The sequence below is a fragment of the Streptomyces sp. NPDC047079 genome, from assembly GCF_040643755.1.
GTDB lineage: Bacteria > Actinomycetota > Actinomycetes > Streptomycetales > Streptomycetaceae > Streptomyces.
Genome location: NZ_JBEYUZ010000009.1, coordinates 57,430 through 259,228, shown reverse-complemented (window position 1 = coordinate 259,228; position 201,799 = coordinate 57,430). Strand labels below are relative to the sequence as shown.

At 71.1% G+C, this 201,799-nt stretch carries 173 protein-coding genes, 5 tRNA genes, 2 pseudogenes and 1 riboswitch (1 of these 181 cut by a window edge); of the genes and pseudogenes, 52 read left to right on the top strand and 128 right to left on the bottom strand.

Going from position 1 to position 201,799, the window contains the following annotated elements:
* Nucleotides 1–91, top strand: a pseudogene (locus ABZ823_RS15590) (ABC transporter permease); the annotation flags it as partial.
* A gap of 35 nt (nucleotides 92–126) precedes the next feature.
* Here ABZ823_RS15590 and ABZ823_RS15585 read toward each other — a convergent pair.
* From ABZ823_RS15585 to ABZ823_RS15555, 7 genes are all read right to left on the bottom strand, one after another.
* Complete coding sequence (locus ABZ823_RS15585) at nucleotides 127–2,073, bottom strand: acyl-CoA dehydrogenase family protein (RefSeq protein ID WP_361659315.1); 1,947 nt, start codon at nucleotides 2,071–2,073, stop codon at nucleotides 127–129.
* A 293-nt stretch (nucleotides 2,074–2,366) separates the two neighbouring features.
* Nucleotides 2,367–4,439: a hypothetical protein gene (locus ABZ823_RS15580; protein WP_361659313.1), complete on the bottom strand. Its 2,073-nt coding sequence runs from the start codon at nucleotides 4,437–4,439 to the stop codon at nucleotides 2,367–2,369.
* 4 nt (nucleotides 4,440–4,443) lie between these two features.
* Nucleotides 4,444–5,214, bottom strand: a complete 771-nt coding sequence (locus ABZ823_RS15575) for an AAA family ATPase (RefSeq protein ID WP_361659310.1) — start codon at nucleotides 5,212–5,214, stop codon at nucleotides 4,444–4,446.
* A gap of 33 nt (nucleotides 5,215–5,247) precedes the next feature.
* Nucleotides 5,248–5,589 carry a hypothetical protein gene (locus ABZ823_RS15570; protein ID WP_361659308.1) on the bottom strand — a complete coding sequence of 114 codons (342 nt, stop codon included), beginning with the start codon at nucleotides 5,587–5,589 and terminating at the stop codon, nucleotides 5,248–5,250.
* A 454-nt stretch (nucleotides 5,590–6,043) separates the two neighbouring features.
* A complete protein-coding gene (locus ABZ823_RS15565) occupies nucleotides 6,044–7,489 on the bottom strand; it encodes an aldehyde dehydrogenase family protein (protein WP_361659305.1) in 1,446 nt (481 codons plus the stop codon).
* A gap of 144 nt (nucleotides 7,490–7,633) precedes the next feature.
* Nucleotides 7,634–9,301, bottom strand: a complete 1,668-nt coding sequence (locus ABZ823_RS15560) for a PucR family transcriptional regulator (protein WP_361659302.1) — start codon at nucleotides 9,299–9,301, stop codon at nucleotides 7,634–7,636.
* 225 nt (nucleotides 9,302–9,526) lie between these two features.
* Nucleotides 9,527–11,656: an ATP-binding protein gene (locus ABZ823_RS15555; protein ID WP_361659299.1), complete on the bottom strand. Its 2,130-nt coding sequence runs from the start codon at nucleotides 11,654–11,656 to the stop codon at nucleotides 9,527–9,529.
* Nucleotides 11,657–11,960: 304 nt separating this feature from the next.
* Here ABZ823_RS15555 and gabT point away from each other — a divergent pair, with 304 nt between their 5' ends.
* A complete protein-coding gene (gabT, locus tag ABZ823_RS15550) occupies nucleotides 11,961–13,295 on the top strand; it encodes a 4-aminobutyrate--2-oxoglutarate transaminase (protein WP_361659297.1) in 1,335 nt (444 codons plus the stop codon).
* Nucleotides 13,296–13,800: 505 nt separating this feature from the next.
* Nucleotides 13,801–14,403 carry a phosphatase PAP2 family protein gene (locus ABZ823_RS15545; RefSeq protein ID WP_361659294.1) on the top strand — a complete coding sequence of 201 codons (603 nt, stop codon included), beginning with the start codon at nucleotides 13,801–13,803 and terminating at the stop codon, nucleotides 14,401–14,403.
* A gap of 104 nt (nucleotides 14,404–14,507) precedes the next feature.
* On the opposite strand, the gene ABZ823_RS15540 is transcribed toward ABZ823_RS15545, so the two are convergent.
* Genes ABZ823_RS15540 through ABZ823_RS15515 form a run of 6 tightly spaced genes read right to left on the bottom strand, consistent with a single transcriptional unit; the run spans nucleotide 14,508 to nucleotide 21,694 of the window.
* On the bottom strand, nucleotides 14,508–15,926 hold the full coding sequence (locus ABZ823_RS15540) for an FAD-dependent oxidoreductase (RefSeq protein ID WP_361659291.1): 1,419 nt from the start codon (nucleotides 15,924–15,926) through the stop codon (nucleotides 14,508–14,510).
* A gap of 38 nt (nucleotides 15,927–15,964) precedes the next feature.
* Nucleotides 15,965–16,765 (bottom strand): ABC transporter permease, encoded by an 801-nt coding sequence (locus tag ABZ823_RS15535; RefSeq protein WP_361659288.1) that lies wholly within the window; start codon nucleotides 16,763–16,765, stop codon nucleotides 15,965–15,967.
* Nucleotides 16,766–17,695, bottom strand: a complete 930-nt coding sequence (locus tag ABZ823_RS15530; protein ID WP_361659285.1) for an ABC transporter permease — start codon at nucleotides 17,693–17,695, stop codon at nucleotides 16,766–16,768.
* Entirely contained in the window at nucleotides 17,695–18,846 is a 1,152-nt protein-coding gene (locus ABZ823_RS15525; protein WP_361659282.1) for an ABC transporter ATP-binding protein, read from the bottom strand. Before ABZ823_RS15525 ends, ABZ823_RS15530 begins: the two co-directional genes overlap by 1 nt.
* 5 nt (nucleotides 18,847–18,851) lie before the next feature.
* A complete protein-coding gene (locus tag ABZ823_RS15520) occupies nucleotides 18,852–20,099 on the bottom strand; it encodes a spermidine/putrescine ABC transporter substrate-binding protein (RefSeq protein ID WP_361659279.1) in 1,248 nt (415 codons plus the stop codon).
* A 50-nt stretch (nucleotides 20,100–20,149) separates the two neighbouring features.
* Nucleotides 20,150–21,694, bottom strand: coding sequence for a gamma-aminobutyraldehyde dehydrogenase (locus tag ABZ823_RS15515; protein WP_361659277.1), 1,545 nt, complete (start codon nucleotides 21,692–21,694; stop codon nucleotides 20,150–20,152).
* Between the two features lie 211 nt (nucleotides 21,695–21,905).
* Here ABZ823_RS15515 and ABZ823_RS15510 point away from each other — a divergent pair, with 211 nt between their 5' ends.
* Nucleotides 21,906–22,466: an NADAR family protein gene (locus tag ABZ823_RS15510; protein WP_361659275.1), complete on the top strand. Its 561-nt coding sequence runs from the start codon at nucleotides 21,906–21,908 to the stop codon at nucleotides 22,464–22,466.
* 131 nt (nucleotides 22,467–22,597) lie between these two features.
* Here ABZ823_RS15510 and ABZ823_RS15505 read toward each other — a convergent pair whose 3' ends face one another.
* The gene (locus tag ABZ823_RS15505; protein ID WP_361659272.1) at nucleotides 22,598–23,065 is read right to left on the bottom strand and encodes a DUF4190 domain-containing protein; all 468 of its coding nucleotides are present in this window, start codon (nucleotides 23,063–23,065) and stop codon (nucleotides 22,598–22,600) included.
* Between the two features lie 80 nt (nucleotides 23,066–23,145).
* Nucleotides 23,146–23,856, bottom strand: a complete 711-nt coding sequence (locus tag ABZ823_RS15500; protein ID WP_361659346.1) for a DUF4190 domain-containing protein — start codon at nucleotides 23,854–23,856, stop codon at nucleotides 23,146–23,148.
* Nucleotides 23,857–24,088: 232 nt separating this feature from the next.
* Here ABZ823_RS15500 and ABZ823_RS15495 point away from each other — a divergent pair, with 232 nt between their 5' ends.
* Nucleotides 24,089–25,213, top strand: a complete 1,125-nt coding sequence (locus ABZ823_RS15495) for an adenosine deaminase (RefSeq protein ID WP_361659343.1) — start codon at nucleotides 24,089–24,091, stop codon at nucleotides 25,211–25,213.
* Nucleotides 25,214–25,235: 22 nt separating this feature from the next.
* Nucleotides 25,236–25,919 carry a glycerophosphodiester phosphodiesterase gene (locus ABZ823_RS15490; protein ID WP_361659268.1) on the top strand — a complete coding sequence of 228 codons (684 nt, stop codon included), beginning with the start codon at nucleotides 25,236–25,238 and terminating at the stop codon, nucleotides 25,917–25,919.
* A 44-nt stretch (nucleotides 25,920–25,963) separates the two neighbouring features.
* Here the strand turns inward: ABZ823_RS15490 and ABZ823_RS15485 are convergent, their stop codons facing one another.
* Nucleotides 25,964–26,500, bottom strand: a complete 537-nt coding sequence (locus ABZ823_RS15485) for a hypothetical protein (protein ID WP_361659266.1) — start codon at nucleotides 26,498–26,500, stop codon at nucleotides 25,964–25,966.
* Nucleotides 26,501–26,659: 159 nt separating this feature from the next.
* On the opposite strand from ABZ823_RS15485, the gene ABZ823_RS15480 reads away from it, so the two are divergent.
* Nucleotides 26,660–28,147 carry an LCP family protein gene (locus ABZ823_RS15480; RefSeq protein ID WP_361659263.1) on the top strand — a complete coding sequence of 496 codons (1,488 nt, stop codon included), beginning with the start codon at nucleotides 26,660–26,662 and terminating at the stop codon, nucleotides 28,145–28,147.
* A gap of 131 nt (nucleotides 28,148–28,278) precedes the next feature.
* Here the strand turns inward: ABZ823_RS15480 and ABZ823_RS15475 are convergent, their stop codons facing one another.
* The 10 genes from ABZ823_RS15475 to acs all read right to left on the bottom strand — a co-directional run bounded on the left by ABZ823_RS15475 (nucleotide 28,279) and on the right by acs (nucleotide 36,366).
* Nucleotides 28,279–28,773 carry a hypothetical protein gene (locus ABZ823_RS15475; protein ID WP_361659261.1) on the bottom strand — a complete coding sequence of 165 codons (495 nt, stop codon included), beginning with the start codon at nucleotides 28,771–28,773 and terminating at the stop codon, nucleotides 28,279–28,281.
* Nucleotides 28,757–29,248 (bottom strand): RNA polymerase sigma factor, encoded by a 492-nt coding sequence (locus ABZ823_RS15470; RefSeq protein WP_361659258.1) that lies wholly within the window; start codon nucleotides 29,246–29,248, stop codon nucleotides 28,757–28,759. Before ABZ823_RS15470 ends, ABZ823_RS15475 begins: the two co-directional genes overlap by 17 nt.
* 87 nt (nucleotides 29,249–29,335) lie before the next feature.
* Nucleotides 29,336–29,959 (bottom strand): class F sortase, encoded by a 624-nt coding sequence (locus tag ABZ823_RS15465; RefSeq protein WP_361659255.1) that lies wholly within the window; start codon nucleotides 29,957–29,959, stop codon nucleotides 29,336–29,338.
* Nucleotides 29,956–30,354, bottom strand: a complete 399-nt coding sequence (locus tag ABZ823_RS15460) for a sortase-dependent protein (protein WP_361659252.1) — start codon at nucleotides 30,352–30,354, stop codon at nucleotides 29,956–29,958. Before ABZ823_RS15460 ends, ABZ823_RS15465 begins: the two co-directional genes overlap by 4 nt.
* 233 nt (nucleotides 30,355–30,587) lie before the next feature.
* Entirely contained in the window at nucleotides 30,588–30,863 is a 276-nt protein-coding gene (locus tag ABZ823_RS15455) for a hypothetical protein (protein ID WP_361659249.1), read from the bottom strand.
* A gap of 74 nt (nucleotides 30,864–30,937) precedes the next feature.
* Complete coding sequence (gene fabG / locus ABZ823_RS15450; protein WP_361659246.1) at nucleotides 30,938–31,768, bottom strand: 3-oxoacyl-ACP reductase FabG; 831 nt, start codon at nucleotides 31,766–31,768, stop codon at nucleotides 30,938–30,940.
* A complete protein-coding gene (locus tag ABZ823_RS15445) occupies nucleotides 31,765–32,829 on the bottom strand; it encodes an alpha/beta fold hydrolase (protein WP_361659244.1) in 1,065 nt (354 codons plus the stop codon). The genes fabG and ABZ823_RS15445 overlap by 4 nt, the downstream gene beginning before the upstream one ends.
* Nucleotides 32,826–33,173 (bottom strand): hypothetical protein, encoded by a 348-nt coding sequence (locus ABZ823_RS15440; RefSeq protein WP_361659241.1) that lies wholly within the window; start codon nucleotides 33,171–33,173, stop codon nucleotides 32,826–32,828. The genes ABZ823_RS15445 and ABZ823_RS15440 overlap by 4 nt, the downstream gene beginning before the upstream one ends.
* Nucleotides 33,173–34,375 carry a beta-ketothiolase BktB gene (gene bktB, locus ABZ823_RS15435; RefSeq protein ID WP_361659238.1) on the bottom strand — a complete coding sequence of 401 codons (1,203 nt, stop codon included), beginning with the start codon at nucleotides 34,373–34,375 and terminating at the stop codon, nucleotides 33,173–33,175. Before bktB ends, ABZ823_RS15440 begins: the two co-directional genes overlap by 1 nt.
* Before the next feature lie 26 nt (nucleotides 34,376–34,401).
* On the bottom strand, nucleotides 34,402–36,366 hold the full coding sequence (gene acs, locus ABZ823_RS15430; protein ID WP_361659235.1) for an acetate--CoA ligase: 1,965 nt from the start codon (nucleotides 36,364–36,366) through the stop codon (nucleotides 34,402–34,404).
* A 29-nt stretch (nucleotides 36,367–36,395) separates the two neighbouring features.
* On the opposite strand from acs, the gene ABZ823_RS15425 reads away from it, so the two are divergent.
* From ABZ823_RS15425 to ABZ823_RS15405, 5 genes are all read left to right on the top strand, one after another.
* The gene (locus ABZ823_RS15425; RefSeq protein ID WP_361659233.1) at nucleotides 36,396–37,652 is read left to right on the top strand and encodes a histidine kinase; all 1,257 of its coding nucleotides are present in this window, start codon (nucleotides 36,396–36,398) and stop codon (nucleotides 37,650–37,652) included.
* A complete protein-coding gene (locus ABZ823_RS15420; protein WP_361659230.1) occupies nucleotides 37,649–38,425 on the top strand; it encodes a LytTR family DNA-binding domain-containing protein in 777 nt (258 codons plus the stop codon). Before ABZ823_RS15425 ends, ABZ823_RS15420 begins: the two co-directional genes overlap by 4 nt.
* Nucleotides 38,422–38,769 carry a hypothetical protein gene (locus ABZ823_RS15415; RefSeq protein WP_361659228.1) on the top strand — a complete coding sequence of 116 codons (348 nt, stop codon included), beginning with the start codon at nucleotides 38,422–38,424 and terminating at the stop codon, nucleotides 38,767–38,769. The genes ABZ823_RS15420 and ABZ823_RS15415 overlap by 4 nt, the downstream gene beginning before the upstream one ends.
* On the top strand, nucleotides 38,766–40,448 hold the full coding sequence (locus ABZ823_RS15410; protein ID WP_361659225.1) for a cation acetate symporter: 1,683 nt from the start codon (nucleotides 38,766–38,768) through the stop codon (nucleotides 40,446–40,448). Before ABZ823_RS15415 ends, ABZ823_RS15410 begins: the two co-directional genes overlap by 4 nt.
* A 140-nt stretch (nucleotides 40,449–40,588) precedes the next feature.
* Nucleotides 40,589–41,257 carry an adenylate kinase gene (locus ABZ823_RS15405; protein ID WP_361659222.1) on the top strand — a complete coding sequence of 223 codons (669 nt, stop codon included), beginning with the start codon at nucleotides 40,589–40,591 and terminating at the stop codon, nucleotides 41,255–41,257.
* Nucleotides 41,258–41,488: 231 nt separating this feature from the next.
* Here the strand turns inward: ABZ823_RS15405 and ABZ823_RS15400 are convergent, their stop codons facing one another.
* On the bottom strand, nucleotides 41,489–42,928 hold the full coding sequence (locus ABZ823_RS15400; RefSeq protein WP_361659219.1) for a gamma-aminobutyraldehyde dehydrogenase: 1,440 nt from the start codon (nucleotides 42,926–42,928) through the stop codon (nucleotides 41,489–41,491).
* Nucleotides 42,929–43,092: 164 nt separating this feature from the next.
* Between ABZ823_RS15400 and ABZ823_RS15395 the strand changes: the two genes are divergently transcribed.
* The 6 genes from ABZ823_RS15395 (at nucleotide 43,093) to ABZ823_RS15370 (ending at nucleotide 48,606) form a co-directional block, all read left to right on the top strand.
* Entirely contained in the window at nucleotides 43,093–43,608 is a 516-nt protein-coding gene (locus ABZ823_RS15395; protein WP_361659217.1) for an Lrp/AsnC family transcriptional regulator, read from the top strand.
* Nucleotides 43,593–44,975: an aspartate aminotransferase family protein gene (locus ABZ823_RS15390; RefSeq protein WP_361659214.1), complete on the top strand. Its 1,383-nt coding sequence runs from the start codon at nucleotides 43,593–43,595 to the stop codon at nucleotides 44,973–44,975. Before ABZ823_RS15395 ends, ABZ823_RS15390 begins: the two co-directional genes overlap by 16 nt.
* Before the next feature lie 236 nt (nucleotides 44,976–45,211).
* Nucleotides 45,212–45,949, top strand: coding sequence for an ATP-binding cassette domain-containing protein (locus tag ABZ823_RS15385; RefSeq protein WP_361659211.1), 738 nt, complete (start codon nucleotides 45,212–45,214; stop codon nucleotides 45,947–45,949).
* Nucleotides 45,931–47,175: a hypothetical protein gene (locus ABZ823_RS15380; protein WP_361659208.1), complete on the top strand. Its 1,245-nt coding sequence runs from the start codon at nucleotides 45,931–45,933 to the stop codon at nucleotides 47,173–47,175. The genes ABZ823_RS15385 and ABZ823_RS15380 overlap by 19 nt, the downstream gene beginning before the upstream one ends.
* A 110-nt stretch (nucleotides 47,176–47,285) precedes the next feature.
* Nucleotides 47,286–47,693 carry a VOC family protein gene (locus ABZ823_RS15375; protein ID WP_361659206.1) on the top strand — a complete coding sequence of 136 codons (408 nt, stop codon included), beginning with the start codon at nucleotides 47,286–47,288 and terminating at the stop codon, nucleotides 47,691–47,693.
* A gap of 226 nt (nucleotides 47,694–47,919) precedes the next feature.
* The gene (locus tag ABZ823_RS15370) at nucleotides 47,920–48,606 is read left to right on the top strand and encodes an LAETG motif-containing sortase-dependent surface protein (protein ID WP_361659203.1); all 687 of its coding nucleotides are present in this window, start codon (nucleotides 47,920–47,922) and stop codon (nucleotides 48,604–48,606) included.
* Nucleotides 48,607–48,693: 87 nt separating this feature from the next.
* On the opposite strand, the gene ABZ823_RS15365 is transcribed toward ABZ823_RS15370, so the two are convergent.
* The 4 genes from ABZ823_RS15365 to rlmN all read right to left on the bottom strand — a co-directional run bounded on the left by ABZ823_RS15365 (nucleotide 48,694) and on the right by rlmN (nucleotide 53,782).
* Nucleotides 48,694–49,725, bottom strand: a complete 1,032-nt coding sequence (locus tag ABZ823_RS15365; RefSeq protein ID WP_361659200.1) for an ABC transporter ATP-binding protein — start codon at nucleotides 49,723–49,725, stop codon at nucleotides 48,694–48,696.
* Nucleotides 49,726–49,727: 2 nt separating this feature from the next.
* The gene (locus tag ABZ823_RS15360) at nucleotides 49,728–51,392 is read right to left on the bottom strand and encodes an iron ABC transporter permease (RefSeq protein ID WP_361659198.1); all 1,665 of its coding nucleotides are present in this window, start codon (nucleotides 51,390–51,392) and stop codon (nucleotides 49,728–49,730) included.
* Complete coding sequence (locus tag ABZ823_RS15355; RefSeq protein WP_361659340.1) at nucleotides 51,368–52,447, bottom strand: thiamine ABC transporter substrate-binding protein; 1,080 nt, start codon at nucleotides 52,445–52,447, stop codon at nucleotides 51,368–51,370. The genes ABZ823_RS15360 and ABZ823_RS15355 overlap by 25 nt, the downstream gene beginning before the upstream one ends.
* Nucleotides 52,448–52,532: 85 nt before the next feature.
* A riboswitch (TPP riboswitch) is annotated at nucleotides 52,533–52,638 on the bottom strand.
* Nucleotides 52,639–52,675: 37 nt separating this feature from the next.
* On the bottom strand, nucleotides 52,676–53,782 hold the full coding sequence (gene rlmN, locus ABZ823_RS15350) for a 23S rRNA (adenine(2503)-C(2))-methyltransferase RlmN (RefSeq protein ID WP_361659195.1): 1,107 nt from the start codon (nucleotides 53,780–53,782) through the stop codon (nucleotides 52,676–52,678).
* A 580-nt stretch (nucleotides 53,783–54,362) separates the two neighbouring features.
* Here rlmN and ABZ823_RS15345 point away from each other — a divergent pair.
* Nucleotides 54,363–55,349: an NAD-dependent epimerase/dehydratase family protein gene (locus ABZ823_RS15345; protein WP_361659192.1), complete on the top strand. Its 987-nt coding sequence runs from the start codon at nucleotides 54,363–54,365 to the stop codon at nucleotides 55,347–55,349.
* Nucleotides 55,350–55,752: 403 nt separating this feature from the next.
* On the opposite strand, the gene ABZ823_RS15340 is transcribed toward ABZ823_RS15345, so the two are convergent.
* The 5 genes from ABZ823_RS15340 to rpsB form a co-directional block, all read right to left on the bottom strand.
* Nucleotides 55,753–56,874 carry a phosphatidate cytidylyltransferase gene (locus ABZ823_RS15340; RefSeq protein ID WP_361659189.1) on the bottom strand — a complete coding sequence of 374 codons (1,122 nt, stop codon included), beginning with the start codon at nucleotides 56,872–56,874 and terminating at the stop codon, nucleotides 55,753–55,755.
* Complete coding sequence (gene frr, locus ABZ823_RS15335) at nucleotides 56,874–57,431, bottom strand: ribosome recycling factor (protein WP_361659186.1); 558 nt, start codon at nucleotides 57,429–57,431, stop codon at nucleotides 56,874–56,876. Before frr ends, ABZ823_RS15340 begins: the two co-directional genes overlap by 1 nt.
* A gap of 166 nt (nucleotides 57,432–57,597) precedes the next feature.
* Nucleotides 57,598–58,356 (bottom strand): UMP kinase, encoded by a 759-nt coding sequence (gene pyrH, locus ABZ823_RS15330; RefSeq protein WP_361659184.1) that lies wholly within the window; start codon nucleotides 58,354–58,356, stop codon nucleotides 57,598–57,600.
* 207 nt (nucleotides 58,357–58,563) lie between these two features.
* Nucleotides 58,564–59,400 (bottom strand): translation elongation factor Ts, encoded by an 837-nt coding sequence (gene tsf, locus ABZ823_RS15325; protein ID WP_361659181.1) that lies wholly within the window; start codon nucleotides 59,398–59,400, stop codon nucleotides 58,564–58,566.
* Nucleotides 59,401–59,567: 167 nt separating this feature from the next.
* Nucleotides 59,568–60,461: a 30S ribosomal protein S2 gene (gene rpsB / locus ABZ823_RS15320; protein WP_361659178.1), complete on the bottom strand. Its 894-nt coding sequence runs from the start codon at nucleotides 60,459–60,461 to the stop codon at nucleotides 59,568–59,570.
* Between the two features lie 274 nt (nucleotides 60,462–60,735).
* Here rpsB and ABZ823_RS15315 point away from each other — a divergent pair, with 274 nt between their 5' ends.
* A complete protein-coding gene (locus tag ABZ823_RS15315; RefSeq protein ID WP_361659175.1) occupies nucleotides 60,736–61,362 on the top strand; it encodes a M23 family metallopeptidase in 627 nt (208 codons plus the stop codon).
* A gap of 52 nt (nucleotides 61,363–61,414) precedes the next feature.
* Here the strand turns inward: ABZ823_RS15315 and ABZ823_RS15310 are convergent, their stop codons facing one another.
* From ABZ823_RS15310 to proS, 18 genes are all read right to left on the bottom strand, one after another.
* Nucleotides 61,415–61,972 carry a helix-turn-helix domain-containing protein gene (locus ABZ823_RS15310; RefSeq protein WP_361659337.1) on the bottom strand — a complete coding sequence of 186 codons (558 nt, stop codon included), beginning with the start codon at nucleotides 61,970–61,972 and terminating at the stop codon, nucleotides 61,415–61,417.
* Between the two features lie 168 nt (nucleotides 61,973–62,140).
* Nucleotides 62,141–62,983 (bottom strand): RNA polymerase sigma factor WhiG, encoded by an 843-nt coding sequence (gene whiG, locus ABZ823_RS15305; RefSeq protein ID WP_361659172.1) that lies wholly within the window; start codon nucleotides 62,981–62,983, stop codon nucleotides 62,141–62,143.
* A 270-nt stretch (nucleotides 62,984–63,253) separates the two neighbouring features.
* Nucleotides 63,254–64,414, bottom strand: a complete 1,161-nt coding sequence (gene dprA, locus ABZ823_RS15300; RefSeq protein WP_361659169.1) for a DNA-processing protein DprA — start codon at nucleotides 64,412–64,414, stop codon at nucleotides 63,254–63,256.
* Nucleotides 64,411–66,033, bottom strand: coding sequence for a YifB family Mg chelatase-like AAA ATPase (locus tag ABZ823_RS15295; protein WP_361659167.1), 1,623 nt, complete (start codon nucleotides 66,031–66,033; stop codon nucleotides 64,411–64,413). The genes dprA and ABZ823_RS15295 overlap by 4 nt, the downstream gene beginning before the upstream one ends.
* A complete protein-coding gene (locus tag ABZ823_RS15290; protein ID WP_361659164.1) occupies nucleotides 66,033–66,434 on the bottom strand; it encodes a YraN family protein in 402 nt (133 codons plus the stop codon). Before ABZ823_RS15290 ends, ABZ823_RS15295 begins: the two co-directional genes overlap by 1 nt.
* 88 nt (nucleotides 66,435–66,522) lie before the next feature.
* On the bottom strand, nucleotides 66,523–66,831 hold the full coding sequence (locus tag ABZ823_RS15285) for a DUF2469 domain-containing protein (RefSeq protein ID WP_008745401.1): 309 nt from the start codon (nucleotides 66,829–66,831) through the stop codon (nucleotides 66,523–66,525).
* A 56-nt stretch (nucleotides 66,832–66,887) separates the two neighbouring features.
* Entirely contained in the window at nucleotides 66,888–67,370 is a 483-nt protein-coding gene (locus ABZ823_RS15280) for an NUDIX hydrolase (protein ID WP_361659335.1), read from the bottom strand.
* A gap of 112 nt (nucleotides 67,371–67,482) precedes the next feature.
* Nucleotides 67,483–68,229, bottom strand: coding sequence for a signal peptidase I (gene lepB, locus ABZ823_RS15275; protein ID WP_361659161.1), 747 nt, complete (start codon nucleotides 68,227–68,229; stop codon nucleotides 67,483–67,485).
* Between the two features lie 78 nt (nucleotides 68,230–68,307).
* A complete protein-coding gene (gene lepB / locus ABZ823_RS15270) occupies nucleotides 68,308–69,264 on the bottom strand; it encodes a signal peptidase I (protein WP_361659159.1) in 957 nt (318 codons plus the stop codon).
* Complete coding sequence (gene lepB, locus ABZ823_RS15265) at nucleotides 69,149–70,237, bottom strand: signal peptidase I (protein ID WP_361659156.1); 1,089 nt, start codon at nucleotides 70,235–70,237, stop codon at nucleotides 69,149–69,151. Before lepB (ABZ823_RS15265) ends, lepB (ABZ823_RS15270) begins: the two co-directional genes overlap by 116 nt.
* Entirely contained in the window at nucleotides 70,230–70,970 is a 741-nt protein-coding gene (gene lepB, locus ABZ823_RS15260; RefSeq protein ID WP_361659152.1) for a signal peptidase I, read from the bottom strand. The genes lepB (ABZ823_RS15265) and lepB (ABZ823_RS15260) overlap by 8 nt, the downstream gene beginning before the upstream one ends.
* A 45-nt stretch (nucleotides 70,971–71,015) precedes the next feature.
* Complete coding sequence (gene rplS, locus ABZ823_RS15255; RefSeq protein ID WP_361659149.1) at nucleotides 71,016–71,366, bottom strand: 50S ribosomal protein L19; 351 nt, start codon at nucleotides 71,364–71,366, stop codon at nucleotides 71,016–71,018.
* A gap of 135 nt (nucleotides 71,367–71,501) precedes the next feature.
* Entirely contained in the window at nucleotides 71,502–72,335 is an 834-nt protein-coding gene (gene trmD, locus ABZ823_RS15250; RefSeq protein WP_361659145.1) for a tRNA (guanosine(37)-N1)-methyltransferase TrmD, read from the bottom strand.
* Nucleotides 72,335–72,877, bottom strand: coding sequence for a ribosome maturation factor RimM (gene rimM, locus ABZ823_RS15245; protein ID WP_361659142.1), 543 nt, complete (start codon nucleotides 72,875–72,877; stop codon nucleotides 72,335–72,337). The genes trmD and rimM overlap by 1 nt, the downstream gene beginning before the upstream one ends.
* An 83-nt stretch (nucleotides 72,878–72,960) precedes the next feature.
* Nucleotides 72,961–73,200 carry an RNA-binding protein gene (locus ABZ823_RS15240; RefSeq protein ID WP_003973401.1) on the bottom strand — a complete coding sequence of 80 codons (240 nt, stop codon included), beginning with the start codon at nucleotides 73,198–73,200 and terminating at the stop codon, nucleotides 72,961–72,963.
* Between the two features lie 2 nt (nucleotides 73,201–73,202).
* Entirely contained in the window at nucleotides 73,203–73,622 is a 420-nt protein-coding gene (gene rpsP / locus ABZ823_RS15235) for a 30S ribosomal protein S16 (RefSeq protein ID WP_361659139.1), read from the bottom strand.
* Between the two features lie 310 nt (nucleotides 73,623–73,932).
* Nucleotides 73,933–74,529, bottom strand: coding sequence for a hypothetical protein (locus tag ABZ823_RS15230; protein WP_361659136.1), 597 nt, complete (start codon nucleotides 74,527–74,529; stop codon nucleotides 73,933–73,935).
* Between the two features lie 259 nt (nucleotides 74,530–74,788).
* Complete coding sequence (proS, locus tag ABZ823_RS15225) at nucleotides 74,789–76,204, bottom strand: proline--tRNA ligase (protein ID WP_361659134.1); 1,416 nt, start codon at nucleotides 76,202–76,204, stop codon at nucleotides 74,789–74,791.
* A 223-nt stretch (nucleotides 76,205–76,427) separates the two neighbouring features.
* Between proS and ABZ823_RS15220 the strand changes: the two genes are divergently transcribed.
* Complete coding sequence (locus ABZ823_RS15220) at nucleotides 76,428–77,288, top strand: SAM-dependent methyltransferase (protein ID WP_361659131.1); 861 nt, start codon at nucleotides 76,428–76,430, stop codon at nucleotides 77,286–77,288.
* Between the two features lie 52 nt (nucleotides 77,289–77,340).
* On the opposite strand, the gene ftsH is transcribed toward ABZ823_RS15220, so the two are convergent.
* The 6 genes from ftsH to ABZ823_RS15190 form a co-directional block, all read right to left on the bottom strand.
* Nucleotides 77,341–79,272 carry an ATP-dependent zinc metalloprotease FtsH gene (ftsH, locus tag ABZ823_RS15215; RefSeq protein WP_361659129.1) on the bottom strand — a complete coding sequence of 644 codons (1,932 nt, stop codon included), beginning with the start codon at nucleotides 79,270–79,272 and terminating at the stop codon, nucleotides 77,341–77,343.
* Between the two features lie 115 nt (nucleotides 79,273–79,387).
* Nucleotides 79,388–80,941, bottom strand: coding sequence for a signal recognition particle protein (gene ffh, locus ABZ823_RS15210; protein WP_361659126.1), 1,554 nt, complete (start codon nucleotides 80,939–80,941; stop codon nucleotides 79,388–79,390).
* Nucleotides 80,942–81,077: 136 nt separating this feature from the next.
* The gene (locus ABZ823_RS15205) at nucleotides 81,078–83,525 is read right to left on the bottom strand and encodes a [protein-PII] uridylyltransferase (RefSeq protein ID WP_361659123.1); all 2,448 of its coding nucleotides are present in this window, start codon (nucleotides 83,523–83,525) and stop codon (nucleotides 81,078–81,080) included.
* A 26-nt stretch (nucleotides 83,526–83,551) separates the two neighbouring features.
* Nucleotides 83,552–83,890: a P-II family nitrogen regulator gene (locus ABZ823_RS15200; protein ID WP_165263595.1), complete on the bottom strand. Its 339-nt coding sequence runs from the start codon at nucleotides 83,888–83,890 to the stop codon at nucleotides 83,552–83,554.
* Nucleotides 83,887–85,227 (bottom strand): ammonium transporter, encoded by a 1,341-nt coding sequence (locus tag ABZ823_RS15195; protein ID WP_361659118.1) that lies wholly within the window; start codon nucleotides 85,225–85,227, stop codon nucleotides 83,887–83,889. Before ABZ823_RS15195 ends, ABZ823_RS15200 begins: the two co-directional genes overlap by 4 nt.
* A gap of 438 nt (nucleotides 85,228–85,665) precedes the next feature.
* A complete protein-coding gene (locus ABZ823_RS15190) occupies nucleotides 85,666–87,141 on the bottom strand; it encodes a hypothetical protein (protein ID WP_361659115.1) in 1,476 nt (491 codons plus the stop codon).
* Nucleotides 87,142–87,616: 475 nt separating this feature from the next.
* Here ABZ823_RS15190 and ABZ823_RS15185 point away from each other — a divergent pair, with 475 nt between their 5' ends.
* Complete coding sequence (locus ABZ823_RS15185) at nucleotides 87,617–88,300, top strand: bifunctional DNA primase/polymerase (RefSeq protein WP_361659112.1); 684 nt, start codon at nucleotides 87,617–87,619, stop codon at nucleotides 88,298–88,300.
* Nucleotides 88,301–88,504: 204 nt separating this feature from the next.
* Here ABZ823_RS15185 and ftsY read toward each other — a convergent pair whose 3' ends face one another.
* The 5 genes from ftsY to ABZ823_RS15160 all read right to left on the bottom strand — a co-directional run bounded on the left by ftsY (nucleotide 88,505) and on the right by ABZ823_RS15160 (nucleotide 96,772).
* Nucleotides 88,505–89,707 carry a signal recognition particle-docking protein FtsY gene (gene ftsY / locus ABZ823_RS15180; RefSeq protein WP_361659110.1) on the bottom strand — a complete coding sequence of 401 codons (1,203 nt, stop codon included), beginning with the start codon at nucleotides 89,705–89,707 and terminating at the stop codon, nucleotides 88,505–88,507.
* A gap of 422 nt (nucleotides 89,708–90,129) precedes the next feature.
* Entirely contained in the window at nucleotides 90,130–91,548 is a 1,419-nt protein-coding gene (locus tag ABZ823_RS15175; protein WP_361659107.1) for a sugar porter family MFS transporter, read from the bottom strand.
* 263 nt (nucleotides 91,549–91,811) lie between these two features.
* Complete coding sequence (locus ABZ823_RS15170; RefSeq protein WP_361659104.1) at nucleotides 91,812–95,684, bottom strand: AAA family ATPase; 3,873 nt, start codon at nucleotides 95,682–95,684, stop codon at nucleotides 91,812–91,814.
* A gap of 224 nt (nucleotides 95,685–95,908) precedes the next feature.
* Nucleotides 95,909–96,112: a hypothetical protein gene (locus ABZ823_RS15165; protein WP_361659101.1), complete on the bottom strand. Its 204-nt coding sequence runs from the start codon at nucleotides 96,110–96,112 to the stop codon at nucleotides 95,909–95,911.
* A 378-nt stretch (nucleotides 96,113–96,490) separates the two neighbouring features.
* Nucleotides 96,491–96,772 carry an acylphosphatase gene (locus ABZ823_RS15160; RefSeq protein WP_361659098.1) on the bottom strand — a complete coding sequence of 94 codons (282 nt, stop codon included), beginning with the start codon at nucleotides 96,770–96,772 and terminating at the stop codon, nucleotides 96,491–96,493.
* Nucleotides 96,773–96,925: 153 nt separating this feature from the next.
* Between ABZ823_RS15160 and ABZ823_RS15155 the strand changes: the two genes are divergently transcribed.
* Entirely contained in the window at nucleotides 96,926–97,882 is a 957-nt protein-coding gene (locus ABZ823_RS15155) for a CAP domain-containing protein (protein ID WP_361659095.1), read from the top strand.
* Between the two features lie 28 nt (nucleotides 97,883–97,910).
* Here ABZ823_RS15155 and ABZ823_RS15150 read toward each other — a convergent pair whose 3' ends face one another.
* Both ABZ823_RS15150 and ABZ823_RS15145 read right to left on the bottom strand, forming a co-directional pair.
* Nucleotides 97,911–98,411 (bottom strand): DNA starvation/stationary phase protection protein, encoded by a 501-nt coding sequence (locus ABZ823_RS15150; RefSeq protein ID WP_361659093.1) that lies wholly within the window; start codon nucleotides 98,409–98,411, stop codon nucleotides 97,911–97,913.
* 188 nt (nucleotides 98,412–98,599) lie between these two features.
* Nucleotides 98,600–99,184: a flavodoxin family protein gene (locus ABZ823_RS15145; RefSeq protein WP_361659090.1), complete on the bottom strand. Its 585-nt coding sequence runs from the start codon at nucleotides 99,182–99,184 to the stop codon at nucleotides 98,600–98,602.
* Nucleotides 99,185–99,335: 151 nt separating this feature from the next.
* On the opposite strand from ABZ823_RS15145, the gene ABZ823_RS15140 reads away from it, so the two are divergent.
* Nucleotides 99,336–99,722, top strand: a complete 387-nt coding sequence (locus ABZ823_RS15140) for a helix-turn-helix domain-containing protein (protein WP_361659087.1) — start codon at nucleotides 99,336–99,338, stop codon at nucleotides 99,720–99,722.
* Nucleotides 99,723–99,738: 16 nt separating this feature from the next.
* Here ABZ823_RS15140 and mutM read toward each other — a convergent pair whose 3' ends face one another.
* The 8 genes from mutM to recG form a co-directional block, all read right to left on the bottom strand.
* Nucleotides 99,739–100,614 carry a bifunctional DNA-formamidopyrimidine glycosylase/DNA-(apurinic or apyrimidinic site) lyase gene (gene mutM / locus ABZ823_RS15135; RefSeq protein WP_361659084.1) on the bottom strand — a complete coding sequence of 292 codons (876 nt, stop codon included), beginning with the start codon at nucleotides 100,612–100,614 and terminating at the stop codon, nucleotides 99,739–99,741.
* 174 nt (nucleotides 100,615–100,788) lie between these two features.
* Nucleotides 100,789–101,619: a ribonuclease III gene (gene rnc, locus ABZ823_RS15130; protein WP_361659082.1), complete on the bottom strand. Its 831-nt coding sequence runs from the start codon at nucleotides 101,617–101,619 to the stop codon at nucleotides 100,789–100,791.
* Nucleotides 101,620–101,638: 19 nt separating this feature from the next.
* A complete protein-coding gene (rpmF, locus tag ABZ823_RS15125; RefSeq protein WP_007493396.1) occupies nucleotides 101,639–101,812 on the bottom strand; it encodes a 50S ribosomal protein L32 in 174 nt (57 codons plus the stop codon).
* A gap of 2 nt (nucleotides 101,813–101,814) precedes the next feature.
* Nucleotides 101,815–102,459 (bottom strand): YceD family protein, encoded by a 645-nt coding sequence (locus tag ABZ823_RS15120; protein ID WP_361659079.1) that lies wholly within the window; start codon nucleotides 102,457–102,459, stop codon nucleotides 101,815–101,817.
* 165 nt (nucleotides 102,460–102,624) lie between these two features.
* Entirely contained in the window at nucleotides 102,625–103,716 is a 1,092-nt protein-coding gene (locus ABZ823_RS15115) for an ATP synthase F0 subunit B (protein WP_361659076.1), read from the bottom strand.
* A 121-nt stretch (nucleotides 103,717–103,837) separates the two neighbouring features.
* On the bottom strand, nucleotides 103,838–104,347 hold the full coding sequence (coaD, locus tag ABZ823_RS15110; protein ID WP_361659073.1) for a pantetheine-phosphate adenylyltransferase: 510 nt from the start codon (nucleotides 104,345–104,347) through the stop codon (nucleotides 103,838–103,840).
* On the bottom strand, nucleotides 104,344–104,931 hold the full coding sequence (rsmD, locus tag ABZ823_RS15105; protein WP_361659070.1) for a 16S rRNA (guanine(966)-N(2))-methyltransferase RsmD: 588 nt from the start codon (nucleotides 104,929–104,931) through the stop codon (nucleotides 104,344–104,346). The genes coaD and rsmD overlap by 4 nt, the downstream gene beginning before the upstream one ends.
* Nucleotides 104,932–105,038: 107 nt before the next feature.
* Complete coding sequence (gene recG, locus ABZ823_RS15100) at nucleotides 105,039–107,252, bottom strand: ATP-dependent DNA helicase RecG (protein WP_361659067.1); 2,214 nt, start codon at nucleotides 107,250–107,252, stop codon at nucleotides 105,039–105,041.
* Between the two features lie 171 nt (nucleotides 107,253–107,423).
* Between recG and ABZ823_RS15095 the strand changes: the two genes are divergently transcribed.
* Both ABZ823_RS15095 and ABZ823_RS15090 read left to right on the top strand, forming a co-directional pair.
* Nucleotides 107,424–109,271 (top strand): HSP90 family protein, encoded by a 1,848-nt coding sequence (locus ABZ823_RS15095; RefSeq protein ID WP_361659333.1) that lies wholly within the window; start codon nucleotides 107,424–107,426, stop codon nucleotides 109,269–109,271.
* Entirely contained in the window at nucleotides 109,268–112,153 is a 2,886-nt protein-coding gene (locus ABZ823_RS15090) for a tetratricopeptide repeat protein (protein ID WP_361659064.1), read from the top strand. Before ABZ823_RS15095 ends, ABZ823_RS15090 begins: the two co-directional genes overlap by 4 nt.
* Nucleotides 112,154–112,388: 235 nt before the next feature.
* Here ABZ823_RS15090 and ABZ823_RS15085 read toward each other — a convergent pair whose 3' ends face one another.
* Nucleotides 112,389–114,203, bottom strand: coding sequence for a DAK2 domain-containing protein (locus ABZ823_RS15085; protein WP_361659330.1), 1,815 nt, complete (start codon nucleotides 114,201–114,203; stop codon nucleotides 112,389–112,391).
* Nucleotides 114,204–114,515: 312 nt separating this feature from the next.
* Between ABZ823_RS15085 and rpmB the strand changes: the two genes are divergently transcribed.
* The 3 genes from rpmB to ABZ823_RS15070 all read left to right on the top strand — a co-directional run bounded on the left by rpmB (nucleotide 114,516) and on the right by ABZ823_RS15070 (nucleotide 119,168).
* Nucleotides 114,516–114,701 carry a 50S ribosomal protein L28 gene (gene rpmB, locus ABZ823_RS15080; protein ID WP_003993230.1) on the top strand — a complete coding sequence of 62 codons (186 nt, stop codon included), beginning with the start codon at nucleotides 114,516–114,518 and terminating at the stop codon, nucleotides 114,699–114,701.
* Between the two features lie 148 nt (nucleotides 114,702–114,849).
* Complete coding sequence (locus tag ABZ823_RS15075) at nucleotides 114,850–117,930, top strand: BTAD domain-containing putative transcriptional regulator (protein ID WP_361659062.1); 3,081 nt, start codon at nucleotides 114,850–114,852, stop codon at nucleotides 117,928–117,930.
* A gap of 35 nt (nucleotides 117,931–117,965) precedes the next feature.
* Entirely contained in the window at nucleotides 117,966–119,168 is a 1,203-nt protein-coding gene (locus tag ABZ823_RS15070; RefSeq protein ID WP_361659059.1) for an FAD-dependent monooxygenase, read from the top strand.
* A 53-nt stretch (nucleotides 119,169–119,221) separates the two neighbouring features.
* On the opposite strand, the gene ABZ823_RS15065 is transcribed toward ABZ823_RS15070, so the two are convergent.
* A complete protein-coding gene (locus tag ABZ823_RS15065; RefSeq protein WP_361659056.1) occupies nucleotides 119,222–120,187 on the bottom strand; it encodes a thiamine-phosphate kinase in 966 nt (321 codons plus the stop codon).
* A gap of 207 nt (nucleotides 120,188–120,394) precedes the next feature.
* Here ABZ823_RS15065 and ABZ823_RS15060 point away from each other — a divergent pair, with 207 nt between their 5' ends.
* On the top strand, nucleotides 120,395–120,628 hold the full coding sequence (locus ABZ823_RS15060; protein ID WP_210889534.1) for an Lrp/AsnC ligand binding domain-containing protein: 234 nt from the start codon (nucleotides 120,395–120,397) through the stop codon (nucleotides 120,626–120,628).
* A 20-nt stretch (nucleotides 120,629–120,648) separates the two neighbouring features.
* On the top strand, nucleotides 120,649–121,131 hold the full coding sequence (locus tag ABZ823_RS15055; protein WP_361659052.1) for a DUF3515 domain-containing protein: 483 nt from the start codon (nucleotides 120,649–120,651) through the stop codon (nucleotides 121,129–121,131).
* Nucleotides 121,132–121,146: 15 nt separating this feature from the next.
* Here ABZ823_RS15055 and ABZ823_RS15050 read toward each other — a convergent pair whose 3' ends face one another.
* From ABZ823_RS15050 to ABZ823_RS15040, 3 genes are read right to left on the bottom strand one after another with little or no spacing between them, the layout of a single operon-like run.
* The gene (locus tag ABZ823_RS15050; protein ID WP_361659049.1) at nucleotides 121,147–122,304 is read right to left on the bottom strand and encodes a D-alanine--D-alanine ligase family protein; all 1,158 of its coding nucleotides are present in this window, start codon (nucleotides 122,302–122,304) and stop codon (nucleotides 121,147–121,149) included.
* A 59-nt stretch (nucleotides 122,305–122,363) separates the two neighbouring features.
* Nucleotides 122,364–123,374, bottom strand: coding sequence for an NAD(P)H-dependent glycerol-3-phosphate dehydrogenase (locus ABZ823_RS15045; RefSeq protein WP_361659046.1), 1,011 nt, complete (start codon nucleotides 123,372–123,374; stop codon nucleotides 122,364–122,366).
* Complete coding sequence (locus tag ABZ823_RS15040; protein ID WP_361659042.1) at nucleotides 123,371–124,141, bottom strand: lysophospholipid acyltransferase family protein; 771 nt, start codon at nucleotides 124,139–124,141, stop codon at nucleotides 123,371–123,373. Before ABZ823_RS15040 ends, ABZ823_RS15045 begins: the two co-directional genes overlap by 4 nt.
* Nucleotides 124,142–124,376: 235 nt before the next feature.
* Between ABZ823_RS15040 and cofC the strand changes: the two genes are divergently transcribed.
* Both cofC and ABZ823_RS15030 read left to right on the top strand, forming a co-directional pair.
* A complete protein-coding gene (gene cofC / locus ABZ823_RS15035; RefSeq protein WP_361659040.1) occupies nucleotides 124,377–125,024 on the top strand; it encodes a 2-phospho-L-lactate guanylyltransferase in 648 nt (215 codons plus the stop codon).
* A 142-nt stretch (nucleotides 125,025–125,166) separates the two neighbouring features.
* Complete coding sequence (locus ABZ823_RS15030; RefSeq protein ID WP_361659037.1) at nucleotides 125,167–125,370, top strand: hypothetical protein; 204 nt, start codon at nucleotides 125,167–125,169, stop codon at nucleotides 125,368–125,370.
* A gap of 75 nt (nucleotides 125,371–125,445) precedes the next feature.
* Here ABZ823_RS15030 and ABZ823_RS15025 read toward each other — a convergent pair whose 3' ends face one another.
* The 4 genes from ABZ823_RS15025 to leuC all read right to left on the bottom strand — a co-directional run bounded on the left by ABZ823_RS15025 (nucleotide 125,446) and on the right by leuC (nucleotide 128,737).
* Nucleotides 125,446–126,081, bottom strand: a complete 636-nt coding sequence (locus ABZ823_RS15025; protein ID WP_361659034.1) for an HU family DNA-binding protein — start codon at nucleotides 126,079–126,081, stop codon at nucleotides 125,446–125,448.
* A gap of 127 nt (nucleotides 126,082–126,208) precedes the next feature.
* The gene (locus ABZ823_RS15020; RefSeq protein ID WP_361659031.1) at nucleotides 126,209–126,439 is read right to left on the bottom strand and encodes a hypothetical protein; all 231 of its coding nucleotides are present in this window, start codon (nucleotides 126,437–126,439) and stop codon (nucleotides 126,209–126,211) included.
* Nucleotides 126,440–126,706: 267 nt separating this feature from the next.
* On the bottom strand, nucleotides 126,707–127,300 hold the full coding sequence (leuD, locus tag ABZ823_RS15015; RefSeq protein WP_361659028.1) for a 3-isopropylmalate dehydratase small subunit: 594 nt from the start codon (nucleotides 127,298–127,300) through the stop codon (nucleotides 126,707–126,709).
* A gap of 6 nt (nucleotides 127,301–127,306) precedes the next feature.
* Complete coding sequence (gene leuC / locus ABZ823_RS15010) at nucleotides 127,307–128,737, bottom strand: 3-isopropylmalate dehydratase large subunit (protein WP_361659025.1); 1,431 nt, start codon at nucleotides 128,735–128,737, stop codon at nucleotides 127,307–127,309.
* Nucleotides 128,738–128,927: 190 nt separating this feature from the next.
* Between leuC and ndgR the strand changes: the two genes are divergently transcribed.
* On the top strand, nucleotides 128,928–129,644 hold the full coding sequence (gene ndgR, locus ABZ823_RS15005) for an IclR family transcriptional regulator NdgR (protein WP_009320373.1): 717 nt from the start codon (nucleotides 128,928–128,930) through the stop codon (nucleotides 129,642–129,644).
* Between the two features lie 392 nt (nucleotides 129,645–130,036).
* Here ndgR and ABZ823_RS15000 read toward each other — a convergent pair.
* The 10 genes from ABZ823_RS15000 to ABZ823_RS14955 form a co-directional block, all read right to left on the bottom strand.
* Nucleotides 130,037–130,109: transfer RNA gene (locus ABZ823_RS15000), tRNA-Glu, on the bottom strand.
* A gap of 28 nt (nucleotides 130,110–130,137) precedes the next feature.
* Nucleotides 130,138–130,209: transfer RNA gene (locus tag ABZ823_RS14995), tRNA-Gln, on the bottom strand.
* 20 nt (nucleotides 130,210–130,229) lie between these two features.
* Nucleotides 130,230–130,302, bottom strand: a tRNA-Glu gene (locus tag ABZ823_RS14990).
* A 61-nt stretch (nucleotides 130,303–130,363) separates the two neighbouring features.
* Nucleotides 130,364–130,436 (bottom strand) — tRNA-Glu (locus ABZ823_RS14985).
* Nucleotides 130,437–130,475: 39 nt separating this feature from the next.
* Nucleotides 130,476–130,547 (bottom strand) — tRNA-Gln (locus tag ABZ823_RS14980).
* Between the two features lie 90 nt (nucleotides 130,548–130,637).
* Nucleotides 130,638–131,393, bottom strand: coding sequence for an HAD family hydrolase (locus tag ABZ823_RS14975; protein ID WP_361659022.1), 756 nt, complete (start codon nucleotides 131,391–131,393; stop codon nucleotides 130,638–130,640).
* Between the two features lie 51 nt (nucleotides 131,394–131,444).
* A complete protein-coding gene (locus ABZ823_RS14970; protein WP_361659018.1) occupies nucleotides 131,445–132,146 on the bottom strand; it encodes a DUF4241 domain-containing protein in 702 nt (233 codons plus the stop codon).
* 204 nt (nucleotides 132,147–132,350) lie between these two features.
* Nucleotides 132,351–133,826 (bottom strand): glutamate--tRNA ligase, encoded by a 1,476-nt coding sequence (gene gltX / locus ABZ823_RS14965; protein ID WP_361659015.1) that lies wholly within the window; start codon nucleotides 133,824–133,826, stop codon nucleotides 132,351–132,353.
* Nucleotides 133,819–134,595 carry a fumarylacetoacetate hydrolase family protein gene (locus ABZ823_RS14960; protein WP_361659012.1) on the bottom strand — a complete coding sequence of 259 codons (777 nt, stop codon included), beginning with the start codon at nucleotides 134,593–134,595 and terminating at the stop codon, nucleotides 133,819–133,821. Before ABZ823_RS14960 ends, gltX begins: the two co-directional genes overlap by 8 nt.
* Before the next feature lie 333 nt (nucleotides 134,596–134,928).
* The gene (locus ABZ823_RS14955) at nucleotides 134,929–135,117 is read right to left on the bottom strand and encodes a hypothetical protein (RefSeq protein ID WP_361659010.1); all 189 of its coding nucleotides are present in this window, start codon (nucleotides 135,115–135,117) and stop codon (nucleotides 134,929–134,931) included.
* Between the two features lie 592 nt (nucleotides 135,118–135,709).
* Between ABZ823_RS14955 and ABZ823_RS14950 the strand changes: the two genes are divergently transcribed.
* The 8 genes from ABZ823_RS14950 to ABZ823_RS14915 all read left to right on the top strand — a co-directional run bounded on the left by ABZ823_RS14950 (nucleotide 135,710) and on the right by ABZ823_RS14915 (nucleotide 146,232).
* Complete coding sequence (locus ABZ823_RS14950; protein WP_361659008.1) at nucleotides 135,710–139,429, top strand: nitrate- and nitrite sensing domain-containing protein; 3,720 nt, start codon at nucleotides 135,710–135,712, stop codon at nucleotides 139,427–139,429.
* A gap of 9 nt (nucleotides 139,430–139,438) precedes the next feature.
* On the top strand, nucleotides 139,439–139,852 hold the full coding sequence (locus tag ABZ823_RS14945; protein WP_037764993.1) for a roadblock/LC7 domain-containing protein: 414 nt from the start codon (nucleotides 139,439–139,441) through the stop codon (nucleotides 139,850–139,852).
* A gap of 111 nt (nucleotides 139,853–139,963) precedes the next feature.
* Nucleotides 139,964–140,362: a DUF742 domain-containing protein gene (locus ABZ823_RS14940; RefSeq protein WP_055493544.1), complete on the top strand. Its 399-nt coding sequence runs from the start codon at nucleotides 139,964–139,966 to the stop codon at nucleotides 140,360–140,362.
* Nucleotides 140,343–140,918 (top strand): ATP/GTP-binding protein, encoded by a 576-nt coding sequence (locus ABZ823_RS14935; RefSeq protein ID WP_055614002.1) that lies wholly within the window; start codon nucleotides 140,343–140,345, stop codon nucleotides 140,916–140,918. Before ABZ823_RS14940 ends, ABZ823_RS14935 begins: the two co-directional genes overlap by 20 nt.
* A gap of 367 nt (nucleotides 140,919–141,285) precedes the next feature.
* Nucleotides 141,286–144,579 (top strand): nitrate- and nitrite sensing domain-containing protein, encoded by a 3,294-nt coding sequence (locus tag ABZ823_RS14930; protein ID WP_361659004.1) that lies wholly within the window; start codon nucleotides 141,286–141,288, stop codon nucleotides 144,577–144,579.
* A 10-nt stretch (nucleotides 144,580–144,589) separates the two neighbouring features.
* A complete protein-coding gene (locus ABZ823_RS14925; protein WP_004983065.1) occupies nucleotides 144,590–145,003 on the top strand; it encodes a roadblock/LC7 domain-containing protein in 414 nt (137 codons plus the stop codon).
* Between the two features lie 97 nt (nucleotides 145,004–145,100).
* The gene (locus tag ABZ823_RS14920; RefSeq protein ID WP_361659001.1) at nucleotides 145,101–145,670 is read left to right on the top strand and encodes a DUF742 domain-containing protein; all 570 of its coding nucleotides are present in this window, start codon (nucleotides 145,101–145,103) and stop codon (nucleotides 145,668–145,670) included.
* The gene (locus ABZ823_RS14915; protein ID WP_270081481.1) at nucleotides 145,651–146,232 is read left to right on the top strand and encodes an ATP/GTP-binding protein; all 582 of its coding nucleotides are present in this window, start codon (nucleotides 145,651–145,653) and stop codon (nucleotides 146,230–146,232) included. Before ABZ823_RS14920 ends, ABZ823_RS14915 begins: the two co-directional genes overlap by 20 nt.
* 164 nt (nucleotides 146,233–146,396) lie before the next feature.
* Here ABZ823_RS14915 and ABZ823_RS14910 read toward each other — a convergent pair whose 3' ends face one another.
* Nucleotides 146,397–146,594, bottom strand: coding sequence for an acyl-CoA carboxylase subunit epsilon (locus tag ABZ823_RS14910; RefSeq protein ID WP_361658998.1), 198 nt, complete (start codon nucleotides 146,592–146,594; stop codon nucleotides 146,397–146,399).
* Between the two features lie 56 nt (nucleotides 146,595–146,650).
* A complete protein-coding gene (locus ABZ823_RS14905; protein WP_361658995.1) occupies nucleotides 146,651–148,243 on the bottom strand; it encodes an acyl-CoA carboxylase subunit beta in 1,593 nt (530 codons plus the stop codon).
* Between the two features lie 422 nt (nucleotides 148,244–148,665).
* Between ABZ823_RS14905 and ABZ823_RS14900 the strand changes: the two genes are divergently transcribed.
* Nucleotides 148,666–149,268, top strand: a complete 603-nt coding sequence (locus ABZ823_RS14900; RefSeq protein WP_361658992.1) for a YceI family protein — start codon at nucleotides 148,666–148,668, stop codon at nucleotides 149,266–149,268.
* A gap of 199 nt (nucleotides 149,269–149,467) precedes the next feature.
* Here ABZ823_RS14900 and ABZ823_RS14895 read toward each other — a convergent pair whose 3' ends face one another.
* Both ABZ823_RS14895 and ABZ823_RS14890 read right to left on the bottom strand, forming a co-directional pair.
* On the bottom strand, nucleotides 149,468–150,817 hold the full coding sequence (locus tag ABZ823_RS14895) for a hypothetical protein (protein ID WP_361658989.1): 1,350 nt from the start codon (nucleotides 150,815–150,817) through the stop codon (nucleotides 149,468–149,470).
* 82 nt (nucleotides 150,818–150,899) lie between these two features.
* A complete protein-coding gene (locus ABZ823_RS14890; RefSeq protein WP_361658986.1) occupies nucleotides 150,900–153,923 on the bottom strand; it encodes a glycoside hydrolase family 3 N-terminal domain-containing protein in 3,024 nt (1,007 codons plus the stop codon).
* A 266-nt stretch (nucleotides 153,924–154,189) separates the two neighbouring features.
* Here ABZ823_RS14890 and ABZ823_RS14885 point away from each other — a divergent pair, with 266 nt between their 5' ends.
* Together ABZ823_RS14885 and ABZ823_RS14880 are read left to right on the top strand one after the other, a co-directional pair.
* Nucleotides 154,190–156,058 (top strand): ricin-type beta-trefoil lectin domain protein, encoded by a 1,869-nt coding sequence (locus ABZ823_RS14885; RefSeq protein WP_361658983.1) that lies wholly within the window; start codon nucleotides 154,190–154,192, stop codon nucleotides 156,056–156,058.
* 47 nt (nucleotides 156,059–156,105) lie between these two features.
* Nucleotides 156,106–156,594 (top strand): hypothetical protein, encoded by a 489-nt coding sequence (locus ABZ823_RS14880; RefSeq protein WP_361658981.1) that lies wholly within the window; start codon nucleotides 156,106–156,108, stop codon nucleotides 156,592–156,594.
* Between the two features lie 40 nt (nucleotides 156,595–156,634).
* On the opposite strand, the gene cimA is transcribed toward ABZ823_RS14880, so the two are convergent.
* From cimA to ureA, 6 genes are all read right to left on the bottom strand, one after another.
* Nucleotides 156,635–158,239: a citramalate synthase gene (cimA, locus tag ABZ823_RS14875; RefSeq protein ID WP_361658978.1), complete on the bottom strand. Its 1,605-nt coding sequence runs from the start codon at nucleotides 158,237–158,239 to the stop codon at nucleotides 156,635–156,637.
* Between the two features lie 280 nt (nucleotides 158,240–158,519).
* A complete protein-coding gene (locus ABZ823_RS14870) occupies nucleotides 158,520–159,821 on the bottom strand; it encodes an MFS transporter (protein WP_361658974.1) in 1,302 nt (433 codons plus the stop codon).
* Between the two features lie 59 nt (nucleotides 159,822–159,880).
* Nucleotides 159,881–160,486, bottom strand: coding sequence for a TetR/AcrR family transcriptional regulator (locus tag ABZ823_RS14865; RefSeq protein ID WP_361658970.1), 606 nt, complete (start codon nucleotides 160,484–160,486; stop codon nucleotides 159,881–159,883).
* A gap of 109 nt (nucleotides 160,487–160,595) precedes the next feature.
* Complete coding sequence (locus ABZ823_RS14860) at nucleotides 160,596–161,636, bottom strand: agmatine deiminase family protein (RefSeq protein WP_361658967.1); 1,041 nt, start codon at nucleotides 161,634–161,636, stop codon at nucleotides 160,596–160,598.
* 20 nt (nucleotides 161,637–161,656) lie between these two features.
* Nucleotides 161,657–163,339, bottom strand: a complete 1,683-nt coding sequence (locus ABZ823_RS14855) for an urease subunit alpha (protein WP_361658965.1) — start codon at nucleotides 163,337–163,339, stop codon at nucleotides 161,657–161,659.
* Nucleotides 163,336–164,040, bottom strand: coding sequence for an urease subunit gamma (gene ureA / locus ABZ823_RS14850; protein ID WP_361658961.1), 705 nt, complete (start codon nucleotides 164,038–164,040; stop codon nucleotides 163,336–163,338). Before ureA ends, ABZ823_RS14855 begins: the two co-directional genes overlap by 4 nt.
* Nucleotides 164,041–164,184: 144 nt before the next feature.
* Between ureA and ABZ823_RS14845 the strand changes: the two genes are divergently transcribed.
* Nucleotides 164,185–165,618, top strand: a complete 1,434-nt coding sequence (locus tag ABZ823_RS14845) for a cytosine permease (protein ID WP_361658958.1) — start codon at nucleotides 164,185–164,187, stop codon at nucleotides 165,616–165,618.
* A 54-nt stretch (nucleotides 165,619–165,672) separates the two neighbouring features.
* Here ABZ823_RS14845 and ABZ823_RS14840 read toward each other — a convergent pair whose 3' ends face one another.
* The 6 genes from ABZ823_RS14840 to ABZ823_RS14815 form a co-directional block, all read right to left on the bottom strand.
* Complete coding sequence (locus ABZ823_RS14840) at nucleotides 165,673–166,761, bottom strand: branched-chain amino acid aminotransferase (RefSeq protein WP_361658956.1); 1,089 nt, start codon at nucleotides 166,759–166,761, stop codon at nucleotides 165,673–165,675.
* A gap of 267 nt (nucleotides 166,762–167,028) precedes the next feature.
* Nucleotides 167,029–168,072, bottom strand: coding sequence for a 3-isopropylmalate dehydrogenase (locus tag ABZ823_RS14835; protein WP_361658953.1), 1,044 nt, complete (start codon nucleotides 168,070–168,072; stop codon nucleotides 167,029–167,031).
* A 150-nt stretch (nucleotides 168,073–168,222) separates the two neighbouring features.
* Nucleotides 168,223–168,354 carry a hypothetical protein gene (locus tag ABZ823_RS14830; protein ID WP_093781119.1) on the bottom strand — a complete coding sequence of 44 codons (132 nt, stop codon included), beginning with the start codon at nucleotides 168,352–168,354 and terminating at the stop codon, nucleotides 168,223–168,225.
* Nucleotides 168,355–168,646: 292 nt separating this feature from the next.
* Nucleotides 168,647–169,186: a GNAT family N-acetyltransferase gene (locus tag ABZ823_RS14825; protein ID WP_361658950.1), complete on the bottom strand. Its 540-nt coding sequence runs from the start codon at nucleotides 169,184–169,186 to the stop codon at nucleotides 168,647–168,649.
* Nucleotides 169,187–169,421: 235 nt separating this feature from the next.
* Nucleotides 169,422–171,053 carry an L-glutamate gamma-semialdehyde dehydrogenase gene (gene pruA / locus ABZ823_RS14820; protein ID WP_361658947.1) on the bottom strand — a complete coding sequence of 544 codons (1,632 nt, stop codon included), beginning with the start codon at nucleotides 171,051–171,053 and terminating at the stop codon, nucleotides 169,422–169,424.
* A gap of 34 nt (nucleotides 171,054–171,087) precedes the next feature.
* Nucleotides 171,088–172,068, bottom strand: a complete 981-nt coding sequence (locus ABZ823_RS14815; protein WP_361658945.1) for a proline dehydrogenase family protein — start codon at nucleotides 172,066–172,068, stop codon at nucleotides 171,088–171,090.
* Nucleotides 172,069–172,228: 160 nt separating this feature from the next.
* Between ABZ823_RS14815 and ABZ823_RS14810 the strand changes: the two genes are divergently transcribed.
* Together ABZ823_RS14810 and ABZ823_RS14805 are read left to right on the top strand one after the other, a co-directional pair.
* Entirely contained in the window at nucleotides 172,229–173,440 is a 1,212-nt protein-coding gene (locus ABZ823_RS14810) for a helix-turn-helix domain-containing protein (protein WP_361658942.1), read from the top strand.
* A gap of 35 nt (nucleotides 173,441–173,475) precedes the next feature.
* Nucleotides 173,476–173,721: pseudogene (locus tag ABZ823_RS14805) on the top strand (MFS transporter); the annotation flags it as partial.
* Nucleotides 173,722–173,843: 122 nt separating this feature from the next.
* Here ABZ823_RS14805 and serA read toward each other — a convergent pair.
* The 6 genes from serA to ABZ823_RS14775 all read right to left on the bottom strand — a co-directional run bounded on the left by serA (nucleotide 173,844) and on the right by ABZ823_RS14775 (nucleotide 184,004).
* Nucleotides 173,844–175,445 (bottom strand): phosphoglycerate dehydrogenase, encoded by a 1,602-nt coding sequence (gene serA, locus ABZ823_RS14800; RefSeq protein WP_361658939.1) that lies wholly within the window; start codon nucleotides 175,443–175,445, stop codon nucleotides 173,844–173,846.
* A 266-nt stretch (nucleotides 175,446–175,711) separates the two neighbouring features.
* Nucleotides 175,712–176,710, bottom strand: coding sequence for a ketol-acid reductoisomerase (ilvC, locus tag ABZ823_RS14795; protein WP_361658936.1), 999 nt, complete (start codon nucleotides 176,708–176,710; stop codon nucleotides 175,712–175,714).
* Between the two features lie 142 nt (nucleotides 176,711–176,852).
* Nucleotides 176,853–177,377, bottom strand: coding sequence for an acetolactate synthase small subunit (gene ilvN, locus ABZ823_RS14790; RefSeq protein WP_332885233.1), 525 nt, complete (start codon nucleotides 177,375–177,377; stop codon nucleotides 176,853–176,855).
* Nucleotides 177,378–177,397: 20 nt separating this feature from the next.
* A complete protein-coding gene (locus ABZ823_RS14785; protein ID WP_361658933.1) occupies nucleotides 177,398–179,254 on the bottom strand; it encodes an acetolactate synthase large subunit in 1,857 nt (618 codons plus the stop codon).
* Between the two features lie 226 nt (nucleotides 179,255–179,480).
* Nucleotides 179,481–182,714 (bottom strand): EAL domain-containing protein, encoded by a 3,234-nt coding sequence (locus ABZ823_RS14780; RefSeq protein WP_361658930.1) that lies wholly within the window; start codon nucleotides 182,712–182,714, stop codon nucleotides 179,481–179,483.
* 345 nt (nucleotides 182,715–183,059) lie between these two features.
* Nucleotides 183,060–184,004, bottom strand: coding sequence for a 2-hydroxyacid dehydrogenase (locus ABZ823_RS14775; RefSeq protein ID WP_361658927.1), 945 nt, complete (start codon nucleotides 184,002–184,004; stop codon nucleotides 183,060–183,062).
* A 75-nt stretch (nucleotides 184,005–184,079) separates the two neighbouring features.
* Between ABZ823_RS14775 and ABZ823_RS14770 the strand changes: the two genes are divergently transcribed.
* Entirely contained in the window at nucleotides 184,080–185,078 is a 999-nt protein-coding gene (locus ABZ823_RS14770; RefSeq protein WP_361658924.1) for an aldo/keto reductase, read from the top strand.
* Between the two features lie 215 nt (nucleotides 185,079–185,293).
* Entirely contained in the window at nucleotides 185,294–186,457 is a 1,164-nt protein-coding gene (locus ABZ823_RS14765; protein ID WP_361658921.1) for a PQQ-dependent sugar dehydrogenase, read from the top strand.
* Nucleotides 186,458–186,742: 285 nt separating this feature from the next.
* On the opposite strand, the gene ABZ823_RS14760 is transcribed toward ABZ823_RS14765, so the two are convergent.
* From ABZ823_RS14760 to ABZ823_RS14705, 12 genes are all read right to left on the bottom strand, one after another.
* On the bottom strand, nucleotides 186,743–187,285 hold the full coding sequence (locus ABZ823_RS14760; protein WP_361658918.1) for a hypothetical protein: 543 nt from the start codon (nucleotides 187,283–187,285) through the stop codon (nucleotides 186,743–186,745).
* 35 nt (nucleotides 187,286–187,320) lie between these two features.
* Nucleotides 187,321–187,896: a GNAT family protein gene (locus ABZ823_RS14755; RefSeq protein WP_361658915.1), complete on the bottom strand. Its 576-nt coding sequence runs from the start codon at nucleotides 187,894–187,896 to the stop codon at nucleotides 187,321–187,323.
* Nucleotides 187,874–190,114 (bottom strand): MMPL family transporter, encoded by a 2,241-nt coding sequence (locus tag ABZ823_RS14750; protein WP_361658912.1) that lies wholly within the window; start codon nucleotides 190,112–190,114, stop codon nucleotides 187,874–187,876. The genes ABZ823_RS14755 and ABZ823_RS14750 overlap by 23 nt, the downstream gene beginning before the upstream one ends.
* A 303-nt stretch (nucleotides 190,115–190,417) precedes the next feature.
* Nucleotides 190,418–191,932, bottom strand: coding sequence for an Asp-tRNA(Asn)/Glu-tRNA(Gln) amidotransferase subunit GatB (gatB, locus tag ABZ823_RS14745; RefSeq protein ID WP_361658908.1), 1,515 nt, complete (start codon nucleotides 191,930–191,932; stop codon nucleotides 190,418–190,420).
* A 15-nt stretch (nucleotides 191,933–191,947) separates the two neighbouring features.
* Nucleotides 191,948–192,190, bottom strand: coding sequence for a hypothetical protein (locus ABZ823_RS14740; protein WP_234514867.1), 243 nt, complete (start codon nucleotides 192,188–192,190; stop codon nucleotides 191,948–191,950).
* Nucleotides 192,187–193,689, bottom strand: a complete 1,503-nt coding sequence (gatA, locus tag ABZ823_RS14735; protein ID WP_361658903.1) for an Asp-tRNA(Asn)/Glu-tRNA(Gln) amidotransferase subunit GatA — start codon at nucleotides 193,687–193,689, stop codon at nucleotides 192,187–192,189. The genes ABZ823_RS14740 and gatA overlap by 4 nt, the downstream gene beginning before the upstream one ends.
* A gap of 6 nt (nucleotides 193,690–193,695) precedes the next feature.
* The gene (gene gatC, locus ABZ823_RS14730) at nucleotides 193,696–193,992 is read right to left on the bottom strand and encodes an Asp-tRNA(Asn)/Glu-tRNA(Gln) amidotransferase subunit GatC (RefSeq protein ID WP_006130840.1); all 297 of its coding nucleotides are present in this window, start codon (nucleotides 193,990–193,992) and stop codon (nucleotides 193,696–193,698) included.
* A 181-nt stretch (nucleotides 193,993–194,173) separates the two neighbouring features.
* Entirely contained in the window at nucleotides 194,174–196,501 is a 2,328-nt protein-coding gene (locus ABZ823_RS14725; RefSeq protein WP_361658900.1) for a bifunctional diguanylate cyclase/phosphodiesterase, read from the bottom strand.
* 226 nt (nucleotides 196,502–196,727) lie between these two features.
* On the bottom strand, nucleotides 196,728–198,923 hold the full coding sequence (gene ligA, locus ABZ823_RS14720) for an NAD-dependent DNA ligase LigA (RefSeq protein WP_361658897.1): 2,196 nt from the start codon (nucleotides 198,921–198,923) through the stop codon (nucleotides 196,728–196,730).
* A gap of 15 nt (nucleotides 198,924–198,938) precedes the next feature.
* Nucleotides 198,939–199,946, bottom strand: coding sequence for a methionine synthase (locus ABZ823_RS14715; RefSeq protein WP_361658895.1), 1,008 nt, complete (start codon nucleotides 199,944–199,946; stop codon nucleotides 198,939–198,941).
* Between the two features lie 117 nt (nucleotides 199,947–200,063).
* Nucleotides 200,064–200,762: an SDR family oxidoreductase gene (locus tag ABZ823_RS14710; protein WP_361658892.1), complete on the bottom strand. Its 699-nt coding sequence runs from the start codon at nucleotides 200,760–200,762 to the stop codon at nucleotides 200,064–200,066.
* 15 nt (nucleotides 200,763–200,777) lie between these two features.
* Nucleotides 200,778–201,317, bottom strand: a complete 540-nt coding sequence (locus tag ABZ823_RS14705) for a TIGR00730 family Rossman fold protein (protein WP_361658890.1) — start codon at nucleotides 201,315–201,317, stop codon at nucleotides 200,778–200,780.
* Between the two features lie 50 nt (nucleotides 201,318–201,367).
* Between ABZ823_RS14705 and ABZ823_RS14700 the strand changes: the two genes are divergently transcribed.
* Nucleotides 201,368–201,691: a DUF427 domain-containing protein gene (locus tag ABZ823_RS14700; protein ID WP_361658887.1), complete on the top strand. Its 324-nt coding sequence runs from the start codon at nucleotides 201,368–201,370 to the stop codon at nucleotides 201,689–201,691.
* Nucleotides 201,692–201,727: 36 nt separating this feature from the next.
* On the top strand, nucleotides 201,728–201,799 hold the beginning of the coding sequence (locus ABZ823_RS14695; RefSeq protein ID WP_361658884.1) for an alpha/beta fold hydrolase. 708 nt of this gene lie beyond the right edge of the window; only the first 72 of its 780 coding nucleotides appear in the window; it begins with the start codon at nucleotides 201,728–201,730; its stop codon lies off the right edge, out of view.

Genomic DNA, 201,799 nt, shown 5'->3' with positions numbered 1-201,799 from the left:
CTCGTCCGTACTGACCTGGCTCTCCCCGCTCGGCTGGCTGGAGCACCTGCGGCCCTACGCGCGCGAACGGTGGTGGGTGCTCGCGCTCTTCGGCGGCGCTCGCCGCCGGGCCTTCGCGCTGCCGGATCAGCTTTTCGGGATCTTCCTCCGTACATCCTTGCGGGAGGTCGCACCCGGACGGGCCTCCGCGATCCAGGGGCCGTCGCCGGAGGGGTCCACGACCCCCTGCTCCAGCCACGCGTACGTACCGCTCAGGACGCCCTTGACCACCTTCCGGTCGAGGTCGTCGGTGTTGCTCCACAGCCGGCCGAACAGTTCGTCGACGCGGATGCGGGCCTGCCGGCAGAAGACATCGGCGAGCTGGTACGCCTCACGTCCGTGCTGCCCGCTCCTGCGCAGGTGCTCGGCGCGCACGCAGGCCGCGCTCATCGCGAACAGCTCGGCGCCGATGTCCACGATCCGGCCCAGGAAGCCCTGCTTGGTCTCCATACGGCCCTGCCAGCGGGACATGCCGTAGAAGGTGGACCGGGCGAGCTTGCGGGCGCTGCGCTCGACGAACCGCAGATGACCGGACAGGTCGACGTCCTGGCGGAACTCGCCGTAGGCGCCGGGGATCTGGCCCTGTCCGGCGACCAGTTTGGGCAGCCACTTGGCGTAGAAGACGCCGGCGTTCGCGCCCGCCTTCGCCTTGTCGGCCAGGGACTTGTCGGGGTCGATCAGGTCACCGGCCACGGACAGATGGGCGTCCACCGCCTCACGGGCGATCAGCAGGTGCATGATCTCCGTGGAGCCCTCGAAGATACGGTTGATGCGCAGGTCGCGCAGCATCTGCTCGGCGGGGACCGCCCGCTCGCCGCGGGCCTTCAGGGACTCCGCGGTCTCGAAGCCGCGTCCGCCGCGGATCTGGACCAGTTCGTCGGCCATCAGCCAGGCCATCTCGGAGCCGTAGAGCTTCGCGAGGGCGGCCTCGATGCGGATGTCGTTGCGGTTCTCGTCGGCCATCTGCGACGAGAGGTCGACCACGGCCTCCATGGCGAAGGTGGTCGCCGCGATGAAGGAGATCTTCGTGCCGACCGCCTCGTGCAGGGCGACCGGCTTGCCCCACTGCTCCCGGGCCCCCGACCACTCGCGGGCGATCTTCAGGCACCACTTGCCCGCGCCGACGCACATCGCGGGCAGGGACAGACGGCCGGTGTTCAGCGTGGTCAGCGCGATCTTCAGGCCCGCACCCTCCGGGCCGATCCGGTTGGCGCCCGGGACCCGGACCCGGTGGAAGCGCGTGACCCCGTTCTCCAGGCCGCGCAGGCCCATGAAGGCGTTGCGGTTCTCGACGGTGACGCCCTCGGACGCGGCCTCCACGACGAACGCCGTGATGCCGCCCTGGTGGCCGTCGGACCTCGGTACGCGCGCCATGACGACGAGCAGGTCGGCGACCACGCCGTTGGTGGTCCACAGCTTCACCCCGTCGAGGACGTAGTCGTCCCCGTCGGGCACGGCCGTGGTGGCCAGGCGGGCCGGGTCGGAGCCGACGTCCGGCTCGGTGAGCAGGAACGCCGAGATGTCGGTGCGGGCGCAGCGCGGGAGGAACCTCTCCTTCTGCTCCTGGGTGCCGAACAGTTTCAGCGGCTGCGGTACGCCGATCGACTGATGCGCGGACAGCAGCGCGCCGATCGCGGGGCTCGCGGAGCCGGCCAGGGCGAGCGCCTTGTTGTAGTACACCTGGGTGAGGCCGAGACCGCCGTACTTCGTATCGATCTTCATGCCGAGGGCGCCGAGCTCCTTGAGCCCGTTGATGGTCTCGTCGGGGATCCGCGCCTCGCGCTCGATGCGGGCGGGGTCGATCTGTGTCTCGCAGAAGTCGCGCAGCTTGGCGAGGAACTCCTCGCCGCGCTGCACGTCCTCCTCGGCGGGCAACGGGTGCGGGTGGATCAGGTCCAGCCGGAGGCGGCCGAGGAACAGTTCCTTGGCGAAGCTGGGTTTGCGCCAGTCCTGCTCGCGCGCGGCTTCCGCGACCTGGCGGGCCTCACGCTCGGTGACGGTGGGTTTGGGAGTGGGAGCTGTTGGTGCGGACATGAGGCTCACCTCGCCGCGAATCGGGGCTTGTGGGTCGCAGCCCGGGCGTACGTTACCGACCGGTGCTACTCGATCGTTGGTACCCCAATCCGGGAGAGGTCACCAGTCCTCGCGCAGCCGCACACCCGGTGAAAAAGCTCGGCGGACGTCCACGGAGTACGCCTCGGTGTCAAGTCGGCCGGTGCCTTGGAGACCACGCGGGCGAAGGGTGCCCAGCGCCGGATGGCATCGGCGCCGGGCCGCTTCTTCCCGCACATCGAAAATGATTTCTACCGGCTACGGGTACTTCTCGCTCAAGGAACCAGAGTGCGCAGACCGCGCCGGCGCCCTTCAAGCGGAATGAACCGCCGTCGATGCGCCAGGGCCGTCCACACGGCGACGAAGGAAGCAGCACAGACGAAGAGGGCAAAACCTGCGAGGTACTGTCCGACCCCGTATTCAATGTTGGCGGCCGCTGCCACGATGATCGCGGCGACGACGTTACTGAGCAGCACGATATTGAGGGGCTTGTTCGCGTAGACGCGCAGCTTCTCGCCTCCGGCTTCGTGACCCACATCCCGCTTGGGGCCACGCATGAGACTGTCGATCACGACGTACAGCGAGGCCGCGATCGAGGCCAGCTGCGACCAGAGTGACGGGGCGAGAACAAAGGGCAGGAACAGGCCGGCTGCGGAAATCAACATGCAGAGTCCACTGATCCGCAGGACGTTATTGAAGTCCTTCTTGGACAAGACATAGGTCATCTGCACGCGCACCATGGTGATCCGGTCGCTCGTCGGCCAGCCTTGCTCGTCATCCCGGCGGGGGATATCGACCGAGAACTCCTGGACACCTTCTTCCTCGGCACTCTCCGGCCTGAGGCTGACACCGGGCCAATCGGACTCCACGGTGGGCTCGCCGGCCGGGATCAGCCCGTGCGGCGTGACCACCTCCAGGTGGGTGCGTCGCACGTGACTCAGGAAGTCCAGAACGACCGCCACTTCGATCACGCCCCAGCCGAGACGTTTGGTGTCACCACTCCTGTCGAACTCATAGGTGACTTCCGAAGAGATCCCCGGGTGTGTATCGATCAGTGCTACCACAGGCATGTACCGGGTCATTTCGGCGATACGCCCCCTGAGGTGGGGATCTACGTCCTCCGCCTCCGCCGCTCGCTGCATAGCAGCGGTGATTTCGTCCGCCTGACCACTCCACGCGGCTGCGTCCAGCTGGCGGACAAGCTCCCCCCGGGAAGCGCTCCCAGTGGCGGCGCTGTCATCACTGTCCAGCAGTTGGTGGACACCTTTCGCGAACAGCCGCTTCACATCGGTCGATGTCAGCATGGGCAACCTCGGGCCGTTGCGTTCACTGAGGTGCAACTTGTCCAGGAATCTGTCGGCTTCCCAGGGCAGGACGTCAACGATGACCGGCGAGCTCTGCTGCGGATGGTTCCCGGCGGCCAGCTGGGGGCTGAGCTTCGTGCTGATCTTTTGGTGGGCGCCGACGAGGTCCTGGAAGTGGACGCGATGAGTGCGGGTCGAGATCGTGGCCGACATATGGGCGAGGTCTTCGAACATGCGCAGTGCGTTCCAAGAGGCGGGCAGGCCGCGCGCGTCCGCGGTGGTCAGAGCGTTCGGTGCCACTTGAGCTGTGAGGGGAGCGACCGGAGCGAGCCGCTCCGTGTAGTACGCGACGAGGTCACGGGCGAGCATGAGAATCCGCGAGGCCGCGGGGTCGGTGGGCGGCCGCTGCTGCACGATCAGGTCGTCAAGCGCCATCACTGCACTGTGCTCGACGTGTGCAGGTGCATTGAGGATCTCTGCCAGGGCCTTGATGGTGCGGGCCAAAGACACCGCGTCAGGACGAAGAGGCACTCCCGCGCCGACGGCCGCGGTGGCCGCCCGGCCCGCCGCCTCGGTGTAACCGCACGTCAGGGCACTGTGGGCGAAGGAGGACAGCCGCATGAATGCCGTCTCCGGGCGGACGGCCGCCAGATGACGCACCTCCTTGACGTACCAGTCCAACCGGTCGCTCTGCAGCGGTTCCAGTGGCTGGTGGAAGTAGGTCGCGGCGAGTCGGTGCGCTTGGCGGTACACGGAAGATCGCTCGCTGCGCAGACGTTCCAACAGCCCCGACCTCAGGAACGGCCGGATGATGTATCGCGCTTCCTGATCGGGGGAAACGTGAGGCACCGGATCCCCGGAGACCACCGGGGACGCCGCGACCTGCGCTGTCGTGACGGTCAATCCCAGGGCTGCGCTGGTGTACTCGATGATCGCAGCACCGAACCATTCATGGACGATCAGTGCCTCGATCAGCTGTCGTTCGTCGCCAGGAAGCCGGTCGAAGGAGTCCAGAGCTCTACGCAGGACAGAGTCCCGGTCCATTGGATCACTCGTCTCCGTGGGGCTCGATGTGCGTGGAGAAGAACTCGTCGATAAGTCCCGGGATGCCGTCATGCATGTCGTGGATCCTGACTGCTCGCCTCTTGAGACTGTGGAAGCCCAGTGAGTCGATCCACTCCTGCACCGCGTCGACTCCGAACGGCGGCAGCACCATCGTGTGCACCGAGCTGACGTGGGGTTGGGACAGCCGCGGGATGTTCCTTCCGGCAAGGAACACGCTTGTACCGGGCTGCGTCAGCAGATCCGGTAACAGGTCCCTGCCGAGCCAGTCGCGCATCGGCGCCTCACAATGTTCGAAGCCGTCCAGGCAGATCACAGGACGCCGAGCGTCGGAAGCCAGGTTCTCCATCAAGGCGTCACTCAGGGATGTCAGCTGAATACTGCGGTCAATGGATGCGTTGATGACCAGGCTGATGCTGGAGTTCCTCGCACGCAAGTCGTTGACCTGCACCTGAGCCGACTGTGTGAATTGCGATCGCGCCGTCCGGTAGCCGGGCACCGGTATCTCCTGCTGCCTCGCTTGCCGGGCCAGCTCGTTCAGCACGTCGACTTGGGAAACCATGCGTCCGAGATCGACGAAATAGACGCCTCCGGTCGTGTGCTGCCTGTAGATCTCCAGCAACAGGGACGTCTTGCCGATGCCTTCCTGCCCTTCGAGGAAGAGCGCCCTACGCTGCGTGCGCGCGGCAGCGATGTCCGCGGCGTGCGCCAGTTGTTCGGCGCGGTCTACGTGAACCTGACGGTGCCCCGGCACCACACCACTCCCCGCTTTCGGCTCTTCGGCAGCGGCTCAGCGCGCTTCCGGGGGCTCGGTGCTGCCAGGGGCACCAGGGGTCCGGCCGGAGCCGTCATCCGAGGTGATCTGCACGACGGTCCCTCTGACCTTTGAGCGGAAGAACGCGGTACGGACCCCTTTCACCAACGAGAAATGGGAGTTCTTGACCAGGGAGTCATGCGCTTGCAACTCCTGGTCGGTCAGCGGCTCCTGCCGCTCCGTACCCTCAAGGTTGGCGCGCACGCCGTAGCCCTGGATGCTCGCGTTCTTCAGCCTGTGGCGCAACGTAACGGCTATCGCCACCACGGCCACAATGATGACAACGGCAATGACGGCCTCGGGCCAGGTGATGTTCACTGGCAGTCCCCCTCCCCAACCGCCACCTGCGGTGACGGCCCCCAGACACTGTGCCACAGATGTGGCGCCGGTTGCATGGGCGGCCCTGAATCAGGGTCGGGTGATGCATCGCCGTGAAGTGTCTGGTACGCAGCAGGAGTTCGCGGTGAGGCGCCGGTGACCGCTGCGGAAAGCAGCGGCCGGTCCGGCAGTGCCGAGACGGCGGGTCCCCAGGTGGCGCGGCACCTGCTGCCGGAGGACCTGTACGAGGACGACTAGCCGCGTACTGACGGACCGGTGAGCGAGCAGGACTTCTCCACTTTCCTTCCGGCAGAGGCGACCGGACTCGCCTAGGTCGACCGCGCCCTGCTCGAACGCTACGACGACGGCGGCCCGGCTGCCGCGCGGGCGAGGCTGCAAGAAGACGGCCGGAGCCCCCGCACAGCGGGCTCCGGCCGTCGGTGGGAAGGGAGGGTCAGAGGGCGAGGCCCGTCAGGACCAGGACCCGCTCGTAGGTGTAGTCGTCCATCGCGTACTTCACGCCCTCGCGTCCGACGCCGGACAGCTTGGCGCCGCCGTACGGCATCTGGTCGGCGCGGTAGGACGGCACGTCGCCGATGACGACGCCGCCGACCTCGAGGGCCCGGTGGGCGCGGAAGGCGACCTGGAGGTCGTGCGTGAACACGCCCGCCTGGAGGCCGTACTTGGAGTCGTTGACGGCGGCGAACGCCTCGGCCTCGCCGTCCACCTTGCGCACGGTGAGGACCGGTCCGAAGACCTCCTCGCAGGAGAGGGTCGCCTCGGCCGGCACATCGGTCAGGACGGTCGGCGCGTAGGAGGCGCCGTCCCGCTTGCCGCCGGTCACAAGCGCGGCGCCCGCGGCCACGGCCTCGTCGACCCACGACTCCACGCGCTTGGCCGCATCCTCGCTGACCAGCGGGCCGACCTCCGTGGCGTCGTCGGAGGGGTCACCGGTGACCTGGGCCTCGACGGCGGCGACGATGCGCGGCAGCAGCCGGTCGTAGACCGAGGCGTCGGCGATCACGCGCTGCACGGAGATGCAGGACTGGCCGCCCTGGTAGTTGGAGAAGGTGGCGATGCGGTTGGCGGCCCAGTCCAGGTCCTCGTCGCTCGCGAAGTCGGCGAGGACGACGGCCGCGCCGTTGCCGCCCAGCTCCAGGGTGCAGTGCTTGCGCGGCACCGAGTCCATGATCGCGTAGCCGACCTTCTCGGAGCCCGTGAAGGAGATGACCGGCAGGCGCTCGTCCTGGACCAGGGCGGGCATCCGGTCGTTGGTGACCGGAAGGATCGACCAGGAGCCGGCGGGCAGGTCGGTCTCGGCGAGCAGGTCGCCGAGGATCAGGCCGGACAGCGGGGTGGCGGGGGCCGGCTTGAGGATGATCGGGGCACCCGCGGCGATCGCGGGGGCGACCTTGTGGGCGCACAGGTTCAGCGGGAAGTTGAACGGCGCGATGCCGAGGACGACACCCTTGGGGAAGCGGCGGGTGAGTGCGAGGCGGCCCTGACCGCCCGCGTCGGTGTCCAGGCGCTGGGCCTCGCCACCGTTGAAGCGGCGGGCCTCCTCGGCCGCGAAACGGAAGACGGAGACGGCACGGCCGACCTCGCCACGGGCCCACTTGATGGGCTTGCCGTTCTCGGCGGAGATCAGCTGCGCGATCTCCTCGGTGCGCTCGGCCAGCCGCTTCGAGACGTGGTCGAGGGCGGCGGCGCGCACATGGGCCGGGGTGGCGGCGAACTCGTCCCGCACGGCGTACGCGGTGGCGACGGCCTCCTCGACCTGGGCCTCGGTCGGAACGCTGACCTCGGCGACCAGCCGGCCGTCCCACGGGTTGGTCACATCGAAAGTGGTCTCACCGGTGGCCTGGCGGCCGGCGAGCCAGAAGGCGTGGGTGGAGGTCATGGTCGAGTCCCGGCCCTTCGGTAAGTGGTGTTCCTTGAACTGCGAGGTCCACGGTAGGGCCGGGGCGGCGAAGGGTCGTTTGTCCGGCAAGTAGCAGTGGGAGGCGGGGGTAGTACGCGTTGTACAGCCGCAGCCGGGCGGCCGTCACTCCCCTGCCGCGGCTGTCGCCTTGAGGGCGAGCCACAGCTCCATCCGTACGTCCGGGTCGTCGAGGGAGCGCCCCAGGATCTCCTCGACCCGTCGCATCCGGTAGCGCAGGGTGTGGCGGTGGACGCCGAGATCGGCCGCCGCCGCGTCCCACTGGCCGTGCCGTGACAGCCAGGCCCGCAGCGAGGCCACCAGGTCTCCTCGGCCCGTCGCGTCGTGCTCGCGCAGCGCGCGCAGCAGACCGTCGGCGAAGGCGCGTACCGCGTCGTCCTGCAGCAGCGGCAGGACCGATCCGGCCGCCAGTTCGTCGTGCTCGACCAGCGAACGGCCGCGCCGCCGTGCCACCGACAGGGCCTGTTCGGCCTGCTTGTACGCGGCCGCCGCGGCGATCGGACCGGCGGGCGCCGACACGCCCACCACCAGCTCGTCCTCGTCGGCGGCCGACTGCTCCCGCGCGGCGGCCCGTGCCGCCTGCACCGCCAGCGCGTACTCCTGGCACGCGGCGACGGCCGCGCCCCCGTCACCGGCGAGCACGACCAGCCGCTCCCCGTCGGGCACGACGAGTACGGACTCCCCCGAGCGCGCGGCGGCGGACTCCACGGTCTCGGCGAGGCCGTCCAGCGGGTCGCCGTCCGTCTCGGCCGCGGCGAGCGCCGCCGCGGTCGGCGGGGCGGGCGCGACGCGCGCGTGCCCGTCGGCGTGTGCCCGGGCCGCGGACGCGGACGCCGACTCGGCGAGGATCAGCCGGAACGGCGCGTCCAGCAGGTCGCCGTACAGGTCCCCGGCCACCGCCCGGGCATGGTCGGGCTCGCCGGCCAGCAGCATGCGCAGCACGGCCGTGCCGATCCGCTGCTCCGCTGCGTGCAGGGACCGGGACCGCTCGGTGGTCAGGGTCAGCAGGGCGATGGCGGAGTGGACCGCGTACCGCTCGGCGGTCCCCAGCGCGGCGGCCGTGCCCACGGCGAGCGCGGCACGCGGGCGGCGCCCGGTGCCCAGGGAGTGCAGCTCGACGCGGTCCTCGCCGCTCGGCCCGCCGACCACGGAACTCGCCGGCGCGGGCCGCTCCCGCAGCCGTTCCACATCGGCGGTCAGCCGTGCGGCGCGCCGCCCCGCCCACTCGGGCGCGGCGGCGACGACCGCGCCGGAGGCGTCGTACACCGCGGCCCAGCCGTCGACCTGCTGGGCGAGTGCGGCGAGCAGCCCCTCGGGGCCGTCGCTCAGGGCCTGTCGGGTCAGTTCCCGCTGGGCGGCGAACCCGGCGGTCACCGCCCGGTACTGGTCGGCGGCGAGTGCGGCTGAGACGGCCTTGCTGATGGCGAGGAACGGTGTGCGCCGGGGTACCTCGAGGAGGGGCAGCCCCTCTTCCTGCGCCGCGTCCACGAGCGCCTTGGGGATCTCGTCGTAGTTGACGCCGACGGCGAACCCGAGCCCGACCACACCCGCGGCCACCAGCCGCTTCACATAGCGCCGCATGGCTCCCGGGTCCCCGGCGTCCAGCTTCAGCGCCGTGATCAACAGCAGCTCGCCGCCCTCCATGTAGGGCACGGGGTCGGCGAGTTCGCTGACGTGCGCCCAGCGGACGGGGACGTCGAGGCGGTCCTCGCCCGCGCGCACGGTCAGCTTGAGCGCGGAGTGGTGGACGAGCGAGGCGAGCGTAAGGGGCATGGGGCCTTCGGTGTGCACGGGCGGGAGGTCTCACGGGATCCGTGACGGAGTTCTTCACGGAATCCGTAAGGGTCACGGACGGTGTGAGCTTGGTGATGCTTTGGCCGCCGCGTATGAACGACCTATGTCGATTCTGCCTCACCGTACGGTCGCGCCGGGCCCCATATCCGGACCTCCTGACCGGGGTTTCCGGACACCCCGCGCTCAGGTCCTGGCGCTCAGGTCCTAGCCGCGAAGGTTCACCAGGAGCGGGGGCGCGTGCTCGCCCTGCACGTTCGTCAGGGACAGCACCGCGTGCCCGGGTGGCACGGCGTGTGCCAGTTCCGATGCGGACCACCGTTCGCGCTCGACCTGGCGGACGGTCACGGCGCGCGCGGTGGGCGCATGACCGGTGATCACGCGGCGCAGCATGTGCAGGGCCTTGCCCGCGGGGGTCTCCGCGATGATCTGCCGGTCGGTGACGTCCCGGGCCTCGATCCACTCCTTGCCCCACACGTCGGCGAAGTCCTGTCCGTCCCAGGGGGTGAGTCCGGACAGTGCCATCCGGCACCCGGTGGCGCCGAGCAGCGGCCCGCGCAGCGGCCGGGGCACGTCGTCGAGGGTGCGCAGGGTGAGGACGGCCCCGGCGTTCGCGGACCGCAGCCGCTGGATGCCCCGGACGGCCTCCGGGGTCACCACGCCGGTCGCGTCGTCGAGCACCAGGCAGGCGAACAGGGAACGGTCCTCGCGCGCCGCGACGCCGGCCGTGAACTGGGCGAGCACCAGCCGCGCGAGGATGCGCGAGGCGTCGGCGTGGCCGCGCTCGGGCAGGTCGATACGGACCCGCACCGGGTGGTCCAGGGCGCGCAGCGAGAAGGGGCGGGACTCCCCGGAGGTGTCGAAGAAGGACGCGAAGGCGGGCCGGTCGAGCAGCGCCACCCGGTCGGCGAGGACGCCGCCCACGTCTCCGGGGTGCCGCGACTGCCGCTCCCGCGCGTCCAGCTCCCGCAGCAGCGAGTCCTGTCCGGAGTCCTCCAGGGCCTTGCGCAGTGCGGCGAGGGGGCCGGGGGCGCCGTCGAGGAGCTGCCGCAGCTCGGGCACCGAGGGGAAGCGGCCGTGGACGGCCCGGAAAGGCCCGAGGAGCTGGGCGAGCACGGTTGCGGAGCGGCGGCTGTCCCCGCCGGGATGCGGGTCGGCGAGGTCGCCCATGAGGGCCTCGGCGAGCACGGCCGCCGCCTCGTCCGGGTCGGTGGTGCCGCCGTACAGGTCCAGGTCGTACACCGATTCGGGATGGCCGATGCGTACGACGACGTCATAGGCGTCCACCGGGCCGAGTCCGGCACCGGCCGCGCCGACGACGACCACGGCGGCCCGCCCGGCGAGCGCGTGCAGGCACAGCGACTCGGCGAGCGGCCACACCACCGAGCCGGTCTTGCCGGAGCCGGCGGGCCCGACGGCGACCAGGGAGGTGCCGAGCAGGTCGGGGCCGAGGGCGAGTCCGGTGCCGCGGTAGCCGTAGGGGTTGCGCGGGTCGTCGATCGTGGTGCCGAGCCGTACCTGGCCGGTGATCAGGTCGTGCCGGGCGAGCCGGGTGGGCAGGTCGCGCTCCCCGGAGGGGTGCAGACAGGCTGCGGCGCCGTCCTCGAGGACCGTGCCGGTGAACGTGGCCAGGCTGTGCCGGCCGTTGACCACGCCCTGCCAGGCGCGTGCGATACGGGCGTGGTCGACGTCCCGCATGAGCCCGGCGCGCGCCTCGGCGGCGAGCCGGTCGGCGGCGTCGTGGGCGCCCGCGGCGCGGAGCTGGTTCCACTGGGCCGGGTCGTCCTCGGGGGCGGGCGGGGCCCGCTCGGGCTCGCGGCGCTTCAGACGGGGCGCCACGAAGCGGCGCCACACCTCGCCCCAGCGGCCGAGCCGGCCCACCGCGAGCATGATCCCGGCCACGACGAGAAGGTCGTAGCCGTCCCAGAGGACGAGGTTGAAGACATCGCCGTGGTTACCGCTTTGCCGCCAGGAGTCCGGTGTCAGCAGGTACAGGGGCAGGATCCACCAGTCGCCGAGATAGCCGTTGGACAGCAGGGACCACAGCAGCCAGCCGACCAGGAACGCGATCAGCGCGCCGCTCACCAGCTGCCGGGCCGGGATCTGCTCGGGCTCCTGGTCCGGGCGGGGCCGGTACCCGAAGCGCCAGATGCCCGGTGCCGCCTGGGGCCGTGGCGCCCGCACCCAGGTGAGGAAGTCGGTGCCGTCCGGGCGCGGGGGCACCCCCGGCGCCACCGAGGGCATCGGCGGCACCGCGGTGCGCTCCGGTGGCCCCGCCGGACGCGGTACGGGAGTGGCCCGTGTGCCGCGCGCGTCCTGCGTCCCGTCGCTGTCCATCGCCGTTGCCCCCTGACCAGCCGCTCCGTCCACCATCAGCGAGTCAATCTAACGCGCCCCACGGGGAGTTCACCGCACACGGCGCCGGGCCCGCGGTGACGCGTCCCGCTCCGCTATGTCCACCGCGGACAAGCAGCGGCGCGCAAGGCGCCCACATGGAGCATGCCCACCCCCCGCGACCGGATCTAGCCTGCGAGAAAAGAAGGCAAGCGTCCGAAAAGCACCCCCGCCCGGAGCCGACGCCCACCGGAACACCGGTGCGCCGGGACTCCGGTTCGGTTCGCACGATCATCAGGGAGCCCCCATGACCTCACTTCCGCAGGAGCGCCGCGTCGTCACCGCCATCCCCGGCCCGAAGTCGCAGGAGCTTCAGGCCCGCCGTACCGCCGCGGTCGCGCAGGGCGTGGGCTCCGTGCTGCCGGTGTTCACCGCGCGCGCGGGCGGCGGGATCATCGAGGACGTCGACGGCAACCGTCTGATCGACTTCGGCTCCGGCATCGCCGTGACCTCGGTCGGCGCCTCCGCCGAGGCCGTCGTACGCCGCGCGTCCGCCCAGCTCGCGGACTTCACCCACACCTGTTTCATGGTCACCCCGTACGAGGGCTACGTGGCCGTCGCCGAGGCGCTGGCCGAGCTCACGCCGGGTGACCACGCCAAGAAGTCCGCTCTGTTCAACTCGGGTGCCGAGGCCGTCGAGAACGCCGTCAAGATCGCCCGCGTCTACACCAAGCGCCAGGCGGTCGTCGTCTTCGACCACGGCTACCACGGCCGTACCAACCTGACGATGGCGCTGACGGCCAAGAACATGCCGTACAAGCACGGGTTCGGCCCGTTCGCGCCCGAGGTCTACCGCGTGCCGGTGGCCTACGCCTACCGCTGGCCGACCGGCCCGGAGAACGCGGGCCCGGAGGCCGCCGCTCAGGCCATCGACCAGATCACCAAGCAGGTCGGCCCGGACAACGTGGCCGCGATCATCATCGAGCCGGTGCTCGGCGAGGGCGGCTTCATCGAGCCGGCCAAGGGCTTCCTGCCCGCGATCCGTCAGTTCGCGGCGGACAACGGCATCGTCTTCGTCGCCGACGAGATCCAGTCCGGCTTCTGCCGCACCGGCCAGTGGTTCGCCTGCGAGGACGAGGGCATCGTCCCGGACCTGATCACCACCGCCAAGGGCATCGCCGGCGGTCTGCCGCTGGCCGCCGTGACCGGCCGTGCCGAGATCATGGACGCCGCGCACGCGGGCGGTCTGGGCGGCACCTACGGCGGCAACCCGGTCGCCTGCGCGGGCGCGCTCGGCGCCATCGAGACGATGAAGGAGCTCGACCTCAACGCCCGGGCGAAGGAGATCGAGGCGACCATGAGGGCCCGCCTCACGGCGATGGCCGAGAAGTTCGATGTGATCGGCGACGTCCGCGGCCGCGGCGCGATGATCGCGATCGAGCTGGTCAAGGACCGCGCCACCAAGGAGCCGAACCCGCAGGCGACCGCCGCGCTCGCCAAGGCCTGCCACCAGGAGGGCCTGCTGGTCCTGACCTGTGGCACCTACGGCAACGTGCTGCGCTTCCTCCCCCCGCTGGTCATCGGCCAGGACCTGCTGAACGAGGGTCTCGACATCATCGAGCAGGCGTTCGCACGCATCTGAACCGGCCGCCCCGGCCCCTGGGTCCGTCGGGATTCCGGGGCGGGGCGACGGAGGTCAGAGGGTGTGAAGAAGGTGTGCGAGGTGGATGGCGGGACGCGAATCCCGCTGTCGGAGCGGATTTTCCTGCCGTAGGTTTCTCGGCGGATGAGAGATACACCCGCCCACAGGGGACTGTGGACGGCGCCGGGCCGGGGCCTCCCCAGCTTCGACCTGGTCGTGCTTCGCGCACACACCCGGAGCTTCCAGCTCCGGTTCTCCTCACGATCGGACAGCCGCACGCCCCAGACCCCCCGGGGCGGGCGGCACCCCGATCCGGCCGGCCGCCTCGGAACCACCCCCCTGTTCCGGGGCGGCCGACCTGCGTTCCGCGGGGAGGACCCCGCCCGCGCCCGCGGCAGGCTGTCCCTGCGAAGCTGTGCCCGTGTCGACCCCCCGAGCACAGGACCCTCACCTCGCACCTCATCCGCCCGGCGGCAGGCCGCGTGTTCCGGCGTGGCCGGCCCCCGTGTCGGCCGTCGCGGGTCTGCTCTTCCTCCTGATCACCTGGCAGGTCGTCGTCCATGGGCCGCTCGCGCGCGTGGACGAGCGGATCGGCGGCGCCGTCGTGCGTCCGGACCGGGTCTCGGGGCTGCTCGCGGATCTCGGGAACATCGCGGTCGCCGTGCCGGTGCTGGCCGTCGTCCTCGCGTACGCGGCCCGGCGTGCCCGGCGCGAGGGGACGGACCGGTGGTGGCTGCCGGCCGTCGCCGCGGCCGGGCTCCTGGCGGTCCTGCCGGCGCTGATCGTCCCGCTGAAGGGGCTGATCGCCCGGCCGGGCCCGCCGTCGATGAGCCCGGAGACGGGCTTCTACCCCTCGGGACACACCGCCACGGCCGCACTCGCCTACGGCGCGGCGGCCCTGGTGCTGTGGCCGTGGCTGACCACCGCGTACGCCCGTCGGGGGCTCCTCGCGGTCTGCGCGGCCCTCCATCTCGGCGTCGCCTTCGGCCTGGTCCGCCACGGATACCACTGGCCGCTGGATGTGCTGGGCAGTTGGTGCCTGTGCGCGGTGCTGCTCTGCGCGCTGCGGATCCTCCTGCCCGGCCCGCCTGTTTCCCGCCCGGCGTGACCCTGTGACGCCGCTGGGGCGCCCCGTGCCCCCGTGCCCTGGCGGCTTTGGCAGGTCGACGGCGGCCTGTGCGAGGTCGGCCTCCAGGCGTTCGTGCCCGCGGCTCAGCTGTCGAAGCCCAGCCCCAGCCGGTCCATCGTTCTCAGCCACAGGTTGCGCCGCCCGCCGTGGGTGTCGGCCCGGGCCAGCGACCACTTGGTGAGCGCGATGCCCGTCCAGGCGAAGGGCTCCGGCGGGAAGGGCAGCGGCTTCTTGCGGACCATCTCCAGCTCGGTCCGTTCCGTGCGCTCCCCCGCCAGCAGGTCCAGCATCACCTCCGCGCCGAAGCGGGTGGCGCCGACGCCGAGCCCCGTGTAACCGGCCGCGTAGGCCACCTTCCCCCGGTGGGCCGTGCCGAAGAACGCCGAGAAACGCGAGCAGGTGTCGATCGCGCCGCCCCACGCATGGGTGAAGCGGACGCCCTCCAGCTGCGGGAAGCAGGTGAAGAAGTGCCCGGCGAGCTTGGCGTAGGTCTCGGGGCGGTCGTCGTACTCGGCGCGCACCCGGCCGCCGTACGGGTAGATCGCGTCGTAGCCGCCCCACAGGATGCGGTTGTCGGCCGAGAGCCGGAAGTAGTGGAACTGGTTCGCCGAGTCCCCGAGTCCCTGGCGGTTCTTCCAGCCGACCGACGCGAGCTGCTCGCCGGTGAGCGGCTCGGTCATCAGCGCGTAGTCGTAGACCGGGACGGTGTACGAGCGCACCCGCCGCAGCAGGTTCGGGAAGATGTTCGTGCCGAGCGCGACCCGGCGCGCACGGACCTGCCCGTACGGGGTGCGTACGGCCATGCCGGCGCCGTACGGCCGCAGGGTGAGCGCGGGCGTGTGCTCGTAGACCCGCACGCCCAGTCGCAGGCACGCGCGCTTGAGGCCCCAGGCGAGCTTGGCCGGATGGAGCATGGCCACGCCCCGGCGGTCGTACAGCCCGGCGAGGAAGGTCGGCGAGTCGAGCTGCTCCCGTACCGCCTCCTCGTCCAGGAACTCGGTGCCGTCGACGAGGCCACGGCGCTCCATCTCCTCGTACCAGTCCCGCAGTTCCCCCGCCTGGTACGTCTCGGTCGCGACGTCGATCTCCCCGGTGCGCTCGAAGTCGCAGTCGAGAGCGTGGCGGGCGACCGCCTTCTCGATCTCGTCCAGGTTGCGGGCGCCGAGCTCCTGGAGCTTGTGGATCTCGTCCGGCCAGCGGGCGAGTCCGTTGGCCAGGCCGTGGGTCAGGGAGGCGGCGCAGAAGCCGCCGTTGCGGCCCGAGGCGGCCCAGCCCGCCTCGCGGCCCTCCACCAGCACCACCTCTCGCTGCGGGTCGCGCTCCTTGGCGATGAGCGCGGTCCACAGTCCGCTGTAGCCGCCGCCGACGACCAGCAGGTCACAGGTCTCGGTGCCGGTGAGGGCGGGCTCGGGGTGGGGCTTGCCCGGGTCTTCCAGCCAGTACGGGACCGGCTGTGCTCCGGAAAGAGACTTTGTCCAACGGGTCATGGCGCTCGGGGCCATGATTTCAACTCCCTACCGGTGCATTACGCGGGGCGGTATTACGCCTTCTGGCGGTTTCGGCGACTGCCGACAGCCATGGAGGCCAGGACGAACAGTACGGCGACGATGAACATGGCCGTACCGATGACATTGATCTGAACGGGCGTTCCGCGCTGTGCCGAGCCCCAGACGAACATGGGGAAGGTGACGGTCGAACCCGCGTTGAAATTGGTGATGATGAAATCGTCGAAGGAGAGCGCGAAGGCGAGCAGCGCGCCCGCGGCGATTCCGGGGGCCGCGATGGGCAGGGTGACGCGCAGGAACGTCTGGACGGGCCCGGCGTAGAGGTCCTGGGCCGCCTGCTCGAGGCGCGGGTCCATCGACATGACACGTGCCTTGACCGCGGTGACGACGAAGCTGAGGCAGAACATGATGTGCGCGATCAGGATCGTCCAGAAGCCCAGCTGCGCGCCCATGTTGAGGAAGAGGGTGAGCAGCGAGGCCGCCATGACGACCTCGGGCATCGCCATCGGCAGGAAGATCAGCGAGTTGACGGCGCCGCGTGCGCGGAAGCGGTAGCGCACCAGCGCGAACGCGATCATCGTGCCGAGGACGGTGGCGCCGAGCGTCGCCCACACCGCGATCTGGAGGCTGACCGACAGCGAGCCGCACATGTCGGCGACACCGCACGGGTCCTTCCAGGCGTCCGTGGAGAACTGCTGCCATTCGTAGTTGAAGCGCCCCTTCGGTTTGTTGAAGGAGAACACCGTGACGATGACGTTCGGCAGGAGGAGATATCCGAGCGTCACCAGTCCCGCGAGGACGACGAGATTGCGCCTGAGCCAGTGTACGAAGGCCATTTAAACCAGATCCTCCGTCCCGGACCTGCGAATGTAGAAGGTGACCATGATGAGGATCGCGGCCATCAGGATGAAGGAGAGCGCCGCGGCCGTCGGATAGTCGAGAATCCGCAGGAACTGCGTCTGGATGACGTTTCCGACCATGCGGGTGTCCGTGGAGCCGAGCAGATCGGCGTTGACGTAGTCACCGGCCGCCGGGATGAAGGTCAGCAGCGTGCCGGAGACCACGCCCGGCATCGACAGCGGGAAGGTGACCTTGCGGAAGGTCGTGAAGGGCCTGGCGTACAGATCGCCCGCCGCCTCGTGGAGGCGTCCGTCGATGCGCTCCAGGGAGGTGTACAGCGGCAGGATCATGAACGGCAGGAAGTTGTACGTCAGACCGCACACCACCGCGAGCGGGGTGGCGAGGACCCGGTCTCCGGCTGTCCAGCCGAGCCAGTCGGTGACGTTCAGGACGTGCAGCGTGCCGAGGGCACCGACGACCGGTCCGTTGTCCGCGAGGATCGTCTTCCAGGCGAGGGTGCGGATCAGGAAGCTGGTGAAGAACGGGGCGATCACCAGGATCATGATCAGATTGCGCCAGCGGCCCGCGCGGAAGGCGATGAGATACGCGAGCGGGTAGCCGAGCAGCAGGCACAGCACTGTCGCGGCGGCCGCGTAGAGGACCGAGCGGACGAACTGCGGCCAGTACTCGCTCAGCGCGTTCCAGTAGGTCGCGAAATGCCAGGTGACCTTGTAACCCTGCTCCAGGGAACCCGTCTGCACGGACGTGGACGCCTGGTAGATCATCGGCAGCGCGAAGAAGACGACCAGCCAGAGGATGCCGGGCAGCAGCAGCCAGTACGGCGTGAGGCGGCCCCGTTTGCGTGGGGGCTTCCTCTCGGGGGCGGTGGGCGCGAGCGGTGGGGGCGCCTCGGTGACAGCGCTCATCAGGCGGCGTCCTCCTCGACACTCTCCACGCCCGCGTCGATGTCCTGCGCGGCGTCCAGGCCGAAGGTGTGGGCCGGATTCCAGTGCAGGACCACCTCGGCTCCGGGCACGAGACGGATGTCGCGGTCGATGTTCTGGGCGTAGACCTCGAACTCGGGGCAGGCGGGGCTGTCGATGACGTACTGGGTGGAGACGCCGATGAAACTGGAGTCGGCGATCCTGCCGGTGATGCGGTTGCGGCCCTCGGGGATCTCGCCCGCGTCGTCGGCGTGGGTGAGGGATATCTTCTCCGGGCGAACCCCGACCAGCACCTTGCCGCCGGTCGTCGTCGGCGCGGAACATCGCGCCTCGGGGAGGGACAGCTTGCCGCCGCCCGCCCTGAGGATGATCTCGTCGCCGCTCCGGGAGTCGACCTCGGCCTCGATGAGGTTGGAGGTGCCGAGGAAGTTGGCGACGAACGTGGTCTGCGGGTTCTCGTAGAGGTCGGTGGGCGAGCCGAGCTGTTCGACGCGGCCCGCGTTCATCACGGCGACCGTGTCGGCCATGGTCATGGCCTCCTCCTGGTCGTGCGTGACATGGATGAAGGTGATGCCGACCTCGGTCTGGATGCGCTTGAGCTCCAGCTGCATCTGACGGCGCAGCTTCAGGTCCAGGGCGCCGAGGGGCTCGTCGAGGAGGAGCACCTTGGGGTGGTTGATCAGCGCGCGGGCCACGGCGACGCGCTGCTGCTGGCCGCCGGAGAGCTGGTGCGGCTTCTTGCGGGCCTGCTCGCCGAGCTGCACCAGGTCGAGCATCTCCTCGACCTGCTTCTTCACGGACTTGACACCGCGCCGGCGCAGGCCGAAGGCGACGTTCTCGAAGATGTCGAGGTGCGGGAAGAGGGCATAGGACTGGAAGACCGTGTTCACCGGCCGCTTGTACGGCGGCAGATGGGTCACGTCCTGGTCGCCGAGGCGTACGGCGCCCGTCGTGGGCTCCTCCAGGCCGGCGATCATGCGCAGGGTGGTCGTCTTGCCGCAGCCGGAAGCTCCGAGCAGGGCGAAGAAGGAGCCCTGCGGCACGGTCAGGTCCAGCGGGTGTACGGCCGTGAAGGCGCCGTAGGTCTTGCTGATCCCGGAGAGGCGGACGTCGCCGCTGTTGTCTGTCGTCATCTTCGTCACGCCCCTGTGAGCTTCGCGAACTTCTCTTCGTAGGCCGTCTCTTCCTTCTGCGTCAGCGAGCGGAAGGCGTGTGACTTGGCGGCCATGGCCTTGTCGGGAAGGATCAGCGGATTGTGCGCCGCGTCCTCGTCGATCTTCTCCAGGTAGGGCTTCACGCCGTCGACGGGACTGACGTAGTTGACGTAGGCGGCGAGTGCGGCGGCCTGGTCGGGCTCGTAGTAGAAGTCGATGAGCCGCTCGGCGTTCGCCTTGTGGCGGGCCTTGTTGGGGATCAGCATGTTGTCGGTCGACGTCATGTAGCCGCTGTCCGGGATGACGAAGTCGACGTCCGGGCTGTCCGCCTTGAGCTGGACGATGTCACCGCCCCAGGCCACGCAGGCGGCCAGGTCGCCCTTGGCGAGGTCGGAGGTGTAGTCGTTGCCGGTGAAGCGGCGGATCTGGCCCTTGTCGACGGCCTTCTGGAGCCGGGCTATCACCGCGTCGAAGTCGTCGTCGGTGAACTTCTCCGGGTCCTTGCCCATGTCGAGCAGCGTCATGCCGATGCTGTCGCGCATCTCCGACAGGAAGCCCACGCGGCCCTTGAGCCTGGAGTTGTCGAGCAGGTCGGAGACCGACTTCACCTCGATGCCGTCGAGCGCCTTCTTGTTGTAGGCGATGACGGTCGAGATGCCCTGCCAGGGGTAGGAGTAGGCGCGCCCGGGGTCCCAGTCGGGGCTGCGGAACTGCGCCGACAGGTTGGCGTAGGCGTGCGGCAGGTTGGAGGGGTCCAGCTTCTGCGCCCAGCCCAGCCGGATCACCCGGGCGGCCAGCCAGTCCGTGAGGACGACGATGTCCCGGCCGGTGTCCTGGCCGGCGGCGAGCTGCGGCTTGATCTTGCCGAAGAACTCGTTGTTGTCGTTGATGTCCTCGGTGTACTTGACCTGGATACCGGTCCGCCTGGCGAACGTCCCCAGTGTCGGATGGTGCTTGCCGCTGTCGTCGACGTCGATGTACTCGGGCCAGTTGGAGAAGTTGACGACCTTCTCCTTGGCCGAGCGGTCCTGGGCCGCGGTGCCGCCCTGGGTCTGGCCGGCCGCGGGGATCCCGCAGGCGCTCAGTGCACCGAGTCCGCCGGCCGCGAGCGCGCCGCCCGCGGAGGCGCGCAGCAGCGAACGGCGGGTGAGGGAGGCCCTGCCGTTGCGCAAACTGCGCCGCACGGCGGCCACTTGGGCCGGGGAGAGGCGGTCGGGCTCGTACTGCTCCATGCGCGTGCTGCCCTTTCGGGACATGGGCCGTGGTGGGCGGCCGGTGCGGTCTATCGGTCCCCGAAGATCGTGCGGTGCCAGTCCTTGCGGGCCACCGCAGTGTTGTCGAACATTACGTGCTTGATCTGCGTGTACTCCTCGAACGAGTACGCGGACATGTCCTTGCCGAAGCCGGACGCCCGGTATCCGCCGTGCGGCATCTCGCTGATGATCGGGATGTGGTCGTTGACCCAGACACAACCCGCCTTGATCTCGCGGGTGGCGCGGTTCGCCCGGTAGACGTCCCGGCTCCAGGCGGAGGCGGCAAGGCCGTAGGGGGTGTCGTTGGCGAGCCGGATGCCGTCGTCGTCGGAGTCGAAGGGCAGGACGACCAGGACCGGACCGAAGATCTCGGACTGGACGACCTCGCTGTCCTGTGCGGCGTCGGCGATCAGAGTGGGCCGGTAGTAGGCGCCCTTGGCCAGGTCGCCCGCAGGTGCCTCGCCGCCGGTGACCACGCGCGCGTAGGAACGCGCCCGGTCCACGAAGGCGGCCACCCGGTCCCGCTGGACGTGCGAGATCAGCGGTCCGAGGTCGGTGCCGGGGGCGAACGGATCGCCGAGCCGGACGCTCTCCATGAGGGCGGCCGTCCTGGAGACGAACTCCTCGTAGAGGGGCCGTTGCACATACGCGCGCGTAGCGGCCGTGCAGTCCTGCCCGGTGTTGATGAGCGCGCCCGCGACGGCGCCGTGGACGGCGGCCTCCAGGTCGGCGTCGTCGAAGACGACGAAGGGTGCCTTGCCGCCCAGTTCCAGGTGGAGCCGCTTGACGGTGGCGGTGGCGATCCCGGCGACGCGCCTGCCGACCGCCGTGGATCCGGTGAACGACGTCATGGCCACGTCCGGGTGCCCGACGAGGTGCTCACCGGCCTGTGGGCCGGTGCCGGTGACGACGTTGACCACTCCGTCCGGAATCCCGGCCTCCGTGGCGGCCCGGGCGAACAGCAGCGAGGTCAGCGGGGTCAGCTCGGCGGGCTTCAGCACGATGGTGTTTCCCGCGGCGATCGCCGGCAGGATCTTCCAGGCGGCCATCTGGAGGGGGTAGTTCCAGGGAGCGATGGAGCCGATGACACCGATCGCCTCGCGGCGGACGTAGGAGGTGTGGTCCCCGGAGTACTCCCCGGCCGACTGCCCCTGGATGTGCCGGGCGGCACCGGCGAAGAAGGCGGTGTTGTCGATAGTGCCCGGCACGTCGAACTCACGGGTCAGCTTCAGGGGCTTGCCGCACTGGAGGGACTCGAAGCGCGCGAAGGCCTCGGCCTGGTCGGCGAGGACGGCGGCGAAGCGGTGCAGCGCGTCGGAGCGCTCGCCCGGTGTCGCGCCGGCCCACTGGGGAAGGGCGGCGCGGGCGGCGGCCACCGCGCGGTCGACGTCTTCGGCACCGGCCAGTTCGTACGTGTACACCTCGTCGCCCGTCGCCGGGTCGACGACCGCGTGCGTACGGCCCGATGTGCCCTTGGCCGGTCGGCCCGCGATGTACTGAGCACCGTCCGCGAAACGTATCCGTACGTCGTCCCGCACGCTCCGGCGGGTGTCGGCGCCGTCGGCGTTGTGCATGTCGCTCTCCTCCGCCGCCGGCCCGCGTCCGGGCGGGGGGCTGGCGTAGCTTCGGCTCGATTTGAGTGCCGATCCTGACAGAGCAAGTGGAGTCCAACAAGTGATTCCGTTGTTGCCTTTTGGTTACGCGACGGAATCTGTCGACCAGGTGTCGAGTGCTCACGAAAAAGGAGGGACGGAGTGTCAGTGGTGCCTGCCAGACTCGGGTGGCATGGAGAAGATCGATTCTCGGGAGGCCTTGGTCAGGGCGGTCCGCGTGGGGGCGAGGGTCAGGTACCTGCATTTCTGGGGCCACCGGCCACGTCCGGACGGACGGATCGGGCCGGGCTGTCTGAGCCAGTGGTGGCCGTCGCCGTTCACCGTGGACGGCGTGGAGTACGCGACGGCGGAGCACTGGATGATGGTGTCGAAGGCACGGCTCTTCGCCGACGCGGACGCCGAGCGCACGGCCCTGCGGGCACCGAACCCGGCGCTCGCCAAGAAGGCGGGTCGGCTGGTGCGCGGCTTCGACGAGGCGATATGGAAGCGGGAGCGGTTCGCGATCGTGGTCGAGGGCAGTGTCCACAAGTTCGCGGCCCACGCCGATCTGCGGGCGTTCCTGCTGGGCACCGGTGACCGGGTGCTGGTCGAGGCGAGCCCGGTGGACCGGGTGTGGGGCATCGGGCTCGCCGCCGCCGACGAGGCCGCGGCGGATCCGGAGCGCTGGCGGGGGCCGAATCTCCTGGGGTTCGCGCTGATGGAGGCGCGGGAGCGACTGCGGGCACAGGCGTGAGGGCGGGCACAGCGGTCGTAGGGCGGGCACAGCCGCGATTGCGGGCACAGCCGTCATAGGGCGGGCACAGCCTCATGAGGAAGGGGCCGCCCCGTAGGGACGGCCCCTTTCGACGGCGGCTCAGGCCCCGTTCAGAACGTACTGGCCGACCCCAGGAAGCTCGCGAAGAGGACGATGCCCAACAGCGGCAGCACCACCGTCGCCAGGATTCCGCAGACCAGCCCGGCGGTCGCCGCGCCCTTGTTGGTGGCCTCGCCGCGCTTGGCCTTCCCCCGGCCTATGGCCCCGAAGATGATGGCGAGGATGCCCAGGATGACCCCGAAGATCCACAGGAAGAAGGTCAGGCTGCACACCAGGCCGATGACGCCCAGCACCAGACCCGCGGTGCCCATGCCGTTGCTCGGCTGCGCGGGCATGCCGTAGCCGGGCCCCGCCGGGTACGCCACGGGCGGCGCGGCCGGGTAGGACGGGCCCGGCTGCGGGTAGCCGTACCCCGGGCCGGACTGCGGGCCGGACTGCGGGTATCCGTAGCCGGGCGCCGACTGCGGCGGCTGCATCGGCGGCCCGAACCCACCGGCCCCGGGACTGGCATCGGACATGACTGGTCTCCCCTCCGTTGGCGGTCAAGGCATCGTAGTGGCCTGTTCACCAGGGGAGCGGCTCCAGGCCCAGGGCGGGGTCAGTCATGGACCAGCACGGGAGCCGAGGTGCTGAGCGCGCCCCCGACATAGGGGTCGTCGGGGTACGAGGGGTTGTTGATCGCGGCCGTGATCCCGATGATCATCAGCACGATCACGGCCATCCCCAGGACGATCCCGACGATGCCGAGGATGAACCCCGCGAGGGCCTGGCCGCGGTTGTCGGCCTCCCCCGACTCCGCCCGCTTGCGGCCCTTGATCCCGAAGATCACGGCGAGGATGCCGAGGACCAGGGAGACGACGCCGTACAGGCAGAAGAGGCACACCGAGAGAATGCCCAGCACCATGGCGGTGACCCCGAGCCCGTTGCGCGGGGGCGCAGGCATCCCGGGCCAGCCGTAGCCGGCGTAGCCCGGGGGCACCGGGTAGCCATAGCCGGCCGGGGTGGCGTACGCGGATGCCGCCGGGTCCTCGGGCGCCATCGGCGGCGGCGGCAGGGGGAAACCTCCCCCACCCGGACCGGGGGCACCGCCCGCCTGGGGACCGAAGGCACCGCCCGTCTGCCAGGGGCCGCCGCCCGCCGCGCCGGGCCCGGGCGGGGCGAACCCGCCCGCCGACGGCGTCGGCCCGCCGATCGTGAGCCCGTCGTGGAACGACGGCGGGGGCCCGCCCGCCTCAGGCCCGCCCGCGCGCGGCGGCCCGGCGGGGGGCGGCCCGGCGGGGGGCGGCGGCCCGGCGGCGGGCTTGTGCATCGACACCTTGCGCTCCGGTGGCGCCCACGGGTCGTCCGCACCCGCTGCGTCGCCCGGTCCCTGATGTTCTTCGTCGGCCACGGTAAGCCCCCCAAGTCGCTCGAACCGTCATGCTAAGGCCGTTGCCGCGCCCGCGCTCCAGCCGCCCCCGCCGAGGGGCCACGGCCATGCGTGGGCCGTGGGTGGCCCGTGACATGCGGCCCGGGCCGTATGCCTAGGATCGTCCCGAGTCATCGATCAGCCGATCACCCGCGTCCCGCCCGAACCCGGCGCCGGACGCCGTTCCCGGGGAGGAACCTTGACCGACCACCGCGACACCGGTGCCGTGCGCGACCTGCACGCCTTCATCGCCGGACTGCCCAAGGCCGAACTGCACGTGCACCACGTCGGCTCCGCCTCCCCCCGCATCGTCGCGGAACTGGCCGCGCGTCACCCCGACTCCCGGGTGCCCACCGACCCCGAGGCCCTGGCCGACTACTTCACCTTCACGGACTTCGCCCACTTCATCGAGGTGTATCTGTCCGTCGTCGACCTGATCCGCACCCCCGAGGACGTGCGCCTGCTGACGTACGAGATCGCCCGCGACATGGCCCGGCAGCAGGTCCGCTACGCCGAGCTGACCATCACCCCGTTCTCCTCCACCCGGCGCGGCATCGACGAGCGCGCGTTCATGGACGCGATCGAGGACGCCCGCAAGGCGGCGGAGGCCGACCTCGGGACCGTGCTGCGCTGGTGCTTCGACATCCCCGGTGAGGCGGGCCTCGAGTCCGCCGAGGAGACGGCCCGGCTGGCCACCGACGACCGGCTGCGACCCGAGGGACTCGTCTCGTTCGGGCTCGGCGGACCCGAGATCGGCGTCCCCCGGCCGCAGTTCAAGCCGTACTTCGACCGGGCCATAGCGGCCGGTCTGCATTCCGTGCCGCACGCGGGTGAGACGACCGGCCCGGAGACGGTCTGGGACGCGCTCGTCGAGCTGCGCGCCGAGCGCATCGGGCACGGCACCAGTTCCGCCCGGGACCCCAAGCTGCTCGCGCACCTCGCCGAGCACCGCATCGCGCTGGAGGTCTGCCCGACCTCCAATATCGCCACGCGCGCCGTCCGAACGCTCGACGAGCACCCCGTCAGGGAGTTCGTGCGGGCCGGTGTCCTCGTCACCATCAACTCGGACGACCCGCCGATGTTCGGCACGGACCTCAACAACGAGTACGCGGTCGCCGCACGGCTGCTGGACCTCGACGAGCGGGGGCTCGCCGGCCTCGCCAAGAACGCGGTGGAGGCGTCCTTCCTCGACGACGCCGGCAAGGCGCGGCTGACGGCCGAGATCGACACCTACACCACGGCCTGGCTCGCGCCCTGACGGCCCCACCACAAGGAGCCCCATGCGCACTCTGACCGCCGTGGCCCATCGCGGCGACCCCTACCGCCACCGGGAGAACACGATCGGCTCGCTGCGTTCCGCGCTCCAGCGGGGCGCGGACGCGGTCGAGATCGACGTGCGGCTCACCCGCGACGGCGTTCCCGTCCTGCTGCACGACGCGACCCTGAAGCGGCTGTGGGAGCGGGACCGGCCGCTCGCCGCGCTCTCCTCCGCCGAGGTGCACGGGCTGACGGCGGGCGGAGTGCCGACCCTGACGGACGCGCTGACGGCGACCGACGGGAGCCGGGTGTTGATCGACCTGCCGGGCGGCCCGTCGGCCCGGGCCGTGCGCCGGATCGTGGACGTCGTCCGGGAGTGTGGCGCCCAGGAACGGGTGTACTACTGCGCGGGGGCGGCGACCATGCTGGCGGTCCGGGCGGCCGACCCCGCGGCGGAGATCGCCCTGACCTGGACGACCCTCGCCCCGCCGCGGCCCGCCCTGCTGGAGGCGGTGCGGCCGCGCTGGCTCAACTACCGCTTCTCCCTGGTGAGCGCGGAGCTGGCGGCCGGGGTGCACCGGGGCGGACATCTGCTGTCCGTGTGGACCCCCGACACCCGCCGCTCGATGCGGCGCCTGGTCGCCCTGGGCGTGGACTCGATCACGACGAACCGCCTCGACGCGCTCCACGCGGTGCGCGGCCACTGAGGAAACACCGCCGGGGCGGCGGCAGTTGGACGCCGTCCCGGGGTTCACTCGCCGAAGGCCGCGGCAGCACGGGCCGAGGGGACCGCTGCCGTCAGCCCCTCCAGCCGTTTGATCTTCCTCCGCACCGCGTACAGCGGAATCACGCCGAAGACCCCGAACGACATGTCGATCAGCGACCACCAGAAGGGGATGTGGCGGACCGGCCCGCAGACCAGGGCGAGCGGGACGATGCCCGCGCAGGCGATCATCCCGAACTCGACGACCCAGATGTTGCGGACGGGATCGCGGTACGGCCCGTAGAACGCCACCGCGATCACGAGGTGAGCGAACGCCAGCCAGTCCGTGCCGTACAGCACGAAGGGGTACTCGGCGTCGGTGGCGTCGAGGCCCCGGCGTACACGTTCGATCCAGTCCATGAGGGCGGGGAGGTGCCGAGGCACCGACAGGGACGTGAGCAGATCCTCGGTCCAGCGCAGTTCGTGCACCAGGGGGAAGGCCGTGGCGCCACTGAGCACCAGACAGACGACGAAGAAAACCAACCAGGCGCGGATGCCCTTCACAAGGGCGGCTCTGTCGCTCATGCCCGAAGCCTACGGGGCGAGTTGAACGTGTTCAAAAGTGGGGGACGGCAGGGGCGGGGTTCTGCACGACGATGGCCACCTTGCGCAACGGCACAACCATGAGGGCGGGGCCAGTCGTCCTCTCCCTAGGAGTCCGACGGAGGGGATGAGGGCGCAGCCATGCCGACGAGTCACCAGATCACCCCGCCCCGCGGCCGCGGGACGCTCCGCACCACGCTTCTCCTCGCCCTGGCCGTGGCGGTGCTCGGGATGGCCGGCCTGGGGTGGATCTCCCTCAAGCTGAACGGCAACATCGGCACCTTCGACGCGGGAGGCCTCTCCAAGGACCGTCCCCCCGCGGGCTCGTCCCAGGGCGAGAACGTGCTCGTCATCGGCTCGGACGCGCGCACCGGCGGCAACGACGCGCTCGGCGGCGGTGACAGGAACGACGTGGGCCGCTCCGACACCGCGTTCCTGTTGCACATCTACGCCGACCGCAGGCACGCCCTGGCCGTGTCGATTCCGCGTGACACCCTGGTGACCATCCCGCCCTGCCGGCTGCCCGACGGCAGCTGGACCGAGCCGCAGACCGACACGATGTTCAACGCGGCCTACTCCGTCGGCAACACCGCCAAGGGCAACCCCGCCTGCACCCAGAACACGGTCGAGAACCTGACCGGTCTGCGCGTCGACCACACCGTCGTCGTGGACTTCAAGGGCTTCGCCGCGCTGACGGACGTGGTGGGCGGGGTACGGGTGTGCCTCCCGCAGGACATCTACGACAAGGACCTCAACCCCAACCGCGCCACCCGTGGCCACCTGCTGTTCCAGAAGGGCGAGCAGACGGTCCTCGGGCAGAAGGCGCTGGACTACGTACGTATACGGCACGGCATCGGCGACGGTTCCGACATAGGCCGGATCAAGCGTCAACAGGCGTTCGTGGCCGCCCTGCTCAAGAAGGTCAGGAGCGAGGGGCTCACCCCGGCCAAGCTGCTGCCGCTCGCCGACGCCGCCACGAAGTCGATGACCGTCGACCCGGAGCTCGGCACGGCCGACAAACTGGTCGCGTTCGCCATGTCGTTGCAGAACGTCGATCTGCACCACACCAAGTTCGTCACCATTCCCTGGCGTTACCGGGGTTCCCGGGTCGCGGTCGTCGAGCCGGACGCCTCCGAGCTGTGGGCCGCGCTCAAGGCGGACCGTACGTTCGACGGCAAGGGCGACGGCGGCGGAAAGGGCCGGACGACGGCGACCGCCTCCACGGCGCCGGGCCCCGGCACGAGCGCCTTCGGGCAGGGCATCGACGTGGCCGTCTACAACGGCACCACGATCCGGGGCCTCGCAGCCCGCGCCGCGTCGGCACTCACCGCGCGCGGCTTCACGGTCACCGACACCGCCAACGCGAGCACCCAGGACCACACCGCGACGGTCATCGAGTACGGCACCGGCCGAAAGACCCAGGCCGAAAAGGTCGCCGCCCTCTTCCCCGGCGCCCGGCTCGAGCCCCTCGACGGCACGGGCGTCAACGTGGTTCTCGGCCGGACCTACGCCCCACACGGCACCCCTGCCTCACCGACACCGGTCGCCGTCCCCTCCTCGGTGGCGAACGACGCCCGGTCGGCGGACGACGACCCGTGCTCCGACCTGACGTACGGGTCGGGCGGCTAGTGCCCAGGCAGGCAACGTTCGCCCCGTGGCGACCTCCGGCACGCTCCCCACCGCCGCACCGACCGAAAGCCCAAGTACGTGCAGTACGAGGACCGCGGAAGTCGCGACGACGGGAAGTGAGACGGGCAGGCCTAGGACCGGGTGCCTCTGCCGGGTGTGGGGACGACGGTGGACCTGCTCGCCGACGGCTCGCCCCGTCCCGGGGCCGGTGTCGTCGACGGCCGGCGGGTGGGGATCGCCGAGCCGCTCCGGCTGCCCGACGGGTCGGCCCGGGGCCTGCCGGTCGGACTGGGCCCGGCGGGCTCGGGCCGTTTCGGCACCGAGGGAGAGGCCGACGGGCTCGGCAGCGCCGGGCGGCCGCTCGCGGGCGGGGGCGCCAGCGGAGCCACGGGGGAGGCGGGTGCCTCGGGTGTCGCCAGACGCAGCGGCAGCGCGATGAGGGCGGCGACGGCACAGGTCACGCCGACCCCGGCCGCGGCACGGAGCACACGGCGGCGGGCCGCGGCACGGCGGATCGCCTCGTACCGGCCGGGGGGCGCGCCGAGGTAGTCGGAGCCGGGCCGCAGGATCACCGCGAGGGGGTCGTCGGGTTCGAACTCCGGGCCGTCGTCAAAGCGTGTGGTCAAGGCTTCTCCTCAGATGGACGCGGAGCAGTTCTCGGGCCGCGTGGAGGTCGGCCTTGACGGTTCCTTCCTTACGCCCGGTCAGCACGGACACCTCCCGGATCGGCATGTCAGCGTAGTAGTGCAGCAGGATCGGGACGCGCAGCCGTTCCGGCAGGGACTGCACGAGCAGGCGCACCGAGGGATCGGCCTGCTCGGGGTGGGGGCGTAGGGCGACTTCGGAGGTGACCCGGTGCACGGCTCTGCGCTCGCGCTCCAGCTTGCGCCAGTGGTCCCGGACGAGGTTGGCCGCGGTGACATAGAGGAAGCCGCGGGGCTCCTCCACGGACGTCCAGCGGGCCCAGAGCCGGGTGAACGCCTCCGAGGCGATCTCGTGTGCCGTGTCGTCGTCGTCGACGAGACGGCGGCACCAGCCGGCGAGGCGCGGGTAGAGGGCGGCGAACAGCTCGGAGGCCGCCCTGTCACGGGACCGTTTCAACGCTCTCCATGGTCGTGAGGGAACTCGCAGGGAAGGACCCCGGGCCGTCGGCGTACGTTCCTTCGGCCCGGGATCCACGACGGCGGGTCAGGGGCGGGTGGCGCTCGACGCGGAGCTGAGCGCGGCGAAGACGATCACGTTGTCGAGGTACCCGTCGCCGGTACGAGGGCCGCCGCAGGTGATGAGCCGCAACTCCGGGCGGTCCACGTTCCCGTAGACGTCGTCCGCGGGAAAGTCCGCCTTGGCGACCGTGCGTACGGCTGCGGCGGTGAACACCGCCGCCGTGCCGTTCTCCAGGCGCGCCTCGATCCGGTCGCCCCGGCGCAGCCGCGCGAGGTGACGGAAGACCCCGTCCCCGTAGGCGCCTACCGTGACATGGCCCAGGATGACCGACGGGCCGATCTGGCCCGGTGTCGGCGAGTGCCGGTACCAGCCCGCCCGGTCGTGTGCCGTGACCGGTGGCACCTGCACCCCGCCGTCCGGTGCCAGCCCCAGCCGGAGGACGGGGGTGTCGACCCCGATGGCCGGGACCAGCAGCCGCACGGGGATCGAACGGGCCAGGGCCCGCACGGCCTTCCCGGAGGCCGGCGAAGGCGCCGACGTGGCCTGGGGGTCCGCGGTCGCGGCCCGGTGGGTCCGGGGGCCGCCGCAGCCCGCGAGCAGCGAGGCCGTCGCCGCGGTGACGAAGGCGCGCCTGGAGAGGGGCGTCATGCCCCGGTCGCCCGCCGGCGGCGCACGACGAGGACCGCCGCACCGCCCGCGACCAGCGCCGCGGCGCCGCCGCCGATCAGCCCGCCCTCGGCCCCGGAGCGCGGGGAGGGGGCGGCAACTCCGGTGTCGGGCGCGCCCTTGGGTACGACGGACACCTGACCCCGGGCCGACGGCCGGGCCGGTGCGGCGCTCGAAGCGGCGGAATCCCTGGTCGGTGCGGCGCTCGGTGCGGTGGAATCCCTGGTCGGCGAGGCGCTGGGAGCCGGGGCGGCGGTGGCGCCCGGGCGGCGCGTGGGTACCGGGCTCGGGCTGGTCGCGTCGGCGAACGCGGGCACGGTGCCCGCCAGCACGGCGGTGCACGCGAGTGCCAGGCCGCTGAGGACAGTTCGGCGCATGGAGTCGCTCTCTTTCGTCGGTCCGCCCGTTGTCGGCGGGCTGGGGAACGGATCGAGCGGAGAGACGAGGCAGCGACGAAGCGGGTTGTAAAGAGGAGGCAAAGTCGCCGGGGGCTGCCATCCGCCGAAGGCGAGGTGCTGGGCAATGGCAGGCACCTGCCGTGGCACGGCGAACGCAACAGGCGCAAGCCGGTGGCCGACACGGCGGCGGCCACCGGCTGGGGCGCCTCAGATCAGGCCAGCAGCTGACGGAGCACGCCGACGGATATGGCGTTGAGCTCCTTCGTCAGGCCGGTCTGAGTGCGCACGGTGTCCGCGGCCCAGTCGGCACCGGCCTGCGAGGCCTGCTCCTGGACACGCACCGCGGCGACCACCGACTTCTCACAGGCATCGACGACAGCGCGGCCTGTCTGCCTGACGGCGTGACGGTACTTGTCCTGGATGTCCGCCAGGTCGCGTACCGCAGCGCCGAAGGTGACGCCGTACTCCTCTGCTCTCATGCCCTCCATGAATACCTCCTCTGGGGTGTGCCTTTCTTGGACGGCCCTTCCCCCGCGGGCCGCGGGGGAAGGGAGTTGGCGGTTCACATGTCGAGGCCTCCGTTGACCCCCCAGACCTGTCCGGTGATGTAAGCGGAGGCGTCGTCGGCCAGGAAGCGCACCAGCCGGGCCACCTCCTCGGGACGACCGAGCCGGCCCAACGGCACCTGGCCGACGATGCGGTCGAGCACCTTGGCCGGGATGTGCTCCAGCATCTCGGTGGCGATGAAGCCGGGGGTGATGGCGTTGACCGTGATGCCGGTTCCGTACGGGTCCTGGCGGCCGGTCTTGGCCAGCTGGAAGGCGGCCTCCCGGGCGAGGGTCTTGGTCAGGCCGAACAGACCGGACTTGGTGGCCGCGTAGTTGGCCTGGCCGATGTTGCCCGTCTCGCCGATCACCGAGGAGATCATCACGATCCGGCCCGAGCCCTGTTCGACCATGCGGCCGAGCGCCGCCTGCGCGAGGTGGAAGGGGCCGGAAAGGTTGACGTCCAGCACCTGCTGCCAGTCGTCGTCGGTCATCGTCGCCACGGTGCGGTCGATGGTGATGCCGGCGTTGTTGACCAGCACGTCGATCCGGCCGTGTCGTTCGATCACGTCGGCGACCAGGCGGCGGCAGTCCGCCGCGGAGCCGACGTCCGCCTGGTGGGCGCTGACCCGCTCGTCGTCCGCTCCGAACTCGGTGCGGCACTGATCGACGAAGTCGCGGGCGCGCCGGGTGTTGCCGGCATAAGCGGCGGCGACGGTGGCTCCCGCACCGGCCAGGCTGCGGCTGATGGCGGCGCCGATGCCGCGGGTGCCGCCGGTGACGAGGGCGACCCGGTCCTGAAGGCTCCGGTCGGCGGCGGCGGTGACGAAGGGGGCGGTGATGGTCACGAGGTGCTCCTTGAGGGGGTGGGGCCCGAGCGGACGGCCAGCCAGCCGGCGATGTCGGGCCAGATCCGGTGACGGGCCTTGGACCCGGCCATCAGGCCGATGTGCCCGCCCGGTCGGTCGAAGTGTGTGACGTCGGGACTGCCGACGCGGTCGAGGAAGGGCAGAGTGCCCGCGCGCGGGGCTATGTGGTCCTCCGCGGCGGTCACCACGAGGACGGCGGCGTCGATCCTGGCGGGGTCGACTCGCCGGCCGCGCAGCCGCAGGGTGCCTGCGGCGAAGCGGTTGTCCTGGTACAGCCAGGTGATCCACTCGCAGTAGGCGCGGGCCGGGAACGGCGGGTTGTCGGCGACCCAGCGCGCCATCGACTGGAAGGCCTCCCGGTCGACGGTGCCCTGGTCCACCTGGTCCCACAGCCTGCGGTACGTGGTCACGTAGTTGCCCACCGGCTTGAGCATCTTGTTCGCCCAGTCGATGGCGTGACCGGGGATGACCCGCAGGTCCGCGAGAGCGGTCACGTCGTAGCTGTCGGCCGTGACCCACTGCCGGTACACCGAGCCCTCGGTGTCGAAGGGCATGGTCAGCAGGACGGTGTTGGCCACCGGACCCCGCGGGTGCAGCGCCGCGTACATCGCGGTGAACGCCGCGCCCATGCACCAGCCGACCAGGGACACCCGGTCGCTGCCGGAGCTGCGCAGCACCCGCCGTACGGCCCAGTGCAACTGGTCGCAGACGTAGTGCTCCAGGCCGCGGTCGGCGTCCTCCTCGTCGGGTACGCCCCAGTCGAGCAGGTAGACGTCGAATCCGTCGGCAAGCAGGAACTCCACGAAGGAGTTTCCCGGCCGCAGGTCGAACACGTCCGGCCGGTTGATCAGCGCGAACACCAGCAGCACCGGAACAGGGTGGCGGCGCCGATCGCTGCGGTAGCGGTAGAGCGTGGTCGTGCGGTGGGTCCAGACGACATCGCGGGGAGTGGCCGCGATGTTCGCCTCGTCCACGGTAAGGATCAGGTTGGCGGCCTCGGCCACCACCCGGGCGCCGCGCAGTGGATGACGAGTGGTCACGGCCCGGCCTCCTCCTTGGCCGCCCGGTCCGCCAGCTGGTCGCGCAGGTCCTCGACCTCCTGCAGGACTTGCTCCAACTTGTCCTCGCTTCGGGCGAGTTGGCGGCCGAGCCGCGTCACGTCGGCCCGCCCCGCCAGCCGCATGTTGCGCAGTATCAGGTCGCAGGTCTCGCCGCCGATCCGGGTCAGGGCGGCGAAGTTGCCGGCGGTCAGTCCCAGCAACTCGGCGAAGGCGCTGCCCGAAACCAGTTGTTCGGTGGCTTCGGCGGCCTGCTGCTCCATGGCCTCGTACCAGTCACGGAAGGGCTTCTGGGCCCCGTCGCGGATCGTGTTCTCGGCGCCCATCACAGGCCTCCCTCACGCTCGAACAGTGCGGCGATGCCCTGGCCGCCGCCGATGCACATCGACACCACGGCGTAGCGGCCGCCGATGCGGCACAGCTCGTGCAGGGCCTTCACGGTGAGCACGGCGCCGGTGGCCCCGACGGGGTGGCCGAGCCCGATGCCGCTGCCGTTGGGGTTGGTCCGCTCCGGCGGCAGCCCCAGCTCCCGGACCACGGCCAGGGCCTGGGCGGCGAACGCCTCGTTGACCTCGTAGACGTCGATGTCGTCCACCTTCAGGCCGGTGTCCTCCAGCAGGCGGCTGATCGCGGGGGACGGTCCTATGCCCATGTAGGCCGGCTCGACTCCGACGTGGCGGTACGCCACCAGTCGGGCCAGCGGCTCCAGGCCGCGCTCCTCGGCGACGGCCGCGTCGGCCAGGACGAGGGCCGCGGCGGCGTCGTTGATGCCCGAGGCGTTGCCCGCGGTGACGGTGCCCCCGGGCTTGAAGGCCGGGCGCAACTTGGCGAGGTCGGCCTCGGCGATGCCGGGTCGCGTGTGCTCGTCGGTGGTGACCTTGGTCGTGCCCTTGCGGGCGGGGACCTCCACGGGGACGATCTGGCCCACGAAGCGGCCCTCTGCGGTCGCGGCGGCGGCCCGGTGGTGGCTGGTGAGCGCCAGCTGGTCCTGGTCCTCGCGGGAGATCTCCCAGCGCTCGGCGACGTTCTCGGCGGTGATGCCCATGTGTACGTGGTCGAAGGGGTCGGTGAGCGCCGCGACCATGGCGTCGAGGATCTGGCCGTCCCCCATCCGGGCGCCCCAGCGGGTCTGCGGAAGCCAGTAGGGGCCACGGCTCATCGCCTCGGCACCGCCGCCCACGGCCACCTGGCAGTCGCCCAGCGCGATGCTCTGGGCGGCCGAGACGACGGCCTGCAGGCCGCTGCCGCAGAGCCGGTTGACGTTCATCGCCGGGACCGACACCGGCAGTCCGGCCCGTACGGTGGCCACCCGTGCCAGGTACAGGTCGCGCGGCTCGGTGGGGATGACGTGGCCGAAGACCACCTGCCCGGTGTCCTCGGGGGCCAGGCCGCTGCGCTCCAGCGCCTCGCGGGTGACCAGGGTGGCCAGGTCGGCCGGGGGGACGCCGGCGAGTGCGCCACCGAACTTTCCGATGGGGGTGCGGACACCGCTCAGGACGACGATGCCGCGGCTGTTGTGCTGCTGCATGGGGATACCTGTTCTCTTGCGTGGACTCAATGGGTGGGGTGGGTCACGGCGGCGGTCAGGGCGGCCATCACGTCCGGTTCGCCGAGCGTCGTGACATCACCGGTCTTCTGACCGGTGAGCAGGTCGCGCAGCAGGCGGCGCATGATCTTCCCGGACCGTGTCTTGGGCAGGCCCGCGGCCCAGACGACCCTCTTGGGCCGGGCCAGCTTGCCGATGCGGACCGAGATGTGCTCCCGCAGCTCGGCCTCCAGCGCCGCGTCGCCGGGGCGGCCGCCGGTCGGCGTCACGAAGACCACCACGGCCTGGCCGGTGAGCTCGTCGGGGATCGCGACCACGGCCGCGTCGGCGACGGCGGGGTGCGCGGCCACGGCCGACTCCACCTCGGCGGTGGACAGCCGGTGACCGGAGACGTTGATCACGTCGTCGGTGCGTCCGAGGATCCAGAAGTGTCCGTCCTCGTCCCGCCGGGCGGCGTCGCCCACCAGATAGGTGTCCTTGCCGAAGCGGGAGAAGTAGGTCCTCAGGTAGCGCTCGTCGTCGCCGTGCAGGGTGCGGAGCATGCTGGGCCACGGCTCGGTGAGGACCAGCAGCCCGGTCCCGGTGGTCACCGGGGTGCCGTCGGCGTCGAGGAGTTCGGCGGACACGCCCGGCAGCGGACGGGTGGCCGATCCCGGCTTGGTGTCGGTGGCCCCCGGCAGTGGGGCGATCATGATGCTGCCGGTCTCGGTCTGCCACCAGGTGTCCACGATCGGACAGCGACCGCCTCCGATCACCCGGTGGTACCAGTGCCAGGCCGTGGGGTTGATCGGCTCGCCGACGCTGCCCAGCAGCCGCAGCGAGGACAGGTCGTAGCGGCCCGGCAGCTCCTCGCCCCAGCTCATGGCGGCCCGGATGGCGGTGGGCGCGGTGTACAGGTGGGTGACGCCGTAACGCTCCACCAGCTCCCACCAGATCCCCTTGTGGGGGTGGTCGGGCGCTCCCTCGAAGAGCACCGAGGTGACCCCGTTGGCCAGCGGGCCGTACACCAGATAGCTGTGACCGGTGATCCAGCCGATGTCGGCGGTGCAGAACCAGACGTCCCGCTCCGGGGTCAGGTCGAAAACGACCCGGTGGGTGTAGGTGACGCCGGTCAGATAGCCGCCGGTGGTGTGGACGATGCCCTTGGGCGCGGCGGTGGAGCCCGACGAGTACAGGATGAACAGCGGATGCTCGGCCTGCAGCGGCATGGCGGGGCACTCCGGGTCGGCCGCCGCGCACAGGTCGGCGTACCAGCTGTCGCGGCCTGGCCGCATGGGGCACGGCGCCCCGGCCGCGCCGACGACCACGACGTGCTCGAGGTCGGGCAGGGCCTTCAGGGTCTCCTCCAGCGCCTGCTTGACCGGGGTGACGCGACCCTTGCGGCGGGCGCCGTCAACGGTCACCAGCACCCTCGCCCCGCAGGCCGCCATCCGTTCGCCGACCGCCTGCGGAGCGAAGCCGCCGAAGACGACGTTGTGAACGGCGCCGATGCGGGCGCAGGCGAGCATCGCCACGATGGCCTCGGGGATCATCGGCAGGTGGATGCCGACCACGTCGCCCGCGGCGACACCGAGCCCCTTCAGCACGTTCGCGAACCGCTGCACTTCGGCGAGCAGCCCCGCGTACGTCAGGGTGCGCGTCTCGCTTTCCTCGCCGTGCCAGTGGTAGGCCACGCGGTCGCCGAGCCCGGCGGCCACATGGCGGTCCAGACAGTTCGCCGAGGCGTTGAGCGCGCCGTCGGTGAACCACCGGTGGAATGGTGCCTGGGTGTCGTCCAGCACGGTGGTGAACGGCTTGTCCCAGGACAGGCGGCGGGCCTGTTCCGCCCAGAAGCCCAGCCGGTCGGTGGCGGCCTGCGCGTAGAGGGCTTCGGCGTCCTCCTGCGGCCGTCGGGCAAAGGCGGACGGCGCGGGGGAGGGAGGTCCGGCTGTCGTCGGCCGGTCGCTCTGCGGGTGCCGAGTGCGGTCCGTCACGGTGTTGCTCCTCTGCCGTGGGGGTGGTCGTGGCCCCGCCGATGTCGGTGCTCGGCGGAATGCCTGGTTACGACCGTGCGCCCGCCGTCGTCCGGCTGGAAGGGCGCTGCGACGGGCCGCGCGCAGGACGCGACGAGCGGTCCCTGCGGCGCGACGAGCGGTCGCCCGGGCGGTGGACGGCACGGAGGGCCGCGTGGTCGTACGGTGAGTACGTGATCGGTGTCCACCCGGCCGGGATCAGGCATCGGCGCAACCCGCTCAGAGCCGGCGGCGCCGACGTGGCCGTCGTGTTGCGGTCCGCCCGGCGGATGGCCGACGAGCTCGCCGGCGGCCTCACGCCGCAGGCCGCCGACCGGGTCGCACGCCGGGCACGCAAGCTGCTGGACGCCGACGGGGTCGTCCTTTGCGACCTGTCGGGCCCGCTCGGCACCGCGGGGAAACTGCACGCGGACGTACGCGAGCTGGCGGACCGCGCCCTCGCCGACGGCCGCCCGGTGCGCGCCGGCGGTGCCGTCGCCGCGCCGCTGCTCACCGGAGCGGAACCGATGGGCGCGCTGGTGGCGGACGGTGACGAGGTCGCGGCCGAGCAGGTGGAGGCGCTCGCCGACTGGCTCGGTGAGGCCCTGGAGCGAGCCGTGCTGGGCCTTGCCAGGGAGGAACTCGCGCTGGCCGAGCTGAGCCGCCTGCGCGCCCAGATCTCGCCGCACTTCATCTACAACGCGCTGTCCGCCATCGCGTCCCTGGTGCGCTCCGACCCTGAGCGGGCGCGGGACCTGCTGGTGCAGTTCTCCGAGCTGGCCCGCTACTCCTTCTCCGGGCGCGGCCAGTTCACCACCGTCGCCGAGGAGTTCCGCGCCATCGAGGTGTACCTGCAACTCCAACGGGCCCGCTTCGGCCCCCGGTTGTCGACCTCGGTGCGGGTCGCGCCCGAGGTCCTCCCGGCGACGTTGCCGTTCCTCACCCTTCAGCCGCTGGTGGAGAACGCGGTCCGGCACGGCATCGAACGAAAGCCGGGCGGGGGGACGGTGACCGTCACGGGCGCCGCGGTCGGGCCCGACTGCACCATCACCGTCGAGGACGACGGCGCGGGCATGGACCCGGAGCTGGCAGAAGCGGTACTGGCCGGGCGAGGCGAGCGCTCCGGAATCGGTCTCGCCAACGTCGACCAGCGGCTTCGCACCCTGTACGGCCCGGAACACGGACTGGTGGTGGAGACCGCGCCCGGCGCGGGCACCCGGGTCACGCTCCGGGTACCGCTGTCCTCCCCCGGGATGGCGACGAGATGACCAAGGAGTTGTCCGTCCTGGTGGTCGAGGACGAGCCGCTCACCCTCGACGAACTGGTGCACCTGCTGCACCGTGTCCCGGGAGTGGGACAGGTGGCCACCGCCCCGGACACGGTGTCCGCGCTCAGGCTGCTGCGGCATCAGGAGTTCGACGCCGCCTTCCTCGACATCGGCATGCCGGGACTCGACGGCATGGAGCTGGCCGGGCTGCTCTCCCGGCTGGCGCGGCCGCCCGCCGTCGTCTTCGTCACCGCCTCGCAGCAGCACGCGGTGGACGCCTTCGGGATCGGAGCCGTGGACTACCTGCTGAAGCCCGCCTCGGCCGACCGGGTGCGGCAGGCACTCGACCGGGTCCGCCGGGTCCGCGCCGTCCCGGCCCCGTCTGCCGCCGCCGTGCCCGAACCGGCCGACGACCTGGCCGTCCTCAAAGTGGAGTCGGGGGGCCGCACCCGGTACGTGCGACGGGAGCAGGTGCGGTTCGTGGAGGCGCACGGCGACCATGTCCGGCTGGATACCAGGGACGGCCGGTTCCTGGTCCGCATGCCGCTGTCCGCGCTGGAACGGAGCTGGTCCCGCGCCGGTTTCCTGCGGGTGCACCGCGGCTATCTGCTCGCTCTGCGCGCCGTGGAGGACCTGCGGACCGACGCAGTGGGCCAGCTGGTCGCCCATACCGCGGGCGGCGACGTCCCGGTCAGCCGCCGCCACGCCCGGCAGCTGAAGGAGCAGTTGTTCACCGCGGCCCGGGAGGGCCGGTTCGGCAGGGTCAGGCCATGAGCCGACAGCGCCGCGTCGCGGTGGTGAGCCCCCAGACCCGGCTGGCGCTGGCGAGACGGACGGCCGCCGGCCGGCACCTGGTGCTGCCGCCGGACTTCGACGCGCCGGCCGCCCGGCGCGCCTTTCGGCGTCAGCGCCGGCTCGCCGGCGTCACGGTGCTGGCCTTGGCCGCACTGCTGGCGGCCCTGCCGCTGCTGATCGCCACCGTGCCGCAGCTGGGCAGGATCCGGTGGGCCGGCATCCCCCTGTCCTGGCTCGTTGTCGGCGTGTTCGTCCATCCGCTGCTGCTGCTCGCCGCCGTGGGTCTCCTGCGCCTTGCCGAGCGGGCGGAGCGGACCCGATGACCGTCGCCCTGATCGCCGTGGTGGCGCTGGCTGCCCTGGGGATCGGGATGTTCAGCGTTCGGGTGGTGCGTACCTCGGCCGACTTCCTGGTCGCCGCCCGCAGCGTCTCCCCTGCGCTGAACGGCGCGGCCATCGCGGGCGAGTACCTCTCGCTGGCCTCCTTCCTCGGCGTCGCGGGCCTGGTTCTGCAGAGCGGTGTCGGGGTGCTCTGGTATCCGGTGGGCTTCACCGCGGGGTATCTCGTGCTGCTGATCGCGGTCGCGGCGCCACTGCGGCGCTCCGGCGCCTACACCGTGCCCGACTTCGTGGAGAACCGGCTCGGTTCGCCGCCCGTCCGGCGCCTGGCGGGCATGGCCGTGCTGCTCATCGGCTGGACGTATCTGGTGCCGCAGTTCCAGGGCGCCGGCCGCGTCCTGGCCCGTTTCGGTGGTGTCCCTTACCCGCTGGCCGTGCTGCTCGCCGGAACCGTCGTGGCCGGGACCGTGGCGCTGGGCGGCATGCGCTCGGCGACCTACGTCCAGGCCTTCCAGTACGCCGTGAAGCTGCTCTTCCTGGCCGTGCCCGCACTGGCGCTGATCATCGCCGTCGGGCCGGCGGGGCGGTCCGCGGCCGTCCACCCTGAGCGGGGCACCCACTTCCGGCATGCGACCACCGTCGAGTTCCATGCGCCGGCGGTCCTTCGGGTGCGTGCCCCGGTCACCGTCACCGTCGGCGACCGGGCGGCCACCTGGGCGCCGGGACGGCATGCCGTAGCGGACGGCGCACGGGTGCGCTTCCCCCAAGGGGCCGCGGTTCCCGAGGTGCGCGGCGCCCCGGAACTGGGCGGAGCGGCCTGGCGCACGCCCCTCCTGCACCTGCCCGGCGGCACGCACCCCCTGTTCCAGACGTGGTCGCTGCTGCTGGCCACGGTCTTGGGCACCGTGGGCCTGCCGCACATCCTGGTACGACTGCACACCAGCCCGGACGGCACGGCCGCGCGCCGCGCGGTCGTGGTCACCCTGGCCCTGCTCGGCCTCTTTTACCTCGCTCCTGCCGTGTACGGGCTGCTCGGGCGGACGACGGTCCCGCAGCTGTACCTCACCGGGCCCACCGACACGGTGGCCCTGGTCCTGCCCGCGGCGGTGCTGGGGCCGCCATGGGGCGCCGCGCTGTCGGCGGCCGTCGCGGCCGGCGCCTACGCGGCCTTCCTGGCCACCTCGTCCGGGCTGCTGCTGGTGCTGGCCGGCGGCATCGGCCACGACCTGCGCACAGGCTCACTGCGCGACCTGCGGGTGACGGTCGTGGTGGGGGCCGCGGTGGGGGTGCTGCTGGCGCTTCCGGCGCGGCCTGTGGAGCTCAACGTCCTGGTCGGCTGGGCTTTCGCCATCTCCGCCTCGACGCTCTGCCCCCTGCTGCTCCTCGGCATCTGGTGGCGTGGGCTGACGGCGGCCGGTGCCGGTGCCGGACTCGTCGTCGGCGGGGTGACGGCCGCAGGCGCTGCCGTGGCCTCCGCGCTGGGCGCCGCCCCCGCGGGCTGGACGGGGGACCTTCTCCTTCAGCCCGCCGCCTGGTCGGTCCCGCTGTCCTCCGCGGTCATGGTCGTCGTCTCCCTGCTGGGGCGGCCTCCCACCGGCGCGGAAGACCTCATGCTGGCCATGCACGTACCCGAGTCCGTGGAGACGGCCCGGTGGGGGCGTTGACGTCTGCGGGCGGCCGACCGTTCGTCGTGCTCCGGCGACCGTTCGTCGTACCCCGCCCCCCACCGGTCGGACCGTCCTTGCCCGCGCGGCGCGCCGCGGAACACGGTGGCCGCACCGGCACACACGACGGAAGGCGTTTCATGGACCTCCTCCTCATCGGCCCGCCCGGCGTGGGCAAGGGCACCCAGGCCGCCCGGCTGCGGCAGGCGCTGGGCATCCCTCACCTGTCCACCGGGGACCTGCTGCGCCGCCATGTCGCGGAAGGGACCGCGCTCGGCGCCGCCGCCGGCGCACACATGCGGCGGGGGGAGCTCGTCCCGGACGCGCTGGTGACCGAGATGACCCTGGAGCAGATCCTCGGCCCCTCCTGTTCGGCGGGCGTAATACTGGACGGCTTCCCTCGCACCCCCGCGCAGGCCGAAGCCCTCGACACCGCGCTGGCCGGCCACGCGCGGCGGCTCGCTGTGGTCCTCCACCTCACCGCCCCCGATCAGACGCTGCTGCGCCGCCTGACCGGACGCCGAACCTGCGCGGGCTGCGGGGACAGCTACCACCCCGACACCAGGACGCCGCGCACCCACGGGCAGTGCGACAGCTGCGGGCAGCCACTCGTCCAGCGCGCCGACGACACGGCGGAGACCGCGCGCACGCGCCTGGCGGTCCACACCCGGCAGACGCAACCGCTGCTCGCGCGCTACCGGCTGGCCGGCGTCCTTCACGAGATCGACGGCTGCGGAGACCCCGGCGACGTCACCCGGCGTCTCCTGGCCGTTCTCGCTCTGCGCGCTGCGGGCTCCTCGGCCCTTTGAGCCTTTGCTCGACCGGCGGAACGGCTGAAGCGGGGGCTCTGCGGAGTCCGGGGCATCCTGGCAGCATCCCGTCCCCACGGCCGGACAGTCGACGCCGCGTCGAGCGGCCCCACGGCAACCCGGCACCCCGTCAATCGGGTTGTGCACGGGCGGGGCTGCCGCGGCACACGACGCGCGGCGGCCCCGCACGGGACAACTCCCGTACGGGGCCGCGCCGGTGTCCTACCGGTGCTACGCGTCCAGCGACGTCATCACGTGCTTGATGCGCGTGTAGTCCTCGAAGCCGTACCCCGACAGGTCCTTGCCGTAGCCGGACTTCTTGAAGCCGCCGTGCGGCATCTCCGCGACCAGCGGGATGTGCGTGTTGATCCACACACAGCCGAAGTCGAGCGCCTTGGACAGACGCATCGCCCGCGCGTGGTCCTTCGTCCACACCGAGGAGGCCAGGGCGTAGTCGACGCCGTTCGCGTACTCGATCGCCTGCGACTCGTCCGTGAAGGACTGGACCGTGATGACCGGGCCGAAGACCTCGTTCTGGACGATCTCGTCGTCCTGCTTGAGGCCCGAGACGACGGTCGGGGCGTAGAAGTAGCCCTTGTCGCCGACCTGGTGGCCACCGGCCTCGACCTTGGCGTGCGCGGGCAGGCGCTCGATGAAGCCGGAGACCTGCTTGAGCTGGTTCGGGTTGTTGAGGGGCCCGTAGAGCACGTCCTCGTCGTCCGGCCGGCCCGTCTTCGTCTCGGCGGCGGCCTTCGCGAGCGCGGCCACGAACTCGTCGTGGATGGACTCGTGGACGAGGACGCGGGTGGCGGCCGTGCAGTCCTGGCCGGCGTTGAAGAAGCCCGCCACCGAGATGTCCTCGACGGCCTTGGCGATGTCGGTGTCCTCGAAGACGACGACCGGCGCCTTGCCGCCCAGCTCCAGATGGACGCGCTTGAGGTCCTTGGACGCGGACTCGGCGACGGACATGCCGGCGCGGACCGAACCGGTGATGGACGCCATCGCCGGGGTGGGGTGCTCCACCATCATGCGGCCGGTGTCGCGGTCGCCGCAGATGACGTTGAAGACGCCCTTGGGCAGGATCGAGCCGATGATGTCGGCGATCAGGACCGTGGACGCCGGGGTGGTGTCCGACGGCTTCAGCACGACCGTGTTGCCCGCCGCGATCGCCGGGGCGAACTTCCACACGGCCATCATCATCGGGTAGTTCCAGGGGGCGACCTGCGCACAGACGCCGACCGGCTCACGGCGGACGATCGAGGTCATCCCCTCCATGTACTCGCCGGCCGAACGGCCCTCGAGCATCCGGGCCGCGCCCGCGAAGAAGCGGATCTGGTCGACCATCGGCGGGATCTCCTCGGAGCGGGTCAGGCCGACCGGCTTGCCCGTGTTCTCCACCTCCGCCGCGATGAGTTCCTCGGCGCGCTCCTCGAAGGCGTCAGCGATCTTGAGGAGGGCCTTCTGGCGCTCGGCGGGCGTGGTGTCGCGCCAGGCCGGGAAGGCCGCGGCGGCGGCCGCCATCGCGGCGTCGACGTCCGCCTGCCCGGACAGCGGGGCGGTCGCGTACGCCTCGCCGGTGGCAGGGTTGACCACCTCGGTGGTCCGACCGTCGGCGGCGTCACGGAATTCGCCGTCGATGTAGTTGCGCAGACGACGCAGCTCGGTGCTCACTGCGGGCCCTCCAAGTTCGGGTGTCCAATCGCTGAGACTCCACCCTAATCCGAGGGGCCACGTTTTCAACAGCCCCGGTCGCATGACTGCTGCGAAATCCGCAAGGATCCCTCACCGAAACGACGAATTTCATCGATCGAGCCTTGCGAAACTGTCGAGACGTCGTGCACAGTGAGGTCGTGGCCAGTCGAAGCGCAGACCAGAGGGACTCCCGCGAGTCCAGGAACGGCGGTCCCCAGCTGGACGCCGTCTCCCTCGCCATCATCGAGCAGCTCCAGGAGGACGGCCGCCGGCCGTACGCCGCGATCGGCAAGGCCGTCGGCCTGTCGGAGGCGGCCGTGCGCCAGCGCGTCCAGAAGCTGCTCGACCAGGGCGTGATGCAGATCGTCGCCGTCACGGACCCGCTCACCGTGGGATTCCGCCGGCAGGCGATGGTCGGGATCAACGTCGAGGGCGACGTGGAGTCCGTCGCCGACGCGCTGACCGCCATGTCCGAATGCGAGTACGTGGTGATGACCGCAGGCTCGTTCGACCTGATGGTGGAGATCGTCTGCGAGGACGACGACCACCTGCTGGACGTCATCAACAAACGCATCCGGGCCCTCCCCGGAGTGCGCTCCACCGAGAGCTTCGTCTACCTCAAGCTCAAGAAGCAGACCTACATGTGGGGAACCCGATAGCCGTGAGTACCAAGGACCTCAGCAAGACCGCGTACGACCACCTGTGGATGCACTTCACCCGCATGTCCTCGTACGAGAACGCGCCCGTGCCGACCATCGTGCGGGGCGAGGGCACCTACATATACGACGACAAGGGCAAGCGCTACCTCGACGGTCTCGCCGGTCTGTTCGTGGTCCAGGCGGGCCACGGCCGCACCGAGCTGGCCGAGACGGCCTTCAAGCAGGCACAGGAACTGGCGTTCTTCCCGGTGTGGTCCTACGCCCACCCGAAGGCCGTGGAGCTGGCGGAACGTCTCGCCCACCACGCGCCCGGCGACCTGAACAAGGTCTTCTTCACCACGGGCGGCGGCGAGGCGGTGGAGACGGCCTGGAAGCTGGCCAAGCAGTACTTCAAGCTGGTCGGCAAGCCCACCAAGCACAAGGTCATCTCGCGTGCGGTCGCCTACCACGGCACCCCGCAGGGCGCCCTGTCCATCACCGGCCTGCCGGGCCTGAAGGCTCCCTTCGAGCCGCTGGTGCCGGGCGCGCACAAGGTCCCGAACACCAACATCTACCGCGCGCCGATCTTCGGTGACGACCCGGAGGCGTTCGGTCGCTGGGCCGCGGACCAGATCGAGCAGCAGATCCTCTTCGAGGGCCCGGAAACGGTCGCCGCGGTCTTCCTGGAGCCGGTGCAGAACGCGGGCGGCTGCTTCCCGCCCCCGCCCGGCTACTTCCAGCGGGTCCGCGAGATCTGCGACCAGTACGACGTGCTGCTCGTGTCGGACGAGGTCATCTGCGCCTTCGGCCGCCTGGGCACCATGTTCGCCTGCGACAAGTTCGACTACGTCCCGGACATGATCACCTGCGCCAAGGGCATGACCTCCGGCTATTCCCCGATCGGCGCCTGCATCGTCTCCGACCGCCTGGCCGAGCCCTTCTACAAGGGTGACAACACCTTCCTGCACGGCTACACCTTCGGCGGCCACCCGGTGTCGGCCGCGGTGGGCCTGGCCAACCTCGACCTGTTCGAGCGCGAGAACCTCAACCAGCACGTGCTCGACAACGAGGCCGCGTTCCTCACCACGCTCCAGAGGCTGCACGACCTGCCGATCGTCGGCGACGTCCGCGGCAACGGCTTCTTCTACGGCATCGAACTGGTCAAGGACAAGCACACCAAGGAGTCCTTCAACGAGGAGGAGACCGAGCGCGTCCTGTACGGCTTCCTGTCCAAGGCGCTCTACGACAACGGCCTGTACTGCCGTGCCGACGACCGCGGCGACCCGGTCGTCCAGCTCGCCCCGCCGCTGATCTCGGACCAGGGGACGTTCGACGAGATCGAGCAGATCCTGCGCGCGACGCTGACGGAGGCGTGGACCAAGCTCTGACCCGCCCGACCGTCCGATCGTCCGGCTGGATGACTCATCCGTCTGGATGATCAACGAACGGCCCCGTGCCGCCCGTTCGAGTGAGAAACGGCGGTCCGGGGCCGTCGCTGTCCCCGGCTCCGGGCGCAGTCTGCCTAGCGTGCGATGTGACCGATCGCCCCTGCCTTCGTTCCCCCGAACGGGTCCCCCGGAAAGGGACCGGGTCGGGAAAACGGATCAGAACCGAGGTGTACGCGATGGTGGCCCCGCCGGACAACGATGTGCTCTGGGCACACGCCCTGCGCTTCCAGCACAATGGCTCCCCCGCTCTCTGCGGTGTCTCCCTGGGGGTCCGCGAGCGCGAGATCCTGGCCGTCACCGGCCCGCGAGGGAGCGGCAAGACAACCCTCCTTCAGTGCCTGGCCGGGCTGCTGCCCGTCCAGCGGGGCGAGGTGTGGTTCAACAGCACGCCGGTGCACACCATGGGCTCGTTCGGCCGTGAACGGCTGCGCCGTGACCGCTTCGGCTGGATCGACCCCGTGCCCTTCCTCGTCCCCGAGCTGAACGCCTGGGAGAACGCCGCCCTGCCGCTGCTGCTGCGCGGCACCGCCCGACGCCAGGCCAAGACCACCGCCCTGGAGTGGCTGGAGCGGCTGGACATCGGCGGCAGCGCCCGCAAGCGCCCGGACGAGCTGGTCGCGGCCGAACGCCAGCGGCTCGCCGTGGCGCGGGCACTCGCCGCGTGCCCGACCGTGCTCTTCGCGGACGAGCCGACCGCCACACTGCACCGCTCCGACGGTGCCCAGGTGCTGCGCACGCTCACCGCGGCGGCCCGCTCGCACGGCATCACGGTCGTCCTGGCCACGCTTCATCCGGACGTCGCGGCCCTCGCCGACCGCACGGTGTCCCTGCTGGACGGGCGGCGCGTGACCACGGTCCAGCTGCCGCCGGTCCCGGAAACGGAAGGCCGGGCGGCGTGCTCGCTCTCCGCCTAGCCCGAAGGGCCCACCCCCTGGTCCAGCTCTGCCGGCTCCTGGTCGCCGCGGCCTCGGCCGGCACGGGCTTTCTGCTGCTGTGCACGCTCGGGTACGCCTTGGGGCATCCGGAGGCGCCGGCCGCTTCGGTGCTGCGACTGGTCTGGTGCCTCGGGCCGATCGCCGCCACGGTGTACCTCGCGGTCGCCGTCGCCCGCACGGACCCCGGCACCCGCCCCCACTCCCATCTCGCCGCCATCGGTCTCGGCCCCGCCCGGCTGATGGCCATGTCGGCACTGACCACGGCCCTGTCGACCACCATCGGCTCGCTGCTGGCGTTGCTGGCCTTCCTGCACGTGCGCGGCGATCTGCCCGGAACGCCCTTCGACGGCGTGGCTGCCGGGTTCCTCGCCGCGGACCAGCCGCTGCCGCTGCCCGCGGCGCTCACCCTGCTCGCGGTGGTGCCGCTCGTGGCGTCCGCGGCGAGCGCGGTGGCCCTGGGACCGAAGGACGGGTGGCGGCGCCGCGCGGGGAGCCGGGGCGAGGCACAGGCCGCCCCCGGTGCCGACGACGCCCATGAGGAACAGCCCGCCGGTCTCCCGGCCGAGGTCACGGCCTCCGGCCTGCCTCCCGCGGCCCGGCCCGCGCCGAGCGGACTGCCCTGGGGTGTGGCCGCGATCGCCGCGGGACTCGCCGTGGAGACGCACGCCAGTGGTACGGGCGGGGCACCGCGCCTCCACCTGCCCGGCGGTCTGGCGGGCGGGCCCGCCGGGGTCCTGGCGGGCTGGGCGCTGACCGCGCTGGGGCTGGCACTCGCCGGGCCCGCCGTCGCGCACCTGTGCGGCCGGCTGCTGGACTCCGCGCGCCCGGGAGCCGTACGGCTGCTCGCGGGGCGAGGACTCCAGCAGGAGGCGCGGCGGATCGGGCGGCCGCTCGGCGTGGTGTGCGCGGTGGCCTCGGGGACGTACGCCATGTCGGCGCCGTACGCCGGCGCGCGTCTGTCCTTCGGGCCGCTCACCGCGCTCGGTGCGGTGCTCGTGGCGGGGTGCGCGCTGGCGACGCTGGCGACGGCGGTGGTCGAGGTACGGCAGGCGCGCGCGGGCACGGTCGCCGCGCTGGTGCGGCTGGGCGCGCCGACCACGCTGTTGCGCACCGCGGCGCTCCTGCGGGCCGGCGGGCTGGCACTGGTGTTCGTGCCGCTGACGTGGGTGGTCGCGGAACTGGCGGCGATGCCGCTGAGGGGCTGAGCGGGCCCGCGAACACTCCCGGAGGAATTTTCGCCAGCGCCGATGAGTTCCGCCGCGGCCCTGGGTCTCTACTTCCGTACGGACCGCCACATCACCGGGAGAGACCGCTCATGTACCAGCAGATGATCTTCGTCAACCTGCCCGTCGTCGACGTCGAGGCATCGAAGAAGTTCTTCACGGAACTGGGCTACACGATCAACCCGCAGTTCACGACGGACGACTGCGCCTGTGTCGTCATCAGCGACACGATCATCGCGATGCTGCTGAGCAAGCAGCGCTACGCCGACTTCACCAAGAAGGAGATCGCGGATGCGACACGGACCAGCGAGGTGCTGCTGTGCCTCAGCGCGGAGAGCCGGGAGAAGGTCGACGAGCTGGTGGACCGGGCGCTCGCGGCGGGCGGCTCGATCGGCGGCGAGCCGCAGGACCACGGCTTCATGTACGGCCGTTCCTTCGACGACCTCGACGGCCACACCTGGGAGATCACGTGGATGGACCCCGCGGCGGTCCAGGGCTGAGCCCCCGCAGGTGAACGGCGGTGCCACTGCGGGGGGCGGGGTTGCTTCGGCGGCGTTTCAAACGTCTGGGCGGTTAATGACCAGGCAAAGACGGGGGTCATGCCGGACATCGGCGTTGACACCGCTCAGCCGCCGCTTATAAACCTGTGAGCCTCACGGGGACGGTGTTGTTGCGTCAACGTCCCTGGAACCCCCCCCGCAGTTGCGCATCACGTGAAGGGCAATCGTGTCCATAACCTCCCGCACCGCACGATCGGTGCGCATTCTCGGCGTCACCTCCGCGGCCGCCGCGCTGGCTCTCGGCGTCGCCGGAAACGCGCTCGCCTGTAACATCCGTGACTTCTCGGCCGTCGCGTCCTGCGACGCGAACGGGAAGGGCGTCATCACCGTCAAGGACATAGACGCCTCCGGCAAGGCGGCGACCGTCACCGTCTACCTCGAGTCGAACGGCGCCGACGAGAAGAAGGTCGGCGAGCAGACGGTCATCGGCTCCAAGGACGGCGCGACCGTCACCTTCTCGGAGGACTGGGCGCCCAAGGCCCAGTACCGCGTCCACGTCAACGCCAACGGTGGCCAGGTCGACGAGGACATCTCGCCGAACCTGACCACCCCGGACAAGGCCTGCGAGACCTCGCAGACCACCGCGCCGGCCACCACTCCCCCGACCTCGCCCACCCCGAAGCCGTCGGCCACGGCGAGCTCGTCGGCCACCCCGTCGGAGTCGGGGAGCACCCCTCCCGCCGCCACCGGGGACAACACCCCCTCGCCCGCGGCGGGGACCTCCAACCTGGCCGAGACCGGTGCCGGCTCCAGCACTCCCATGATCGCCGGTATCGCCGCCGGTCTGGTCGTCATCGGCGGTGGCGCGGTCTTCTTCGGCATGCGCCGTCGTGGCGCGTCGAAGACCAACTGACGCGCACGTCACCACCGTACGCGCAAGCGGCCCGCCCCCTGCCGGGGCGGGCCGCTCCGCATGTCCGGCCGGAGTGCCGTCATCCGCCTACACGCCGGACGCGTTCCCGAGGACGACGACCTCCGCCACGTCGAACACGACTCCTGCCTCGTCCCCGGGTTCCGGTGCCGCCCGCAGCGGACATGCCGCCTCCAGCGCCGGAGCCCGCTCGGGTTGCAGCCGTACGGCGACGTGGGTGCCGCGGAAGGTGCGTGCGGTCACGGTACAGCGCAGGCCCTCGGAGACGGGTACCAGCCGTACGCCGGCGGGCCGGACGAGCAGGGCGCCCGGTCCCTGCGCAGAGCCTTCGGGGACGGGGAGCTTGCCCCACGGCGTGTCCGCGGCCTCCCCGGAGACCGTCGCCACCACCACGTTGTCGAAGCCGAGGAAGCGGGCCACGAACGCGTCCGCGGGCCGCTGCCAGACTTCAAGGGGCGTACCGGACTGGGCGATTTGTCCGTCACACATCACGACGACCCGGTCCGCGAGGGCGAAGGCCTCGCCCTGGTCGTGGGTGACCGCGAGCACGGTCGTGCCCAACTTCCGGAACAGCTCGCGCAGTTCGACGACAAGGCGCTCGCGCAGCGAACGGTCGAGCTGGCCCAGGGGTTCGTCCAGCATCAGCACCCGCGGCCGGGGCGCGAGCGCGCGGGCGAGCGCGACCCGCTGCTGCTCGCCGCCGGAAAGCGCGGCGACGGGCCGCCGGGAGGCCCCCGGCAGCCCGACGAGGTCCAGCAACTCCTCGACGCGCGCCTCCCGTTCGGCGCGCGAGATCCCCTGCATCCGCAGCCCGAAGGCGACGTTGCCGCCCACGTCCCGCTGCGGGAACAGCTGATGGTCCTGGAACATCAGCCCCACCCCGCGCCGGTGAGCGGGCACCCCGGCCAGATCGCGGCCGTCGAGGAACACCCGCCCCGAGTCGAGCGGTTGCAGCCCCGCCACGGTCCGCAGCAGCGTCGACTTGCCGCCGCCGCTGGGCCCGAGCACGCACACCACCTCGTGCTCGGCGACCTCGAGGTCGACTCCGTCGAGCGCGGCGCGCCCCCCGAATCGTACGGCCGTCCGCTCCAGCCTGAGCATCGTCAGAACTCCCCCGTCCGATCGGTCCGCAGGCTCTCCAGGACCAGCAGCGCCACCGCGCACACCACCATCAGAATCGTCGAAAGGGCCATCGCCTGGCCGTAGTTGAGGTCACCGGGCCGTGCGAGCAGGCGTGCCACCGCGACCGGCAGCGTCGGGTTGTCGGGCCGGGCGATGAACACCGTCGCCCCGAACTCGCCGAGCGACACCGCGAACGCGAACCCGGCCGCGATCAGCAGCGCCCGCCGTACGATCGGCAGGTCGACCTCACGCCACACCCGCCACGGCGAGGCGCCGAGCACCGCGGCCGCCTCCCTCAGCCGCTCGTCCACGGCCCTCAGCACGGGCAGCATGGTGCGTACGACGAAGGGGGCGCCCACCAGCGCCTGCGCGAGCGGTACCAGGATCCAGGAGCCGCGCAGGTCCAGCGGCGGCCGGTCGAGAGAGATCAGGAACCCGAAGCCGACGGTCACGGCGGACACCCCCAGCGGCAGCATCAGCAGCGCGTCGAAGCCCCGTACCAGACGGCCTGCGTCCCGGCGGGCGAGGGCCCCTGCGGCGAGTGAGCCGATCAGCACGGCGATGAGCGTGGCGACGACGGCGTACGCGAGCGAGTTGCCGATCGCGTGGACGGGCGCGACGAGGAAGGTGCCGCCGTCCGCGTGCGTCAGTGCCTTGTAGTACGTGAGCCCGGGCGCGTCCAGCGACCGCCCGACCAGTACGGCGAGCGGCAGGACGAGCAGGACGGCGACGGTGGTGAGGACCGACCCGAGCAGCGCCCACTGGGCCGCCCCGCGCGGTCTGCGCGCCGTGCGGGACGCGTCGACCAGCCGCAGCGCGCTCTCCCGGCGGCGCACGGTCCAGGCGTGCACCACGAGGATCGCGCCGACCGCCAGGAACTGAATGATCGTCAGCACGGCGGCCGTGGACAGGTCGAAGATCTCCGAGGTCTGCCGGTAGATCTCCACTTCCAGCGTGGAGAAGGTGGGGCCGCCCAGGATCTGCACCACACCGAACGAGGTGAACGTGAACAAAAAGACCATGAGGGCGGCGGCGGCCACGGCCGGGCCCAGGGCGGGCAGCGTCACCGTCCGCCAGGCGGTGACGCGGGAGGCGCCGAGTACCCGTGCGGCCTCCTCCTGACGCGGGTCGAGCTGCGCCCACAGGCCGCCGACCGTGCGGACGACGACCGCGTAGTTGAAGAAGACATGGGCGAGCAGGATGGCCCACACGCTCGTGTCGAGCCGGACGCCCCACAGGTCGTCGAGGAGTCCGCCGCGGCCGACGAGGGCCAGGAAGGCCGTGCCGACGACGACCGTGGGCAGCACGAACGGCACGGTGACGACCGCGCGGAGCAACTGCTTGCCGGGGAAGTCCAGGCGGGCGAAGACGTAGGCGCCGGGCATCGCCACCAGCAGGGTCAGGGCGGTGGAGGCGAGAGCCTGCCAGGTCGTGAACCACAGCACATGCCGGATGTCGGACTGTGCGAGCACCTCCGCGACGCGGCCGGGGCGCCACACCCCGTCGACGCGCAGACCGCGCGTGACGATCGCGGCGACGGGGTAGGCGAAGAAGACCGCGAAGAACACGGCCGGCAGGGCCATGAGCCCGAACCGCGCCGCGCCGCCCCGGCTCCTCGGGGCTACTTCAGTACGAGCGACGTCCACGACCTGACCCACTGGTCACGGTTGGCGGCGATGTCCGCCGGGGCCATGGTCGCGGGGTCCTTGGCCGCGGGCCCGTACTCGGTGAACTCGGCGGGCACCGGCGCGCCCTGCACGACCGGGTAGACGTACATGTTGAGCGGCATGTCCTCCTGGAACCTCCTGCTGATCAGGAAGTCGAGGAAGGCCTTGGCGCCCTTGGGGTTGTGGGCGTTGCTCAGCAGACCCGCGAACTCGATCTGGCGGAAGCAGGTCCCGGTCGCGACGCCGGTCGGCGCGGTGTCGGGCCGCGGCTTGGCGTAGACGACCTCGGCGGGCGGCGAGGAGGCGTAGGAGACGACGAGCGGCCGGTCACCCCCCGCCTTCCTGCCGGCGGCCGAACCGGAGAACTCCTGCTCGTAGGCCTGCTGCCAGTCGTCGACCACCTTCACGCCGTTGTCCTTGAGCTTCTTCCAGTAGCCCTGCCAGCCGGTGTCTCCGTACGCGGCGGCGGTGCCGAGGAGGAAGCCGAGGCCCGGCGAGGACGTGGAGACGTTCTCGGTGACGAGGAGGTTCTTGTAGGCGGGCTTGGTGAGGTCGTCGAAGGAGGCCGGCGGGGCGAGCCTGTGGTCGGCGAAGTACTTCTTGTCATAGTTGACGCAGATGTCGCCGTAGTCGACGGGCGTCACCCGGTGCTTGTCCTTGTCCAGCTGGTACTGCGCGCCGACCCGGTCGAGTCCCTTGGCCGCGTACGGCTGGAACAGACCGTTGTCGAGGGCCCGGGACAGCAGTGTGTTGTCGACGCCGAAGAAGACGTCGCCCTGCGGATTGTCCTTGGTGAGGATCGCCTTGTTGACGGCCTGGCCCGCGTCGCCGTCGGTGAGGACCCTGACCCGGTAGCCGGACTCCTTCTCGAACGCCGCGATGACGCTCTTGGAGGCGGCCCACGAGTTGTGGCTGACGAGGGTCACGGTCTTGGAGTCGCCACCGCTCCCGTCGGTGGAGCCGGACGATCCGCACGCGGACAGCGTGACCAGGCCCAGCCCGACGGCGACGGCCGCGAACTGCCTTGCGGTGATGCTCACTGAATTCCTCCTGGAGGTGACCAGGAAGAGACGCGGCCCTGCCCGGGAACCCTGAAGAGTCCCGGGCAGGGCGCAACAGCTCGAGTGAAGACCGAACTCCCTACCCAGAATGACCTGGGCGAGGTTCAGAGGGTCTGCGGGCTCTCCCGCACTCTCAGCGCTGTGGCGCTCCCCTGTCGGAATATGAAGATATGGACTATGACGGTATGGACGGGCTTCAGACTACCGCTCGGTGGCCGCCAGCTGGCCACACGCTCCGTCGATCTCCTGGCCCCGGGTGTCCCGGATGGTCACCGGCACCCCATGGGCGGCGATCGCCTCGACGAACGCCTTCTCGTCCTCGGGCCGTGACGCGGTCCACTTGGAGCCGGGCGTCGGATTGAGCGGGATCAGATTGACGTGGACGGGCTTGCCCTTGAGCAGCCGGCCGAGCCGGTCGCCGCGCCACGCCTGGTCGTTGATGTCCCGGATCAGGGCGTACTCGATGGACAGCCGGCGCCCGGACTTCTCGACGTACTCGAACCCGGCGTCGAGAACCTCGCGCACCTTCCACCGCGTGTTGACGGGCACGAGGGTGTCGCGCAGTTCGTCGTCCGGCGCGTGCAGGGAGATGGCCAGGCGGCACTTGAAGCCCTCGTCGGCGAAGCGGTGGATGGCCGGCACCAGCCCGACGGTCGACACGGTGATCCCGCGCTGCGAGAGCCCGAGCCCGTCCGGCGCGGGATCGGTGAGCGCGCGGATGGCGCCGACGACCCGCTTGTAGTTGGCGAGGGGCTCGCCCATGCCCATGAAGACGATGTTCGACAGCCGCGCCGGTCCGCCGGGGATCTCGCCGTCGCGCAGCGCCCGCATGCCGTCCACGATCTGGTGCACGATCTCCGCGGTGGACAGGTTGCGGTCCAGACCTGCCTGACCGGTGGCGCAGAAGGGGCAGTTCATGCCGCAGCCCGCCTGGGAGCTGATGCACATGGTGACCCGGTCGGGATAGCGCATCAGCACTGACTCCACGAGGGTCCCGTCGAACAGCCGCCACAGCGTCTTGCGGGTCGTGGCCTGGTCGGTCGACAGATGCCGCACGACGGTCATCAGCTCGGGGAGCAGCGCCTCCTGGAGCTTGGGGCGCGAGGGGGCGGGGATGTCGGTCCACTGCTCCGGGTCGTGCGAGTACCGCGCGAAGTAGTGCTGCGAGAGCTGCTTGGCGCGGAACGGCTTCTCACCGACCGCGGCGACCGCCTCCTTGCGCTCGGCGGGCGTGAGATCGGCAAGATGCCGCGGCGGGGTCTTGGCTCCGCGCGGCGCGACGAAAGTGAGTTCTCCGGGCTTAGGCATGGCTCAACCAGTGTCGCAGATCCAGTTGTGTGACCTGCGGCTGTCACTCACTACGACTGTCGTTAGTAGTGGCCACCGGTCACTGCCAAGCGGCCTCGGACGGCCCGGGGACGGCCCGGGGACGGCCCAGGGGCGATCACGCATCGGCTGGCCGCCACTCGCCGAGCCGCACCCTGACCTGGTGGTATGGGCGTGCCAGAAGACCTCACCCATGACGAAGGCCCCGAGTGCGGGCAGGTCCATCCCGGCGTGACGTGCTCGGTGACCTCCGGCCGCCCGGCAAGGGTTCGATCGATCCCGTCAGCGGCTGCCGCCACCGCCGGTCAGCCGGTCAGCCGGTCAGCCGGTCAGCCGGTCAGCCGGTCAGCCGGTCAGCCGGTCAGCCGGTCAGCCGGGAGATGGTGCGTTCGATGACCCAGCAGCGTCGCCCTAGTACTGCAGTGCGACTTCGTGGTCGGGTGTTTGGATGCCTCGGCGGGTCGCCGTTACTGCCCGAGGGTCGAGATCGATCTGACGGCTGACCATCTGCTGTCAGCGAATCCGCCTCGCCGGGCGGTGATCCCCGTGCTTGTGTGTCGGTATGGAGATCCTGGTTCTGGGCGGAACGGCATGGGTGGCTCGGGAGCTGTCGCGGCAGGCGATCGAACGCGGCCATCGGGTGACCTGCCTCGCGCGTGGCGAGAGCGGAGAAGTCGCGGACGGAGCGACACTGTTCGCCGCCGACCGGCGCGATCCGTCGGCGTACGATCCCCTGCTCGACCGGGTATGGGACGCGGTCGTCGAGGTGTCATGGCAGCCGGGCTTCGTTCGTGGAGCGCTCGACGTGCTGGGCAGCAAGGCCGGGCACTGGGTGTATGTCTCGTCCGGCAACGCCTACGCCTCCCACGCCACGCTGGGGGCAGATGAGTCCGCGACCCTGCTCGCCCCGACCGATCGGAGCGAGGTCGACAAGGAGTTGTACGGCGAGGCGAAGGTCGCCTGCGAGCAGGCGTCCACGGCCGCTGTGGGCGACCGCCTCCTCATCGCACGAGCCGGGCTCATCGGCGGCCCGGGCGATCACAGCGGGCGTTCCGGCTACTGGGTCGCCCGCGCCGCACGCGATCCACGAGGGCCGATGCTGGTCCCCGACACACCGGCCATGCCCACCCAGGTGGTCGACGTGCGGGACCTCACCTCCTGGCTGCTCGACTCCGCGGAGACGGGAACCACCGGCACATACAACGCTGTCGGCCCGGTCGTTCCGTTCGAAGAGTGGATCGAGCTGTCCCGCGCCGTCGGCGGGCACACCGGTCCGGTGGTCACCGCCGAATCGGCGTGGCTGCTCGCCAACGGCGTGGCCCAGTACATGGGGCCCGAATCGCTGGCGATGTGGCTGGTTGAGCCGGGCTGGGAAGGGTGGTCGGCCCGGGACGGGTCCTCGGCGCGCGCCGCGGGGCTGCGTCACCGGCCCCCGGCGGAGATGCTGGCCGACACACTGCGCTGGGAACGCGAACAGGGGCTGGACCGGGAAAGGCGCGCAGGCCTCAGCGCGCAGCGCGAGCGTGAGTTGCTCGACGCCCTCGGCTGACGGCGCTGGACCGGTCTCGCACACCCGAGCGTCTCTGCAGGCGCCTTCCGTTCCGACTTCCCGATCTCGTGGTGGGCCCGGCCCAGCGCTGGCGCGCGATGTTCGACCAGGTTATGGCCCGAATCGCAGGCCGGTTCGGGCGAGTTGAGCCCCGGGCCGCGGCCCGGGGTGCTTTCGCTCGTCCCGCAGCAGCGGACGGTTCCTGTGGTGGCTCCTTCTGCCGCGGAGTCGGCCGAGCAGGTGCCCGCGGTGGTGGCGTCAGAGGCGGCTGAGCTGCCGGATCCGTCCGGGCCCCAGCGGCGAGGGCCCGGCAGCCTGGCCGCCGACAGTGAGGGGCTCGCCGTCCTGTGGACGACGAGCCCCTCCGGCCGGACAGCGGAACCAGCGCCGCGGGAGTCGACCGTCAGCCGTTCCCGACGAAGAGAACGAGCAGCAGCCAGACCACCGGAGCGGTGGGCAGCAGGGAGTCGAGACGGTCCATGATGCCGCCGTGCCCCGGCAGCAGTGTGCCCATGTCCTTGATGCCCAGATCACGCTTGATCATGGACTCGCCCAGATCGCCCAGCGTGGCGCTCGCGGCGACGGCGAGACCCAGCAGCAGGCCCTGCCACCACAGGCCGCCGTCGATCAGGTACTGCATGCACAGCGCGCCCGCCCCCATGGCGAAGACCACCGCCCCGACGAGGCCCTCACGGGTTTTGCCGGGGCTGATGCGCGGGGCGAGCTTGTGCCTGCCGAACCGCCAGCCCACCGCGTAGGCACCCGTGTCACTGACGACCGTCAGGAGCAGGAAGGTCAGAACGCGCTTCGGGCCGTCGTCGGCCGTCAGCATCATGGCGACGAACGTCGCCAGGAACGGCACGTAGAAAGCCGCGAAGAGACCCGCCGTGACGTCCTTGAGATAGCCGGCCGGTGGTTCCGTCATCCGCCAGACCAGGACCGCGAGCGCGGTGAACGCCATCGCCACCCAGGCGCCCTCGGCACCCCGCACATACCCGGCGACGACCATCGCCGCACCGCCCAGCGCGAGCGGCACGAGGGGCGCCTTGATGCCCTTGCGCTCCTCCAGCCGCTTCGTCAGCTCCCACAGCCCCACCACGACGGCGACCGCTACGACGCCGACGAACACGGCCTTGACGATGAACAACGACACGACGATCACGACGCCGAGTCCGACACCGACCCCTATGGCAGCACCCAGGTCACGGCCCGCGCTTTTCTTCTGCGGGGCGGGTGCCGGGTACGGGGCGTCGGGCATGGGCTCCGGATTCTGCGAGGCCGCCCAGTGGGACGGCGGCGGCGTCTGGTCGCGGAACAAGGGGCCGCTCAGCCGAGCGGCCCCCCGGTCGTCATCCTGGTCTCCGCCTTGTGCGGGCACGTCGGGCACGATGGGCATGGGGCGAGTTTGCTGGGCGTCATGCGCATCGTACGCAGGACCCGCCGGGCCGGTCCGACCGACCGGTCCCTCGTCGGCGGGCCCCCAGTACCCGGTCTGTGGCGGCGCCCCCCAGGAAGAGTCGTTCATCAGACCTCGAGCAGCTCCGCTTCCTTGTGCTTGAGCAGCTCGTCCACCTGAGCGACGTACTTCGCGGTGGTGTCGTCGAGCTCCTTCTCCGCACGGCGGCCCTCGTCCTCGCCGACCTCGCCGTCCTTGACCAGCTTGTCGATGGCGTCCTTGGCCTTGCGGCGGACCGAGCGAATCGCGACCTTGGCGTCCTCGCCCTTGCTCTTGGCCACCTTGATGTACTCGCGGCGGCGCTCCTCGGTGAGCTCGGGGAACACCACGCGGATGATGTTGCCGTCATTGCTGGGGTTGACGCCGAGGTCGGAGTCGCGGATCGCCTGCTCGATGTTGCGCAGCGCGCTCTTGTCGAACGGCGTCACCACGGCCATGCGCGGCTCCGGCACCGAGAACGAGGCCAGCTGGTTGATCGGCGTCGGTGCGCCGTAGTAGTCGGCCACGATCTTGTTGAACATCGCCGGGTGCGCACGCCCGGTGCGGATCGCGGCGAAGTCCTCCTTGGCGACCACGACGGCCTTCTCCATCTTCTCCTCGGCCTCGAGGAGGGTCTCTTCGATCACCACTTGCTCCTGCGTGTCTTGAGTAGGCCCGGCAGCTGTTACTCGTCGGTCCGCGGCCGGCTGCGTCGCGTCTTATTCCTGCACGGTTCCGGACCGGCAGGTCATTGTCCATCCCCCGGCCAGGGTCCGTCGCCCCGACGGGCACCCCGGACGGGTCGGCGTCCGGTCAGTCCCGGCTGCCTTGGTCACCCACGAGTGTGCCGATCTTCTCACCCTTGACGGCCCGTGCGATATTGCCCTCCGCCAGGAGCTCGAAGACCAGGATGGGCAGTTTGTTGTCCCGGCACAGCGTGATAGCGGTCATGTCGGCGACCTTGAGGTCCCGGGTGATGACCTCGCCGTAGCTGAGCCAGTCGAACTTGACGGCCTCCGGGTTGGTCTTCGGGTCGGAGTCGTAGACCCCGTCGACGCCGTTCTTGCCCATGAGCAGCGCCTCGGCGTCGATCTCGAGGGCCCGCTGGGCGGCGGTCGTGTCGGTCGAGAAGTACGGCATGCCCATACCGGCGCCGAAGATGACCACGCGGCCCTTCTCCAAGTGGCGCACGGCACGCAACGGGATGTACGGCTCGGCGACCTGGCCCATGGTGATGGCTGTCTGCACGCGCGAGTCGATGCCCTCCTTCTCCAGGAAGTCCTGGAGGGCGAGGCAGTTCATGACCGTGCCGAGCATGCCCATGTAGTCGGAGCGGGCCCGGTCCATGCCGCGCTGCTGGAGTTCGGCGCCGCGGAAGAAGTTGCCACCGCCGATGACGACGGCGATCTGGGATCCGTCGCGCACCACGGCCGCGATCTCACGGGCGATGGCATGCACCACGTCCGGGTCGACGCCGAGTCCGGTGCCGCCGGAGAACGCCTCTCCGGACAGTTTCAGCAGAAACCGGCCGCGTACTTTCCCGTCGTCGCTCTTCTCGGCCTTGGTGGTCATGGAGATCCCGCCTCTTTTACGTGTCGCACATACGAAGAAGGCCATTGCCGGTGGGGCGTGTTTCGCATCCCATTCGCGGCAATGGCCTCCTCGTCAGATCTGCTGTCGTCCGTCACGCGCGCGTACGGGACGGCACACGCGCCTGACACGGACGACTGCTTTCGACTGTCGACCCTATCCGGGTCTCCTGTCGAACGCGGTACGGACTCAGATGCCGACCTTGATGCGCGTGAAGCGCTTCAGGGTGACACCCGCCTCGTCCAGAACCTTCTGGACGGACTTCTTGTTGTCCAGCGCATACGGCTGGCCGAGCAGCGTGGCGTCCTTGAAGAAGCCGTTCAGACGACCCTCGACGATCTTGGCGATCGCGGCCTCGGGCTTGCCCTCTGCGCGGGTGGTCTCCTCGGCGATGCGGCGCTCGGACTCGACGACCTCGGCCGGCACGTCCTCCTTGGAGAGGTACTTCGGCGCGAAGGCGGCGATGTGCTGGGCGACGCCCTTGGCCACCTCGGCGTCGGGCTTGTCGAGCTCGACGAGGACACCGATCTGCGGCGGCAGGTCCGGCATCGTGCGGTGCATGTAGGCCGTCACGAAGCCGCCGGAGTACTGCGCGAAGCGGTCCAGGACGATCTTCTCACCGAGGTTGGCGTTGGCCTCGTCCACGAACGCCTGAACGGTCTTGCCGGGCTCGATCTCGGAGGCGAGCAGGGCCTCGAGGTCGGCCGGGGAGGTCTTCGCGACGTGCTCGGCGATCGCCTGGGCGGCGGCCTGGAACTTGTCGCCCTTGGCGACGAAGTCCGTCTCGCACTTCAGCTCGACGAGGACGCCGGAGGAGTTGTCGTCGGCGATGATGGAGACCACGGCGCCGTTCTCGGCGGAGCGGCCCTCACGCTTGGCGACGCCCTTCTGGCCCTTGATGCGGAGCGCCTCGACGGCCTTCTCGACGTTGCCCTCGGCCTCGTCCAGCGCCTTCTTGCAGTCCATCATGCCGGCGCCGGTGAGCTCACGGAGCTTCTTGACGTCGGCGGCGGTGTAATTCGCCATGATCTGTGAATCTCTTCTCGGAGTTCGAAGTCTCGAAGTCGGCGGCCACCGCGGCTCGGGCGCGGGTCCGCCAAAGATACGGGCTACGAAGATCTAAGGGCTGCGGGTGAACGGCGGGTGGCGCGGTTGGCGCCACCCACCCTCACATCAGCGGAACGGACCTGAGGTCAGGCCTGCTCACCCTCGGCGGCGGCCGGAGCCTCAGCGGCCTCGGCCGGAGCCTCAGCGGCCTCGGCCGGAGCCTCAGCGGCCTCGGCGGCCGGGGCGGCCTCTTCGGTGTCGGCCTTCTTCTCGCCCTCGAGCAGGTCGCGCTCCCACTCGGCGAGCGGCTCGCCCGCGGCCTTCTCGCCCTTGCCCTCGGCGGCGACGCCGGAACGGGCGATGAGACCCTCGGCGACCGCGTCGGCGATCACACGGGTAAGCAGGGTGACGGAGCGGATCGCGTCGTCGTTGCCCGGGATCTTGTAGTCGACCTCGTCGGGGTCGCAGTTGGTGTCGAGGATCGCGACAACCGGGATGTTGAGCTTACGGGCCTCACCGACCGCGATGTGCTCCTTCTTGGTGTCCACGATCCAGACGGCGCTCGGCACCTTCTGCATCTCGCGGATACCACCGAGGGTCTTCTCCAGCTTGGCCTTCTCGCGGGAGAGGACCAGGAGCTCCTTCTTCGTCAGACCGGAGGAGGCGACGTCCTCGAAGTCGATCTGCTCGAGCTCCTTGAGGCGCTGCAGACGCTTGTAGACGGTCGAGAAGTTGGTGAGCATGCCACCAAGCCAGCGCTGGTTCACGTACGGCATGCCGACGCGGGTGGCCTGCTCGGCGATGGCCTCCTGCGCCTGCTTCTTCGTGCCGACGAACATGACCGTACCGCCGTGGGCGACGGTCTCCTTGACGAACTCGTAGGCGCGGTCGATGTACGACAGCGACTGGAGCAGGTCGATGATGTAGATGCCGTTGCGCTCGGTGAAGATGAAGCGCTTCATCTTCGGGTTCCAGCGACGGGTCTGGTGACCGAAGTGGACGCCGCTCTCCAGCAGCTCCCGCATCGTGACGACGGCCATGGCCGTTCTCCTTGAGTTTTCTCGGTTGTGCCGCGGGTACCGGGATGGCACTCGCGCCTGACGCCCGCGATGCGCCGTGCCACTGAGGACCGAGGAGCGCTGACACCGGCCTCATGAGGGCCTGGTGCCGGGGCGTGCGAAGTCGACCCGGTGACCCGGATCGCCACAAGAAGTGTACGGGACCCGCGGAGCGGGGGGTGACGCGCCTGTCCACAACGAGGCAGTTGTCCACAGATCCCGGCCATGATCGCCCGGCGTGCGGCACGGTACTCCCATGCGAGCTGAACGAATGCCGCGGTGGTGGCCCGCGGCGCTGCTGCTGGCCGCGATGGGCGTGTCGGCGCCCGTCGCCTGGGTGGGTCCCCGGGCCCCCGTGGCGTGGGCGGGCGTGCCGCCCCGCGCGGATCCGGCGCCCGCCGGCCCACCGGCCCCCGACCGGGCGGTACCGGCCGTCGCCCGTCTGTGGCCGGTCGGCGTCCACCCGCCGGTCGTACGGGGCTGGGAGCCCCCGGCGACGCCGTACGGGCCGGGCCACCGGGGCGTCGACCTGGCGGCGGGGCCGGGCGATCCGGTGCGCACGGTGGCGGCCGGCCGGGTCGCCTTCGCGGGGCGGGTGGCGGGCCGTGGCGTGGTCTCCGTGGAGCTGACGGGAACGGGCGCGCCACCGCTGCGGACGACATACGAGCCGGTACGGGCGTCGGTGCGCACGGGCGACACGGTCCGGCCGGGCGATGTCCTGGGAGTGCTGGAACCGCCGACCGCCCACTGCGCGGGACCATGCCTGCACTGGGGGCTGCGCAGCGGGGAGACATACCTGGATCCGCTGACTCTGCTGCCACCGTGGCTGCTGCGCGCGGGGCCGTCGCGGCTGTTGCGGGTGGAGGGGGTGTTGTTGCCGTAGCCGGGGGGTGGGGCGGGAGGGGGGAGGGGAGGGGGAGGGCCCCGGGGCGGAGTCAGCCCCGGACGCCCCGCAGGGCCATGGCGACCGCCGCCTCGGTGATGGCGGCCGGGTCCTCCGCGGCTCCCAGCTCGATGCGCCGCACCGCAGCGTCGACCACGCCCTGGAGCAGCATCGCCGTCAGCCGGGGCTCGTCGTGTCCCATGGCGCCGAGCGTGTCGGCGATCATCGTCACCAGGCCGCCGTGCGCGGCGCGGATCTTCTCACGGGCACCGGCGTCCAGTTCGCTCGCCGAGATGGCGACCACGGCCCGGTGCCGCCGGTCCCCCACCAGTGCAAGCTGGCGCCGCACATACGCCTCGATCTTCGCTTCCGGGCCGTCCGCCGCGGCCATGGCCGCCTCGACCTCCGCGGCCCAGACGGGGAAGTCGACGGCGCACAGTTCCTCGACGACGGCGGCGCGGGAGCGGAAGTACTCGTACACGGAGGAGCGCGCGAGGCCGGTGCGCTCGGCGAGGGCCGGGAAGGTCAGCGCCTCCGTGCCGCCCTCGGACAGGAGGGACCGGGCCGCGTCCAGCAGGGCGGCTCGCTGCATCGACCGGTGCTCGGCCACGGAGGCCGCTCGAATCCTTGGCACGTCAACCACTGTACGGACGGAGCGCCGCCCGCGGGAGCCACCCACCTGTGCGCGCCGCCCACCTGGGCCACTCGTGCCGTGTGCGCGGGTGCCGGGGTCCGTGCGCGGGCGCACGTCACCGGGAAGGGCACGCGCCGTTGCGTGTCAGCGGCCGAAGCCGGCCAGTTTGGCGCGTAGCTGGAGGACCGACTTGGTGTGGATCTGGCTCACGCGGCTCTCGGTCACGCCGAGCACATTGCCGATCTCGGCGAGTGTGAGTCCTTCGTAGTAGTAGAGCGTCACCACGGTCTTCTCCCGTTCGGGCAGTGTGTTGATCGCTCGGGCGAGGAACCGTCGCAGTTCGCGGTCCTCGGCCACTTCCACCGGATTGTCCGCCGCGGTGTCCTCGAGGGTGTCCATGAGGCTGAGCCGGTTGCCGCCCTCGCCGCCGACGTGCAGCAGTTCTTCCAGGGCCACCACGTTCGCCAGTGACAGCTGGCTGAAGACGGCGTGGAGTTCCTCGACACCGATGCCCATCTCGGCGGCCACCTCGCCCTCGGAGGGGGTCCGCCGCAGCCGTGCCTCGAGGGTGGCGTACGCCCGTTCCACGCTGCGGGCTTTCTGCCGCACCGACCGGGGGATCCAGTCCAGCGCCCGCAGCTCGTCGATCATCGCGCCACGGATCCGGGTGATGGCGTACGTCTCGAACTTGATCTCCCGGTCGATGTCGAACTTCTCGATCGCGTCGATCAGCCCGAAGACCCCGGAGGACACGAAGTCCGCCTGCTCCACATTGGCCGGCAGGCCCACGCTCACCCGCCCCGCCACGTACTTCACCAACGGTGAGTAGTGCAGGATCAGCTGCTCCCGCAACCGCTCGTCTCCCGTCTCCTTGTACGACCGCCACAGCTCGTCGAGTGTCGAGGGAGCGGGCGGGCGCACGCTGCCGCCGTCACGGGCGGCTGGGGGATGCGCCGCCCGGTCGGACCCGGAGGTGTGCTGGGGCATTCGTCGCCTTGTGCCGTTCTGCCGTGGACTGGGGATGCCTGGGTGAGCTGTCGGTCTGATGTCGAGATGCCTTCTGAGTCGGGATCCTCGTGAGCGTAGCGTGACTGCGGTGTCGCAGTGTGCGAAGGGTGAAGCGTCACCCGTGCGCGAAGGCGTCCGGTGGGGCCCCAACCGCGGCCGGGGCCGTCGCCGTGAGTGATCGCCGGAAAGGGTCAACTGGTGGAATTGCCAAGGGCGTCGGGGGTCGCCCGGACGGCCGAACACGCTCGGTCAACACTGACCGTGATCTTGTCGGACCGAGGTCACCGCCTGGCGTGTCAACTTCCAGCCATCGCCATGTCGTTCGACGAATCCAAGTGATCGGAGTTCGTACAGTCTCCCGACCGCGTCGTCCTCGCTGGTCTGCGCGCCGCGAGCGACCTCGCCCGCTGATGCGGTGCCGCGTCCGGGCAGCGCTGCCAGTACGCGCCGGGCGGCCGGTTCCAGTAGGTCTCGGGGGAGCACGGGGCCGCGCCGTTGCGGTGCCAGCTCCCCCATTTCGCCGACCAGTTCGATGACTTCCGCGGCGTCCGTGACCAGCACCGTTTGGTCGCGGAGCAGTTCGTGGACCCCCGCGGACAGTGCGCTGGTGGCGGGGCCCGGCACTCCCATGGTGTGGCGGCCGAGCCGCTGTGCCGCGCGCGCCGTGGCCAGCGAGCCGCTGCGGTGGGCGGCCTCGACGACCACGGTGCCGCGGGTGAGCGCCGCGATGACGCGGTTGCGCACGATGAATCTGCTGGGTGTCGGGTGGTCGCCGGGCGGCAGTTCCCCGATCACCAGGCCCTGCTCGGCGATCCTGGTGATCAGCCCGGTGTGGCCGCGGGGGTAGGGCCGGTCGACTCCGCAGGCCAGTACGGCGACGGTGGCGCCTGCGGCGCCGAGCGCTCCGCGGTGGGCCGCCCCGTCGATGCCGTAGGCGCCGCCCGACACCACGACCCAGCCGCGCTCGGCGAGTCCGGCGGCGAGGGTGGTCGCCATGTGGGCGCCGTACTCGGTGCAGGCTCGGGCGCCGACGATCGCGACGGATCGCAGGGCCCACAGTCTCAGGCTGGGGTGCCCGCGCACCCACAGTCCGACGGGCCGGGCGTCTTCGAGGTCGTCGAGCTGTGCGGGCCATTCGGGGCCCCCTGGGCTGAGGAACCTCAGCCCTGCCTCGCGGGCCGCCGCCCAGTCGCGGTGCGGCGCGGCCTGCGCGGCCCGCGCCAGCAGTCCCGCCCACCGCTGCTGGGACACCCCCGGCAGCCGCGCTCCTGCGTCCCGCAGCCGCCGGACCACTTCCTCGACCCCGAACTCCCGCAACCAGCGGCCTGCCACCTCGTCGCCGGGCTCGACGACCCGGGTGAGGAAGATCCGGGCGAGGCGTTCGCCTTCCGGGGCGTCGTCTTCGTTCATGCCGATGCCCCGATGGTCATCGGCACGCCCCGGGGAACCCCGGTGCGCAGTTGCAGCGCGAGGGCGACGTCCGTGGCGTCGGGCCGTGTGTGGCCGACGAGGTCCGCGACGGTCCAGGCGACGCGCAGGACGCGGTCCAGTCCCCGGGCGGTCAGCACGCCGCGTTCCAGACTGCGCTCGGCCTCGTCCATGGCGCCGCCGGCGGTATGCCAGCGGTTGCGCAGCTCCCGGCCCGGTACTTCGCTGTTGGTCCGCCAGGGGGTGCCGGCCAGCCGGGCGGCCGCTCTCTGGCGGGCGTCTTGCACCCGGGCGGCCACCGTCGCGGTGGATTCGGCGGTGGCGCGCCCGGTGAGCTGGGCGCGGGTGACGGTATCCACTTCGACGCGGAGGTCGACCCGGTCCAGGAGCGGTCCGGAAAGGCGGGCCTGATAGCGGCGGATCGCGGAGGGCGGGCACTCGCATCGGGTGTCGCGCTGCGAGAAGCGGCCGCAGGGGCACGGGTTGGCGGCGAGCACCATCAGGAATTTCGCCGGGAACCGTACGACGCCCGCGCTGCGGGCGATCACGACGTGTCCGGCTTCCAGGGGTTGGCGCAGCGCGTCGAGGGCCCGGCTGTTGAACTCGGGTGTCTCGTCCAGGAAGAGGACCCCTCGGTGGGAGAGCGACACGGCGCCGGGACGGGCGATGCCGGGGCCGCCGCCCACGAGTGCCTGCATGGTGGCCGAGTGGTGCGGGGCGCAGTAGGGGGCGATGTCGATGAGGGGTTTGCCCGCTGGGAGCAGTCCCGCCACCGAGTGCACCGCGGTGACCTCGAGCGATTCCTCCCGGGTGAGTTTGGGCAGGATGGCGGGCAGTCGTTCGGCGAGCATCGTCTTCCCGGCGCCGGGCGGACCTTCGAGGAACAGGTGGTGTCCGCCCGCTGCCGCCACTTCCACCGCTGTGCGGGCGGAGATCTGGCCGACGACGTCGGCGAGGTCGTGCCCCTGGTCGTGGGGGGCGGCGTGGGCGCTGTGCATGCCGGTGGCCGCGCCCGTGCCGGGTGCGCGCAGGCCGGCGAGGAGCGGGTCGGGGCGGCCCTGTTCGTCCGGCTCCTCCTCGGGCACGGGTTCGTCCGTGAGGATCGCGATCAGCTGGCGGAGGCTGCGGACGCCGAGCACGGACACGCCGGGTACGAGTGTGGCTTCGGCGGCCGCGCACTCGGGGACCACCACCTGCTCGTATCCCGCGTCCGCCGCGGCCAGTACGGCGGGCAGGACGCCCCGCACGGGGCGGACCCGTCCGTCCAGGCCCAGCTCTCCGATCATCACGATGTCGGCGAGTACGCGTGGGTCGATCCGTTCGCAGGCGCCGAGGACCGCGCTGGCGATGGCCAGGTCGAAGCCGCTGCCGGCCTTCGGTACCGACGCCGGGCTGAGGCCCACCGTGAGTTTCTTGGACGGCCAGGTCCCGCCCGAGTTCACCACGGCTGCCCGGACCCGGTCGCGGCTCTCCGTCAGGCTCTTGTCGGGGAGGCCCACCAGGGTGAAGGTGGCCACGCCGGGTTCGAGGTCTGCCTGGACTTCGACCACCACTCCCTCGACGCCGACCAGCGCCACGGAGCACGTGCGCGCGAAGCCCATCAGGCCACCCCTCGCGCGTGCTCGACCACGGCTGCGCCGCGTTCGGGCAGGAGGACGCCGACGACGTCGACGCGCACTCCGCCCGGTGGTGCGCCGCCGTGGCCCTGGATCCAGTGCTCGGCGAGGTCGCGCAGCCGGTCCGCCTTCGCCGGTGTGATGGCGGCCATGGGGTGCTGGAAGGAGCCGCCTCTGCGGGTCTTGACCTCGCAGATCACCAGTACGTCGCCGTCCGTGGCGACGATGTCGATCTCACCACTGCGGCCATGGCGCCAGTTGCGCTCCAGGACCGTCATTCCGGCCTCGGTCAGCCGCCGGGCGGCCAGTTCCTCGCCGTACCTGCCGATTGCACTGCGTGCCTGATGTGTGTTCATGTCGGCACCACCTCCGGCGCCAACCGTCACGCATCCGGCGTCCCGCTGTGGATCTTGGTGGACAGACCGGTAGTTGTGGACAACTCCGTCACCCTCAGGGGTGAGGAGTGGTGGTCCGTCAACCGCCGGGCAGTTCCAGATCGGTCTTGTTCAGCTCCTCAATGTTCACGTCCTTGAATGTGAGGACGCGTACCTGTTTGACGAAGCGTGCGGGCCTGTACATGTCCCAGACCCAGGCGTCCGCCATCGAGACCTCGAAAAACACCTCTCCCTGGACCGAGTGCACCTGCATCTCGTAGTCGTTTGTGAGGTAGAAGCGCCGCTCGGTCTCGATCACATATTTGAACAGACCGACGACATCGCGGTACTCCCGGTAGAGCTTCAGCTCCATCTCGGTCTCGTACTTCTCGAGGTCCTCGGCGCTCATGGCATGTTCCCCTTCAGCCGTGCGGTCCCACCATTGTGCGCCAGTCTCGTGGGCCTCTAGACGATTTCGGTGTCGAGGACCTCGGGACTGGCCGGGGGACCTTCGTCGAGCAGCCTGCGGAGCAGCTCGGCGAGTCTCGTCGGATACACCGTCTCATGCGACTCGGCCAGTTCCCGGCACGTCCACCACCGTGCTCCTGCGACACTGCGCTTTTCCAGCTCCGTCAGGCCCTGCGCGGTCGTGGCGGTGGCCGTCCGGGTGGTGCGGGCCAGGTAGTACCACTCGTCCTGGTTCCAGCGGCGGCCGGCGAACGGGAAGGAGCAGGTGCGCCGCCACAGCACCGGGCCCAGTTCGACATCCGTGATGCCGGTCTCCTCGGCCAGCTCGCGCAGTGCGGCCTGCTCGCGTGTCTCCACGCCCTCCACGCCGCCCCCCGGGGTGAACCACCAGTCGTCGGCCGGGTCGTCCGGCTCGTGCCCGTGCAGCAGCAGGATGCGGTCCCCGGGATCCAGGAGCACCACCCGGGCCACCTTGCGCAGCCCGCCCTGGCCCGCGAAGGGTTCCTGCGGCTCGTACCGCCCGCACTGCCCGTAGGGCTCGTCCGGGGACCCGTACGGCTCGTCCGGGGTGGGGAGGGACGGCGGTGGCGCCTCAGCGGACACCGGCCGGCTCCCCGCGTGCTGCGCCGGCGCGCTTGCGGACCGCGCGATGGGCGATCGGCCCGTACGCGCCGCCCGCCATCACCAGCACCGCGCCCGCCACGATCGTGCCGAGGATCGGCCGCAGCGGCCCCGGCGAGGAGATCGGGCCCAGCTCCTCGAAGCCGGTCGGGCGGTCCAGCATGCCGTTCATCGGCCATACGACGGCGTCCACGCGGGCGTCCACCGCGTCGCGCGCCACCGTGCCGCTGAAGGCCTCCGTCAGGTGGGCCGTGGAGTCCAGGGAGCCGCTGCGTTCGTCACCGAGCATGAACAGCCGGTCCTTCGGGACCGTGAGCGTGGGGATCTTCCTGAACTCGGCGACCTGCCCCTCGGCCAGGTACGACTCGTGGATCTCCTTGTTGTCGACGGTCAGCCTGCCATCGGTGCAGCAGGCGATGGTGTCGCCGCCGACCGCCACGACCCGCTTGACCATGGGCATGTCGCCCCAGCTCTTCTGCCGGAAGACGACGACGTCGCCGCGCTTGATGTCGGCGCTGTCGACACGCTGGGCGAGGACCCGGTCACCGGCGACGATGGTGGGCGACATGGAGTCGGTCGGCACGGTGTAGGGCTTGTAGACGATCGCACCCCAGACGAACCCGCCGAGGAAGACCACACAGCCGAGGGCCACGGCCAGCCCCGACAGCGTGCTGCCGAGCCGTCCGCGGCCCTCTTGCGTACGACCAGTCCCGCTCATCCCAGTGCTCCCCAGGTCGGAGATTCGATTCCCGCGGCCACCCGGGGCCGCGGAAGATCGGCGATCTGGGACGGCACCCTACCCGGCGGTACCGCCACCGGGAACCCGAGCGTTTTCGGCGGTAAGGCGCGCGGTGAGGCGGCGCCTGCGCCACAGGACCAGCGGAAGGGCACCCGTCAGTCCGAGTGCCGCGGGAGCCGTCACGTCCAGGCCCTGGTCGAAGGTGTCGGGGATCGGCAGCGTGTTCCAGCGGGTGGGCGGCCAGGCGACCACGATGGCGCGGCCCACGACGTTCCCGACCGGCACGAAGCCCTGGTACCTGTCCTGCTGGTGGTACCGGGAGTCCAGGGAGTTCTGCCGGTGATCGCCCATGACCCAGATTCTGCCCGGGGGGACCGTGACCCTGAACTGGCCGCCCTGGTCGTCGACGCTGCACGGGGTGTTGCCCGGGTACACGTACGGCTCGTTGAGCGGCTTGCCGTTGACCATCAGAGGGCCGGTGTTCCTGCACTCGATGGTGTCCCCGGCGACACCGATCACCCGCTTGATGAGGTCCTTCTCCTCCGCGGACGGCATCAGGCCGATCCAGCTCAGGGCCGTCTGGAGGGCGTTCGGGTTCGTGGTGGGCTCGCCCGCCAGCCAGTTGTCCGGGTCGTGGAAGACGACGACCTCGCCGCGGGTGGGCTGGGAACCGAACCAGGGGGTCAGCTTGTCCACCAGGACGCGGTCGCCCTGCTGAAGGGTGTTCTGCATCGAGTCCGAGGGGATCGAGAACGCCTGCACCAGGAACGTCTTGATCAGCAGCGCTAGGACCAGCGCAATGCCGATGAGGAGCGGAAGTTCCTTCCAGAAGGAGCGCTGCTGCGGGGGCCGGCGGGTCTGTCCGCCGCCGTCCTGGGTCCCACCTCCGTCCGAGGGGTCACTCCCGGAGCCGCTGGGGTCGTGCGCGGCCGGGGCAGCCGCCTCGTCGGGTCGCTGCGGCCTCTCTTCGGGACCTTCGTGTCCGGACCGTGCGCCGACCGCCAAATCCCCCACATCCACTCCTCACTCCGTACCGCCGCCGGCGCCTCAGTCGGCGCAGGCCCACCACTCCCATAACGAGCGGGAGTTCCGCAGGGCTCGGGAGGGGGATCAATCCGTATCGATCCGCGGAGGCCACCCTATGCGACGGACCGAGCGCGGCGGTCGACCCGCTCGGCACGGACGCGTAAGTGTCTGGTTCCCTCAGACGCGTCCAGTGCCCGACGGGCCAGGCGATGACCATGGCGCGGCCGACTACGGACTTCTCGGACACGGTACCGCCGAACTTCTCCGTGCGGTGGTAGCGGGAGTCGGCCGAGTTGGCCCGGTGATCGCCCATGACCCACAGGCGGCCCGGGGGCACGGTCACGGAGAAGGAGAAGTCCGAAGGTTTGTTGTCCGGGTGAATGTACGGCTCGTTCAGGGGCATGCCGTTGACGGTGACGCGGCCCTGGGTGTCACAGCACTTGACCGTGTCCCCGCCGACCGCGACGACCCGCTTGATGAGGTCCTTGTCGTTGTCGGAGGGCAGCAGGCCTATCCAGGTGAGCCCTTCCTTGACCTGCTTGACGACGACCGGGTCGTTCTTCTTGGTCGTCTTCTCGCCTGCGAGCCAGTTCCCGGGGTCCCGGAAGACGACGACGTCGCCTCGCTGCGGCTTGGAGCCGAACCAGGGGGTCAGCTTGTCCACGAGGACGCGGTCGCCGATCTGGATCGTGTTCTCCATGGAACCCGACGGGATCACGAAAGCCTGCACCAGGAAGGTCTTCAGGACCAGTGCTATGAGGACGGCGACGCCGACGAGGAGGGGTATCTCCTTGACCGCGGAACGCCTTCTCTTGCGCTTGACCTTGCGCTGGAGCTTGCGCCGCTCGGCGCGGCTGCGCCCGGTGGGGCCGCTGCCGGCAGCGCGCCGCGCGCCGGTGGGCAGGAGGTTCTGCGTGGCGGTGTCGGACTGCAGGCCGCGCGGTTTGCCGCGGTTACCCATGGGCGCCGTCCGTCTTCACCGGTGCGCTCGTCTCCCTGGCGGGTACGCGCGTGTAGGCGCCGGGACGGTGCAGGCGCCGGAAGTCCGCGGAGGGCCAGAGCACCCAGTCGGCCTTGCCGATCACGGCATCGAGCGGGACCATGCCGCCACCCGGTGAGCCCAGGTGGTCGCGGGAGTCACTGGAGTCGCTGCGGTGGTCGCCGAGCACGAAGAGCGTGCCGGCGGGCACGACGACGTCGAAGGGGACGTCGGACGGGCTGTTCCCCGGGTACAGAAACGACGACTCGTCGACCGACCGGCCGTTCACCTCGAGTCTCCCCTCCCTGTCGCAGCAGACCACATGGTCTCCCCCCACACCGACTACCCGCTTGATGTAGTCGGCGCTCCCGAAGTATCCGGTGCCGTCGAACACGACGACATCTCCCCGCTGCGGTTTCGAACCGAAACGGTACGCCAACTTATTTACGAGCACGCGGTCCCCAACCCTCAATCCGCGTTCCATCGAACCGCTGGGGATGTCGAAGGGCTGTACGACCCATGTGCTGAGGGCGAGCAGGAAGAGCAGGCAGGCCAGCACGGTCAGGGTGATCCGTCCGCCGGGCAGCCGGTCGGCGATCCGGGACACCGACGCGAAGCGCGACCGTCCCTCCGTACCCGGTGTGTCCGAGGTGTCCTCGGAGTCTGCGGGGTGGGAGGAGCGGTCGCGCTCCGTGTGCTGTGCTTCGGTGTCCATCGGGGCCAGATGCTATCCGGCCCCGCTTCGGACCCCGGGAGGCGCTCAGTTCTCGCGCTTCTCCTTGATCTTCGCCGCCTTGCCGCGCAGCTCGCGCAGGTAGTACAGCTTGGCGCGGCGCACGTCACCCTTGGTGACCAGCTCGATCTTCTCGACGATCGGAGTGTGCACCGGGAAGGTGCGCTCGACGCCGACGGAGAAGGAGACCTTGCGGACCGTGAAGGTCTCGCGCACGCCGGAACCCTGGCGACGGATCACCACGCCCTTGAACTGCTGCACACGGGAGCGGTTGCCCTCGATGACGCGGACGTGGACGTTGACGGTGTCACCGGGGCGGAAGGCCGGGAGGTCGCTGCGCAGCGACGCGGCGTCGACGGAGTCGAGCAGGTGAGACATTTCGTCTGCTTTCTTCGCCAATGCCACAGGTCATCGGCGGGAGGTAGTTTTTCGGTAAGAGTCGCCGGCCGGGTCGGGGCGGGCGTCGTGTCCCCCTGTGGCAGGGGCGCGCGCCGGACCGCGGACAACAGCCGCCTATTCTTCCACGACGCTGGTCCTGCGCCAAAATCGGCCGTGCGGCGCGCCCTCCGGGTCCGGGGCCCAGCCCAGGATGGAGAGCATCTCGCGGTCCTTCTTGTCGAAGGCCGAGGGCTCGCAGCGCTCTATCAGATCGGGCCGGTTGGCCGTGGTGCGCTTGAGGGCCTCGTCCCGGCGCCAGCGGGCGATCCTGCCGTGGTGGCCGCTGAGCAGCACGTCCGGGATCTCGCGCCCGCGCCAGGCCGGCGGCTTGGTGTAGACGGGCCCCTCCAGGAGGTTCGCCATCGCGCCGGGCGCGAAGGAGTCGTCCCGGTGGGACTCGGCGTTCCCGAGGACGCCGGGCAGCAGCCGGGCCACCGCTTCCGTGATGACGAGTACGGCCGCCTCGCCACCGGCGAGGACGTAGTCGCCGATGGACACCTCGTACACGGGTATGCGGGTCGCGTACTCGTCGATGACGCGGCGGTCGATGCCCTCGTAGCGGGCGGGGGTGAAGATCAGCCAGGGGCGCTCGGAGAGTTCGACGGCGAGCTTCTGGGTGAAGGGGCGGCCGCTGGGCGTCGGGACGATCAGCGCCGGAGCCTGGGACCCGGACTCGTAGCCGTCGGCGAGGACGCAGTCCAGGGCGTCGCCCCAGGGTTCGGTCTTCATGACCATGCCGGGGCCGCCGCCGTACGGAGTGTCGTCGACGGTGTTGTGCCGGTCGTACGTCCAGGACCGCAGGTCGTGCAGGTGCACGTCGAGCTGTCCACGCGCACGTGCCTTGCCGACGAGGGAGACGTTCAGCGGCTCCAGGTACTCGGGGAAGATCGTGACGACGTCGAGCCGCATCACGCCTCGTTTCGCGGGGAGGCGATCTCGGCCCGGTCGTCGATCAGCCCGGGCGGCGGGTCGATGACCGCCCGCTGCTCCTCCAGGTCGATCTCGGTGACGATCTCCGCGACGAACGGGATCAGCACCTCGGTCCCGTCCGCACGCTCCACCACGAACAGGTCCTGCGAGGACAGGTGCGCGATCTCGGTGATGCGGCCCACCTCGGCGCCGTCCTTCGTGACGACGTCGAGGTCGATGAGTTGGTGGTCGTAGTACTCGTCCTCGCCCTCGGGGAGCTCGTCCGGGTCGACGTCGGCGATCAGCAGGGTGTTGCGGAGAGCCTCGGCGGCGTTGCGGTCGGTCACGCCTTCGAACCGCAGGAGCAGGTTGCCGCTGTGCACCCGGCCGGTTTCGATGGTGAGCGGCCCCGTGGAGGCGGGATCGGTGGCGAGTACGGCGCCGGGCGCGAGCCTGAGCTCCGGCTCGTCGGTACGTACTTCCACGGTGACCTCGCCCCTGATGCCGTGGGCGCGGCCGATCCGTGCGACTACCAGCTGCACTTGTGAAGATCTCCTGTCGTGACGACTACGGGCCGGGGACGGCCCAGTGGCCCTCCCCGGCCCGAGCCGGTGCTGCGTTGCGTTCAGCGGACGTGGTCCACGTCGACGAGGTCGACGCGGACACCGCGGCCGCCGATGGCGCCCACGACGGTGCGCAGGGCGCGTGCGGTGCGGCCGTTGCGGCCGATCACCTTGCCAAGGTCGTCCGGGTGGACCCGGACCTCGAGCACCCGCCCGCGCCGCAGGTTGCGCGAGGCCACCTGCACATCGTCAGGGTTGTCGACGATGCCCTTCACGAGGTGCTCGAGAGCCTCCTCGAGCATGCTCAGGCCTCGGTCGACTCGGACTCAGCCGTGGCCTCGTCCTTCTTCTCGGCCTTCTTCTTCTGGGTGATCGCCTCACCCTTGCCCTCGTCGTCACCGGCGAGCGCCTCGAACGACGGACGCGCGGCCTTGGGCTGGGCCACCAGCAGCGGCGCCGGGGCGGGCTCACCCTTGAACTTCTGCCAGTCGCCGGTCTTCTTCAGGATGGCGAGCACGGGCTCGGTCGGCTGGGCGCCGACACCGAGCCAGTACGCCACGCGCTCGGCGTCGACCTCGATGACCGACGGGTTGTACGTCGGGTGGTACTTGCCGATCTCCTCGATCGCCCGGCCGTCACGGCGGGTGCGGGAGTCGGCGACGACGATGCGGTAGTGAGGCGAACGGATCTTGCCCAGACGCTTCAGCTTGATCTTGACTGCCACGGGAGTGGGTTCTCCTGGATTTGACGTGGTTGGGCACGGCGAGACTGCCGCGTGGGGTTGCGGTACCCGAGTGCCCGATGGACGCGTCAGCCGGAGGAGAGAGGGGTCCTGTGCGGCTGTCGAGTACAGCTAGCCATTCTGCCACATCTCGAGGGGCGCACTGAGCCGAGGGGCTCGCGCGCATGCGGGCATGACGAAGGAGCACCCGGCGCCGGGCTCCCCTGGGCATGAGTCATGCCACCCGGCGCTCACTGGGTGATGTCGTCCCCGCGGACGGAGCCGAGCACGGCTGCCACGAGCAGCCGTCCGTTCAGCTCGCAGCCGCCCCCACCGGCTCGGGGATGCGGAACGGCTTGCCGCAGCCACCGCACATGATCGGTGCCTGGGCCAGCACCGACGGGACGACGCGGACGTTGCGGCCGCAGTCGCAGACCGCCTTGACCCGGACGCCGCCTCCGGAGGAACCGTGCCGTGCGGCCGGGCCTCGGAAGGTGCGGGCCGTGTCCGCGGCCGTCGCCGCCGAGTGGGCCTTCAGCGCGCGCTGGAGCCGTTCCATGGTCGGGCGGTAGCGCCGCTTCGCCTCGGGGCTGAGCGTCACCAGGGAGAAGCCGCTGCTCGGGTGCGGTTCCTCCGGGTGGTCCAGGCCCAGCTCCTCGGCGATCGCGAGGAATCTGCGGTTGTGGTAGCGGCCGGCACGGGAGGTGTCGCGTACTCCGCGGGCGGCGGCGATGCCGTGGACTGCTTCATGGAGCAGTCGCTCGAATGAGAGTTCGTGCCCGCAGGCGGACGACGACTCTCCGATCAGGGACTCCGGCGCGGCGAGATCCGGCAGTTCAGGGTGGTGCCGTTGAATGTCGGCCCACGCCTGTGCCAGCTCTGCGGCGAGAACAGGTGGTGTCGTGCTCACGTAATGACAACGAGCCTGGGGGCCCCCGTGTTCCTATTCCGGGGCATCCCAAATAATTTGCACGTACCCGTCAGTTGCCGCTGATGCGTCCTGACGAGGGCGGGTGCGCTGATCTGCGGAGAAGCCTCACAGCTCCTACCAAGCCGGTGCGTAGTGACGCGTACGGCCCGGCGCGTAGACGAAGTCCACGCGCCGGGGCGCCTGGTCACTGCGGATGCGCAAGAGGCGTTTCGGTCGCTATCCCGGCCCATTTCGTACTTCAGTAAGCGCGTGCGACGACCGCGACGTTACCGGGTGCGTCGTCGGCGTCGGGCACCGACCCGTCCTCGGCCACCAGACACCGTACGGTCACCGCGTGCTCGGCGAGCTTGGCCTCGCCGTCCTCGCCGAGCACCGCCCAGGGAATGCGGGCCCAGCCTCCGGCGGCGGCCGCCTCGACCGCCTCGTCGATCGTCGACACCTCCGCCGTCCGGGACTCGCGGCGCTCACGGGACTGGGTGAGCAGCAGGGACTGGTCCTCCTCGAGGATCCCGGGCAGGAGGCTCACGAGCCGGTCGATCGCCACCGGCTCCTTGCCCCCGGGGATGCGGCGGGCCAGCATCGCCGTGCCGTTCTCCAGATCGCGGGGACCGATCTCGATGCGGACGGGCACACCCTTGAGTTCCCAGTCGACGGCACGGCGGCCGAAGGGGGTGTCGGTGCGGTCGTCCACCTGGACGCGCAGGCCGGCCGCCCTCAGCCGGCCGCCGACCTCGCGGACCTTGGCCAGAACCGTGTCGTCGCCCTTGATCGCGAGCACGACGACCTGGATATGAGCGAGGCGCGGCGGGACCCGGAGCCCGTCGTCGTCGCCGTGCGCCATCACCAGGGCGCCGACCATGCGGGTCGTCGAGCCCCAGGAGGTCTGCCAGACCAGCTCCTGCTTGCCCTCCTTCGACAGGTACCGCGTGTGGAAGGCCTTGGCGAAGTTCTGGCCCAGTTCGTGGCTGGTGGCCATCTGAAGGGCCTTGCCGTCGCCCATCATGCCTTCGAGGGTGAGGGTGTTGACGGCGCCCGCGAAGCGCTCCTTGACGGTCTTGCGGCCGGGGACGACGTCCATCGCGAGGACGCTGCGCATGAAGTCCTCGTAGACCTCGCGGTGGATGTGCGCGGCGAAGTCGCGCGCCTCCTCGTATGTCGCGTGCGCGGTGTGCCCCTCCTGCCACAGGAACTCGGAGGTGCGCAGGAACAGGCGCGGTCGCAGCTCCCAACGCACCACGTTGGCCCACTGGTTGATCAGCAGGGGCAGATCGCGGTAGCTCTGGATCCACTTGGAGAAGTAGTCGTTGACGATGGTCTCCGAGGTGGGGCGGACGACCGCGGGCTCCTCCAGTTCCTTGCCGCCGCCGTGCGTGACCACGGCGAGTTCGGGCGCGAAGCCCTCGACGTGGTCGGCCTCCCTGGTGAGGTACGACTGAGGGATCAGCAGCGGGAAGTACGCGTTCTGGGTGCCCGTCTCCTTGATGCGGGCGTCCATCTCGGTCTGCATCCGCTCCCACAGTCCGTACCCGTACGGCCGGATGACCATGGTGCCGCGCACCGGCCCGTTGTCGGCCAGTTCGGCCTTGCTGATCAGGTCCTGGTACCAGCGCGGAAAGTCGTCCGCCCGGGGGGTGAGAACGGGTGCGTGTGCCATGGCGCGATGGTACGGGGACACCTCCCCGCGGGTTGAATCATTTGTCGTCCGGGGTCGCCCGGGGGCGCACGGACGGCTCACAAGGAGTGCGCCACACCCCCTGGACGCCACGACGGGCGCGGAGTTACCTGGCATACGGGGGGCACGGGGAAAGTGCGAGCGCACGTCACGGGGGCCACGGAACCGAAGACAGCGACAACCGACGGCGATTGGGGCGCTTTCGATGACACCTACGCTCGCGGGGCAGCACCTCCCCCACGCGGGGGCGGCTCCCCGCGTGGAACGGCGTGCACGCGCGCGTGACTGGGCCGAGATACAGGAGCGCATGCTCGTCCCTCTCTACGAGGCCGTCTACGACCGGCTCGACGTGGGCTCCGGCACACGGCTGCTCGCACTCGGGTGCGGTACGGGCCTCGCCCTGCTGCTGGCGGCCTCCCGGGGTGCCGCGGTCACCGGTGTCGACACCGGCGCGGACGAACGGCTGGCGATCGCACGCGAGCGGCTGCGGCCCGCGACCCCGCGGCCACGCGCGCGTGCGGACGCACGGATCGTCGACGGCTCCCCACCGGACGCGGCACCCGCGCCCGGAGAGCGGGCGTACACCCTGCTGACCGCCTTCGGGCCGGCCGGATACGCGGCCGACGACGGGGAGATTCTCGCCGGACAGCTCGCGGCGGCGGTCCCGCTCGCCCGGCGCGGGGCTCCCGTGGTGCTCGCCGGATGGGGTCCGCCGGAACGGTGCAGCACCGTGTCCGTGCTCCGTGTCGCGACCAAGCTGGCCGACCCCGGAGGCGATGCGGGCCGCCCGCGCCCTGCCGGGCGCGACGACCTGGAGGACACGGCTCGGCGCTCGGGGCTGCGCCCGGACGGATCGGGGCGGGTCGCCTGCCCCTTCGGGTACGCCGACCTGGACAGCGCGGTGCGGGGGATGCTGTCGACGGGGCTCTTCGACGCGGCGATCGACGCGACGGACCTGGAGCAGGTCGGCAAGGAGCTGGCGGAGGCCCTGCACCCGCACCGGCGGGCGGACGGGACGGTGTGGATGCCAAACGTGTTCCGCTATCTGATCGCGCGCGTGCCCTAGGGGTTGCCTTCGGTCAGCCCGCGTCCGCCAGGTCCCGGCCGCCCGGGACCGCTCAGTCGTCCTTCCTCACCCGCAGCACCCCGGCGATCCGGTACGCCTCCGCCTCGTCCAGCGTCTCGTTGACCAGCAGCGCCTCGGCCAGCGCGTCCAACTGGCTCCTGTGGTCCCGGAGTTTGCGGCACGCCTCCGCGTAGCACTCGTCCACGATGCGCCGCATCTCCATCTCGATCACATCCAGCGTCTGCGGGGCCGCCGAGAGGCCGTACGTCTGCTGGGCGTCGCTCGGCAAGGCCGACAGACGGCCCACCCGCTCGCTCATGCCCCAGCGGGCGACCATGCCGCGGGCGATGTTGGTGACCTGTTCCAGGTCGCTCTCGGAGCCCGTGGTGATGACCTCGTAGACCACCTGCTCCGCCGCCATGCCGCCGAGCGCTCCGATGATACGGCCGCGCAGATACTCCTCCGTGTACGCGTACCTGTCCGACTCGGGGGTCGACAGGGTCACCCCGAGGGCCCGGCCGCGCGGCACGATCGTGACCTTGCGCACCGGGTCGGCGCCCGGCTGGAGCATGCCCAGCAGGGCGTGCCCGCTCTCGTGGTACGCGGTCCTGCGGCGCTCCTCCTCCGGCATCACAAGTGCGCGCGCGGCGCCCAGCTGCACCTTCTCCAGCGCCTCCGAGAAGTCCGCCTGCGTCACCCGGTCCTGCTTCCGCTTGACCGCGAGCAGGGCCGCCTCGTTGGCGAGGTTGGCCAGGTCGGCACCGGTCATGCCGGGGGTGGTGCGGGCCACCTGAGCCAGGTCCACATCCGGGGCGAGGGGTATGTCGCGGGTGTGGATCGCGAGGATCGCCTCGCGTCCCGCGCGGTCCGGCGGGGAGACCTGGACCACGCGGTCGAAGCGGCCGGGCCGGGTCAGCGCCGGGTCCAGGATGTCGGCGCGGTTGGTCGCCGCGATGACGATGACGCCCTCGGAGCCGGTGAAGCCGTCCATCTCGGTGAGGATCTGGTTCAGGGTCTGCTCACGCTCGTCGTGGCCGCTCACCGAGGCGCCCGCGCCGCGTGCCCGTCCGATCGTGTCGATCTCGTCGATGAAGATGATCGACGGGGCCACCTTGCGGGCCTCGGCGAACAGCTCGCGTACGCGGGAGGCGCCGACACCCACGATCATCTCGATGAACTCGGAGGCGGAGGCGGAGAAGAACGGCACGTCGGCCTCGCCCGCCACCGCCCGCGCCAGCAGCGTCTTGCCGGTGCCGGGCGGGCCGGTGAGCAGCACGCCGCGCGGCGCTTTCGCGCCCATTCTGCGGTAGGCGTCGGGGTGCTCGAGGAAGTCGACGATGTCGTCCAGCTCGGCCTTGACCTCGTCGATTCCGGCGACATCGGCGAACGTGGTGCGCTGGATGCCCGGCCGCAGCTCCACAGGTCTGGGCGGCGCCTTGCGGCCGAGCATGCCGCCCGGGCCGGTCAGGCCCGCCCCGATCCGCCGCGCGAAGAAGACCCACAGAGCCACGAGGATCACCAGCGGCGCGAGCGAGAGCAGCAGGTTGGACAGGAGGCCGCGCTGCTGCACCACCGGCTGGGCGGTCACCGTCACACGGTGCTTGGTGAGGTTCTGCCAGAGCTTGTCGTCCGCGAAGGCGGGCCGCTGGGTCTTGAACTTGGTGTACTTGCCTCCGCCCTCGGGGTTGGATTGGGCGTGCTTGAGCTGCCCCTGGATGGCGTCGCCCTTGGAGTAGATCGTCTTGACGTTGCCGTCATCGACCTGCCTGCTGAACTCCGTGTACGAGATCGTCGGCTCGTTGCCGCGGTTGTAGTAGGACACCACGGCATAGGCGACGAAGAAGACGATCACCGCGGCGACGACCAGGCCCCACCAGCCGCCGCGCATCCTCCTGCCGCCCGGCCACCTGGGCGTCTCCTCCGGGGTTCCTTCGGTGCGCCACGGCTTCTCCGGGGTCTTGCGTGGTGGCGCGGCGTCGCTCATACATCGGACGGTACGGCACCCGGCAGGCCCCGGCACGCGCTGAGGGCGCCCCCGAAGAAGGGGCGCCCTCGGCGCCGTATGGCGGCACTCTGGTGGGGCCGGCCGGTGAAGCCGGTCAGCCCATGAACTTCTTGAACTCGTCCGGCAGCTCGAAGTCCTGACCGGCCTGCTGCGGCAGGCCGAAGGCGCCGCCCTGGCCCTCGGCCGCGGCGGCGCGGCGCGCGGCCTCCTCCTGCTCCTGCTGCTTGCGCTTCATCGGGTTGCCCGAGCGCTGCTTGCCCTTGGCCTTCTTCGGCTGCTTCTTGGACCGGCCGGGACCGCCACCCATCCCGGGGATGCCGGGCATACCGGGCATGCCGCCGCCCTGGGCCATGCGGGACATCATCTTGCGGGCCTCGAAGAACCGCTCGACCAGGTTCTTGACCGCGCTGACCTCGACACCGGAACCCTTGGCGATACGGGCTCGGCGCGAGCCGTTGATGATCGTCGGGTCCTGGCGCTCGCCCGGGGTCATCGACTTGATGATCGCGGCCGTGCGGTCCACGTCCCGCTCGTCGAGGTTGTTGATCTGGTCCTTGATCTGGCCCATGCCCGGCAGCATGCCGAGGAGCTTGGAGATCGACCCCATCTTCCTGACCTGTTCCATCTGGGACAGGAAGTCGTCGAGGGTGAAGTCCTGGCCCTTCTTGGAGGCCAGCTTGGAGGCCATCTTCTCGGCCTCGGCCTGGCTGAAGGTCTTCTCCGCCTGCTCGATCAGGGTGAGCAGGTCACCCATGTCGAGGATGCGGGAGGCCATCCGGTCCGGGTGGAAGGCGTCGAAGTCGTCGAGCTTCTCGCCGTTCGACGCGAACATGATCGGCTTGCCGGTGACCGAGGCGATCGACAGGGCCGCACCACCACGGGCGTCGCCGTCGAGCTTGGAGAGGACCACGCCGTCGAAGCCGACACCGTCGCGGAACGCCTCCGCGGTGTTGACGGCGTCCTGACCGATCATCGCGTCGACGACGAACAGGATCTCGTCGGGCCGCACGGCGTCGCGGATGTCCGCGGCCTGCTGCATCATCTCCTGGTCGATGCCGAGGCGGCCGGCGGTGTCCACGATCACGATGTCGTGGACCTTGGTCTTCGCGAAGTCGATGGAGTCCCGGGCGACCTTGACCGGGTCCCCGACGCCGTTGCCCGGCTCTGGCGCGTAGACGGCCACGCCCGCGCGCTCGGCGACGACGCTCAGCTGGTTCACCGCGTTGGGGCGCTGGAGGTCGGCGGCGACCAGGAGCGGGGAGTGGCCCTGCTCCTTGAGCCACTTGGCGAGCTTGCCCGCGAGGGTGGTCTTACCGGCACCCTGCAGACCCGCGAGCATGATCACGGTCGGCGGCTGCTTGGCGAAACGGAGGCGGCGGGTCTCGCCACCGAGGATCGTGATCAGTTCCTCGTTGACGATCTTGAGGACCTGCTGGGCGGGGTTCAGCGCCCGGGAGACCTCGCTCCCGAGGGCCCTTTCCTTCACGTTCTTGATGAAGGAGCGGACCACAGGCAGGGCTACGTCGGCTTCGAGGAGCGCGATGCGAATCTCACGGGCCGTGGCGTCGATGTCCGCCTCGGAGAGCCTGCCTTTCCCGCGGAGGCTTTTGAAAGTCGCGCTGAGGCGGTCGGAGAGGGTGTCGAACACGGCGGCGTCGGTCCTCGGAGTCGGGGGCGTTTCGGGCTGCCCTCCAGGGTATCCGGCCCGGCAGGCAAATCGTCCCCGCCCGCCGCACCCGGCCGGCGGGGACCCTCTCGGGAAGGCTCGGGACATGACCACACGGTCACCCCCGAAGCGTCTCCTCCAGCGTCCGTGCCACCTGGGCCGCCTCCTCCCCCGGCAGCGGATCGCCCGCCCCGGTGGTGACGTAGAAGGCGTCCACGGCGTTGGCACCCAGCGTCGACACATGCGCGCTGCGCATCCGTACGCCCGACTTCTCCAGCGCCTGCCCGATCCGGAACAGCAGCCCCGGCACGTCCTGGGCCCGCACCTCGATCACCGTGGCGTGCCGGGAGGCCGCCGGGGCGACGGTCACGCGCGGTGGGGGCGCCACCACGCCCCGGCGGCGCGGGTAGGCGGCGTCCCGCTCGGCGAGGCGCCCCGCGACGTCCAGGGAGCCGTCCAGGGCCCGTACGAGGTCGGCGCGCAGCCGTGCGGCCTGCGGCAGCGAGCCGTACTGCGCTGCGACCCGCCAGTCGAGCAGCAGCACCGAGCCGTCGTGGACGCCGTTGGGCAGCTCCAGGGCCCGCAGCTCGGCCGTGCGGACGGTGAGGCGGTGCATGGCCAGGACGCCCGCCACCGCGGGCAGCACGCCGGGCTGGTCGGGCACGGCGACGAGCAGTTCCACGCCGAGGGGTTCCGGCTCGTCGGCCGGAGTCTCGGTGGGCGGCTCGGTCTGCGCGCGCAGCGCGAGCACGGGGCCGCCCGTGCGGAACGCCTCGACGGCGAGCCGTTCCTGCTCGGCCGTGGGCGCGGCGTCCTGCGGGCCGTCGGGCTCGTCGCCGGCCAGCAGCGCGGAGACCCGTTTGACCAGGTCGGTCACCAGCGCGCCCCGCCAGGACGACCAGGCGGCGGGCCCGGTGGCCAGCGCGTCCGCCTCGGTCAGCGCGTGCAGCAGTTCGAGGGTGCTCTGTGCGCCGACGGCCTCGGCGACCGAGCGCACGGTGGCCGGGTCGTCCAGGTCGCGCCGGGTCGCCGTCTCCACGAGCAGCAGGTGGTGGCGTACCAGGGTGGCGAGGACGGCCACGTCGTCGCGGTCGAAACCGATGCGGCCCGCCACGTCCCGGGCGATGATCTCGCCCGCCACGGAGTGGTCTCCGGGCCAGCCCTTGCCGATGTCGTGCAGAAGCGCGGCGACCAGCAGGAGGTCGGGCCGTCCGACGCGGCGGGTCAGTTCGGAGGCGCGTACGGCCGTCTCGATCAGGTGCCGGTCGACGGTCCACAGGTGCACGGCGTTGCGCTGCGGGCGGCAGCGCACCCGCTCCCAGTCGGGCAGCAGACGGGTGATCAGGCCCTCGGCCTCCAGGGCCTCCCAGACCTCGATGGTCGGGCGGCCGGAGCCCAGCAGGGTCACGAGCTGTTCGCGGGCCTCGGCGGGCCAGGGCGTGGGCAGGGGGCGCACGGTGGTGGCCATGCGCCGTACGGCGTGCAGGGAGAGCGGGAGGCCGGCCTGGGCGGCTGCCGCGGCGGCACGCAGGGGCAGCACGGGGTCTCGCTCCGGGCGCGCGACGCGGGCCAGCACCACTTCGCCGTCCTGCTCCACCACGCCCTCTGCCAGCGGGGACCGCTCGGCGACCGGCTTGTTTCCGCCCAGCATGGCCCGCAGCCGGGGACGGGCGCTGCGTGACCGCAGGACACGCGCCACTTCGCGCCAGGTCACATCGCCGGCGTACGAGATGACGCGCGCCGCCTCGTAGACCTGGCGCAGCAGCGTGTCGGCGTCCAGCAGGCCGAGCTCGGCGGCGACCTGGTCCTGTTCCTGGAGGGCGAGCCGGTCGGTGGCGCGCCCGGTGGTCAGGTGCAGGGCGTCCCGTACGTCCAGGAGTCCGAGCCGGGCGTCGGCGAGCCCCTCGCGCGGGGCGTCGGCGAGCCAGGAGGCGGCCACCGCGCGCAGGGCCGTGGCGTCACGCAGCCCGCCCCGGGCCTCCTTGAGGTCGGGTTCCAGGAGGTACTGGAGTTCGCCGTGGCGTTCGGCCCGCTCGGCGCACAGTTCCCGGAGCTCGGGCAGCCGCTTGGGCGCCTGGTTGCGCCAGTCGGCGAGAACGGCCGTCCTCAGGCCCGCGGTCAGCCCCGGGTCGCCCGCGAGATGGCGGGCGTCCAGCAGGCCGAGTTGCACCTTGAGGTCCTCTCCCGCGGCCCTGCGGGCCTCCGCCGGGGTGCGGACGGAGTGGTCGAGGGCGAGGCCGAGGTCCCAGACGGGGTACCAGATGCGGTCGGCCAGTGCGGCGATCGCCTTGCCGTCGCCGCCGTCGTGCAGCAGGAGCAGATCGAGGTCGCTGCGCGGGGACAGCTCGCCGCGGCCGTAGCCGCCGACGGCGACCAGGGACACGCCGCGCAGGCCCTCGGCTCCCGCGGCGAACAGCTGAGCGAGCCAGTCGTCCGTCAGCTCGGCCAGGGCCGCACGGCGCGGCGGCCCGGACCGCGCCCCCTCGGTGAGGAGGCGCAGCCGGGCCGCCGCGTAGCCGCTGGGTCCCGAGCCCTCTGCTTCCGTACGTACGTCCGTACTCGTCACCCGGCGACTCCTGTTCCGTTGGTGCCTTACAGCGCGTCGGGGCCGCGCTCGCCGGTCCGGACCCGGACGGCCGTCTCGACCGGGATGGACCAGACCTTGCCGTCTCCGATCTTGCCGGTACGGGCCGCCTTGACGATGACGTCGACCAGCTGCTCGGCGTCGTCGTCCTCGGCCAGCACCTCGATACGGATCTTGGGGACGAGGTCGACGGTGTACTCGGCGCCCCGGTAGACCTCGGTGTGTCCCCTCTGCCGACCGTAGCCGCTCGCCTCGGTGACCGTCAGACCATGCACGCCGAAGGCCTGGAGGGCCTCCTTGATCTCGTCCAGCCGGTGGGGCTTCACGACGGCGGTGATGAGCTTCATGCGTCCACCTTCTTGCTCTGCGGGGCTGCCAGGGCCGGACCGGCGGAGGTGCCGATGACGCCGCCGCCCGCGCCGCTGAAGTCGTATGCGGTCTCGGCGTGCTCCGCCTGGTCGATGCCGGAGATCTCCTCGTCCTGGGGGACCCGCATGCCGATGGTCTTGTCGAGGAGGAAGGCGAGGATCGCGGAGGCGATCAGGGAGTAGGCGAGGACAGCGAAGACACCGGCGCACTGCTTCCAGAACTGGTCGAGGCCGCCGCCGTAGAAGAGGCCCTTGACGTCCGACTGGCCCTTGCCGCTGGCGAAGAAGCCGATGAGCAGGGAGCCGGCGATACCGCCGACCATGTGGACGCCGACGACGTCGAGGGAGTCGTCGTAGCCGAACCTGTACTTCAGGCCGACGGCCATGGCGCACAGGACACCGGCGATGGCGCCGACGGCGATCGCGCCGAGCGGGGAGACCGCGCCACCGGACGGGGTGATCGCGACCAGACCGGCCACCGCGCCGGAGGCGGCGCCCAGAGTGGTGAACGCGCCGTGACGGATCTTCTCGTAGGCGAGCCAGGCGAGCATGGCCGCGGCGGTGGCGACCTGTGTGTTGACGAACATCAGCGGGCCGACGCCGTCGTCGTTGCCGAGCCAGGAGCCGGCGTTGAAACCGAACCAGCCGAACCACAGCAGCCCGGCGCCGAGCATGACCAGCGGGAGGCTGTGAGGGCGCATCGGGTCCTTCTTGAAGCCGACGCGCTTGCCGATGACGAGGATCACGCCGAGTGCCGCCGCACCGGCGTTGATGTGGACCGCCGTACCGCCTGCGAAGTCGATGACGCCCAGTTCGAAGGCCCAGCCGCCGGTGCCCCAGACCCAGTGGGCTACCGGGAAGTACACGATCGTGACCCACAGCACGAGGAACAGGGACCAGGCGGTGAACTTCACCCGGTCCGCGAGCGCCCCGCTGATCAGGGCGGGCGTGATGATCGCGAACATCAGCTGGAAGACGGCGAAGACGAAGACCGGGATCGTGTAATTCGGCCAGAGGTCCGTCTTGCCTATGCCGCCGAAGCCGACGAAGTCGGAGGTCCAGCCGATGATGGAGCCCTTGTCGTCGCCGAAGGCCAGGGAGAAGCCGTACAGCACCCACAGGATGGTGACGATGCCCAGGCTGATGAAGCTCATCATCAGCATGTTGAGCGTGCTCTTGACGCGGACCATGCCTCCGTAGAAGAAGGCCAGGCCCGGGGTCATGAGCATCACCAGGGCGGAACAGATCAACATGAAGCCGGTATTGGCGGACGACAGCTTGGGTGCGTCCGCCGCAAGCATGATGGCTGGTGCCATCGGCGTCTCCTCGTCGGTTGGTACGGCCCCGTGCGGGCGAAGCCTTGAGAGCGGTCCGGTCATGAGGGATGGGCCGGTTATGCGCCATGAGATTGGCGCAGCGCCGTTTCGGTCGGCGCCCCTCGATGTTTCGCCGCAGTGACGAAGGTGCCGGGCGTGTTACGCGTTGATGAACTACCGGATGTCGGCCCGTTCGATCGTTATCGTGACGCAACCTGTGAGGAATGGCATGGCGGCCGTGTCACCGCGGCCATCCGGTGCGCAAGCTCCGTGACGGTCGACCGGGCCCGCGGGAGCCGCGCCCTTCCGGGCGGAAAGACCATGCGTCCGGCCGCGACAGCCATCCGATGACCTGGCATGGGGGAGCCGAGTCGGGCAGTTCGGGATGGCGGCCGCGGCCGGGGTCCTGGGGGCCCTTGTGGTCCGGCGGGCCCGCGCTCAGACCGCCTCCGCGGTCTCGGGCAGATGGGTGGCGAGGTGATCGGTCAATTCGACGATCTCGGTGAGATCGCCGAAATCACGTACTGCTGTGTCGACGGTCTTTCGGATACGAGTGTTGACCCGTTCGGACCGCACTTTTCGGGCGATTTCCATGGCTCGCCTGGCGAGCACCGCACTCTGCTCCGGCTCCCGCTGGAGAAGGTGCACGGTGGCCATGCCGATCAGGTTGAGTGCGTACGACCGCTGGTGCTCGGGGTCCTCGGCGAAACCGTCGACGGCCTTGCGCATCAGCGGCTCGGCGAGGGAGGCGTAGCTGGGGCTGCGGCCCGCGACATACGCGAGGTCGCGGTATGAGTGGGAGTTCTCGGCGTGCAGCTCGGCCGCGGAGAAGAAGCGGATCCAGTCCGGCTCGGGCTCGTCGAACTCGAGTGCGTCGGCGAAGGTGTCCTCGGCCATCCGGACGGCGCGCTTGCACTTGCCCGGCTGGCCCATGTTCGCGTAGGCCCGAGCCTCCATCGCATACAGCATCGCCTGGGTGCGCGGGCTTGCGCAGTCCCGGCTGCCGTACTGGGCGAGGTGGATGAGTTCCAGGGCGTCGTCGGGCCGACCCAGGTGGATCATCTGGCGGCTCATGCTGGAGAGGATGTAGGAGCCGAGCGGCTTGTCGCCGGCCTCCTTGGCGGCGTGCAGCGCGAGGACGAAGTACTTCTGCGCGGTGGGCTGGAGTCCCACGTCGTAGCTCATCCAGCCCGCCAGCTCGGCCAGCTCGGCGGCGACCTTGAAGAGGCACCTGGTGGCCGGCTCGGACTGCGGCTCCTGGAGGAGGTCGGTCACCTCGTGCAGCTGGCCGACGACGGCCTTGCGTCGCAGGCCGCCCCCGCACTGGGCGTCCCATCGCCGGAACATCACGGTGGTGGTTTCGAGGAGGTCGAGCTCGGGCCTGGACAGACGGCCGCGAGCCCGCCCGGACGACGTGGGCTCGGGCTGCTCGCGCGGGGCGCCGGGGCTCGGCACGAGCCAGCGCTGCATGGGTTCGATGAGGGACGGGCCCGCGGACAGGGCCAGCGAGGTCCCGAGGAAGCCGCGCCGCGCCAGCATCAGGTCGCTGCGCGAGAACTCGCTGATCAGCGCCACCGTCTGCGGGCCCGTCCAGGGCAGGTCGATTCCGGACACGGAGGGTGACTGGTGGGCGGTGCGCAGTCCCAGGTCCTCGACGGAGACCACACAGCCGAAGCGTTCGGAGAACAGCTCCGAGAGGATGCGCGGGATGGGCTCGCGCGGATTCTCCCCGTCCAGCCAGCGGCGCACCCGCGAGGTGTCCGTGGAGATGTGGTTGGCCCCCAACTGGCGGGCTCTGCGGTTGACTTGGCGCGCCAGCTCGCCCTTCGACCAGCCGCTGCGCACGAACCATGAGCCGAGCAGCTCATTGGGGCGCTTGTCAGCGTTCGTACCGCTTTCGCCGTTGCCGCCCACCGGAACGCCCCCATCCCTGAAATCACCTGTGCGCTGTGTGCGCCAAGCCTTACCAGAATGCCGGTGGACACAGCCCCGCGTCCGTCGGTTCTCAGCCTCCGGACGGGAACCCGGCTTGCCTCCGGCATACCCACGAGTGCATGCGTCCCCAGGAACCGGACACTCACAGTAGTCCTACGATCACCCGCCCAGCCATGGCGAATCCATAAGCGCCACCATTCGCCACCCCTTCGAATGAACTCACCGTCGCCCCGGCGCGATTCACTTGACACATGACAGCCGGAAATGGATGGAGCGAGGTATTCACCGGCGCGAGCCGTCGGCCTCACCACCCTGCGTACGACTGGTCGCGCCCCGGACTCCGTGACGGGCGCAGGCCGAGGATGAACGCGGAAGGCTCACGACAGGCGGGACGCAGAGTCACGCTCTGATTCCATCGCGTAACCATCGGCACGCTGAGACCGTTGGAGGGGGCATGGGCTTCACGATCGGCGGTACGCGGAGCATCCGCGAGATCCGCCCCGGTGCCCGACGCCGGGGCCGTTCGTCGGAGTGGATCGCCGTCGCCGAGTACACGGGCCTGTGGGGCTGGGACGTGGTGCCCGGCGCACGGGCGGCCGCGGGGGCGTGCTCGTGCGGCGACACGGGCTGCACCGCGCCCGGCGGGCATCCCCTGTCCTTCGCCCCCGTGGTGCGTGCCGGTGCGACGCTCGACGAGGCGACCGAGGCCTGGGCCGAGGTGCCCGGCGCGGCGGTGATGCTGCCGGTGGGCCGCGCGTTCGACGTGGTCGAGGTCGCCGAGGCGGCGGGGCGCCACGCCCTGGTCCGGCTGGAACGGCTGGGCGTCCCGGTCGGCCCGGTCACCGCGACCCCGGACGGCCGCGCCCAGTTCTTCGTCGCTCCTGGTTCCGCGGCCGAGCTTCCCGCCCTGCTCTACCGGATGGCGTGGGACGACGCGGACCTCGACCTGCACGCCCTCGGCCCGGGGACGTACGTCACGGCCCCGCCCTCGGACCGCGGCGGTCTCGGCCCGGTCCGCTGGCTGCGCGCCCCCGCCCTCGACTCGGCGACGACACCGCCGGCAGCACGTCTGCTGATCGGCACACTGGCCTACGTGGCGCACCGCTCCCGCGCCCAGGGGGCGTCCGGCACCCCCTAGGGGCACACACACCCTACGAGACATCGCCCGGCCGGGCGGCGACAGCGAAGGGTCCCTGCCGCACCGTGCGGATGCGGCAGGGACCCTTCTCGCCCCCGCGCGCGTGCGCGCGGAAGAGGAAGAAGCGGAAAAAGCAGCGCCCGTCCCCACTGCACGTTGGGGGCGGGCGCTTCTCGGCGTGTACCGAGACCGGTCAGGTGGTGGTCACTCTCCGATAAGGGCGTCAACGAACGCCTCCGGGTCGAACGGCGCCAGGTCGTCGGAGCCCTCGCCGAGACCGATCAGCTTCACCGGCACGCCCAGCTCGCGCTGGACCGCGACCACGATGCCGCCCTTGGCCGTGCCGTCCAGCTTGGTCAGCACGATGCCGGTGATGTCCACGACCTCGGCGAAGACGCGAGCCTGGACGAGGCCGTTCTGCCCGGTGGTCGCGTCGAGCACCAGCAGGATCTCGTCCAGCGGGGCGTGCTTCTCCACGACGCGCTTGACCTTGCCCAGCTCGTCCATGAGACCGGTCTTGGTGTGCAGGCGCCCCGCGGTGTCGACGAGCACGACGTCGTAGCCCATCTCCTTGGCTTCCTTGACCGCGTCGAAGGCCACGGAGGCGGGGTCGCCGCCCTCCGGCCCGCGCACCGTGTAGGCGCCGACCCGCTCGCCCCAGGTCTGCAACTGATCGGCGGCGGCGGCGCGGAAGGTGTCGGCGGCACCCAGGACGACCGTGCGGCCGTCGGCCACGAGGACCCGGGCGAGCTTGCCGGTGGTGGTGGTCTTGCCGGTGCCGTTGACGCCGACGACCATCACGATGCCCGGCTTGCTGCTCTCCGGCTCGGTCCGCACGGTGCGGTCCATGTCGGTGCCGACCAGCGTGAGCAGCTCCTCCCGCAGCAGTCCCCGCAGGTCCTGGGGGGTGCGGGTGCCGAGCACCTTCACCCGCTCGCGCAGCCGCTCGACCAGCTCCTGGGTGGGCTGCACACCGACGTCGGCGGTGAGCAGCGTGTCCTCGATCTCCTCCCAGGTCTCCTCGTCGAGGTGCTCGCGGGACAGGAGCGTGAGCAGCCCCTTGCCGAGTGCGTTCTGCGAGCGGGACAGGCGGGCGCGCAGACGGATGAGACGGCCGGCGGTGGGCTCGGGGATCTCGATCGGGGGCGCTTCGACGGTCGGCGGCTCCTCCACGGCGACGGGAGCGGAGGCCGCCGGAAGGTCCACCTCCTCGATCGTCCGGCGCTCCTCGTCGCGCGGGGTCTCGGCCTCGTCGCCGACGTGCGGCTCGGCCGGAGGGGCGGTGATGTCGGGGGTCGAGGGGGGCGCCGGGGGCAGCGGCTTCTTTCTGCGACTGCCGACGAGGAGCCCGCCGAGCGCACCGAGCACGACCACGGCGATGACTACAGCAAGGATGACGATTTCCATAACGGGTCCAGTATGCGCGACCGGCCTCCGGGCCGTTCGGCGGCGGCTCCGGGGGCGGATGCCCGGTTGTCTGGCGGATCGTCAGCCACGGCCCTCGTGCGGACCGGCCCGGCGAAGGCGAAGGGGGCTTTGCCCATGCCCGTCACGGTCGTACGTTTCATCCTCGTCGAGCCCGGCGCGACCCTCGCCTCGCTGGGGCCTGCTGCCGGGCGGCCCTGGAGATGGCGGCGTACGCCGACGACCGAGGGGTCACCATCGGGTACGCCCGCACGCCCGCGGCGCGAGTGAGGCGCCCCGTAGGCGAACGGGCGGCAACGCCGCGCCGCCCGGCTCGGGCAGTGACCGGGCCGGACGGCGGACGGGTGTCGAGGAGAGAGGCAGCGGGGACTTGGCCCTTCTCCTCGAGTTCGGGGGTGGGCGGGTCAGCCCATTTCCTCCAGGGACTTGCCCTTCGTCTCCTTCACGAACTTCAGGACGAACGGGATGGAGAGCGCGGCGAAGACCGTGTAGATCACGTAGGTACCGGAGAGATTCCAGTCGGCCAGCGACGGGAAGCTCGCGGTGATGGCCCAGTTGGCGATCCACTGCGCGGCGGCGGCCACACCCAGGGCGGCGGCACGGATCTTGTTCGGGAACATCTCACCGAGCATGACCCAGACGACCACACCCCAGGACAGGGCGAAGAAGAGGACGAACACGTGGGCGGCGATCAGGGCGACCCAGCCCTGGGTGCCCGGCAGCTTGCCGTCGACCAGGTGGTACGAGAACGCCCAGGCCTCCAGCGCGAGACCGACGACCATACCGACCGAACCGACGAGCGCGAGCGGCTTGCGGCCGATGCGGTCCACGAAGATCATCGCGATCACGGTGCCGACGATGTTGATGATCGACGTCGTGAACGAGTAGAAGAACGAGTCCGTCGGGTCGACGCCGACCGACTGCCACAGCGTCGAGGAGTAGTAGAACGCGACGTTGATGCCGACGAACTGCTGGAAGACCGACAGGCCGATGCCGATCCAGACGATCGGCTTGAAGAAGAAGCCGCCGCCGAGCAGGTCCTTGAAGCTGGACTTGTGCTCGCTCTTCATGGCGTGCTCGATCTGGGCGACGCGGGCGTCCAGGTCGGCGCCCTTGCCCTCGACCTCGGCGAGGATCTCACGGGCGCGCTCGTGCTTGCCGACGGAGATCAGGAAGCGCGGGGACTCGGGGATGGCCAAGGAGAGCAGGCCGTACAGGACGGCCGGGACGACCATGACGCCGAGCATGACCTGCCAGGCCTCGAGGCCCATCAGCTTGCCGCGCTGGTCGCCGCCGGCGGCGTTCAGCAGGCCCCAGTTGACCAGCTGCGAGATGGCGATGCCGACGACGATCGCCGCCTGCTGGAAGGAACCGAGCCGGCCGCGGTAGGCGGGCGGGGCGACCTCGGCGATGTAGGCGGGGCCGATCACGGAGGCCATGCCGATGGCGAAGCCGCCGATGATGCGCCACAGGGCGAGGTCCCACAGCGCGAAGGGCAGCGCGGAACCGATGGCGCTGACGGTGAAGAGGACGGCGGCGATCTGCATGCACCGGATGCGGCCGATGCGGTCCGCTATTCGGCCGGCGGTGGCGGCGCCGACGGCACAGCCGATCAGGGCGATGGCGATGACCTGGGCCAGCGCTGCGGAGCCGATGTCGTAACGGCCCCGGATGGCCTCGACGGCGCCGTTGATGACGGAGCTGTCGTAGCCGAACAGGAAGCCGCCCATAGCGGCCGCCGCCGCGATGAAGATGACATGCCCGAGATGCTCGGGGTGAGCCGTCCCGGCTCCTGACTGAGGTGCCTGCGCTGTGCTGGTCACGAATAACTCCTCGGGCCACCGGCAACGCTGCCGGGGGTGGGGGTGAGCCCTCTGAGGTATGGGGTCGGCTTCCAAGTACCCGTGGAGCACTGGTTCACGCCGTTCACACCTGAAGGTAAAAGCAACGTTGCAGAGACTATGCCTTCAAGTTCCGAAGTCAATAGGCCCCAACGTCAGGAGGCGCCCGCCCTAGACCCAGGCACTGTGTTCAGAAGTTGAATTTTTGCGGAGATGCAGGTCAGGGCGGGTGTAGGCCGCACCCACTAGCGGAGCCGCTGGGAGATGACCTTCGACACACCGTCGCCCTGCATGGAGACGCCGTACAGGGCGTCGGCGACCTCCATCGTCCGCTTCTGGTGCGTGATCACGATCAGCTGCGAGGCCTCCTGGAGCTCCTGCATGATGCGGATCAGCCGCTGGAGGTTGGTGTCGTCGAGGGCGGCCTCGACCTCGTCCATGACGTAGAACGGGCTGGGCCGGGCCTTGAAGATGGACACGAGCAGCGCCACGGCCGTCAGCGAGCGCTCACCGCCGGAGAGCAGGGAGAGCCGCTTGACCTTCTTGCCCGGGGGCCGGGCCTCGACGTCGACGCCCGTGGTGAGCATGTTGCCCGGGTCGGTCAGCACGAGCCGCCCGTCCCCGCCCGGGAACAGCCGGCTGAAGACACCCTCGAACTCACGGGCCGTGTCCCGGTACGCCTCCGTGAAGACCTGTTCGACGCGCTCGTCGACCTCCTTGACCACCTGGAGCAGGTCGGCGCGGGTCTTCTTGAGGTCCTCCAACTGCTCGCTGAGGAACTTGTGGCGCTCCTCCAGCGCCGCGAACTCCTCCAGCGCGAGCGGGTTGACCTTGCCGAGCTGCTGGTAGGCCCGCTCGGCCGCCTTGAGCCGCCTCTCCTGCTCGGCGCGCACGAACGGGCGCGGCTGGTTGCGCGGATGCCCAGGGTCCTCGGGCACCTCCTCGCCCTCGGCGGGGGGCGACGGCGGCACGGGCTGGTCGGGGCCGTACTCGGCGACCAGCCCCGCCGGCTCGACACCGAGTTCCTCCAGCGCCCTGGTCTCCAGCTGCTCGATGCGCAGCCGCTTCTCGGCGCCCAGCACCTCGCCCCGGTGCACGGAGTCGGTGAGCTTGTCCAGCTCGGCCTTGAGATCGCGGCCCTCGGTGCGGGCGGCGGCGAGTTCCTGCTCGCGGCGCGCCTTGGCGGCCTCGGCGGCCGTGCGCTCGGCCTGCGCCCGGCCCAACGACACCTCGACATGGGCGAGGAGCTGCCGGGCGCCGGAGGCCACGGCCTCGGCGACGGCCGCCTCGTGCCGCAGCCGGGCCCGCCGCTGCTCGGCACGCGCGCGTGCCTCGCGTTCGGCGCGGGCGGCCCGGTCCAGGGAGTCGGCGCGCCCGGCCAGTCCCTTGACCCGCTCCTCATGGGTACGGACCTGGAGCCGGGCCTCCATCTCGGTCTGCCGCGCGTTCGCCCCGTCGGCGGCGAGCCGGTCGCGTACGGAGGTGTCGGGCTCCTCCTCGACCGGCATCTCCTCGGCGACGGCGAGCCGCTCGGCGAGTTCCTCGACCTCCAGCAGGGCCTTCTCCAGCGCCTCCTGTGCCCGGGCCGCGGCGGCGGTGGAGCGCTCGGCCTCCCCGGCGGCCGCCCGGGCCTGCCCCGCGAGCCGTCCCAGTTGCTGGGCGACCGCGGACTTCTCCCGTTCGGCGGCCCGCCGCCGCTCCCCGAGGTCCTCGACGAGGGCCGCGCACTCCTTGCGGCGCTCCCCCGCCAGCCGCTGGGTCTCGGCCAGCCGACCGCATCGGAGGGCGAGTTCCTCCAGCTCGGCGGCGGCCTCGTCGACCGAGGCCTGAACCTCCAGCAGGCTCGGCGCCCCGGCGGATCCGCCGTGGGCGAAGTGCGCCCCGAGCAGATCGCCCTCGGCGGTGACGGCCGTCAGGTCGGGCCGCGCCCCGACGAGCTCCTCGGCGTCCTCCAGGGTGCCGACCACGACGACACCGCGCAGCAGCCGCCGTACGGAGGGCATCAGCGCGGCGGGACCGCGGACGAGGTCGGCGGCGAAGGGCAGCCCGTCGGGAGAGTCCTGCCGGGCATCGCCCCCCTCGTCGGCACCAGCGCCACGCCCTGCTCCGGCGCTCTCACCGTCCCCCGTGTGGCCGTTCAGACCGCGCCCCGCGTCGCCGGCCGGCCCGCGCCCGGTATCACCGCCCGGACTGGGCCGGGCGTCGGCGTCCGGACCACTCCCCGCGTCACCGCCCAAGCCTCGCCCCGCGTCGCCGGCCGGGCCGGGCCCGGCGTCGGTGTTCTCCGTCGCCTGCGTTCCGGCGCTCGCTCGTCCCCCCGCCCGGGTGCTCCCGTCTCCCGTACCCGGTCGCGTGACCGGGCCGTCGGTGGGTGGCTCGTCCGCCGGCTCCTCCCCCGCAGGCCCGGCCAGCAGCAGGGCCGCGCGTCCGGCGTCCTGCTTCCTCAGCAGCCGGATCGCCTCGGCCGCCGAGGCGGGGTTCGTCACGGCGATCGCGTCCGCCGCCGCGCCGAAGGCCGCCGCCAGCGCCACCTCGTGCCCGGGCGTCACCGTCAGCAGCTCGGCCGCCGGGCCCAGCAGGCCGCAGATGCGGTCCTTGGCCTCGAGCAAGACGCCCGTACCGTCCTTGCGGCGCAGGCCCAGGGCGAGGGCCTCATGGCGGGCGGCGACCGCGGCGCGCCGGCGTTCGGCCGCGGTGGCCGCCTCACGGGCGGCCGACAGGGCCGCCTCGGCCTCGGCCAGGGCCAGCTTCGCCGTCTCGTGCCGCTCGGTCATGTCGGCGTCGCCCGCGTCCAGACCGTCCACCTCGGCCTTGAGGGCCTCGTACTCCTCCTGCGCGGCGACCGCGCGCTCCTGCGCCTCGTGGCGTGCCGCGGCGAGGCGGTCGATCTCGGCCTGGGCGGAGGCCGCGCGCGAACGGGCCGCGCCCACCTGCCCGTTCAGCCGGGCCAGATTCTCCCGGCGGTCGGCGATGGCGCGCGCCGCGTCCTTCAGGCGCCGCTCCTCCAGGGCCAGTTCGCGCTCCAGTTCGGCCCGGTGCGCGACGGTGTCCTCCAGCGCGCGCTCGGCCGCTTCCAGGGCGGCCTCCAGCTCGGCCTCCTGCTCGCGGATGCGGGCGGCCTCGCGTTCCATGTCCTCGGGGTCGCGTCCGCGCCGCTCCTCCGGGGGCGCGGAGGTGGCGCTCTTGACCCGGGCCTCGGCCAGCGAGATCGTGCCGCGCACCCGCTCCGCGAGCTGGGACAGCTCGTACCAGGTCTGCTGGGCGCGCTGGAGACGGGGCGTCAGCTGCCGTACCTCGTCCTCGAGGAGCGCCTCGTGCTGGAGCGCCTTCTTCAGTTCGGCCTCGGCGGCCCCCTTGCGTTCCTTGAGCGCGGCCTCGTCGGCGATCTCGGTCCGCAGCGCCTGGCGCAGGCGTACGAGGTCGTCGGCGAGCAGGCGCAGCCGGGCGTCCCTCAGGTCGGCCTGGATGACGGCGGCCCGGCGGGCGACCGCGGCCTGCCGCCCCAGCGGCTTGAGTTGGCGGCGCAGTTCGTCCGTCAGGTCCTGGACGCGGGCGAGGTTCGCCTGCATGGCGTCCAGCTTCCTGAGGGCCTTCTCCTTGCGCTTGCGGTGCTTGAGGACGCCCGCGGCCTCCTCGATGAAGGCCCGGCGGCCCATGGGGTCGGCGTGCAGGACGGAGTCGAGCTGGCCCTGGCCGACGATCACGTGCATCTCGCGGCCGATGCCGGAGTCGGACAGGAGTTCCTGGATGTCGAGGAGCCGGCAGGTGTCGCCGTTGATCTGGTACTCGCTGCCGCCGTTGCGGAACATGATCCGCGTGATGGTGACCTCGGAGTACTCGATCGGGAGTGCCCCGTCGGAGTTGTCGATGGTCAGGGACACCTCGGCGCGGCCGAGCGGCGGGCGCCCGGTGGTGCCGGCGAAGATGACGTCCTCCATCTTGCCGCCGCGCAGCGACTTGGCTCCCTGCTCGCCCATGACCCAGCTGAGCGCGTCCACCACATTGGACTTGCCCGAGCCGTTGGGCCCCACCACACACGTGATCCCCGGCTCGAAGCGGAGCGTCGTCGCCGAGGCGAACGACTTGAAGCCACGGAGGGTGAGGGCCTTGAGGTGCACGCCGCTGGACTCTACCTTCCGCCGCTATCTCACACTATGAACCCCCGCAACCCCGCGGTTTCGGCCTTGAACATGCAGGGCACACCATCCGTTAAAGAGACTGGAAGGGTATGCGGGGGCAAGAAAGAAGGGACGCCGGGGGGCGTCCCTTGCAACTCTGACGGCTGAGCGGTTGATACGGGCAGCCCGACCACTGCTGGTGCCTTGTGGAGCTGAGGCAGTGATCAGGTGAGCGCAGGCTCCGCCTGGTGTGCGTCGATGCTCTCCATGATCCTGTCGTGAGAAGCGGCAGCCGCCAGCGCGTCGTTCTCGGCCTGGATCCGTACGAGCTCGGACTCGAGCTCCTGGACGCGCTGCTGGAGCCGTCGCATCTCGGCGAGGAGTCGCGGGTCGGAGCCGCCGACGTAACCGAGAAGCGCCTTTGCCATGATGGATGGTCCTCCACACTGAGTGACCGACCGATGCGGTGTGGGTCGTGAGGGATTCGCACCCGCGATGCTTGGCAGTCTTCAGTTCTTGCGCCGTTCTTACATGCCAAACAGCTAAGGTGCGCGGGGCTTTCAGCGTCTCACCAAAAAGTTTGACGGTCAACACGATCACGCCCGCATTGGCGGGTGTCCCGGGGGCGCGCGGCCCTCGGCGGGCGGCGCTGCGACTCCTGCGGGCCCCGCTGAGTGCGGCGATCAGTCTTGTCCGTGGAGCCTGCCACGACAAGCCGTTCTTGGCAACCACCTGGGCCTTTCTGCTGGGGGCAGGTGCCTGTGGCATGTCCCTCCGCTTCCGCCGGAGGGTGCGGCGGCCGGGAGTCAGCGGACCGCGAAGCCGTCGTAGCCGCCCCGGGGCGTGTCCCAAATCTCAGTGACTCCGTCCACCCTCCCGGGTGTGTCGTCGCTCCGGAGCCAGTCGAGGAGGGCCTCGCAGGCCTTGCGCGTACCCTCGGCGACCACCTGGACCCTCCCGTCGTCGAGGTTGAGGGCGAAGCCACTCAGGCCGCCGATCTCCAGCGCCCTGGCCCGGGTGAACCATCGGAACCCCACACCTTGGACACGTCCGCGAACCCACGCGACGAGGCGTGCATCGTCGTTCATGGCTGCACGCTAACCGGCCAATGTCCCAGTGGACACTTCTTCCCCTCGCGCCATGCTGTACCGTCCCCACCCATATGAAGCTCATGTGAAACTCACTCGATCGAGCGAGATTCGAGCGAATAGCGCTGACCGCAAGACCAGGAAGGCCAGCAGATGGGACGCCACCGACGCTCCGTCGCCGGACGCGCCGCCACGAGCCGCGCGACCGGGGTGACACAGAAGTACGAGCCCCCCACGGAGCGCTACGGTCCGGAAAACCTCTACGGCTTCGCCGCGGTCCTCGAGGCCGAGCGGCAGGCAACGCGCTCGCACCGCAGGAAGAAGGCCGTCACCCCCGTGCGCACGGGTCTGCTGGGCGTCTCGGCGGCGGTCGCGCTGGGCACCGTGGCGGTCGCCACGGGCGTGCTGCCCGGCGCCAAGACCTTCACGGTGAGCGGCGACGCCGGCGATGTGCAGGCCGGCGACACCGCCCCGTCGGGCTTCGCCACCGAGCAGGGCGGCACCAGCGGCACGGCCGACGACCGCGGCTCGACGTCCACCAGCCGCGACCAGGACCGCGGCCACGCCACCTCGCCGACCGCGACCCCCTCGGCCCCGGCATCCTCGACCGCCCCGACCCGCGAGCCCTCGACGTCGCCGTCCCCGGCCGCGACGGAGACGGCGACGGTCGCTCCGCCCGCGCAGAAGCACACGAAGAAGCCCAAGCCCCATGTGCCGCCGGCCAGGTCCGCGCCACCCTCGACCACGGCCGCGGTGCTCGATCTGGTCAACCAGGAGCGGGCCAAGGTGGGCTGCAGCCCCGTGTCCGCGAGCAGCGAGCTGACGACGCTGGCGCAGGCGTTCAGCGAGGACATGGCCGCGCGGAACTTCTTCGACCACACCGACCCGAACGGCAAGGACCCCTGGGACCGGGCCGCGGCGCTCGGCATAACGGACCTGGGTGGCGAGAACATAGCCCGGGGCCAGGCGACCGCACAGGATGTGATGGAGGCCTGGATGAACAGCCCCGGCCACCGCGCGAACATACTGAACTGCGACTTCAAGACGCTGGGCGTGGGGGTGCACCAGGGAGCGGGCGGCCCCTGGTGGACACAGGACTTCGGCTACTGAGACGACCTGGGGGATGCGGGGGACCGTGTCAGACGGACCGGTTTTCCGCGCTGACCATCCAGGCGTACTTCTCCAGCGAGATGATGATCCCGTGCAGCAGGTCGGCCGTGGAGGGGTCCTCGCTGTCGACCTGGTCATGGTGGGCGCGCGCCGTATCGGCCGCGGCGCGCAGACGCGCGGTCACCAGATCGACGACGGCCTTCACGCCGACCTCTCCTTCCGGGAACGCGGGCAGTGTGGTGCTCGCTGCCACAGTGTCGGAGCGGCCGTCCGGCCAGGCCGCGAGAGCCCGCATGCGTTCGGCAATGGCGTCGGCCGACTCCCGGGCCTCGTCGACGATCTCGTCGAGTTGCAGGTGCAGATCCCGGAAGTTGCGGCCGACCAGGTTCCAGTGGGCCTGCTTCCCCTGCAGGTGCAGCTCCACGAGATCCACCAGGATCTGTTGCAACGCTCGGGCCAACTGCGGCGAGGCCGTGAATTCGGCGGCATCGGCCTCCGAACGTCGGGAAGCCCCAGGGGAAGCGGTCACGGCGTGTCTCCTTCTGAATGCACCACACGACAGCCCCCTGGAACCGGAGGCTCCTTCTCCTACGCGATCGAGCCTACGTAGGTCTCTCTCCGCCGCCAGTGCGCCTGATCCGCTCGGGTGGACATCCGCGACTCGTGCATCGTGCGCCCGTCCGGTCTCCCGGCCGGGGGCACTGCCGTTTCCGGTGGCTACGCCGCCGCGCGGCCCAGTACGAACAGCCGGGCCGTCTCCGCGACGCGGCGGCCGAGGTGCCGGGCGGTCTCCACGTCGGCCTTGTGGACGGCCTCGGGGCCCTCGTCGACGTTCGTCTGCGCGGCGGCGCCCAGGAAGACACCGAGGCGGTTGAGGTCGTGCTCGGAGCCGGCGCTGTTGTTCCAGCCCGGGTGCAGTCCGAGGCTGATCCAGTTCATACCGTGCTGCGCCGCCAGGATCTGGAAGAACTGCAGGGTGTGCAGCTTGTCGCCGCTCTTGCACCCCGAGTTGGTGAATCCGGCGGCCAGCTTGTCCTTCCAGTCCTGCCCGAACCAGCGCTGCGAGGAGGCCTCGGCGAAGGTGTGGAAGGGGGCGGACGCGGTGCCCATGTAGGTCGGCGAGCCGAAGACGATCGCATCCGAGCCGTCCAGAGTCGCCCACTGCTCGTCGGTGATCTCGTCGACCTTGATCAGGTGCACCTGGGCACCGGCCTCGGCGGCGCCCTGCCGGACGGCCTCGGCGAGGACGGCGCTGTGGCCGTAGCCGGAGTGGTAGGCGATGGAGACAACAGGGGTGGTCACGTGGGTACTCCTCGGGGAAACGGAAGGACGTCCGCGGGGGGAGGGAGGCGAGGGCGGAGCGTCGGCCCTCGATTCCGGTGACCACAGGAAAGCACTAACTTCTAGTTAGCGCAACCTGCCAGTTAGCGCTGTGCTGGAGTACTCTTCAGCCATGACGACCACGCAGCAGGAGAACCTCCCGTACGACGTGTTCGCCAAGGCGTGCCCGTCACGGGGCGCGCTGGAGCATGTGACGGGACGCTGGGGGGCGCTCACCCTCGGCGCGCTGTACGAAGGCTCGCTCCGCTTCAACGAGCTGCGCCGCCGGGTCGACGGAGTGAGCGAGAAAATGCTGTCCCAGACCCTGCACGCGCTGGAGCGCGACGGACTCGTGCATCGCGAGGCACAGCCGACGAACCCTCCGCGCGTGGACTACGAGCTCACCTCGCTGGGACACCAGGTGGCCGAGCGGCTGCTGGGCCTCATCCACTTCATGGAAGGGCGTATGGACGACGTGCTGGAGGCTCGCCGTCGCTACGACGACGCCCGCACGGCCTGAGGCTGTCCGAACGCTTCTACGGCACCACGGGCGGCGGCACGCTGCGCGGTGTGCGCTGGCACTTGGGGCAGAAGTAGCTGGACCGGTTCATCCAGGGGCGGCGCCGCATCGGCGTCGCGCAGCGCCGGCACGGCCGGCCCTCGCGGCCGTACGCGTCCAGTGACCGGTCGAAGTAGCCGGACTCCCCGTTGACGTTGACATAGAGGCTGTCGAAGCTGGTGCCGCCGACGGAGAGCGCGGCGTTCAGCACATCCCGTATGTGGCCGAGGAGTTCGGCGGTGCGCGGGCGGGTGAAGTGGGCCGTGGGGCGCTCGTAGTGGACGCGGGCGCGCCACAGGGCCTCGTCGGCGTAGATGTTGCCGACACCGCTGATCAGCGACTGGTCGAGCAGGGCCCGCTTGATCGTCGTGCGCTTGCGGCGCAGGGCCTGGTGGAAGGCGGCGTCGTCGAAGAGCGGGTCGAGCGGGTCCCGGGCGATGTGCGCGATCACGGCCGGCAGCCCGTCGGGGGTGGTGTCGTGCAGCGAGAGACCGCCGAAGGTGCGCTGGTCGACGAAGCGGAGCTCGGTGCGGAGGCCGTCGTCGAACCGCAGGCGGATCCGCAGGTGCTTCTCGTCGGGCGCGTCCTGCGGCTGGACGAGGAGCTGGCCGCTCATACCGAGGTGGGCCAGGATCGCCGTGCCGGTGGTCTCGACCGGGATCCAGAGGTATTTCCCGCGGCGGCTCGGGGTGCCGAGGAGCTGCCCCTTGAGGCGGTGCGCGAAGTCCTCGCCCCCCGCCGTGTGCCGGCGGACGGCGCGCGGGTGCAGCACCTCCACGTCGGCGACGGTGCGGTGGGCGACCCAGCGCTCCAGACCGCGCCGTACGACCTCGACCTCGGGCAACTCGGGCACGGGGCTCCTTGGCAAGGGTGGACGGGGACGACGTCCGCAGGGTACCTCCTGGCAGAGGGCGGACGCCGGGCCCGGAGCCCGCGGCAGCGCCCAAGCGGAGGTGTGCGCGACCGCCCCCATGAAACGGACCCCGCCGCGGCGCGCACGCCGGGACGGGGTCCGGATGTGAAGGATTCAGGCCGTGGCCGTGTCGCTCGACGGGGCCGGGACGGATTCGGTGGTCCCGTCGGGGGACCCCGCCTCGGCCACCGCCCTGGCGCGCTCGTCCGCGGCGGCACGGATGGAGCGCCAGGCCGACTCCGCGGCCTGCTGCTCGGCCTCCTTCTTGCTGCGGCCGGTGCCGGTGCCGTACGAGACGCCTCCGACGCGGGCGGCAGCAGTAAAGGTCTTCTCGTGGTCCGGGCCGGTCTCCGTGACCAGGTACTCGGGCACGCCGAGCCCCTCGGTCGCGGTCAGCTCCTGGAGGCTGGTCTTCCAGTCCAGGCCGGCACCGAGATTCGAGGACTTCTCGATCAGCGGGTCGAACAGGCGGTGCACCAGCTCCGCCGCCGAGTCCAGCCCCTGGTCGAGGTAGACAGCGCCGATCACCGCTTCGAGGGTGTCGGCGAGGATGGACGCCTTGTCCCGGCCGCCCGTGCCCTCCTCGCCCCGGCCGAGCCGGATGAAGGAGCCGAGGTCGAGGCCGCGCCCCACCTCCGCCAGCGCACGCGAGTTGACCACCGCGGCCCGCAGCTTGGCCAGCTGGCCCTCGGGCAGGTCGGGGTGGGTGCGGTACAGCGTGTCGGTGACGACGAGCCCGAGGACGGAGTCCCCGAGGAACTCCAGGCGCTCGTTCGTCGGCAGACCGCCGTTCTCGTACGCGTAGGAGCGGTGGGTCAGCGCACGCACCAGAAGGGCGGACTCGACCTGGTAGCCGAGCCGCCCTTCCAGAAGCGTGTGGGACGAGGCTGTGTTGTCCGCCGGACCACCCCCGCTGCGGCGGGGACTGCTTTTGGCGTCAGACATCAGACCTCTCACCAGCCGCTCAGACCTCGAGGACCTGGCGCTTGTTGTAGGTGCCGCACGAGGGGCACGCGATGTGCTGCAGCTTGGGCTCGTGGCAGCGCTCGCACGCAACCAGGGTGGGGACCGCAGCCTTCCACTGCGACCGGCGGTGGCGCGTGTTGCTGCGCGACATCTTCCGCTTCGGAACAGCCACGGCTACTTCTCCTGCTTCTCGTCGACGCCCGCTTCGGCGCCGCTCATCTCGTCCTTATCGCCGTCTTCGAGTGAATCGGCGATTCCCTGCAGTGCCGCCCAACGGATGTCGACGGCGTCATGGTGGTGGTCCGGGTCGTCCGCGAGCCGCGCTCCGCACTCGGAGCACAGGCCCGGGCAGTCTTCCCGGCACACCGGCTGCATCGGCAGTGCGAGCACCACCGCATCGCGCAGCAGAGGTTCGAGGTCGAAGAGTCCGTCCTCGAGGAAGAACCTGTCCTCGTCGTCCTCGGCGTCGTCGCCCGGCTCCGCGATCACGCGGTCCCGGTCGTCGGCGTCAGGGTACGAGAACAGTTCCTGGAAGTCCGCTTCGAGCTCCAGCTCGAGCGGCTCCAGACACCTTACGCACTCCCCCTCGGCCGATGCACGGGCGGTGCCCGTGACGAGCACCCCTTCCATGACCGACTCGAGCCGGAGGTCGAGCTCCACCGGGGCGCCTTCCGGCACTCCGATGACTTTCTGGATCCCCAAGTCCTTCGGGGCGTCGATCGTGCGGGTCAGGCGCTGAAGCGCACCAGGACGCCGCCCCAGCTCGTGCGTGTCGAACACGAGGGGGTTGCGGTGGTCGAGGCGGGCGTTCAGAGCCATTCCTGCTTTCGGTCTCGAAGCTCAGAGGGGGATGCTGTCCCATGGCATTCCGGGCAGCAAGGATCGCGAAGGGTACGCGCGACCGAAGAGCCAGGATACTGGACCTTTCGCTCACGGCCCAATCCGGTCCACCCGGACGCCCCGGCATCCGCGCGTCCGGCACGCTCAGTGACCGCCGCGCCCCTGTTCGTAGGCCCGGAGCTGCTCGGCGCTGATCATGCTGGTGTCGAAGAGGCTCGTCTCGTCGAGGGCGTTGCCCTCCGGGTAACCGTGGCCGTGGCCATGGCTCTGACCGTAGGCCGCCGCCTGCTGGTCGTACGCCTGTGCCTGCGGGTAGGCGGCGTACGGGTCCGCCTGCTGGTAGCCGTAGGCGTCCTGCTGTGCGTAGGTCTGCTGGTAGCCGTACTGGTCCGGCTGCGGATACCCGTACGCGTCCTGCGCCTGGGCGTAGACGGGCTGGTGCTGGGCCGGGATCGCGGGGGCCTCGGCGGGCATGGCGGGGGCCTGGGCGGGCATCGAGGGCGCCTGGGGCGGCGTGTCGGCGAGGGCCGCGAGGTCGGCGAGGTAGTCGGCGTCGCTGGAGTGCCGGACGGTCCTCGGGTCGTCGGCGAGGGCGCCGAGGTCGTCGGTGGCGATCCGGCCGTGCAGCTTCTGCCGGCCCTTGCCGACGGCCTCCAGGGTCTTGGCGAGCACGGCCTCGAAGGCGCCGAGCTTGGCGTCCACGTACGCGTCGGCGTCGCGGCGCAGGGTCTCGGGGTCGTGGCTGCGCTCGGGGGCGTCCTCGTCCTCGTAGCCCTGCTCGTCGAGGCCCGGACCGGTGCCGAGGAGCTTCTCGCGGCCGCGGCCGACCGAGCCGAGGGTCTTGGTGAGGACGACCTCGAAGTTGGCGAGCTTGGAGTCGACGTAGTCGTCGGCCTCGGCGCGGACCTCCTCGGCCTCCTGGCGGGCCTCGGCGAGGATGCGGTCGGCCTCGTTCTGGGAGCGGCGGGCGACCTCCGTGTCGGAGATCAGGGAGCCGCGCTCGGCGTGCGCGCTCTCGATGATCCGCTCGGCCTCCTGGCGGGCCCGCTCCACCATCTGCTCCCGGTCGCCGATCAGCTCCCGGGCCTGGGCCAGGGAGTCGGGCAGGGCCTGGCGCACCTCTTCGAGCATCGAGAGCAGCTCGGCGCGGTTGACCACGCACGAGGCCGACATGGGCATGGACCGGGCGCTGGAGACCATCGCGACGATCTCGTCGAGCTTCTTCTGCACGTCCACCGTGTGCTCGCCACTCTCTAAGCTGTGTTGGAGACGGACGGGTCGACTGTACGGCCACTTTCGTCCCGGCCGACACCGGCTGACGGGCTGTCAGAGAACGGGAGCCGCGCCGCGGGTGCGGTCAGCCCTTTCCGAGGCGCTTGTCCAGGGCCTCCAGGACGACCGGCGGCACCAGGTGGGAGACGTCTCCGCCCCAGGCGGCGACCTCCTTGACGAGCGAGGAGGACAGGAAGCTGTAGGTGGGGTTGGTGGGGACGAAGAGGGTCTCCACGCCGGAGAGGCCGTTGTTCATCTGGGCCATCTGGAGCTCGTAGTCGAAGTCGCTGACGGCCCGCAGACCCTTGACGATGGCGGGAATGTCGCGCTGCTTGCAGAAGTCGACGAGGAGGCCGTGGAAGGACTCCACCACGACGTTGCCGAACTCGGCGGTGACCTCGCGGATGAGGGCCATCCGCTCGTCGATCTCGAACAGGCCCTTCTTGGACTGGTTGATCATCACCGCGACGTACACCTCGTCGTACAGCTTGGAGGCACGGGCGATGATGTCGAGGTGCCCATTGGTGATCGGGTCGAACGACCCGGGACAGACGGCGCGGCGCACTTGTGATCCCTCGCTCTCCGGTCCGGTCATCGTGCGTCTTCGCACGTAGAGGCGGCGCGACCGTACCAAAACGTCCCTTCCCCGTAACGACGGGCCCTGACCGCTTCGAAGCCGCCCGGCCACCGGAATTCTCCGCCTCTGGTGCTGCGCTCCACGGTGACGAGGGCGTCGGCCGCGAGCCAGCCCCCGGTGCGGAGTGTGAGGAGAATCTCGCGAAGATCGTCGTCGGAGACCGCGTACGGCGGGTCCAGGAAGACGAGGTCGTACGGCTGGTCGGGCGCCGGTGTGCGGATGATCTGTTCCGCTTTGCCCGCCCTCACTTCGGCGCCGGGCAGGCCGAGGGCCCTGACGTTCTCCCGGACGGTACGGACGGCACGGGCGTCGGCCTCCACCAGGAGGGTGTGGCCCGCCCCACGGGACAGGGCCTCCAGGCCGACGGCGCCCGAGCCGGCGTACAGGTCGAGGACCCGCTCGCCCTCCAGCGGGCCGCCGAGGAGGGACTGCCAGGTGGAGAAGAGTCCCTCGCGCGCCCTGTCGGAGGTGGGGCGGGTGCCGTTGCCCGGCGGGACGGCAAGGCGGCGTCCGCCGGCCCGGCCGGCGATCACGCGGGTCATCTCTTCGGTCCTTGTCGGTGTGCGGTCCAAAAGCCCGGTCGGAAGTCCTGCTCCCCGGGGCGGGTGTGCTTCTCCAGTCTCGCAGCCCGGCTGCCGCCGGCGCTCGGTCACCCCTTGTCGAGGTACTGCTCGCGCTCCTCGTCCAGCAGTGCGTCCAGAGCCGTGCGCAGGCCGGGCAGCCGCTCCAGGTCCGGGTCGTCACTGACCACCGCGGTGGCCTCCTGGCGGGCTTCGGCGATGATCTCCTCGTCCTCGATGACCGCGAGCATGCGCAGCGAGGTGCGGGCGCCGGACTGGGCCTGGCCGAGGACGTCTCCCTCGCGCCGCTGTTCCAGGTCGATGCGCGAGAGCTCGAAGCCGTCCAGGGTGGAGGCGACCGCGTTCAGGCGCTGCCGCGCCGCGCTCGCCTCCGGCATCTCGGTCACCAGGAGGCACAGGCCGGGAGCCGAGCCACGGCCCACGCGGCCGCGCAGCTGGTGCAGCTGCGAGACCCCGAAGCGGTCGGCGTCCATGATCACCATCGCGGTGGCGTTCGGCACGTTGACGCCGACCTCGATGACCGTCGTCGCGACCAGGACATCGGTCTCCCCTGCGGCGAACCGGCGCATCACCGCGTCCTTGTCGTCGGGGTGCATACGACCGTGCAGCACCTCGACCCGCAGGCCCTTCAGAGGGCCCTTGGCCAGCTGGTCGGCCACGTCGAGCACGGCGAGCGGGGGCCGCTTCTCCGCCTCGTCCTCGGCTGACTTCCGTGCCTTCTTCGAGTCGCCGGGCTCGTCGATGTCGTCGCCGATACGGGGGCAGACGACGTACGCCTGATGGCCGCCCGCCACCTCCTCGCGCACCCGCTCCCAGGCGCGCGCCAAGAAGTGCGGCTTGTCGGCGGCCGGCACCACATGGCTGGCGATCGGCGAGCGGCCGGCCGGGAGCTGGTCCAGGACGGAGGTCTCCAGGTCGCCGAAGACGGTCATGGCGACGGTCCGGGGAATCGGCGTGGCGGTCATGACCAGCAGGTGCGGCGGCTGCTTCCCCTTGCCGCGCAGAGCGTCGCGCTGCTCCACCCCGAAGCGGTGCTGCTCGTCGACCACGACCAGACCGAGGTCGTGGAACTGCACCTTGTCCTCGATCAGCGCATGGGTGCCGATCACGATCCCGGCCTCCCCGGTGACGAGATCGAGCAGCGCCTGCCGGCGCGCGGCCGTGCCCATGGACCCGGTGAGCAGCACGACCTTGGTGGCCTTCTCGGCCCCGCCCAGCATCCCTCCCTCGGCCAGCTCGCCCATCATCTCGACGATCGAGCGGTGGTGCTGCTGGGCGAGCACCTCGGTGGGCGCGAGCATGGCGGCCTGGCCGCCCGCGTCCACGACGGCCAGCATGGCGCGCAGGGCGACCAGGGTCTTGCCGCTGCCGACCTCGCCCTGGAGCAGGCGGTGCATCGGGTGTTCGGTGGCGAGGTCGTCGAAGATCTCCCGGGAGACCTTCTGCTGGCCGTCGGTGAGCGTGAAGGGGAGTTTCGCGTCGAAGGCCGCCAGCAGCCCGTCCGGGGCGGGGACGCGGGGCACCGCCGGGAGCTGGGCGTCCGCGTGGCGGCGGCGGGCGAGGGCGACCTGGAGGACGAACGCCTCGTCCCACTTGAGGCGGGAGCGGGCCTCGGCGATGTCGGCCTTGGTGTGCGGGCGGTGGACCTTGAGGAGCGCCTCGGGGAGGGGGACCAGGGCCCGGCCCGCGCGCAGGGAGTCCGGCAGAGGGTCGAGCGCCTCCTGGGCGCTGGGCAGGACCGTCTGCACCGACTTGGCGATCTTCCAGGACTCCAGCTTGGCCGTGGCCGGGTAGATCGGGATGAGCGCGCCCGCCCAGCTGTCGACCGTCTCGGCCACGTCGTCGCCGCGCAGCAGCTCGTAGGCGGGGTGGGCCAGTTGGAGCTTGCGGTTGAAGACGGAGACCTTGCCCGCGAACAGCGCGCGGGTGCCGGGCAGGAGTTCCTTGTGGGGCTTGTGCACGCCGTTGCCGAAGAAGACCAGCTGAAGGCGGCCGCTGCCGTCGGTGATCGTGACCTCCAGGCGCTGGCCCTTGCCGCGGGGCGCCTTGGCCGAGGCGAAGGTGTGAAGCCGGGCGTCGGCGACCTGGGCGATCACCGTGACGTGCTCGTCCATGGGGAGGTCGGCGAGGTGTGTGAGCTGGCCGCGCTCCTCGTATCTGCGCGGGTAGTGGTGGAGCAGGTCCGAGACGGTGTGCAGGCCGAGGTGCTCGGCCATCACCTTCGCGGTGGCGGGGCCGAGCACCTTCTTCAGCGGTTCTTGCAGTGCGGGCACGAGATCCATTGCACACCACTCCGCTGACAACGCCGTATACGTCTTGCAAATCCGCTGGTCAGGAGGATGGCTCGAGGCCTAGGATGACCCATCCTTCCGGCTCGCCCCCCGCGGTCACCGCCCCACCGGGACCGCCCGACCCCGCGCCGTCGACCATCCCCCACCCGCGGCGCCGTGACGATGGACTCCCAGACCTCACAGGCATCCCAGGCACCTCAGTCACCACAATCACCCCATACGTTCCAGGTCGACCTGCGTGGTCTGGTGGACCTGCTCTCCCATCACCTCTACTCCAGTCCCAAGGTCTATCTGCGCGAGCTGCTCCAGAACGCCGTGGACGCGATCACCGCCCGCCGCGCCGAGCAGCCGGACGCGCCGGCCGCGGTGCGGCTGTACGCGGACGGCGGCAGCCTGCGCGTCGAGGACACGGGCATCGGGCTCACCGAGTCCGATGTGCACAGCCTGCTCGCCACCATCGGGCGCAGCTCCAAGCGGGCCGAAGGGCTCCAGGAGGCCCGCTCCGGCTTCCTCGGGCAGTTCGGCATCGGGTTGCTGGCGTGTTTCGTGGTCGCCGAGCGCATCCGGGTCGTCAGCCGCAGTGCCCGCACACCGGACGCGGCGCCCGTGGAGTGGACGGCCGCCGACGACGGGTCGTACGTCGTGCGGACGCTGCCGCCGGACGCCCGCCCCGAACCCGGCACCACGGTGCATCTGGTGGCGCGTCCCGGTGCCGCGGACTGGCTCTCTGCGGACCGGGTGCGGTCCCTGGCGCGGGACTTCGGTTCGCTGCTGCCGTACGACGTCCGGGTGGGCGATGAGCCGGTCACGGAACTGCCGGCGCCCTGGGACCGCGCGTACGCCTCCCCCTCCGCCCGGAGGGTGGCCCTGGCGCGCCACTGTCACGACCTGTTCGGTTTCACCCCGCTGGACTCGATCGACCTGGACGTGCCGCTCGCCGGGATACGCGGAGTGGCCTATGTGCTGCCGAGCGCGGTCAGCCCCGCGCAGCGGGCGAGCCACCGCGTGCACCTGAAGGGCATGCTGCTGACGGAGCGGGCCGAACAGCTGCTGCCCGACTGGGCGTTCTTCGTGCGCTGTGTGCTCGACACGGACAGTCTGCGGCCCACGGCCTCCCGAGAGTCGCTGTACGAGGACGAGACGCTGGCGGCCGTGCGGGAGGCCCTCGGGGAGCGCATACGGTCCTGGCTGTCGACGCTCGCGGCCGGTGACCCCGAGCGTCTCGCCGCCTTCCTGTCCGTGCACCACCTGGGAGTGAAATCGCTCGCGCGCCACGACAGGGAGATGCTGCGCACGATGCTGCCATGGCTCCCCTTCGAGACGACGGACGGGCGGCTGTCTCTGGAGGAGTTCGCACAGCGGCACCCGATCGTGCACTTCACGCGGACGGTGGAGGAGTACCGTCAGGTCGCGCCGATCGCGTCCGCGCAGGGCGTCGGAGTGGTCAACGGCGGCTACACGTACGACAGCGAGCTGGTGGAGGCGCTGCCGTCGGTGCGCCCGGGGACGGTGGTCGCCGAGTTGGACGCGGACACCGTGACCGCGCACCTGGACGCGGTCGACCCGGCCGAGGAGCTGGCCCTGTCGGCCTTCCTGGGAGCCGCGCGCGCCACTCTCGACCCGCTGGGCTGCGACGTCGTCCTGCGCGCGTTCCACCCCCTGTCCGTGCCCGCGCTGCACCTGGACGACCGGGCGGCCCGCCATGAGCAGGCACGCGCGGAGGCCGAGGAGCAGGCCGACGACCTGTGGGCGGGCATCCTCGGCTCACTGCGCGGCAGGGCTCCACGCGCGCGTCTGGTTCTCAACCACCTCAACCCGCTGATCCGCAGGATCAGTTCCCTGCGCGACGCGGAGCTGATCGGCACCGCCGCGGAGTCCCTCTACGGACAGGCCCTGCTGATGGCCCAGCGCCCGCTGCGGCCGGCGGACTCCGCGCTGCTGAACCGCGCGTTCATCGGCCTGCTCGAATGGGCCACCCACACCAACTCCCCCAAGGACGGCTCCCGATGAGCCAGGTCGTCGACTTCGACTCGCTGCGCCGGGCGATGGTGGACAACTACGAGCAGCCGGAGGGCCCGGCGCGCAACGCGCGCGCGGAGCAGCTGCTCGTGGAGGCGGAGAAGCTGAACATCCCGCTGGCCGTGATCGAGGCGCTCGGGCACCAGCTGAAGGTCTACAACTACAGCTCCGAGAAGGACAAGATGTTCGTCCCCTTCGCGCGTCTGCTGCGCATGTGGGACGAACGCCCCGAGGACTTCGACGAGTACGAGACGCACTCGCTGCACTGGGTCTTCAAGTGGATGTCGGCGGGAATGCTGGGCCAGCCGCACATCCCGCTCGCCTCCATGGAGAAGTGGCTCGGCGAGATGGAGCATCGCTACCGGCTCGCCGGCCACTCCGAACGGGCCGTGCGCAGCGCCGAGTTCAGTGTCGCCGCACACATCGGGGACCTGGCGCGGGCCGAACGGGCGTACGCCGCATGGCTGGCCGCCGACCGCGACGAGATGGCCGACTGCCACGCGTGCGAGCTGCACGACCAGGGGTGGTGGCAGGCGCGCAAGGGTGAGGCCGAGCGGGCGCTGGAGCTGTGGCGGCCGGTGCTGGACGGCGAGCACGTGTGCGCGCACGAACCGCACGCCGTGCTGGCCTCCTCCCTGCTGCCGCTGCTGCGCCTCGGCCGCCTGGACGAGGCACGGGCCCACCACCTGCGCGGGTTCCGGCTCGTGCGGAGCATGGAGAGCATGCGCGGCTCGTACGCCGACCACGTGGAGTTCTGCGCGCTGACCGGCAACGAGGCCCGCGGCCTGGAGCTCCTGGCCGAGCGGCCGGCGTACTTCACGGACTCCGGGGAGCCGCGCAGCAAACTGGACTTCCTGGCCGTGGTGACCCTGCTGATGGACCGGCTGGTCGAGCTGGGACTCGGCGAGCAGGCGGTGCCGGGCCCGGCGGGCCGGGAGTGGACGGCTCGCACACTCGCCGCCCACGCGCGCGGGGAGGCGCTGGCGCTCGCCGCCCGCTTCGACGCACGCAACGGGACGCCCTACGTCGGTGAGCGCACCCGGCGGCGGATGGACCGCCGTCCGCTGGTGGACCGGCTGCCGCTCGGCGTGCGGACGACCCGCCCCGCGCCCGCGCCCGCCCAGGTGGCCCACGCCCCCGTCCTGGAGCGGGACCTTCCGGCACTGCTCGCCGAGGCGCGGCGGCTGTCGGAGGCCCTGCACCCGGACGCCGTGGACGCGTGGGCCGCGGTGGCGCGCGCTGCGGAGGGTCCCGAGCTGGACCCCCGCGACCACGCGGACCTGGTCGACCACGAGGCGATCAGCCGGGGCCCGGCGGGCGCGGAGTCCTTCGAGCGCGCGGCCGAGCTGTACGCGGCGGCGGGCGACCCGGGTGAGGCGCTGGCGGCACGCGCGCGTGCCGCCTTCGTCCGTGCCCTGACCGGCGAGGCCGACCGGGCGCTTGAGGAGATCACCGGGCTTCGGCAGGAGGCTCTCGCCCTCTTCGAGGAGGGCGGGACGGGGGTGGGGCAGACGGCGTCCGTCCTGGTGGGGCGGGCCCGCATCCTGATGCGTGGGCTGGAGGAGGACGAGGGTTCCGCCGGGGCCGCCGAGGAGGCCGTGCGGGAGCTGCTGGCGTTCGCCGGGCCGCACACGGGCGAGACGCGTCTCGCCTCCCGGGCCGCGGAGGCCAGGGCCATGCTCGCCGAGCTGGCCGGGCGGGCCGGGGATGCGCAGGGGGCCGCGGAGCTGCTGGCGCGGGCGGCCGAGGAGTATGTGGCGGCGGGCCTGCCGTGGTTCGCGGTGGAGCACGAGGCACGGCTGGCTCACCTCGCGCGGCAGCTCGGTGACACGGAGAGCGCCGAACGGGCGGCCCGCGCGGCGCTGGAGCACGGCCAGGGGCTTCTGGAGCCCGTCGGGCAGGCGCAGCTGCACCTGGGGCTTGCGGAGGTGCTGAGTGCGTCGGGGCAGTCCGCGGAGGCCGCCGAGCACGCCCTGGAGGCCGCGCACTGGGCCGACGAGGCGGGCGAGGGCCCGACGCTGGGCGCGTGGGCGCGTCACCAGCTGGGCGGTTTGCTGCTGCGACAGGACCGGTTCGCGGAGGCGGCCGAGGTGCTGGAGTCGGCGCTGCCCGATCTGACCGCGCAGACGCACGGCGACGGGGCGATCGTGCAGACGCTGTGGTGGCTCGGCGACTGTCACACGGAGCTGGGCGAGCACCGCGCCGCCGCCGAGCGGTGGCTACGGGCCGCGGAGATCGCCCGGCACTGGCCGGAGCAGCGGGACCACGCCATGCTGGCGCATCTGGCCGCGGAGGCGCTGAGCCACGCGGAGCTGCCGACGGAGGCGGACCGGGCCTACTCCCGTGCCGCCGACCTGTGGCGCGACCTCGGCAACACCCACGGCCTGGTGCGCGCCCTTCGAGCCCGCGCCTGGCTCGCCGCGCGCGGGCAGGCGGGTCTGGACGCGGCGCGGGAGCTGATGGGTGAGGCCGCCCGGGTGTGCGAGTCCGGCTCGCCCGAGGACGACGAGGCGCGGGTCCGGCTGGTTACCGAACTCGGCCACACCCACCGCCAGTTCGGCGAGCTGATCGCCCGGTCGGCCGGTGAGGGCACGGACGAGGAGACGCCGCGCGCGGCCTTCGAGGAGGCGCTCGCGCACCTCACGGAGGCGGTCGCGGTCTTCGCGTCCCTCGGCGCGGGCGCCCTCGACCTCCGTACCGGCGCCGAGCTGGCAGCGGGATGGCTGGAGGCCGAACTCCACCGCCCGGACGCGGCGTCGGCACGGGCGCGTGCGGTGCTGTCGGCGTACGAGGGCGCGGACGGCGACGCCGAGCCGGTCCGGGCACGGCGCGCGGAGGCGGAACGGCTGCTGGAGGCGCAGCGGGAGCGGTGACGCCCTTGCCCGGTGCCCGTGGTCGCGGGCGGGCACCCGGCGCGCACCGGGCATGTGCGCACCGCTCCCGCGCCACGGCCGGCGGGGGCGCTGCCGCTGCCGGGGGCGCGCCGGACACACACAGGAGCGGGAGACACACAGGAGCGGGAGACACACTGCAGAGGGGACGGCCGCGGACCGGGCTCTGTCGGTCCGCGTCAGTTCGTCAGTCCACGTCAGTCCGGGTCCGTGATCGTCACTCCACGCCGATCAGCAGCAGCGGCCCCTGCCGGCCGCCCCGGTAGACCACCGTGTCGACGGCCAGGTACGACTCGCGCACCCGGGCCTCCAGATGCGCCGCGACCGCCTCCGGAGCCTCGTCGCCCAGGACCAGCGTGACCATCTCGCCTCCCGCCGCGAGCATGCGGTCCAGGACCGTCTCGGCGGTCGCCGTGACATCGGAGCCGATGACCGCGACGTCGCCGTCGATCAGCCCGAGGACGTCCCCGGCCTGGCAGATGCCCGCCATCGTCCAGGACTGGCGTTCGGCGACCGCCACCTCGGCGTACCGGGTCGCCCCGGCCGCCGACGTCATCGCCACGACGTCCTCGTCGAAGCGCCGTTCCGGCTCGTGGACGGCCAGCGCCGCGATCCCCTGCACCGCGGACCGGGTCGGGATCAGCGCCACCCGGACGCCCTCCGTACGGGCCTGCTCGGCCGCGGCGGCCGCGGTGTGGCGCAGGTCCGCGTCGTTGGGCAGCAGCACCACCTCGCGGGCGTGCGCCCGCCGTACCGCCTGCACCAGTTCCCCGCTCGCCGGCGGCTCCCCGGGCCGGGCGAGCACGGTGGTCGCCCCGGCCTCCTGGTAGAGACCGGCCAGCCCTTCTCCCGGCACGACCGCCACCACCGCGCGCTGGACCCGCTCGCGCGGCGGTCGTGCGGCACGCGTGGTGTGCACGTCCCCGGCGGCGAAGTGCGTGATCCGGATCCGGTACGGCCGCCCGGCCTCGAGGCCCGCCTCGACGGCGGCGCCCGCGTCGTCGACGTGCACATGGATGTTCCACAGCCCGTCCCCGCCGACCACGACCAGGGAGTCCCCGAGTGCGTCGAGCCGCTCCCGCAGCCGTGTCACGGCCCCGTCGTCGGCCTCCAGGAGGTAGATCACCTCGTAGGCGGGGCCGCCCCCGTCCTCCGGGGCGCCTGCGCACTCCTCGGAGTCGGCCCCGGTGTCGCCGTGCACGCGCGCGTAGGCATCGTCGCCGTCGTCCCCGCGCGCGTAGGCATCGTCGCCGTCCACGCGCGCGTGGACGTGGTCCCCTTTCACGCTCGCGCCGGCGCTGTCCGTCACACTCGTGCCGGTGTGTGCGGCGTCCGCGCGCGCGTGCACGCCGCGCCCCGGCCCGTCGAGGACGCGTGGTGCCTCCCCCGTGAACGTCTCCACCAGGGCGGCGAGCACCGCCACCAGGCCCCGGCCGCCCGCGTCGACCACACCGGCCCGCTCCAGGACCGCCAGCTGCCCGGGCGTCGCCGCGAGAGCGGCCCGCGCTCCGTCGTATGCCGCCCGGGCGACTTCGGCGCAGTTCTCCTCCGCTCCGATGGCCGCGTCCGCGGCGGCCGAGGCGACCGTCAGGACGGTGCCCTCCACGGGGTGGGCGACGGCCTCCCGGGCGGAGTCGGCCGCCCGCCGGAGAGCGAGCCGCAGCCCCCGGGCGTCGGTGTGAGCGGTCTCACCGTCGGCGGCGAGCACCTGGGCCATGCCGCGCAGGAGCTGCGCGAGGATCGTCCCCGAGTTGCCGCGGGCCCCGATGAGCGCGCCGTGCGCCATGGCCCGCACGGCGTCGGCGAGCGTCGGCCGCTGTGCGCCACCCGCCTCGTACCCGGCGAAGACGGCCTCGACGGCCGCGGCGGCCGACTCCACGGTCAGATACAGGTTCGTGCCGGTGTCCCCGTCGGCCACGGGATAGACGTTGATCGCGTCGATCTCCTCGCGCGCCCGTCCCAGCGCCTGGAGCGCGAGCGAGCACCAGGTGCGCACCGCGAGGGCATCCAATGGCTGCGGCACCTGCGCCACCTGCGCCTCCTTGAGCTGCTGCACGTGGGACGCAGCGTAGACCCCGAGCAGGTACGGACCGGAAGAGGGCCGGGGCGCCCGGCACCGGGGGCCTCGGCACGGTCGGCCCCGGGCCGGGGAACCGCTCCGGGCCCGGGCGAGGGTGCGGGGCGGCCGTGGTAGTTTCGTTGCACGGGCGCAGCCGTTGTATGCTGCTCCGGTTGCCCGATCCAAGTCGGGCTTATCCCCTGGCAGAGCCACTCAGATCCTATGATCTCGATCCCGGCATGCCGGGATCAACCGTAAGTGCATCTGAAGTCTTTGGAGTGACCCGTGGCTGCCAACTGCGACGTCTGCGGCAAGGGGCCGGGCTTCGGCAACAACATCTCGCACTCGCACCGCCGTACGTCCCGCCGCTGGAACCCGAACATCCAGCGTGTGCGTACCGTGGTGGGCGGGACGCCGAAGCGCGTGAACGCTTGCACCTCGTGCATCAAGGCCGGCAAGGTCTCGCGCTGACGTCCCTCCCCCAAACTCTCGGCTTCGCTCGAGCAGGGGGGACCCCCAAGCGCGCGGCCACCGCTGGTTCGCTGCAGAAAGCCGGTCCACTGGCGTGGACCGGCTTTCTGCTGTGCCCGCGCGACCGCCGCCTGCCAGAATCCGTCGCATGCGCTTCGGCATCCTCGGCCCCCTCGACATCCGCACCGAAGACGGCGCCCCCCTCGACCCCGGCGGCCCCCGCCCTCGCGCACTGCTGACGCTGCTGCTCCTGGACGCCGACCGGACCGTGTCCACGGAGCGCCTCGCCGACGGTCTGTACGGCGACGAGCCGCCCTCGGGCCGGGCCAACGCGCTCCAGTCGCAGATCTCCCGCCTCCGCAAGCGGCTGGCCCCGCACACTCGGATCGAGGCGACCGCCACCGGATACCGGCTCTGCGTCTCTCCCGAGAACGTGGACGTCCACCGCTTCGAGCGGCTCGCCCGGGAGGGCTCCTCGGCCCTGGCGGCCGGTGACCACGGCGGGGCCGTGGCCGTGCTGCGGGAGGCGCTCGGCCTGTGGCGCGGTCCCGCCCTCGCCGATCTTCCCGGCGCACCCGCCGCGCGGGTCCGCCTCGAAGAGCTGCGGCTGGCCGCCGTGCAGGACCGGGCCGAGGCGGACCTCGCGCTCGGCGCCGGCCCCCGCCTCGTGCCCGAGCTGCGTGAGCTGCTCGCCGCCCACCCGCTGAGCGAGCGGCTGTACGCGCTGCTGATGCGGGCCCTGCACGCGAGCGGAAGGTCCGCGGAGGCTCTCACGGTCTACGAGGAGGCCCGCCGCACGCTCGCCGAGGAACTCGGCGCCGACCCCTCGCCCGAGCTGTCCGGCCTGCACCAGGAGTTGCTGCGCGGCACGAGGCCCGCTCAGGGCGGTCGCCTGCCCGCCCAGCTGACCCGCTTTGTCGGGCGCGCCCAGGAACTCGCCCGCGTCCGCACGCTGCTCCTCTCGTCCGGCACCCGTCTGGTCACCCTCACCGGCCCGGGCGGCGCGGGCAAGACCCGCCTGGCGACGGAGGCGGCACGCACGTACGCCGAAGGCCGGGGCGACACTCGTACTGCCGACCCCGGCACAAGGGCCCGCACCACCACCCCCGACGTCCGCTTCGTCGAGCTCGCCCCCCTGACCGACGGCTCCCGGATCCCGTATGCGGTGCTGTCCGCGCTCGGTGTGCGCGAGGGGTTCCGGGGGCCCGCCGCCGACGCCGGCGAACGGCTGCTGGCCGCCTTGGAGGACCGGGAGCTGCTGCTGGTGCTCGACAACTGCGAGCACCTCGTGGAGGACGCGGCACGGCTGGCCTCGCTCGTCCTCGGCTCCTGCCCCGGCGTACGCATCCTGGCGACCGGACGCGAGGCCCTGGGCATCACCGGGGAGGTGCTGTGCCCCGTGCCGCCGCTGCCCCCGGAGCACGCGATGGGGCTCTTCCTGGACCGGGCACGGGCCGTACGCCCCGGCTTCGACGGGCACGCGCGCGTGGCGGACGTCTGCGCCGCGCTCGACGGGCTGCCGCTGGCCATCGAGCTGGCCGCGGCCCGGCTGCGCACACTGACCCCCGAGGAGCTGGCCGACCGCCTGGACGACCGGTTCCGGCTGCTGTCCCGGGGGGACCGCACCAAGGCGCCCCGGCACCGCACCCTGCGCGCGGTCGTGGAGTGGAGCTGGGACCTGCTGGACGACGAGGAGCGGGAGCTGGCCCGGCGGCTGTCCGTGTTCCAGGGTGGCGCCACGCTCCCCGCGGTAGAGGCGGTGTGCGGTGTGCCGTACCCGGAGGACCTCCTGGCGTCGCTGGCCGAGAAGTCGTTCCTCGAGGTGAGCGACGGGCGCTACCGGATGCTGGAGACCCTCCGCGCGTTCGCCGCCGAGCACCTCCTGGCGGCCGGTGAGCGTGAACGGCTGCGGGACGCGCACGCCGCGTACTTCCTGCGGCTGGCCGAGCGGGCGGAGCCGTACATCCGCGGCGGCGAACAGCTGACCTGGCTGGCCCGGCTGACCGCCGAGCACGGCAATCTGGATGCGGCCCTGCGCCATCTCGTGGCCACGGCTCCCGGGGAGGCGCTGCGGCTCATGGCTCACCTCTCGTGGTTCTGGCGGCTGCGCGGTCCGCACGGCGAACAGGTGCCCGTCGCCCGCGCGCTGCTGGCGGTGATAGGCGACGAACCTCCCGAGGGGCTCGCCGAGGAGTACGCCCTGTGCGCGATGAACACGGTCACCGGACGCGGCGACGACCCGGCGGAACCCGGTCGCCTCGCGCGCGTCTCCGAGATCCTGCGCGCCCTGGACCGGCCGCTGCGGCTGCCGTTCACGATGGTCCTGTGGGCGCTCTGCGGAGGCCCGTTGCTCTCCGCGGACACACAGCTCAGCGCCATGTGGCTCGGCGAGAACCCGTGGGGCCGCGCGCTGCTGGATCTGGGGCTCGCCTACCAGGCGCAGTTCGCGGGCCGCCCCGACGACTCCGAGGCCGCCTTCACCCGGTCCCTGGCCGGCTTCCGCGCGACCGGTGACCGCTGGGGCATGGCCAACTGCCTCGATCCGCTGGGCGGCTTCGCCGACGGGCGCGGTGAGTACGGGCGGGCGCTGGAACTGTTCGACGAGGGCCTGGCGCACGTCCGGGAGCTGGGGGCGCCCGAGGAGACCGCGGATCTGCTGCGCTCCCGGGGGACCGCGCTGCTGCACCAGGGCGACTTCGAGGGGGCGGCCGCGCACTTCGAGCAGTCGGCCGGCCTCGCCCGCGCCGCGGGTGTGCCCGACAAGGAGGCGTCCGCCCGCCGCGGCCTCGGTGATCTCGCCCGGCTGACCGGGGACACCGCCCACGCGCGCGTGGAGTACGAGAGGGCCCTTCAGGCGTGCGCGGCCAACTGGTTCAGCGTGGGAGAGAGCGTCCGCATCCTGATCGGGCTCGGCCGAACGGCGGCCGCCGAGGGGCGGACGGAGGAGGCCCGCGCCTGGTTGGGGCAGGCCGCCGGGCTCGCCGCGGAGGGGCCCGGCGTGCTGGAACTCGCGGCCGTGGCCGAGGCGTTGGCGTCGGTCGCCGAGTCCCCCGAGCGCGCGGCCGAGCTGCTCGGCGCCGCCACGGCCCTGCGGGGCGCGCCGCTGCCGGGCGACCCCGATGTCGTACGCACCGACCGGACCACCCGCGAAAGGCTGTCCCCCGAAGCCTACGAAGAGTCCTTCGACCAGGGACGACGTCTGCGGTCAGCGGCGGTCGGCGAACGGTAGGAGGACGGTCAGCGCCGTGGCCGAAGCTCCTGCCCATGACGAACACACCCGACCTCGGCCACCTCACCGTCCTCGTCTCCGGCGCCAGCGTCGCCGGACCCGCCGTCGCCCTGAACCTCGCCCGGTACGGCGCCCGCGTCACCGTCGTCGAGAAGGCGCCCGCCCTGCGCGAGGGCGGCTTCGCGGTCGACTTCCGTGGGCATGTGCACCGCAGGGTGCTGACCGCGATGGGCATCTGGGACGACATCCACGCCCACCAGACCCACATGGGCCGGCAGACCGTGGTGGGTGCCGACGGCACCCCGCGCGTGGACCTGCCGGCGGAGATGATCAGCGGTGATGTGGAGATCTTCCGCGGTGACCTCGCACGGATCATGTACGAGCGCACCAAGGACCGCGTGGAGTACGTGTTCGGCGACTCCATCGCCACCCTCAGCGACACCCCCGAAGGCGTCGACGTCACCTTCGAGCGGGGCGCGCCCCGCCGCTTCGACCTGGTCGTCGCCGCGGACGGGCTGCACTCGCGCACCCGGCGCCTGGTCTTCGGCGAGGAGTCCCGCCATCTGCGCTTCCTCGACCACTACGTGGCCGGCTTCGGCATCCCCAACCACCTGGGCCTGGACCGCACCGGGCGCCTCTACAGCGAGCCCGGCCGCGCGGTGGTCATCGCCAACTACGGGGGCGACCCGGACCGCGCGGGCGCCCTGCTCGTCTTCCGGTCCGAGCAGCTCGCGTACGACCGCCGGGACATCGCCGCGCAGAAGGGGATCCTCGCCGAGCGGTTCGCGGGGATGGGCTGGGAGACACCCGCGGTGCTGAAGGCCCTGGAGACGGCGGACGACCTGTACTTCGACGAGATCGCCCAGATCCACATCGACCGTCTGACCAAGGGGCGCGTGGTGCTCCTCGGGGACGCCGGATACGGCGCCACCATGGGCGGGATGGGCACCGGTGTGGCGGTCGTCGGCGCGTACGTCCTGGCGGGCGAACTCGCCCTCGCCCGCGGCGACCACCGCACGGCTCTGGCCGCGTACGAGGCACGGATCCGGGACTTCGCCAAGGGCTGCCAGAAGATCTCCGGCAACGCGGGCCCGTTCTTCGCGCCGGCGACCGAGCGGCGGATCCGCAGCCGGGACCGGATGTACCGGCTGCTGGCCTCGCGCCTCCTGGCGGGCTTCTTCAAGCGGCTGACGGAGAAGGCGGCGACGGACATCGAACTGCCGGCGTATCCCGCGTGACAGCCCCGGCGGTGCGCGGCGCGGGTGGCCCTGCCCCGTCGCCGCCCAAGCGGCTACGACTCGATGCCGCCGAAGTGGTCCCAGCCGCCCTTGCTGGTCCACGGCGCTCCGTCGACCGTCACCTGGGGCAGCGCGGAGGGGTTGAGGACCTCGCCGATCACCTTCCAGCGCGCGGGCAGCTTCACGTCCGGTGGGAAGGTCGCCACGATCGCGTGGTCCTCGCCGCCCGTGAGCACCCACTGGATGGGGTCGACGCCCACGGCCTGCCCGATGTCGTTCATCTGGGAGGGGATGTCGATGGCGCCCGAGCGGATGTCGATGCGCACCTTGCTGGCCTCGGCGATATGGCCGAGGTCGGCGATGAGCCCGTCGCTGACGTCGCACATCGCGGTCGCGCCGAGCCCGGCGGCGGCCGGTCCCGCATGGTACGGCGGCTCGGGGCGCCGGTGCGCCTCGACAAACGCCCGGGGCGAGCGGAAGCCGCGGGAGAGGACCGCGTGCCCGGCCGCGGACCAGCCGAGCCAGCCGGTGACGGCGACCATGTCGCCGGGTTGTGCGCCGGCCCGGGTGACGGGCTCGTGGTTGCGCAGATCACCGAGCGCGGTGATCGAGATCATGATGGTGTCTCCGCGTACGACATCGCCGCCCACCACGGCAGCGCCCGCGACCTGGCACTCGTCGCGCAGGCCGTCCATCAGCTCGGTGGGCCAGGTGACGGGCAGTTCGGCGGGGACGACGAGACCGAGCAGCAGGGCGGTGGGCACGGCGCCCATCGCGGCGATGTCCGCGAGGTTCTGCGCGGCCGCCTTGCGCCCGACGTCGTACGCCGTCGACCAGTCCCGGCGGAAGTGCCGGCCCTCCAGGAGGATGTCGGTGCTCGCCACCACCCGGCGGTCGGGGGCGGCCACCACCGCGGCGTCGTCGCCGGGGCCGAGCCGGACCGCCGGGGTGGTGGTGAGCCGCGAGGTGAGCTCCCTGATGAGCCCGAACTCGCCCAGCTCGCCCACGGTGCCCTTCATCGTCGTACGTCCCCTTCTCTTGCCTGCCGCGCCCGGTCGCGAGCCCTCGTGGTCGCCCGGTACGGTCGAGTCGACCGTCAACTTGTGTCGCGGGAGTTCCCCGGCGCTCACGCCACAGCCCCCGGGGGTCTCCCCGCGGCAAGCGGCGGCGCGATACCGTGGCGTCCCTTCTCCCCACATGATCCTCGTGGCCGCCCTGGAGGTTCCGTGGTACAGGCGTACATCCTGATCCAGACGGAGGTCGGCAAGGCGTCGACCGTCGCCGAGACGATCAGCAAGATCCCTGGGGTCATCCAGGCCGAGGACGTGACCGGTCCCTATGACGTCATCGTGCGCGCCCAAGCCGACACCGTCGACGAACTGGGTCGCATGGTGGTCGCGAGGGTCCAGCAGGTGGACGGGATCACCCGCACCCTGACCTGCCCGGTGGTGCACCTGTAGCCCCCGTCTACCCTTGGCCGGTGAACTTCTTCCGTCACCGGCTCCTCGGACTGCCCGCCCTCGCCCTGCTGATCGCCGCGGCGGGCTGTTCCTCACGTGACGGCAGCCCCTCGGCGGCGGTTCCCAGCCCGGACGCGAAGGTCACGCAGCTGTGCCGGAACCTGGACAAGGTGCTGCCGCGGAAGGTGGACGGCCTCGAGCGGAACGATCCCGAGCCCCGGTCCGCACTGACGGCGGGCTGGGGAAGCCCGGCGATCATACTGCGCTGCGGCGTGGCGAGGCCCGCGCAGATGGACGACGCCGAGGCCGACGGCGTGGAGGTCGACCGAGTGGGCTGGCTCCTTCAGAAGCGGGACGACGGCTCGTTCCTCTTCACCACCACGCTGCGCCAGGCATATGTCGAGGTGAGCCTGCCCAAGGAGCGCACGGGGGCCGGGGTGGCTCCGCTCGTCGGTCTGGCGCCCGCCGTCAGGAAGGCGATCCCCGAGGGGATCGCCGACTGAGGGGCCTTCCCGGTGCTACCGCAGGCCCGTTGACCGGTGCAGCGCGCCCTGGATCAGGCGGTCCACCAGCTCGGGGTAGCTGATGCCGCTCGCCTGCCACATCTGCGGGTACATGGAGATCGGCGTGAAACCGGGCATCGTGTTGATCTCGTTGATCACGAACTTCCCGTCCTCGGTGAGGAAGAAGTCCGCGCGGACCAGGCCCTCGCAGGACGCGGCCTCGAACGCCTGCACGGCGAGCCGCTGGACCTCGGCGGTCTGCTCGTCGGTCAGCGGCGCGGGCACGATGCCGGGGGTCGAGTCGATGTACTTGGCCTCGAAGTCGTAGTACGCGTGCGTGTCCGGCGGCGGGATCTCGGCCGGCACCGAGGCGCGCGGGCCGTCCTCGAACTCGAGGACACCGCACTCGATCTCGCGCCCCCGGATCGCGGCCTCCACGAGGATCTTGGGGTCGTGCCGCTGGGCCTCCGCGATCGCCTCGTCGAGCCCCGAGAGGTCGTCGACCTTGGTGATGCCGATCGACGAACCCGCGCGCGCGGGCTTCACGAACAGCGGCAAGCCGTGCTCGCCGGCGAAGTCCACGATCTTCTTGCGGGCGGCGGACTGGTCGCGCTCCCACTCGCGCGGGCGGACCACCACATACGGGCCGACCTCCAGCCCGAACGAGGTGAACACGCGCTTCATGTACTCCTTGTCCTGGCCGACGGCGGAGGCGAGGACTCCGGAGCCCACGTACGGCACACCGGACAGCTCCAGCAGGCCCTGGAGGGTGCCGTCCTCGCCGTAGGGGCCGTGCAGCACCGGGAAGACGACGTCGACTTCGCCCAGTGCCTTGGGCACCGAACCGGGCTCGCTGTAGACGACTTCGCGGCTCGTGGGGTCGACGGGCAGGACGACGCCGCCCTCGTGCGACTCGGCGAGCTCCTCGACGCTGGGCGTACGGCGGTCGGTGATCGCCATCCGCTCGGGCTCGTCGGCGGTGAGCGCCCAACGGCCGTCCCGGGTGATGCCGATCGGCAGGACGTCGTACTTCGTCCGGTCGATGGCGCTCAGCACGGCACCGGCCGTGACCACGGAGATGCCGTGTTCCGAGCTGCGGCCGCCGCAGACGACGGCGACGCGCGGCTTGCGAGGGGGCTGCCCAGGGCTCTGGGGGAGGTTCTCGGTGCTCATATCGCGATGAGAGTACCCGGTGGTAGGACCCTGAGACAGCGTCCGCCGGCGTGGGTCGCTCAGCGTCGTTCGGGCTTCGCGCTGCGCGACATCAGCTCCTTGAGAGCGACGACCGGCGGCTTGCCCTCGTGCACGATCCCGACGACCGTCTCCGTGATGGGCATGTCGACGCCGTGCCTGCGGGCCAGATCCAGCACGGACTCACAGGACTTGACGCCCTCTGCGGTCTGCCGGGTGACCGCGATGGTCTCCTCCAGCGTCATGCCCTTGCCCAGGTTGGTGCCGAAGGTGTGGTTGCGCGACAGCGGCGAGGAGCAGGTCGCCACCAGGTCGCCGAGGCCCGCGAGACCGGAGAAGGTCAGCGGGTCGGCGCCCATGGCGAGCCCGAGCCGGGTGGTCTCGGCGAGCCCGCGCGTGATGAGCGAGCCCTTGGCGTTGTCGCCGAGACCCATGCCGTCCGCGATGCCGACCGCGAGACCGATGACGTTCTTGACCGCCCCGCCGAGTTCGCAGCCGACGACGTCGGTGTTGGTGTACGGGCGGAAGTACGGCGTGTGGCAGACGGTCTGGAGGCGCTGCGCGACCGCCTCGTCGGTGCAGGCCACCACGGCGGCGGCGGGCATCCGCGCGGCGATCTCACGGGCCAGGTTGGGTCCGGTGACGACGGCGACGCGTTCCGGGCCGACCTTGGCGACGTCCTCGACGACCTCGCTCATCCGCATGGCGGAGCCGAGTTCGACGCCCTTCATCAGCGAGACGAGGATCGTGCGGGGCGCGAGCAGCGGCGTCCACTCGGCCAGGTTCCCGCGCAGGGTCTGGGAGGGGATCGCGAGTATCGTGAAGTCGGCGTCCCGCGCGGCCTCGGCCGGGTCCGTGGTGGCCCTCAGGTTCTCGGGCAGTTCGACGCCCGGCAGGTAGTCCGGGTTCGTACGGGTGGAGTTGACCGCCTCGACGAGTTCCCTGCGGCGCGCCCACAGGGTGACCTCGCACCCGGCGTCGGCGAGCACCGTGCCAAAGGCCGTTCCCCACGATCCCGTCCCGAACACGGCCGCCTTGACCGGCTTGCTCACTTGCCCTGCCCCTCCTTCTCGCGTGCCTTCTCCTGGGCGGCAGTGCGGCGGCGCTGCTGGATGCGCACCTCGCGCGGGTCGTACCGCTTCTCGGGCGCCTTCTCGCCGCGGATCTCCTCCAGCTGGCGGGTGATGGCCGCCATGATGGCCTCCGTCGCCTCCTTCAGGAGCTCGGGGGACATCTCCTTGTCGTAGAAACGCGTGAGGTCCACCGGCGGGCCCGCGAGCACATGGTGGGTCTTGCGCGGAAAGAGGTTCGGCTTCTTGGCGTAGGGCGGCAGCAGCTCGTTGGCCCCCCACTGGGCGACGGGGATCACCGGGCACTTGGTCTGGAGCGCGACGCGGGCGGCACCGGTCTTGCCGGTCATCGGCCAGCCCCCCGGGTCCCGGGTGAGGGTGCCCTCGGGGTAGAAGGCGACGCACTCTCCGCGCTCCACGGCGTCGATCGCGGCCCGGAAGGCGCTGAGGGCGTCCGTGGTCTCGCGGTAGACGGGAATCTGCCCGGTGCCGCGCATCGCGGCACCGACCAATCCCTTCTTGAAAAGACCGCTCTTGGCGAGGAAACGAGGAACGCGCCCGGTGTTGTACTGGTAGTGCGCGTAGGCGAACGGGTCCACATGCGAATTGTGGTTCACCGCGGTGATAAATCCGCCATCGACCGGAATGTTCTCCATTCCGCGCCAGTCCCGCTTGAGCAGAACCACCAGCGGCGGTTTGCAGAGGACCGCTGCGAAGCGGTACCAGAAGCCGATTCTGCGGCGGGGCACGCGGACACCTTCCTCTAGGGACCCGGCGGTCAGGCCCGGGCTGGGGGCTGGGGCCGCACAAGTGTCGCCCCGCGCCGCCCGTCTGTCGAGAACACCGTACGCCCGCCCGTCTCCCGCGACCGCCCTTGCATGGGGCTTCGCACACCTTTTCCACGCGCCGACCGCCGGGAGGGCCGACGGTGTCCGGGGAGGATCCGGGTGACAATGGACGCGCCAAGACAGGGACGGAGCGCTCGTGCAGTGGACTGTGGTCGTACCTCTGAAAGCCCTTGCGCGGGCCAAGAGCAGGCTCTCGGACACCGCCGCGGACGGTCTGCGTCCGGGACTCGCCCTCGCCTTCGCCCAGGACACGGTGGCCGCGACGCTCGCCTGTGCGGCGGTGCGTGATGTGGCGGTCGTCACGGGCGACCCACGGGCCGCGCGCGAGCTGGCGGCCCTGGGTGCCCGGGTGGTCACGGACGAGCCGGCGGACGGTCTGAACGCCGCGCTCGCCCATGGGGAGAAGGTCGTACGGGGGCTTCGGCCCGGCGCCGCCGTCGCCGCACTGAATGCCGATCTCCCGGCACTGCGACCGATGGAATTGACCCGGGTCCTCGATGCGGCCGCCGAATTCCCGCGCGCTTTTCTGCCCGATGCCGCCGGAATCGGAACGACGCTGCTCGCCGCGGGCCCCGGACGGGAATTGCTGCCCGCTTTCGGTACGGATTCGCGGGCGCGGCACCGCGCCTCCGGCGCGGTGGAAATCGCCCTCGACGCGGTGGACTCCGTACGTCAGGACGTGGACACCGGCGACGACCTGCGCGCGGCGCTGGCCCTGGGCGTGGGCCCGCGCACGGCAGCGGCGGCGGCCCGGCTGCTGATCCCGGGACAGCCGGCGGGCTGAGGCGCCTGCCACGGCCTGCGGACAGGTCTCCTTTCCCGTGCGGGCGCAGCGCCGCCCGCCCCGTGGGGGCCGCGTGCTGCCCGGCCGGGCAGCGGCCGGGACAGGCGTGGGACGGTCGACAGACGGTCGATAGGCTGCCGTCATGCAGGCGACCGCGTACACCTACGATCCCGAGACCCGCACCGGCCAGGTGCTGCTCGACGACGGCACTCCCGTCCCCTTCGACGCGCCCGCGTTCGACGCGGGCGGGCTCCGGCTGCTGCGCCCGGGGCAGCGGGTGCGGATCGAGACGGAGGGCGAGGGCGAGGCCCGGCGGATCACGCTGGTGACCCTGCACACCTTCTGAACACACCCCCGGACACACCGCGGGCCGGGCTCCCCCTGGGAGCCCGGCCCGGCGCGTGAGTGCCCGTGCGCCCCGCTACCGGCGGGCGGTGGTCTTCTTGGCCGTGGTCTTGCGTCCGGTGGACTTCTTCGCCGGGGCCTTCTTCGCCGGGGCCTTCTTGGCCGCCGCCTTCTTCGCGGTGGTCTTCTTGGCGGTCGTCTTCTTCGCGGCCGCGGTCGTCTTCTTCGCGGTCGTCTTCTTCGCGGTGGTCTTCTTCGCGGCCGCCGTGGTCTTCTTCGCGGGGGCCGCCTTCTTGGCTGCGGCCCTCTTCGCGGGGGCCGCCTTCTTGGCGGTGGTCTTCTTGGCCGCGGCCTTCTTCACCGTGGCCGCGGCACCGCCGGTGAGGCTGCCCTTGGGCGCCTTCTTGACGGAGACCTCACCACCGCGCGGCAGCTTCTTCGTGCCGCTGACCAGGTCCTTGAAGCCCTGGCCTGCGCGGAAGCGCGGCACGGAGGTCTTCTTGACCCGAACCCGCTCGCCCGTCTGGGGGTTCCGGGCGTACCGGGCAGGACGCTCCACCTTCTCGAACGAACCGAAGCCGGTGACCGAGACCCGGTCGCCTCCGACGACCGCGCGGACGATGGCGTCCAGGACCGCATCGACAGCATCGGCGGCCTGCTGGCGACCGCCCATCTTGTCGGCAATCGCTTCTACGAGCTGCGCCTTGTTCACGTCTTCCCCTTCGGAGACATCGCCAGAACGAAAGTGTTCAAGCTTTTTCGCACGTTAGGCAGATATATACCGCAAATCAAACACGAAACGGGCTTATCACCCTTGTGCCGCAACCGACTCGGCCGCCTCAGAGTTCCTCTTCGGGGATTCGCCCCGCGTCGAGGTCGGTGACGAACCGCTCGAGACGCCTGGCCGCTTCGGCGGGATCGTGCTTGGCCGCGGCCGTAATGACCAGCAGCTTCCGGGTCAGCGCCATCCGTACGCCCTCCGGGACTTGCAGTGCGCGCACACTGGAGTGCGCTTCCTTGAGTTGGGCCGCGACCGCCGTATAGAGCTCGAGTTGGCCGTCGTTGTCCATGCACAGATTGTGCCATCTGGGGCGAGTTGTCGCCCGCGCTGGGGGCAACTGCCGCCTCCCCGCGGCCTGCCCCGGAGCCGGGCGTCCGGTGCCGCCGAGCAGCGAATACCCCGGCAATGACCTTTGTAACGAGCGGTGTTGGCGTCCTTCGAGGCGGCGCGCCGGACCCGTTCGGGGGCGGATACGGCTGTACCCCCAACCGTCCACGATTGGGGGTACAGACAGGTGTTGCGGTGGCCGAAACCCGCCCTTGCGGGCGGCCCCGGGTCAGACCTGGAGCGTCCGCGGCTTGTACGCCGGGCGACCGGCCTCGTACGCGGCGATGTCGGCCTCGTTCCGGAGGGTGATCGAGATGTCGTCGAGGCCGTTCAGCAGCCGCCAGCGGGAGTTCTCGTCCAGCTCGAAGACGGCGGTGACGCCCGCGGCGCGCACCTCGCGGGCCTGAAGGTCGACCGTGACCTCGGCCTGCGGGTCGTTCTCCGTGAGCTCCCACAGCGCGTCCACGATCTTCTGCTCCAGCACGACCGTGAGCAGGCCGTTCTTGAGCGAGTTGCCACGGAAGATGTCGGCGAAGCGAGAGGAGATGACCGCCTTGAAGCCGTAGTTCTGAAGCGCCCAGACGGCGTGCTCACGGGAGGAGCCGGTACCGAAGTCGGGGCCCGCGACCAGGACGGTCGCGCCCTGGCGCTCCGGGCGGTTGAGCACGAACTCGGGGTCCTTGCGCCAGGCCTCGAACAGCCCGTCCTCGAACCCGTCCCGGGTCACCTTCTTGAGCCAGTGGGCGGGGATGATCTGGTCGGTGTCGACGTTGCCGCGCCGCAGCGGGACGGCCCGGCCGGTGTGCGTGGTGAATGCTTCCATGGCGTCTCAGACTCCAGCGGGCGTACGAGTGTCGGCGTCGGTCAGGTCGGCGGGCGACGCGAGGTGGCCCAGGACCGCCGTCGCGGCGGCCACCTGCGGCGAGACCAGGTGCGTACGGCCGCCCTTGCCCTGCCTGCCCTCGAAGTTGCGGTTGGAGGTGGAGGCGGAGCGCTCGCCCGGGGCCAGCTGGTCGGGGTTCATGCCGAGGCACATCGAGCAGCCCGCGTGCCGCCATTCGGCGCCGGCCTCCTTGAAGACCACGTCCAGGCCCTCGGAGACGGCCTGCAGGCCCACCCGCGCGGATCCCGGGACGACCAGCATCCGTACGCCGTCGGCGACTTTGCGGCTCCTGAGGATCTCGGCCGCGGCGCGCAGGTCCTCGATGCGGCCGTTGGTGCAGGAGCCTACGAAGACGGTGTCCACCTTGATGGTCCGCAGCGACTGACCGGCCTCCAACCCCATGTATTCGAGGGCCTTTTCGGCGGCGAGGCGCTCCGAAGCGTCCTCGTACGAAGCCGGATCGGGGACGGAGGCCGAAAGCGGGGCACCCTGGCCCGGGTTGGTGCCCCAGGTGACGAACGGGGACAGCTCGGCGGCGTCGATCCGGACCTCGGCGTCGAATTCCGCGTCGTCGTCGGTCCGCAGGGTCTTCCAGTACTCGACCGCGGCGTCCCAGTCGGCGCCCTCGGGGGCGTGCGGGCGGCCCTTGAGGTAGGCGAAGGTGGTCTCGTCGGGGGCGATCATGCCCGCGCGGGCACCGGCCTCGATGGACATGTTGCAGATGGTCATGCGGGCCTCCATCGAGAGCTTCTCGATGGCCGAGCCGCGGTACTCCAGGATGTAGCCCTGGCCGCCGCCGGTGCCGATCCTGGCGATGATCGCCAGGATCAGGTCCTTGGCGGTGACGCCTTCGGGCAGCTCGCCGTCGACCGTGATGGCCATGGTCTTCGGCCGGGCCATCGGCAGGGTCTGGGTGGCGAGCACATGCTCGACCTGGGAGGTGCCGATCCCGAATGCCAGCGCGCCGAAGGCACCGTGCGTCGAGGTGTGGGAGTCGCCGCAGACGACGGTGGTGCCCGGCTGGGTCAGGCCCAGCTGGGGGCCGACGACGTGCACGACGCCCTGCTCGATGTCGCCCAGCGGGTGGAGACGGACGCCGAACTCGGCGCAGTTCTTGCGCAGCGTCTCCAGCTGGGCGCGGGAGACCGGGTCCGCGATGGGCTTGTCGATGTCGAGGGTGGGGGTGTTGTGGTCCTCGGTCGCGATGGTGAGGTCGAGCCTGCGCACCTGGCGGCCGGTCTTGCGCAGCCCGTCGAACGCCTGGGGGCTGGTCACCTCGTGCAGCAGGTGCAGATCGATGTAGAGGAGGTCGGGCTCGCCCTCGGCGCGCCGGACGACATGGTCGTCCCAGACCTTCTCCGCGAGTGTCCTACCCATCGCTTTCCCTTCGGCCGGGCACGAGTGCGCCGACCCAACTAGAGATCTTGGGGTGGCAGCGCCCGTCCCCCTCGTTTCCGGGCGTCCGCCGCCGGGCCCGTTGGTCCGCGGGCCGTCGTGAATTCCAGGGTGGCGCGTTCCACGGAAAATTGAACTTGCGTTTCACAGAGTGAGACGTGAGTATCGTTGCATGGACAACAGTAGCGGCGTCGGCGTTCTGGACAAGGCGGCCCTCGTCCTGAGCGCTCTGGAGTCCGGTCCGGCCACCCTCGCGGGTCTGGTCGGCGCCACCGGACTGGCACGACCCACGGCCCACCGCCTGGCCGTGGCGCTGGAGCACCACCGCATGGTGGCGCGTGACATGCAGGGCCGTTTCATCCTCGGCCCCCGGCTGGCCGAGCTGGCCGCGGCGGCGGGCGAGGACCGCCTGCTGGCGACGGCGGGTCCGGTGCTGACCCACCTGCGCGACGTCACGGGCGAAAGCGCTCAGCTCTATCGCCGTCAGGGGGACATGCGTATCTGCGTCGCCGCCGCGGAGCGCCTGTCCGGCCTGCGGGACACGGTACCGGTGGGCTCCACCCTCACCATGAAGGCCGGCTCCTCGGCGCAGATCCTGATGGCCTGGGAGGAGCCCGAGCGGCTGCACCGCGGCCTCCAGGGCGCCCGCTTCACGGCGACGGCCCTGTCGGGCGTACGGCGCCGGGGCTGGGCCCAGTCCATCGGGGAGCGCGAGCCCGGCGTGGCCTCCGTCTCCGCGCCCGTGCGGGGCCCCTCCAACCGTGTGGTGGCGGCGGTGTCCGTCTCCGGCCCCATCGAGCGCCTGACGCGCCACCCGGGCCGGATGCACGCGCAGGCGGTCATCGACGCGGCCGCCCGCCTCTCCGAGGCTCTGCGCCGCTCCGGCTGACCGCCCCGGCGGCACATCGAGGGCATCTCGAGGAAGGACAGGCCGGCCTCAACGCCGCGGCAGGCCCCTTCCGACAGCGGACGCGGGCGCGGAGAGCTCGGAGACCTGGGACTCGTGCGCGATGCTCAGAAAGCTCGGATACCTGGGCGCCGCGCCACAGGGGACACATCGCCTCAGCCACATCGGTCACTTCTGCAACAGAGGGGCGCTACGCCACACCGGCCGCATGTGCCACACTCGCCACATCGGCCCCATCGGCCACAGGAAACACGGATCACGCGCGTCCGTGCGGCCCCCGGGCCGGGACGCCGAAGTCCTCGTGCCACTCGCGCAGTTGACGGCACCCGGAAACGCCGCAGGGCCTCCACCGGGGTGGAGGCCCTGCGAACTCGTACCCCCGACCGGATTCGAACCGGCGCTACCGCCTTGAGAGGGCGGCGTGCTAGGCCGCTACACAACGGGGGCGAGGATCTTACGTTTCCGCAGATCCGAGCTGGTCTACCTGGACTCGAACCAAGACTAACTGAACCAGAATCAGTCGTGCTGCCAATTACACCATAGACCAATGTGGTTTAGACCAGACAGTACCCCCGACCGGATTCGAACCGGCGCTACCGCCTTGAGAGGGCGGCGTGCTAGGCCGCTACACAACGGGGGCCCTAGCGATCCTGCATCGAGAGCAACGGGAGCGACCCGGCTGTCCTCGCGGGAAGGATCTGTACCCCCGACCGGATTCGAACCGGCGCTACTGCCTTGAGAGGGCAGCGTGCTAGGCCGCTACACAACGGGGGCTTGCGGATGAGATCCGCGAGTGCAGATGAGCTCTGCGAGCTGGCCTACCTGGACTCGAACCAAGACTAACTGAACCAGAATCAGTCGTGCTGCCAATTACACCATAGGCCACTGGAACGCAAGCCCCTGAGGGGGTTTTGTTCTAGCTTGCGCCTCCGGTACCGGCCTTTCGGCCCGCTCTCCGGCGGCGCAGGAAGAACATTACCCGAAGGTGGACGGCGCTCCAAAACGGGTATCCGCGCCGAGGAGCGCGGGGAGTTCGCCGAGGGAAGCGATCCGGTGCAGGCCGGCGGGCCCTTCGGGAGGCCCGGCGGGGCCCGGGTCCGTGACGACGCGCACACCGGCGCGGTCGATCCACACGGACAGCAGCCCGGCCTCGGCGGCTCCGCGACCGTCGATCTCCGGGTGATCACCGACGTACGCGACGTGCCCCGGGGCGAGCCCGAGGGCGTCGCAGGCCGCGCGGAAGGCCCGGGCGTCCGGCTTGGAGACGCCCAGCTCCGCGGCGCACAGCACGGCCTCGAAGCGGTCGCGGACGCCGAGGGTGCGGAGCTTGTGGTCCTGGACGTGGACGCTGGAGTTGGACAGCACGGCGTGCCGGTGGCTGGCGGCAAGGGTGTCCAGGACGGGCAGGACGTCCGGGAAGAGAGCCCAGGCGGCCTCGTAGTGGTCCAGATAGCGCCGGAACCAGGCGTCGGCCTCGTCGTCGGTCAGCGCCCGTCCCAGGAAGACCCGTACGCGGTCCCGGCGCTGTCCCTCGAAAGAGGTCTCCCCGGCCGCGTACCTGGCCCATTGGAGATCGGTGATCTGCCGCCACCGCACGAGGGCCCCTTCCACGCTCCCGGACCCGCCGAGCAGCCCCTCGGCGGTCAGGTGCCCGCGCATCCCGGCGCGGTCGGCGGTCGTGTAGTCGAAGAGGGTGTCGTCGACGTCCCAGACGACGGCCTTGATCGGCACGGGGTTCACCTCCGGCTCGGGGCCCTGACCGGGCCCGACGACGGTAGCCGCTCAGCCCGTGGCAGCGGCAGCCCCGCTCGGCTCCTCGGCGTCTGCCGGGTCGGGGGCGACGAAGAAGTCGGTGACGAAGCAGGTGACCTCACCGCTCGCCGCACGGCCGATCCAGGTGGGGTAGAAACCGTCTCCCCAGCCGGAGGTGAAGGCGGCCACGGTGTGACCCGTGTCCGGTGCGGTGACCAGGTGCGGACCGGGGGCCCAGTCGCTGTTCTCGAAGGCGTCCCACAGCGGCCCCTCGTCGCCCTCCCAGCCCTGGAAGGAGGACTCGGCCGCGGCGTCGTAGAAGCAGCCGGTGCCGGCGTCGACGCCGTAGCCGTAGAACTCGTCCTCGCCGAGCGCGCCGGCGTCCTGGCCCGGCAGGAGGGCGGGCTCCCACAGGGCGGTGGGCTCGTCGCGGATGACGAGGCGCGCGGCGGCCACCCGCAGATGGGGGTCGTCGGACGGCGGCTCGTCGGGCTGGGTCAGTGTCGCCACGGCCGCGTCGACGCGGTAGCGCCCGGGCGGGACGGAGACGCCGAAGGGCTCGATGTCCCCCTGGCCGAGGTAGACGAACGGGTCACAGGCCACGATCCGGCCGGTGGGCAGCCACAGCTCACCGCCGGGGCTCACGTCGATCGTGCCGACCGTTCCCGACTCGTACCGGAACGTGCTTCCGGGGGTGAAGAGCCATGTGTAGTCGCGGGCGGGCATCGGCATGAGAGCGCCTTTCCTTCGGGGACTGCGCACGGTGGATCCGCAAGTGGCACGGGGGACTTCGGCCCCGCGGCGACCGCGCGGTGCGTTGCCCGAACGGTAGTCCCCAGGACTGACGCACGGGGCCTTCGGGGCGCACGAGGGACGGCGGAGGGAATACGACAGGGCGGCAGCCTTGTGGCTGCCGCCCTGTGGATCAGCGAGCGCCTACGCCGCCGACCTCGCCAGTGCCGCGTCGATGCGGGCCAGCGTCCTGTCCTTGCCGAGGACCTGGAGGGACTCGAAGAGCGGCAGGCCGACCGTGCGGCCGGTGACGGCGACGCGGACCGGGGCCTGGGCCTTGCCGAGCTTGAGGCCGTGGGCCTCGCCCGCGGCCAGGACGGCCTCCTTCAGGGACTCCGGGGACGTCCAGTCGGCCGCCTCCAGCTTCTCCCGGGCCGTGCGCAGCAGCGCGTCGCTGCCCTCCTTCATCGCCTTCGCCCAGGACGCCTCGTCGAAGACCGGCTCCGGCAGGAACAGGAAGTCGACGTTCTCCGTGATCTCCGACAGGACCTTCAGACGGGTTTGCGCGTGCGGGGCGATCGCCTGCCACTTCGCCTCGTCGAAGTCCTCCGGTGCCCAGGGGGCGAACGGCGCCTTCAGCCACGGCCGGCAGCGCTCGGTGAAGTCCTTCACGTCCAGCAGGCGGATGTGGTCCGCGTTGATCGCCTCGGCCTTCTTCAGGTCGAAGCGGGCGGGGTTGGGGTTCACCTCCGCGATGTCGAAGGCGGCGACCATCTCGTCGACCGAGAAGATGTCGCGGTCCGGCGCGAGCGACCAGCCCAGCAGCGAGAGGTAGTTGAGCAGGCCCTCCGGCAGGAAGCCGCGCTCGCGGTAGAGGTTCAGCGACGACTGGGGGTCGCGCTTGGAGAGCTTCTTGTTGCCCTCGCCCATCACGTACGGCAGGTGGCCGAAGGCGGGCACGGACTTCGCGATCCCCAGCTCGGTCAGCGCCTTGTAGAGGGCGATCTGGCGGGGGGTGGAGGAGAGCAGGTCCTCGCCGCGCAGGACGTGGGTGATCTCCATCAGGGCGTCGTCGACCGGGTTCACGAGCGTGTACAGGGGCGCGCCGTTGGCTCGTACGATCCCGTAGTCCGGCACGTTCTCCGGCGTGAAGCTCAGCTCGCCGCGGACCAGGTCCGTGAAGGTGATCGTCTCGTCGGGCATGCGGAAGCGGACGATGGGCGTGCGGCCCTCGGCCTCGTACGCCGCCACCTGCTCGGCGGTCAGGTCGCGGCAGTGCCCGTCGTACCCGGACGGCTTCCCGGCGGCGCGGGCGGCGTCACGGCGGGCGTCCAGCTCCTCCGTGGTGCAGTAGCAGCGGTAGGCGTACCCACCGTCCAGGAGCTTCTGCGCGACGTCCTTGTAGATGTCCATCCGCTGGGACTGGCGGTACGGCGGGTGGGGGCCGCCGACCTCCGGGCCCTCGTCCCAGTCGAAGCCCAGCCAGCGCAGCGAGTCCAGGAGCTGGAGGTACGACTCCTCGGAGTCACGGGCCGGGTCCGTGTCCTCGATGCGGAAGACGAACGTGCCGCCGGTGTGGCGGGCGTACGCCCAGTTGAACAGGGCCGTGCGGACCAGTCCCACGTGGGGGTTGCCGGTCGGGGACGGACAGAAACGTACACGGACGGATCCGTTAGCCACGCTTGATCACCTTATTGGTGAGAGTGCCGATGCCTTCGATGGTGACGGCGACCTCGTCGCCGACGTTGAGGGGGCCGACCCCCGCGGGGGTGCCCGTGAGGATCACGTCGCCGGGGAGCAGCGTCATGGCCTCGGTGATGTTGACGATCAGATCCTCGATCGAGTGGATCATCTCGCTCGTACGGCCGAGCTGGCGCTGCTCGCCGTTGACCGTGAGCTGGATGGTGAGGTCGCTCGGGTCGACGTCGGTCTCCACCCAGGGGCCGAGGGGGCAGGAGGTGTCGAACCCCTTGGCCCGGGCCCACTGCTTCTCGCGCCGCTGGACGTCGCGTGCTGTGACGTCGTTGGCGCAGGTGTAGCCGAGGATCACGTCCTTGACGCGCTCGCGCGGCACCTCACGGCACAGGCGGCCGATCACCACGGCCAGCTCGGCCTCGTAGTGCAGCTCCTGGGAGAAGGACGGGTAGGCGATCTCGTCACCGGGGCCGATCACCGAGGTGGACGGCTTGAAGAAGGCGAACGGGGCCTCGGGCACCTCGTTGCCCAGCTCCCGGGCGTGCTCCGCGTAGTTGCGGCCGAAGGCCACGACCTTGTTGGGGAGCACGGGGGGCAGCAGCCTGACCTTGTTCAGCGGCACCTTCGTTCCGGAGAGCTCGAAGTCCGCGAACGGGATGCCCTTGATGATGTCGAGGACGAGCTCGTCCGGCTTGTCGCCCTCGACCGCGCCGAAGGCGACGTTCCCGTCGATGGAGAACCTGGCGATGCGCACGGGATGCTTGCGCCCCTTAACTGAGCTGGCTGGAGTCTGAGGCTCCAGGCTAACGCGGCCGGGGGCGGTGGCCTCCCGCATGACGACGGCGACCACCGGGATCGCGGGGGCATCGCCGGCGTCCGGGCACCCCGTGACACATGGCTTCGGGCGGACGTCCCCGGGGCGGTCCCGCGGGCACGCTGCCCGTCCGGTCCCGCGCGCGCACGCGGCCCGTCGGCTTCTGGAGCGACCGCTCCCCCGCAGGCCTACGCAACCCGGGCGGGGCCGCGCCCTCGGCCGCGCGCGCGGCGGCCGGCAGGGCGTTTGAGCGGGGTGTGCCCGGCGCGCGTACTACTCCGCGGCGGAGGCCTGGGCCGGGACCTCCATGAGAACGGTGCGCTTGGGATTGGCGGTCTGGGTGGGAAGGTCGACGGAGTGTTCCGGCGTCGCCGGGGCCCCCAGCTCGTCGGCGTCGGCGAGGTGCGCCAGCGTCGTGCGCCGCGGGTTGGCTATGGTGCGGAACATCATCGTGGTCTTCACTGTTGTCGTTGACCTTGTCGTGAGGGGCGCCGGGCGAGCTGCCGCCGGGGCGCGAGTTGTCGGATTCGCCATCCCTGTAAAGCGTCAGGCTAAACATTTAATTTCCACGCGACGCCGTGGAGAGCCCGTGACTTCGGTGTGAGTTTGCTCACGGGGCCGCAGACAAAAGACTCAATTCAGACAGCCAACAGGCCTCGTCAAAACGGACATTGCTCCACTGAAGCCTGCATTCCGCTCCTGATCATGGCGACTGGGACACCCGGCGGCACTCAATGGCTCGTACGCATACGCCCGTTATGTACGAGATCATTTTCTACCCCTCGTGACGTGTCCCTCACAACGTGTCACGGTGGTCACAGCCTCACCCGTTGGCCTTGTTGGAGATCCGGCACTGTGCTGGAATTCCACGGACCGCCGCGGGATCGCACCGGCGCGCAGGGGGCGCAACGCAGCGCCGAGCAGCGGCGGGGAGGGGGAGCCAGCGCCGGTCACTCACGACCACCCGGGGGGCGTATTCAGGACGCCTCTCACAACGCCGACACCGTCCCGCCGCTCACGCGGAGGGGCGCCTGGTCCAGAGGTTGCGACGCTAGTGCAGGGACGTTTCAAGAGGGATGGCAGCGCTTCGGCCGAGCCGGAGCCGCACGGCGGGACCGACCGCGGTTCCTCCCCCCAGCACGCCCAGAAGCCGGGACCGGCGCCGTCCGGCAGCGGTACCGAACGGCCCCGGCGCGCGAGCGCGCCCGGGGGTCCGACGGCACCCACTCCCCCGGCACCGCCCAAGAGCACCACACCGCTCGACCCAGGCCCGCGCGTGGCGCTGCGCAACTGGCGCATCTCCACGCGTCTGGTGTCGCTGCTCGCGCTCCCCGTGGTCGCCGCCACCTCGCTCGGTGCCCTGCGCATCAGCGACAACATGGACCAGATCCAGCAGCTCGACAACATGAAGCTGCTGACGGACATGACCAAGCAGGCGACCCAGCTGGCCGCCGCGCTCCAGGAGGAGCGCGACCAGTCCGCCGGTCCGCTCGCCCACGGCGCCACGACGTCCGACTTCACGGTCAAGGGCGTCCGCGACAAGACCAACCGCGCCCGCTCCTCCTTCCTGGAGGGCACCCAGGAGATCGGCGACGCCTCCGACAACGGCCAGCTCTCCGGTGTCCGCGACAGCGTCGTCGGCATCGCGAGCGAGCTGAACAACCTCAGCGCCATCCGGGCCGGCGCCTACAAGGACCCGCGTAACTCCACGCAGACGGTCGAGGCCTACCACCGTCTGATCACCCAGCTGCTCAGCCTCTCCCAGGACATGGCGGAGGCCACCAGCAACCCGGAGATGATCCAGCGCACCCGCGCACTGGCGGCCTTCTCCACCGCCAAGGAGTACGCCTCCATGCAGCGCGCGGTGATCGCGGCCGCGCTGCCCGCGAACATCGACTCGTTCGGCAAGCTCTCCGAGAACGACCGCCAGTACGCCCTGTCGGCCCTGGAGAGCCAGGACTCCGAGCTGGACAGCTTCCGCAGCATCTACGGCGACGGCGCCGAGGACCTGACGAAGCCGATCGACCAGGGCAGCCCGACGATCGAGGCCGCCGACCAGTACGCCAGCCGCGTGCTGAAGAGCGCGTCCGGCATGCGCAACCAGGACAAGCGCTCGTACAAGGACTGGGTCGACGACGACTCGACCAAGGTCGAGCAGATGAAGAAGATCGAGGGCACGCTGCTCGAGCAGATGGAGCAGAAGGCCCGCGAGCTGAAGAGCGCCTCGCAGCGCGAGGCGATCATCTCCGGTGCGCTGATCCTGCTCGTCCTCGGTGTCTCCCTCGTCGGCGCCTTCGTCGTGGCCCGCTCCATGATCCGCTCGCTGCGCCGTCTTCAGGAGACCGCGACCAAGGTCGCCCAGGACCGCCTGCCCGAGCTGGTCAAGCAGCTGTCCGAGTCCGACCCGCAGGACGTCGACACGTCCGTGGTGTCGGTCGGTGTGCACTCCCGGGACGAGATCGGCCAGGTGGCCGCGGCCTTCGACGACGTGCACCGCGAGGCGGTCCGCCTCGCCGCCGAGCAGGCCCTGCTGCGGGGCAACGTCAACGCGATGTTCACCAACCTCTCGCGCCGCTCCCAGGGTCTGATCCAGCGCCAGCTGTCGCTGATCTCCGAACTGGAGTCACGCGAGGCCGACCCGGACCAGCTGTCCTCGCTGTTCAAGCTCGACCACCTCGCGACGCGTATGCGCCGTAACGGTGAGAACCTCCTCGTCCTCGCCGGTGAGGAGCCCGGCCGCCGCTGGACCCGCCCGGTCCCGCTGGTCGACGTGCTCCGCGCCGCCGCGTCCGAGGTGGAGCAGTACGAGCGCATCGAGCTGGCCGCGGTCCCGACCACCGAGGTCGCCGGGCGGGTCGTCAACGACCTCGTGCACCTGCTCGCCGAGCTGCTCGAGAACGCCACCTCCTTCTCCTCGCCGCAGACCAAGGTCAAGGTCACCGGTCACGCGCTGCCCGACGGCCGCGTCCTGATCGAGATCCACGACACGGGTATCGGTCTGTCCCCCGAGGACCTCGCCCAGATCAACGAGCGGCTCGCCTCGCCGCCCACCGTGGACGTCTCGGTGTCCCGGCGCATGGGTCTGTTCGTGGTCGGTCGTCTGTCGCAGCGCCACGGCATCCGCATCCAGCTGCGGCCGTCCGACTCCGGTGGTACGACGGCGCTGGTCATGCTCCCGGTCGACGTCGCCCAGGGCGGCAAGAAGCCCGCTCCGGGCAAGCCGGGCGCGCCCTCCTCGGGCGGTCCGGCCGCCGCGCAGGCCGCCGCGGGCGCGGCCGCGGCCCGTCGCCAGGCCCAGCAGAGCGGTTCGTCCTTCGGTACCGGTTCGTCCGGCGGCCCCGGAGTGGGCGCCGCCCCGCAACGCGGGCAGGTGGGCCCCGGACAGGGTCCGCGTGCCGCGCTGCCCGGCACCGCGCCCGGCGGTCGTCACGGCGGACCACAGGGCCCCTCCTCACCGCAGCAGGGCCGGCCGGCCCCGGCGGGAGCGGGCGCCGGTGCCTTCGGGCAGGGCTCGCAGACGGCCCCGTCGTTCCAGGAGCCCGGCTCCCGTCAGGGCGGATTCGGCGACGGCGGCTCCGGCACACGCCCGGCGGGCTTCGGCGAGGACGGCTCCGCGGGCACTCCGCAGCAGTCCCAGCAGAAGCAGAAGCCTCAGCAGAAGCAGCCCAAGGAACGCGGTGGGCGGCGCCGTCCGCAGCTGCCCGGCCGTGGCGGTGCGCGGGCCGAGCTGCCCGGTGGCAGCCCGCAGCAGCGCACCCCGAGCTGGAGCGACGAGAACGCGCAGCCGTCGGTGCCGCGTGCCTCGCTGGACTCCCCGCGCGGCCACGAGGAGCCGGACGCGCTGTCCGCGACCTCCCCCATGCCACGCATCGACGACCGCCAGGGACCCGGTGCCGCCCCCGAGTTCGGCACCACGTCGCACCCCGGGGCGGGCGCGCCGCAGGGCGGCGGCCAGTTCGTCCGCTCCGACGTCTTCGGCGGCACGAACCAGGGTGCCGCCACGGGCAGGTTCCGCAACGCGGACCACGGTCAGGGAACGGGCCAGTTCCCGGTCCAAGGCCGCTCCCAGGACACCGGACAGTTCCCGGTCCCGGGCCGCGCCCAGAACCCGGCCGCCACCGGCCAGTTCCCCGCGCCGGGCTACGACGCCTCCGGCACCGGCCAGTTCGCCGCCCCCGGGTACGGAAACCGCCAGGACCCCTCCACCACCGGCCAGTTCGAGCGGCCGCAGGCGGTGGGCGACGGCTACGGCGCGTCCCTGCCGCCGGCCCAGCAGCGCCCGCAGCAGCAGCCTCCGCGCCGTCAGGAGCCCGAAGCGCTGCCGCCGGCGCCGGGCCCGGGCGACGGGCGTACTCCGCTGTACGACACGCTCGAGACGAACTGGTTCCGCGGCGGACAGGGACAGCAGCAGGGCCCCGGCCCCGCGGCCCCGGCCCCGCAGCCGCAGGCACCCGCGGCACCCCAGCGTCCGGCCGCCACGCCGGCCTGGCGCACCTCACCGAACGACGAGCTCGTCCGCCAGGCCGAGCGCGTGCGGCAGCCCGCCGCAGGCGGTATCACCACCTCCGGCCTGCCGCGCCGGGTCCCGCGCGCGAACCTCGTGCCGGGCACGGCCCAGCAGCAACAGCACCAAACCGGTCCGCAGGTCTCGCGTGCGCCCGATGACGTACGTGGCCGGCTGACCAACCTTCGACGGGGCATCGCTCAGGGTCGCCAGGCCGGTACCGGCCAGACCGGCAGCTTCCCCAGCCCCACTCACCAGCAGGAGCGTTAGTTGAGCCCGATGAGCCAGGCGGCACAGAACCTCAACTGGTTGATCACCAACTTCGTGGACAACACCCCCGGGGTGTCCCACACCGTCGTCGTGTCCGCCGACGGACTCCTCCTGGCGCTGTCGGAGGGCTTCCCCCGCGATCGCGCCGACCAACTGGCGGCCGTCGCCTCCGGACTCACCTCGCTGACGGCCGGGGCCTCCCGGATCTTCGAGGGGGGCACCGTGGCGCAGACGGTCGTCGAGATGGAACGCGGATTCCTGTTCCTCATGTCCATCTCGGACGGCTCGTCGCTGGCCGTGCTCTCCCACCCCGAGTGCGACATCGGCCTCGTCGGCTACGAAATGGCGCTCCTGGTGGACCGCGCGGGCGCGGTCCTCACGCCCGACCTGCGCGCCGAACTCCAGGGCAGTCTGCTCCACTGATAGGACCCGGTACCACCCACCTCACCAAATCACCGTCCGGCCGCCACAATCCCCCCACCGGCCCCGTCAGACGGCACGACTGACCGACTTGCTGTCCCGCCCGGAGGATTCATGACCCCGCCCACCGCCCATCATGATCCGTACGCCGAGCCGTACGGGGACGAGGGCGACCAGCCGCTGGTACGTCCGTACGCGATGACCGGCGGCCGGACCCGGCCGCGCTACCAGCTCGCCATCGAGGCGCTGATCAGCACGACGGCCGACCCGGCCCAGCTGATGGGACTGTTGCCGGAGCACCAGCGGATCTGCCACCTGTGCCGTGAGGTGAAGTCGGTGGCCGAGGTGTCGGCACTCCTCGCCATGCCGCTCGGTGTGGCCCGGATCCTCGTCGCGGACCTGGCGGAGGCCGGTCTCGTCGCGATCCACCAGCCTGGTGGCGACGAGAACAACGGCGGCGCGCCGGACGTGACACTGCTCGAAAGGGTGCTCAGTGGACTTCGCAAGCTCTGACGGAGGTCGGGCGACCACCTCCGCGAAGATCGTGGTGGCGGGCGGCTTCGGCGTGGGCAAGACCACGTTCGTCGGCGCCGTCTCGGAGATCAACCCGCTGCGCACGGAGGCCGTCATGACGTCTGCTTCGGCGGGCATCGACGACCTCACCCACACCGGGGACAAGACCACCACCACGGTGGCCATGGACTTCGGCCGCATCACCCTGGACCAGGACCTGATCCTGTACCTCTTCGGTACCCCCGGCCAGGACCGCTTCTGGTTCATGTGGGACGACCTGGTCCGCGGCGCCATCGGCGCCGTCGTCCTCGTCGACACCCGCCGCCTGGCCGACTGCTTCCCCGCGGTCGACTACTTCGAGAACTCGGGCCTGCCCTTCGTCATCGCCCTCAACGGCTTCGACGGGCACCAGCCCTACACGCCCGACGAAGTGCGCGAGGCACTCCAGATCGGCCCGGACGCGCCGATCATCACCACCGACGCCCGCCACCGCGCGGACGCCAAGAGTGCCCTGATCACCCTGGTCGAACACGCCCTCATGGCCCGTCTGCGGTAGATCAAGTCGTCGGCACCATACGGCAGTTGTCGTACATATGCGGGAGCCGACTGTGGCGTTTGACACGGTCGGCCCCGCTGTTCATAACGTTTCGACAGAGAAATCCAGTGGTATCGCCACGCGTCGCGGTCGGTCGGTGTCGCTGCGCTCACAAAAGCCCCGCCTTTTGGCGGGGCTCGCTCTTTATGACCGTTTTATCTGGGGCTTACACCGGATGGAATACTCACTTCCGAGTGTTTGGAATCGCGCAGGTCGACGTGCTGGAATGCCTGAACTGCCCATTAGTCAAGGACGTACAGGTCGGAGACAGGGCTCTGGAGACACCGCGGCACGACGTAGGTGCCGTCGCCGAGAGGTTGTTGGTCGAGTGAGGCGAAGCAAGAACAGTCCCGAGCCGTCGGCGCGGGGCAACTTCACCCCGCCGCCGCGCGGAGCGGCACCCGCACAAGTGCCCGGCCCGGAGCCAACGGCTCTCCCGCCCAGCGGCAGCCCCTTCTCCCCGCGCAACTGGCGCGTGCCGACCAGGCTGAACGCGATCCTGCTCATACCCGTGCTGGTCGGCCTCGTCATGGGCGGCTTCCAGGTGAAGAGCTCGATCGACACCTGGAACCAGGCCAGGGACGCCGAGAACACCGCCCGGCTGGTGCAGGCGTCGCTGAGCTACGCCGACGCGCTCTACCAGGAGCGCGACGCGTCCGCGGCACCCCTGCTGAAACCGGGCAGCAAGGGCGAGAAGGACCCGATCGTCCGCCAGGTCCGGGCCGCCACCGACAAGGCTGCCGACGCCTTCGACCAGGCCGCCCAGAACATGCCGCACAAATCCGGCCTGGAGCGCCGCCTCGCCATCTTCCGCACGGCGGAGCAGAATCTGCCGACACTGCGCCAGGAGGCATACACCTCCAAGCGCAAGGGCGTGCAGACGGAAGAGGGTTACGTCGCGGTCGCCCACCCGCTGATGGAGTTCGCCAACGAGCTCGGGCTCGGCACCGGCAACATCACCAGCTACGGCCGCACCGTCTACGCCATCTCGCTCACCAAGGCCGCGCTCTCGCTGGAGCGCTCGATCGGTATGCACCTGCTGATCCAGCCAGGCCCCGACGCCAAGAACCTCGCCAAGCAGCGCGTCGCCCTCTCCTCGTACGCCTACCTCGAGGGCATCGCCGTCGAGGAGTACCTCGGCGGCGGTACCGCGGCGGACGCCAGGAAACTGGAAGAGGCCAAGACGAAGCTGCAGGCGGACGGCAAGGCCCTGGCCCAGGAGGCGGCCGCCAAGGCGCAGTCCCAGGGCAAGACGTACGTGCCGCCGCCGTCCGCCCCCACGTCCGACCCCGCAACGAACATGGTCTCGGCGCTCGCCATCCTGCCGGCCCCGAACCAGGCGGCCGTCGCCGCGCTCGCGCAGCAGGGCGTCACCCCCGAGAACTGGTGGGCGGTGAACACCCTCAAGTACGACGCCTACCGTCAGATCGAGTCGGACCTCGCCGACAAGGCCGTGTCGGACGCCTCGGCCATCGCCGACGACGCCAAGACGTCCGCGTTCATCACCGGCGCCATCGTCGTCGTGGCCCTGCTCGCCGCGTTCATCATCGCCGGCCTCATGGCCCGCCAGATGAGCCGCTCGATGCGCCAGCTGCGCAACGCCGCCTTCGGCGTCGCCGAGCAGCGGCTGCCGATGCTGGTCGACCAGCTCTCGCGGACCGACCCGGGCCGCGTCGACACCCGCGTCACGCCGATCCCGATATCCTCCACGGACGAGATCGGCGAGGTCGCCCGCGCCTTCGACCAGGTCCACCGCGAGGCCGTCCGGCTCGCCGCCGAGCAGGCCCTGCTGCGGGGCAACATCAACGCGATCTTCACCAACCTCTCGCGCCGCAACCAGTCGCTGATCGAGGGCCAGCTGACCCTGATCACCGACCTGGAGAACAACGAGGCCGACCCGGACCAGCTCGAGAACCTCTTCCGGCTGGACCACCTCGCCACCCGTATGCGGCGCAACGGCGAGAACCTCCTCGTCCTCGCCGGCGAGGAGCCCGGCCGCCGCTGGGACCAGCCGGTCCCGCTGGTCGACGTGCTCCGCGCCGCCTCCTCCGAGGTGGAGCAGTACGAGCGCATCGAGCTGTCCGGTGTCCCGGAGGCCGAGATCCACGGCCGCGCCGTGACGGACCTCGTGCACCTGCTCGCCGAGCTGCTGGAGAACGCCACGACGTTCTCCTCGCCGCAGACCAAGGTCCGGGTGACCGCCACCCGCCTGCCCGACGGCCGGATCATGATCGAGATCCACGACAAGGGCATCGGCCTGACGGCCGAGGACTTCGCGGACATCAACCACAAGCTGGCCAACCCGCCGACCGTCGACGCCGCGATCTCGCAGCGCATGGGCCTGTTCGTGGTCGGCCGGCTGTCCGACCGGCACGGCATCCGGGTCCAGCTGCGCCCCTCCGGTGAGCAGGCGGGCACCACCTCGCTGGTCATGCTGCCGGACGCCATCACCCACGGCGGTGGCGGCGAGCAGCCGCTGGAGCGCGACGAGTTCACCGTGTCGCAGATCATCCCCGAGCAGCAGTTCCGGGGTGAGGACTTCGGGTCGTCGCAGCCCATGCGGACGGCCGCCGAGCTCGGCTTCGACGACAGCCGCTACTCCGAGGTCCCTGACGACGTCCGCGGACTGAACCCCGTCGGCCGCTCGCTGATGCGCGAGGAACGCCGCGCGGCCCTGGAGGCCCAGGCACAGGGGCACAGCAGGCCGCAGGAGGAGCAGGAGGCCTCCGCGTACCAGGAGGGCCTGGAGACGCGGCAGACCGCCTACGACAACGGGCAGCAGCCGTACGACAACGGCCGGCAGGCGTACGACAACGGCCGGCAGCCGTACGACAACGGGCAGCACGCGTACGGCGACCAGCGCGCCGCCTACGACCAGCAGACGGCGTACGAGGAGCCCCGCCGGACTGCTTACGAGGAGCAGTACTTCTCGCCGAACGGCGGCCTGCCGCAGAGCGAGGGCTTCCCGTCCGGCGGCTACCCGGAGCCCGGCTATGCGGAGCCGGTCCAGGAGAACCACTCGGCGGACCAGGACACCGCTTCGGGAACGTTCTCGGCTTTCAGCGAGTCGCCCTACCAGGGCGACTGGTCGAAGCCGGGCGACTACCAGAACGGCTACCGCGCCGATTACGCTCCGGAAACGGAATCCACGCAGGCCGCTGACGAGAGTGAGCGGGACCGCGTAGGCTTCGACCGTCCTGGACCGACCCCCTCCTCCGGCCACCAGCTGACCGACGCCGGACTGCCCCGCCGCGGCTCCACCGCGAACGGCACCGCCGACCGGCAGCAGCCCGTGTCGCAGGATCCACCGGCGGCCACGGAGACGGGCGACCAGTGGCGCTCCGCGAACGACCAGCGGTGGCAGCAGGCGTCGCAGCTCCGGAAGCCCAAGGCGGGCGGGGTCACCTCTTCCGGTCTGCCTCGGCGGGTACCCAAGGCGAACCTGATCGAGGGCGCCGCGGAAACGACCCCGCAGGGAGGCCCGCAGGTCTCCCGTGCCCCGGAGGATGTCCGGGGCAGGCTGAGCAACCTGCGTCGAGGCGTCCAACGCGGACGCAGCGCAGGCAGTGAAACGAACGGCCAGGGCTTCGGTCCTGACAGCACCTACAACCAGGAGCGTTAGTGTGAGCCCGATGAGCCAGGCGGCACAGAACCTGAACTGGTTGATCACCAACTTCGTGGACAACACCCCGGGGGTGTCCCACACGGTGGTGGTCTCCGCCGACGGACTCCTTCTGGCGATGTCCGAAGGCTTCCCGCGCGATCGCGCCGACCAACTGGCGGCCGTCGCCTCCGGTCTGACCTCGCTGACCGCGGGCGCCTCCCGCATCTTCGAGGGCGGCAGTGTGAACCAGACGGTTGTGGAGATGGAGCGGGGATTCCTCTTCATCATGTCCATCTCCGACGGTTCGTCGCTCGCGGTTCTGGCGCACCCGGAGGCGGACATCGGCCTCATTGGGTATGAGATGGCCCTCCTGGTCGACCGTGCCGGTACGGTCCTGACCCCGGACCTCCGCGCGGAGCTCCAGGGAAGCCTTCTCAACTAACAGACGAACGGTGTGTATTGGCGTCCCGGCACCGTAAGGTTTCGGGACGCGGCTTCCACAGGGATGGGTGCCCGGCGCAGTCGGAGGAGGAAAGAACGTGGCAACACCCCCAGGCGGTTCGCCCGCGGGTAACTGGTCCTATGGCCCCGGCCAGGGCCAGGGCGAACAGAACCGGTACAACTTCCCCTCCGCACCGAGCCCGCGGCGTCAGCCGTACCAACCTCAGGGGCCCGGCCCGTCGCCGTACGACCAGCCGCCGGCGCCGCGCATCCAGCCCGTGCAGCCGCAGCGCCGCTCCCCCGAGCCGGCACCCGCCGGCTCGTCGAACAACCCTCTGGTGCGTCCCTACGCCATGACGGGCGGGCGCACCAGGCCGCGCTACCAGCTCGCCATCGAGGCGCTGGTGCACACCACCGCGCAGCCGCACCAGATGCAGGGCCAGCTGCCCGAGCATCAGCGGATCTGCAACCTCTGCCGGGAGATCAAGTCGGTGGCCGAGATCTCGGCGCTCCTGACGATCCCTCTCGGCGTGGCCAGGATCCTCGTCGCCGACTTGGCGGAGGCGGGCCTGGTCGCCATCCATCAGCCCGGCGGCGCCGAGAACGCCGGCGGCCAGCCAGACGTGACACTGCTCGAAAGGGTGCTCAGTGGACTTCGCAAGCTCTAGCGGCGGTCCTTCCCGCTCCACCACCTCCGCGAAGATCGTGGTGGCGGGCGGCTTCGGCGTGGGCAAGACCACGTTCGTCGGCGCCGTCTCGGAGATCAACCCGCTGCGCACGGAGGCCGTCATGACGTCTGCTTCGGCGGGCATCGACGACCTCACCCACACCGGGGACAAGACCACCACCACGGTGGCCATGGACTTCGGCCGCATCACCCTGGACCAGGACCTGATCCTGTACCTCTTCGGTACCCCCGGCCAGGACCGCTTCTGGTTCATGTGGGACGACCTGGTCCGCGGCGCCATCGGCGCCGTCGTCCTCGTCGACACCCGCCGCCTGGCCGACTGCTTCCCCGCGGTCGACTACTTCGAGAACTCGGGCCTGCCCTTCGTGATCGCGCTGAACGGCTTCGACGGCAACCAGCCGTACAACCCCGAGGAGGTCCGCGAGGCACTCCAGATCGGCCCGGACACCCCGATCATCACGACGGACGCGAGACACCGGGCCGATGCGAAGTCCACGCTGATCACCCTGGTCGAGCACGCGCTGATGGCTCGGTTGCGGTAACGCGCCGCCGGGCACGGCTTCCGTGCCGTCCGCGGCTCGTATGTGGTCGCTCACGCGGTTCCCCGCGCCCCTTGGGGGGGTGCGGGGATATCTTTTTTCCCTGTGCACCGAGAAGGGCCCCTCCATCGCGGAGGGGCCCTTCTCGGACTGTTGGGTGGCGAAGCCTAGCCGTGCCAGCTGTGCGGTGCCCGGAAGCCGGGCTCGCGCTCCAGGCGGCGCCAGCCGGCCCTGGCGCGGCCCCGGTGGGCCGGCGAGGCGGCGGGCGGCTGGGTGGCCGCACGGGCCAGGAGGACGGCCGTGATGGCGGCGACTTCCTCCGGCTCTGCGTGGCCCTTCTCGACGCGGATGTCGGGAGCGTTCATGGGTGTCAGTCTCCTGAGAGAGGGGTCCGCGGGGTTGCCGCGATGGATCCGCTCGGTTACTGCGGGGGGTTGCCGTGCTTGCGGGCGGGCAGGTCCGCGTGCTTGGACTGGAGCATCGCCAGGGACTTGATCAGGACCTCGCGTGTCTGTGCCGGGTCGATGACGTCGTCCACCAGGCCCCGCTCCGCCGCGTAGTACGGGTGCATGAGCTCGGACTTGTATTCCTTGACCATCCGCGCCCGCATGGCCTCCGGGTCCTCCGCGCCCGCGATCTGACGGCGGAAGATGACGTTGGCGGCACCCTCTGCGCCCATCACGGCGATCTCGTTGGTCGGCCAGGCATAGGTGAGGTCCGCCCCGATGGACTGGCTGTCCATGACGATGTAGGCACCTCCGTACGCCTTGCGCAGGATCAGCGAGATCCGCGGCACGGTCGCGTTGCAGTAGGCGTACAGCAGCTTCGCACCGTGGCGGATGATTCCGCCGTGCTCCTGGTCGACACCGGGAAGGAACCCCGGGACGTCCAGGAACGTCATCAACGGAATGTTAAAAGCGTCACACATCTGGACAAAGCGCGCAGCTTTTTCCGACGCCTCGATGTCCAGGACCCCGGCGAGAGTCTGCGGCTGGTTGGCGATGATGCCCACCACCTGGCCGTCCAGCCGGGCCAGCGCGCAGATGATGTTGCGCGCCCAGCGCTCGTGGACCTCCAGGTACTCGCCGTCGTCGACGATCTCCTCGATGACCTTGGCCATGTCGTACGGACGGTTGCCGTCCGCCGGGACGAGGTCCAGCAGGACGTCGCTGCGGCGGTCCACGGCGTCCGTGGACTCGACCCGCGGCGGGTTCTCCCGGTTGTTCTGCGGGAGCAGCGACAGCAGGTAGCGCACCTCGGCGATGCACGTCTCCTCGTCGTCGTACGCGAAGTGGCAGACACCGGAGGTCTCGGCGTGCACGTCGGCGCCGCCCAGGCCGTTCTGGGTGATCTCCTCGCCCGTGACGGCCTTGACCACGTCCGGGCCCGTGATGAACATCTGGGACGTCTCACGCACCATGAACACGAAGTCCGTGAGGGCGGGGCTGTAGGCCGCGCCGCCCGCGCACGGGCCGAGCATCACGCTGATCTGCGGGATGACGCCGGACGCCTTGGTGTTGCGCTGGAAGATGCCGCCGTATCCCGCGAGCGCGCTGACGCCCTCCTGGATACGGGCGCCGGCGCCGTCGTTGAGGGAGACCAGCGGCGCACCCGCCGCGATGGCCATGTCCATGATCTTGTGGATCTTCGTGGCGTGGGCCTCGCCGAGGGCGCCGCCGAAGATGCGGAAGTCATGGGCGTAGACGAAGACCGTACGGCCTTCCACCGTGCCCCAGCCGGTGATCACACCGTCGGTGTACGGCTTCCTGGCCTCCAGGCCGAACCCGGTCGCCCGGTGCCGGCGCAGCTGCTCGACCTCCTGGAAGGACCCCGGGTCCAGGAGCAGCTCGATGCGCTCCCGGGCGGTCAGCTTGCCCTTGGCATGCTGCGCCTCGGTCGCCTTCTCGCTGGGGCCGGCCAGGGCCCGCGCACGGATCTCGTGCAGTTCGGCGACGCGCCCGCGCGCGTCGGTGGGCTCGCTCCCGGAATCTACAGCCTCGTCCAAAACGGTCATGTAGCGACCTTACGAAGTCCACCAAGGAAAGCGGCCCGTCGACTCCGTACAGTCTCCGACCCGTTTTCCTGGTACCCCTGAACAGAACCATCCCCGGATGCAGCCGATCCGACTGCTCAGGAGGGCCGAGCGTTGTGGAGCTCTCACAAAGACGTCACCCGAAAGCCACTGCACATTCGGCACCGTACATGCCATCTCCGGAGTGACACGGGGGCCTCGGAAGGCGGCGCCCTTCACCCTATCCGCCGCGCTTCGCTCCGTATCCGCCGCGCCCGGAAGGGACACACGACGGGTGATGTTGAATTTTGAACTGAATGGGGCTACCTTCAGTCATGTCGATACTCGTTGAAGGTTCAACAGACCTCTCAGCGCCCTCCCGGCTTTCCGCCCGGAAGCCGCGGACCGTCCCCAAGGAGCAGATCATGGGCATCTTCGGCCGCAAGAGCAGCACCGCCACCGTCCCCGCCGCCGCGGTGAACCCCGACCTCGCCGCGCTGACCGGCGACTACACGGTGGACCCGTCGCACACCACCATCGGCTTCGTGGCCCGTCACGCCATGGTCACGAACGTCAAGGGCAGCTTTCAGGACTTCCAGGGCACGCTGCACCTGGACGGCTCGGACCCCTCGAAGTCCACGGCCTCGATCGACGTGAGGATGGACAGCATCGACACGGGCTCGGTCGACCGCGACAACCACCTCAAGAGCGCGGACTTCTTCAAGATCGACGAGCACCCGGCGATGACCTTCCGCTCCACCGGTGTGCAGGCGCTGGGCGGCGACGGCTTCCGGATCACCGGGGACCTCACGATCCTCGGTACCACCAAGCCGGTCAGCATCGACCTGGAGTTCAACGGCGCGGCCAAGGACCCGTTCGGCAACGAGCGCGTCGGCTTCGAGGGCAGGGCGGAGCTCCTGCGCTCGGAGTGGGGCCTCACCTGGAACGCGGCTCTGGAGACGGGCGGCGTGCTGATCTCGGACAAGATCAAGCTGGTCTTCGACATCTCGGCGATCAAGCAGGCCTGACCTGCGCCCCGACCGCCACGTGCCTCGCCGCGTGATCCCGGACGCGCCCGCCCTCCACTGCCGTATGCGGAGGGCGGGCGCTGGCCTTCCTGGAGGCATGGCGGCTGCGCGAGCGTCGTGTCCGACCGACGCAGCGGGGCACCGGCAACGAAGCAGCGGACACCGGCGTGATCCGCCCGCGAGCGGCTGAACCGACGGGTCAGAAACCCCCGCCGAAGTCCCCGCCGCCTCCGCCGAAGTCGCCTCCGCCGCCATCGCCGAAGCCGCCACCGAAGTCGCCGGGGTCGAAGTCCGCGCCGGACATGTCACCGCCGTCGTAGCCGCCGAAGTCGCCGTAGCCCGCGCCGTAGTCCGCCGCGTACGACGGGGTGGCCATCATGCTGCCGAGCAGTGTGCCGACCAACAGGCCGGGCAGGATGCCGCCGCCGAAGTACCCGCCCGCCCAGGGGCCGTAGGCCGGTCCGGCGTCGAAGTAGGGGCGGCGGCCGAACTCCGTGTCCACCTCGCGGACCGCGGGCTCGCGCCCATCGGCCAGCCGGGCCTGGTCCGCCGCGCAGACCGGTACCTCGCGCGGGGCGCCGCCCGCAGGCGTCCAGACCGCGTCGGCGACGGACGGGCCGTGGCGCGGGTCGAAGAAGCACGGCGGCCGGCGCTCGGGCAGCGGACGGCCCTCGCGGCGGGCGGCGAGCACCGCCAGCGAGAAGCGGCCGTCCTCCAGCGCCTGGCTGACGGCCTTCACGTCCTCCGGGCGCTGCGCGGCGGCCATGGCCGACTTCGCCTGCTCGTACCCGTTCAGCGCGCGCTCGTAGTCCTGGCGCATCGCGTCGTCCGCCCCCGGCTCCCCGGGATGGAAGTCGAGGCGGTCCAGTTCCTCACCGAAGGCGGTGATGTCCTCGTCGACCACCACCCGCAGCTTCTCCAGCGCGGCCCGTTGTTCCTCGTCCCGCCGGCGCCGGCCGCGCCGTACGAGCGCGTAGGCGCCCGCGCCGCCGACCACCAGCACGGCGGCGACCGCGATCAGCGCGGTGGAGGAGACCCCGCCCTGGCCGCCCGAGGTGCCCCAGCTCGACGGGGCGTGACCGCGGACGTTGGCGAGCGCGCGGTCGGTGAAGTCGTTGAGCTGGGCCTTCGCGGGCTCGCCCTGAACGCTTGTGACCAGGTTCCGCACGGCGGCGGGAGGCAGCACGGAGGAGTCGGCCCGGGCGTCGAAGCGGTCGCCGAGGCGGATCGCGTACAGGCCGGTGATGCCGGTGGCCGTGCGGAGGTCGGAGAAGAGGTTCTGGGTGGGGTAACCGGCGGGCAGGACCGCCACGAAGACCGGTTTGCCGGCGTCCTCGATCTTCTTCGCGAGCGCTGCGGCGTCCCGCGCGGACAGCTGCCCCGAGGCCGCCGGATCGACATAGACCGGGGCCTCGCGCAGCGCCGCGGCGACGGTCGAGACGTTCGTCGCCGCATGCGCGGGGGGCGCACCTGCGTACAGCACCGTCAGGGCCGCCATGAGCAGCGCGACCAGCGGCACGGTGAGTCCTTTGACCAGTACGGCCTTCATACTTCGAAGCTACCCGAAGGCGACGGGTACGGGGCGGCCGGGCAGGGGCGGTGCCGATGGGTACCGCCCCTGCCCGGACACGTCAGGTCACCGACCGGTACGCCTCCGTCAGCTTGGCCACCGCCGCCGCGTACTTCCCGGTCAGCAGCAGATGGTCCGCGTCCGCGAAGGGTGCCGCGATCGCCGCCGTGATCCCGGGTCCCGCCTTCTGCTGGACGAGCAGCCGGGCCTGGGTGACGATCGCGCGGCCCGCCGGTGCGGAGTGCGTCCGCTCGGCCGCGGCGGCGGCGAGCGCCAGCGCCTTCAGGGTCGCCGTGCCTCCGTTCGGGACCCTGGTGAGGGTGGTCAGTCCCCAGCCGTAGGGGAACTGCGGGTCGTACGAGGCGTCACCGACGTTGATCGGCAGCTGGGACTCGGACTTCGGCCAGGTCACGGGCAGCTGCCCGGTGAACGGGCGCTTGCCGTAGAGCACGTCCGCCACGCCGTCGCCCTCGGTGCCCGGCAGCCAGGAGGCCACCAGGGCGTCGATCGCGCCGAGCCGGTCGCCGATCAGCTGCGGACGGCCGGAGACGATCAGCACCGCGCACTTCATGGCACCGCACACCTTGTCCACGGCGGCCTTGTCGGCGGCGGACAGCTGGAGGTCGTGGCCGTTGCCGACGTCACCGACGCCCTCGGCGTACGGCGTCTCCCCCACGACGACCACGCCGACGTCGTAGCCGTTCAACGGGGCCGAGGCGTCCTTGGAGTAGGTGACGTCTCCGCCGGCCTTGCGCATCGCCTGAAGGATGGTCGTGCCCTGGGTGTGGGTGCCGGACGCGCCCTGCCAGGTGATGGTCCAGCCGCCGGTCTGGTTGCCGAGGTCGTCGGCGTTGGATCCGGCGACGTACACCTTCTGGCTCTTCTTGAGCGGCAGCACACCGCCCTCGTTCTTCAGCAGCACCTGGGACTCGGCGGCCGCCTGCCGGGCCACGGCCCGGTGCGCGGCGGAGCCGATCTCGGCGGCGCCGCTCGTGTCGGCGTACGGGTGCTCGAAGAGGCCCAGCCGGAACTTCTGCGTGAGAATGCGCGAGACGGCGTCGTCGATCCGCTTCTGGCTGATGCGGCCCGCCTTCACCTCGTCGATCAGCGTCGTGCGGAAGTCCTTGTAGGTGTACGGCACCATCATCATGTCGACGCCGGCGTCGACCGCGGTGCGGACGTGGGTCGCGTAGTCGCCGGGGAGCTGGTCGATGGCGTTCCAGTCGCTGATGACGAACCCGTCGAAGCCCATACGGCCCTTGAGCACGCCGTTGATCATGTCGGCGCGGGCGTGCATCTTCACCGGGCCCTGGCCGTCGCCGAGGATGTCGAGCGACGAGTACGACGGCATGACCGAGCCGATGCCGCGGTCGACCGCAGTCCGGTACGGGGCCAGGTGGACCGCCTCGAGCTGCTGCCGGGTGACCTTGGTGACGCCCTGGTCGATGGTGTACGAGCCGGTGGTGGAGGAGCCGTAGGCGGTGCCGCCGTCGCCGACGAAGTGCTTGGCGGTGGCGAGGACCTTGTCGTCCCGGCTGAGGTCCCGTCCGTCCGCGCGTCCCTGGAGGCCCTGGATCACCGTCTCCATGGACTCGACGAGTGCCGGGTCCTCGCCGAAGGACTCGTAGGAGCGGCCCCAGCGCTCGTCGCGCGTGACGCACAGACAGGGCGCGAAGTCCCAGGGGACACCGGTGGCGCGCACCTCACCGGCGGTCACCGCACCGGTCCGCTCGGCCAGTTGCGGGTCCCTGGTGGCCCCGATGCCGATGTTGTGCGGCATGACCGTGGCGCCGGCGAGGTTGTTGTGCCCGTGGACGGCGTCGACGCCGTAGATCAGGGGGATCTGGAACCGGGTCGCCTGCGCCCGCAGCTGGAAGGAGTCGATCATCTTCGCCCATGCCTCGGGGGTGTTGGGCGTCGGGGTCGAGCCGCCGCCGGAGAGCAGCGAGCCGAGGGAGTAGGCCGCGATGTCGCCCTGGGAGGTGAGGGCGGCGCGCTCGGCCTGCGTCATCTGGCCGGCCTTCTCCTCCAGGGACATCCGGGACAGCAGGTCCGCGACGCGCTTCTTCAGCGGCAGCCTGCTGTCCAGGTACGGCAGTCCATGGGCGTCGATGACCACCTGCGGGGTCTCGGCGGGGGCCTTGGCGCCGGTGACGGCCAGCTTGAGCGGGATCGTCTCGGCTGGCTCGGCGGCCTTGTCCTTCAGGGTGCGCACCTGGATGGTCCGCGTGCTGCCGGAGGGGGTCCCGGCGGGGAAGGTGAGGGTTCCCTGGGCGGCGGTGTAGTCGGTGCCGGACTCCGCTGTGCCGCCGGCCGTGTCGTAGGTGACGGTGACGGGCTCGTCGAGGGGGGCGGAGCCGGTGGTGGCGACGGTGACCTTCACCTGGGCCGCGCCGCCCTCCCCGACCGGGTAGACGGCGGAGTCCGTGGTGACCGAGGCCCGCCGGGACTGGTCGGCCCTGCCGTACAGCTCGACGCCGTCCAGGGCGAAGTGGCCCTTGACGCCGACGGGAAGTGTGACGGCGTACCCCCACATCTGGGTGAGGCCGAGGACGTGGTCGATGCCGCCGACGGGCTGGTAGTCCGTGCGATAGGTGAAGTCGGTGAAGGGGATCGAGATCTGCTTCCAGCCGCTGAAGTCATCGGTGAACGAGGTGGTCCACAGCTCGGAGGCCTCGCCGTTCGCGCCGCCGTCCTTGATCTCGAAGGCGATCTTCTTGCCGTTGTTCTGGCCGTCCCACCAGAAGCGGATGCCCTGGTGGGCGGACCAGTCGTGGGCGGGCCGGTCGGCGGCGAAGTCGTGGGTGAAGCCGCCGTAGCCGCTGATGTCATAGCTGCCGGTGAGGACCTTGGCGCCCTCGGGGGCGTCCGTGCGCTCGGCGAGTTGCAGCGCGGGCGGGTCGTCGGCGTCGCCGCCCCAGGTGAAGATGCCCTCGGCGGGCTGCTGCCCGAAGGGCACCTCGCCCTCGAAGCGGTCGACCGGGACGGGGGCGGGGTCGTCGGCGCCGGACGCGGTACCGGCCGCGGTGAGCGGGATCAGGGCGGTGAGCACGGCGGCGGAGGCGAGCAGGGCGGTTCTTCGCATGGACCTTCCCTTTGGCTCTTGTAGCCCACGTGGCTCTCGTAGTCCACCTGGTGAGCTTACGACTTAGATCACGGCGTGAGTTAACTGGCGTACCGCCCAGTCGTCAAGACTTCACGTCAGAACAGGTACGGACCCAAGTCCCGGCCGGAGCAGGCATGTTCTTCCTTCGGAAACTGAACGCGCACCCCCTTGACGCGGCCGCGGCGCCGTCATTTACTCACGCCTCGCATGCCTCCCGTCCCCCACCCCCAGAAGGGCGGCGCACCATGAGAACACCCCTGCGCGCGGTTCACGTGCTCCTCGCCGGGCTGCTGACCACCGCCGGGCTGACCGCGGCGGGCACCCTGCCCGCCCACGCCGCCGGCGAGCAGGTCACGGCGTGGCTGACCACGACCGACGACAGCGGCGGTCGACATGTCGTGCGCGGGCTCCAGGCGCAGACGCCGTTCGCCTTCCAGTCGGGAACCGGCGGCGGTGGCGAGAACATCACCGTCGACGAGAACACCCGCTACCAGACCTTCACCGGTGGCGGTGCGTCCTTCACGGACACCGCGGCCTGGCTGATGAACAGCAGCGGGGCGCTGTCGCAGCCGACGCGGGACGCGACCATGAGCAAGCTCTTCTCGCCGACGGACGGGATCGGGCTGTCGTTCCTGCGCAATCCGATGGGTGCCTCGGACCTGGCCCGCTACGGCTACACCTACGACGACGTGCCGGCCGGGCAGACGGACCCGAACCTGACGAAGTTCTCGATCGGGCACGACCTGGCCGACGTGGTGCCGCTGACCAAGCAGGCCCTCCAGCTCAACCCCTCGCTGACGGTGATGGCCAGCCCGTGGACGGCGCCCGCCTGGATGAAGGACAGCGGGCAGCTCAACGGGGGCTGGCTGAAAGCGGAGGACTACGGGGCCTACGCGTCGTACTTCGTGAAGTACCTCCAGGCGTACAAGGACCAAGGCGTCCCCGTCTCGTACGTCACCGCACAGAACGAGCCGACGTGCTGTTCGGGCTATCCGTCCATGAGCTGGAACGCCTCCGGGCTCGCGTACTTCACGAAGAACGAGCTGCTGCCGAAACTCCAGACGGCGGGACTTTCGACGAAGGTGCTGGCGCACGACTGGAACTGGGACACCTACGACTCCTACGCGGCGCAGACGGTGGACGACGCCGCGATCCGTTCGCACCCCAACTTCGGCGGGATCGCCTGGCACGGGTACGGCGGCGACGTGGCGAAGCAGACCACGGTCCACAACCAGTACCCGCAGCTGGACGCCTTCGGCACCGAGCACTCGGGCGGCACCTGGATCGCCAACCAGCAGCGCGAGGACATGCTCAACATCGTCGACTACACCCGGAACTGGGCGAAGTCGGTCACGAAGTGGTCGCTCGCGGTCGACCAGAACAGGGGGCCGCACAACGGCGGCTGCGGCACCTGCTCCGGCCTGATCACGGTCCACAACGGGGACGGGGCGAGCGGGACGGTCGACTACACGATCGAGTACTACACGATGGGCCATCTGACGAAGTTCGTACGGCCGGGCGCCCAGCGCATCGCGTCGACGGCGAGCTCGGCGGTGCCGAACGTGGCGTGGCGCAACCCGGACGGTTCCAAGGCGCTGATCGCGTACAACGACGCCACCTCGGCGAAGACCGTGACGATCAACTGGGGCGGCCAGCACGCGACGTACTCGCTGCCGGGCAAGACGTCGGCGACGTTCACCTGGTCGGGGACGCAGTCGGGCGGCGGTGACCGGTCGGGCGCGTTCGTGGGACTGGCGGGCAAGTGCCTGGACGTGGCGGGGGCGTCGAGCGCCAACGGGAGCGCGGTGCAGCTCTACGACTGCAACGGGACGGCAGCCCAGCAGTGGACGGTGAAGGCGGACGGTTCGGTTCAGTCGCTCGGGAAGTGCCTGGACGTGTCGGGCGGTTCCACGGCGGACGGGGCCAAGGTCCAGCTGTACGACTGCAATGGGACCGGAGCACAGCAGTGGTCGTACAACTCTTCGACGGGTGACGTGGTCAACCTCGCGGCGAACAAGTGCCTCGACGTGACGGACAACTCGTCGGCGAACGGGGCACGAGCGCAGATCTGGTCGTGCACGGGTGCGGCCAACCAGAAGTGGCGACTTCAGTAGCCGAGGGGTGAGGCGTACCCGCCGCCCCTCCAGGAGGGGCGGCGGGTATGCGACGGGCGATCCTGGCAGTGGTGGGCGCTGTCGGCGCGATGGCGGTGCTGAGTGGATGCGGCGCCGAGGTGCGTCCCCTGGCCGCGGTCTACCGTGACGCCTCGGGCAGTCCGCGAGCACTGCTGCGGCCGTGTGGTGACGGCCTCATCCAAGGGCTCGGCCTGACCGGACAGCCCCCCGGAGACGACTCCGAGCGCAACCGCTCCGGCTGGAAGGCCCCCGGCAAGCGGCGCGGCTCCGATGCCGACTTCCCGCTCTTCTCGCCTCCGTCGGCCTGGCGGACCCGCCCGGCGGGGCAGCATCGGCTCGTGCCGGCGTACACGTACGAACTGGGCTTCGGAAAGGCGGACTTCACCTACGAGTACACCGGCATGGTCGCCTTCCGCGCGGCAGACCTCCACCGGCTGCGCACCGGTCAGGTCTGGGCCGACAACCGTGCCATGAGCCGCGGCGAGTTCGAGAAGCTCGCCGCGGACTCCTGCTGAGGCCCGCCGCTCCGCGGGCTCCTGCCGGGGCGGCGGGCCGCTACTCCGCGGGCTCCACCCCGGCGCGCAGCAGGCCGTAGGTGTACGCGTCCTCCAGCGCCTGCCACGACGCCGCGATCACGTTCTCGGCCACGCCGACCGTGGACCACTCGCCGTGGCCGTCCGACGTCGAGATGAGCACGCGTGTCGTGGAGTGCGTGCCGTGCTTGCCCTCCAGGATGCGGACCTTGTAGTCGACCAGTTCGAGGGCGGCCAGCTGGGGGTAGATCTTCTCCAGCGCGACCCGCAGCGCCCGGTCCAGGGCGTTGACCGGGCCGTTGCCCTCCGCGGTCGCGACGATGCGCTCGCTCTTCGCCCAGAGCTTCACCGTCGCCTCGTTGGCGTGGGTGCCGTCGGGGCGGTCCTCGACGATCGCCCGCCAGGACTCGGTGCGGAAGTAGCGCAGCGGCTTGCCCGCCACCTCCTCGCGCAGCAGGAGTTCGAAGCTCGCGTCCGCTGCCTCGTACGTGTAGCCCTTGAGCTCGCGCTCCTTCACGCGCTCCACGACCCGGCCGACCAGCTCCCGGTCGCCGCCGAGATCGATGCCCAGTTCCTTGCCCTTGAGCTCCACCGAGGCCCGGCCCGCCATGTCGGAGACCAGCATCCGCATGGTGTTGCCGACCAGCTCGGGGTCGATGTGCTGGTACAGGTCCGGGTCCACCTTGATCGCGGACGCGTGCAGGCCCGCCTTGTGCGCGAACGCCGAGACGCCCACGTACGGCTGGTGCGTGGAGGGCGTCAGATTGACGACCTCGGCGATCGCGTGCGAGATGCGCGTCATCTCGCGGAGCCTGCCCTCGGGCAGCACCTTCTTGCCGTACTTCAGTTCCAGGGCCGCGACGACCGGGAAGAGGTTCGCGTTGCCCACCCGCTCGCCGTAGCCGTTCGCCGTGCACTGCACATGCGTGGCGCCCGCGTCCACCGCCGCGAGGGTGTTGGCGACGGCGCACCCCGTGTCGTCCTGCGCGTGGATGCCGAGCCGGGCGCCCGTGTCCGCCAGGACCGTGGAGACCACCGCCTGGACCTGCGCGGGCAGCATGCCGCCGTTGGTGTCGCAGAGGATGACGACCTCGGCCCCCGCCTCCCACGCCGCGCTGACCACCGCCTTGGCGTACTGCGGGTTCGCCCGGTAGCCGTCGAAGAAGTGCTCGCAGTCGACGAAGACCCGGCGCCCCTCGGCCCGCAGATGGGCGACGGTGTCGCGGATCATCTCCAGGTTCTCGTCGAGCGTTGTGCGCAGGGCCAGCTCGACATGGCGGTCGTGGGACTTCGCCACCAGGGTGATCACCTGCGCACCCGACTCCAGCAGCGCCCGGACCTGAGGGTCCTCTGCCGCCTTGCCGCCCGCGCGGCGCGTCGCGCCGAAGGCGACGAGCCGGGCGTGCCGGAAGTCGATCTCCTGCTGGGCGCGCGCGAAGAACTCGGTGTCCCGTGGGTTCGCGCCCGGCCAGCCGCCCTCGATGAAGCCCACGCCGAAGTCGTCCAGGTGCCGTGCGATGGCCAGCTTGTCCGCGACGGTGAGGTTGATGCCCTCGCGCTGCGCGCCGTCGCGCAGCGTGGTGTCGAAGACGTGGAACGAATCGTCGAGTTCGCTGGTTTCCGTCATGGTCTCAAGGCTCCTGTATTGGATCTCGGTCTACCGGAATGACCGGCTCCACCGTCCCCCCATGGTCCCTCGCGCTCCCCCTCTGGCTGAAGGTGGGCCAGAAAACGAAAAACCTCTCGCGGGTGCGAGAGGTCTGCGCGCGGGTCGAGGACGACGATGGCCGCCCGCACCTGGTCGTACGAGGCGGTCACTGCGGACCGGCGCGCCTGCTGCCAATAATCATGGCGAACGAGAGCACGGGGGCAGTCTGGCACAATCCGCCCCCGCACTCACCGCTGTCTCATGATGCGGTCGTCAACGTGGACGACTCGGCGGTGTCCATCCGGGTCAGATCCAGATCGCGGGTCTCCCGCATGGTGAGGTACACGACCAGCGACACGGCCGCGCAGCCGGCCACGTACCAGAAGAAGCCGGACTCGACGCCCGCGTGCTTGAACCAGAGGGCGACATACTCCGCCGTGCCGCCGAACAGCGCGTTGGCCAGGGCGTACGGCAGGGCGACACCGAGGGCGCGGACACCCGTCGGGAACAGCTCCGCCTTCACGCACGCGTTGATCGACGTGTATCCGGTGACCACGACCAGGGCCAGCAGCGACAGTCCGAGGGCCGGCCAGAAGCCGCTCGCGTGCTTGAGCATCGTCATGATCGGCACGGTCAGCAGGGTGGAGCCGACCGCGAAGGTGATCAGCAGCGGGCGGCGGCCGATCCGGTCGGAGAGCAGGCCGGCCAGCGGCTGGAGACAGGCGAAGACGATCAGCGCGGTGAAGGAGACGAGGGTGGCGGTCTCCTTGGGCAGGCCCGCCGAGTTGGACAGGTACTTGGTCAGATAGGTGGTGTACGTGTAGTACGCGACCGTACCGCCCATGGTCAGGGCCATCACCAGGAGAGCCTCGCGCCTGTGCCGCCACAGCGCACGCAGCGTGCCGCGCTCCTCGCCCCCGGTCTCGTCGGCCTGGTAGACCTCCGTCTCCAGCATGGTGCGCCGCAGGTAGAAGACCACCGCCGCGCCGAGCGCGCCCACCACGAAGGGGATGCGCCATCCGTAGCCGTGCAGCGCGTCGTCGGACATCGTGCGCTGGAGCAGGATGAGCAGGCCCAGGCCGACGATCTGGCCCGCGGTCATCGACACGTACTGGAAGCTGGAGGCGAAGCCCCGCCGTCTCGGGTCGGACGCCTCGGTGAGGTAGGTCGCGCTGGCGGCGTACTCACCGCCCACCGACAGACCCTGCAACAGGCGGGCGAGGAGCAGCACGAGCGCCCCGCCGTAGCCCGCGACGGCGTATGTCGGCGCCACCGCGATGAGGATCGCCGAGGCGGACATCAGCGTGACCGTGAGGGTCAGGGCGGCCTTGCGGCCCTTGCGGTCGCCCACCCGGCCGAGCAGCCAGCCGCCGACCGGGCGCATGAAGAAGCCGACCGCGAAGATGCCCGCGGTGTTCATCAGCTGGGCGGTGGGGTTCCCGTCGGGAAAGAAGGCCCCGGCGAAGTACGTGGCGAAGCTGGCGTAGACGAACCAGTCGTACCACTCCACCATGTTGCCGGCCGAACCGATCCAGATTCTCTTCCAGTGCTCTCGTCCCATGAGCCGTTACCTGCCCCGCCCAACCGGCGGGAATCACGGCAATCGGCCATCCGCCGACGTCACTCGAGGCCCGGCCGTGCCAGCGTCTCGTCCAGGAACTGCCGTACGTGGCCGAGGACCTGCTCCCGGTCGGTGCCCCGCAGACCGATCGCCACATGGATGGAGAAGCCGTCGAGGAGGGCGCGCAGCCTGGCGGCGAAGCGGTCCGGGTCGACCGGCCGGAACTCGCCCCGCGACACGCCCTCGGCGAGCAGGGCCACCAGGTCGCGGTGCCAGGCGCCCTCGATGGCGGACTGCCGGTCGCGGGCGTCGTCCTCGGCGTTCTGCGAGCGGTTCCAGACCTCCAGCCACAGGGTCCAGTGCGGGTCGCGGTGGCCGTCGGGGACATAGAGGTCGACATAGGCGTCGAGTCGTTCCCGGGCCGTGCCGGGCCCGCTGAGCAGCCGTCCCCGTTCGGCGCCGAGTCTGCCCTCGCTCCACTCCAGGGTCTGCAGGAGCAGCTCGTCCTTGGAGCGGAAGTAGTACAGCAGATGGCCGCTGCTCATCCCGACCTCCCGGCCGAGCGCCGCCATGGTGAGCTGCTCCAGACCGCGCTCGGCGATCATGCCCATGGCGGCGGCGAGGAGGCCCTCCCGGGGCGGGGCGACATTGCGTCTGCGGGTCACTCGACTGCCCCCTGCCGGCCGTCGGGGAGCCGCACGGGTTCGGTCGGGCGGTGGCCGCACGCGGCACGGAACAGTACATCCACCCGTACGTTCTACCCGACGCGTTCCCTCACCGGACCCTCGGCTGCTGCTGGGTGATGCAGTGGATGCCTCCCCCGCCCGCGAAGATCGTCCGGGCGTCCACGAGGGTCACCGTCCGCTCGGGGAACAGCCTGCGGAAGACACCGGCCGCGAGTTCGTCGCGCGGGTCGTCGAAGGCGCAGAGCACGACGCCGCCGTTGCACAGGTAGTGGTTGATGTAGGAGTAGTCGGCCCAGTGGCCGTCGGCCTCCAGGACGGTCGGCGCGGACACCTCGACGACCTGCAGACGGCGGCCCCGGGCGTCGGTGGCGGACTTCAGGATCCCGATGGCCTCCCGGGTCACCTCGTGGTCGGGATGCGCGGGGTCGGGCTGGTGGTGGGCGACCACCACGCCCGGGCGGGCGAAGGCGGCGACGATGTCCACATGCCCGAGGGTGCCGAAGCCGTACGGGGGGTAGTCGCCGGTCAGACCACGCGGCAGCCAGATGGCCTTGCGGGTGCCGAGGTGGGCGTGGATCTCCGCCTCGACCTGCTCCCTCGTCCAGTGCGGGTTGCGTTCGGGGCCGAGCTGCACGGTCTCCGTGAGCAGCACGGTCCCTTCGCCGTCGACGTGGATCGCGCCGCCCTCGTTGACCAGTTTCGAGGTGTACGTCTTCGCGCCCGCGAGGTCCGAGACATACGCGGCGATCTTCGCGTCGTGCTCCCAGCGGGCCCAGCCCTGGGCTCCCCAGCCGTTGAACGTCCAGTCCACGGCGGCCAGTCGGTGTCCGTCGGTCAGGAAGGTGGGGCCGATGTCGCGCATCCAGGCGTCGTCGAGATCGCGTTCGACGGTGTCGATGCCGTCGCCCAGCAGGGTGCGCGCCCCGGCGGCCTGACCGGGGCCGCAGACCACGGTGACCGGTTCGAAGCGGCGCACCGCCCGGGCGACCGAGGCCCAGGCCGCACGGGCGGCCGCGAGATCGCCGGGATCGTCGAAGGTCGGGTTAGGGCCCGGCCATGCCATCCAGGTGCGCTCGTGCGGGGTCCACTCGGCGGGCATGCGGAAGCCGTCGGCGGCGGGGGTGTTCACGGTAGGGGACCTCACGGGACTCAGAGGAAGTACAGGCGGTTGAGGGACACCGAGTCGGCGGGCTGGGAGCGGACCGGTGCGCCGTCGAGGGTGACCAGACCGGTGCGCCGGTCCACATCGACCGATCCGGTACGGGAGTTGAGGCGCAGATCGGCGGGACCGATGCCGCGGGTGCCGCGGACGGCGACCCTTCTGCGCCGGGTGGGTATCCGGTCGGCCCCCTGGTCCACGGCCGCCCGCGCGACGAAGGCGACGGAGAGGTCGGCGGCGGTCGCGCCGTGGGCGCCGAACTGCGGGCCGAGCACGAGGGGTTCGCAGGTGTCCGTGGCCGCGTTGGGGTCGCCGACCACGCCGTAGGCCGGGAAGCCGGCCTTGAGCACGAGCTGCGGTTTGGCGCCGAAGTACTCCGGCCGCCACAGCACGATGTCGGCCAGCTTGCCGACCTCCAGGGAGCCCACCTCGTGCGCGAGGCCGTGTGCGATGGCCGGGTTGACGGTCAGCTTGGCGATGTAGCGCAGGACGCGGGCGTTGTCGTCGTCCGGGCCGTCGCCGTCCAGGGGCCCCAGCTCCGCCTTCATCTTCCCGGCCATCGCGAAGGTGCGGCGCACGGTCTCGCCCGCGCGACCCATGCCCTGCGCGTCCGAGGAGGTGATGCCGATCGCGCCCAGATCGTGCAGCACGTCCTCGGCGCCCATGGTTCCGGCGCGGATACGGTCACGGGCCATGGCGGCGTCACCGGGCAGGTCCGTCTTCAGGTCGTGGACCGAGACGATCATGCCGTAGTGCTCGGCGACGGCGTCCCGGCCGAAGGGGAGCGTCGGGTTGGTGGAGGAGCCGATGACGTTCGCGACGCCCGCCATCTTCAGGACGTTGGGCACATGTCCGCCGCCGCAGCCCTCGATGTGGAAGGCGTGGATGGTGCGGCCTTCGAGGACACGGAGCGTGTCCTCGACGGACAGGCATTCGTTCAGGCCGTCGCTGTGCAGGGCGACCTGGACGTCGTGCTCCTCGGCGACGCGCAGGGCGGTGTCGAGGGCGCGGGTGTGGGCGCCCATGTCCTCGTGCACCTTGAAGCCGGAGGCGCCGCCCTCGGCCAGGGCCTCGATCAGGGGTGCGCTGTCGGAGGACGAACCACGGCCCAGGAAGCCGATGTTGACGGGCCAGGCGTCGAAGGCGTTGAACGCGTGCCGCAGCGCCCAGGGCGAGTTGACGCCGACGCCCCACACCGGACCGAACTCCTGCCCGATGATCGTGGTCACGCCGGAGGCCAGCGAGGCCTCCATGATGCGCGGCGACAGCAGATGGACATGGGTGTCCACGGCCCCGGCGGTGGCGATCAGACCCTCACCGGAGACGATCGACGTCCCCGTGCCGACCACGACGTCGACGCCGTCCAGGGTGTCGGGGTTGCCGGCCCGTCCGATGGCGTGGATACGGCCTTCCCGGATGCCGATCGAGACCTTGCGGATGCCCAGCGCCGCGTCGATCACGACCACGTTGCTGATGACGACGTCGCAGGTCTCGCGGACGGCCGCGGCCTTGAGGTGCAGGCCGTCGCGGGCGGTCTTGCCGAAGCCGGCGAGGAACTCGTCGCCGTATTTCTGTGCGTCGGACTCGACGCGGATCACCAGACCCGAGTCGCCGAGGCGGACGCGGTCACCCGCGCGGGGACCGTGGGTGGCGGCGTACTCGTACGGATTCATCGCGCGTCTCCTTCACGCCCGGCCCCCGGAGTTCCCAGATATCCGCAGGCGGCGGCCCGGCGCAGGGCCTCCTCCTTCGCCCCGGGCGCGTCCAGCGGCCCGTCGACGAGCCCCGCGAAACCGATCGCGATCCGCTCGCCGCCGATCGGCACGAGCCCGACCTCGACGCTCTCGCCGGGCCCGAACCGCACCGACGACCCGGCGGCCACGGCGAGCCGCATGCCGTAGGCCTTCTCGCGCTCGAAGTCGAGGCGGGGATTGGCCTCGAAGAAGTGGAAGTGGGACGTGACGGAGACCGGGACCGTGGCCGTGTTGGTCACGGGAAGGTGCAGGACCGCCTCCGGCTCGGTGTGGGCCGGCCCCGGGAGCAGCGCGCCCGGGGCCCGGTCGCCCACCCCGCCCGTGATGGGGTCGGAGACCACCGCGAGCCGTGACCCGTCGTCGAAGACGGCCTCCACGTGCACCTCGGTGACGATGTCCGCGACACCCGGCAGCACGTCGTCCGGGCCGAGCACGGACCGGGCCGCCTCGACGGCTTCGGCGAGCCGCTTCCCGTCCCGGGCGGCCTCGCAGACGGTGTCCGCGATCAGGGCGGTGGCCTCCGGCACGTTCAGCCTCAGTCCCCGGGCCCGGCGGGCGCGGGCCAGCTCGGCGGCCCCGAAGAGCAGCAGCCGGTCTCGTTCCGTGGGGGTGAGTCTCACGACGCGGCACCTCCTTGCTTCCAACCTTTTAGAGCATCACTCTAAAGGTTGGCTTCGTGGAAAGGAACCGTTGACGAACGGACGCCGCCCAAGCCACATTGAACGTCGCTCTAATAGTCAGGCGGCCGTCGAAGGAGACCTGCCATGCCGATGGAACAGCGCGGAGTCGACACCATCCCGGACGAGGAACGCACCAGTGGACCCCGCGATCTGGTCTCGATCCTGGTCGGGTCCAATCTGTGCCTCGGCGTGATCATCTTCGGCTGGCTGCCCGCCTCCTTCGGACTCGGCTGGTGGGCCTCGCTCAGCTCGATCGTCGTTGGCACGGTCGTCGGCACCCTTTTCACGGCGCCGCTGGCGCTGGTGTCCCTGCGCACGGCCACGAATCTGTCGACGTCGTCCGGCGCCCAGTTCGGCGTGCGCGGCCGGCTGGTCGGCTCGGTGGTCGGTCTGCTGCTCGCCCTCGGCTACACCGCCCTGACCGTGTGGATCGGCGGCGATGTGATGGTGAGCGTGCTGCACCGCCTGTTCGGGCTGACGCCGAACGGCGGTACCTACGCCCTCGTCTACGCGCTGCTCGCCGCGGCGACCGTGGCGGGCGCCGTGTACGGCTACCGGGTGCTGCTGTCCCTCTCCCGCGCCCTGGCGATCGGGATGACGGCCCTCCTGGCCCTCGGGGTGATCGCGTACGCCCCGCACTTCACGACGTCCGCGCTGCCGGAGGCGGGCGGCTATCTGCTGGGCGGGTTCTGGCCGGCCTGGTTCCTGGCCACGGTGGCCGCCGGCCTCTCCGGACCGATCGCCTTCATCACCCTCCTGGGCGACTACACCCGGTACATCTCCCCGGCCCGCCACTCTGCCCGTCGGGTGCTGCACGCGACCTGGCTCGGTCTGATCCTCGGTCTGCTGATCCCGCAGCTGTTCGGCACCTTCACGGCGTACGCGGCCGGCGCGGCCCTCGACTACGCCGGACCGCTCGTCGACGCCTCCCCCGGCTGGTACCTGGTCCCGCTCCTGCTCGCGGCCTCCGCGGGCTCGGTCGGCAACGCGGGGCTGATGCTCTACTCGATGGGCCTCGACCTGGACGCGATCCTGCCGCGCGCCTCCCGTGCCCGGGCCACCTGCACGGTCGCCGTCGTCGCCACCCTCTGCGTCTTCGTCGGCCACTACGCCTGGGACGCGCAGTCGGCGATGACGTCCTTCGTGCTGCTGCTGACGGCGATCGGCACGCCGTGGGCGGTCATCACCCTCATCGGCTTCGTCCGCAGCCGGGGCGTCTACGACGCGGACGCGCTCCAGGTCTTCAACCGCCGGTCGCGCGGCGGGATCTACTGGTACCGCTCCGGCTGGAACGTACGGGCGACGGCGTCCTGGGCGGTGGGCGCTGCGGTGGGTCTGCTCGCGGTGTCCCTCCCGTCCTACGAGGGCCCGCTGCTGTCCCTGACCCAGGGGGTGGACTGCAGCTTCCTGCTGTCGGGCGCGGTGGGCGGCCTCGTCCATCTGGCCTTGTCACCACGGCAGCACTCGGCCCGCGTCAAGGCGGGCAAGGAGCCGGCTCGGGCGGAGAGCGGGCTGTAGGGCGGCACGTCGGCCCGCCCGGGAACGGGCGGGCCGGCATACGGCCCGGGCGGATCAGCCGAGCGGGTGCATCCAGCCGTGCCTGTCCTCTCGGGTGCCGCGCTGGACGTCCAGCAGGGCCTCGCGGAGCTCGAGGGTCACCTTGCCCGGCTCGCCACCCGACTGCTTCCACTCGGCACCGGCCCGCTTGACCGTCCCGACCGGGGTGATGACCGCCGCGGTGCCGCAGGCGAACACCTCGGTGAGGGTGCCGTTCTCGGAGTCGGCCTGCCACTGGTCGAGGGAGACACGGCGCTCCTCGGCCTCGTAGCCGAGGTCGCGGGCGACCGTCAGCAGCGAGTCACGCGTGACGCCCTCCAGGATGGAGCCGGTGAGCGACGGCGTGACGATCTTGTCGCCGTACACGAAGTAGAGGTTCATGCCGCCCAGTTCCTCGACCCACTTGTGCTCCACGGCGTCGAGGTAGCAGACCTGGTCGCAGCCCTTGGCGGCGGCCTCGGCCTGGGCGAGCAGGGAGGCCGCGTAGTTGCCGCCCGTCTTCGCGTCGCCCATGCCTCCGGGAACCGCGCGGACGCGGTCCTCGGAGGCCCAGATGGAGACGGGCCTGACCCCGCCCGGGAAGTAGGCGCCGGCCGGGGAGGCGATGACCAGGAAGAGGTACTCGTTGGCCGGCTTCACGCCGAGGCCGACCTCGGTCGCGATCATGAAGGGGCGCAGGTAGAGGGACTCCTCACCGCCGTGCGCCGGCACCCACGCCTTGTCCTGCCGGACGAGGACGTCGCACGCCTCGATGAACGTCTCCACCGGCAGCTCCGGCATCGCCAGGCGCCGGGCGGACCGCTGGAAGCGCTGGGCGTTCCTCTCCGGGCGGAAGGTGGCGACCGAGCCGTCGGGCCGGCGGTAGGCCTTGAGGCCCTCGAAGATCTCCTGTGCGTAGTGCAGGACAGTGGTGGCCGGGTCGAGGGAGATCGGCGCGTACGGGACGAGCTGGCCGTCGTGCCAGCCCCGGCCCTCGGTCCACCTGATGGTCACCATGTGGTCGGTGAAGTGGCGGCCGAACCCAGGGTTGGCCAGGATCGCCTCCCGCTCCGTGTCGGAGAGCGGGTGGGCGGAAGGCTTCAGCTCGATCGTGGGCGTCGTCATGTGTGGTTGTCCTTCACCGGTTGTCGTGACGGGCCGCGCTCACTCCCGCACTGGCATGCACCAGTGCCGGGACATCCGAGCATTCCCTCATTCCGCGGCTCCGCGTTCGATTATCGCAAGCGGGTGAGGTCGGACGAAACGGCGTGAATACGGCCCCAAGGGTTGCCCAGGGGTGGGTCGATGGTGACACCCGGCGGGGGCATACGAAAGCCGCCGGGGCCGATGGCGACCCGGCGGCTTACTCAGGGGGTGTGAGTGGCGGCGGGGTCAGCCGGCTACTCGTACGGCGAGCGCGTCGCCGATCTCGTCGGTGGTGCGGGCGGGCCTGCCCACCCGCTCGGCGAGGTCGGCGGAGACGGCCTCCTCGATACGGGCGGCCTCGGCCTCGTGACCGAGGTGGCGCAGCAGAAGGGCGACCGACAGGACGGTGGCCGACGGGTCGGCCTTGCCCTGGCCCGCGATGTCGGGCGCCGAGCCGTGCACGGGCTCGAACATCGACGGGAACTCGCGGGACGGGTTGATGTTGCCCGAGGCGGCGACCCCGATGCCGCCGGAGACGGCGGCGGCCAGGTCGGTGATGATGTCGCCGAAGAGGTTGTCGGTGACGATCACGTCGAAGCGCTCGGGCTGGGTGACGAGGTAGATCGTCGCCGCGTCGACGTGCATGTACTCGGTGGTGACCTCGGGAAACTCCTGGCCGACCTTGTTGAAGATGTCCGTCCACAGGTGACCGGCGTGCACCAGCACGTTGTTCTTGTGGACGAGGGCCAGCTTCTTGCGGGGGCGGGCCTGCGCGCGGGCGTACGCGTCGCGCACGACACGCTCGATGCCGAAGGCGGTGTTCAGCGAGACCTCGGTGGCGACCGCGTGCGGGCTGCCGGTGCGGATGGTGCCGCCGTTGCCCGTGTACGGGCCCTCGGTGCCCTCCCGGACCACGACGAAGTCGATCTCGGGCTGGCCCGCGAGCGGGGTCGCGACGCCCGGGAGCAGCTTGGAGGGCCGCAGGTTGACGTGGTGGTCGAAGGCGAAGCGGAGCTTGAGCAGGAAGCCGCGCTCGAGAACGCCGGAGGGGACCGACGGGTCGCCGATCGCGCCGAGCAGGATCGCGTCGTGCCCCTTCAGCTGCTCCAGATCGGCGTCGGTGAGGGTCTCACCGGTGGCGTGGTAGCGCCGGGCGCCGAAGTCGTACTCCTTGGTCTCCAGCTTCACATCCTCCGGGAGGACGGCGGAGAGGACCTTCAGCCCCTGGGCCACGACCTCCTGGCCGATGCCGTCACCGGGAATCACTGCGAGATTGATGCTGCGAGACATGACGGCACCGTACTCCCTGTCCCATGCAATGACACGCGGCGTCCGCGATACGGACAGAAGGACTACGGCATTCGGGGTGCGGCGCGGTGCGTGACCGCGCCGCACCCCACGGGTGCGGCTCCCGGCTCGGAAAGCGCCGCTCGCTCCGGCTCAGTGGCCGGTCTCGCCGCCGTTGTCCCGGCGGTCGAGGGCGCGCTGGAGCGCGGCGGCGGCGTTCTTGCGGTCGGACTCACTCGTGCGGGAAATGTGGCGGACTCGGCGGCGGGCGGTCGTCTCGGCCATGGGGAATCGACTCCTTCGACATCCGGGAATGCGGAAAGGGGGTTACGAGACGCCCCCACTGCCTAATGGGCGTGGGCGGTGCCCCCAAGAGGGTCGAGGAGCGGTGCCGCAGGGGTGACCTGCATGGGGCCCGGCTCACGACCGCCATTCGCTGGGTCGAGCGAGACGTTCGGCTCCTACAAAGCTAAGCGAGGACCGGGCGCCTGTCTCCACAATTACTCGGACTTCCTACTATCTGAGACGGCGGGACGGCCCCCACAGCCGTGACCTGCCGCCAAGGCCTGGCCGGCCGTCAGAGCACGTCGCCGTCCCGCCAGTCGAAGACCAGCTTGTGCTTGGGTTTGAGCTCTCCCACGGCCGCCGGCCGCACAAAGGTGCAGCCCTCCTCACCGCGAAGCCGTACCACGCCATGAGGGCCGAGGGCGCAGAGGCGGCCCGACCACAGCTGCCAGCCCCGGGCTTCGTACAACGGGATGCCCTCGTCGCTCGCGGACAGCGCGCCGAGGTCGTAGGCGCCCTCGATGATCCGCTCGATCTCGCCCATGACACGTCCGCCGAGCCCCTGGCGCCGCACATCCGGACGCACGCCCACGCCCTCCACGTACCCGACGCGCAGCCAGCGCTTGCGGTACCGCACGCGCCGCTGGATGACGGACCCGTGCGCGGCGAGCCCCCGTTCGTCGCTCACGAGGACGTGCATCCCGCCGAGCCCGTGCTCCCACTCCTCGTCGTCGTAGTCGCCCGCGAACGCCTCGTCCAACAGGGCGCGGGCGGCGCGGAGTTCGTCGGGGTCGAGGTCGGCGGTGTGAGCGGTGCGCAGACGGGTGGCCATCGGATCAGTATGGCCTCACCCTGGATTCCCGTACGTGATCGATTACCACGTGTCTGACTGTTGGTCCGATGTATGACGCCGCCCTGCGCGGCATGTCAGGTATGAGCGCCGTACGACCTGCGAGCGCCGCGCATGACAACCGCCCCCGCCCCGGGTGTCGGTACGCCGGGTCGGGGGCGGTGCTCAGGGGGCGTCAGCCCTCGTGCGGGCAGGTCCAGCCCATATACGGGCGGATTCAGCCCATGTGCGGGTAGGTGTAGTCGGTCGGCGGGACCAGCGCCTCCTTGATCGCGCGGGTCAGGGTCCAGCGCAGCAGGTTCTGCGGGGCGCCCGCCTTGTCGTTGGTGCCGGAGGCGCGGCCGCCGCCGAAGGGCTGCTGGCCGACCACGGCGCCGGTCGACTTGTCGTTGATGTAGAAGTTGCCGGCCGCGTAGCGCAGCTTCTCGGCCGTGTACGCCGCCGCGGCGCGGTCGTTGGCGATGACCGAGCCCGTCAGGGCGTAGTCGGACACCGACTCCATCTGGGTCAGCATCTCGTCGTACTTCTCGTCGTCGTAGACGTGCACCGCGAGGATCGGGCCGAAGTACTCGGTCGTGAAGACCTCGTTCTCCGGGTCGGTGCACTCGATGACGGTCGGGCGCACGAAGTAGCCCACCGAGTCGTCGTAGGAGCCGCCCGCGACGATCGTGCAGGTCGGGTCCTCCTTGGCGCGGTCGATGGCGGCCTTGTTCTTCGCGAAGGCGCGCTCGTCGATCACGGCGCCGATGAAGTTCGACAGGTCGGTGACGTCACCCATGGTCAGGTGGTCGACCTCGGCCGTGAACTCCTCCTTGAAGCCGGAGTTCCAGAGGGAGGCCGGGATGTACGCGCGGGAGGTCGCGGAGCACTTCTGGCCCTGGTACTCGAAGGCACCGCGGGTGAGCGCCGTCTTCAGGGCCGCCCGGTCGGCGCTCGGGTGAGCGACCAGGAAGTCCTTGCCGCCGGTCTCGCCGACCAGGCGCGGGTAGGAGCGGTACTTCTCGATGTTGTTGCCGACCGTCTTCCACAGGTACTGGAAGGTCTTGGTCGAACCGGTGAAGTGGATGCCGGCGAGGTCGCGGTGTTCGAGGGCGACCTTGGAGACCTCGATGCCGTCGCCGGTGACGAGGTTGATGACGCCCTTGGGCAGGCCCGCCTCCTCCAGCAGCTGCATCAGCAGCACGGCGGCGTGGGTCTGGGTCGGGGACGGCTTCCAGACCACCACGTTGCCCATGAGCGCGGGGGCGGTGGGCAGGTTGGCCGCGATCGCCGAGAAGTTGAACGGAGTGATCGCGTAGACGAAGCCCTCCAGCGGGCGGTGGTCCAGGCGGTTCCAGACCCCCGGGGAGTTGGCCGGGGGCTGCTCGGCCAGGATCTGGCGAGCGTAGTGGACGTTGAAGCGCCAGAAGTCGACCAGCTCGCAGGGGCTGTCGATCTCCGCCTGCTGGGCGGTCTTGGACTGTCCGAGCATGGTGGAGGCGGCGATGGTCTCGCGCCAGGGCCCGGCCAGCAACTCGGCGGCGCGCAGGATGATCGCGGCGCGGTCGTCGAAGGACATCGCGCGCCAGGCGGGGGCGGCGGCGAGGGCCGCGTCGATGGCGTCCCGCGCGTCCTGCTGGGTGGCGTGCCGCAGAGTGCCGAGGACCGCCTTGTGGTTGTGGGGCTGCACGACCTGGAACGGCTCGCCGCCGCCCATGCGCTTCTCGCCGCCGATGGTGCACGGCAGGTCGATCGGGTTGTCGGCCAGCTCCTTCAGCTTGGCCTCCAGCCGGGCGCGCTCGGGCGAACCGGGGGCGTAGCCGTGCACCGGCTCGTTGACGGGGGTGGGGACCTGGGTCACAGCGTCCATGGGTTCCGTAACTCCTTTTGCGAGCGGGTGGGTGTCAGCTCTTGGTGAGGACCGAGCGGGCGAAGAAGCGGAGGTTCGCCGGCTTCTCGGCGAGGCGGCGCATGAAGTAGCCGTACCAGTCGGTGCCGTAGGCCGTGTAGACGCGCATGCGGTGACCCTCGGCGGCCAGCCGCAGGTGCTCCTCGCCGCGGATGCCGTACAGCATCTGGAACTCGTACTCGTCGAGCTTGCGCCCGGCGCGCCGGGCGATGTCCTGCGCGATGGCGATGATCCGCGGGTCGTGGGAGCCGATCATCGGGTACCCCTCGCCCTCCATGAGGGTCTTCAGGATGCGGACGTACGCCTTGTCGATCTCGTGCTTGTTCTGGTACGCGACCGACCCGGGCTCCTTGTACGCCCCCTTCACGATACGCACCCGGCTGCCGCTCTCGGCGAGACGGCGGGCGTCGGCCTCGGTGCGGAAGAGGTAGGCCTGGATCACGCAGCCCGTACCGGGGAAGTCCTTCCGCAGCTCCTCGTGGATGGCGAACATCGAGTCGAGGGTGGTGTGGTCCTCGGCGTCCAGGGTGACCGTGGTACCGATCGCGGCGGCGGCCTCGACGACCGGGCGCACATTGGCGAGGGCCAGCTCGTGGCCGCCGTGGAACACGGGGTCGGACCCGGAGGGCCCGCCGTTCAGGGCGGTGGTGGACGACGGGAGGGCCTGGCCGAACATCGAGAGCTTGACGGACATCTCGGCCTTGGCGCCGAGCCCGAGCTTCTCGAGGCGGCCGATCAGCTCAAGGTACGCGTCGCGTGCGGCGGTGGCCTGCTCGGGCGTCGTGATGTCCTCACCGACGACGTCCATGGTGACCTCGAGGCCCTTGCCGGTGAGGTCCTCGATGATCGGGACGATCTCGTCGACGGTCTCGCCGGGGATGAAGCGGTCGACGACCGGCCTGGTCACCGGTGCGGCCGAGATCAGACGGCGCATCCGGTCGCTGCGCGACGCGGCGAGAATCACGGGACCCAGCACAGGGCACCTCCACAAGGGCAACAGGAGGCCGAATCCCGACGATTCGGGTACGGCACGGATAACCACTGTGAAACCTATGGATTGCTCTGATCGTCGGCCATCGACAGCTGTCACGCATCCGTGCCCTGTATCTCAGACATCTGTATGAGCGGGTGGGGGAATGCGGGAGAATGCCCGTGTGGCGGACGTTTTCAAGCCGGGCCGGGGCGACTACCAGGAACTCGTCGACGAGATCTCGGCGCTGCTCGGCGCCCCCGCGACCCTGGAGAACCGGGACTTCGAGCTGATCGCCTTCGCCGCCTACGACAGCGACGGCGAGTTCGACGAGGCGTCCCTGGACCCGGTCCGCACCCGCTCGATCCTCACGCGCCGCTCCACGGCGGCGGTGCGCACCTGGTTCGAGGGCTTCGGCATCGCCCGCGCCACGGGTCCCGTGCGCATCCCGCCGACCCCGGAGGCGGGTGTCTACCGGGGCCGGATCTGTCTGCCCGTACGCCATCGGGGTGTCGTCCTCGGCTATGTGTGGCTGCTCGCCGACGAGCCGGGCCCGTCCGAGGCGCAGCTGTCCGCCGCGATGGAGGTCGCCGCCCGCATCGGCGCGCTGCTCGCGGACGAGGTGCAGGCGGGCGCGGATCTGACGCGGGAGCTGCGCGCGGTCCTGACCGCCGAACGGGGCTGGCAGCAGGAGGCGGCGGTGGCCGAGCTGCGGACGGCGCTGGGCGTGCGGGGCGAGGGCCTGCACACGGTGGTCTGCGTCGCCCCCTGGCCCTCGGCCGACCCGGACGACGCCCCCTCGGTGCGTACGATCCCGGCCGCTACGGCGCTGTGCACGGTGCCGTGGTGCACCAGCGGCCAGAGCCTGGCCCTGCTGGTGCGGCTGCGCTCGGCGGATGTGCCCGCCCCGGCGCTGACGGCGGCCTCACGGCTGCTGCGGGAGGCGGAGGGCGCCCGTGGCGGCGGACGCACGGCGGCCGGGGTGGCCGGCGCCCGCCAGGGCCTCGCCGAGCTGGGCACCGCATGGCAGGAGGCGTCGGCTGCGGCCCGCGCGGCCCTGGCGGAGCCCCGGTTCGGCCCGGTCGCCCAGTGGTCGTCGATCGGGCCGTACCGGCTGCTGACGTCGCTCCCGCCCGAGGTGGCCCACGACCCGGCCGTACGCGTCCTGCTGTCGCCCGCCCACCGCGAACTGGCCCGGACGGCCGAGGTCTTCCTGGACTGCGCGGGCCAGGCGGGCCGCACCGCGGCTGAACTGGGCATCCACCGCCAGACCCTCTACTACCGCCTCTCCCGCGTCGAACAGCTCACCGGCCTGGACCTGGACGACGGCGAGGACCGTCTGCTGCTGCACATGGCACTGAAGGGGGCGCGGCTCTAGTGCTGCGACCAGGCAACGTTTGCCCGACGGGGTGAATCCCGTCCTCGGCGCCGGCCCCGGCCCACGAGACGCTGGGCGGCGCGCCGGCCGTCGCCGGCCGACTTCCGGGCCACGCGGGCGACGCCCTGGCGGCGGCCGCGCGGGAGGCGTTCACCAGCGGTATGCACGGGGCGGGGATCGCGGGCGCGGTGATCCTCGCGGGGGCCTCGGTCTGGGCGGCGGCGGCACTGTGCGGGATCCACGTACGGGAGGCGACGGAGGTGGAGAAGGGCACCGCCTGAGGGCATCCGCAGCACAGGAAAACGCCGGACGGGCTGGCGGTCCAGCCCGTCCGGCGTTCGAGGACGAGCCCGTTCGGGGCGAACGGGGGGGCCGGGGGGCGGCGCCCCCGGAGACGGCGACCTCAGACCAGGTTCACCGAGCGCGCGGAGGTGGCACCGATCTCCTCGGCCACCTCCGTCAGGACGTTCTGCGGCACCGTGTCGTCGACCGTGAGGACCGCGAGGGCCTCGCCGCCCGCGATGTCACGGGCGACCTGCATGCCCGCGATGTTGATGCCGGCCTCGCCGAGGATGCGGCCCAGCGTGCCGACCACACCCGGGCGGTCGGTGTAGCGCAGCACGACCATGTGGTCCGCGAGCGCCAGGTCCACGTCGTAGTCGCCCACCGCCACGATCTTCTGGTGGTGCTTCGGGCCGGCCAGCGTGCCGGACACCGACACCTCCTCACCGTCCGCGAGCGTGCCGCGCACGGTGACCACGTTGCGGTGGTCGGTGGCCTCCGAGCTGGTGGTCAGGCGTACCTCGACACCACGCTCCTGGGCGAAGAGCGGAGCGTTGACGTACGAGACCGTCTCGGCCACGACGTCCTCGAACACGCCCTTGAGCGCGGACAGTTCGAGCACCTTCACATCGTGCTGGGTGATCTCGCCGTACACCTCGACGTCGAGCCGGACGGCGACCTCGCCCGCGAGCGCGGTGAAGATGCGGCCCAGCTTCTCGGCGAGCGGCAGACCCGGCTTGACGTCCTCGGCGATGACACCGCCCTGCACGTTCACCGCGTCGGGCACCAGCTCGCCGGCGAGCGCGAGGCGCACCGACTTGGCGACCGCGATGCCCGCCTTCTCCTGGGCCTCGTCCGTCGAAGCGCCCAGGTGCGGGGTGCACACGACCTGGTCCAGCTCGAACAGCGGCGAGTCCGTGCACGGCTCCTTCGCGTACACGTCCAGGCCCGCGCCCGCGACTCGGCCCTCCTTCAGCGCCGAGTACAGCGCCTCCTCGTCGACGATCCCGCCGCGCGCGGCGTTGACGATACGGACGCTCGGCTTGACCTTGTGCAGTGCCTCGTCGCCGATGAGACCGAGGGTCTCGGGGGTCTTCGGCAGGTGGACGGTGATGAAGTCGGAGACCTCGAGCAGCTCGTCCAGGGACAGCACCTTGACGCCCATCTGCGCGGCCCGGGCGGGCTGGACGTAGGGGTCGTAGGCGACGACCTTCATACCGAACGCGGACATGCGCTGCGCGACCAGCGCGCCGATCCGGCCGAGGCCGACCACGCCGAGCGTCTTCTCGGCGAGCTCGACGCCCGTGTACTTGCTGCGCTTCCACTCGCCGTTCTTCAGCGCGGCATTCGCCTGCGGAATGTTGCGGGCGGTGGAGACGATCAGACCGCAGGCCAGCTCGGCGGCGGTCACGATGTTCGAGGTGGGCGCGTTGACGACCATCACGCCGGCCTTGGTGGCGGCGGAGACGTCCACGTTGTCGAGGCCGACGCCGGCTCGTGCGACGACCTTCAGCTTGCGCGCGGCGGCGACGGCCTCGGCGTCGACCTTCGTCGCCGAGCGGATCAGGATCGCGTCGACGTCGGCGATCGCCGACAGCAGCTCCGCACGGTCCGCGCCGTTGCAGTGCCGGATCTCGAAATCCGGGCCGAGTGCGTCGACGGTCGCGGGCGACAGCTCTTCAGCGATGAGTACCGTGGCTTTTCGACTGGGGTACGAGCTCACGTGAGTCCTCACATGTCCAATGCGGACGGCCGTCCCGACGGCCGCAGGCGGTGGAGGGGTGCTATCCGCGTGGAAGACGCACGACGCTGTGGGCCTGAACGCGATCGTTGTGCAGCAGTCTAGTGGCGCCGCACGCGTCGTATTACGCCGCTGCGGAAGGATCACCCGTCCGTGGCTGGACGGGGTGGACAACGCCTCTTCCAGACGTTACCCCGAGTTCGGCGAAGGGGCCGGAGCGGATTGCTCCGGCCCCTCGGCCGTGGGGCTTACGCCTCCTCGTTCACCCAGCTCATGAGCTTGCGCAGCTCCTTGCCGGTGGTCTCCAGCAGGTGCTGGGAGTCCTGCTGCTTGTACTCGTTGTACTTCTTCAGACCGCCGTGGTACTCGTCCATCCAGTTACGGGCGAAGGTGCCGTCCTGGATCTCGGCGAGGACCTTCTTCATCTCGGCCTTGGTGGCGTCGGTGATGATGCGGGGGCCGGTGACGTAGTCGCCCCACTCGGCGGTCTCGGAGACCGACCAGCGCATCTTCTCCAGGCCGCCCTCGTACATCAGGTCGACGATCAGCTTCAGCTCGTGCAGGCACTCGAAGTAGGCGATCTCCGGCTGGTAGCCCGCCTCGACCAGGGTCTCGAAACCGGCCTTCACCAGGGCGGAGGTGCCGCCGCACAGCACGGCCTGCTCGCCGAACAGGTCGGTCTCGGTCTCCTCGGTGAAGGTCGTCTTGATGACACCGGCGCGGGTGCCGCCGATGCCCTTGGCGTAGGAGAGGGCCAGCGCGAAGGCGTTGCCGGTGGCGTCCTGCTCGACGGCCACGATGCAGGGAACGCCGCGGCCCTCCTCGTACTGGCGGCGCACCAGGTGGCCCGGGCCCTTCGGGGCGACCATGCAGACGTCCACGCCGGCCGGGGGCTTGATGAAGCCGAAACGGATGTTGAAGCCGTGGCCGAAGAACAGCGCGTCGCCGTCCTTCAGGTTGGGAGCGATGGACTCCTCGTAGACCTGGGCCTGGATCGGGTCCGGGACCAGGATCATGATGACGTCGGCCTCGGCGGCGGCCTCGGCCGGGGTCACCACGCGCAGGCCCTGCTCCTCGGCCTTCGTCTTGGACTTGGAGCCCTCGTGCAGACCGACCCGCACGTCGACACCCGAGTCACGCAGCGACAGCGCGTGGGCGTGGCCCTGGCTGCCGTAGCCGATGACCGCGACCTTGCGGCCCTGGATGATGGACAGGTCGGCGTCAGCGTCGTAGAACAGCTCGGCCACTTTGGGTTCTCTCCTTGTGTACGGATGGTGCGTCCCACCGTATGACGGCGGGGAGAAGGGAAGTGTCGGGGTCTCGGCATACGGGCGGCCGGCGGCCTGCCGTCCGCCCGTTTCCGGTCGTGGGGGAATGATCCCGGGTGTCCTAGGCGGACCGGTCGAGGGCGCGCAGCGACCGGTCCGTGATCGAACGGGCACCGCGGCCGATCGCGATCGTGCCGGACTGGACCAGCTCCTTGATGCCGTACGGCTCCAGCATCTTCAGCATGGCGGACAGCTTGTCGCTGCTGCCGGTGGCCTCGACGGTGACGGCCTCCGGGGAGACGTCCACCGTCTTGGCGCGGAACAGCTGGACGATCTCGACGATCTGGGAGCGCGTCTCGTTGTCGGCGCGCACCTTCACCAGAACGAGTTCCCGCTGAACGGCCTGGGACGGCTCCAGTTCGACGATCTTCAGGACGTTGACGAGCTTGTTGAGCTGCTTGGTGACCTGTTCGAGCGGCAGGTCCTCGACATTCACCACGATGGTGATGCGGGAGATGTCGGGGTGCTCGGTGACACCGACCGCCAGTGAGTCGATGTTGAAGCCGCGGCGGGAGAACAGGGCCGCGATCCGGGCGAGGATGCCGGGCGTGTTCTCGACGAGGACCGAGAGGGTGTGCTTGGACATGGTTCTCACTCAGCTCTCTCTCAGTCGTCTTCGTTGTCGCCGAAGTCGGGGCGGACGTCCCGGGCGGCCATGATCTCGTCGTTGGAGGTGCCGGCGGCGACCATCGGCCACACCATCGCGTCCTCGTGGACGATGAAGTCGACGACCACCGGGCGGTCGTTGACCGAGTTGGCCTCTTCGATGACCTTGTCGAGGTCATCCGCGGACTCGCAGCGGATCGCGTAGCAACCCATGGCCTCCGACAGCTTCACGAAGTCGGGCACGCGCGTGCCGGCGCTCGGTCCCTTGGGCTCGGCGCCCGGTCCGGAGTGCAGCACGGTGTTGGAGTACCGCTGGTTGTAGAAGAGGGTCTGCCACTGGCGGACCATCCCGAGGGCACCGTTGTTGATGACGGCGACCTTGATCGGGATGTTGTTCAGGGCGCAGGTGGTCAGCTCCTGATTGGTCATCTGGAAGCAGCCGTCGCCGTCGATGGCCCAGACCGTACGGTCCGGGACACCGGCCTTCGCGCCCATCGCGGCCGGGACCGCGTAGCCCATCGTCCCGGCGCCGCCGGAGTTCAGCCAGGTGGCGGGCCTGTCGTACTCGATGAAGTGCGCGGACCACATCTGGTGCTGGCCGACGCCCGCCGCGAAGATCGTGCCCTCCGGGGCGAGCTGCCCGATGCGTTCGATGACCTGCTGCGGGGACAGCGAGCCGTCCTCCGGCAGGTCGTAGCCGAGGGGGTAGGTCTCCCGCCAGCGGTTCAGATCCTTCCACCAGGCGGAGTATTCGCCCCGGTGGCCCTCGCCGTGCTCCTTCTGGACGGCCTGGATCAGGTCGGCGATGACCTCCCGGGCGTCACCGACGATCGGCACGTCGGCGGCCCGGTTCTTGCCGATCTCGGCCGGGTCGATATCGGCGTGGACGATCTTGGCGTGCGGGGCGAAGCTGTCCAGCTTGCCGGTGACGCGGTCGTCGAAGCGGGCTCCGAGGGCGACGATCAGGTCGGCCTTCTGCAGCGCGGTGACGGCGGTGACCGCACCGTGCATGCCCGGCATCCCCACGTGCAGCGGGTGGCTGTCGGGGAAGGCGCCGAGCGCCATCAGGGTGGTGGTGACGGGCGCTCCGGTGAGTTCCGCGAGGACCTTCAGCTCCGCGGTGGCCTTGGCCTTCAGGACGCCGCCGCCGACGTAGAGGACGGGCCGCTTCGCGGAGGTGATCAGCTTGGCGGCCTCGCGGATCTGCTTGGCGTGCGGCTTGGTCACCGGGCGGTAGCCGGGCAGGTCCGTGACGGGCGGCCAGCTGAAGGTGGTCCGCGCCTGAAGGGCGTCCTTGGCGATGTCGACGAGGACCGGGCCCGGGCGGCCGGTGGAGGCGATGTGGAACGCCTCCGCGATCGTCCGGGGGATGTCCTCGGCCTTGGTCACCAGGAAGTTGTGTTTGGTGATCGGCATGGTGATGCCGACGATGTCCGCTTCCTGGAAGGCGTCGGTGCCGATGGACTTGGAGGCGACCTGGCCGGTGATCGCGACCAGCGGCACCGAGTCCATGTGGGCGTCCGCGATGGGGGTGACCAGGTTGGTGGCGCCGGGCCCCGAGGTCGCCATGCACACGCCGACCTTGCCGGTGGCCTGCGCGTAGCCGGTGGCCGCGTGGCCCGCGCCCTGCTCGTGCCGCACCAGCACGTGCCGCACCCGCCGGGAGTCCATCAGCGGGTCGTACGCCGGAAGGATCGCACCGCCGGGAATGCCGAATACCGTCTCGGCGCCGACCTCCTCGAGAGAGCGGATGAGGGACTGCGCACCCGTGACGTGCTCGGGCGCGGACTGGTGTCCTCCGGATCGGGGCCGGGGCTGCGGGTGAGGGGCCCCGGTGGCCTGCTCGGTCATCGGCATTCTCTTCTCGATGCTGAGGGTTTTTGCGAGGTTCGGGCGGTGTTCGACTGGTGCGTGTGCAACAAAAAACCCCTCGTGCCGGTAGGCAAGCGAGGGGAGCGCGCCGGGTGCGGTCGCTGGGTGTTCCGGTTCATTTCCGGTGGGTCCCAGCTCAGCCGACGCGCTGTCCAAGTACGAGAATTCGGGTGCGCATGGCACTGACCCTCCCCCCGGCACGCCATGACTGTCAAGTGGGTGGGACGGGAGTCTCATTATGTGAGCGTAGGGCGTTCCCACCGCCGAAAACGGCAGGCACACCGCGGGTGTACAGCGCCGCTCCCCCGACCGCGAAGGCCGGCGCCGGCTCCGCCGAGCCGTGCGGCACCGGGCAGTGGCCGGACGTGAGCGCCCGGCACAGCCGGTACTCGTCCAGCGGTCCCGAGAATGCCATCCCCTGCCCGTGCGTACAGCCCATCGCACGCAGGGCGACGACCTGTTCGGGCAGATCCACGCCATCGGCGACCGACTGGAGACCGAGATCCGTGGCGATACGCAGCAGCCCGCTGGTGATCTTGTGCAGGCGTGCGGACTCGACGACCCCCTCGACCAGGCCCCGGTCGAGTTTCAGTACGTCGACGGGGAGCCGGCGCAGCGCCGTGATCGCCGCGTTGCCGCTGCCGAGGCCGCCCAGGGCGATCCTGACGCCGATCCTGCGCAGCGCGCCGAGTCTGCGTTCCAGCTCGTCCAGGGAGATCTTCGGGTCGATGTCGGACAGCTCGATGACCAGGGCACCCGAGGCCAGCCCGTGCCGGGTCAGCAGGGCCTCCACGGAGCCGAGGGGCAGGGAGCGGTCCAGGAGGCGACGGGCGCTCATCCGGACGACGACGGGCACGGCGAGCCCGTTCCCGTTGCGCTCGGCGGCCTGCTCGACGGCCTCCTCCAGCAGCCAGCGGCCGAGCTCGGCCGCCTTGTCGCTGTCCTCGGAGACACGCAGGAACTCCGCGGGGGTGAAGAGCACGCCCTGGGAGGAGCGCCAGCGTGCCTGCGCGCTGACGGATGCGATACGGCCGTCCTGAAGCGATACGACCGGCTGGTGCAGCAGGGTGAACTCGCCGTCGTGCAGTGCGGCCCGCAGCCGGGTGGCCAGCTCCGTCTTCTGTACGACGTCCTGCTGCATCTGGGGCGCGTACAGCTCGACGCGGCCCTTGCCGGCGGCCTTGGCGCGGTACATGGCGAGGTCGGCGTTGCGCAGCAGTTCGCCCGCGCCGAGGTGCGGCTCCGCGAAGGCCACACCGATGGACGCGGCTACCCGGACATCGTTGCCGTCGATGTCGTACGGCTGCGAGAGGGTGGCCCGCAGGCGGTCGGCGAGTTCCAGGATGTGTCCCTCGTGGGCGGTGCGGTCACGGGTGCCGTCGCCGACGATGAGGGCCGCGAACTCGTCACCGCCCAGCCGGGCGGCGGTGTCCCCCTGCCGTACCGAGTCCTGGAGTCTGCGGGCAGCCTGGACGAGCAGTTCGTCGCCGGCCTGGTGCCCGATGGTGTCGTTGACCGCCTTGAAGCCGTCGAGGTCGATGAAGAGGACCGCCGTGTTCCGAAGGGCGGCGCCGCGGTCGGAGGCGCGGCGGCCGGAGAGCGCCTGCTGGACCCGCTTGGTGAACAGGGCGCGGTTCGGCAGGTCGGTGAGCGGGTCGTGCTCGGCGTTGTGCTGCAACTGTGCCTGAAGGCGCACGCGTTCGGTCACGTCCCGGCTGTTGAAGATCAGGCCGCCCTCGTGGCGGTTGACGGTGGACTCCACGTTGAGCCAGTCGCCGTCGCCGGACCTGAAGCGGCACTCGATACGGGTGGTGGGTTCCTCGAGGTGGCTCGTGGCCAGGAAGCGGCGCACCTCGTGCACCACGCAGCCCAGGTCCTCCGGGTGGATGAGCGCGGCGAGCTCGGTGCCGACGAGTTCCTCGGCGGGGCGTCCGTAGACACCCGCGGCGGCCGGGGAGACGTACCGGAGGATGCCGCTGGGCGCGGCGATCATGATGACGTCGCTGGAGCCCTGCACCAGGGAGCGGAAGTGGTTCTCCTTCTGCGCGAGTTCCTGGGTGAGGGTGATGTTGTCGAGCAGCATGATGCCCTGGCGGACGACGAGCGCGAGCACCACCGCACCGGCGGTGATGAGCACCACGCGGTCGACGCTGTGGCCGTTGAGGACGTTGTAGAGGATCCCCAGGGTGCAGACGGCGGCGGCCAGGTAGGGCGTGAGCGCGGCCAGCGATCCGGAGATCGGGCGCGTCGCCGGGTACCGGTCGCGCTCGGATCCCCGGGGGATCCCCGCCGGGTAGCGGTCCTGGCCCGGCTGCCGTACGGGCGCGTGCCCCGCCTGCTGCGGGATCACGAGCGCCTGCCCCTGCCGCCGGCCCGCTCGCGCGGAGCCCGGCCGCCGGTCCAGGACGTGTTCGTGCACCACGCGCGCGTGCGCGTGGCCGCGCGGCAGTCCGTGCCGGGTGCCGATCCACGGGGCGTACGCGAGGAGCAGTGAGCCGGAGAACCAGCCGGCGTCGAGCAGTTGGCCCGAGTGGTAGCTGTTGTGCAGCAGCGGCGAGGTGAACAGGGCGTCGCACATCACGGTCAGGGCGAGCGCGCCGACGGCGGTGTTGACCGCCGAGCGGTTGACCGCCGAGCGCCGGAAGTGGAGCGCGACCACCATGCTGATCAGGGCGATGTCCAGCAGGGGATAGGCGAGCGACAGCGCGGCGTGCGCGACGCTCGGCCCGTCGAACCTGGCCGCCTGGGCGAGCGCTAGGCTCCACGACAGGGTGAGCAGTGAGCCGCCGATCAGCCACGCGTCGAGCGCGAGGCATACCCAACCCGCCTTGGTGACGGGCCTTTTGGCGAGCACGAGCAGTCCTACGATGGCGGGAGGAGCGAAGCAGAGGAAGAAGAAGTCGGCGCTGCTGGGCGAGGGGACGGGGCGGTCGAGGACCACCTCGTACCAGCCCCAGACTCCGTTGCCCAGCGCGGCCATGGCGGAGGAGAGCGCGAACAGCAGCCAGGCGGGTCGAAAGCGGCTGCGGCTGCGACGGGCGTAGACAAAGCAGGAGACCGACGCGGTGCCCGCCGCGATGCTCAGCCCGAAGTCGCCCATGAAGAGCGCGACGCTCCGGCAGCCCCAGTCGAGCGCGGAACCGACGGCGTATCCCGCGCAGACCAGGACCAGGACCAGTTGCGGAACCAAGCCCCTCGGGCCCCCTGGGGCCGGGCGGCGGGCCGGCAGTGCTCCGGGGGAGCTCACCGGATCCTCCCGGTCCGGGGCGCCGCCGGGTCCCTCTGGTCCCGGTGCGCTGGGTGCGCTGGGTGCGCATGCCTCTTGCGGCCGCCGGGCCGGCGGTGGTGATGATGATGACCGCCGTGTCCGCTGTGGCCGCGTCTGCGCGTCGCCGCTCGCCAGGGTCGCAGCCCGCGACTCCGCCGCGTCGGATCGTTCGTCCATAGGCCGTGCATCGCCCGTCGCCCCCCTCGCATGTCTGAAAATTCCGTCCCCGGCGCCGAACGGTGCGCGGCGCAGCCCCTGTCGGGGACGATACACCAGTTTCGTCACTCAGGGACATAGCTTCTCTACGCTCAGTGACGACCAGCGAGGATGTGCGTACGTACCGCGTACGAGGGAATGCGGAGCGTACTGGAAGCGGACGGGGAGTCAACCGCGTTCGACACGCGCGCCGGTGGTGCGCCCCGCCGGGAGGCACATGCGCGGGCGCCGGCGATGGCGTGAAACATACGCTCCCGGGCCGCCCGCGCACCCCTCGCCGGCGCTCTCGCCACCCCGGCGCACCGGCTATCCGACGCCGGTTGTCAAGATCACGTTCGCCATCGGTTCTCCCTGCGCGAAACGGTTCAGCTGGGCGCTCAGGAGGCGTTCGGCGCGCGGCCGGAACGCCGAGGTGGCACCGCCCACATGAGGACTTATCAGCACGCCCGGCGCATGCCACAACGGGTGTCCCTCGGGCAGCGGCTCGGGGTCGGTGACGTCGAGGGCGGCCGTGATGCGGCCCCTCTCCAGCTCACCCAAGAGCGCCTTGGTGTCGACGACGCCACCGCGCGCGACGTTGACAAGCAGCGCCCCGTCCTTCATCCGAGCCAGGAACCCCTCGTCGACCAGGCCTTTCGTCTCCTCCGTGAGCGGCGTGACGAGCACCACCACATCGGCGTCGGGGAGAAGTTCCGACAATCGGTTGAGAGGATGCACAGGACCGCGCGTCGACTCACGCTCGTGGCGCGCGACGCGCGCCACCCGCGCGAGCTCAAAGGGCGCGAGCCGTTCCTCGATGGCGGCGCCGACGGACCCGTATCCGACGATGAGGACGGACTTGTCGGCGAGCGCGGGGCGGAAACCGGAGCGCCACTCCTCGCGGTCCTGTCCCCGGACGAAGTCGGGGATGCCCCGCAGCGAGGCGAGGATGAGAGCCAGCGCGAGTTCGGCGGTGCTGGCGTCGTGCACCCCGCGCGCGTTGCACAGCTGCACCCCGTCGGGCAGCAGCGGCAGGCCCGGTTCGACGTGGTCGACGCCGGCGGAGAGCGTCTGCACGACCTTCACGGACGTCATGGCGGCCATCGGGCGCACCGCGACCTCGCTGCTCTTCATGTAGGGCACCACGTAGAACGCGCAGTCGGCGGGATCCGCGGGAAACTCCTGGCCGCCGTCCCAGAAGCGGTACCGGAAGCCCTCGGGGAGGTCGCTTATCTCGTCGGTGCGGAACGGAAGCCATACGTCGACAGTCATGGTCAGGAGGCTATGCGAAGGACCCCGTGTCGCATTGGTTAGTTTGGGGTGCCAGGAAAGGGAGGGCACGGCCAGGTGGAGCGCAGGACGATCGGCGCGGCAACGCTCGAAGTGGGGGCCGTGGGACTCGGGTGCATGCCGATGAGCTGGGCGTACTCCGGATCGCGGCAGCGGGGCGACGAGTCGCTGCGGACGGTGCACCGGGCGCTCGACCTGGGGATGACCCTGCTCGACACGGCCGACATGTACGGCCCGTTCACCAATGAGCTGCTGGTGGGGCGGGTGCTCAAGGAGCGGCGTGCCGAGGCGTTCGTGTCGACCAAGGTCGGTCTGCTGGTGGGCGAGCAGCACATCGTGGCCAATGGCCGCCCGGGCTATGTGAGACGGGCCTGCGACGCCTCGCTGCGGCGGTTGCAGACGGACGTGATCGACCTGTACCAACTGCACCGTGCCGACCCGGAGGTGCCCGTCGAGGAGACCTGGGGTGCCATGGCGGAGCTGGTGCGGGCGGGGAAGGTACGAGCGCTCGGGCTGTGCGCGGTGGGTGTGCGGGGTGGCCGGCGCACCGGGGCGGGGCTGTACGCCGGCACGATCCGGCAGCTGGAGCGGGTGCAGCAGGTGTTCCCGGTGAGCGCCGTGGAGGCCGAGCTGTCGGTGTGGTCGGCGGAGGCCCTGGACGCGCTGGTGCCCTGGTGCGCGGTGCGCGGGGTCGGTTTCCTCGCCGCGATGCCGCTGGGCAACGGTTTCCTGACCGGCACGCTGACGCCGGGCGAGGGCTTCGAGCCGGACGATCTGCGCGCCCGGCATCCCCGCTTCACCGCCGAGGTGATGGCGGCCAACCAGCCGATCGTGGCCGGCCTGAGGCGGGTGGCGCACCGCCACGGCGAGGACGTCACGCCCGCCCTGGTGGCCCTGGCGTGGGTACTGGCACAGGGACGGCACGTGGTCCCGGTGCCGGGTGCCAAACGGGAGCGGTGGGTGACGGAGAACGCGGGCGCACCCGGCCTGCGCCTGACCCCACAGGACCTGACGGAACTCGCGGCCCTGCCGGCGGCGCAGAGGTCGTGGGACTGAGGCGGCGGCGGTCGCCGGCCCGCCACAGCCGCCGGACACACCGGCGGCGTCGCAGGACCGGCCCGCCACAGCCGCCGGACACACCGTCGAGGTCGTGGCCGGTCCGCGGTCGTCGCGGGGCTGGTCCGATCGGCCGATTCCCCGGGCGTCGGGGAACCCTGGGGCGTGTCGCAGCGTAGGTAGGGAAGAAGCCCCGCGTCGAAGGGACCTGGATCGTGAGACGTCGAGCTGTGACGGCCGTGTCGGCCGCGGCCGCGCTCCTGCTGGCGGCGGGCTGCTCCTCCGGGACCGAGGTCACGGCACCCGGCGGCGGGAACACCTCCCCCGGTGGTACGGCACCGGGCGCGTCCGTGCCCGGGCAGACGGGGGAGCGGACACCTCCGGCGAAGGGATCCGTCCGCGTGGTGCGGACGGTCGCCGGGAAACTGAAGACCCCCTGGGGCCTCGCCCCGCTGCCCGGGGGCGGGCTGCTGGTCTCCTCCCGGGACGACGGGACGATCACACGGATCGACGAGAAGACCGGGAAGCGGACCGAGCTGGGCGCGGTGCCCGGTGTCTCGCCCGCCGGCGAGGGCGGTCTGCTGGGCATCGCCCTCTCCCCCGGCTACGCCTCGGACCACCTGGTCTACGCCTATCTGACGACCGACTCCGACAACCGCATCGTGCGCATGCTGTACGACCCGCGGAAGCCGGCGGGCGCGCAGCTGGGCGCCCCGGACACGGTCTTCAAGGGCATTCCGAAGGGGATGATCCACAACGGCGGCAGGATCGCGTTCGGGCCGGACGGCATGCTGTACGCGGGCACGGGTGAGTCCGGGGAGCGGGGGCTGGCACAGGACCGGGCCTCTCTGGGCGGCAAGATCCTGCGCATGACGCCGGACGGCGAGCCCGCCCCCGGCAATCCCTTCGGCAACTCGGCCGTGTACTCCTTGGGCCACCGCAATGTCCAGGGCCTGGCCTGGGACGCCAGACTGCGGCTGTTCGCCGCGGAGTTCGGCCAGAACATCTGGGACGAGGTGAACGCGATCAAGCCGGGCGACAACTACGGCTGGCCTGAGGCCGAGGGGAAGTCCACCGACCCCAAGTACCACAACCCGCTCGCCCAGTGGCACACCGATGTGGCCTCCCCGAGCGGGATCGCCTACGCCGAGGGCTCCCTGTGGATGGCGGGCCTGCGCGGACAGCGGCTGTGGCGCGTGCCGCTGAAGGGCACGGAGGCGTCCGGTCCCCCGCAGGCCTTTCTGCAGGGGGGCTACGGCCGTCTGCGCACCGTGGTCGCGGCCGGCGGCAACAGACTGTGGCTGACGACGAGCAACACGGACGGCCGGGGCGAGCCGTCGAAGACCGACGACCGGATCCTGGAGCTGGAGGTGTCGTAGGGCGCCCGCCCCGTTCGGGCCGGGCGGCTGCCGGGATGATCGGCGGGAGCCAGTCCAGGGAGCCGGTCGCGGGTGCCGGTTCCGGGACCCGGCCTCCATGTGCCCCCGCTTCCCGGGGCGTCTTCCTCGTCCCGCGCTTGCCGGCCGCGGTCGTCGCGGCGGTCATCGCGACGGAAACCGCCACGGTCGCCGCGGGCGGCCGCCCCCTGGAACGCGCAAAAGGGCCCCGGGCCTTCCGCACGGGTGCGGCGGAAGGCTCAGGGCCCTGGCGGGAGCTGCGCGGAGTCAGCCGGCGGAGGGCAGTCCGAGCAGGATGTCGGTGTACTTGAGGACGGCCAGGCACAGCCCGATGACGCCCAGGGCGACACCGCCCCAGGCGATGGACTTGATCCAAGGGGCCTGCGGCTTCCCGGGCGTCCCGAACGCCGGGCGGGCCAGGACGACGACACCCACGATCAGCGCGGCCAGCGCGAACAGGCCGCCCCACAGCGCGGTGGCGTGCCAGGCGTTGCCGTACACCTCCTTGATCTGCTGGGCGACGCTCGCCGACGACGAGGTCCGCAGCTGGCCCACGAGGGTCTCGCGCGCGGAGGCCACCGTGGAGACCCAGCTCCCGGTGAGGGAGACGATGCCGAGCCCGGCCGCGACGACCGCGGCAGCTCCCTGGCCTACCCCGGACGGCCCCTCGGGTGCGGTCTCCTTGGGCCGGTCCTCGCTCTCGGCCTGCCCGGCCGTCTCCTCGCCGTCGATGGCCTCCACCTCCTCCTCGCCGTTGGTCGCCTCGGTGCCGGTTGCGGCCCCGGCCTCGTCAATTGTCTTGGTTCCCATGCCTCGCACCGTACGGACGCTCTCTGAGAGCTCTCTTAATGATCGTCGCGGGCGACGTGCACGCGTGCCGCCCGCCACTCGGGCGCGAGCACCGACCACACCTCGGTGTCCTGGCGCACACCGCGGTACAGGTAGCTCTCGCGCAGTACGCCGTCCCTGCTCATGCCCAGCCGCCGCGCCGCCTTGATGCTCGGTACGTTGGCGGAGGACGCGTACCACTCCACACGGTGGATACCACGCTCCTCGACCGCCCAATCGATGAGCACCCGCATGCCACGTGTCACGAGCCCGCGCCCGGTCGCGGCGGGCTCGAGCCAGCAGCCGACCTCGCAGTTGCCGCCGGCGGCGTCGAAGTCCCGGAACAGCAGCCCGCCGACCAGCTTCCCCTCCAGCCACAGCCCGTGCAGGCTGCCGGTGTCGGCGGCACGCTTGTCGGCGTACGACTGGAGGACGGCCCGGGCGGAGGCGACGTCCGTGGCGTTCGCCCCGAACGGGATGTGCTGGGTGACGAACTCGCGGCCGCGGTCGAGGTGCGCCAGGAACTCCTCGGCGTGCCAGGGTTCCAGGGGGCGCAGCTCGGCCCCGTCGTCACCCAGGGATATCCCGTACATCCTGCCGCCGCTCCTTCGCCAGTAGGCCCTCCAGCGCATCGTCGTCGATGCGCTGTTCCGGCATCGTCGCACGGCACTCCGGCGGTTCGATGCAGATGCGCGGCAGCCGGCGGTCCAGCCAGGACGGCAGCCACCAGTTGGCGGCGCCGAGCAGGTGCATCAGGGCGGGGACGAGAAGGGTGCGCAGGACGAAAGCGTCCAGGGCGACGGCCGAGGCCAGCGCGACGCCGAACATGGCGATCACGCGGTCCCCGCCGGCCACGAAGGCGAGGAAGACGGAGATCATGATGACGGCCGCCGAGTTGATCACCCGGCTGGTCTCGGCGAGCCCGACGCGCACGGCCCGCCGGTTGTCGCGGGTCTCCAGCCACTCCTCGTACATACGGCTGACCAGGAACACCTGGTAGTCCATGGAGAGGCCGAAGAGCACCGAGACCATGATCACGGGGAGGAACGGCTCGATGGGCCCGGCGCGGCCGAGGCCCAGCAGCTCACTCCCCCAGCCCCACTGGAAGATCGCGACGACCACGCCGAACGCGGAGGCGACGGCGGCGAGGTTCATCGCGGCGGCCTTCAGCGGGATGCCGAAGGAGCGGAAGGCGAGCAGGAGCAGCCCGCAGCCAAGGCTGATCACCACGCCCACGAACAGCGGCAGCTTGCCGACGATCACCCCGGCGAAGTCGTCGTACGCCGCCGTCACGCCGCCCACGGACACGTCGAGCGTGGTGCCCTGCTGGGCGCGCGGCAGCACCTCCTCGCGCAGCCGGTGCACGAGGTCGCTGGTCTTCTGGGACTGCGGGGAGGACTGCGGCACGACGGTGAGGTAGGCCGTGTCGCCGCCGCTGTTGTAGGTCACCGGGGTCACCGACGCGACGCCCTGGGTGGCCGCGAGTGTGCTGTCGAGGTTGTCGAGCGCGAGCCTGTCCTCTGCGCCACCGACGTGCGTGACCAGGGTGAGCGGGCCGTTGACGCCCGGTCCGAATCCGTCGGCGAGCAGGTCGTACGCCTGCCGGGTGGTCGACGACCTCGGGTCGTTGCCCTGGTCGGAGGTGCCGAGGTGGAGGGAGAGCGTGGGCAGCGCGAGCAGGGCCATCACGGCCAGCGCGACGGCTCCGAGCTTCTTGGGGTGGCGTTCGACGAACGCGGACCAGCGGGCGGCGAGCCCGGTCGGCACCTCGAGTTCCGGCCCGTGCTCGTGCAGCCGGCGCCGGTCGCGCCTGCTGAGGGCGCGCGGCCCTATGAAGGACAGCAGGGCCGGCAGCAGCGTCACGGAGGCCGCGACGGTGAGGAGGACGGTCAGACAGGCGGCGAGGGCGACGCCGTTGAGGAAGCCGAGACGCAGGACCAGCATGCCGAGCAGCGCGATGCACACGGTCGCGCCCGCGAAGACGACGGCCCGTCCGGTGGTGGCGACGGCGCCCACGGCGGCGTCCGTCACCGGGATGCCGCGCTTCAGGCTCCGGCGGTGCCGGGTCACGATGAACAGCGCGTAGTCGATGCCTACGCCGAGCCCGATCAGCAGGCCGAGCATGGGCGCGAAGTCGGCGATGGTCATGGCGTGGCCCAGCAGGCCGATGCCGGAGTAGGCGGTACCGACGCCGATCAGAGCGGTCGCGATGGGCAGCAGGGAGGCGGCCAGCGAGCCGAAGACGAGGAAGAGGACCACGGCCGCGACGGCCACGCCGACGGCCTCGGCGAGATGACCGCCCTGTGGCTGGGTGAGCCCGACGGCGCTGCCGCCCAGTTCCACCTGGAGGCCGGTGGTGCCGGCGGCCTTGGCGGTGTCGACGACCGCCTTGGCCTCGCCCTTGCTGATGTTCTCACTCGGCTGGTCGAAGGTGACCGTGGCGTATGCGGTGCGGCCGTCCCCGCTGATCTGGGCGCTGTGGCTGCCCTCGTAGGGGTTGGTGACGGAGGCGACGCCGGGCAGGTTCGCGATCCGGTCCAGGGTGCGGGTCATCGTCTGCTCGACGTCGGTGGCGCGCACACTGCCGGGGCTGGTGCGCCATACGACGCTGTCGCTGTCGCCGCCGAGACCGGGGAAGCCGTCCTGGAGCAACTGGGTGGCGCGGCCGGCCTCGGTGCCGGGGGCGTCGTAGTTGTTCGAGTACACGGACCCCGTGGCGGTGGCGGCAGCGGTGACGCCGGCGAAGGCGATCAGCCAGAGCAGGACGGTGAGGAGGCGGTGGCGTACACACCAGCGTGCGAGGGCTGCCACAGACGTGCTCCCTGGAGGTGGTTCGTGGATCTTTGACCGGGAACAGCCACTTAGGGAACTGAACAGTCCGCAAAGAACGAATGGGGATTAACCAACACTGTGGCAGCCGAAAGAGATCGTTTGTCGCTTTCGTGGGGTTAGTCACAGGAGTGCGACTCAACTCACAGGAACAAACGGATCGCCCCCCTTGCTCTATAAAGTTTGGATAAGCGCCAGGGGCGGTCCGTCTGTCGACGGACCGCCCCTGTGGACTGTTCTGCGGTTGTTTCCCAGCCCGCGGTCGTTACAGCCCGCGGTTGTTTCTCAGCCCTCGCCGACGCCCAGCTTCTGCAGGATCAGCTCCTTGACGCGGGCGGCGTCGGCCTGGCCGCGGGTGGCCTTCATGACCGCGCCGACCAGGGCACCGGCCGCGGCCACCTTGCCGCCGCGGATCTTGTCCGCGATGGCGGGGTTGCCGGCGATGGCCTCGTCGACGGCGGCGGTCAGCGCGCCCTCGTCGGAGACGACCTTCAGACCGCGCTTCTCGACGACCTCGTCCGGGGTGCCCTCGCCCGCGAGGACGCCCTCGATGACCTGGCGGGCCAGCTTGTCGTTCAGGTCTCCGGCGGCGACCAGCTTGGCGACGCGGGCCACCTGCTCGGGCGTGATCGGCAGGTCGTCCAGGGCCTTGCCGGACTCGTTCGCGTGACGGGCGAGTTCACCCATCCACCACTTGCGGGCGGAGGCCGAGTCGGCGCCCGCCTCGATGGTGGCGACGATCAGGTCCAGGGCACCGGCGTTGAGGATCGCCTGCATGTCGGTCGCGGAGATCCCCCACTCCTCCAGCAGCCGGCTGCGGCGCACGAGCGGCAGCTCCGGCAACGAGGCGCGCAGTTCCTCCACCCACTCGCGCGGGGGCGCGACGGGCACCAGGTCCGGCTCGGGGAAGTACCGGTAGTCCTCGGCCTCCTCCTTGGTCCGGCCCGAGGTCGTCGTGCCCGTGTCCTCGTGGAAGTGGCGGGTCTCCTGGATGATCGTGCCACCGCCGTCGAGCACGGCGGCGTGCCGCTGGATCTCGTACCGGGCCGCGCGCTCGACGGACCGCAGCGAGTTGACGTTCTTCGTCTCGGACCGGGTGCCGAACCTGTCCGCGCCCTTCGGCATCAGCGACAGGTTCACGTCACAGCGCATCTGGCCCATCTCCATCCGGGCCTCGGAGACGCCGAGCGCCCGGATGAGCTCGCGCAGCTCGCGGACGTATGCCTTCGCCACCTCGGGGGCGCGCTCACCGGCGCCGACGATCGGCTTGGTGACGATCTCGATCAGCGGGATGCCGGCGCGGTTGTAGTCCAGCAGGGAGTGGGACGCGCCGTGGATACGGCCGGTGGCGCCGCCGACGTGCGTCGACTTGCCGGTGTCCTCCTCCATGTGGGCGCGTTCGATCTCCACGCGGAAGGTCTCGCCGTCCTCCAGCTGTACGTCGAGGTAGCCGTTGAAGGCGATCGGCTCGTCGTACTGGGAGGTCTGGAAGTTCTTCGGCATGTCCGGATAGAAGTAGTTCTTCCGGGCGAAGCGGCACCACTCGGCGATCTCGCAGTTGAGCGCGAGACCGATCCTGACCGCGGACTCCACCCCGGTCGCGTTGACGACCGGGAGGGAGCCGGGCAGGCCGAGACAGGTGGGGCAGGTCTGCGAGTTCGGCTCGGCGCCGAGCGCCGTGGAGCAGCCGCAGAACATCTTGGTCTTCGTGCCGAGTTCGACATGGACCTCGAGGCCCATGACGGGGTCGTACGACGCCAGCGCGTCCTCGTACGACACCAGGTCGGTCGTGGTGGTCACGGTGAAACTTCCCTCTCAGCCCAGCAGGACGTCGTCGTCGCCCAGCCGCTTCAGCTCGCGGTAGAGGATCGCGAGGCCGGTGACGATGGCGGCGGCGGACACGGCCGCGTCGATCAGGCGCAGTGTGTCGTTCTCGACGCGGGCCTTCTTGGCCTGCTTCGCGACACTGATCGCGCCGAACGCGGTGGTGGCCATGGACAGGTACATACCGGACTTGGACTTCTTGAAGCCCTTGGCCTTGGACAGTGCCTTACTCACAGCGACGGAGCCTCCTCGAGAAGCGGGTGCCCCCACTTTTCCACGAAGGCGGCCTCGACGGCGGCGCCGACCTTGTACAGCCGGTCGTCCTTCAGCGCCGGGGCGATGATCTGGAGGCCGACCGGGAGGTTGTCCTCCGGGGCGAGACCGCAGGGCAGCGACATGGCGGCGTTGCCGGCCAGGTTGACCGGGATGGTGCACAGGTCCGCCAGGTACATCGCCATCGGGTCGTCGGCACGCTCGCCGATCGGGAAGGCGGTGGTGGGGGTCGTCGGCGACACCATCACATCGACCTGCTCGAACGACTTCTCGAAGTCGCGGGTGATGAGCGTACGGACCTTCTGCGCGGAGCCGTAGTACGCGTCGTAGTAGCCGGAGCTGAGGGCGTAGGTGCCCAGCATGATCCGGCGCTTCACCTCGGGGCCGAAGCCCGCCTCACGGGTGAGGGAGGTGACCTCCTCGGCCGAGTGCGTGCCGTCGTCGCCGACACGCAGGCCGTAGCGCAGGCCGTCGAAGCGGGCGAGGTTGCTGGAGCACTCGCTCGGGGCGATCAGGTAGTACGCGGCCAGCGCCAGGTCGAAGGACGGGCAGTCCAGCTCCACGATCTCGGCGCCCAGCTCCTTCAGGAGGTCGACGGCCTCGTCGAAGCGCTGCACCACACCGGCCTGGTAGCCCTCGCCGCGGAACTGCTTGACCACGCCGATGCGCATGCCCGCCACGCTGCCGTTGCGCGCGGCCTCCACGACCGGCGGTACCGGGGCGTCGATGGAGGTGGAGTCGAGCGGGTCGTGGCCGCCGATGACCTCGTGCAGGAGAGCGGCGTCCAGGACCGTACGGGCGCAGGGACCGCCCTGGTCGAGGGAGCTGGAGAAGGCGACCATGCCGTAACGGGAGACACCGCCGTAGGTCGGCTTGACGCCGACCGTGCCGGTGACGGCCGCCGGCTGGCGGATGGAGCCGCCGGTGTCCGTGCCGATGGCCAGCGGGGCCTGGAAGGAGGCGAGCGCGGCGCTGGACCCGCCGCCGGAGCCGCCGGGGATACGGGTGAGGTCCCAGGGGTTGCCGGTCGGCCCGTAAGCGCTGTTCTCGGTGCTGGACCCCATGGCGAACTCGTCCATGTTGGTCTTGCCGAGGATGATGACGTCGGCGTCCTTCAGCTTCCTGGTGAGCGTCGCGTCGTACGGCGGGATCCAGCCCTCGAGGATCTTGGAGCCTACGGTGGTGGGCACGCCCTTGGTGGTGAAGATGTCCTTCAGCGCGAGCGGCACGCCGGCCAGCGGGCCGAGCTTCTCACCGCGCTCGCGCTTCTCGTCCACGGCGCGGGCCTGCGCCAGCGCACCCTCGCGGTCGACGTGCAGGAAGGCGTGCACCTTCTCGTCGACGGCCTCGATACGGGCCAGGTGGGCCTCGGTGACCTCGACGGCGGTCAGCTCGCCGGAGGCGATCTTCTCGGCGGTCTCCGCGGCGGTGAGCCGGATGATGCTGTTCTTGTCCGTCATGGCGGGCTACTCCTCCCCCAGGATCTGCGGCACCTTGAAACGCTGCTGCTCCTGGGCAGGGGCGCCGGACAGCGCCTGCTCGGGGGTGAGCGAGGGACGGACCTCGTCCGCGCGCATGACGTTCGTCAGGGGCAGCGGGTGGGAGGTCGGCGGTACGTCTTGGTCGGCGACCTCGCTGACGCGGGCGACCGCGCCGATGATGTCGTCGAGCTGGCCGGCGAAGTGGTCAAGCTCTTCGGGCTTCAGCTCCAGACGCGCCAGCCGGGCGAGGTGGGCGACCTCCTCGCGCGTGATGCCAGGCATGCAGCGATCCTCTGGGGTGAGTGTGTGTGGTTTGGGCCCAATCCTATGGCGCGAGCCCGGGTGCCCGCGCATGGGTTTGGCCGCACCCGACCACGGCGGGGCCGCACAGACGCACGAGGGGTGAGCCCGCCCGCCTCCCACGCGGCCCACCGACCGCGCGGCTGGGGGGGGGCGCGGGGTGCTACTCGTCCGTGGCCGCCGCGGGAAGTGCGGCCCTCGGGCGTTGCCAGCCTCGGGCGCCTCGTGCCCGTAGCCACGCCGTCGTCTCGTCCGGCGGCATCGCGGCCGCGACCAGCCAGCCCTGGACCGCGTCGCACCGCAGGTCCCGCAGCCGCTCCCAGGTCTCGTCGTCCTCGACCCCCTCCGCGACGACGAGCAGGCCCAGCGAATGCGCCAGGTCCACCGTGCAGCGCACGATCTCCGCGTCCTCCGCGTCCACCGCGAGCCGCGCCACGAACGAACGGTCGATCTTCAGCTCGCTCACCGGCAGCCGCCGCAGATGGACCAGCGACGAATACCCCGTCCCGAAGTCGTCCAGCGACATCTTCACGCCGTGCCCGGCCAGCGCGGCCAGCGTGTCCGCGGCCCGCTGCGGGTCCTCCAGGAGCACATGCTCCGTGATCTCCAGTTGCAGCGCCCCCGGTGGGACCCCGTGCCGCGCCAGCCGCGCGGCCACCGCGCCCGCGAAACCGGGCGTGTGTACGTCCCGGGGCGATACATTTACGGCCACCGGGACCCGCAGCCCCTGTGCCCGCCAGCGCGCCACCTGTCCGAGCGCCGTCTCGAGCACGTACTCCGTCAGGTGCGGCATCAGCCCCGACGACTCCGCGATCGCGATGAACTCGTCCGGCGGCACCTTCCCGCGCTCGGGGTGCACCCACCGCACGAGCGCCTCCAGCCCGGCGACCTGCCCGTCGAAGCGCACCTTGGGCTGGTAGTGCAGCTCCACCTCGTGGGCGTCCAGCGCGCGTCGCAGATCCCCCAGCAGCCCGAGCCGGTCCGGGGTGTTGGAGTCCCGCTTGGACTCGTACACCTCGACCCCCGTACGGTCCCGCTTCGCCTGGTACATCGCGACATCCGCCCGCTGCAACAGCCCCTCCGCGTCCAGCGCGTGCTCGGGGAAGACGGCGACCCCGGCGCTGGCCTCCAGAACCAGCGTGAGTCCGTCGAGGTCGAGCGGGGAGCCGAGCGCGGCGACCAGGTTGCGGGCCGCCCGTGACGCGGACGTCGTGGAGTCCGCGACGGGCAGTAACACGGCGAACTCGTCCCCTCCGAGGCGCGCCGCCTCCGCCCCGCGCGGCAGCGCGAGGCGCAGCCGCTCGGCTATCTGCAGGAGCAGCCGGTCGCCGGCGAGATGACCGAGCGTGTCGTTCACCGACCGGAAGCGGTCGAGGTCGATCAGCATCAGGGCGGCCCGCGCGCCGATCCGCTCGGCGTCGTCGAGCGCCGCCCAGGTGCGCTCCAGCAGCCACTGCCGGTTGGGCAGTCCGGTCAGCGGGTCGCGCAGCTGTTCCTCGGCCCGGGCCCGGGCTATCCACAGGGTGGAGTCCAGCGCGATGAGCGGGATGGCGAACAGGGGCAGCAGGACGGGAAGCGCGACGGCGACGACGCAGATCAGCGGGGCGATACCGAGCAGGGCGACGGCGAGGATTCCCTGCCTGACCAGGGCGGAGCGGGCGACCGTGGGCAGTCCTCCGGCCCGTGGCACCTGGAGGTACCACAGCAGCAGCCGGGTCACCACGAGGTACGCGGCGGCGACGAGGACGACCTGGGGCGCGGTGTAGAGGGTCCAGCTCTGCGGAATCCAGGGGTCCTCGATGGTCGGGACGCGTCCGAAGACGGCGAGGACGAGCGCTCCGGCGCCGATGCCGAGGAGGTCGACCGCGCCCTGCAGGGCGCCCTGGCGCCGGCGGCCGGGCCGGGCCGCGCCGACCAGCGCTACGACGGTGAGGCTGACCATTCCGGCGGGCACCCAGCCGTACAGCAGCAGGACGGCGAGCGTGAGGGCGGCGCCGGAACCCGTGCCGCCCCACCAGCGCACGCGGCCGAGCGCGACCAGATGACCGACGATGATGCCGGTGAGCACGGCCAGGGACCAGCCGACGGTGCCGGACGGGAAGAGCGCGTGGTGCGCGTCGAACGCACGGTAGAGGCCGGCGCCGAGGACACCGACGGCCGCGGCGACGACCGCCCTGGGCAGCACGGGCCGGGACCCCTCCCCCTCGCCGTCCGGACCGGGCGGGCCGGGCGGCAGCCCGGCGGGCAGCGGACGGGGGCCGGGGGCGGCGGCCTGGGCGGGGATGACGGCCGGGAGGTTCCCCGGGGGGACTTGGGGGCGGTCCGCGGGGCCCGCCGCAGCCGTGATGCCCGGGAGCAGCGTGCCCGGCGCGATGCCCGGGCCGTGCGTGCGGCGCGGTGTCCGCGCGGTGCGGCGGCACACCCTCCAGGCGCCGGACATCCGGCGTAGGCGCAGCCGTGAGTCCGAGGGGGCGCTCTCGGTCGGTTCCATTCCCGTCCCTCTCACAGCCGGCGGTGCCCACGCCACGCGGCCCGCTGCCCGACGAACCGTCAACGGCACCGCGTCTGAAAACCCACCACGCGTCCGGGCACGGCAGGCGCACACCTCAACAGTAGGCCGCAGAAGGCTTTCACGGGCAGCGGTCGTCGACGGTTGCCCGAATACAACCCGGCCACCCTATGCATCTGATATGCGCAGAACGGGTGGCCTTCAACCACTACTCCCCAATCGGAAGGGCCACTTCCGTCGCCGCGTCCGGTCCCTGCTCCAACAGGACGGTGAATCCGTCCTCGTCGAGCACGGGGACCTTCAACTGCATGGCCTTGTCGTGTTTCGATCCCGGGTTCTCACCGACGACGACGAAGGACGTCTTCTTCGAGACGGAACCGGTCACTTTCGCTCCGCGGCTCTGCAGGGCGTCCTTGGCTCCGTCGCGGGTGAAGTGTTCGAGCGTGCCGGTGACGACGACGGTGAGTCCCTCCAGCGGGCGCGGGCCCTCGTCCTTTGCCGATCCCTCGTCCTCCATACGGACGCCCGCGGCCCTCCACTTGCGGATGATCTCGCGGTGCCAGTCCTCGGCGAACCACTCCTTGACGGAGCGCGCGACGATCTCCCCCACACCGTCCGTGTTCTTCAGCTCCTCCTCGGTGGCCTGGTCGATGCGGTCGATGGAGCGGAAGGCACGGGCCAGGGCCTCGGCCGCGACCGGGCCCACATGACGGATCGACAGACCGGTCAGGACACGCGCGAGCGGGCGCTGCCTGGCGGCCGCGATGTTCTCCAGCATCGCGAGGGCGTTCTTCTTGGGTTCGCCCTGCTGGTTGGCGAAGACCGTGGCGATCTTCTCCTCGCCCGTTTTCGGGTCGCGCTTGGGCAGGCCACTGTCCTGGTCCAGGACGTACGCCTTGATGGGCAGCAGCTGTTCGACGGTGAGGTCGAAGAGGTCGCCCTCGTCCCTCAGTGGCGGCTCGGTGGGCTCCAGCGGCTTGGTGAGGGCGGCGGCTGCCACGTATCCGAAGTGCTCGATGTCCAGCGCCTTGCGGCCGGCCAGATAGAACAGACGCTCGCGCAGCTGGGCCGGGCAGGTCCGCGCGTTCGGGCAGCGGAGGTCGACGTCCCCCTCCTTCATGGGCCGCAGCGGCGTACCGCACTCGGGGCACTCGGACGGCATCACGAACTCGCGCTCGGTGCCGTCCCGCAGGTCGACGACCGGGCCGAGGATCTCCGGGATGACGTCACCGGCCTTGCGTAGCACGACCGTGTCGCCGATGAGCACGCCCTTGGCCTTGACGACGTCCTGGTTGTGCAGGGTGGCGAACTCGACCTCGGAGCCCGCGACCGTGACCGGCTCGACCTGCGCGTACGGTGTGACCCTGCCCGTACGGCCCACGCCCACGCGGATGTTGACGAGCTTGGTGTTGACCTCCTCGGGCGCGTACTTGTACGCGATCGCCCAGCGCGGGGCGCGCGAGGTGGATCCCAGGCGTCCCTGGAGGGGGATCTCGTCGAGCTTGACGACGACCCCGTCGATCTCGTGCTCCACGGAGTGGCGGTGCTCACCGAAGTAGGCGATGAACTCGCGTACGCCGTCGAGGTCGTCGACCACCTTGTTGTGCTTGGCGGTGGGCAGACCCCAGGAGTGCAGCAGGTCGTACGCCTGGGAGAGACGGGTGAGACCGTCCTCGAAGCCTGCCAGGGCGCCGATGCCGTGCACCACCATGTGCAGCGGGCGGGTGGCCGTGACGCGCGGGTCCTTCTGCCGCAGGGAACCCGCCGCCGCGTTGCGCGGGTTGGCGAAGGGCTTGTCGCCGCCCTCGACCAGACGGGCGTTGAGCTCCTCGAACTTCTCCATCGGGAAGTAGACCTCGCCCCGGATCTCCACGAGGTCGGGGACGCGGTCACCCTTGAGGCGGTCCGGAATCTCCGCGATCGTACGGACATTGGGGGTGATGTCCTCGCCGGTGCGGCCGTCTCCGCGGGTCGCCGCGCGTGTGAGGCGGCCGTGCTCGTAGGTGAGGTTGACCGCGAGGCCGTCGACCTTCAGCTCGCACAGGAAGTGGTAAGCGGAGGTGCCGACCTCCTTGGCGACCCGGTCGGCCCAGGCTGCGAGCTCCGCGTCGTCGAAGGCGTTGTCGAGGGAGAGCATCCGCTCGCGGTGCTCGACGGCCGTGAACTCCGTCTCGTACGCCCCCGCGACCTTCTGTGTGGGAGAGTCGGGGGTGCGCAGCTCGGGATACTGCTCCTCGAGCGTCTCCACGGCGCGCATGAGCCGGTCGAACTCCGCGTCGCTGATGACGGGAGCGTCCTTCACGTAGTACCGGAAGCGGTGCTCCTCGATCTGCTCAGCGAGCTGCGCGTGCTGCTCCCGCGCCTCGGCGGGCACCGTCGTCTCCGCTTGCTTGTCGCCGGCCACCGTGTTGTCCTCCCGTTACTCTGGGTTGTCCGCGAGGGATCTCGCCGCCCGGACGCAGTGGGCGAGCGCCCTGCGGGCGTACTCCGGGGAAGCGCCCGCGAGCCCGCACGTCGGGGTGACCGTGACCGCCTCCGCGAGAAGCCCCGGACGCAGGCCCAGCCTGCGCCACAGCGTCCTGACACCCATGACGCTACCGGCAGGGTCTGACAATGGGCCGTCCGTGCCCGGCACGATCCCGGCGAAGAGCCGGGTACCTCCTTCCACCGCCTCCCCGATCGCCTCGTCGTCACGCTCGGTGAGGAGCGAGAGGTCGAAGGAGACGGCGGCGGCACCCGCCCGGCGCAGCAGGGCGAAGGGCACGTCCGGTGCGCACGAGTGGACGACGACCGGGCCGTCCGCGTGCGCCGCGACGACGTCCCGCAGCGTGGACTCGACGATCTGCCGGTCGACGGCGCGGTGCGTCCGGTAGCCGCTGGCGGTCCTCACCTGCCCGCGCAGTACCGCGGTCAGGGACGGCTCGTCGAGCTGGAGGACCGGCAGGGCACCCGGTACGCGGCGCCGCACCTCCTCGAGATGGAGCCGCAGCCCCTCCGCGAGGGAGGCGGCGAGATCGCGGCAGGCGCCGGGGTCGGAGAGCGTGGCCTCGCCGTTCCTCAGCTCCAGGGCCGAGGCGAGCGTCCAGGGACCCACCGCCTGCACCTTCAGCGGCCCCTCGTACCCCTGGGTGAACTCCTCCAGGGCGTCCAGGTCCTCGCCCAGCCAGGAGCGGGCCCGCCGGGTGTCCCGCCCGGGCCGGTCCCCGAACCGCCAGCCGCTGGGTTCCACGCGCGCGTACAGGTCGACGAGCATCCCGGCGGTCCGCCCGATCATGTCCGCGCCGGGTCCCCGGGCGGGCAGCTCGGCAAGGAACGGGAAGTCCTCGAGGCTTCCGGTGACGGTCTTGGCGGCCTCCCGGGCGTCCTCGCCGGGCATGGACCCGATGCCGGTGGCGCCACCGAACCTGAACAGGCTGTTTTCACTCACCGGTGCAGCCTAGGCCCTCCGGGGGCGAGGGCGTCCCTGGCGCCGGTCCCTCCGTGGGGCGCCCGGTCGCGGGCCGCCACACCGGGGGCTCCGCCCCCAGACCCGGCGGTGCCAGGGCTACGCCCCCGGCCGCACCGTCAGGTCGTTGACCTCGGCGTCCCTCGGCAGGTCCAGGCACATCAGGATCGTCGTCGCGACCGACTCCGGGTCGATCCATCCGGACGGTGCGTACGGCTTGCCCTCCTGCTGGTGGACCTTGGCCTGCATGGGGGTCGCGGTGCGGCCGGGGTAGACCGAGGTGACCCGGACGCCGCCGGCGTGCTCCTCCTGGCGCAGGGAGTCCGCGAGGGCCTTCAGGCCGTGCTTGGAGGCCGCGTACGCCGACCACTGCGCGTGCGCGTTCAGGCCCGCGCCGGAGTTCACGAACAGGACGTGGCCCCGCGAGGCGCGCAGCTGGGGCAGAAAGTGGCGGGTCAGCTCGGCGGGGGCGATCAGGTTGACGTTCAGCTGGTGGCGCCAGGACTTGGGGGTCAGCTCGCTCACCGAGCCGAGATCGACCACACCCGCGATGTGCAGCAGGGAGTCCACCCGGTCCGGCAGGGTCTGGTGGGAGAACGCCCAGGACAGCTTGTCCGGGTCGGCCAGGTCGCCCACCAGGGTCGTCGCCCCGGGGAACTCGGCGGCGAGTTCCTTCGCCCTGCCCGCGTCGCGCGCGTGGAGCACGAGATCGTCCCCGCGCGCGTGCAGGCGACGGGCCACGGCCGCGCCGATGCCGGAACCCGCTCCGGTGATCACATGAGTAGCCATGTCCGCCATGCTCGCACCCGGGTGCTAGCGGATCCCGAGCGGCTCCTCCAGATACGCCAGCGCACCCACCGGTTCCTCCGCGAAGAACACCAGCTCCGTGAGCGGGCGCGGCAGGAAGCCCTCGTCATCCATGCGCCGGAACTGCTCCTTGAGGCCGTCGTAGAAACCCGCCGTGTTCAGGAGGACGACCGGCTTGTCGGTGTGCCCGTGCTTCTTCAGCTCCAGGATCTCGGTCGCCTCGTCGAGCGTCCCGGTCCCGCCGACCATGATCACGACCGCGTCGGCCTTCTCCAGGAGCAGCCTCTTGCGCTCGGCGAGGTCCTCGGCGACCACCATCTCGTCGGTGCCCGCCCGGGCCTTGGCCGCCAGGAACCGTACGGAGACGCCCACGAGCCTGCCGCCGGCCTCCTGCGCCCCGTCGGCGACCACCTTCATGAGACCGACGTCGGAGCCGCCCCATACGAGGGTGTGCCCGCCCTTGGCCAGCAGTTCCCCGAACTCACGCGCGGGACGTGTGTAGCGGTCGGCGAGATCGGCGGCGGAGAGGAAGACGCAGATATTCATCCTGCAACCGTACGCGGGAAGAACCGGGGCCCCGCGCACGCTGTTCAGGTATGGCCGAAGGACACACGATCACCATCGAGCAAGGCGACCGGCACGTGCGCGTGGTGCACGGCGGACAGGTCCTGGCGGAGAGCGACCGCGCCCTCGTATTGCGCGAGACCGGTTGTCCCGCTCGGTACTACATCCCCGCCGAGGACGTCCGCACGGACCTCCTGACCCCGTCCGAGACCCACACCCACTGCCCCTTCAAGGGGACGGCGTCGTACTGGTCGCTGCCGGACGCGGCGGACCTCGTGTGGGCGTACCCCGACCCGAAGCCGGATGTCGCCCGGATCAAGGACCACCTCTGCTTCTACGAAGTGGAGGTGTCGTGAGGGACTAATCCCGCGCCCTGGGGCAGTCTCACAGACATGGACAAGCAGACCATGTCGCGCGACGGCACCCGCATCGCGTACGAACGCACCGGACAGGGCCCGGCGGTC

Bases quoted from the DNA above. Each gene is read 5' to 3' on its own strand.
- ABZ823_RS15585 (WP_361659315.1), bottom strand. From the start codon at position 2,073: ATGTCCGCACCAACAGCTCCCACTCCCAAACCCACCGTCACCGAGCGT.
- ABZ823_RS15580 (WP_361659313.1), bottom strand. From the start codon at position 4,439: ATGGACCGGGACTCTGTCCTGCGTAGAGCTCTGGACTCCTTCGACCGG.
- ABZ823_RS15565 (WP_361659305.1), bottom strand. From the start codon at position 7,489: ATGACCTCCACCCACGCCTTCTGGCTCGCCGGCCGCCAGGCCACCGGT.
- ABZ823_RS15560 (WP_361659302.1), bottom strand. From the start codon at position 9,301: ATGCCCCTTACGCTCGCCTCGCTCGTCCACCACTCCGCGCTCAAGCTG.
- ABZ823_RS15555 (WP_361659299.1), bottom strand. From the start codon at position 11,656: ATGGACAGCGACGGGACGCAGGACGCGCGCGGCACACGGGCCACTCCC.
- gabT (WP_361659297.1), top strand. From the start codon at position 11,961: ATGACCTCACTTCCGCAGGAGCGCCGCGTCGTCACCGCCATCCCCGGC.
- ABZ823_RS15540 (WP_361659291.1), bottom strand. From the start codon at position 15,926: ATGGCCCCGAGCGCCATGACCCGTTGGACAAAGTCTCTTTCCGGAGCA.
- ABZ823_RS15535 (WP_361659288.1), bottom strand. From the start codon at position 16,765: ATGGCCTTCGTACACTGGCTCAGGCGCAATCTCGTCGTCCTCGCGGGA.
- ABZ823_RS15530 (WP_361659285.1), bottom strand. From the start codon at position 17,695: ATGAGCGCTGTCACCGAGGCGCCCCCACCGCTCGCGCCCACCGCCCCC.
- ABZ823_RS15525 (WP_361659282.1), bottom strand. From the start codon at position 18,846: ATGACGACAGACAACAGCGGCGACGTCCGCCTCTCCGGGATCAGCAAG.
- ABZ823_RS15520 (WP_361659279.1), bottom strand. From the start codon at position 20,099: ATGGAGCAGTACGAGCCCGACCGCCTCTCCCCGGCCCAAGTGGCCGCC.
- ABZ823_RS15515 (WP_361659277.1), bottom strand. From the start codon at position 21,694: ATGCACAACGCCGACGGCGCCGACACCCGCCGGAGCGTGCGGGACGAC.
- ABZ823_RS15510 (WP_361659275.1), top strand. From the start codon at position 21,906: ATGGAGAAGATCGATTCTCGGGAGGCCTTGGTCAGGGCGGTCCGCGTG.
- ABZ823_RS15505 (WP_361659272.1), bottom strand. From the start codon at position 23,065: ATGTCCGATGCCAGTCCCGGGGCCGGTGGGTTCGGGCCGCCGATGCAG.
- ABZ823_RS15500 (WP_361659346.1), bottom strand. From the start codon at position 23,856: ATGCACAAGCCCGCCGCCGGGCCGCCGCCCCCCGCCGGGCCGCCCCCC.
- ABZ823_RS15490 (WP_361659268.1), top strand. From the start codon at position 25,236: ATGCGCACTCTGACCGCCGTGGCCCATCGCGGCGACCCCTACCGCCAC.
- ABZ823_RS15485 (WP_361659266.1), bottom strand. From the start codon at position 26,500: ATGAGCGACAGAGCCGCCCTTGTGAAGGGCATCCGCGCCTGGTTGGTT.
- ABZ823_RS15480 (WP_361659263.1), top strand. From the start codon at position 26,660: ATGCCGACGAGTCACCAGATCACCCCGCCCCGCGGCCGCGGGACGCTC.
- ABZ823_RS15465 (WP_361659255.1), bottom strand. From the start codon at position 29,959: ATGACGCCCCTCTCCAGGCGCGCCTTCGTCACCGCGGCGACGGCCTCG.
- ABZ823_RS15460 (WP_361659252.1), bottom strand. From the start codon at position 30,354: ATGCGCCGAACTGTCCTCAGCGGCCTGGCACTCGCGTGCACCGCCGTG.
- ABZ823_RS15455 (WP_361659249.1), bottom strand. From the start codon at position 30,863: ATGGAGGGCATGAGAGCAGAGGAGTACGGCGTCACCTTCGGCGCTGCG.
- ABZ823_RS15440 (WP_361659241.1), bottom strand. From the start codon at position 33,173: ATGGGCGCCGAGAACACGATCCGCGACGGGGCCCAGAAGCCCTTCCGT.
- bktB (WP_361659238.1), bottom strand. From the start codon at position 34,375: ATGCAGCAGCACAACAGCCGCGGCATCGTCGTCCTGAGCGGTGTCCGC.
- ABZ823_RS15420 (WP_361659230.1), top strand. From the start codon at position 37,649: ATGACCAAGGAGTTGTCCGTCCTGGTGGTCGAGGACGAGCCGCTCACC.
- ABZ823_RS15415 (WP_361659228.1), top strand. From the start codon at position 38,422: ATGAGCCGACAGCGCCGCGTCGCGGTGGTGAGCCCCCAGACCCGGCTG.
- ABZ823_RS15410 (WP_361659225.1), top strand. From the start codon at position 38,766: ATGACCGTCGCCCTGATCGCCGTGGTGGCGCTGGCTGCCCTGGGGATC.
- ABZ823_RS15405 (WP_361659222.1), top strand. From the start codon at position 40,589: ATGGACCTCCTCCTCATCGGCCCGCCCGGCGTGGGCAAGGGCACCCAG.
- ABZ823_RS15385 (WP_361659211.1), top strand. From the start codon at position 45,212: ATGGTGGCCCCGCCGGACAACGATGTGCTCTGGGCACACGCCCTGCGC.
- ABZ823_RS15375 (WP_361659206.1), top strand. From the start codon at position 47,286: ATGTACCAGCAGATGATCTTCGTCAACCTGCCCGTCGTCGACGTCGAG.
- ABZ823_RS15365 (WP_361659200.1), bottom strand. From the start codon at position 49,725: ATGCTCAGGCTGGAGCGGACGGCCGTACGATTCGGGGGGCGCGCCGCG.
- rlmN (WP_361659195.1), bottom strand. From the start codon at position 53,782: ATGCCTAAGCCCGGAGAACTCACTTTCGTCGCGCCGCGCGGAGCCAAG.
- ABZ823_RS15345 (WP_361659192.1), top strand. From the start codon at position 54,363: ATGGAGATCCTGGTTCTGGGCGGAACGGCATGGGTGGCTCGGGAGCTG.
- ABZ823_RS15340 (WP_361659189.1), bottom strand. From the start codon at position 56,874: ATGAACGACTCTTCCTGGGGGGCGCCGCCACAGACCGGGTACTGGGGG.
- pyrH (WP_361659184.1), bottom strand. From the start codon at position 58,356: ATGACCACCAAGGCCGAGAAGAGCGACGACGGGAAAGTACGCGGCCGG.
- tsf (WP_361659181.1), bottom strand. From the start codon at position 59,400: ATGGCGAATTACACCGCCGCCGACGTCAAGAAGCTCCGTGAGCTCACC.
- rpsB (WP_361659178.1), bottom strand. From the start codon at position 60,461: ATGGCCGTCGTCACGATGCGGGAGCTGCTGGAGAGCGGCGTCCACTTC.
- ABZ823_RS15315 (WP_361659175.1), top strand. From the start codon at position 60,736: ATGCGAGCTGAACGAATGCCGCGGTGGTGGCCCGCGGCGCTGCTGCTG.
- whiG (WP_361659172.1), bottom strand. From the start codon at position 62,983: ATGCCCCAGCACACCTCCGGGTCCGACCGGGCGGCGCATCCCCCAGCC.
- dprA (WP_361659169.1), bottom strand. From the start codon at position 64,414: ATGAACGAAGACGACGCCCCGGAAGGCGAACGCCTCGCCCGGATCTTC.
- ABZ823_RS15295 (WP_361659167.1), bottom strand. From the start codon at position 66,033: ATGGGCTTCGCGCGCACGTGCTCCGTGGCGCTGGTCGGCGTCGAGGGA.
- ABZ823_RS15285 (WP_008745401.1), bottom strand. From the start codon at position 66,831: ATGAGCGCCGAGGACCTCGAGAAGTACGAGACCGAGATGGAGCTGAAG.
- lepB (WP_361659161.1), bottom strand. From the start codon at position 68,229: ATGAGCGGGACTGGTCGTACGCAAGAGGGCCGCGGACGGCTCGGCAGC.
- lepB (WP_361659156.1), bottom strand. From the start codon at position 70,237: ATGGGTAACCGCGGCAAACCGCGCGGCCTGCAGTCCGACACCGCCACG.
- lepB (WP_361659152.1), bottom strand. From the start codon at position 70,970: ATGGACACCGAAGCACAGCACACGGAGCGCGACCGCTCCTCCCACCCC.
- rplS (WP_361659149.1), bottom strand. From the start codon at position 71,366: ATGTCTCACCTGCTCGACTCCGTCGACGCCGCGTCGCTGCGCAGCGAC.
- trmD (WP_361659145.1), bottom strand. From the start codon at position 72,335: ATGCGGCTCGACGTCGTCACGATCTTCCCCGAGTACCTGGAGCCGCTG.
- ABZ823_RS15240 (WP_003973401.1), bottom strand. From the start codon at position 73,200: ATGCTCGAGGAGGCTCTCGAGCACCTCGTGAAGGGCATCGTCGACAAC.
- proS (WP_361659134.1), bottom strand. From the start codon at position 76,204: ATGGCACACGCACCCGTTCTCACCCCCCGGGCGGACGACTTTCCGCGC.
- ABZ823_RS15220 (WP_361659131.1), top strand. From the start codon at position 76,428: ATGACACCTACGCTCGCGGGGCAGCACCTCCCCCACGCGGGGGCGGCT.
- ftsH (WP_361659129.1), bottom strand. From the start codon at position 79,272: ATGAGCGACGCCGCGCCACCACGCAAGACCCCGGAGAAGCCGTGGCGC.
- ABZ823_RS15200 (WP_165263595.1), bottom strand. From the start codon at position 83,890: ATGAAGCTCATCACCGCCGTCGTGAAGCCCCACCGGCTGGACGAGATC.
- ABZ823_RS15195 (WP_361659118.1), bottom strand. From the start codon at position 85,227: ATGGCACCAGCCATCATGCTTGCGGCGGACGCACCCAAGCTGTCGTCC.
- ABZ823_RS15185 (WP_361659112.1), top strand. From the start codon at position 87,617: ATGGGCTTCACGATCGGCGGTACGCGGAGCATCCGCGAGATCCGCCCC.
- ftsY (WP_361659110.1), bottom strand. From the start codon at position 89,707: ATGGAAATCGTCATCCTTGCTGTAGTCATCGCCGTGGTCGTGCTCGGT.
- ABZ823_RS15165 (WP_361659101.1), bottom strand. From the start codon at position 96,112: ATGGCAAAGGCGCTTCTCGGTTACGTCGGCGGCTCCGACCCGCGACTC.
- ABZ823_RS15160 (WP_361659098.1), bottom strand. From the start codon at position 96,772: ATGAACGACGATGCACGCCTCGTCGCGTGGGTTCGCGGACGTGTCCAA.
- ABZ823_RS15155 (WP_361659095.1), top strand. From the start codon at position 96,926: ATGGGACGCCACCGACGCTCCGTCGCCGGACGCGCCGCCACGAGCCGC.
- ABZ823_RS15140 (WP_361659087.1), top strand. From the start codon at position 99,336: ATGACGACCACGCAGCAGGAGAACCTCCCGTACGACGTGTTCGCCAAG.
- rnc (WP_361659082.1), bottom strand. From the start codon at position 101,619: ATGTCTGACGCCAAAAGCAGTCCCCGCCGCAGCGGGGGTGGTCCGGCG.
- ABZ823_RS15120 (WP_361659079.1), bottom strand. From the start codon at position 102,459: ATGGCTCTGAACGCCCGCCTCGACCACCGCAACCCCCTCGTGTTCGAC.
- coaD (WP_361659073.1), bottom strand. From the start codon at position 104,347: ATGACCGGACCGGAGAGCGAGGGATCACAAGTGCGCCGCGCCGTCTGT.
- rsmD (WP_361659070.1), bottom strand. From the start codon at position 104,931: ATGACCCGCGTGATCGCCGGCCGGGCCGGCGGACGCCGCCTTGCCGTC.
- recG (WP_361659067.1), bottom strand. From the start codon at position 107,252: ATGGATCTCGTGCCCGCACTGCAAGAACCGCTGAAGAAGGTGCTCGGC.
- ABZ823_RS15095 (WP_361659333.1), top strand. From the start codon at position 107,424: ATGGACTCCCAGACCTCACAGGCATCCCAGGCACCTCAGTCACCACAA.
- ABZ823_RS15090 (WP_361659064.1), top strand. From the start codon at position 109,268: ATGAGCCAGGTCGTCGACTTCGACTCGCTGCGCCGGGCGATGGTGGAC.
- ABZ823_RS15075 (WP_361659062.1), top strand. From the start codon at position 114,850: ATGCGCTTCGGCATCCTCGGCCCCCTCGACATCCGCACCGAAGACGGC.
- ABZ823_RS15070 (WP_361659059.1), top strand. From the start codon at position 117,966: ATGACGAACACACCCGACCTCGGCCACCTCACCGTCCTCGTCTCCGGC.
- ABZ823_RS15065 (WP_361659056.1), bottom strand. From the start codon at position 120,187: ATGAAGGGCACCGTGGGCGAGCTGGGCGAGTTCGGGCTCATCAGGGAG.
- ABZ823_RS15050 (WP_361659049.1), bottom strand. From the start codon at position 122,304: ATGAGCACCGAGAACCTCCCCCAGAGCCCTGGGCAGCCCCCTCGCAAG.
- ABZ823_RS15030 (WP_361659037.1), top strand. From the start codon at position 125,167: ATGCAGGCGACCGCGTACACCTACGATCCCGAGACCCGCACCGGCCAG.
- ABZ823_RS15020 (WP_361659031.1), bottom strand. From the start codon at position 126,439: ATGGACAACGACGGCCAACTCGAGCTCTATACGGCGGTCGCGGCCCAA.
- leuD (WP_361659028.1), bottom strand. From the start codon at position 127,300: ATGGAAGCATTCACCACGCACACCGGCCGGGCCGTCCCGCTGCGGCGC.
- leuC (WP_361659025.1), bottom strand. From the start codon at position 128,737: ATGGGTAGGACACTCGCGGAGAAGGTCTGGGACGACCATGTCGTCCGG.
- ndgR (WP_009320373.1), top strand. From the start codon at position 128,928: ATGGACAACAGTAGCGGCGTCGGCGTTCTGGACAAGGCGGCCCTCGTC.
- ABZ823_RS14970 (WP_361659018.1), bottom strand. From the start codon at position 132,146: ATGCCGATGCCCGCCCGCGACTACACATGGCTCTTCACCCCCGGAAGC.
- ABZ823_RS14945 (WP_037764993.1), top strand. From the start codon at position 139,439: ATGAGCCAGGCGGCACAGAACCTCAACTGGTTGATCACCAACTTCGTG.
- ABZ823_RS14940 (WP_055493544.1), top strand. From the start codon at position 139,964: ATGACCCCGCCCACCGCCCATCATGATCCGTACGCCGAGCCGTACGGG.
- ABZ823_RS14925 (WP_004983065.1), top strand. From the start codon at position 144,590: ATGAGCCAGGCGGCACAGAACCTGAACTGGTTGATCACCAACTTCGTG.
- ABZ823_RS14910 (WP_361658998.1), bottom strand. From the start codon at position 146,594: ATGAACGCTCCCGACATCCGCGTCGAGAAGGGCCACGCAGAGCCGGAG.
- ABZ823_RS14905 (WP_361658995.1), bottom strand. From the start codon at position 148,243: ATGACCGTTTTGGACGAGGCTGTAGATTCCGGGAGCGAGCCCACCGAC.
- ABZ823_RS14900 (WP_361658992.1), top strand. From the start codon at position 148,666: ATGGGCATCTTCGGCCGCAAGAGCAGCACCGCCACCGTCCCCGCCGCC.
- ABZ823_RS14895 (WP_361658989.1), bottom strand. From the start codon at position 150,817: ATGAAGGCCGTACTGGTCAAAGGACTCACCGTGCCGCTGGTCGCGCTG.
- ABZ823_RS14890 (WP_361658986.1), bottom strand. From the start codon at position 153,923: ATGCGAAGAACCGCCCTGCTCGCCTCCGCCGCCGTGCTCACCGCCCTG.
- ABZ823_RS14885 (WP_361658983.1), top strand. From the start codon at position 154,190: ATGAGAACACCCCTGCGCGCGGTTCACGTGCTCCTCGCCGGGCTGCTG.
- ABZ823_RS14880 (WP_361658981.1), top strand. From the start codon at position 156,106: ATGCGACGGGCGATCCTGGCAGTGGTGGGCGCTGTCGGCGCGATGGCG.
- cimA (WP_361658978.1), bottom strand. From the start codon at position 158,239: ATGACGGAAACCAGCGAACTCGACGATTCGTTCCACGTCTTCGACACC.
- ABZ823_RS14870 (WP_361658974.1), bottom strand. From the start codon at position 159,821: ATGGGACGAGAGCACTGGAAGAGAATCTGGATCGGTTCGGCCGGCAAC.
- ABZ823_RS14855 (WP_361658965.1), bottom strand. From the start codon at position 163,339: ATGAATCCGTACGAGTACGCCGCCACCCACGGTCCCCGCGCGGGTGAC.
- ABZ823_RS14845 (WP_361658958.1), top strand. From the start codon at position 164,185: ATGCCGATGGAACAGCGCGGAGTCGACACCATCCCGGACGAGGAACGC.
- ABZ823_RS14840 (WP_361658956.1), bottom strand. From the start codon at position 166,761: ATGACGACGCCCACGATCGAGCTGAAGCCTTCCGCCCACCCGCTCTCC.
- ABZ823_RS14835 (WP_361658953.1), bottom strand. From the start codon at position 168,072: ATGTCTCGCAGCATCAATCTCGCAGTGATTCCCGGTGACGGCATCGGC.
- ABZ823_RS14830 (WP_093781119.1), bottom strand. From the start codon at position 168,354: ATGGCCGAGACGACCGCCCGCCGCCGAGTCCGCCACATTTCCCGCACG.
- ABZ823_RS14825 (WP_361658950.1), bottom strand. From the start codon at position 169,186: ATGGCCACCCGTCTGCGCACCGCTCACACCGCCGACCTCGACCCCGAC.
- pruA (WP_361658947.1), bottom strand. From the start codon at position 171,053: ATGGACGCTGTGACCCAGGTCCCCACCCCCGTCAACGAGCCGGTGCAC.
- ABZ823_RS14810 (WP_361658942.1), top strand. From the start codon at position 172,229: ATGCGGGAGAATGCCCGTGTGGCGGACGTTTTCAAGCCGGGCCGGGGC.
- ilvN (WP_332885233.1), bottom strand. From the start codon at position 177,377: ATGTCCAAGCACACCCTCTCGGTCCTCGTCGAGAACACGCCCGGCATC.
- ABZ823_RS14785 (WP_361658933.1), bottom strand. From the start codon at position 179,254: ATGCCGATGACCGAGCAGGCCACCGGGGCCCCTCACCCGCAGCCCCGG.
- ABZ823_RS14780 (WP_361658930.1), bottom strand. From the start codon at position 182,714: ATGGACGAACGATCCGACGCGGCGGAGTCGCGGGCTGCGACCCTGGCG.
- ABZ823_RS14775 (WP_361658927.1), bottom strand. From the start codon at position 184,004: ATGACTGTCGACGTATGGCTTCCGTTCCGCACCGACGAGATAAGCGAC.
- ABZ823_RS14760 (WP_361658918.1), bottom strand. From the start codon at position 187,285: ATGGGAACCAAGACAATTGACGAGGCCGGGGCCGCAACCGGCACCGAG.
- ABZ823_RS14755 (WP_361658915.1), bottom strand. From the start codon at position 187,896: ATGTACGGGATATCCCTGGGTGACGACGGGGCCGAGCTGCGCCCCCTG.
- gatA (WP_361658903.1), bottom strand. From the start codon at position 193,689: ATGACGGACAAGAACAGCATCATCCGGCTCACCGCCGCGGAGACCGCC.
- gatC (WP_006130840.1), bottom strand. From the start codon at position 193,992: ATGCCTGGCATCACGCGCGAGGAGGTCGCCCACCTCGCCCGGCTGGCG.
- ABZ823_RS14725 (WP_361658900.1), bottom strand. From the start codon at position 196,501: ATGGAACCGACCGAGAGCGCCCCCTCGGACTCACGGCTGCGCCTACGC.
- ABZ823_RS14710 (WP_361658892.1), bottom strand. From the start codon at position 200,762: ATGGCGGACATGGCTACTCATGTGATCACCGGAGCGGGTTCCGGCATC.
- ABZ823_RS14705 (WP_361658890.1), bottom strand. From the start codon at position 201,317: ATGAATATCTGCGTCTTCCTCTCCGCCGCCGATCTCGCCGACCGCTAC.
- ABZ823_RS14700 (WP_361658887.1), top strand. From the start codon at position 201,368: ATGGCCGAAGGACACACGATCACCATCGAGCAAGGCGACCGGCACGTG.